The 230,686-nt window shown below is 70.6% G+C and carries 178 protein-coding genes, 7 tRNA genes, 7 pseudogenes and 2 riboswitches; of the genes and pseudogenes, 110 read left to right on the top strand and 82 right to left on the bottom strand.

Annotated elements, in window-relative coordinates:
* Positions 1 to 477 precede the first annotated feature (477 nt).
* A tRNA-Arg gene (locus CDO52_RS09725) sits at positions 478 to 550 on the bottom strand.
* Positions 551 to 1,187: 637 nt separating this feature from the next.
* Between CDO52_RS09725 and CDO52_RS09730 the strand changes: the two genes are divergently transcribed.
* The 3 genes from CDO52_RS09730 (at position 1,188) to CDO52_RS09740 (ending at position 4,567) form a co-directional block, all read left to right on the top strand.
* Positions 1,188 to 2,210 carry a cobalamin biosynthesis protein gene (locus CDO52_RS09730; RefSeq protein ID WP_198345841.1) on the top strand — a complete coding sequence of 341 codons (1,023 nt, stop codon included), beginning with the start codon at positions 1,188 to 1,190 and terminating at the stop codon, positions 2,208 to 2,210.
* A 1-nt stretch (position 2,211) separates the two neighbouring features.
* Positions 2,212 to 3,786: a cobyric acid synthase gene (locus CDO52_RS09735; protein WP_017617624.1), complete on the top strand. Its 1,575-nt coding sequence runs from the start codon at positions 2,212 to 2,214 to the stop codon at positions 3,784 to 3,786.
* A 274-nt stretch (positions 3,787 to 4,060) separates the two neighbouring features.
* On the top strand, positions 4,061 to 4,567 hold the full coding sequence (locus CDO52_RS09740; RefSeq protein WP_157745512.1) for a hypothetical protein: 507 nt from the start codon (positions 4,061 to 4,063) through the stop codon (positions 4,565 to 4,567).
* Between the two features lie 107 nt (positions 4,568 to 4,674).
* Here CDO52_RS09740 and CDO52_RS09745 read toward each other — a convergent pair whose 3' ends face one another.
* From CDO52_RS09745 to CDO52_RS09765, 5 genes are all read right to left on the bottom strand, one after another.
* Positions 4,675 to 5,655: a glycine betaine ABC transporter substrate-binding protein gene (locus tag CDO52_RS09745; protein WP_017617626.1), complete on the bottom strand. Its 981-nt coding sequence runs from the start codon at positions 5,653 to 5,655 to the stop codon at positions 4,675 to 4,677.
* On the bottom strand, positions 5,656 to 6,471 hold the full coding sequence (locus tag CDO52_RS09750) for an ABC transporter permease (RefSeq protein ID WP_094932334.1): 816 nt from the start codon (positions 6,469 to 6,471) through the stop codon (positions 5,656 to 5,658).
* Entirely contained in the window at positions 6,468 to 7,787 is a 1,320-nt protein-coding gene (locus CDO52_RS09755; RefSeq protein ID WP_094932335.1) for an ABC transporter ATP-binding protein, read from the bottom strand. The genes CDO52_RS09750 and CDO52_RS09755 overlap by 4 nt, the downstream gene beginning before the upstream one ends.
* Positions 7,780 to 8,436, bottom strand: a complete 657-nt coding sequence (locus tag CDO52_RS09760) for an ABC transporter permease (protein ID WP_017617629.1) — start codon at positions 8,434 to 8,436, stop codon at positions 7,780 to 7,782. Before CDO52_RS09760 ends, CDO52_RS09755 begins: the two co-directional genes overlap by 8 nt.
* Before the next feature lie 341 nt (positions 8,437 to 8,777).
* Positions 8,778 to 9,329: a hypothetical protein gene (locus CDO52_RS09765; RefSeq protein ID WP_017617630.1), complete on the bottom strand. Its 552-nt coding sequence runs from the start codon at positions 9,327 to 9,329 to the stop codon at positions 8,778 to 8,780.
* 136 nt (positions 9,330 to 9,465) lie between these two features.
* A riboswitch (cobalamin riboswitch) is annotated at positions 9,466 to 9,609 on the top strand.
* A 62-nt stretch (positions 9,610 to 9,671) separates the two neighbouring features.
* Between CDO52_RS09765 and cobN the strand changes: the two are divergent.
* The 4 genes and pseudogenes from cobN to CDO52_RS09785 all read left to right on the top strand — a co-directional run bounded on the left by cobN (position 9,672) and on the right by CDO52_RS09785 (position 18,453).
* Positions 9,672 to 13,426 (top strand): annotated as a pseudogene (cobN, locus tag CDO52_RS09770) (cobaltochelatase subunit CobN).
* A 281-nt stretch (positions 13,427 to 13,707) separates the two neighbouring features.
* Positions 13,708 to 16,641 carry a penicillin acylase family protein gene (locus CDO52_RS09775; RefSeq protein WP_033299529.1) on the top strand — a complete coding sequence of 978 codons (2,934 nt, stop codon included), beginning with the start codon at positions 13,708 to 13,710 and terminating at the stop codon, positions 16,639 to 16,641.
* Positions 16,642 to 16,833: 192 nt separating this feature from the next.
* Positions 16,834 to 17,274, top strand: coding sequence for an NfeD family protein (locus tag CDO52_RS09780; RefSeq protein ID WP_017617633.1), 441 nt, complete (start codon positions 16,834 to 16,836; stop codon positions 17,272 to 17,274).
* A 72-nt stretch (positions 17,275 to 17,346) separates the two neighbouring features.
* Complete coding sequence (locus CDO52_RS09785) at positions 17,347 to 18,453, top strand: SPFH domain-containing protein (RefSeq protein WP_017617634.1); 1,107 nt, start codon at positions 17,347 to 17,349, stop codon at positions 18,451 to 18,453.
* A 4-nt stretch (positions 18,454 to 18,457) separates the two neighbouring features.
* Here CDO52_RS09785 and CDO52_RS09790 read toward each other — a convergent pair whose 3' ends face one another.
* The 3 genes and pseudogenes from CDO52_RS09790 to tnpA all read right to left on the bottom strand — a co-directional run.
* Positions 18,458 to 19,426, bottom strand: coding sequence for a quinone oxidoreductase family protein (locus CDO52_RS09790; protein ID WP_017617635.1), 969 nt, complete (start codon positions 19,424 to 19,426; stop codon positions 18,458 to 18,460).
* A gap of 92 nt (positions 19,427 to 19,518) precedes the next feature.
* On the bottom strand, positions 19,519 to 21,753 hold the full coding sequence (locus CDO52_RS09795) for a serine/threonine-protein kinase (RefSeq protein WP_017617636.1): 2,235 nt from the start codon (positions 21,751 to 21,753) through the stop codon (positions 19,519 to 19,521).
* A gap of 219 nt (positions 21,754 to 21,972) precedes the next feature.
* Positions 21,973 to 22,386: pseudogene (gene tnpA / locus CDO52_RS09800) on the bottom strand (IS200/IS605 family transposase); the annotation flags it as partial.
* 22 nt (positions 22,387 to 22,408) lie between these two features.
* Here tnpA and CDO52_RS09805 point away from each other — a divergent pair.
* Positions 22,409 to 23,593: an RNA-guided endonuclease InsQ/TnpB family protein gene (locus tag CDO52_RS09805; protein ID WP_017617637.1), complete on the top strand. Its 1,185-nt coding sequence runs from the start codon at positions 22,409 to 22,411 to the stop codon at positions 23,591 to 23,593.
* 228 nt (positions 23,594 to 23,821) lie between these two features.
* Positions 23,822 to 24,091 (top strand): DUF6504 family protein, encoded by a 270-nt coding sequence (locus CDO52_RS09810; protein WP_017617638.1) that lies wholly within the window; start codon positions 23,822 to 23,824, stop codon positions 24,089 to 24,091.
* A gap of 350 nt (positions 24,092 to 24,441) precedes the next feature.
* Here CDO52_RS09810 and CDO52_RS09815 read toward each other — a convergent pair whose 3' ends face one another.
* Positions 24,442 to 25,461: an LLM class F420-dependent oxidoreductase gene (locus CDO52_RS09815; RefSeq protein WP_017617639.1), complete on the bottom strand. Its 1,020-nt coding sequence runs from the start codon at positions 25,459 to 25,461 to the stop codon at positions 24,442 to 24,444.
* Positions 25,462 to 25,641: 180 nt separating this feature from the next.
* Positions 25,642 to 25,771: riboswitch (cobalamin riboswitch) on the top strand.
* Positions 25,772 to 25,827: 56 nt separating this feature from the next.
* On the opposite strand from CDO52_RS09815, the gene CDO52_RS09820 reads away from it, so the two are divergent.
* A complete protein-coding gene (locus CDO52_RS09820) occupies positions 25,828 to 27,891 on the top strand; it encodes a putative cobaltochelatase (protein WP_017617640.1) in 2,064 nt (687 codons plus the stop codon).
* 52 nt (positions 27,892 to 27,943) lie between these two features.
* Positions 27,944 to 28,549, top strand: a pseudogene (gene cobO / locus CDO52_RS09825) (cob(I)yrinic acid a,c-diamide adenosyltransferase); the annotation flags it as partial.
* Positions 28,550 to 28,642: 93 nt separating this feature from the next.
* Here the strand turns inward: cobO and CDO52_RS09830 are convergent.
* The 3 genes from CDO52_RS09830 to CDO52_RS09840 form a co-directional block, all read right to left on the bottom strand.
* On the bottom strand, positions 28,643 to 29,230 hold the full coding sequence (locus CDO52_RS09830; RefSeq protein ID WP_394340781.1) for a GNAT family N-acetyltransferase: 588 nt from the start codon (positions 29,228 to 29,230) through the stop codon (positions 28,643 to 28,645).
* A complete protein-coding gene (locus CDO52_RS09835; protein WP_017617643.1) occupies positions 29,212 to 30,657 on the bottom strand; it encodes a cobyrinate a,c-diamide synthase in 1,446 nt (481 codons plus the stop codon). Before CDO52_RS09835 ends, CDO52_RS09830 begins: the two co-directional genes overlap by 19 nt.
* 256 nt (positions 30,658 to 30,913) lie before the next feature.
* Entirely contained in the window at positions 30,914 to 31,666 is a 753-nt protein-coding gene (locus tag CDO52_RS09840; protein ID WP_017617644.1) for a hypothetical protein, read from the bottom strand.
* Positions 31,667 to 31,920: 254 nt separating this feature from the next.
* Between CDO52_RS09840 and CDO52_RS09845 the strand changes: the two genes are divergently transcribed.
* From CDO52_RS09845 to CDO52_RS09860, 4 genes are all read left to right on the top strand, one after another.
* Positions 31,921 to 32,136, top strand: coding sequence for a hypothetical protein (locus CDO52_RS09845; protein ID WP_017617645.1), 216 nt, complete (start codon positions 31,921 to 31,923; stop codon positions 32,134 to 32,136).
* Positions 32,137 to 32,428: 292 nt separating this feature from the next.
* Positions 32,429 to 33,169, top strand: a complete 741-nt coding sequence (gene cobI, locus CDO52_RS09850) for a precorrin-2 C(20)-methyltransferase (RefSeq protein WP_017617646.1) — start codon at positions 32,429 to 32,431, stop codon at positions 33,167 to 33,169.
* Positions 33,166 to 34,059, top strand: coding sequence for a precorrin-4 C(11)-methyltransferase (cobM, locus tag CDO52_RS09855; RefSeq protein WP_017617647.1), 894 nt, complete (start codon positions 33,166 to 33,168; stop codon positions 34,057 to 34,059). The genes cobI and cobM overlap by 4 nt, the downstream gene beginning before the upstream one ends.
* A gap of 4 nt (positions 34,060 to 34,063) precedes the next feature.
* Positions 34,064 to 35,236 carry a cobalt-precorrin-5B (C(1))-methyltransferase gene (locus CDO52_RS09860; protein WP_017617648.1) on the top strand — a complete coding sequence of 391 codons (1,173 nt, stop codon included), beginning with the start codon at positions 34,064 to 34,066 and terminating at the stop codon, positions 35,234 to 35,236.
* Between the two features lie 120 nt (positions 35,237 to 35,356).
* On the opposite strand, the gene CDO52_RS09865 is transcribed toward CDO52_RS09860, so the two are convergent.
* From CDO52_RS09865 to CDO52_RS09880, 4 genes are all read right to left on the bottom strand, one after another.
* Positions 35,357 to 36,643, bottom strand: a complete 1,287-nt coding sequence (locus CDO52_RS09865) for a cytochrome P450 family protein (RefSeq protein WP_017617649.1) — start codon at positions 36,641 to 36,643, stop codon at positions 35,357 to 35,359.
* Positions 36,644 to 36,735: 92 nt separating this feature from the next.
* Entirely contained in the window at positions 36,736 to 38,046 is a 1,311-nt protein-coding gene (locus CDO52_RS09870; protein ID WP_017617650.1) for a cytochrome P450 family protein, read from the bottom strand.
* Between the two features lie 136 nt (positions 38,047 to 38,182).
* Positions 38,183 to 39,454, bottom strand: coding sequence for a cytochrome P450 family protein (locus CDO52_RS09875; RefSeq protein ID WP_017617651.1), 1,272 nt, complete (start codon positions 39,452 to 39,454; stop codon positions 38,183 to 38,185).
* 22 nt (positions 39,455 to 39,476) lie between these two features.
* Positions 39,477 to 40,217, bottom strand: a complete 741-nt coding sequence (locus CDO52_RS09880; RefSeq protein WP_026125593.1) for a TetR/AcrR family transcriptional regulator — start codon at positions 40,215 to 40,217, stop codon at positions 39,477 to 39,479.
* Positions 40,218 to 40,376: 159 nt separating this feature from the next.
* Here CDO52_RS09880 and CDO52_RS09885 point away from each other — a divergent pair, with 159 nt between their 5' ends.
* A complete protein-coding gene (locus tag CDO52_RS09885) occupies positions 40,377 to 41,057 on the top strand; it encodes a class III extradiol ring-cleavage dioxygenase family protein (RefSeq protein WP_017617653.1) in 681 nt (226 codons plus the stop codon).
* Positions 41,058 to 41,079: 22 nt separating this feature from the next.
* Here the strand turns inward: CDO52_RS09885 and miaA are convergent, their stop codons facing one another.
* A complete protein-coding gene (miaA, locus tag CDO52_RS09890) occupies positions 41,080 to 42,072 on the bottom strand; it encodes a tRNA (adenosine(37)-N6)-dimethylallyltransferase MiaA (protein WP_394340782.1) in 993 nt (330 codons plus the stop codon).
* Between the two features lie 49 nt (positions 42,073 to 42,121).
* Between miaA and dapF the strand changes: the two genes are divergently transcribed.
* From dapF to CDO52_RS09905, 3 genes are all read left to right on the top strand, one after another.
* The gene (gene dapF / locus CDO52_RS09895) at positions 42,122 to 42,946 is read left to right on the top strand and encodes a diaminopimelate epimerase (protein ID WP_094932336.1); all 825 of its coding nucleotides are present in this window, start codon (positions 42,122 to 42,124) and stop codon (positions 42,944 to 42,946) included.
* The gene (locus CDO52_RS09900; RefSeq protein ID WP_026125594.1) at positions 42,943 to 43,935 is read left to right on the top strand and encodes an ABC transporter permease; all 993 of its coding nucleotides are present in this window, start codon (positions 42,943 to 42,945) and stop codon (positions 43,933 to 43,935) included. Before dapF ends, CDO52_RS09900 begins: the two co-directional genes overlap by 4 nt.
* A 329-nt stretch (positions 43,936 to 44,264) precedes the next feature.
* The gene (locus CDO52_RS09905) at positions 44,265 to 45,989 is read left to right on the top strand and encodes an ABC transporter family substrate-binding protein (protein WP_193373651.1); all 1,725 of its coding nucleotides are present in this window, start codon (positions 44,265 to 44,267) and stop codon (positions 45,987 to 45,989) included.
* Between the two features lie 46 nt (positions 45,990 to 46,035).
* Here the strand turns inward: CDO52_RS09905 and CDO52_RS09910 are convergent, their stop codons facing one another.
* The 4 genes from CDO52_RS09910 to aceB all read right to left on the bottom strand — a co-directional run bounded on the left by CDO52_RS09910 (position 46,036) and on the right by aceB (position 52,074).
* Positions 46,036 to 47,406, bottom strand: a complete 1,371-nt coding sequence (locus CDO52_RS09910) for a (Fe-S)-binding protein (protein ID WP_017617657.1) — start codon at positions 47,404 to 47,406, stop codon at positions 46,036 to 46,038.
* A 126-nt stretch (positions 47,407 to 47,532) separates the two neighbouring features.
* Entirely contained in the window at positions 47,533 to 48,798 is a 1,266-nt protein-coding gene (locus CDO52_RS09915; protein WP_017617659.1) for an FAD-binding oxidoreductase, read from the bottom strand.
* A 110-nt stretch (positions 48,799 to 48,908) separates the two neighbouring features.
* Positions 48,909 to 50,372, bottom strand: coding sequence for an FAD-linked oxidase C-terminal domain-containing protein (locus CDO52_RS09920; protein WP_017617660.1), 1,464 nt, complete (start codon positions 50,370 to 50,372; stop codon positions 48,909 to 48,911).
* A 97-nt stretch (positions 50,373 to 50,469) separates the two neighbouring features.
* Positions 50,470 to 52,074 carry a malate synthase A gene (gene aceB / locus CDO52_RS09925; protein WP_017617661.1) on the bottom strand — a complete coding sequence of 535 codons (1,605 nt, stop codon included), beginning with the start codon at positions 52,072 to 52,074 and terminating at the stop codon, positions 50,470 to 50,472.
* Between the two features lie 302 nt (positions 52,075 to 52,376).
* Between aceB and hflX the strand changes: the two genes are divergently transcribed.
* The 4 genes from hflX to CDO52_RS27350 all read left to right on the top strand — a co-directional run bounded on the left by hflX (position 52,377) and on the right by CDO52_RS27350 (position 56,528).
* Complete coding sequence (gene hflX / locus CDO52_RS09930; RefSeq protein WP_017617662.1) at positions 52,377 to 53,897, top strand: GTPase HflX; 1,521 nt, start codon at positions 52,377 to 52,379, stop codon at positions 53,895 to 53,897.
* 282 nt (positions 53,898 to 54,179) lie between these two features.
* A complete protein-coding gene (locus CDO52_RS09935; RefSeq protein WP_026125597.1) occupies positions 54,180 to 55,388 on the top strand; it encodes an amidohydrolase family protein in 1,209 nt (402 codons plus the stop codon).
* Positions 55,389 to 55,429: 41 nt separating this feature from the next.
* A complete protein-coding gene (locus tag CDO52_RS09940) occupies positions 55,430 to 55,948 on the top strand; it encodes an alpha/beta hydrolase (protein ID WP_017617664.1) in 519 nt (172 codons plus the stop codon).
* A 178-nt stretch (positions 55,949 to 56,126) separates the two neighbouring features.
* Complete coding sequence (locus tag CDO52_RS27350) at positions 56,127 to 56,528, top strand: hypothetical protein (RefSeq protein WP_152471535.1); 402 nt, start codon at positions 56,127 to 56,129, stop codon at positions 56,526 to 56,528.
* A gap of 120 nt (positions 56,529 to 56,648) precedes the next feature.
* On the opposite strand, the gene holA is transcribed toward CDO52_RS27350, so the two are convergent.
* From holA to CDO52_RS09965, 5 genes are all read right to left on the bottom strand, one after another.
* Positions 56,649 to 57,620: a DNA polymerase III subunit delta gene (holA, locus tag CDO52_RS09945; protein ID WP_017617665.1), complete on the bottom strand. Its 972-nt coding sequence runs from the start codon at positions 57,618 to 57,620 to the stop codon at positions 56,649 to 56,651.
* 55 nt (positions 57,621 to 57,675) lie between these two features.
* The gene (locus tag CDO52_RS09950; protein WP_017617666.1) at positions 57,676 to 60,075 is read right to left on the bottom strand and encodes a ComEC/Rec2 family competence protein; all 2,400 of its coding nucleotides are present in this window, start codon (positions 60,073 to 60,075) and stop codon (positions 57,676 to 57,678) included.
* A complete protein-coding gene (locus CDO52_RS09955) occupies positions 60,072 to 60,761 on the bottom strand; it encodes a ComEA family DNA-binding protein (RefSeq protein ID WP_017617667.1) in 690 nt (229 codons plus the stop codon). The genes CDO52_RS09950 and CDO52_RS09955 overlap by 4 nt, the downstream gene beginning before the upstream one ends.
* A gap of 1,744 nt (positions 60,762 to 62,505) precedes the next feature.
* Positions 62,506 to 62,778 carry a 30S ribosomal protein S20 gene (gene rpsT / locus CDO52_RS09960; RefSeq protein WP_017617668.1) on the bottom strand — a complete coding sequence of 91 codons (273 nt, stop codon included), beginning with the start codon at positions 62,776 to 62,778 and terminating at the stop codon, positions 62,506 to 62,508.
* Positions 62,779 to 62,996: 218 nt separating this feature from the next.
* A complete protein-coding gene (locus CDO52_RS09965) occupies positions 62,997 to 64,022 on the bottom strand; it encodes a hypothetical protein (RefSeq protein ID WP_017617669.1) in 1,026 nt (341 codons plus the stop codon).
* Positions 64,023 to 64,207: 185 nt separating this feature from the next.
* Between CDO52_RS09965 and lepA the strand changes: the two genes are divergently transcribed.
* Positions 64,208 to 66,049, top strand: coding sequence for a translation elongation factor 4 (gene lepA, locus CDO52_RS09970; protein WP_026125598.1), 1,842 nt, complete (start codon positions 64,208 to 64,210; stop codon positions 66,047 to 66,049).
* A gap of 153 nt (positions 66,050 to 66,202) precedes the next feature.
* Here the strand turns inward: lepA and CDO52_RS09975 are convergent, their stop codons facing one another.
* Positions 66,203 to 67,837, bottom strand: a complete 1,635-nt coding sequence (locus CDO52_RS09975; protein WP_017617671.1) for a glycoside hydrolase family 13 protein — start codon at positions 67,835 to 67,837, stop codon at positions 66,203 to 66,205.
* Positions 67,838 to 67,972: 135 nt separating this feature from the next.
* Here CDO52_RS09975 and CDO52_RS09980 point away from each other — a divergent pair, with 135 nt between their 5' ends.
* The 15 genes and pseudogenes from CDO52_RS09980 (at position 67,973) to CDO52_RS10050 (ending at position 85,356) form a co-directional block, all read left to right on the top strand.
* A complete protein-coding gene (locus CDO52_RS09980; protein ID WP_017617672.1) occupies positions 67,973 to 69,019 on the top strand; it encodes a LacI family DNA-binding transcriptional regulator in 1,047 nt (348 codons plus the stop codon).
* 26 nt (positions 69,020 to 69,045) lie between these two features.
* Complete coding sequence (locus CDO52_RS09985) at positions 69,046 to 69,705, top strand: MOSC domain-containing protein (protein WP_017617673.1); 660 nt, start codon at positions 69,046 to 69,048, stop codon at positions 69,703 to 69,705.
* A gap of 147 nt (positions 69,706 to 69,852) precedes the next feature.
* Positions 69,853 to 71,085, top strand: coding sequence for a radical SAM family heme chaperone HemW (gene hemW, locus CDO52_RS09990; RefSeq protein ID WP_017617674.1), 1,233 nt, complete (start codon positions 69,853 to 69,855; stop codon positions 71,083 to 71,085).
* A 125-nt stretch (positions 71,086 to 71,210) separates the two neighbouring features.
* Positions 71,211 to 73,145 carry a TIGR03960 family B12-binding radical SAM protein gene (locus tag CDO52_RS09995; RefSeq protein ID WP_094932337.1) on the top strand — a complete coding sequence of 645 codons (1,935 nt, stop codon included), beginning with the start codon at positions 71,211 to 71,213 and terminating at the stop codon, positions 73,143 to 73,145.
* Positions 73,146 to 73,752: 607 nt separating this feature from the next.
* Complete coding sequence (locus tag CDO52_RS10000) at positions 73,753 to 74,544, top strand: TIGR03936 family radical SAM-associated protein (protein WP_017617676.1); 792 nt, start codon at positions 73,753 to 73,755, stop codon at positions 74,542 to 74,544.
* 811 nt (positions 74,545 to 75,355) lie between these two features.
* Positions 75,356 to 77,785: an Rne/Rng family ribonuclease gene (locus CDO52_RS10005; RefSeq protein ID WP_083919758.1), complete on the top strand. Its 2,430-nt coding sequence runs from the start codon at positions 75,356 to 75,358 to the stop codon at positions 77,783 to 77,785.
* A gap of 272 nt (positions 77,786 to 78,057) precedes the next feature.
* On the top strand, positions 78,058 to 78,369 hold the full coding sequence (gene rplU, locus CDO52_RS10010) for a 50S ribosomal protein L21 (protein ID WP_017617678.1): 312 nt from the start codon (positions 78,058 to 78,060) through the stop codon (positions 78,367 to 78,369).
* 14 nt (positions 78,370 to 78,383) lie between these two features.
* A complete protein-coding gene (gene rpmA / locus CDO52_RS10015) occupies positions 78,384 to 78,650 on the top strand; it encodes a 50S ribosomal protein L27 (protein ID WP_017617679.1) in 267 nt (88 codons plus the stop codon).
* Positions 78,651 to 78,780: 130 nt separating this feature from the next.
* Positions 78,781 to 80,144: pseudogene (gene obgE, locus CDO52_RS10020) on the top strand (GTPase ObgE).
* Positions 80,145 to 80,209: 65 nt separating this feature from the next.
* Positions 80,210 to 81,376: a glutamate 5-kinase gene (gene proB, locus CDO52_RS10025; protein WP_094932338.1), complete on the top strand. Its 1,167-nt coding sequence runs from the start codon at positions 80,210 to 80,212 to the stop codon at positions 81,374 to 81,376.
* Between the two features lie 74 nt (positions 81,377 to 81,450).
* Positions 81,451 to 81,684 (top strand): hypothetical protein, encoded by a 234-nt coding sequence (locus CDO52_RS10030; protein WP_017617683.1) that lies wholly within the window; start codon positions 81,451 to 81,453, stop codon positions 81,682 to 81,684.
* 533 nt (positions 81,685 to 82,217) lie between these two features.
* Complete coding sequence (locus tag CDO52_RS10035) at positions 82,218 to 83,186, top strand: hypothetical protein (RefSeq protein ID WP_017617685.1); 969 nt, start codon at positions 82,218 to 82,220, stop codon at positions 83,184 to 83,186.
* Between the two features lie 227 nt (positions 83,187 to 83,413).
* Positions 83,414 to 84,670, top strand: coding sequence for a glutamate-5-semialdehyde dehydrogenase (locus tag CDO52_RS10040; protein WP_017617686.1), 1,257 nt, complete (start codon positions 83,414 to 83,416; stop codon positions 84,668 to 84,670).
* Between the two features lie 155 nt (positions 84,671 to 84,825).
* Positions 84,826 to 85,101 carry a DUF6247 family protein gene (locus CDO52_RS10045; RefSeq protein ID WP_017617687.1) on the top strand — a complete coding sequence of 92 codons (276 nt, stop codon included), beginning with the start codon at positions 84,826 to 84,828 and terminating at the stop codon, positions 85,099 to 85,101.
* On the top strand, positions 85,102 to 85,356 hold the full coding sequence (locus CDO52_RS10050; protein ID WP_017617688.1) for a hypothetical protein: 255 nt from the start codon (positions 85,102 to 85,104) through the stop codon (positions 85,354 to 85,356).
* Between the two features lie 52 nt (positions 85,357 to 85,408).
* On the opposite strand, the gene CDO52_RS10055 is transcribed toward CDO52_RS10050, so the two are convergent.
* A complete protein-coding gene (locus tag CDO52_RS10055) occupies positions 85,409 to 86,467 on the bottom strand; it encodes a M48 family metallopeptidase (protein ID WP_017617689.1) in 1,059 nt (352 codons plus the stop codon).
* Positions 86,468 to 86,625: 158 nt separating this feature from the next.
* Between CDO52_RS10055 and nadD the strand changes: the two genes are divergently transcribed.
* The 4 genes from nadD (at position 86,626) to CDO52_RS10075 (ending at position 88,635) form a co-directional block, all read left to right on the top strand.
* Positions 86,626 to 87,279, top strand: coding sequence for a nicotinate-nucleotide adenylyltransferase (gene nadD, locus CDO52_RS10060; protein WP_083919760.1), 654 nt, complete (start codon positions 86,626 to 86,628; stop codon positions 87,277 to 87,279).
* A gap of 27 nt (positions 87,280 to 87,306) precedes the next feature.
* Entirely contained in the window at positions 87,307 to 87,699 is a 393-nt protein-coding gene (gene rsfS / locus CDO52_RS10065) for a ribosome silencing factor (RefSeq protein WP_017617691.1), read from the top strand.
* Between the two features lie 106 nt (positions 87,700 to 87,805).
* A complete protein-coding gene (locus CDO52_RS10070; protein WP_017617692.1) occupies positions 87,806 to 88,432 on the top strand; it encodes a histidine phosphatase family protein in 627 nt (208 codons plus the stop codon).
* A gap of 130 nt (positions 88,433 to 88,562) precedes the next feature.
* A tRNA-Ala gene (locus CDO52_RS10075) sits at positions 88,563 to 88,635 on the top strand.
* Positions 88,636 to 88,791: 156 nt separating this feature from the next.
* Here CDO52_RS10075 and CDO52_RS10080 read toward each other — a convergent pair.
* A complete protein-coding gene (locus CDO52_RS10080) occupies positions 88,792 to 89,085 on the bottom strand; it encodes a GroES family chaperonin (protein WP_026126454.1) in 294 nt (97 codons plus the stop codon).
* 159 nt (positions 89,086 to 89,244) lie between these two features.
* On the opposite strand from CDO52_RS10080, the gene CDO52_RS10085 reads away from it, so the two are divergent.
* The 5 genes from CDO52_RS10085 to CDO52_RS10105 all read left to right on the top strand — a co-directional run bounded on the left by CDO52_RS10085 (position 89,245) and on the right by CDO52_RS10105 (position 94,407).
* Positions 89,245 to 89,317, top strand: a tRNA-Ala gene (locus CDO52_RS10085).
* Positions 89,318 to 89,511: 194 nt separating this feature from the next.
* A tRNA-Ala gene (locus CDO52_RS10090) sits at positions 89,512 to 89,584 on the top strand.
* 321 nt (positions 89,585 to 89,905) lie between these two features.
* Positions 89,906 to 91,240 carry a hypothetical protein gene (locus CDO52_RS10095; RefSeq protein WP_152471845.1) on the top strand — a complete coding sequence of 445 codons (1,335 nt, stop codon included), beginning with the start codon at positions 89,906 to 89,908 and terminating at the stop codon, positions 91,238 to 91,240.
* A 117-nt stretch (positions 91,241 to 91,357) separates the two neighbouring features.
* Positions 91,358 to 92,149, top strand: coding sequence for a DUF427 domain-containing protein (locus tag CDO52_RS10100; protein WP_094932339.1), 792 nt, complete (start codon positions 91,358 to 91,360; stop codon positions 92,147 to 92,149).
* A 125-nt stretch (positions 92,150 to 92,274) separates the two neighbouring features.
* Positions 92,275 to 94,407, top strand: a complete 2,133-nt coding sequence (locus tag CDO52_RS10105; RefSeq protein ID WP_017621042.1) for an ATP-dependent DNA helicase — start codon at positions 92,275 to 92,277, stop codon at positions 94,405 to 94,407.
* Between the two features lie 15 nt (positions 94,408 to 94,422).
* Here CDO52_RS10105 and CDO52_RS10110 read toward each other — a convergent pair whose 3' ends face one another.
* The 4 genes from CDO52_RS10110 to CDO52_RS10125 all read right to left on the bottom strand — a co-directional run bounded on the left by CDO52_RS10110 (position 94,423) and on the right by CDO52_RS10125 (position 97,627).
* Positions 94,423 to 94,947: a DUF6315 family protein gene (locus CDO52_RS10110; protein ID WP_026126253.1), complete on the bottom strand. Its 525-nt coding sequence runs from the start codon at positions 94,945 to 94,947 to the stop codon at positions 94,423 to 94,425.
* A 173-nt stretch (positions 94,948 to 95,120) separates the two neighbouring features.
* Complete coding sequence (locus tag CDO52_RS10115; protein WP_033301840.1) at positions 95,121 to 96,293, bottom strand: AI-2E family transporter; 1,173 nt, start codon at positions 96,291 to 96,293, stop codon at positions 95,121 to 95,123.
* Between the two features lie 70 nt (positions 96,294 to 96,363).
* Positions 96,364 to 96,711 (bottom strand): hypothetical protein, encoded by a 348-nt coding sequence (locus CDO52_RS10120; RefSeq protein WP_017621045.1) that lies wholly within the window; start codon positions 96,709 to 96,711, stop codon positions 96,364 to 96,366.
* 136 nt (positions 96,712 to 96,847) lie between these two features.
* The gene (locus CDO52_RS10125) at positions 96,848 to 97,627 is read right to left on the bottom strand and encodes a glutamate racemase (protein ID WP_017621046.1); all 780 of its coding nucleotides are present in this window, start codon (positions 97,625 to 97,627) and stop codon (positions 96,848 to 96,850) included.
* 300 nt (positions 97,628 to 97,927) lie between these two features.
* On the opposite strand from CDO52_RS10125, the gene CDO52_RS10130 reads away from it, so the two are divergent.
* The 9 genes from CDO52_RS10130 (at position 97,928) to CDO52_RS10170 (ending at position 107,487) form a co-directional block, all read left to right on the top strand.
* Complete coding sequence (locus tag CDO52_RS10130; protein ID WP_017621047.1) at positions 97,928 to 99,352, top strand: FAD-binding oxidoreductase; 1,425 nt, start codon at positions 97,928 to 97,930, stop codon at positions 99,350 to 99,352.
* A 57-nt stretch (positions 99,353 to 99,409) separates the two neighbouring features.
* Positions 99,410 to 100,669 (top strand): SAM-dependent methyltransferase, encoded by a 1,260-nt coding sequence (locus CDO52_RS10135; RefSeq protein WP_017621048.1) that lies wholly within the window; start codon positions 99,410 to 99,412, stop codon positions 100,667 to 100,669.
* A gap of 169 nt (positions 100,670 to 100,838) precedes the next feature.
* Complete coding sequence (locus CDO52_RS10140; protein ID WP_017621049.1) at positions 100,839 to 101,297, top strand: hypothetical protein; 459 nt, start codon at positions 100,839 to 100,841, stop codon at positions 101,295 to 101,297.
* A 157-nt stretch (positions 101,298 to 101,454) separates the two neighbouring features.
* Positions 101,455 to 102,714 carry a cytochrome P450 gene (locus CDO52_RS10145; protein ID WP_017621050.1) on the top strand — a complete coding sequence of 420 codons (1,260 nt, stop codon included), beginning with the start codon at positions 101,455 to 101,457 and terminating at the stop codon, positions 102,712 to 102,714.
* Between the two features lie 160 nt (positions 102,715 to 102,874).
* Positions 102,875 to 104,155, top strand: coding sequence for a sugar ABC transporter substrate-binding protein (locus CDO52_RS10150; protein ID WP_017621051.1), 1,281 nt, complete (start codon positions 102,875 to 102,877; stop codon positions 104,153 to 104,155).
* Between the two features lie 3 nt (positions 104,156 to 104,158).
* Entirely contained in the window at positions 104,159 to 105,136 is a 978-nt protein-coding gene (locus CDO52_RS10155) for a carbohydrate ABC transporter permease (RefSeq protein ID WP_017621052.1), read from the top strand.
* Positions 105,133 to 106,059, top strand: coding sequence for a carbohydrate ABC transporter permease (locus CDO52_RS10160; protein WP_017621053.1), 927 nt, complete (start codon positions 105,133 to 105,135; stop codon positions 106,057 to 106,059). Before CDO52_RS10155 ends, CDO52_RS10160 begins: the two co-directional genes overlap by 4 nt.
* On the top strand, positions 106,056 to 107,117 hold the full coding sequence (locus tag CDO52_RS10165) for a glycoside hydrolase family 3 protein (RefSeq protein ID WP_017621054.1): 1,062 nt from the start codon (positions 106,056 to 106,058) through the stop codon (positions 107,115 to 107,117). Before CDO52_RS10160 ends, CDO52_RS10165 begins: the two co-directional genes overlap by 4 nt.
* A gap of 142 nt (positions 107,118 to 107,259) precedes the next feature.
* Entirely contained in the window at positions 107,260 to 107,487 is a 228-nt protein-coding gene (locus tag CDO52_RS10170; RefSeq protein ID WP_017621055.1) for a hypothetical protein, read from the top strand.
* 51 nt (positions 107,488 to 107,538) lie between these two features.
* Here the strand turns inward: CDO52_RS10170 and CDO52_RS10175 are convergent, their stop codons facing one another.
* Both CDO52_RS10175 and CDO52_RS10180 read right to left on the bottom strand, forming a co-directional pair.
* Entirely contained in the window at positions 107,539 to 109,086 is a 1,548-nt protein-coding gene (locus CDO52_RS10175) for a long-chain-fatty-acid--CoA ligase (protein WP_017621056.1), read from the bottom strand.
* Between the two features lie 124 nt (positions 109,087 to 109,210).
* Positions 109,211 to 109,645 carry a DUF6406 domain-containing protein gene (locus CDO52_RS10180; protein ID WP_017621057.1) on the bottom strand — a complete coding sequence of 145 codons (435 nt, stop codon included), beginning with the start codon at positions 109,643 to 109,645 and terminating at the stop codon, positions 109,211 to 109,213.
* Between the two features lie 478 nt (positions 109,646 to 110,123).
* On the opposite strand from CDO52_RS10180, the gene leuS reads away from it, so the two are divergent.
* The 3 genes from leuS (at position 110,124) to CDO52_RS10195 (ending at position 114,535) form a co-directional block, all read left to right on the top strand.
* On the top strand, positions 110,124 to 112,622 hold the full coding sequence (leuS, locus tag CDO52_RS10185) for a leucine--tRNA ligase (RefSeq protein WP_026126256.1): 2,499 nt from the start codon (positions 110,124 to 110,126) through the stop codon (positions 112,620 to 112,622).
* 6 nt (positions 112,623 to 112,628) lie between these two features.
* A complete protein-coding gene (locus CDO52_RS10190; protein ID WP_094932340.1) occupies positions 112,629 to 113,315 on the top strand; it encodes a hypothetical protein in 687 nt (228 codons plus the stop codon).
* Positions 113,316 to 113,860: 545 nt separating this feature from the next.
* Positions 113,861 to 114,535 carry a hypothetical protein gene (locus CDO52_RS10195; protein WP_017621061.1) on the top strand — a complete coding sequence of 225 codons (675 nt, stop codon included), beginning with the start codon at positions 113,861 to 113,863 and terminating at the stop codon, positions 114,533 to 114,535.
* 32 nt (positions 114,536 to 114,567) lie between these two features.
* Here the strand turns inward: CDO52_RS10195 and CDO52_RS10200 are convergent, their stop codons facing one another.
* Together CDO52_RS10200 and lexA are read right to left on the bottom strand one after the other, a co-directional pair.
* The gene (locus CDO52_RS10200) at positions 114,568 to 115,644 is read right to left on the bottom strand and encodes an alpha/beta hydrolase family protein (RefSeq protein ID WP_017621062.1); all 1,077 of its coding nucleotides are present in this window, start codon (positions 115,642 to 115,644) and stop codon (positions 114,568 to 114,570) included.
* A 265-nt stretch (positions 115,645 to 115,909) separates the two neighbouring features.
* Complete coding sequence (lexA, locus tag CDO52_RS10205; RefSeq protein WP_026126259.1) at positions 115,910 to 116,683, bottom strand: transcriptional repressor LexA; 774 nt, start codon at positions 116,681 to 116,683, stop codon at positions 115,910 to 115,912.
* Positions 116,684 to 117,118: 435 nt separating this feature from the next.
* On the opposite strand from lexA, the gene CDO52_RS10210 reads away from it, so the two are divergent.
* From CDO52_RS10210 to CDO52_RS10225, 4 genes are all read left to right on the top strand, one after another.
* A complete protein-coding gene (locus CDO52_RS10210; RefSeq protein ID WP_232524429.1) occupies positions 117,119 to 117,529 on the top strand; it encodes a LysM peptidoglycan-binding domain-containing protein in 411 nt (136 codons plus the stop codon).
* A 348-nt stretch (positions 117,530 to 117,877) separates the two neighbouring features.
* Positions 117,878 to 118,360: a transcriptional regulator NrdR gene (nrdR, locus tag CDO52_RS10215; RefSeq protein WP_017621065.1), complete on the top strand. Its 483-nt coding sequence runs from the start codon at positions 117,878 to 117,880 to the stop codon at positions 118,358 to 118,360.
* A 178-nt stretch (positions 118,361 to 118,538) separates the two neighbouring features.
* The gene (locus CDO52_RS10220) at positions 118,539 to 121,418 is read left to right on the top strand and encodes a vitamin B12-dependent ribonucleotide reductase (RefSeq protein ID WP_017621066.1); all 2,880 of its coding nucleotides are present in this window, start codon (positions 118,539 to 118,541) and stop codon (positions 121,416 to 121,418) included.
* Between the two features lie 206 nt (positions 121,419 to 121,624).
* Positions 121,625 to 122,053, top strand: coding sequence for a CBS domain-containing protein (locus CDO52_RS10225; RefSeq protein ID WP_017621067.1), 429 nt, complete (start codon positions 121,625 to 121,627; stop codon positions 122,051 to 122,053).
* Positions 122,054 to 122,088: 35 nt separating this feature from the next.
* Here the strand turns inward: CDO52_RS10225 and CDO52_RS10230 are convergent, their stop codons facing one another.
* A complete protein-coding gene (locus CDO52_RS10230) occupies positions 122,089 to 122,376 on the bottom strand; it encodes a helix-turn-helix domain-containing protein (protein ID WP_017621068.1) in 288 nt (95 codons plus the stop codon).
* On the bottom strand, positions 122,373 to 122,747 hold the full coding sequence (locus CDO52_RS10235; protein WP_026126261.1) for a type II toxin-antitoxin system RelE/ParE family toxin: 375 nt from the start codon (positions 122,745 to 122,747) through the stop codon (positions 122,373 to 122,375). The genes CDO52_RS10230 and CDO52_RS10235 overlap by 4 nt, the downstream gene beginning before the upstream one ends.
* A gap of 123 nt (positions 122,748 to 122,870) precedes the next feature.
* Between CDO52_RS10235 and CDO52_RS10240 the strand changes: the two genes are divergently transcribed.
* From CDO52_RS10240 to CDO52_RS10250, 3 genes are all read left to right on the top strand, one after another.
* On the top strand, positions 122,871 to 123,824 hold the full coding sequence (locus tag CDO52_RS10240) for an ornithine cyclodeaminase family protein (RefSeq protein ID WP_017621070.1): 954 nt from the start codon (positions 122,871 to 122,873) through the stop codon (positions 123,822 to 123,824).
* Between the two features lie 203 nt (positions 123,825 to 124,027).
* Positions 124,028 to 125,842 (top strand): SPFH domain-containing protein, encoded by a 1,815-nt coding sequence (locus CDO52_RS10245; RefSeq protein WP_017621071.1) that lies wholly within the window; start codon positions 124,028 to 124,030, stop codon positions 125,840 to 125,842.
* Complete coding sequence (locus CDO52_RS10250; RefSeq protein WP_017621072.1) at positions 125,843 to 127,318, top strand: SPFH domain-containing protein; 1,476 nt, start codon at positions 125,843 to 125,845, stop codon at positions 127,316 to 127,318. It abuts the gene before it with no gap.
* Between the two features lie 45 nt (positions 127,319 to 127,363).
* Here the strand turns inward: CDO52_RS10250 and CDO52_RS10255 are convergent, their stop codons facing one another.
* The 3 genes from CDO52_RS10255 to CDO52_RS10265 all read right to left on the bottom strand — a co-directional run bounded on the left by CDO52_RS10255 (position 127,364) and on the right by CDO52_RS10265 (position 129,121).
* Positions 127,364 to 127,555 carry a hypothetical protein gene (locus tag CDO52_RS10255; RefSeq protein ID WP_017621073.1) on the bottom strand — a complete coding sequence of 64 codons (192 nt, stop codon included), beginning with the start codon at positions 127,553 to 127,555 and terminating at the stop codon, positions 127,364 to 127,366.
* A gap of 245 nt (positions 127,556 to 127,800) precedes the next feature.
* A complete protein-coding gene (locus CDO52_RS10260) occupies positions 127,801 to 128,490 on the bottom strand; it encodes a hypothetical protein (protein WP_017621074.1) in 690 nt (229 codons plus the stop codon).
* A gap of 76 nt (positions 128,491 to 128,566) precedes the next feature.
* Positions 128,567 to 129,121, bottom strand: coding sequence for a DoxX family protein (locus tag CDO52_RS10265; protein WP_017621075.1), 555 nt, complete (start codon positions 129,119 to 129,121; stop codon positions 128,567 to 128,569).
* Positions 129,122 to 129,266: 145 nt separating this feature from the next.
* Between CDO52_RS10265 and CDO52_RS10270 the strand changes: the two genes are divergently transcribed.
* The 6 genes from CDO52_RS10270 (at position 129,267) to CDO52_RS10290 (ending at position 134,757) form a co-directional block, all read left to right on the top strand.
* Entirely contained in the window at positions 129,267 to 129,683 is a 417-nt protein-coding gene (locus CDO52_RS10270; RefSeq protein WP_152471847.1) for a hypothetical protein, read from the top strand.
* A gap of 56 nt (positions 129,684 to 129,739) precedes the next feature.
* The gene (locus CDO52_RS10275; protein WP_017621077.1) at positions 129,740 to 130,447 is read left to right on the top strand and encodes a ribonuclease HII; all 708 of its coding nucleotides are present in this window, start codon (positions 129,740 to 129,742) and stop codon (positions 130,445 to 130,447) included.
* Positions 130,448 to 130,655: 208 nt separating this feature from the next.
* Positions 130,656 to 131,420, top strand: a complete 765-nt coding sequence (locus CDO52_RS28665; RefSeq protein ID WP_232524430.1) for a hypothetical protein — start codon at positions 130,656 to 130,658, stop codon at positions 131,418 to 131,420.
* Entirely contained in the window at positions 131,417 to 133,102 is a 1,686-nt protein-coding gene (locus CDO52_RS10280; protein ID WP_232524431.1) for an AAA family ATPase, read from the top strand. Before CDO52_RS28665 ends, CDO52_RS10280 begins: the two co-directional genes overlap by 4 nt.
* Before the next feature lie 83 nt (positions 133,103 to 133,185).
* Positions 133,186 to 133,914, top strand: a complete 729-nt coding sequence (locus CDO52_RS10285; RefSeq protein ID WP_026126262.1) for a nucleotidyltransferase family protein — start codon at positions 133,186 to 133,188, stop codon at positions 133,912 to 133,914.
* A 54-nt stretch (positions 133,915 to 133,968) separates the two neighbouring features.
* The gene (locus CDO52_RS10290; protein WP_017621079.1) at positions 133,969 to 134,757 is read left to right on the top strand and encodes a tyrosine-protein phosphatase; all 789 of its coding nucleotides are present in this window, start codon (positions 133,969 to 133,971) and stop codon (positions 134,755 to 134,757) included.
* A gap of 39 nt (positions 134,758 to 134,796) precedes the next feature.
* Here CDO52_RS10290 and CDO52_RS10295 read toward each other — a convergent pair whose 3' ends face one another.
* Both CDO52_RS10295 and CDO52_RS10300 read right to left on the bottom strand, forming a co-directional pair.
* Positions 134,797 to 136,416: a hypothetical protein gene (locus CDO52_RS10295; RefSeq protein WP_017621080.1), complete on the bottom strand. Its 1,620-nt coding sequence runs from the start codon at positions 136,414 to 136,416 to the stop codon at positions 134,797 to 134,799.
* A 199-nt stretch (positions 136,417 to 136,615) separates the two neighbouring features.
* The gene (locus CDO52_RS10300; protein ID WP_017621081.1) at positions 136,616 to 136,873 is read right to left on the bottom strand and encodes a hypothetical protein; all 258 of its coding nucleotides are present in this window, start codon (positions 136,871 to 136,873) and stop codon (positions 136,616 to 136,618) included.
* A 516-nt stretch (positions 136,874 to 137,389) separates the two neighbouring features.
* Here CDO52_RS10300 and CDO52_RS10305 point away from each other — a divergent pair.
* The 3 genes from CDO52_RS10305 (at position 137,390) to CDO52_RS10315 (ending at position 142,753) form a co-directional block, all read left to right on the top strand.
* On the top strand, positions 137,390 to 139,459 hold the full coding sequence (locus CDO52_RS10305) for a SpoIIE family protein phosphatase (protein ID WP_017621082.1): 2,070 nt from the start codon (positions 137,390 to 137,392) through the stop codon (positions 139,457 to 139,459).
* 359 nt (positions 139,460 to 139,818) lie between these two features.
* Positions 139,819 to 141,435 carry an RNA polymerase sigma factor gene (locus CDO52_RS10310; RefSeq protein ID WP_232524492.1) on the top strand — a complete coding sequence of 539 codons (1,617 nt, stop codon included), beginning with the start codon at positions 139,819 to 139,821 and terminating at the stop codon, positions 141,433 to 141,435.
* 295 nt (positions 141,436 to 141,730) lie between these two features.
* Positions 141,731 to 142,753, top strand: a complete 1,023-nt coding sequence (locus CDO52_RS10315; protein ID WP_017621084.1) for a hypothetical protein — start codon at positions 141,731 to 141,733, stop codon at positions 142,751 to 142,753.
* An 11-nt stretch (positions 142,754 to 142,764) separates the two neighbouring features.
* On the opposite strand, the gene yaaA is transcribed toward CDO52_RS10315, so the two are convergent.
* From yaaA to CDO52_RS10335, 4 genes are all read right to left on the bottom strand, one after another.
* A complete protein-coding gene (yaaA, locus tag CDO52_RS10320; RefSeq protein WP_017621085.1) occupies positions 142,765 to 143,562 on the bottom strand; it encodes a peroxide stress protein YaaA in 798 nt (265 codons plus the stop codon).
* 9 nt (positions 143,563 to 143,571) lie between these two features.
* The gene (locus CDO52_RS10325) at positions 143,572 to 143,994 is read right to left on the bottom strand and encodes a PIN domain nuclease (protein ID WP_017621086.1); all 423 of its coding nucleotides are present in this window, start codon (positions 143,992 to 143,994) and stop codon (positions 143,572 to 143,574) included.
* Positions 143,991 to 144,206 carry a type II toxin-antitoxin system VapB family antitoxin gene (locus tag CDO52_RS10330; RefSeq protein WP_017621087.1) on the bottom strand — a complete coding sequence of 72 codons (216 nt, stop codon included), beginning with the start codon at positions 144,204 to 144,206 and terminating at the stop codon, positions 143,991 to 143,993. The genes CDO52_RS10325 and CDO52_RS10330 overlap by 4 nt, the downstream gene beginning before the upstream one ends.
* A 219-nt stretch (positions 144,207 to 144,425) precedes the next feature.
* Positions 144,426 to 144,656: a DUF7455 domain-containing protein gene (locus CDO52_RS10335; RefSeq protein ID WP_026126264.1), complete on the bottom strand. Its 231-nt coding sequence runs from the start codon at positions 144,654 to 144,656 to the stop codon at positions 144,426 to 144,428.
* A gap of 474 nt (positions 144,657 to 145,130) precedes the next feature.
* Here CDO52_RS10335 and CDO52_RS10340 point away from each other — a divergent pair, with 474 nt between their 5' ends.
* Positions 145,131 to 147,242: a DNA gyrase/topoisomerase IV subunit B gene (locus CDO52_RS10340; RefSeq protein WP_026126265.1), complete on the top strand. Its 2,112-nt coding sequence runs from the start codon at positions 145,131 to 145,133 to the stop codon at positions 147,240 to 147,242.
* Positions 147,243 to 147,297: 55 nt separating this feature from the next.
* On the opposite strand, the gene CDO52_RS10345 is transcribed toward CDO52_RS10340, so the two are convergent.
* From CDO52_RS10345 to CDO52_RS10380, 8 genes are all read right to left on the bottom strand, one after another.
* Positions 147,298 to 147,861 carry an antibiotic biosynthesis monooxygenase gene (locus CDO52_RS10345; protein WP_017621090.1) on the bottom strand — a complete coding sequence of 188 codons (564 nt, stop codon included), beginning with the start codon at positions 147,859 to 147,861 and terminating at the stop codon, positions 147,298 to 147,300.
* Positions 147,862 to 147,976: 115 nt separating this feature from the next.
* On the bottom strand, positions 147,977 to 150,223 hold the full coding sequence (locus CDO52_RS10350; RefSeq protein ID WP_026126266.1) for a xanthine dehydrogenase family protein molybdopterin-binding subunit: 2,247 nt from the start codon (positions 150,221 to 150,223) through the stop codon (positions 147,977 to 147,979).
* A gap of 100 nt (positions 150,224 to 150,323) precedes the next feature.
* Positions 150,324 to 151,340 (bottom strand): FAD binding domain-containing protein, encoded by a 1,017-nt coding sequence (locus CDO52_RS10355; protein ID WP_017621093.1) that lies wholly within the window; start codon positions 151,338 to 151,340, stop codon positions 150,324 to 150,326.
* Positions 151,340 to 151,900 carry a (2Fe-2S)-binding protein gene (locus CDO52_RS10360; RefSeq protein WP_083920089.1) on the bottom strand — a complete coding sequence of 187 codons (561 nt, stop codon included), beginning with the start codon at positions 151,898 to 151,900 and terminating at the stop codon, positions 151,340 to 151,342. The genes CDO52_RS10355 and CDO52_RS10360 overlap by 1 nt, the downstream gene beginning before the upstream one ends.
* Positions 151,901 to 152,197: 297 nt before the next feature.
* Positions 152,198 to 153,352 (bottom strand): L-cysteine desulfhydrase Cds1, encoded by a 1,155-nt coding sequence (locus CDO52_RS10365; protein WP_017621095.1) that lies wholly within the window; start codon positions 153,350 to 153,352, stop codon positions 152,198 to 152,200.
* A gap of 118 nt (positions 153,353 to 153,470) precedes the next feature.
* A complete protein-coding gene (locus tag CDO52_RS10370) occupies positions 153,471 to 153,797 on the bottom strand; it encodes a tetratricopeptide repeat protein (protein ID WP_026126267.1) in 327 nt (108 codons plus the stop codon).
* Positions 153,798 to 153,867: 70 nt separating this feature from the next.
* Positions 153,868 to 154,371: a beta-class carbonic anhydrase gene (locus tag CDO52_RS10375; protein WP_017621097.1), complete on the bottom strand. Its 504-nt coding sequence runs from the start codon at positions 154,369 to 154,371 to the stop codon at positions 153,868 to 153,870.
* Positions 154,372 to 154,534: 163 nt separating this feature from the next.
* On the bottom strand, positions 154,535 to 157,012 hold the full coding sequence (locus CDO52_RS10380) for a DNA gyrase/topoisomerase IV subunit A (protein ID WP_017621098.1): 2,478 nt from the start codon (positions 157,010 to 157,012) through the stop codon (positions 154,535 to 154,537).
* A 531-nt stretch (positions 157,013 to 157,543) separates the two neighbouring features.
* Between CDO52_RS10380 and CDO52_RS10385 the strand changes: the two genes are divergently transcribed.
* From CDO52_RS10385 to mnhG, 9 genes are all read left to right on the top strand, one after another.
* The gene (locus tag CDO52_RS10385; protein ID WP_232524432.1) at positions 157,544 to 159,760 is read left to right on the top strand and encodes a proton-conducting transporter transmembrane domain-containing protein; all 2,217 of its coding nucleotides are present in this window, start codon (positions 157,544 to 157,546) and stop codon (positions 159,758 to 159,760) included.
* Positions 159,667 to 160,167: a hydrogen gas-evolving membrane-bound hydrogenase subunit E gene (mbhE, locus tag CDO52_RS28670; protein ID WP_232524433.1), complete on the top strand. Its 501-nt coding sequence runs from the start codon at positions 159,667 to 159,669 to the stop codon at positions 160,165 to 160,167. The genes CDO52_RS10385 and mbhE overlap by 94 nt, the downstream gene beginning before the upstream one ends.
* A gap of 8 nt (positions 160,168 to 160,175) precedes the next feature.
* Positions 160,176 to 160,433 carry an MnhB domain-containing protein gene (locus CDO52_RS28675; protein WP_232524434.1) on the top strand — a complete coding sequence of 86 codons (258 nt, stop codon included), beginning with the start codon at positions 160,176 to 160,178 and terminating at the stop codon, positions 160,431 to 160,433.
* Positions 160,430 to 160,648 carry a hypothetical protein gene (locus CDO52_RS28680; RefSeq protein ID WP_232524435.1) on the top strand — a complete coding sequence of 73 codons (219 nt, stop codon included), beginning with the start codon at positions 160,430 to 160,432 and terminating at the stop codon, positions 160,646 to 160,648. Before CDO52_RS28675 ends, CDO52_RS28680 begins: the two co-directional genes overlap by 4 nt.
* A complete protein-coding gene (locus tag CDO52_RS10395; protein ID WP_017621101.1) occupies positions 160,645 to 161,019 on the top strand; it encodes an NADH-quinone oxidoreductase subunit K in 375 nt (124 codons plus the stop codon). Before CDO52_RS28680 ends, CDO52_RS10395 begins: the two co-directional genes overlap by 4 nt.
* Positions 161,016 to 162,542 (top strand): Na+/H+ antiporter subunit D, encoded by a 1,527-nt coding sequence (locus CDO52_RS10400; protein ID WP_017621102.1) that lies wholly within the window; start codon positions 161,016 to 161,018, stop codon positions 162,540 to 162,542. Before CDO52_RS10395 ends, CDO52_RS10400 begins: the two co-directional genes overlap by 4 nt.
* Positions 162,539 to 163,132 (top strand): Na+/H+ antiporter subunit E, encoded by a 594-nt coding sequence (locus tag CDO52_RS10405; RefSeq protein WP_017621103.1) that lies wholly within the window; start codon positions 162,539 to 162,541, stop codon positions 163,130 to 163,132. Before CDO52_RS10400 ends, CDO52_RS10405 begins: the two co-directional genes overlap by 4 nt.
* 64 nt (positions 163,133 to 163,196) lie before the next feature.
* On the top strand, positions 163,197 to 163,469 hold the full coding sequence (locus CDO52_RS10410; protein ID WP_017621104.1) for a monovalent cation/H+ antiporter complex subunit F: 273 nt from the start codon (positions 163,197 to 163,199) through the stop codon (positions 163,467 to 163,469).
* On the top strand, positions 163,456 to 163,845 hold the full coding sequence (mnhG, locus tag CDO52_RS10415) for a monovalent cation/H(+) antiporter subunit G (protein ID WP_017621105.1): 390 nt from the start codon (positions 163,456 to 163,458) through the stop codon (positions 163,843 to 163,845). The genes CDO52_RS10410 and mnhG overlap by 14 nt, the downstream gene beginning before the upstream one ends.
* Before the next feature lie 10 nt (positions 163,846 to 163,855).
* On the opposite strand, the gene CDO52_RS10420 is transcribed toward mnhG, so the two are convergent.
* Positions 163,856 to 164,170 (bottom strand): hypothetical protein, encoded by a 315-nt coding sequence (locus tag CDO52_RS10420; RefSeq protein ID WP_017621106.1) that lies wholly within the window; start codon positions 164,168 to 164,170, stop codon positions 163,856 to 163,858.
* Between the two features lie 451 nt (positions 164,171 to 164,621).
* On the opposite strand from CDO52_RS10420, the gene CDO52_RS10425 reads away from it, so the two are divergent.
* From CDO52_RS10425 to CDO52_RS10440, 4 genes are all read left to right on the top strand, one after another.
* Positions 164,622 to 166,007: a hypothetical protein gene (locus CDO52_RS10425; RefSeq protein ID WP_017621107.1), complete on the top strand. Its 1,386-nt coding sequence runs from the start codon at positions 164,622 to 164,624 to the stop codon at positions 166,005 to 166,007.
* Between the two features lie 15 nt (positions 166,008 to 166,022).
* A complete protein-coding gene (locus CDO52_RS10430; RefSeq protein ID WP_094932341.1) occupies positions 166,023 to 167,456 on the top strand; it encodes a PTS ascorbate transporter subunit IIC in 1,434 nt (477 codons plus the stop codon).
* Positions 167,457 to 167,504: 48 nt separating this feature from the next.
* Positions 167,505 to 167,801 carry a PTS sugar transporter subunit IIB gene (locus CDO52_RS10435; protein ID WP_017621110.1) on the top strand — a complete coding sequence of 99 codons (297 nt, stop codon included), beginning with the start codon at positions 167,505 to 167,507 and terminating at the stop codon, positions 167,799 to 167,801.
* 83 nt (positions 167,802 to 167,884) lie between these two features.
* Complete coding sequence (locus CDO52_RS10440) at positions 167,885 to 170,041, top strand: RecQ family ATP-dependent DNA helicase (RefSeq protein WP_094932342.1); 2,157 nt, start codon at positions 167,885 to 167,887, stop codon at positions 170,039 to 170,041.
* Positions 170,042 to 170,803: 762 nt separating this feature from the next.
* Here the strand turns inward: CDO52_RS10440 and CDO52_RS10445 are convergent.
* A complete protein-coding gene (locus CDO52_RS10445; RefSeq protein ID WP_051060915.1) occupies positions 170,804 to 171,697 on the bottom strand; it encodes a carbohydrate kinase family protein in 894 nt (297 codons plus the stop codon).
* A 190-nt stretch (positions 171,698 to 171,887) separates the two neighbouring features.
* Between CDO52_RS10445 and CDO52_RS10450 the strand changes: the two genes are divergently transcribed.
* The 6 genes from CDO52_RS10450 to CDO52_RS10480 all read left to right on the top strand — a co-directional run bounded on the left by CDO52_RS10450 (position 171,888) and on the right by CDO52_RS10480 (position 178,985).
* Complete coding sequence (locus tag CDO52_RS10450) at positions 171,888 to 174,614, top strand: bifunctional acetate--CoA ligase family protein/GNAT family N-acetyltransferase (RefSeq protein WP_094932818.1); 2,727 nt, start codon at positions 171,888 to 171,890, stop codon at positions 174,612 to 174,614.
* Positions 174,615 to 175,038: 424 nt separating this feature from the next.
* The gene (locus CDO52_RS10460) at positions 175,039 to 175,617 is read left to right on the top strand and encodes a DUF5998 family protein (protein WP_017621114.1); all 579 of its coding nucleotides are present in this window, start codon (positions 175,039 to 175,041) and stop codon (positions 175,615 to 175,617) included.
* A 170-nt stretch (positions 175,618 to 175,787) separates the two neighbouring features.
* Positions 175,788 to 176,921 carry an alkaline phosphatase family protein gene (locus tag CDO52_RS10465; RefSeq protein ID WP_017621115.1) on the top strand — a complete coding sequence of 378 codons (1,134 nt, stop codon included), beginning with the start codon at positions 175,788 to 175,790 and terminating at the stop codon, positions 176,919 to 176,921.
* 9 nt (positions 176,922 to 176,930) lie between these two features.
* Positions 176,931 to 177,395, top strand: coding sequence for a peroxiredoxin (locus tag CDO52_RS10470; protein WP_017621116.1), 465 nt, complete (start codon positions 176,931 to 176,933; stop codon positions 177,393 to 177,395).
* 143 nt (positions 177,396 to 177,538) lie between these two features.
* Positions 177,539 to 178,324 (top strand): enoyl-CoA hydratase-related protein, encoded by a 786-nt coding sequence (locus CDO52_RS10475; RefSeq protein WP_017621117.1) that lies wholly within the window; start codon positions 177,539 to 177,541, stop codon positions 178,322 to 178,324.
* Positions 178,325 to 178,331: 7 nt separating this feature from the next.
* Positions 178,332 to 178,985: an MBL fold metallo-hydrolase gene (locus CDO52_RS10480; protein ID WP_094932343.1), complete on the top strand. Its 654-nt coding sequence runs from the start codon at positions 178,332 to 178,334 to the stop codon at positions 178,983 to 178,985.
* 87 nt (positions 178,986 to 179,072) lie between these two features.
* On the opposite strand, the gene CDO52_RS10485 is transcribed toward CDO52_RS10480, so the two are convergent.
* The 4 genes from CDO52_RS10485 to CDO52_RS10500 form a co-directional block, all read right to left on the bottom strand.
* The gene (locus CDO52_RS10485) at positions 179,073 to 179,492 is read right to left on the bottom strand and encodes a DUF2203 domain-containing protein (protein WP_017621119.1); all 420 of its coding nucleotides are present in this window, start codon (positions 179,490 to 179,492) and stop codon (positions 179,073 to 179,075) included.
* A 38-nt stretch (positions 179,493 to 179,530) separates the two neighbouring features.
* Positions 179,531 to 182,086, bottom strand: coding sequence for a CHAT domain-containing protein (locus CDO52_RS10490; protein ID WP_157745515.1), 2,556 nt, complete (start codon positions 182,084 to 182,086; stop codon positions 179,531 to 179,533).
* Positions 182,087 to 182,860: 774 nt separating this feature from the next.
* Positions 182,861 to 183,412: a hypothetical protein gene (locus tag CDO52_RS10495; RefSeq protein ID WP_094932345.1), complete on the bottom strand. Its 552-nt coding sequence runs from the start codon at positions 183,410 to 183,412 to the stop codon at positions 182,861 to 182,863.
* A 1-nt stretch (position 183,413) separates the two neighbouring features.
* Positions 183,414 to 184,001, bottom strand: a complete 588-nt coding sequence (locus CDO52_RS10500; RefSeq protein ID WP_094932346.1) for an RNA polymerase sigma factor — start codon at positions 183,999 to 184,001, stop codon at positions 183,414 to 183,416.
* 227 nt (positions 184,002 to 184,228) lie between these two features.
* Between CDO52_RS10500 and CDO52_RS10505 the strand changes: the two genes are divergently transcribed.
* Positions 184,229 to 184,723 (top strand): DUF3145 domain-containing protein, encoded by a 495-nt coding sequence (locus CDO52_RS10505; RefSeq protein ID WP_026126271.1) that lies wholly within the window; start codon positions 184,229 to 184,231, stop codon positions 184,721 to 184,723.
* A 23-nt stretch (positions 184,724 to 184,746) separates the two neighbouring features.
* On the opposite strand, the gene CDO52_RS10510 is transcribed toward CDO52_RS10505, so the two are convergent.
* From CDO52_RS10510 to CDO52_RS10545, 8 genes and pseudogenes are all read right to left on the bottom strand, one after another.
* Positions 184,747 to 185,166, bottom strand: a complete 420-nt coding sequence (locus CDO52_RS10510) for a DUF1707 SHOCT-like domain-containing protein (RefSeq protein ID WP_017621124.1) — start codon at positions 185,164 to 185,166, stop codon at positions 184,747 to 184,749.
* A 178-nt stretch (positions 185,167 to 185,344) separates the two neighbouring features.
* A complete protein-coding gene (locus CDO52_RS10515) occupies positions 185,345 to 185,890 on the bottom strand; it encodes a DUF1707 SHOCT-like domain-containing protein (RefSeq protein ID WP_017621125.1) in 546 nt (181 codons plus the stop codon).
* 260 nt (positions 185,891 to 186,150) lie between these two features.
* Positions 186,151 to 186,871: pseudogene (locus tag CDO52_RS10520) on the bottom strand (inositol monophosphatase family protein); the annotation flags it as partial.
* Positions 186,872 to 186,945: 74 nt separating this feature from the next.
* Positions 186,946 to 187,956, bottom strand: a complete 1,011-nt coding sequence (locus tag CDO52_RS10525; RefSeq protein WP_033301898.1) for an ATP-grasp domain-containing protein — start codon at positions 187,954 to 187,956, stop codon at positions 186,946 to 186,948.
* Positions 187,957 to 188,419: 463 nt separating this feature from the next.
* Positions 188,420 to 189,058, bottom strand: coding sequence for an HAD family hydrolase (locus tag CDO52_RS10530; protein ID WP_017621127.1), 639 nt, complete (start codon positions 189,056 to 189,058; stop codon positions 188,420 to 188,422).
* A gap of 167 nt (positions 189,059 to 189,225) precedes the next feature.
* Positions 189,226 to 189,762 carry a YbhB/YbcL family Raf kinase inhibitor-like protein gene (locus tag CDO52_RS10535; RefSeq protein WP_017621128.1) on the bottom strand — a complete coding sequence of 179 codons (537 nt, stop codon included), beginning with the start codon at positions 189,760 to 189,762 and terminating at the stop codon, positions 189,226 to 189,228.
* A 105-nt stretch (positions 189,763 to 189,867) separates the two neighbouring features.
* Positions 189,868 to 190,587 carry a PIG-L deacetylase family protein gene (locus CDO52_RS10540; RefSeq protein WP_017621129.1) on the bottom strand — a complete coding sequence of 240 codons (720 nt, stop codon included), beginning with the start codon at positions 190,585 to 190,587 and terminating at the stop codon, positions 189,868 to 189,870.
* 238 nt (positions 190,588 to 190,825) lie between these two features.
* Positions 190,826 to 193,198, bottom strand: coding sequence for a penicillin acylase family protein (locus tag CDO52_RS10545; RefSeq protein WP_017621130.1), 2,373 nt, complete (start codon positions 193,196 to 193,198; stop codon positions 190,826 to 190,828).
* Positions 193,199 to 193,650: 452 nt separating this feature from the next.
* On the opposite strand from CDO52_RS10545, the gene CDO52_RS10550 reads away from it, so the two are divergent.
* The 7 genes and pseudogenes from CDO52_RS10550 (at position 193,651) to CDO52_RS10580 (ending at position 216,929) form a co-directional block, all read left to right on the top strand.
* The gene (locus CDO52_RS10550) at positions 193,651 to 195,195 is read left to right on the top strand and encodes an endonuclease/exonuclease/phosphatase family protein (RefSeq protein WP_094932347.1); all 1,545 of its coding nucleotides are present in this window, start codon (positions 193,651 to 193,653) and stop codon (positions 195,193 to 195,195) included.
* 869 nt (positions 195,196 to 196,064) lie between these two features.
* Positions 196,065 to 197,320: pseudogene (locus tag CDO52_RS10555) on the top strand (styrene monooxygenase/indole monooxygenase family protein).
* Between the two features lie 685 nt (positions 197,321 to 198,005).
* Positions 198,006 to 207,308: a type I polyketide synthase gene (locus CDO52_RS10560; protein WP_449406729.1), complete on the top strand. Its 9,303-nt coding sequence runs from the start codon at positions 198,006 to 198,008 to the stop codon at positions 207,306 to 207,308.
* Position 207,309: 1 nt separating this feature from the next.
* Positions 207,310 to 209,199, top strand: coding sequence for a type I polyketide synthase (locus CDO52_RS28105; protein ID WP_094932349.1), 1,890 nt, complete (start codon positions 207,310 to 207,312; stop codon positions 209,197 to 209,199).
* Between the two features lie 97 nt (positions 209,200 to 209,296).
* Positions 209,297 to 209,629 carry an acyltransferase domain-containing protein gene (locus CDO52_RS29430; protein ID WP_394340783.1) on the top strand — a complete coding sequence of 111 codons (333 nt, stop codon included), beginning with the start codon at positions 209,297 to 209,299 and terminating at the stop codon, positions 209,627 to 209,629.
* Positions 209,630 to 209,770: 141 nt separating this feature from the next.
* Positions 209,771 to 210,622, top strand: a complete 852-nt coding sequence (locus CDO52_RS28115) for an acyl carrier protein (RefSeq protein WP_198345844.1) — start codon at positions 209,771 to 209,773, stop codon at positions 210,620 to 210,622.
* Between the two features lie 58 nt (positions 210,623 to 210,680).
* Positions 210,681 to 216,929, top strand: a complete 6,249-nt coding sequence (locus CDO52_RS10580) for a type I polyketide synthase (RefSeq protein ID WP_094932352.1) — start codon at positions 210,681 to 210,683, stop codon at positions 216,927 to 216,929.
* A 106-nt stretch (positions 216,930 to 217,035) separates the two neighbouring features.
* Here CDO52_RS10580 and CDO52_RS10585 read toward each other — a convergent pair whose 3' ends face one another.
* Together CDO52_RS10585 and CDO52_RS10590 are read right to left on the bottom strand one after the other, a co-directional pair.
* Positions 217,036 to 217,407 (bottom strand): hypothetical protein, encoded by a 372-nt coding sequence (locus CDO52_RS10585; RefSeq protein ID WP_017621907.1) that lies wholly within the window; start codon positions 217,405 to 217,407, stop codon positions 217,036 to 217,038.
* Between the two features lie 384 nt (positions 217,408 to 217,791).
* Positions 217,792 to 218,721 (bottom strand): LysR family transcriptional regulator, encoded by a 930-nt coding sequence (locus CDO52_RS10590; protein WP_017621908.1) that lies wholly within the window; start codon positions 218,719 to 218,721, stop codon positions 217,792 to 217,794.
* A 107-nt stretch (positions 218,722 to 218,828) separates the two neighbouring features.
* On the opposite strand from CDO52_RS10590, the gene CDO52_RS10595 reads away from it, so the two are divergent.
* Both CDO52_RS10595 and CDO52_RS10600 read left to right on the top strand, forming a co-directional pair.
* Positions 218,829 to 219,371 (top strand): dihydrofolate reductase family protein, encoded by a 543-nt coding sequence (locus CDO52_RS10595; RefSeq protein WP_017621909.1) that lies wholly within the window; start codon positions 218,829 to 218,831, stop codon positions 219,369 to 219,371.
* Between the two features lie 156 nt (positions 219,372 to 219,527).
* A pseudogene (locus tag CDO52_RS10600) lies at positions 219,528 to 219,908 on the top strand (helix-turn-helix domain-containing protein); the annotation flags it as partial.
* 187 nt (positions 219,909 to 220,095) lie between these two features.
* Here the strand turns inward: CDO52_RS10600 and CDO52_RS10605 are convergent.
* Complete coding sequence (locus CDO52_RS10605) at positions 220,096 to 220,356, bottom strand: hypothetical protein (RefSeq protein WP_232524436.1); 261 nt, start codon at positions 220,354 to 220,356, stop codon at positions 220,096 to 220,098.
* 368 nt (positions 220,357 to 220,724) lie between these two features.
* Between CDO52_RS10605 and CDO52_RS27360 the strand changes: the two genes are divergently transcribed.
* Positions 220,725 to 221,339 (top strand): hypothetical protein, encoded by a 615-nt coding sequence (locus tag CDO52_RS27360; protein ID WP_152471504.1) that lies wholly within the window; start codon positions 220,725 to 220,727, stop codon positions 221,337 to 221,339.
* 81 nt (positions 221,340 to 221,420) lie between these two features.
* Here the strand turns inward: CDO52_RS27360 and CDO52_RS10615 are convergent.
* The 3 genes from CDO52_RS10615 to CDO52_RS10625 all read right to left on the bottom strand — a co-directional run bounded on the left by CDO52_RS10615 (position 221,421) and on the right by CDO52_RS10625 (position 221,695).
* Positions 221,421 to 221,497 (bottom strand) — tRNA-Val (locus CDO52_RS10615).
* 11 nt (positions 221,498 to 221,508) lie between these two features.
* A tRNA-Cys gene (locus CDO52_RS10620) sits at positions 221,509 to 221,582 on the bottom strand.
* 40 nt (positions 221,583 to 221,622) lie between these two features.
* A tRNA-Gly gene (locus tag CDO52_RS10625) sits at positions 221,623 to 221,695 on the bottom strand.
* Between the two features lie 217 nt (positions 221,696 to 221,912).
* On the opposite strand from CDO52_RS10625, the gene CDO52_RS10630 reads away from it, so the two are divergent.
* Entirely contained in the window at positions 221,913 to 223,184 is a 1,272-nt protein-coding gene (locus tag CDO52_RS10630) for a molybdopterin molybdotransferase MoeA (RefSeq protein WP_017617269.1), read from the top strand.
* A 336-nt stretch (positions 223,185 to 223,520) separates the two neighbouring features.
* On the opposite strand, the gene CDO52_RS10635 is transcribed toward CDO52_RS10630, so the two are convergent.
* Entirely contained in the window at positions 223,521 to 225,119 is a 1,599-nt protein-coding gene (locus tag CDO52_RS10635; RefSeq protein ID WP_017617268.1) for an MFS transporter, read from the bottom strand.
* 179 nt (positions 225,120 to 225,298) lie between these two features.
* Between CDO52_RS10635 and CDO52_RS10640 the strand changes: the two genes are divergently transcribed.
* Positions 225,299 to 225,850, top strand: a complete 552-nt coding sequence (locus tag CDO52_RS10640) for a TetR/AcrR family transcriptional regulator (protein ID WP_017617267.1) — start codon at positions 225,299 to 225,301, stop codon at positions 225,848 to 225,850.
* 27 nt (positions 225,851 to 225,877) lie between these two features.
* On the opposite strand, the gene CDO52_RS10645 is transcribed toward CDO52_RS10640, so the two are convergent.
* Positions 225,878 to 226,609 carry a response regulator gene (locus CDO52_RS10645; protein WP_017617266.1) on the bottom strand — a complete coding sequence of 244 codons (732 nt, stop codon included), beginning with the start codon at positions 226,607 to 226,609 and terminating at the stop codon, positions 225,878 to 225,880.
* On the bottom strand, positions 226,606 to 227,907 hold the full coding sequence (locus tag CDO52_RS10650) for a sensor histidine kinase (protein ID WP_083919719.1): 1,302 nt from the start codon (positions 227,905 to 227,907) through the stop codon (positions 226,606 to 226,608). Before CDO52_RS10650 ends, CDO52_RS10645 begins: the two co-directional genes overlap by 4 nt.
* A 190-nt stretch (positions 227,908 to 228,097) precedes the next feature.
* On the opposite strand from CDO52_RS10650, the gene CDO52_RS10655 reads away from it, so the two are divergent.
* Positions 228,098 to 229,189, top strand: coding sequence for a CPBP family intramembrane glutamic endopeptidase (locus CDO52_RS10655; RefSeq protein ID WP_017617264.1), 1,092 nt, complete (start codon positions 228,098 to 228,100; stop codon positions 229,187 to 229,189).
* On the opposite strand, the gene CDO52_RS10660 is transcribed toward CDO52_RS10655, so the two are convergent.
* On the bottom strand, positions 229,102 to 230,040 hold the full coding sequence (locus CDO52_RS10660; protein WP_017617263.1) for a methylenetetrahydrofolate reductase: 939 nt from the start codon (positions 230,038 to 230,040) through the stop codon (positions 229,102 to 229,104). The genes CDO52_RS10655 and CDO52_RS10660 overlap by 88 nt on opposite strands.
* Positions 230,041 to 230,133: 93 nt before the next feature.
* On the bottom strand, positions 230,134 to 230,508 hold the full coding sequence (locus CDO52_RS10665) for a methylenetetrahydrofolate reductase C-terminal domain-containing protein (protein ID WP_017617262.1): 375 nt from the start codon (positions 230,506 to 230,508) through the stop codon (positions 230,134 to 230,136).
* Positions 230,509 to 230,686 lie beyond the last annotated feature (178 nt).

The raw sequence follows: 230,686 nt of genomic DNA on the forward strand, positions 1-230,686 counted from the left end.
CACGGTCGCGCTCGCTCCCCGGTCGGTGGCCACGCTTTGGCGGGGCGCGGAGCGCGCGCGAGTTCGGCACGGTGCGGATTGGATTCGAGGCGGAGCGTAATGATCGGAGATTGGCGTGCCGGGGCCGACGAGATTTCTCCGCGTCCGCCCAATTGAGCTGATCTCGGCCGTTCCCTAGAGGACGTGGCCACGCCCGTGCAGGTGGCTTGGGTTAACAGGCCATCGACGCGCGTGTCGCTCCCGTGGCCGACATCTCCGGCTGTCGGTCGGGGCGCACCGTGGCACCGGCCGCCGCGGAACCCGCCGCATACGTCGTGCGCGCCGTCGGCGTCTCGGGCACACCCCAGGGGCGACGGTGATACGTGGGCGGCGCACGTGGCCACAGTCGGCCAGAGCGGCCGCGCGACGTCGCGCGCATGCGAAGGACCCTCGGCGGCAAACCGCTGGTCGAGGGCCCTTTGGGCTGGTCAGGGGGAGCGCACCCGGCAGGATTCGAACCTGCGGCCGTCGGATTAGAAGTCCGGTGCTCTATCCACTGAGCTACGGGTGCTCGATTCAGTTGTGTCCCCGCATGTGCGCACTGGCACCACTGTGACCTGCGGTTTCGCAGAGGGTTCAGCGCCGGGGCGGGCGGGGTGAAGCGCCGGTGGCTGCGACCTGCGGTCGGTGCGGTCCTCCACCGTGATGTGGGGGACCCCCGAAGCTTCGGGGAGACATTCTAGGGCATTCGGGTGATGTCGCCTATCGCTGGGCAAAATAATAACAACTACAGAGATTCGTAGTTGCGTCTCGTTACCACGCGGGTTCCACCAAACCGGTTGCTATCGGCGTCCCAAGCCACGTTACCCGCGATTAACCCCCGGAGAGGTGAGCGACCGTCGCGTTTCGCGAACTCAGTTCGGTTCGATCGTGGGGCCGTCCTGCCAGGACGGCCCCACGGCTGCGAGCGGGCGTGTCCTAGAACACCCACCAGCCACCCGCGTCCATCAGGAACGTCGCGATCATCGCGATGGTGTACACGGCTGGTCCCTCCTTATTCGCCGGGCACCCGAGTCGGTCCGGGCGCCTCGATTGAGGAGGGGGTGCGCCCATGGTAGACGATTAATTACGGATGGTCACAAAGCGGGATTATCGTTTCATTGGGCAACCGTAAAAGCCTGGTGCCCGGCGGCACTACGGTGGACCTCGTGACAACCGCGCACCGACATGCCCGCCCCCGAGGGCTCGGTCTCCTCCTCGGCGCCGCTCTGGACCGCGTCGTGCCCGACCCGCGGCGGGGGCACCCCGTCGCCCTCTTCGGAGAGGCCGCCTCCCGGCTCGAACGGCGCGTGTACCGGCCGTCCCGGGCGCGGGGCGCTGCCTTCACCGCGCTCGCTGTCGGTCCCGTGGTCGCGCTGGGCGTGCTGGGCGAACGGGTGCGGAACCCCGCCCTGCGCGCCGCTCTCACCGCCGGCGTCACCTGGGCGGTCGTCGGCGGGGACATGCTCGGGCGTGAGGCCGAGCGGATCGCCGACGCGCTGGAGGCGGGCGACGTCGACGCCGCCCGCCGGCGCTTGCCTCACCTGTGCGGACGCGACCCGGAGTCCCTCGACGAGAAGGGGATCGCCCGGGCGACCGTGGAGTCGGTCGCGGAGAACACCTCCGACGCCGTCGTCGCCCCCCTGCTGTGGGGCGGACTGCTCGGTCTCCCCGGACTCCTCGGCTACCGGGCGGTCAACACCCTCGACGCCATGGTCGGGCACCGCTCGGAGCGCTATGAGCGGTTCGGCTGGGCCTCCGCCCGCCTCGACGACGTCGCCAACTGGGCGCCCGCCCGGCTGACCGCCCTCCTGGCGGCCGCCGCCGCTCCGCTCGTCTCCGGGGATGCCCGGCGCACACTGCGGATCCGCGCGCGCTACGGGCGGTGCCACCCCAGCCCCAACGCCGGGCACTGCGAGGCGGCCTTCGCCGGAGCACTGGACCTGCGCCTGGGCGGGACCAACAGCTACCGGGGCAGGGTCGAACACCGCCCCGAGCTCGGAACGGGCCGCCACCCGGAGGTCCACGACATCCGCCGCGCTGTGCGGCTCGCCCGCGCTGTCAACGGCGCCTCCGCTCTCACCGCCGCCCTGCTGGCGGCGCTCCCCTCACCCCCGCCTCCCTTCCGACCGACTGATGGACACAAGCACGGCCCCGGGCCCACGGCGCGGGCCCCTCAGCGAAAGGCCTGATGTGACCCGGACCCCCTCCGGCGCCGCCGCGGCGCTGCTCGTTGCCGGAACCACCTCCGACGCCGGAAAAAGCGTCATCGCGGCGGGACTGTGCCGCTGGCTCGCCCGCCAGGGTGTGAAGGTCGCCCCGTTCAAGGCGCAGAACATGTCGCTCAACTCGGTGGTGACACCCGACGGCGCCGAGATCGGCCGCGCCCAGGCCATGCAGGCCGCCGCCTGCGGCATCGAACCCAGCGCGCTGATGAACCCGGTGCTGCTCAAGCCGGGCGGCGACCGGACCAGCCAGGTCGTCGTGCAGGGCCGCCCCATCGGTGAGGCCGACGCGATGAACTACCGGAGCTACAAGGACCGCCTGCGCGACGTCGCGGCGCGCAGCCTGGAGGAGCTCCGCTCCCGCTACGAGGTGGTGATCTGCGAGGGTGCGGGGAGCCCCGCGGAGATCAACCTGCGCTCCGGCGACATCGCCAACATGGGGCTGGCCCGCGCGGCCCGCCTCCCGGTGCTCGTCGTCGGCGACATCGACCGGGGCGGCGTGTTCGCCGCGCTGCACGGAACGCTCGCCCTGCTGGAACCCGCCGACCAGGCGCTGATCGCCGGGTTCGTGATCAACAAGTTCCGTGGCGCGCCCGAGCTCCTGGACCCCGGCCTGCGGATGATCAGCGACCTGACCGGGCGCCCCGTGCACGGGGTCCTGCCGTGGCTCGACGGACTGTGGCTGGACGTGGAGGACTCCCTCGCCCTGAGCGTCGACCGCGGGCCGATGCGCGCCCCGGTGGGGCGGCGGACGCTGCGCGCGGCCGTCGTCCGCACCCCGCGGATCAGCAACTTCACCGACATCGACGCGCTGACCGTGGAACCCGGCGTCGATGTGCGCTTCGTGACCTCGCCCCACGAACTCGGCGACGCCGACCTGGTGATCCTGCCGGGCAGCCGCGCCACCGTCGGCGACCTGGCGTGGCTGCGGGAGCGGGGGCTGCACGAGGCCGTGGCCGACCACGCCGAACGCGGCGGGCCGGTCCTCGGCATCTGCGGCGGGTACCAGATGCTGGCCGAGGAGATCCACGACGACGTGGAATCCGGTGCGGGGCGGGTGCCCGGGCTCGGCCTGCTCCCGACGACCGTCCACTTCGCGCAGGAGAAGACCCTGGGCCGCCCCGAGGGCACGGCCTACGGGCAGCGGGTCGAGGCCTACGAGATCCACCACGGCCGGACCACGGTGGACTGGGACCGCGCCGATGGCACCCCCGTGCCCTTCCTCGACGGCTGCCGCAGGGGGCCGGTGTTCGGCACGACCTGGCACGGTGCCCTGGAGAACGACGCCTTCCGCCGCGCCTTCCTGGCCGACGTCGCCGCGGTGGCCGGGCGCGACTTCGTCCCCGCCCCCGACACGGACTTCGCCGCCGAGCGCACCGCGCGCCTGGACGCCCTCGGCGACCTCGTCGAACAGCACATGGACACCGACGCCGTCTGGCGCCTGCTCGAGTCGGGCGCCCCGGAGGGGTTGCCGGTGATCCCCCCCGGCGGGCGTCCCTCTCCGTTGATCTCGGGGATATCGACCGAATACTCGCTGGTATAAGGGCGATATCCCCGAGATCAACGGAGAGGCCGGCGCCGCAGGGCTTGTGGATAACCGAGGCGGCCGGGCACGCGTTCGGGTTAGCGTGGCTTCTGAGAAGATCGCGGTCACGTGGAATTCAGGGGGCGCGGCCCGCCGGTCGGCGGCGCGGCGCGTGCGATGCCCGGAGGACGTCCGGAGGACGACGGTCCCCCACCGTGTCGACGACCGCTCACCGGCCCCCGGCCGCGCCGCCGGGGGCGCCGATTCACACCTCGGAGGTATGCAGGTGAGCATGTCCACCCCTGACCCCGTCGCCCCCACCATGGCCGGGGCGGCCCGCCGCGTCGTCCTTGTCCTGGACCCGGTGACCCACGCCGAGCTGCAGCGGGCGGCCGGGCATCGGGATGTCGAGTCCTACCTCTACGTTCTGGCCGGGCGCTATGCCCGCTGGAGCGAGCTGCGCGCGTGGCTCTCCCAGCTGGAGGCGTCCTACGGCCCGGTCCCGCCCGAGGCGCTGGAGGGGCTGCACCGGCGGATGCTGGGGCTGTCCCGGCGCTCGCCCGACGGCATGCGCCGCCTCACCGTCGCGTTCAGCACCGAGGAGTTCGCCGCCCTCGGCGCGGCGGCGGGTGAACGCCCGATCGCGTCGTACGTGCGCGAGCTGCTCACCGACCGCCTCACCGCGCCGGAGGCAGATGCCGGGCGCGGCGAGAGCGCCCACGCACCGTCGGAGCCGGGCACGTCGGCGTCGGAGAGCGTGGCCGAGCGGCGGGACGAACCGGTCGGGGCGGTCGGCTGACACAGCGGGGTGCCCGCGCGTCGTCGGTAACCCTCAGCGTCATCCGACTCGCGCGGGCACCCCGTGCGGCCCGTGGTCGCGGGCCGTGCCGTCCGCGTTGGCGTCCGCTACTCCTTGAGGAAGCCCTCCTTGGTCAGCCACTCCCGGGCCACGGTGGCGGGGTCGTCACCCTCCTGGTCGGCCTGGGCGTTGAGCTCCGTCACCGTCTCGGTGTCGAGCTTCTCCGCGATGGGGCCGAAGATCTCCTCCAGCATCGGGTACTTCTCGTTGAAGTCCTTCTTGACGGTGATCGCCGGGTTGTAGATCGGGAAGACGTTCTTGTCGTCCTCCAGCATCTTCAGGCCCAGCGCCTTGATCCGGCCGTCGGTGGAGTAGGCGGACCCGACCGCGCACTTGCCCTCGGACACGGAGGTGTACACCACGCCCGAGTCCATGGTCTGCACGTCGTCGTTGGGGAGGTCCTTGGTGGAGATCCCGTAGTCCTCGCGCGTCTGGGCGAGGCCGTCGGAGCGGTCGTGGTACTCGGTGTCGACGCACAGCGAGCGCTCGTCCTCGGGGATCTCGAGGAAGTCGGAGATCCCCTCGAGGTCGTACTTCTCGGCGGTCTCCGGGGTGACCACGAGCGCGTAGGTGTTGTTCATCGGGGCCGGCGGGTCGAGCCACACCATGTCGTTCTCTTCGAGGTCGCGGTCGCGGATCGCCTCGTACTGCTTGCGCGGGTCCTTGATGACCTCTTCCTGGCCCTCATAGATCAGCCACGCCGTGCCGGTGTACTCCCACATCAGGTCGATGTCGCCGTTGAGCATGGCGCGGCGCGCGTTCTCGCTGCCGGCGATGTTGGTCTCGTCCTGGACGTCGGCCCCGGCGGCGGACAGCGCCTGGACGGCGATCTGGCCGAGAATGAGCTGCTCGGTGAGCTCCTTGGAGCCGACCTTGATGGTCTGCCCCTCCAGCTCCTCGAACGTCGGGATGGAACCGGCCTCCACGTCGAGACTGCTGCCTCCGCCGCCGGATTCCAGTCCGCATCCGGTGGCCAGCAGTGCCAGCCCGAGGGTTGCGGCGGCGAGGCCGGTCGTGCGGTTGCGCATCTAGAGTCCCTTCGGTTGAACGAGTCGGTTGACCATTCCGGCGATCCAGTCGACGAGGAGGGCCAGCAGTGCGATCAGCAGCGATCCGATGAACAGGGTGGCGTCGCGGCTGGTGCTGTTACCGGCGACGACGAGCTGCCCCAGGCCGCCGGCGTTCATGAAGATCGCCAGGCCCACCATGCCGACGAGGAGCACCAGCGTGGTGCGGATCCCGGCGAGGATGAGCGGAAGCGCGAGGGGGAGCTCCACTTTGAACAGCACCCGCCACGCCGGCATGCCGATGCCGCGGGCGGCGTCGATCAGCGCGGGGTCCACCTGCTGCAGGCCGACCATGGTGTTGCGCAGCGCGGGCAGGACGGCGTAGATGACCAGCCCGATGACGGCCGGCCAGAAGCCGATGCCGACGCCGATGGCGAGCAGCACGAGTACGCCGATGGGCGGTGCCGACTGCCCGATGTTGGCGATGCCCAGCACGATCGGGGTCGACCAGCGCATCTTGTCCCGGCTGACGACGATTCCCATGGGGACCGCGATGAGCAGGACGATCACCGTGGAGACCGCGGCGAGCTGCAGGTGCTCGGAGGTGCGGCGGGCGATGTTGTCCAGGTTGAGCGAGCGCAGCTCGGTGTTGTCGAAGTACCCCCCGACGTCGCCGAGCCAGGTGTAGAACAGCGCCGCGGCGGCGAGCAGCAGGATCACGGCGGGTGCGAGGAAGAGCCGCCACCCGCTGCCCAGCGGTGAGGCCGCCGTCTCCACGCGCTCCGTGGCGCGGTCGGCGTCGTCGGGGGCGGTGGAGGCGTTGGGAGGCGCGGTCATGCGACCTCACCCGCCCCGACGGCCTCCTCGGGAGCCGCCTGCTCCTCCTCGTCCTCCGGTTCGGCGGCCAGCGACACCGGCGACTTGCCCGCGGCCAGGCGCTGGCGGCGCAGCTCCTTCTGCCGCTCGTAGAGGTCGGAGACGTGGTGCTGCACGGCCGCCAGGGTGACGGCGCCGGTGTAGGCACGGCTCCCGTCGACGATCGGAACGATGTCCTCGGGACAGTTGAGCAGGGCCTCCATCGCCTCGCGCAGCGTGGCGTCAGCGGGCACGACGGTACTGAGCCGGTCGTCGTCCGCGCTGATCAGGTCGGCGATGGTGCCCGAAGCGGTCGCCAGTTCGGCGGGGCCGGTCCAGCGCAGCGGGCGGTCCAGCTCGTCGAGCACGATCGCCCGGTCGGCCGCGCTCTCGGTGAGCCGGTGCCGGACGTCGGAGATGCTGTCCTCCAGCCGCGCCCGCACGACGTTCTCCGGCGTGATGCTCGCGACCGGAGTGAGCTTCAGCAGCCGCATGGAGCTCTCCCCGCCGACGAACTGCTCCACATACGCGTTGGCCGGGTTGGTCAGGATCTCCTCGGCCGGCGCGTACTGGACGATCGTGGATCCGGTGTCCAGGATGGCGATGCGGTCGCCGAGCTTGAGCGCCTCGTCGACGTCGTGGGTGACGAAGACGATGGTCTTGGACAGCTCCCGCTGCAACCGGAGCAGCTCGTCCTGCAGGTTCTCCCGGGTGATCGGGTCGAGCGCACCGAACGGCTCGTCCATCAGCAGCACCTGCGGGTCGGCGGCCAGGGCCCGCGCCACACCGACACGCTGCTGCTGCCCGCCCGACAGCTGGCGCGGGTAGCGCGTGCGGTACTCGGCCGGGTCCAGCCCCACGAGGTTGAGCAGCTCGTCCACGCGCTCGGTGATGCGCTGCTTGGCCCAGCCGAGCATCATCGGCACCTGCGCGATGTTCTGCGCCACGGTCATGTGCGGGAACAACCCGGCCTGCTGGATGACGTAGCCGATGTGGCGGCGCAGCTCGTCGGGGCGCTGCGCCTTGGCGTCGCTGTCACCGATCATGATGCGGCCCGTCGTCGGCTCGATCAGCCGGTTGATCATCCGCATCGTGGTGGTCTTGCCGCACCCGGAGGGGCCGAGCAGGACGACGATCTCTCCGGCCGGGATCGTCATGGTCAGATTGTCGACGGCGGTCTCCGCGGAGGCGCCGAACCGCTTCGTCACCTCGATGAGGCGGATGGGGACGCCCCCGGCACGGTCACCGCTCGCGGCGGGGTCGGCCGGCGTTCGCGGGGCGGTGGTGCTCTCAGGCATGGATTCGAATTCCTCGTGAGGTGGTCAACTTGCCGATCAGGACGAAGATGAGGTCGAACAGCAGCGCCAGCACGACGATGCCCAGCGTGCCCGCCAGCGCCATGTTCGGCGCGTTGACCGTGCCGAGGCGGCCCTGGGCGCTGAAGATCAGCTGGCCCAGACCGGGCCCGTTGACGAAGGCGGCGATGGCGCCGATGCCCATCGCGAGCTGGGTGGACACGCGCAGCCCGGCCAGGATCGCGGGCCAGGCCAGCGGGAGCTGGACCCGGAACAGGGCGCGGGTGCGGCTCATGCCGATGCCGTGCGCGGCGTCCACCAGTGCCGGGTCGACGCCGTTCAGTCCGGAGATCGTGTTGCGCAGGATGGGCAGCAGCGAGTAGAGCACGATCGCCGTCACCGTCGGCGCCACGCCCAGTCCGAGGGGCGTGATCAGCAGGCCGAGCATGGCCAGCGAGGGGATGGTGAAGATGATGCTGGTGGTGCCGGTGGTCAGCGCGGCGGCCGTCTCGTTCCGGAATGCCAGCACGCCGATCCCCACCCCCAGGACGGCCGCGATCAGAATGCACTGCGCGATCAGGCTGGCGTGCTGGGTCGCCTGCATCACGATCGTGTCGGAATGCCGGTCGACGTACGCCAAGAAGTCGGTCACGATGCGAGCGCCTCCCGAGCAGGGGAGCACACGCCTTGAGCGGAATCGGTCATGAGGGGCAACGTAGCCGCGTGAATCCGGAGTACGCGTCGAGACGAATAAGGTGATCGTTCTGTTGTCGGATCAGAATTGAACCGCAACGCCGCGACGCTTGACGTCGGATTGCGGCGCGGCGTTCCGTTTGTCCGAGAAATCCGCTCTGACCTGCGTTCTTCTGTCCATTTTCGGTGGTCGGCGGGGCGCTTTTCACGTCTCGGTCACACGTTGTGTCAGGGCAGGCTCACAGGGCGACCCACTCTCGCGTTCCTATCCACGGCCGTTGTCCGCGTTCTCATACGTCCTCACGGCATGGCCGCCAGCGAACGGGCGTAATTGACGTGCTGCACCACCTGCATCATCGTCGACGGATCGCGGGCAGGGATGAGCGTCGAATGCACGATCCCGTGTCCCTGCACGGTCACCTGAATGCTCCCAGTAATCCTGCGCTCTTTCATGAGGAGAAACAAGAGCCCGAGGAGACAGAAGACGAAGAACAGGATGGCCAGCACGATCGCCACCGGCGGAATGGTCTCGTGCTGCTGTGTCATGTCGTTGACGTTCCACATGCTGCCCTTGATCGGAAAACGTCCCGAGGGGGTGATCACCTCGGTGCGGGTGACGGTGATGTCCCCGATCGTGGTGAGCGGCACATTATCGGCACCGGAGACCTCCGACGGGCCCTGCCACCCTCCGGTCTGCGGCGTTCCGCCATAGGGGGACACCTCGCCCGGATGTGGCTGCGCGCCCGACGGATACGGTGCGCCGCCCGGATGGGGCTGTTCGAACGGGGTATCGGGCCGCTGCTGTCCGAACGGGTCGCTCGGGCCGGGCGAGGGGTAGGGATCGTGGGTCATGCCCGCGATTCTTTCTTACGGAGTGACGGCCCTGAAACCCCGGAGTGGCAGGCGTTCCGGCGATCAGCGGACGGGGGCGCGGTGGTCCCCTGCGGGCACACCGCGCTCTTCTGCGAGGATGGGCGACGGCGGTGCGCAGGAACCCGGTGCGAATCCGGGGCGGTCCCGCCACTGTGACCAGGGAGTGAACCCGCCCACACACGCCACTGCCGCGGCGGCTCGCGGGTGCGAACGCGGTGGGAAGGCAGCGGGGAGCGGCGATCTGGGAGCCAGGAGACTGCGCGCCGACACGCATCTGTTCGGTCACGGGGCGCGGACCCCGGCGAAGACGAAGGACCACGAGTGGCAACGATCCTGCTGCTGTCCACGGCCGATACCGAGTTGCTGGCGGCGCGCGCCGCCGACGCGGGCTACCGGACCGCCAACCCGGCCCGCACCGACCCCGACGACCTCCCCGCCCTGCTGGACGGCGTCGACGTCGCGGTCGTGCGGCTGCTCGGCGGGCGCGAGGCGTGGCCGCAGGGCCTGGACACCCTCCGGGCGAGCGGGGTTCCGCTCGTCGCGCTCGGCGGCGAGGCGGCCCCCGACGCCGAGCTCATCGCGTTCTCCACGGTGCCCTCCGGCGTCGCCACCGAGACCCACGCCTACCTGCGCGAGGGCGGCATCGGCAACCTCCGCCAACTGGCCCGCTTCCTCTCCGACACCGTGCTGCTCACCGGCGAGGGCTTCGAGCCGCCGGAGCGCATGCCCGACTACGGCGTGCACGGCTCCTACGGCTCCGACCCCCAGCGCCCGACCGTGGCCGTGGTGTTCTACCGGGCGCACGAGCTGTCGGGGAACACCGCCTTCATCGACGTGCTGTGCGAGGCGATCGAGGCCGCAGGAGGCAACGCCCTGCCGGTGTTCTCCGGCTCGCTGCGCGGCCTGACCGCCGAGACCCACCCGGGCCTGTTCGAGCTGCTCGGCCGCGCCGACGCCGTCATCACCACGGTGCTGGCGGCCGGTGGGGCGGTGGCCGCCGACGCTAGTGGGGGCGGCGACGAGGACGCCTGGGACGCCGGGGCGCTGGCCGCGCTGGACGTGCCCATCCTCCAGGGACTGGTGCTCACCTCCAGCCGCGAGCGCTGGCAGGCCTCCGACGCCGCCCTGACCCCGATGGACGCCGGGATGCAGGTCGCGATCCCGGAGTTCGACGGGCGGCTGATCACCGTCCCCTTCTCGTTCAAGGAGACGGGGGAGGACGGCCAGATCCCGGTCTACGCCGCCGACCCCGAGCGCGCCGCGCGCATCGCCGGGATCGCCGTGCGCCACGCCCGCCTGCACGCCGTTCCCCCGGAGCGGCGCCGCCTGGCCGTGGTGCTGTCCTCCTACCCGACCAAGCACTCCCGGGTGGGCAACGCCGTCGGCCTGGACACCCCCGCCTCGGCGGTGCGGCTGTTCCGGCTCCTGGCCGAGCGCGGCTACGACCTCGGCTCCGACGACACGCTGTGGCGCGTGCCCGGTCCGGAGGAGGACCGCCGCGAGGACGACGGCGACCCGCTGATCCACGCTCTGATCAGCGCCGGGGGCCACGACGTCGAATGGCTCAGCGAGGAGCAGCTCGCCCGCGCCGACGCCCGCGTCCCGCTGGACGACTACCGCCGCTGGTTCGACGCCCTGCCCGCCGAACTGACCGCGGGCATCCGGGAGCACTGGGGCGAGCCGCCGGGCGAGCTCTACGTCGACGACTCCTCGGGCCGCCCCGAGATCGTGCTGGCCAGCCTGCGGTTCGGCAACGTCGTGCTGATGATCCAGCCGCCGCGGGGCTTCGGCGAGAACCCGATCGCGATCTACCACGACCCGGACCTGCCGCCCTCGCACCACTACCTGGCGGCCTACCGCTGGCTGGAGACCGCGCGAAAGGACGGCGGATTCGGCGCCGACGCCGTCGTCCACCTGGGCAAGCACGGCACCCTGGAGTGGCTGCCCGGCAAGGGGCTGGGACTGGCGGCCGAGGACGCCCCCGACGCGGTTCTCGGCGACCTCCCCTTCGTCTACCCGTTCATCGTCAACGACCCCGGCGAGGGCACGCAGGCCAAGCGCCGCTCGCACGCCACCGTGGTCGACCACCTCGTCCCGCCGATGGCGCGCGCCGACACCTACGGCGACATCGCCAAGCTCGAACAGCTGTTGGACGAGTACGCCCTCGTCAGCGACCTCGACCCGGACAAGGCCCCGGCGCTGCGCGCGCAGATCTGGACGCTGATCAAGGCCGCCGAGCTCCACCACGACCTGCACCAGGACGAGATGCCCGGCGAGGACGACTTCGACGACTTCGTCATGCACGTCGACGGGTACCTCTGCGAGATCAAGGACGTGCAGATCCGCGACGGCCTGCACATCCTCGGCGCCGCGCCGGAGGGCGAGGCGCGGGTCAACCTCGTGCTGGCCGTGCTGCGCGCCTCGCAGGTGTGGGCCGGGCAGGTGGGCGCCCTGCCCGGGCTGCGGGCGGCCCTGGCGGAGGCCTTCGGGCTGGAGGAGAAAACGCTGCTGGCCGAGCCGGGGGCGCGGGCCGAGGTCCCGCCGCCCTGACCGACCTGGTGGAGGGGCCGTCGCGCAGCGCCTCCGACGCGCTCGACCTGATCGACACGCTGGCCCGGCGCGTGGTCGAGGCCATGGACGAGCGCGGGTGGCACGCGGACGAGGCCGGGCGCGTGATGACGGACGTGCTGGGCCGCCCCCTGCCCTCAGCCGAGCGCGTCCTCGTCTTCGCCGCCGAGGAGGTGGTGCCGCGCCTGGCCGCCACCGGCAACGAGATCGACGCGGTCCTGCACGCGCTCGACGGCGGCCACATCCCCGCCGGGCCCTCCGGGTCCCCGACCCGGGGGCTGGTCAACGTGCTGCCCACCGGCCGCAACTTCTACTCGGTCGACCCCAAGGCGATCCCCGCGCGCAACTCCTGGGACGTCGGGCAGGCGCTGGCCGACTCGCTGATCAAGCGGCACCTCGACGACACCGGGGCCTACCCGACGTCCGTCGGCCTCACCGTCTGGGGAACCGCCGCGATGCGCACGCAGGGCGACGACATCGCCGAGGTGCTCGCCCTGCTCGGGGCCCGCCCGACCTGGGACGACGCCTCGCGTCGCGTCACCGGGTTCGAGATCGTGCCGCTGGCGGAGCTGGGGCGTCCCCGCATCGACGTCACACTGCGCGTCTCCGGGTTCTTCCGGGACGCCTTCCCGCACGTCATCGGTCTGGTCGACGACGCGATCCGGGCGGTCACCGAGCTGGAGGAGTCCCCGGAGGACAACTACCCGCGCGCCCACGCCCTGGCCGACCACGCCGATCACGGGGACTGGCGGCGCGCCACGACCCGGATCTTCGGCTCCAAGCCGGGCGCCTACGGCGCCGGGCTGCTGCCGCTGATCGACGCGCGCAACTGGCGCGACGACGCCGACTTGGCCGAGGTGTACGCGGTGTGGGGCGGCTACGCCTACGGGCGCGGGCTGGACGGCCGCGAGGCGCGCGCCGACATGGAGGCGTCGTTCCGGCGGATCTCGGTGGCCGCGAAGAACCAGGACACCCGTGAGCACGACATCGTCGACTCCGACGACTACTTCCAGTACCACGGCGGCATGGTGGCGATGGTGCGCCGCCTCACCGGCAGCAACCCGGCCGCCTACGTCGGCGACTCCGCCGTTCCCGACCAGGTGAAGACCAGGACCCTGGGAGAGGAGACGCGACGGGTGTTCCGCGCCCGCGTGGTGAACCCGCGGTGGATCGCCGCCATGCGCCGCCACGGCTATAAGGGCGCGTTCGAGCTGGCCGCGACCGTCGACTACCTCTTCGGGTACGACGCTACCGCCGGGGTCGTGGACGACTGGATGTACACCAAGCTGGCCGAGACCTATGTCTTCGACCCGGAGAACCGGGAGTTCCTGGAGCAGTCCAACCCCTGGGCGCTGCGCGGTATGACCGAGCGTCTGCTGGAGGCAGCCGACCGCGAGCTGTGGGAGCGGCCCGATCCCGAGACGCTGGACCGGCTGCGGGAGACCTACCTCAAGTTGGAGGGCGACCTGGAGGACGACCCGGACGCGGGGTCCGACGGCGGACGCTGACGCGATGCGCCCCGGCTGAGGGCACGACCACGCGCGGAACCGCGGGGGAGAGGGTGGCCACTTCCGGCCACCCTCTCCCCTTGCGTTTCCCGGGACCACCATGCCCGAGCAAGCGGTCGCTTGTTCTCTCCGCAGGTCGTGCCGGTGCGGGGGAGCCGGGCCGGTGGAGCAGGCGCGAGACCGCCGCGCGGAGGCGGCTTTCGGACGAACGTGAATCTCTTTCGCGAATGAGGTTCCGATGCGTACTCTTCCGCCAGCCCCGCGTGAACGAGGTGTACGACATGATCATCCCCCGCCCCCCATACCTCGGCACCGCAGCCGCTGGGACCGCGCTCGCGTGCCTCCTCACCGGCATGGCGTCCGCCCCCGCCGCGGCCTCCGCAACAGTGGAGGCCGCCAAGCTCCGGGCGGCCGTCGACGACTACTGCTCCGACGGCGGGTGCCACGACATCGTCCCGCCCGGCCAGAACGGCAACGCCACCCTCGTCGAGATCATCGGCCACCAGATGTTCGGCACCCGCCCCAAGTACGCGTCCTCCCAGCTGGACATGTACGACAACCTGGTGCACGACTACGACGGCCTCACCGACGCCACGCTCGATGACTACTTCGCCGACGCCTCCTTCGGCGTCGGCGACGCCGGCGTCGACCGCGAGTACCAGCCGCGCGGAGACGTCACGATCACCCGCGACGCCGCACACGGAATCCCCCGCATCCACGGGACCACCCGCGAAGGCACCATGTACGGCGCCGGATACGCCGCCGCCGAAGACCGGCTCTTCCTGATGGACGTACTGCGCAACCTCGGCCGCGGCCAGCTCACCCCCTTCGCCGGAGGCGCGCCGAGCAACCGGGGCCTGGAACAGAGCCTCTGGCGCGGCGCCCCCTACACCGAGGCCGACAAGCAGGTCCAGATCGACCGCCTGGCCGCCAGCGGCGAGCGCGGACGCCAGGGCCTGGCCGACGTGCGCGCCTACATCGACGGCATCAACGCCTACATCGACCGCTCCCAGCGGCGGAACGACTACCCCGGCGAGTACGTGCTCACCGGGCACAAGGACGCCGTCACCCAGGAGGGCGAGATCGAGGACTTCACCGAGACCGACATCGTCGGCATCGCCTCCATGGTCGGCCTCCTCTTCGGCGGCGGAGGCGGCGGCGAGGTCTCCTCCGCCCTGCTCAAGGCGGCCTTCGAGAAGGAGCACGGGGCCGAGAAGGGCGCGGAGCTGTGGCGCACCTGGCGCATGGAGAACGATCCGGAGGCCGTGACCACGGTCGACGGCGACTTCCCCTACACGCCGACACCCGACGACCCCGTCGGCGTCGCGGCGCCCGACCCGGGATCGGTGGTCCCCTACGACATCGTGCACGACGCCGACGTGAGCACGGCCGAGGCACCGCCGCCGTCACCGCCGGCAGCGGCGACCGACGCCCCGGCCGACGCCGACACCCCCACCATCGGCGACCTGTCCGAGAGCGACCGGGCACGGATCGACCGGCTGATCCGGCAGGGCGACCTCAGCGCAGCCGAAGGCGTCCTCAACAGGGGCGTCCTGCCCGAGGACTTCCTGGAGGGCGAGCCGGGCATGTCCAACGCCCTGCTCGTCGCCGGTGAGCACACCGAGAACGGCCACCCCGTCGCCGTCATGGGGCCGCAGACCGGCTACTTCTCCCCGCAGCTGCTCATGGTGCAGGAGCTGCAGGGACCCGGCATCAGCGCCCGCGGCGCGTCCTTCCCCGGCGTGAGCTTCTACGTGCAGATGGGCCGCGGCACCGACTACGCCTGGAGCGCCACCTCGGCCGGACAGGACATCACCGACACCTTCGCCCTCGAACTGTGCGAACCCGACGGCTCCGAGCCGAGCGTCGACTCCCGCGCCTACGTCGACGACGGCGCCTGCGTGGAGTTCGAGAAGCTCAGCGTGCACAACGAGTGGTCGCCGACCGTGGCCGACCAGACGCCCGCCGGCTCCTACACCCTCACCGCGCTGCGCTCCCCCTACGGCCTGGTCGACAGCTTCGGCACGGTCGACGGCACCCCGGTGGCGTTCGCGACCCGCCGCTCCACCTACATGCGCGAGGTCGACTCCCTCATCGGATTCCAGAAGTTCAACGAGCCCGCCACCATCACCTCGGCGAAGGACTTCCAGAAGGCCGCCATGGACATCGGCTACGCCTTCAACTGGCACTACGCCGACGCCGACGACATCGCCTTCCTCAACTCCGGCGCCAACCCGGTGCGCACCCCGGGCACCGACCCCAACATGCCCATCGCCGCCGACTCCGCCGCCGGGTGGTCGGGATGGGACCCTCAGGACAACAGCGCCGACTACACCCCGCTGGAGCAGCACCCCAACGCCGTCAACCCCGACTACCTCGTCAACTGGAACAACAAGGTGGCCGCCGGATACACCTCCGGCTACGGCACCGGCCCGGTCCACCGGGGCGACCTGCTCGACGGCCGGGTCGCCGGGCTGATCGACGACGGGCACAAGTTCACCGTCGCCTCGCTCACCCAGGCGATGGCCGATGCGGGCAGCACCGACCTGCGCGGCGAGCAGGTCCTGCCCGAGCTGCTGCGCGTCGTGGAGAGCGCGCCGGTCGAGGATCCGGAGCTCGCCGCCGCGGTCAAGGGCCTGCGTGCCTGGATGGGGGACGGCGCGCCGCGCCGCGAGCCCGAGCGGGACGCCGGGCGCTACGCGCACGCCGACGCCATCCGGGTGATGGACGCCTGGTGGCCGCTGCTCGTCGAGGCCCAGTTCGAGCCCGGTCTGGGCGGGGGCCTCTACCGCGACCTCACCGGGGTCCTGCAGGTCGACGAGTCGCCCTCGGGCAGCCTCGGCGGCCCGCCCGGCAACGTGAAGCAGGGCCAGACCCACAAGGGCTCCAGCTTCCAGTACGGCTGGTGGTCGTACGTCGACAAGGACCTGCGGTCCGTCCTCGGTGACGACGTCCAGGCGCCGCTCGGCCAGACCTACTGCGGCGGCGGCGACCTCGACACCTGCCGCACCGTGCTGCTGGACTCCCTGGCCACGGCCGCCGCGGCGCCCGCCTCGGACGTCTACCCCGGAGACTCCTACTGCTCGGCCGGGGACCAGGTGTGTGCCGACACCAACATCCACTCGCCGCTGGGCGGGATCGAAATGTGGCCGATCGCCTGGCAGAACCGCCCCACCTACCAGATGGCCCTGCAGTTCACCCAACGCCGACCCTGATCCGTCGTGGCCCGCAGCGGGGACCGGTCGTCGCGACCGGTCCCCGCGCCCGTTCGGCCCGCCAGCCGCCGCCGTCGGCGCTCGGCGCCCGGCCCGCCACGGCAAAGCACCCCGGGACATCTGGTGCTTGTTTGCGGTCGGCGGGGTATTTTCGTAGTGACACCCGCCACTGTGGACGGGAGGCAGGTAAATATGCCGCTGTGGATCATGTGGTTGATCGCCGCGGTCGCCCTGGGCGTCGCGGAGATCTTCACGCTGACCCTGTCCCTGGGTCTGCTCGCCATCGCCGCCCTTGTCGCCGGGATCGCCGGTGCGCTGGGGATGGGCGTCGTGGTCCAGGTGGTGGCGTTCGTGGTCACCTCCGCCGCGGGACTCATCATCGTGCGCCCGATCGCGCAGCGCCACCTGCAACAGCCACCCGTACTCCGCTCCGGGACGGACGCACTCGTCGGACGGTCCGCGGTGGTCGTCGAGGAGGTCACCGGGGAGAGCGGCCGCATCAAGCTCGTCGGTGAGGAGTGGTCGGCCCGCGCCCTCGACGAGGACCAGACCATCCCCCCGGGGATCCACGTCGACGTCATGGAGATCGAGGGCGCGACGGCCGTCGTCTATCCGCGCGAAGCACTGCCCTGACACCCGCCGACGCGGGTGCCACCACCGCCTCGTCCTCCCACATCCGAATCATTCGGCAGGCAGGAGATCACAATGGGGCTCGACATCCTGTTCATCGTTCTCGCGGCCATCGCCGTCCTCCTGGTCGTCTCCACGGTGCGGATCGTGCCGCAGGCACGCGCCTACAACATCGAGCGATTCGGCCGCTATCTGCGGACGCTCAAACCCGGCCTGAACTTCATCATCCCGGGCGTCGACCGCGTCAACACCAAGTACGACCTGCGGGAGCAGGTGTTCTCGTCGCGGCCGCAGCCCGTGATCACCGAGGACAACCTGGTCGTCAACATCGACACCGTGCTCTACTACCAGATCACCGACCCCCGCGCCGCCGCCTATGAGGTGGCGAACTACCTTCAGGCCATCGACCAGCTCACAGTCACCACGCTGCGCAACGTGATCGGCGGCATGGACCTCGAACAGACCCTGACCTCGCGCGAGACCATCAACTCGCGGCTGCGTGGCGTGCTCGACGACGCCACCGGCAAGTGGGGCATCCGCGCCAACCGCGTCGAGATCAAGGCCATCGACCCGCCGCCGACGATCAAGGAGGCGATGGAGAAGCAGATGCGGGCCGAGCGCGACAAGCGCGCGGTGATCCTGCACGCCGAGGGTGAGCGGCAGTCCCGCATCCTGACCGCTGAGGGCGCCCGGCAGCAGGCCATTCTGGAGGCCCAGGGTGACCAGCAGGCCCGGATCCTGCGCTCCGACGGTGAGGCCCAGGCGGTGGAGCGCGTCTTCCAGGCCGTGCACGCCAACGACGCCGACTCCAAGCTGCTCGCCTACAAGTACCTGGAGACGCTGCCGCACCTGGCCAGCGGCGAGGGCAACACGTTCTGGGTCATCCCCGGTGAGCTGACCCAGGCGGTGCAGAACGTCACCAAGGCCTTCGCCGGAGACGCCGGAGAGGCCGCACGCCCCACCGAAGAGCGCGAGGCCCCGTCCGAAACCGCCGAGGTGGAGGAAGGCGAGGCCCGGCGGCTGACCGAGGGCGAGCCCCGCCCCCGCCCGGCGGCGGCCCAGGCCGCGGTCGAGGCGGCGGAGAGCGCCGCCCAGGCGGTCGCCAACGCGCGCAAGGAGGCGGCGGCCGCCGGCGCGCCGGGACAGAAGCTGCCCGGGCAGCGCTCCGACGAAGGAGAGTGAGCGGTCAGACCAGCAGCAGCTTGCCGGTGGTCCGGCGGGCTGCCAGGTCCTCGTGGGCCCGGGCGGCGTCGGCCAGCGGGTAGCGGCCGCCGATCTCCACCCGCAGCTTCCCGGCGTCCACGAGCCCGAGGATGTCGTTCGCCCGCTCCAGCAGTTCGGCGCGGTCCACGATGTGGTCGGCGAGGTTCGGTCGGGCCAGGAAGACCGACCCGGCGGTGTTCAGGCGCTGCGGGTCGAACGTCGGCACGACCCCACTGGACTGGCCGAACAGCGCCAGCACACCGCGGCGCCGCAGGGAGGCGAGGCTGGCGTCGAAGGTGTCGGCACCCACGCCGTCGAAGACGGCGGCCACGCCCGCGCCGCCGGTCAGCTCGCGCACGGCGGCGGCCACGTCGTCGACCTCGGTGTAGCGGATGATCTCGTCGGCCCCGGCCGCGCGGGCCTGTTGCTCCTTGGCCTCGGTGGACACCGTTCCGATGACGCGGGCGCCCCGCGCCTTGGCCAGCTGCACCAGCAGCAGTCCGGTGCCGCCGGCCGCGGCGTGCACCAGCACGGAGTCGCCCGAACGCACGGGGTAGGTGGCGTGGGTCAGGTAGTGCGCGGTCAGGCCCTGGAGCATCACAGCGGCGGCCTGCTCGGTGGTCACGCCGTCCGGGACCGGCACGACCCGCTCCACGGGAACGGCCGCGCGCTCGGCGTAGCCCCCGGGCGCCGACACCCACGCGACGCGCTGCCCCTCGGCCAGGTCGGTCACGCCCGCGCCGACCGCGGACACCGTTCCCGCTCCCTCCAGGCCCGGGGTGTAGGGCGTGGGCACCGGGTAGACGCCGGTGCGCTGGTAGATGTCGATGAAGTTGACCCCGGCGGCCCCGACGTCGACCACCACCTGGCCCGGGCCGGGACGGGGGTCGGTGACCTCACGCGGCCGCAGGACCTCGGGTCCACCCGGCTGTTCGATGACGATGGCACGCATACGCAACGCTCCTCAGTGGTGTTCGGGTCCCGGCCGCCGGTGCCGTCGCAGCGGACGGAGTTCCTCGGGCACGCGACCGCGCCCGGCTCCGCCTACTCCGTGGCCTCCGCCTCCGGCTCCAGCTTGTTCATGCGGTAGTTGTCGAAGTACACGATGGCGTCGCCGCCGCTGCCCCCGCCCTCGCGAGCGACGCCGAGGCCGGTGACGCCGTTCTGGATCGGCTGTGTGTCGACGGCGTCCATCACGTGGGTGCCGTTGACCCATAGCCGGACGGCGATGCTCTTCTCGGTCGTGCCGCCGCTCTCCTCCTCCTGCCGCTCGCAGGTTACCTGCAGGGTGTTGACCGGCTTGTCGGCGTCCTCCTGGCCGTCCTCGGCCACCTCATACCCGGGGACGCCCTCCGTGACCTGCTCGAGGGTGGAGATTCCCGCCTCGCCGCCGATGCGGCGGATCCGCGCCTCGCTCCCGTCGAAGCGGACGGTGACGGAGTACCGGGTGTCATCGTCGTCGTTGTAGAAGCAGTAGACCTCGGTCTCGCCGTAGGCGGGGCCGTTCTGCACGCTGGTGTCGACGCTGATGGCGAGCTGTTCGGGGTAGTCACCGGGGAAACCCGAGATCGCCCGGGTGAGCGTGTCGTCCGTGGTGGCGCGCAGCGCGTACTGGTCGTCGTCGGTGTAGCCGCGGAGGTGCTCGGTCGCGTCGAAGGGGACGTCGTAGTCGTCGGCCTTCCAGCCGGAGTCGCTGTTGCCGAACTCGTCGGTGAAGATGTTCGTCCCGGTCGGGAACTCCGGGCCGATCAGCAGCTGGGAGCCGACGATGCCGCTGGTCATCAGTAGCACCACGGCGCCGACAGCCGCGTAGATCATCATTTTCTTCTTCCGGCCCCCGCCGGACGCGGGAGCGGGCGAGGCCGAGGGGTTCGCGCCGGTCGGAGGCTGCCCCGGCCCGCCAGGGGCGCCGGGGCCTCCCGGTCCCATCGGGGCATACGACTGCTGCCCGTAGGGCGGCGACTGCATGCCGGGGGAGGGGTAGCCCGGGGGCTGGGCCCCCATTGGCTGACCGCCCTGCTGCGGTGGGGCGCCGTAGGGGGGCTGCTGCGGTCCCGAGGGCTGGCCGTAGGGAGGCTGTGCCCCGAACCCCGGGCCGGGCGGCGGGCCGGGGACGGGCGATTCGGATGGAGGCGGGCCGTAGGGCGGCTGTTGCGGACCGGACGCGACCTGCCCCTGGGCGGCGTACGGGTCAGCGGGGTGGGGCTGCTGCTGGCCGAGCGCGGCGGTGGGCGGCAGCTGCTGCCCGGTCTCCGGCGGCATGGCGCGGGTGGTCTGCCCGTTGTTGGGATTCATCGCCGCTGTGGGGCCTGCCGCGGTCTCGGGCAGCGCCTCGGCCGCGGCAGCTCCGGCGATCCCTGCCGCTCCCGCCGCCGCACCGTCCGGGCGCGGGGTGGACGGCGGCGTCCACGAGCGCACCACGGTCCGGTCGACGACGGACTCGGTCGGGTTCTCCTGACCGACCAGGCGGTTGAGCAGCTGCTGGGCGGTGGGCCGGTGCGCCGGGTCTTTCTCCAGCGCCTGGAGGACGACGTCCTCCAGGCTCGGGTCCAGTCCCTCCAGGTTCGGCGGTGCCGCGCTGATGAGCTGGAGCACGGCCGGCACGCTCTGCGCGTCGAAGGGGGCCCTGCCGGTTCCGGCGAAGGCGATCAGGCAGCCCCAGGAGAAGATGTCGGAGACCGGGGTGATCTCCCCGCCCGTGACGAGTTCGGGCGCGAGGTAGGCAGGGGTCCCCATGAGCTGGCTGGACCGGGTCACCGAGCCGTCGTCGTCCATGGCGCGGGCGATGCCGAAGTCGATCACCTTCGGCCCCACCGTCGACAGCAGGACGTTGGCGGGCTTGAGGTCGCGGTGGATCACCCCGGCGCCGTGGATCGCCGTCAGCGCGGCCGCCACCCCCATGGCCAGGCTCTCCAGGGTCCCGCCGCGCATGGGGCCCTCGGTGTTGATCGCCTCGGAGAGGTTGGGGCCCGGAACGTACTCCGAGACGATGTACAGCGGGTCGCTCTCCAGCTCCGCGTCGATGACGCCGGCGGTCGAGAAGCGCGCGACCCGGCGCGCCGACTGCACCTCGCGGGCGAAGCGGCGGCGGAAGTCCTCGTCGTCGGTGAGGTCGGGGTGGATGAGCTTGACCGCGACGAATCGCTCAGAGGCGTCCTCGGCGAGGTAGACGGTGCCCATGCCGCCGCGGCCGAGCCGTCCCACGATGCGGTAGTCACCGAGCTCGTGGGGGTCGCCGGTGCGGAGGGGTTTGGCGCGCTCGTGCTCGTTCGACGTCACAGTTGTGGTTTTCCTTTATGGCTCACGGGGGTTCGCGTCTCACAGCGTACCGACGCGATGCGGGCGTCGCGCGAGTGTGGTCGATGGGGCGACGTCGGCTGTGACTGGGGGTCGCAGATTCTAGCGATCTCTTGCGAGAAACCCCGCTCGTTCACGGGCGGGATGAAGCGCATCCTTAACGGGGCGGAGCGGAGCGCAGCCCCATCGCTGCGTCTCCCAGCTCGGGCGCTTCAGGTTCTCGATGTACTCCTTGGTGATCAAAAGCGGGTCGCCACCGCAGAGGGCGGCGAAATAGGACGGAAACCAGAACTGCCCGTGCATGATGGCCCGGTTGATGCAGCCGGCGAACTCCTGGCGGAGCGGTCGGGCGGACACGCCTTTGAGTGGGCCGATGAGCCGGGAGAGCGAAACCTTCGGCGGGTAGTGCGCTAACAGGAGCACGTGGTCGGTCTCGCCGTCGAACTCGCGCAGCTCGGCACCAAAGTCCTCGCACATCTTCCGCGTGATCTCTTCGCGGCGAGTGGGCAGGGCGTCATCAAAGACGCGACGGCGGTACTTCGGCGTGAAGACCAGGTGCGCGTGCAGGGTGCAGACGACCGTTCGTCGCCTGTGTATATCGGGGCTGGCTCCCATCGAGGTGACATAGACCATTGCTATGGTCACACCCGTGAAGATCGTTGTGTCCGTGAAGCTCCAGCCGACGCCCGAGGTGGCGTCGGCTCTGCGTGATGAGCTCACCGCGTGCAACGAGGGGGCGAACTACGTCTCCGAAGTCGCCTACGAGCACTACGGGCTCAAGGTCCACGAGTACGCACTTCGCAAGCTGGTGTACGCCGAGTTGCGCGAACGCGGTATCAAGTCGGCTGCTGCGCAGCAGCTCATCAAGAAGGTCGTGGACGCCTACGCGACGCTGCGGGCGAACATCAAGGCCGGGAACCTAGGGCCAGAGAAGTCGAAGCGCCGCCGCAAGGCCGAGTCCAAGCCGATCGTGTTTCGCGCCGAGGCGGCACAGGCGTACGACCACCGCAACATGGGTTGGGATATCGACGCCCGGACGGTAGCCATCACCACCCGGCAGGGCCGGATGAAGGGCGTACGGTTCGTCTGCGCCCCCGAGGCGTTGAAGACTCTCGCCGCCTACCGCAAGGGCGAAGCCGACCTCATATGCCGCGACGGGTCCTGGTTCCTCATCGCCACGTGCGACGTGCCCGAGGCCCAGACCTACGAACCCGATGGCTTCATCGGCGTCGATCTCGGTATCCAGAACATCGCCACCACGTCCACCGGTTGCCAGACCGCCGGTCGGAAGCTCAACCGCTACCGCAAGCGGCAGCTCTTCATCCGAAAGAAGCTGCAGAAGAAGGGCACCAAGTCTGCCAAGCGGTTGCTCAAGAAGCGCTCCCGCAAGGAAGCCCGCTGCTCGAAGGACATCAACCACTGCGTCTCCAAGGCGATCGTGACCGAGGCTGAACGCACCGGATGCGGTATCTCCCTCGAAGAACTCAAGGGAATCCGTAACCGGGTACGGCTCCCCAAGCCCCAACGGGTCGCACTCCACTCCTGGGCCTTCGCCCAGCTCGGAGACTTCATCGTCTACAAGGCCAAGCGAGCGGGCGTGCCGCTCGTCTTCGTCGATCCTGCGTACACGTCGCAGATGTGCTGCGAGTGCCAGCACATCGACAATAGGAACCGCGTGCACCAGGGTCTTTTCATTTGCCGGGGCTGCGGCGTCGTTGCGCACGCAGACCGGAATGCTTCCCGCAACATCGCCCAACGTGGCGAGACCGTGTGGAATGCGGGGCGTGAGTCACGCGTCCCGGCCGCCCAGCCCACAGGCTGAGTCGCCAAGACACGGGAGGCAACCTCACATCCAGTGGGGCCCTACCTGCAAGCTCGGGACTTCAGTCCCGAGAAGCTGACACACGCTCGCGACCTCCGCGGTTCCGGTCTGTAGTCGACCTCGTTATAATTAGAACACCAGTTCGAATTAGTGCCTACTCTTCCCCGCGGGCCGACGGCTTTCGCGCACCGCCGGTGCGGGCGCGTACGCGACGAGGGGAGTGGCCCGGTGGCACGTGTCTACGGTGTGCCCATCACGGTGGCCGAGCGGGAGGGGCGGCCGCGGCGCTTCACCTGGGACGGACGGATCTACACGGTGCGGCGGATCATCGACCACTGGGTCACGCTGCGCACCGACTGGGCGGTCGGGGCGCGCGACCGGCTGCCTCGGCGCACATTCTGGCGCGTGGAGGCGGGCTCCGGGCGCGGCCCGGGCGTCTATGAGCTGCGGCATGACTCCGAGAGCGGTCAGTGGCTGCTGGCGCGGGTCTGGGACTGACCCGCGCTACTTCACCTTTCGGTCGAGCCAGGCCAGGAACTCCTGATCAGAGAGGAAGACCCGGCTTCGGCTTCCCGCTCTTTCGCCTGCCACTCCTCGCTCCAGAACCATTCCTGATCCCGGGCCACGGGGATCCGGCGGGTGGCGTCTCCCGGTCGCTGTGGCTCTACCCCCATGACCACCCCGCCCTCGGGCGCTCCATCGACCTGACGCTGACGCTGCTCACCATTCGCCTGATCGCCATGTTGATCATGATCTCCTGCTGCCACGCGCCTTGTGGGGGTTTTCGGGGATTCCTGGGGAAAAGTTGCGGTGACGGGGGAGGCGTTCTCCCCACGGGCCACCCTCGGTCACCCGAGCACCATTTCGCGCAGGGCGCGCAGGCCGGGTTCGTCGCGGACTCCGGCGACGAGGAGGGTGGTGACCGGGCTGTCGCGCCACGCCTGGAGGCGTTCGGCGATGCGGGGGAGCGGGCCGACCAGGGAGAGGCCGTCGGCCAGCTCGTCGGGGACGGCGTCCACCGCCTCCTCGCGGCGTCCGGCCAGGAACAGCTCCTGCACCTTGTACGCGGCTTCGGCGAACCCCATCCGAACGAACACGTTGAGGTGGAAGTTCTCGTCGCGGGCGCCCATGCCGCCGATGTAGAAGGCGAGCGGAATCTTGGCGGTGCGCAGCGCCTCGGCGGTGTCCTCGTGCGGGAGCACGGTGACCGTGCAGGCGATGTCGAAGCCGTCGGGGGCCGCGGCGAGCGCGTCGGCGTACACGCCGGGGCTGATCTCCGGGTGGTAGAAGAGGGGCGTCCAGCCATCGGCGATCTCGGCGGCCAGGGCGACGTTCTTCGGCCCCTCGGCGCCCAGGTAGACGGGGATGTCCGGGCGCAGCGGGCGGGTGATGGACTTCAGCGGCTTGCCCAGCCTGGTTCCGCCCGGATAGGGGAGCGGGTAGTGCGGTCCCTCGGAGGTGGCCGGTGCCTCGCGGCGCCAGACCTGGCGCATGATGTCCAGGTATTCCCGGGTCCGTGCCAGCGGGCGCGGGAACGGCTGCCCGTACCAGCCCTCGACGACCTGCGGGCCGGACACCCCGATCCCGAGCCGGAGGCGCCCGCCGGAGAGGTGGTCGAGGGTCAGCGCGTGCATGGCGGTGGCGACCGGGGTGCGCGCGGAGAGCTGCACGATCCCGGTGCCCAGCCCGATTCGTTCGGTCCGTGCGCCGTACCAGGTCAGAGGGGTGAACGCGTCGGACCCGTAGGCTTCGGCGGTCCACACCGACTCATATCCGAGGGCCTCGGCGGCCCGCACCGTCTCGGTGGCGTCATCGGCGCTGGCGCCCCAGTAGCCCACCGCGATTCCCAGTTTCAGGTCCGTGGTCACGTGCGCTCCTTCGCTCGCTGAAGGACGTCGGCGTCTGGGGCGCATAGTAGAACTGGTTTCAGTTTCTGGATAGGGGCGCCCGAAAGCCCGGCTCCGGGATGGCACCCAACACGCGTGTGCCATTCTGGTGGGCGGTGCCGACGTCGGCGGTGCGACCTCGCGCGGGTCTGCCGCCGCACGCAGGAACCCGGTGTGAATCCGGGGCGGTCCCGCCACTGTGACCAGGGAGCGGACCCGCGACCAACGCCACTGCCGGACGCGACCGGTGGGAAGGCGGCGGGGACGCGGCGATCTGGGAGCCAGGAGACTGCTCGGCACCACGACAAACCCCTATGGGCGTGGACTCCCGAGGAAGGACTGACCCGCGTGAGCGCTTCCGCTCGCTACCCCTTCAGCGCGGTCGTCGGCATGGACGACCTGAAACTGGCGCTGCTGATCAACGCCGTGTCCCCGGCGGTCGGCGGTGTCCTGGTCCGAGGCGAGAAGGGCACCGCGAAATCGACCGTCGTGCGCGCCCTCGCGGCGCTCCTGCCCGACCTCGACGTCGTCGACGGCTGCCGCTTCGCCTGCGATCCCGCTGACCCCGACCCAGGCTGCCCCGACGGGCCGCACGCGCGGGACGTCGTGCCCGCTGAGCGCGACGCGCGCCTCGTGGAGCTTCCGGTCGGTGCGAGCGAGGACCGCCTCGTGGGCTCGCTCGACATCGAACGGGCGCTCACGGAAGGCGTGAAAGCGTTCGAGCCGGGCCTGCTCGCCGCGGCCCACCGCGGCGTGCTCTACGTCGACGAGGTCAACCTGCTCCACGACCACCTCGTGGACCTGCTGTTGGACGCGGCGGCGATGGGCAGGTCGCACGTCGAGCGCGAGGGCGTCTCGGTCGCGCACGCCGCCCGGTTCCTGCTGGTCGGCACGATGAACCCGGAGGAGGGCGAGCTGCGCCCGCAGCTCCTGGACCGGTTCGGCCTCACGGTCGAGGTCGCGGCCACCCGCGAGCCGTCCGAGCGCGCCGACGTGGTCCGCCGCCGCCTCGCCTTCGAGACCGACCCTGACGCCTTCGCCGCCGGGTACGCGCGCGAGGACGACGAACTCGCGGAGCACATCCGCGCGGCCCGCAAACGGCTGCCCGGGGTCGTCCTCACCGACGCGGCCCTTCGCCAGGTCACGGCCGTGTGCGCGGCCTTCGAGGTCGATGGTCTGCGCGCCGACATCGTCACGGCCCGCGCGGCCATGGCGCTGGCCGCCTGGCGGGACCACATCGAGGTGACGTCCGACGACGTGCGCGACGCGGCCCGGCTCGCCCTGCCGCACCGGCGCCGCCGCGATCCCTTCGACGCCCCCGACCTCGACGAGGACCGGCTGCAGGAGGCGCTCGACCAGGCGGGTGATGCCGACCCAAAAGGCCGTGAGGACACCCCGGAGGAGCCGGGGAGTCCCGACGACGGCGATGGGTCGGACGACAGTCCGCAGGAGAGCCAGGACAGCCAGGAGAGCCACGACGGCTCGGACACCGAGGACGCCCCCGCGCCGTCGCCGTCCTCGCCTGACTCCGGCGACCAGCAGGGGGAAGAGCAGGAAAGCTCCCCCTCGGGGCCGGGACAGCAGACGGGCGACACCACGAGCGAGGCGGGGGAGCCCTACCGCCCGCGGCTGTTCAGCGTCTCCGGGATCGGCCACGGGACCCCCGGCCGCCGTTCCCGCGCCGAGACGCCGTACGGCAGGACATCGGGGTCCCGTCCGCCGCGAGAACGCGTCGGGACGCTGCACCTGATCGAGACGCTGCGGGCGGCGGCACCCCACCAGCGGGCCCGGGGCCGCAACGGCCCCGGGCTCCGACTGGAAGGGTCGGACCTGCGGGAGGCCGTCCGCGAGGGGCGCGAGGGCAACCTCGTGCTGTTCTGCGTGGACGCCAGCGGATCGATGGCGGCGCGGCAGCGCATGCGCGCCGTCAAGGGCGCGGTGCTCAGCCTCCTGCTCGACGCCTACCAGCGGCGCGACAAGGTCGGGCTGGTCACCTTCCGTGGGCGGGGCGCCGAACTCGACCTGCCGCCCACCTCGTCGGTCGAGGCGGGCGCGCGCCGCCTGCGCGAGCTGCGTACCGGTGGGCGCACGCCGCTGGCAGCGGGGCTGCTGCGCTCGGCCGACGTACTGCGCGTCGAGCGCCTGCGCGACCCGATGCGCCGCCCGCTGTTGGTCGTCGTCACCGACGGTCGGGCCACGCAGGGCGGACTCGACGACGCCCTGCGCGCCGGGGCGTGGATCGGTGCTCAGGGTGTGGAGAGCGTCATCGTCGACTGCGAGTCGGGCGTGGTGCGCCTAGGGTTGGCCGCGCGGCTGGCCGCCACCATGGGCGGGACCACGGTCCGACTGGATGAACTGGGAGCCGACGCGCTGAGCGGACTGGTCCGGCACACACGCCACCGCGCCGCGTGACCCTACACGCGCCGTAGAAGACAAACCACCAGCGACAGACAAGGACCCACGACAGATGCCGCAGGGCAAACCGTCCTACGTCCCCGACGACGGACTCACGACGCGGCAACGGCGCAACCGGCCGCTGCTGATCGTGCACACCGGCACAGGGAAGGGCAAGTCGACTGCCGCGTTCGGCCTGGCCACACGCGGGTGGGCGCAGGGCTGGGACATCGGGGTGTTCCAGTTCGTGAAGTCCGCGAAGTGGCGGATCGGCGAGGAGAAGGCGCTGCGCGTCCTGGGCAACACCTCCGAGGGCGGCAAGGTCACCTGGAACAAGATGGGGGAGGGCTGGTCCTGGATCCAGCGCCCCGGCACCGAGCAGGACCACGCCGCCGACGCGGCCGAGGGCTGGAACCAGATCAAACGCGACCTGACCGCGGAGACGTATCGGCTCTACGTGCTCGACGAGTTCACCTACCCGATGAAGTGGGGGTGGGTGGACGCCGACGACGTCGTCGAGACCCTGCGGAACAGGCCCGGGAACCAGCACGTCATCATCACCGGACGCGACGCCGACCAGCGGCTGCTGGACGCGGCCGATCTCGTCACCGACATGACGAAGGTCAAGCACCCGATGGACGCGGGGCAGAAGGGCCAGCGCGGCATCGAATGGTGACGCGCCGCTAGCTGTCAGGTCGCCCCGGGTCCCCCCGTTGATCTCGGGAAAGTGCGCCAAGAAACCGCTGGAATTTGGCGCTTTTCCCCGAGATCAACGGGGGAGGTCGGTGGGGATGAGGCTGTAGAGCGCCATATCGCAGCGGCCTTCGTGCAGCCGCATCGCGTTGCGCTCGATGCCCTCGAAGACGAAACCGGCCTTCTCGGCGACGCGGCGCGAGCCGGTGTTGGCGGTCGCGGCCCTCAGCACGATCCGCTCGAAGCCCTGGTCAATGGCCCAGCGGCAGGCGGCGATCGTCGCCTCGGCGGCCAGACCTCGGCCGCGTGCCCACGGTGCCATCCAGTAGCCGATCTCGGTCGTCTGGGTCACCCACATAGTGCGCGTGAAGCCGATGGATCCGCAGAAACGGCCCGTGTCGCGTTCGATGATGGCCCACTTCTGCCCATCGCCGGTGACCCGGGACTCCGGCGCCACCGTCCGGCACCACGCCTCGGCTTCGTCGTGGGTGTACGGCACTCCGGGTTCGGGGAGCGGAAGCCACCTCTGAATCTCGGGGTCGTTGACCGCGGCGAAGACATCGTCGATGTCGGCTTCGGTGAAGGCACGCAGCGTCAACCGTTCCGTCTGCAGGATGACGATCGGCATCATCTGCTTGGCAGAGGTCATCGGTTCGGGCTGCATTCCGGTCCTTCCAACTCGTCGAACGTGTGCACGGCGCGGAGGAATCGAGCGGCCATGGCCGGGGCTCCCGCCCAGTGCACATGGAGGTAAGAGGCGTTCAGGGTGGCACTCGCGTATCCGTCGCCGCCACTGGATTTCCACTGCCAGGCGGGGTCGGTGCCGTGGGCGGGGGTGAGTGCGGTGCGGTGGAACTCGTGGCCGTGGACCCGGGTCCCGGCGGCGGCCAGGACGGAGTCGCGTACGGCGACGGCGGCGCGGTAGCCGAGGGTGAGGCGGCCCGTCATCCGTGCTTCGGCGGGGATGACCCCGCACATCGGTGCCCCGTCCAGCTCGCGCGCGAGGTAGAGCAGCCCGGCGCACTCGGCGGCCACAGGCGCACCGCGACCTGCCAGGTCGGCGACGGCGGATCTCAGCGAGGCGTTTCCGGAGAGCTCGGCGGCGTGCATCTCGGGGAACCCACCGCCGATGACGAGCCCGCGGGCGTTTTCCGGAAGCTTCTCGTCGTGCAGTGGATCAAATGCGACCACCTCGGCTCCACCGGCCCGCAGCAGCTCGGTCTGCTCGGTGTAGGAGAAGGTGAACGCGGGTCCACCCGCGACTGCTATCCGCGGGGAGGGCCCGGCCGAGCCCGACGCGCTGTCCGTTGGGGCGCCCTCGGGCGTCAGCAGCGCGGCCATCTCGGCGTCGGGGTCCCACGGCGAGCCGGGGAGCGGGGCGGCAGCGCGCGCCAGCGCGACGATCGCGTCCAGGTCGCAGGAGTCGGCGACCAGCGAGCCGAGCGCGTCCACGGCCTCGCGCGCGGCATGGGCTCGTTCGGCGGCCGGGATGAGGCCAAGGTGACGGGACGGAGTCTCGATGGCGGCGTGCCGCCGAATGGCGCCGAGAACCGGAACGCCCACGTCCTCCAGCGCGTCCCGTAGCAGCTTCTCATGGCGGTCGGAGCCGACCCGGTTGAGGATCACGCCGCCGACCCGCACACGCGTCTCGAAGGTGCAGAAGCCGTGCACGAGAGCGGCGATGGACCGGCTGGTCCGGGCGGCGTCCACGACCAGCACAACCGGCGCTCCGAGCTGCCCGGCGACATGCGCGGTCGAGGCGAAGTCCCCGGGGCCGTGGAAGTGCCGCGGCTCGGAGGCGCCGTCGAACAGGCCCATCACGCCCTCGATGACGGCGATGTCCGCCCCGGCGGCGCCATGCTCGAACAGCGGCACGATCCGGTCCTCGCCGCAGAGCACCGGATCCAGGTTCCGCGGCGGCCGCCCGGTGGCGAGGGCGTGATACCCGGGATCGATGTAGTCAGGCCCCACCTTGTGCCCGGACACGCGCGTTCCCCGAGCCGCCAGAGCGGCCATGAGCCCGGTGGCGACCGTGGTCTTCCCACTCCCCGACGCCGGGGCGGCGATCACCACGCGCGGAACCTGCGGCATGCGAGTATCCCTCTTCCTGCCCGACTGATCGACGACCGTCCAGGCTATGCGCACAAGAGAATCCCCGGGCACCAACGAGCGATGCCCCCGCGTGGCGGGGGCATCGCATGTTTCCGGTGCTACAGGCGGCCGGACTTCACCTCAGCGAGGAAGACGGACCACTCCGGCCGGGATGTGGCGTGCCAGCCGGGCCGGTGTCCCGGGACACCGGCCCGACCACCGTCGAGCGGTGGGCCCCACGGCTGAAGTTGCGGCGTCAGTGGTGGGCACGCGTTCCGCGTCGGCCGAAGCCGAGGAACGTGCCCTTCTGCTCCTCGGCGGTACGGGGATGTGGGGCCGCGGGCTGTGCGCCCTCCTCAGCCTCCGCCGCCGCCTCGGGCCGCGTCCCGGCGCGCACGGTCGTCCAGGCCACCGGCCAGAACACCACGATCGCGGCGACCGCCATCACGTAGAAGGCCCAGAACGGCGGAGCCACCATCGCCAGGGCCGTCACGACCAGCGCGATCGCCACCAGCCCCGTCAGGTCCCGGCTCATGATCGCGCCGCGGACGACACCCATCGCGAACGCCAGCGCCCCGAGCGCGAAGGCCACGGAACCGCTGATCAGCAGCGTCATGAACCACGGGTTCACGGCCTCGATCAGCGCCACGGTGTCGACACCCGTATCGATAGCGCCCGCGATGGTCATCTCGATCGCGGGCAGTCCCGCGAGGAGCACGAAGCCCGCGATGACCAGGGGGAACGCCCAGGAACTCCAGCGCTCCTCGCCTGCGTCCCTCAGGCGCCCGCGCAGGGCCAGGAAGGCGAGGGCGGACAGCGCGAAGGCCACCAGCGTCAGCATGTGCGCGGCGGCCCAGCGGGTGGTGTCGGCCTCGGCGGCCTCCGCGACGACCTCCGGGGTCGGCGCGCCGCCGGACACGAACGGGTGGTACAGGAAAGCGGCCAGCAGGACCACGGGGGCGATGGCCATGGCGGCCGCTCGGAACCAGTTACGGGTGGGTGTGGACATGGTGCCCACCTCCAGGACGAGATCCGACCCGGTCCGGGCGCCCGTTCAGCCCGGGCACGAAGTACTTATCGTCACAGTACGCCGGTGCCTCCGTCCTGGTATAGGCCCAAGGTCCCTGTCGTGCGGGATATTCGCAGGTCGGAGTCGCGTGTGGGCGTCGCGGCCGTCTATCCGCGCTGGCCCGCGCCACCGATGCAGGCGCCAGGGCGGGCACTAGTAGCGGTACCGGCCCGGCGGACGCCGCAGGGGAGCAGGTGATCGCCCGGCAGCTCCCTCCCGGTCACCTCGGCAAGGTCTTCACTGAGGTCCGTGAACGCGCTGAACGCCTCGGTCACTGGCTCACCTGGTACCGCACCGACGAGGGGTGGAGGTTCACCCTCACCGATTGCGCCACCGGGAACAAGCGCACCTACCCCTACCTCGCCCAGGTCCAGGCCCACCTGAACCGGGCTGAGCGCGAGCGTCGCTGACCGGCCCCCACAACCGCCGCCCGGCCCCACGGAAACGCCTCTGACTAATGCGTTTCTCGATGAATTGAAACGGATCGGTCGAATTCAGGTTGGCAATCCGCAAGGCTGACACTATCCAGATCCCTTGTCGTGCTGTGCTCGTCGGACGGGGCGCCAGCCATGTGTGGTGAGCTCCGCCCCCACCTCGGCGTTGGCTGAAGGGGGCCCTGAGCCGCGAGCCTGACCCAGATACGCTGATCCGCGGCATCTGCTGCGAAAGCGGCGGGAGTTGGACGACGGAAAGCGCGGTGGCATGGGCGCGAGCAGGCGGCTCGTCGGGGTCGGAGTGGGGCCGGGTGACCCGGAGTTGGTGACGGTGAAGGCCGTGCGGAGGATGCGCGAGGCCGACGTCGTGCTGGTTCCGGTCATGGCCCTGGATGAGCCGGGACGGGCGGAGGCCACGGTCCGCGAGCATGTGGACGATCAGTCCGTCGAGCGCGTCGTCTTCGCGCTCAACGATCGCGGAGGCCGCAGCGAGCGTCGGGTGCGGGCCTGGGACGAGGCGGCGCGGGCGGTGGTGCGGCACTTCGAGAGCGGGGCACAGACGGTCGCGTTCGCCACCATCGGCGACCCCAACGTCTACTCCACCTTCAGCTACCTCGCGCAGACCGTACGCGGCCTGGACCCCGACGTCGAGATCGAGACCGTCGCGGGCATCACCGCCATGCAGGACCTGGCCGCACGCTCGGGCAGCGTGCTGGCCGAGGGAACCGAGCCGCTGACGCTGCTTCCGGTGACCAGCGGGGTGGACCGGCTGCGGGAAGCACTGTCGGGGGATGCAACGGTGGTCGCCTACAAGTTCGGCCGGTTCGCCCCGGAGGCGGTGGCGGCGCTGCGCGAGTCCGGTCGCCTGGAGGACGCCGTGTACGGTTCTCGCCTGGGGCTCGACGATGAACGGATCGCCCCGGCTGCGAAGCTGGAGGGCGAAGAGCTCCCGTACCTGTCGACACTGATCGCCCCGGCACGCCGGGGCGAGCGCGGAGGGAAACTGTGAACGAGGCCCACCACGCGGCGGCGACCGATCACAGGAAGCAGGAAGCGGCGGTCGCCTCCGGGAACCAAAGCACGCCCGACCGACGGACCGGGAAGGTCACCTTCGTCGGGGCGGGCCCGGGCGCGGCCGACCTGTTGACGATCCGGGCGGCACGCGCGATCGAGGACGCGGACGTGGTCATCTGGGCCGCCAGCCTCGTGCACGAGGACGTTCTGCGGCACGCACGCGGAGACGCCGAAATCGTCGATTCCGCGAAGCTGCCGATGGAGGGCGTGCTGCCGTTCTACGAGCGGGCGGTGCGCGAGGGTATCCGCGTCGCGCGGATCCACTCCGGCGACCCGTCCCTGTGGGGCGCGGTGCAGGAGCAGCTGGACGAGTGCGTCGAACTGGGCCTGGAGGTCGAGATCATCCCGGGCGTGTCCAGCGTCAGCGCGGTGGCGGCCCTGGCCCAGCGAGAACTCACCATCCCCGAGGTGGCCCAGTCGGTGATCCTCACTCGGCTCGGCGGCGGCAAGACGCCGATGCCGGAGGGCGAGGAGGTCCGCGAGTTCGCCCGGCACGGCACCACCATGGCGCTGTTCCTCTCGGCGGCCCGCTCCGGGCAGCTGCAGCAGGAGCTGCTGGAGGGGGGCTACGCGGCCGACACCCCCTGTCTGATCGCCTACCAGGCCACCTGGCCCGACGAACTGGTGCTGCGCTGCACGCTCGGCGAGCTGGAGGCCACCCTCAAGGAGCACAAGCTGTGGAAACACACGCTCGTGCTCGTCGGGCCTGCGCTGTCCGCCGGGGGCACCCGCTCGCACCTGTACCACCCGGGGCACTTCCACGGTTACCGGCGCGCCGACCGTGCGGCGCGACGCGCGCTGCGCGAAGCGAGGCAGGGGTCCTAGGGCGATGACCGAGACGCCCGACACCGGCCCGGATCCCGGGCCGGACCTGCGCGAACCCGACCTCCCCCGCACGATGAAGGTGCGGCAGAAGGCGCTGCGCACCGGCTGGACGACGGGCACGTGCGCCTCGGCCGCGGCGAAGGCGGCCACCGAGGCGCTGGTCAGCGGGCGCCCGGTGGAGGTGGTGGAGGTGGCGCTGCCCTCGGGCCGCCGGATCACCTTCGCGACCGAGCGCTGCGAGGTCCTCTCGGCCGACCGCGCGGAGGCCGTGGTGGTGAAGGACGCCGGGGACGACCCCGACGCCACCCACGGCGCGCACATCACCGCCACGGTCACCCGCAGGCCGCAGAGCAGCGGTTTGGAACTCGACGGCGGCATCGGCGTCGGCGTCGTCACCAAGCCGGGGCTCGGTCTGGAACCCGGCGGCCCTGCGATCAACCCCGTCCCCCGCGAGATGATCACCCAGGCGGTGCGGGAGGCCGCCGACGTCGACCGTGCGGGTCTGAGCGTCGTCATCAGCGTCCCGGAGGGCGAGAAGATGGCGCGCAAGACCACCAACGCCAAACTCGGCATCCTCGGCGGGATCTCCATCCTCGGCACGACCGGGATCGTGCGCCCGTTCTCCACGGCCTCCTGGCGCGCCAGTGTCGAGCAGGCCGTGTCGGTGATGGCGGCCCAGGGCGAGGACACCCTGGTGCTGTGCACGGGAGGCCGCACCGAGAAGGGCGCGATGCTGCGCTACCCGCACCTGCCCGACGTCTGCTTCGTCGAGGTCGGCGACTTCACCGGCGCCGCACTGCGCCGCGCGCTGGACCACGGCCTGACCCGCGTCGTCTTCGTCGGCATGGCGGGCAAGCTCACCAAAATCGCCTCCGGTGTGCTGATGACCCACTACACCCGCTCCAAGGTCTCCACCGAACTCCTCGGCGACGTCACCCGCCAGGTGGGCGGCGGCGAAGAACTGGCCGCCCAGGTCGACACCGCCAACACCGGCCGCCACGCCTACGAACTCTGGGAGAAGGCGGACCTGCTCAAGCCCGGAGGCGACGAACTCTGCCACCGCGTCGCCGACGTCCTGACCCGCTTCACCGAGGGCGTGATGGCGGCGGAGGTCGCCATGGTCGACTTCACCGGCAAGAACGTGGTGGCGGCCTACCCGAGGGAGTCCACCGCGTGACCGGGGCGTCTCCGGTCGACGCGACGGAAGCGAGCTGAGCGGGTTCCAGCGGTGCCGTGAAGAACACGGAGAACAGGGGGAGCCGCCGTCCTCAGCTCCCCCTGCCTCGTGGTGTGGTGGCTACTCCAGCCGGACCGGCAGCTGGGGCAGGCCACGGAAGTTGGGGCTGGGGCGGTGGTGGAGGGATTCTGGTGGGACCGCGAGGGAGAGCTTCGGATAGCGGCGGAACAGGGAGTCGAAGGCGGTTTCGGCTTCCTGGCGGGCCAGGGCGGCGCCGAGGCAGTAGTGGGCGCCGTGGCCGAAGCCGAGGTGGGTTTCGCGGCGCGGCGGTTCGCGCGTGATGTCCAGCCGGTCGGGGTCGGGGAATTCGCGGGGGTCGCGGTTGGCGGAGGCGAAGAGGGCGAGTACCCCCTCGCCCCGATGGATGAGTGTGTCCGCGATTTCGACGTCGTCGGTCGCGTAGCGGACGCGCACCGCGCCGAGTACCGGGCCGCACCAGCGCATCAGTTCGTGGACGGCGCGTGGCGTCAGGTCGGGGTCGGCCCGCAGGCGGGCGAGCTGGTCCTGGTGGGTGAGCAGGGCGAGGACGCCATTGCCGATCAGATGGGCGGTCGTCACGTGCCCGGCGATGACGAGCGTGAAGACCAGCCGGACCAGTTCCTCCTCGGTGAGCCGGTCGCCGTCCTCCTCTTCCACTCTGAGCAGTGCCGACAGCAGGTCCTGGGTCGGACGCGCGCGACGGTGGCCGATGAGGTCCCTGATGTAGGCGGCTCCCTCAAGGAGCGCCGGACCGAAGGCCGTGCGGTCGATGCTGATCAGCGCGTCGCTCCACCTGTGCCACTGCTGCCGGTCCTCGTCCGGGATGCCGACGAGTTCGCAGATGACGGTGATGGGGAGGGGGTAGGCGAAGTGGTCGATGAGGTCGACGGCGCCGTCCGCGGCCTTGCTGGGGAGTTCGTCCAGGAGCCGGTCGGTGATCTCCTGCATGCGCGGGCGCAGTTCGTTGACGCGGCGCGCAGTGAAGGCCCGGGAGACGAGTTTGCGCAGCCGCGTGTGGTCGGCGCCTTCGAGGTCCAGGATCGAGCGCGCCACGTACTGGGCTTCCTCGCCGGAGAGTCCGCGTGTGCTCGTGATCTGCCGGTGGAGGTCGTCGGCCAGGCCGTCGGGCACGTCGTCGGGGTCGTTGCTGAAACGGGCGTCGCTCATCACCGTTCTGACATCGGCATAGCGCGTGGCGAGCCAGACGGGTGTGTCGATGCCGCGGGGCAGGGCCCGCGCTAACGGCGTCTGCTCGCGTAACCGCCGGTAGACGCCGAACGGGTTGCTGAGCAGCTCCGGGTCCAGCATGTCCAGGACGTCGCCCGCGGTCCGTGTATGCGGTGTCGTGCGCTCGGCCGATTCGGTCATGGTGCCCTCCATGCGGGGGAGAGAAGGCGGCGGGGGCGGTGCGGCTCGGACCCGGCGATCACCGGATCCGAGCCGCACCGCGCGTGCTTTCCTCAGAGTCGCACGGGAAGCCGGATCAGACTGCGGAAGGTGGGCTGTGGCTGGTACTCCAGTTCCTCAGGGTCGACCGCCAGCCGCAGGTCGGGGAAGCGGCTGAACAGTTTGGTGAAGGCGACGTCGCCTTCCTGGCGGGCCAGGGCGGCGCCGAGGCAGTAGTGGGGGCCGTGGCCGAAGCCGACGTGGGACTCGCGGCGGCCGGCGGGTTCGCGGGTGATGTCGAGGCGGTCGGGGGCGTCGAATTCACGGAGGTCGCGGTTGGCGGTGGCGAGGAGGCCCATGGCGGATTCCCCCTGCCGGATGGTGGTGCCCCCGATCTCGACGTCCTCCAGGGCGTAGCGGACGCGTGCAGCGGTCATGAGGGGGCCGCACCAGCGCATGAGTTCGTGGACCGCGCGCGGTGCCAGCTCGGGATCGGACTTCAGGCGGTCCAGTTCGTCGGGGTGGGTGAGCAGGGCGACGGTGCCGTTGCCGATGAGGTTGGCGGTCGTCAGGTGTCCGGCGATGACGAGGACGAAGATGAGGCTGATCATCTCGTCCTCGGTGAGCCGGTCGCCGTCCTCGTCCTGGATGCGGACCAGGCCCGACAGCAGGTCGGAGGTGGGTTGGGCGCGGCGGAGCTCGATGAGGCGCCGGATCTGGGCGGCGGCCTCGCGCACAACACCTGCGACGAGGGACCGGTCCGTGCTGAGCAGTTTGTCGCTCCACACGTGCCACTGCGTCCGGTCCTCTTCGGGGATCCCCACCAGTTCGCAGATCACCGCGATCGGGAGCGGGTAGGCGAAGTGTTCGATGAGGTCGACGACGCCGTTCTCGGCCGTGGCGGGGAGTTCGTCCAGCAGCCGGTCGGTGATCTCCTCCACACGCGGCCGCAGCTCGTTGACCCTGCGCACGGTGAACGTCCGGGAGACGAGCTTGCGCAGCCGGGTGTGGTCGGCACCCTCGATATCCAGGAGCGTGCGCGTGAGGTAGCTCTCCTCCTCGCGCATGCCGATCTCCTCCCGCGCCTTGCGTCGGAAATCGACCGCCTGCCCGCCCGGGACGTCGTGGGGGTCGTTGCTGAAGCGGGAGTCGGCCAGCAGCTCTTTGACCTCCGCGTACCGGGTGACGAGCCAGAAACCGAGGTCGGTCTCGCCGACACGGGTCTTCGCCCAGACGACCGGGGCCTGCTCCCGCAGCCGCCCGTAGATGGCGTGCGGGGTGCGCAGCAGTTCGGGATCTTGGAGGTCGAACACGGTGGCCTCGTCGGTGACGGCTTCCACCGGAATCGCGGTGGGGGTGGTGTCGGGCTGGACTCTTTCGGTCATTGGTTCCTCCGTTAAAAGAGAGGAGGGTTAGGGGGTAGCGGGGGATGACCGGGGCCGCCGCCCGTCCTCCTACGGCAGCCCAGGTGTCCGGCCCCGTCGGGCCGGGACCGGTGCGGTGATGCGGTGGGCTAGCGGCTCACAACCGCACGGGCAGGCGAGCGAGTCGGCGCATGCCCGGACTCTGCTCCCACTCCAGTTCGTCCTCCGGTACGGCGAGGGACAGCTCGGGGTAGCGGCGGAACAGCTTTCCGAACGCGACCTCACCCTCCTGCCGTGCCAGGGCGGCGCCGAGGCAGTAGTGGGCGCCGTGGCTGAAGCCGACGTGCTGCTCTCCGCGTGTGACCGGGCGCCGCGTGATGTCGAGGCGCTCCGGGGAGTCGAAGTACCGAGGGTCGTGGTTGGCCGCGACGAGCATCGCCTGGACGCGCTCGCCCTGGCGAATGAGCGTCTCCCCGACCATGACGTCTTCGGTCGCGAAGCGCGGACGCGTGGCCAGCACCGGGCCGCACCACCGCATGAGTTCGTGCACGGCGGCCGGAAGCCGGCTCTCGTCCTCTCGCAGCAGCTCCAGCTGGTCAGGGTGGGTCAGCAGGGCCACCGTGCCATTGCCGAGCAGGTGGGCCGTGGTCTCGTGGCCGGCGATGACGAGCGTCAGGATCATGGTGGCCAGTTCGACATCGCTGAGCTTGGTGCCGTCCTCGTCCTGGACCTGGATCATGGCGTCGATCAGGTCGTCGGACGGCGCGGACCGTCGCTGTTCGATCATCTGGTTGATGTGGTCGACCATGTCCCGCATGGCGTTGCCCATCGCCTCGGGTTCCATCGAGATCAGCCCGTGGCTCCACTTCCGCCACAGCGGCCGGTCCTCCTCCGGCACCCCGACCATCTCGCTGATAACGGTGATCGGGAGCGGGTAGGTGAAGTGTTCGATGAGGTCGACGACGCCGTTCTCGGCCGTGTCGGGGAGTTCGTCCAGCAGCCGGTCGGTGATTTCCTCCACGCGTGGCCGCAGCTCGTTGACCCTGCGCACAGTGAAGGCGCGGGAGACGAGTTTGCGCAGCCGCGTGTGGTCGGCCCCGTCGGAGTCCAGGATGGAATCCGCGATGTAGGGGATGTACTCCTCGGGAATCCCGAAGTGGCGCATGATCGCCACGCGCTCGTTCTCCTCGACGCCCGGGACCGACGTCGAGTTGTTGGCGAAGCGCGGGTCGTTCAGCACGGAGCGGACTTCCTCGTGCCGGGTGATGAACCAGATGGTGGATCCGTCCACGAACCTGCCCTTGACCACGGGACCCTGTTCGCGCACGCGTGCCCAAGCACCGTACGGGTCGCGCACGAACTCCGGATCCGTGAAGAATTCGACGACGTCAGGCTCGTGGGTGGCGGTGTGGTCGGCCGGAGTGGTCATGGTGTCCTCTCCTTTGTGGCTGTCAGGTGAGCTTCTGCCGGTCGATCTCTTCTCGGACCCGATCCACCAAGCGCTGGAAGAGGTCGATGACCCGCGGCGCCGCGGCCCGCAGGACCTCGGGCCGGGTGTCGGCTTCGAACGCCGCGTTCACGGTTCGGACCATGGCGTCGACCTTTGTGTCGAAGTCGGGGAACCCGGCCGCCCCTGCTCGAAGGCTGTCGAAGGTCAGGAAGCCGGTGACGACAGCGAAATAGGCGTGGCGCTGGGCCTCCGCCGAGAGGTCGGTGCGCACGATGCCGTGCTGGCGGAGCACCTGGAAGTACTCCGTGACGGTGCGCTCCCGGAACTCGACCAGGTCGCCGACGAGCTTGGGCGCGCTGCGGGACAGCGTGCCCAGGGTGTCGGAGTCCGCGACCATGACAGCCCGGAAGATCGGGTCGTCCATCACCGACCGCAGGGACCTCTCGGCCATTCGACTGGGGAGCAGGGCGGCGGGCTCCTCGCGCATCGCCTGTACGTAGGAGGCGGCCAGGACCGCCTGCGAGCGCATCAACACCGTCAGGAACAGCGCTTCCTTGGTGTTGAAGTGCAGATAGACGGTGCCCTTGCCGACACCCGCCCGGCGGGCGACATCGTCGATGGTGACGCGCTTGTAGCCCCATGCCACAAGGAGTTCACCGGCGGCGTCGAGGATGCGCTCCGCCCGCAGGTCGCGCTCCGCCTGCGTGGAGTCCCGAGACCCCGTCGACGCACGATCGTTCATGTCGTTCCCCGCCACGTTTCCCGCCACTCCAGCCGTGAGCTTGACTCGATGACCAGATGCGAAATCTGGTCATAAAATAAACGTACGTACAGCCAAGCCGCGTGGCAAGCATCACAGGCGTCAAGGAATCATTAAGGGGCGACCCGGTACCCTCGGCCTGTGTTGATCGCTGCCGCTGTGTGCCCGCACCCTCCGCTGCTCGTCCCCGACGTCGCCCAGGGCGCCGCCGCCGAGCTCGACCCGCTGCGCTCCGCCTGCGACCGGGCTGTCGCCGAGCTGGTCGCCGCCGGAGCCGACGAAGTCGTCGTCATCGGGACCGGCGAGCAGAACCGTGTCCACGACGCCGACGCCGGAGGCAGCCTGGCGGGGTACGGGGTGCCGATGCGGATCGGTCCGGCCCCGGCGGTTTTACCGCTCCCGCTCACCATCGGACGCTGGCTGGCCGAACGCGGGGGCGCGGCGCCCTCCTCCTACGTGGAGGTGGCGCACGACGCCCGCCCCGAGGAGTGCCTGGTGCGCGGCGCCGAACTCGCCGCGTCCGTGCCCCGGCTCGCGGTCGTCGTCATGGGCGACGGCAGCGCACGGCGCACCACCACGTCGCCGGGGCGTGTCGATGACCGCGCGATCGGCTTCGACGCGTCTGTCGCTGCTGCACTCGCCGCCGCCGACGTGGAGGCACTGTCATCCCTCGACCCGCGACTGGCCGAAGAACTCATGGTCGCGGGCCGCGCCGCCTGGCAGATGCTCGCCGGAGCCGCGGACGGCGCCGGCCTGAGCGGTCGGCTCCTCGCACACGTTGCCCCCTACGGCGTGGGGTACTTCGTCGCGTCCTGGAGGTGAGCCCACCCCCAGGTGTGACGGCTCAGCCTGACAGCTGCCCCTGCACGTCGCCGACCTCGTTCAGCGCCAGCTCCATCGCCCGATCAGCCAGGTCGGGCGCGTCGTAGGGCAGCCAGTGGATCCGTGGGTCGCGCCGGAACCAGGCATCCTGGCGGCGGGCGAAACGGCGCGTGGCGCGGACGGTGTCTGCGCGCGCGGTCGCCTCGTCATAGTCCTCGACGACGCCGTCGTCGTTGGGTCGTCCTTGCTCTGCAGCAAGGAACCGGAGCGCCTGCGCGTAGCCGAGGGCCCGCGACGCGGTGCGGCCCTCGCGCAGGCCGTGCTGGTCCAGCTCGCGGACCTCGTCCACCAACCCCGCCTCCCACATGCGGTCGACGCGCAGCTCGATGCGCTCGTCCAGTTCGGTCCGGGGGACCGACAGGCCGATCTGCGCGCACGGGTAGCGCGACACGTGCTGGGGCAGCGTCGCGGTGAACGGGCGGCCGGTGACCTCGATGACCTCCAGCGCGCGCACGATGCGGCGCCCGTTGCTCGGCAGGATCGCCTCGGCCGCCGCCGGGTCGCGTTCGGCGAGGCGGGCGTGGAGCGGGGCCGGGCCCACGTCCGCCAGCTCGGCCTCCAGGCGCGCCCGGACCTGCGGGTCGGTTCCGGGGAAGTCCAGATTGTCCAGGGCTCCGCGCACGTACAGCCCCGACCCGCCGACCAGGATCGGCACGCCGCCCCGTGCCTGGATGTCGTCGATCAGACCGCGCGCCAGGCGCTGGTAGCGGGCCACGTCGGCGGTCTCGGTGACCTCCCAGATGTCGAGCAGGTGGTGCGGCACGCCGCGCCGTTCGGCCGCGGTGAGTTTGGCGGTACCGATGTCCATGCCGCGGTACAGCTGCATGGAGTCGGCGTTGATGACCTCACCGGGCGTCCCGCGCTCCGCCAGCCGCAGGGCGAGTTCCACGGCCAGGTCGGACTTGCCGGCCGCGGTCGCGCCGACGACCGCGAGCACTCTGTTCACACTGCTCATCCGTCCAGTCTGACAGCGCTTGGGCGTGTTTGCTCCTAGGATGATCGTCATGCGATTCGCCAAAGGTCACGGCACCGAGAACGACTTCGTGATCCTCCCCGACCCCGATGGTTCGCTGGATCTCACGCGCGAGACGGTCGCCGCACTGTGCGACCGCCGTGCCGGAATCGGCGGCGACGGCGTGCTGCGGGTGGTGCGTACCCGGGCGCTGGGCGAGGTGCTGCCGGAATCGGCGGCCTCCTCCGCCTCCTGCGAGTGGTTCATGGACTACCGCAACGCCGACGGAGGCATCGCCGAGATGTGCGGCAACGGGGTCCGGGTCTTCGCCCGCTACCTGATCGAATCGGGGCTGGCCGAGGGCACCTCGTTCGGTGTGGGCACCCGCGCCGGGGCGCGGCACATCACGGTCGAGGCCAACGGCGACATCACCGTCGACATGGGCCGGCCCGAGGTGATGGGCAAGGGCTCCGCGGGGCTGGCCGACGGCACGGTGCACGGCACCCGCGTCTCGGTGGGCAACCCCCACCTCGCCTGCCCGGTGGACCGGCCGCTGAGCGAGATCGACCTCAGCGAGCAGCCCCGGCTGGACGCGGCCGAGTTCCCCGAGGGCGCCAACGTCGAGGTGTTCACCGAGACCGCCCCCGGTGCCCTGGAGATGCGGGTCTACGAGCGCGGTGCGGCCGAGACCCGGTCGTGCGGCACCGGCATCGTGGCTGTCGCGGCAGCCGCGACGCCGCCGGGTGAGGGCGCCACCTGGAGGGTGCGCGTGCTGGGCGGCGAGTGCATCGTGTACCTGGACGCCGACGGCGCCCGCCTGCGCGGACCGGCCGTGATCCTCGCCGAAGGCGACGTCGACGGGGCGCGCCTGGGGTGAGCGCGGCGGCGCGCTTCCTGCTGCGCAGGATGGTCGGCCACGTGGTGCTGCTGGCTGTCGTGTGCAGCTGTGCGTACCTGCTCGCGGCCGTCTCCCTCAACCCGCGGGAGAACTACGAGGGCCAGCGTCCGCCTCCGCCCGCACAGGTCGTCGAGGCCATGCTGGTCGCGCGCAACCTGAGCGACGACGTCCCCCTCGGCGAGCGCTATCTCACCTGGGCGTCGGGCGTCGTGACCGGCGATCTCGGCAGCACCTGGGATGGTCGGCCGGTCGGCGAGGAGATGGCCCGCCGCGTCGGCGCGAGCCTGCGCCTCCTGGCGCTCGGCGCCGTCGTCGGCGGCGTGACCGGCGTGCTGCTGGGCGCCTGGACCGGGAGTCGCAGGTACGGCACGGCGGATCGGATCGGTACGGCGGTGTCCGTCCTGCTGATCTCGATTCCGGTGGTGGTCATCGCGGTGCTGCTGCAGTCCGCCGCGCTGTGGGCCAACCAGGTGACCGGGGTGGAGCTGTTGCGCACAACGGGCGAGTCCACCCCCGGGTTGTCCGTCGGCTTCTGGGGGGATATGGCCGACCGGGCGCGCCACCTCGTGCTGCCCACGCTCGCCTTGGCCCTGCCGCAGATCGCCGTCTTCAGCCGCTACCAGCGGGGCGTCATGGCGGAAGCGGCCCGGGCCGACTACGTTCGTACTGCCCGCGCCAAGGGGCTGACCCGCGGCCGGGCACTGACCGTGCACGCGCTGCGCTCCTCGCTCATTCCCGCCGCCACCTATTTCGGATACTCGTTCGCGGCACTGTTCACCGGGGCCGTGATCGTCGAGAAGGTGTTCGGCGTCCACGGGGTGGGGGAGCTGCTCATCGACTCGGTCGGCCGCGGCGACGTGAACGCCGTGGCCGCCGTCCTGTGCTTCGGCGCGGTGTGCGTGCTGCTGACGGGGGCGCTGCTGGACGTCGTCCGTGTGGTGCTCGATCCTCGGGTGCGGACCGAATAACGGGCCCCGCTCGGGAGCAAGCAATGGTGACGGCGGTCGGGGACGGCACGGTCGGCACGCATGGTGGGGGAACGGGGTGCCGCGAGGGCGATCACGCGCGGGCATGACCTGACCGACATCCTGTTGTGCGGGCGGCGGTTGCGCCCGTCGGCGGAGTAGAATTTCCGAATTGTTCCGATAGTGCTGATGGCCCCACCTTCCGCGCACGTGTGCCGGCGCGGTCGACCGTCAGCCATACCGGACCACACCGATGACCACGCGCGGCCGTCCCCGCCCGGCCGCACGGCCGCGAGGAACGGCCGCGGAACAGCATGCTGGGGGATAGACGAGTGCGACCGGGGACGAGCAGGGCCGTCGCTGCCGCGGCGTCCGTGCTGCTGATCGCGGTCACGGTGACGTCCTGTCACAGCTCCCGAGGGGACGCGGAGAGCGAGGCCGCCACGGATGCGGCCTCGGCGCTGAATCCGACCGACCGCGACGACCTTGCCCAGGGCGGCACCCTGCGCTGGGGACTCAACGAGTTCCCGGCCCAGTGGAACCCGCACCACGCCGACGGCAACCTCTCCACGGTCGACACCGTGATGGCGGCGCTGATGCCCGCGCCCTTCCACACCGACGAGGACGGCATCGCGGTCCCCGACCCCGACTACGTCGACGACGTCGATGTGCGGACGCCCGACGACGACGGCGGCGGAAAGCAGGTCGTCACGCTCCACCTGAACCCGGACGCCCACTGGTCCGACGGCACCCCGATCACCTGGCGCGACTACGACAGCATGGCGCGGGCGCTCGCCGGAAAGCAGCCCGGCTTCCGCATCCTCGGCGCCGTCGGCTACGACCGGATCGCCTCGGTGCGGGCGGGGGCGGACGACTTCGAGGCCGTCATCACCTTCGACCGGCCCTACGCGGAGTACGCGTCGCTCTTCAGTCCGCTGCTCCCCGCCGAGTACACCGCGTCGGCGGAGAAGTTCGACGCGGGGTACCGCGAGGACATCCCGGTCACCGCCGGGCCCTTCGCGTTCGACGGGATCGACCCGTCCGCCCAGACGCTGACCCTGCGTCGCTCCGATGACTGGTGGGGCGCGCCGGCGCTGCTGGACCGCATCATCTTCCGCGCCATGGCGCCCGAGGCGCTGGACAGCGCCTTCCTCGACGGTGGGATCGACACCTACGCGCTGCCGCTCGACTCCGCCTCCTACGAGCGGGCCTCCTCGGCCGCCGACGGCGAGGTCCGTACCGCACTCGCGCCGGACTACCGGCACATCACCCTCAACGGGCAGAGCGACGTGCTCTCCGATGTCGACGTCCGGCACGCCATCTTCCAGGGGGTCGACCGCCGGGTCCTGGCCGAGGCCGCGTTCGGGGCCATCGACCGGCCGCACGAGCCGCTCGGCAACCACCTGCTGCTGCCCGGGCACCGCGGCTACGCGGACAACAGCGGCGAGTGGGGCGACTACGACCCCGAACACGCCAAGAAGCTGCTCGACGCGGCCGGCTGGAGGGCCCCGGCCGACGGCGCCACCCGCACCAGGGACGGCGCCCCGCTCTCCGTCGACTTCCTGGTGCCGCGCGGCCACCGCCCGGCCCAGGACGAGGCCGAGCTGGTGCAGGGGATGCTCGCCGAGATCGGTATCGACGTCCGCATCGAGGCGGTCTCCGGTGACGAGCTGTTCAGCAACTACGTGCTGCCCGGCCGCTATGACATGGTCGCCTTCGTCAACACCGGCGGCGGATTCCCGCTCTCCGAGACCCTGCAGCAGTGGAGCGGCCCGGTCACCAGAGCCGACGGGACCCCGAAGTGGCGGGCCAATGTGGGCCGCATCTCCACCCCGGAGATCGACGCCGCCCTGGACAAGGGCCTGGAGACCCTCGACCCCGGCGAGGCCGACGAGCGGATCAACGAGGCCGACCGCCTCCTTTGGGAGGCCGGGCACACCCTCCCGCTCTACCAGCGTCCCGAGCTGGTGGCCGTGCGCACCGACATCGCCAACCTCGGCGCGGTGGGTGCCGGCAGCCTCGACTACGCCGACATCGGCTTCACGGACCAGCGATAGTGCCCGTTGCCCCATCGCTCCGTTGATCTCGGGGATCAGGGGCCGGTCAGCGGTGTCGGCGGCCTCTGGCGTCGCCGAGCAGTGCCGAGACCGGGAGGCCGCGGATCGAGGCGTCGAGGACCTGGGCCGTGTGGGCCACGGCGATCGACGCGCCGGCGCGCTCCACCGCCGAGGCGATCTGCAGCGAGCACCCGGGGTTCCCCGCGATCAGCAGGTCGGCGCCGGTGGAGCGCACATCATCGCTCTTGTGGTCGCCCAGTTCGGCCGCGGCCTCGGGGCGCAGCAGGTTGTACACGCCCGCCGAACCGCAGCAGATATCCGGGTTGGGCAGGTCGCACAGGTCCAGCTCGGGGATCGAGCCCAGCAGGGACCGCGGCTCGGCGGTGATGCTCTGGCCATGGGAGAGGTGGCACGCGTCGTGGTAGGCCGCCCGCACGCGCAGCGGGTGCCGCCGCGCGCGCGGTCCCAGGTCGGCCAGGAACTCGGTGAGGTCGACGACCCGCGATGCCAGCTCCTCGGCCCGGCGCACCCGTGTTTCGGGCGCTCCGACCTCGCGCAGGACGCGCCCGTAGTGCTTCATGGTGCTGCCGCACCCGGCGGAGTTGACCACGACCGCCTCGACGCCCGCGCGCTCGAACGTCGCGACCGTGGCCTCGGCGAACCGCGCGGACTCCTCCGCCCGCCCGGCGTGCGCCGAGAGCGCCCCGCAGCAGCCCTGCGCGCGGGGGATCACCACATCGCAGCCCTCGCTCGCCAGTACCCGCGCTGTCGCGGTGTTGACCTGGGGAAAGAACGCGCCCTGGACGCACCCGGTGAGCATGCCGACCACCGCCCGGCGGCGCCCCCGCGCCGCGACCTTCTCCGGCAGGCGGGGGACGCCTCCCCGCAGCGGCGGAGCGACGCGCTCCATCGTGGCGAGCACCGGCGGCACCCGGTCGAGCAGCCCCGAGCGCCGCAGCGGCCCGGACACGCCGGAGGCCTGGTAGGCACGCAGCGGGCCGCGCAGCAGGGCCAGCCGCCGCCGGTAGGGGAACAGAGCGAAGATCGCCGCGCGCAGCAGCCGTTCGCCCCAGCTGCGCGGATACTCCTCCTCGACCCGGGCACGCGTCGACTCCAGCAGCGCGTCATAGGCCACCCCCGATGGGCAGGCCGACACGCACGCCAGGCAGCCCAGGCAGTTGTCGAAGTGCTGGACGGCCGCGTCCGTCAGCACGTCGTCGTGTTCGACCTGGCCCATCAGGTGGATGCGCCCGCGCGGCGAGTCCATCTCCTGGCCCCAGAGCACGTGGGTGGGACACGTGGGCAGGCAGAACCCGCAGTGCACGCAGTCGCCCAGCAGCTCGGAGAACGAGCGCTCGGCGGTGCCCCCGGTTCCCTGGGGCGGCTGGGTCCCTTGGGCGGTGTGACCGTTGTTCACTGTTCCTCCACCTTCCTCGTGATCCCGGTGGTGAGCGAGCCGCGGGGGTTCGCCTCGATCGAGGTGAGGGACCTCCGGACCGGGAATGGGCGGGTCACTCGAATGTGACTGCGGCTCGGTCGGCGGTCAGACACCTCCCGCGATACGGCCGGGTGCCAACAGGTGGTCGGGGTCGAAGCGGTCCTTCACGGCGCGCATCAGGGGCAGGCCGGGGATCTCTCCCCACGCCTCCGGTAGCCGCGTGCGCGGCGCCCGGGTGGCGTCGGGGAAGGTCACCCAGCCGTCGTCGTGCGCGGCGCGCAGCCGGGTGACGGCGTCGATGGCGGCGCCCTCCGCGGCGGCGGGCAGCGCCGCGTACACGACCCCCGATCCGAGCGATCCGCGGAGGGCCACCGCTGTTCCGGCGCTCGCGGCGGCGGCGCGCAGAACAGCGAGCGCGTCCGGCAGGTCGCTGACGGGGAAGGCCAGTTGGAGGAGGAGGTCATCGGCTGATCCGGGGAGTGAGCCCCAGCCCGTGGGTGGTTCCGCACTGACCTCGGTCCGCTCCCCGAGCAGCGCCGCGACCTCGGCGGAGCGCTGCTCGACTCCGCTCTCCGCGCCCTCCAGCAGCACTCGCAGCGCGGGCGGGCCGTCCACCGGCCACTCCAGCTCGACAGCGGACGGGACGACCTGGGTCGCCCGCAGCGCCCGCGCCCCGGCGTGGACGTCGGCGGGGTCGTCGCCTTCGGCGGCGAGGCACACGAACCGGCGGGCCGGAGGGACCGGGTGCAGACGGAAGGTCACCGACGTGACGAGGCCGAGCGTCCCCAGCGCTCCAGTGTGCAGTTTGCCCAGGTCATAGCCTGCGACGTTCTTCACCACCCGGCCGCCGGACGACGCGGTGACGCCATCGGCGCGCACGGTCGTCATCCCGATGATCAGGTCGCGCACCGGCCCGTACAGCATCCGCAGCGGCCCCGACAGCCCGGTCGCCACGACACCGCCCACCGTCGACCCCGGCACGACGGTGTCCACCGACAGCCGCTGACCGGCCTTGGCCAGGGCCGCCTCCAGCTCCGCCATGGGCGTCCCGGCCCCGACGCGGACCACCAGGTCGCCGGTGGCGTGGTCGATGCCGTTCAACTCGCGTGTGTCGATGACGAGGTCACAGCGCTCGGGCGGACCGCCCCAGCCCATCTTGGTGGCGTGGCCGCGCGGCACCATCGCCAGGCCGTGCCGGGCGGCGGCCGCCATCAGCTCCGACGCCGAGGCGGGGTCGGGTGGCGTGGCGACGAAGCGGGGGAAGCGGGGGACGCGTCCGCCCACGGCGTCGTCCGGGCCGCCCGCGCGCAGTGCCGCCCCGCTCGCCGCGAGGTCGTCGGCCACCGCGGGCGCGTCCTGTCTGGATTCCACCGGCTCGCTACCTCCTCATCGGCGTCGTCACTCCCTTCCGTTGATCTCGGCGACGTGCGCCGAATTCCCGCGGTTTTCTGGTGCACGTCGCCGAGATCAACGGGAAGGGGTCAGAACAGCTCGGCCGTCCCCTCCGCCACCAGCGGGTGTTCGCCCCTCCGGACCGCCGGGCGCTCGCCGCACAGCCGCGGCGTGGGCAGCAGCTTCTCCGGATTGGCGATGCCCTGCGGATCGAAGGCCCGCCGGAAGCGGTCGAAGGTGTCCAGGTCGGCCGGGCCGAACATGGTCGGCATCTGGCAGGCCTTGTCGACCCCCACCCCGTGCTCGCCGGTGATCGAGCCGCCGTGCTCGATGCACAGGTCGAGGATGGTGCCCGAGACCTCGGCGGCGCGCTCGGCCGCGCCCGGTTCGGCGTCGTCGAAGAGCACGAGCGGGTGCAGGTTGCCGTCGCCAGCGTGGAAGACATTGGCCACGCGGATCCCGGAACGCGCGGACAGCTCGGCGATGCGGCGCAGCACCTCGGGCAGGGCGGTGCGGGGAACGACGCCGTCCTGCACGATGTAGGCGGGGCTGATGCGGCCGACGGCGGCAAACGCCGACTTGCGGCCCTTCCAGATGCGCGCCCGCTGCGCGGGGTCGTCGGCGGAGCGGATCTCGAACGCCCCGGCCTCGCGGCACAGCCGCTCGACCACGGCGGCGTAGGCCTCCACATCGGCGGCCGGACCGTCGAGCTCGACGATCAGCACCGCCCCGGCGCCCGGGGGGTAGCCGCAGGCCACCGCCTGCTCAGCGGCCTCGATGGACAGCGCGTCCATCATCTCCACGGCGGCGGGCAGCACACCGGCGGCGATGATCGCCGACACGGCGGCGCCTCCGGCGTCCGTGGTCTCGAACGCGGCGAGCACGGTGCTCACCCGCTGCGGGGCCCGCGTCAGCCGCACGGTGATCTCGGTGGCGATGCCCAGCGTGCCCTCGGAGCCGACGAACGCGCCGATGAGGTCGTAGCCGGGGGCGTCGGCGGCCTTGCCGCCCAGCCGCACGACGTCCCCCCGCGGGGTCACGATCTGCAGGCCGAGTACGTGGTTGACGGTGAAGCCGTACTTCAGGCAGTGCGCCCCGCCCGAGTTCTCCGCGATGTTGCCGCCCACCGAGCACACCTGCTGGCTGGAGGGGTCGGGCGCGTAGTAGTAGCCGTGCGGCGCCACGGCCTTGGTGATGTCGAGGTTGGCCACGCCCGGCTCGACGACGGCGCACTCGTTCTCGAGGTCGATCTCGATGATGCGGCGCATCCGGGAGGTGGTGATCAGGACGCCGTCGTCGCGCGGCAGCGCCCCGGCCGACAGCCCGGTTCCGGCGCCTCGGGGGACGAAGGGCACACCGGACTCGGCGCACAGCCGTACGACGTCGGCGATCTGCTCGGTGCTGGTGGGCAGGACGACCACCCCGGGCACCTCGGCGTGGTAGGTGAGCGCGTCGCTCTCGTAGGTGCGGCGCTGCGCGGTGTCGGTGAGGACACCGTCGTCGCCGCAGATCGCGCGTAGGCGCGGGACCAGCGCGTGAACCGGTTCCGGCATGGGGGTCGCCCCTCCCCGTCCGATGACACCGGGTGCCGGTGGGCCGGCCGGTCACCCACAGGTGCGGCCGACCCACCGACGGTGGATGTTGTCGACGTTACGGCATCCGCTCGTAGGCCGGAAGGGTCAGGAAGTCGGCGTAGTCGTCGGCCAGGGAGACCTCCTTGAACAGTTCCCTGGCGCGCTCGAACAGCTTGGCGTCGAACGCCGCGCCGCTGGCCTCGCGGAGCTTGGCCAGCTCCTCGTCGATGATGCGGTCGACGAGCTCACGGGTGACCTTGGGCCCGTCGTCGAGGGTGACGTCGTTGTGCAGCCACTGCCAGATCTGGGAGCGGGAGATCTCGGCGGTGGCGGCGTCCTCCATGAGGTTGTGGATGGCGACGGCGCCGTTCCCGCCGATCCACGCGGCCAGGTACTGCAGCGCCACGTCGATGTTGGAGCGCAGCCCGGCTTCGGTGATGCCGCCCTCGGTGGCGTCGACCGCCAGCAGGTCGTCGGCCTTGACGGTGACGTCGTCGCGGGTCCGGTCGAGCTGGTTGGGACGCTCGCCCAGGACGCCGTCGAAGATCTCCATGGCGACCGGGACCAGGTCGGGGTGGGCCACCCAGGAGCCGTCGAAGCCGTCGCCGGACTCGCGGGTCTTGTCGTCGCGCACCTTGGCCAGGGCGCGCTCGTTGACCTCGGGGTCGCGGCGGCTGGGGATGAAGGCGGCCATGCCGCCGATGGCGAAGGCGCCGCGCTTGTGGCAGGTGCTGACGAGCAGCTCGGTGTAGGCGCGCATGAACGGGGCGGTCATGGTGACCGCGTTGCGCTCGGGGAGCAGGAAGCGGCGGCCGCGGGTGCGGTGCACCTTGATCATGCTGAAGAGGTAGTCCCAGCGCCCGGCGTTGAGCCCGGCGGAGTGCTCGCGCAGCTCGTAGAGGATCTCCTCCATCTCGAAGGCGGCGGGGATCGTCTCGATGAGCACGGTGGCGCGGATGGTGCCGCGCGGGATGCCGAGGCGCTCCTGGGCGACGACGAAGATCTCGTTCCACAGCCGCGCTTCGAGGTGGCTCTCCATCTTGGGCAGGTAGAAGTAGGGACCCTTGCCCTTGTCGAGCTGGCGGCGCGCGCAGTGGAAGAAGTAGAGCGCGAAGTCGACGATGCCGCCGGAGGTGCGCTGGCCGTCGACCAGGATGTGCTTCTCGTCCAGGTGCCATCCGCGGGGGCGGACGACGATGGTGGCGAGTTCGCCGTCGTCCTTCAGCGCGTAGCTCTTGCCTTCGGGGGTCGAGAAGTCGATGGTGCGGTCCAGCGCGTCGCGCAGGTTGAGCTGGCCGCCGATCATGTTCTCCCACAGCGGGGTGTTGGCGTCCTCGAAGTCGGCCAGCCACACCTTCGCGCCGGAGTTGAGCGCGTTGATCGTCATCTTGCGGTCGGTGGGGCCGGTGATCTCCACGCGGCGGTCGGTGATCCCGGGAGCGGGCGGTGCGACCTTCCAGCTCGGGTCCTCCCGGATCTCCCGGGTCTCCGGCAGGAAGTCGAGGTCGGCACCGGCCGAGATCTCGGCCTGGCGACGCTTGCGCGCGGCCAGCAGCTCTTGACGGCGGCCCTCGAACCTCCGGTGCAGATCGGCGATGAGCGCGAGTGCGTCATCGGTGAGGATCTCGTTGTACCGCTCGTGCAGGGGGCCGGTGACCTCGACCCCGTTCGTGGCGCCCATGGGATAACCTTCCACAAAGCGAAATTTGCTTCTGTTATGTGGAATATGACGCTACTCTTCGGCTTGGGCGTGGTCAACGTTGTGAGCGTCTCACACATCGCCATACTTTCCGCTCTACGGAAAAAATTGACTCTTTCCCAGCGAAAATCAGCGTCTTTTTGGCTTCTTCCCGGACTGTCCGGGAAGGGGTGTGGTATGGGCCACTCTCCCTCGGGCGAAAACCAGATGCCAATACCCGGGCGACGTGTCACTATCCGAGGGAACAACCGCCGTCCATGGGACGTTGCCCCTGCTGGAGGGATATGAATACTGCTTACGACCACGGCTCCGCACCCACCGCGCGTATCCACGCGCAGGGCATGGACGGCGGCCGTGACGCGATCGCCGTCGGAGACCTGGATACCGATGCGCTGCTCGCTTCCGGGACCGGATCCGACGACGCCGCGACCCCCGACCAGGGGGAAATGGAGCTTGCCGACCGTCACGCGCTGCGCCGGGTCGCGGGGCTCTCCACCGAACTCACCGACGTCACCGAAGTCGAGTACCGTGCCCTGCGCCTGGAGCGGGTCGTCCTCATCGGTGTGTGGACCTCCGGTACCCAGGCCGACGCCGACAACTCGCTCATGGAGCTCAAGCAGCTCGCCGAGACAGCGGGCGCGATGGTGCTCGAAGGCGCCACCCAGCGCCGCCCCAAGCCCGACCCGGCCACCTACGTCGGCCGCGGCAAGGCGAGCGAACTGCGCGACATCGTCGAGAGTACCGGCGCCGACACCCTGATCTGCGACGGAGAACTCACCCCCGGCCAGCTGCGCCAGCTGGAGGACGTCGTCAAGGTGAAGGTCATCGACCGCACCGCACTCATCCTCGACATCTTCGCCCAGCACGCGCGCAGCCGCGAGGGTAAGGCCCAGGTCGAACTCGCCCAGCTCAACTACCTGCTGCCGCGCCTGCGCGGCTGGGGTGACTCCCTGTCCCGGCAGGCGGGCGGACGCGCCGGCGGCAACGGCGGCGTCGGCCTGCGCGGCCCCGGTGAGACCAAGATCGAAACCGACCGGCGCCGCATCAACGCCCGGATGGCCAAGCTGCGCCGCCAGCTCTCCCAGATGGGCACGGCCCGCGAGGTCAAGCGCGACCAGCGCCGGGTGCGGCAGGTGCCGGCGGTGGCCATCGCCGGATACACCAACGCGGGCAAGTCGAGTCTGCTCAACCGGCTGACCGGCGCGGGCGTGCTGGTCGAGAACGCGCTGTTCGCCACCCTGGACCCGACCGTCCGCCAGGCCCGTACGCCCGACGGCCGCGGGTTCACGCTGAGCGACACCGTCGGATTCGTCCGGCATCTGCCGCACCAGCTGGTCGAGGCGTTCCGCTCGACGCTGGAGGAGGTCGCCGACGCCGACCTGATCCTGCACGTGGTCGACGCCTCGCACGCCGATCCCGAGCAGCAGGTCGCCTCCGTACGCGAGGTGTTCGGTGAGATCGGCGCCCAGGACGTTCCCGAACTGATCGTCTTCAACAAGACCGACGCCGCCGACCCGATCGTGCTCAAGCAGCTGCGCACGCGGGAGCCGCGCTCCGTCGAGGTGTCCGCGCGCACGGGCAACGGCGTGTCGGAGCTGATCGAGGCGGTCTCGGAGGCGCTGCCGGAGCTCGACCGGGAAGTCCGGGTTGTGCTCCCCTACGAGCGGGGCGACCTGGTTTCCCGTGTTCACGAGGAGGGCCGGATCGTCGCCGAGGAGCACACCGGCGACGGAACGTCCCTGCACGCCTACGTGCCCGCGTTCCTGGCCGGGAAGCTGGAGGAGTTCGCCGTCCCGGTCGGCTGACACGAATCGACTGAGAACAACCTGAGCGCCAACGGCGGAACCCCAGGTGGGGTTCCGCCGTTGCCATGTATAAGCGGGGAAGAGGTGTACACGCGGTCCGCCGATGAACTACGGTTCTGAGTCACCGGTTTGAGGAACGTGAGCCGACGGCCCCGCTGCCTCCTCTTCCCTCCCCCTCCGGACCAGTCGAGATCGAGGTCGCTTATGTCTTCCCGCATGCTCCGACCTGCCCTTGTGCCCGTATCGGCGCGGTGCTGACCCCCAAGGCAGGCCGGTGAGACGATGACAGTGCGACTGCTCACGAACATCGGACGGTTGTGGACCGGGACCGACCTCCTCAGCAACGCCGCCATGCTGATCCAGCACGACCGGGTCGCGTGGGTGGGACCCGCCGCGGAGCTCCCGCAGAGCCTCCCCGGCATCATCGAAGACATCGTCGACGTCGACGAGGTGGACAACCTCGGTGGCGGACTGGTCACCCCCGGACTGATCGACGCGCACTGCCACCCCGTCTACGCGGGCAACCGCTACGCCGAGATCACGATGCGCGCCAGCGGCGCCTCCAAGACCGAGATCACCGGAGCCGGTGGCGGCGTCGCCTCGACCGTGACCGTCACACGCGGGACCGACCCGTGGACCCTGTGCAACGCGGTGCGGGAGCGGCTGCGGCACTGGGTGCTGTCGGGCTGCACCACCGTGGAGGCCAAGACGGGATACCACCTGACGCGTGATGGCGAACTCTCCGACATCCGGCTGCTGCGCTCCCTGGAGGAGGAACCGGGCATGCCCCGGCTGCACGCCACCTTCTTCGCCGCGCACGCTGTGCCGCCAGAGTACTTCGGGCGTCCGCACGACTATGTCGACGCGGTCTGCTCCTGGCTCAGCGACGCAGCCCAGGCCGGGGCCGACGGCGTGGACGTGTACTGCGACAACCAGCAGTTCACCGCCGATGACGCCCACCGGCTGCTGTCGGCGGGCCAGGGCTCAGGCCTCAAGACCCACATGCACGCCTGCGCCAAGCCCCGCCACGGCGCCGTCCGGCTGGCCACCGACCTGCAGTGCACGTCCGTCGACCTCGTGCACGAGACCGACGAGGAGGACATCCTCGCGCTGGCCAAGACGACCACCCCGGTCGTGGTGTGCCCGACGACGTCGCTGCACGAGCACAGCAATCCCCCGGTCCGGGCACTGCTCGACCACGGTGTCCCGGTCGGCCTGGGCACCGACCACAACCCCGGACAGTCGGGCCTGACCTCACTGCCCACGGCGATCGCCCTGGCCATAGCGATGTTCAACATGAGCGTCCTGGAGGCACTGCGGGCCGCCACTGTTGGCGGTGCCTTCGCCCTCGGCCTCACCGACCGGGGCGTTCTCACCCCGGGCTGCTACGCCGACATCGTCCAGTGGGACGCCGACCACGAGGGCGCCTTCGCCTGGTCCTACGGCCTGAAGACCCTGCGCGTGTGGCGCGGCGGCGAGACCATCAGGTGATGGTCCCCGAACCGCGGCCCTAGGCGGGGCCGGGCCGAACGATGGCCATCGTCGCCCTCGACCTATTGGCCGGCCATCCCGACCGACTGCGCCGCGTGGTCGTCCACGAGCCACCACTTGTCGAACTACTCGACGATCCTGCTCCCCACCGCGCCCTCTTCGCCGAGGTCCGCGATACCTTCCGCACCCAGGGGGCCGGTCCGGCCATGGCCCGCTTCAGTGAAGGCCTGGGGGAACGGCCCGCCGAGAAGGCGACCGAAATCCCGCCCGAGATTCAGGAGATGGCCCCGCGCATGCACGCCAACATGCCTGTCTTCCTGGAACATATGCTGTGCCCGTTCACGGGAACCGTGCCGGACGTCGCCGCACTTCAAGGTGTCCCGCACAAACTTGTCCCGGCGGTGGGTCGCGACTCGCGCGGCCAAGTGCCGCTCTACGGACCGGCCACCCGGCTGGGGGAGCTGCTCGGCATCGAGGTCGTGGAATTCCCCGGTGGGCACGTCGGGTGCACCGAGCACCCGAAGGAGTTCGCCAAGCAGCTGCTGGCGTCGCTCGTTTAGAGCCGCCGCACCCCGTCCCACCTTCAATGCATCAGGTTGAGAAGGTACGCGTGTGTCCCTTCCCTGGAAGGTTTTCAACTGAGATTGAAATGTATTGCCCTTCGGATCTCGGCTGATTGATCATCAAACTGTCAGGCGCACAGCCACAGTGAAAATCGATCAGAATAGAGGAGGGGTCGTGAACTGCAGTAGCTCTGGTTTTTCTTCGAGGAAAATGCTGGCCCTCATGGTTGCGTCATTCGTCGTTGCCTTGGCCGTGGTCGCGTTGTCGCCCCAGCCGGCTATGGCGTACCAGAAGTTCCCCTTGCACCGGTGTGGTGACACCGGGAAGGAAGAATGCGGATACGGCAGTGTCAGCACCAATGGGAAGAAGTCCTGGGCATGCGATACTCGGAAAGACGGGCGGGCACTGAAGGTGAGAATCTGGCGCGACGGAAAATACTCAGGAGAAATCACAGACCCCAACGGGGCGAAGCAGGGGTGCGGCATGCACGAGTCCACTGACAAAGTCAGTCACCTCAAGGTGTGTTCCACCAAGGGAACATCAAGCAGGTGTAAGCGCTTCTACGTCGTGGATTGACGCGGGACGCACCACAATGCGCAGGACACGGAATCCGGTATCCGGCGTCGGACGTGCGGTCCGGTGCCGGATACTCGGAGATGGTCGAGAAGGGATGCCCGGGGCGCGCTTCGTGGCAGATCAGGAACGGAGGGACCGGGCGCTGGCGATCTCGATTACCGCACGCTCCAGGGCATAGGCCGGGTCGCGGCCGGCGCCCTTGATGAGGGCGTCGGTTTCTGCGATGACTTCCATGGCGCGGGCCACGCCCTGAGGGGACCAGCCGCGGGCCTGTTGGCGGAGGGTCTTGAGTTTCCACGGTGGAACCTTGGCGCGTTTGGCGAGGTCGGCCTCGGACATGCCCCGGGGCGGCTGGGCGGCCACCGCCAGGCCGCGGACCGCTCCGGCGAGGGCGCTGTTGATGAGCACGGGGGCGGTGCCCACCGCCAGTGACCAGCGCAGCTGCTCCAGGGCCTCGGGCAGGCGGCCTTCTACCGCGCGGTCGGCGACGGTGAACCCCGAGGCTTCGGCCTTTCCGGTGTGGTAGCGGGCGACGGCGGCGGCGTCGACGCGGCCCTCGGTGTCGGCGACCAGCTGGGTGCAGGCGGCGGCCAGTTCGCGCAGGTCATTGCCGATCGCGTCGAGCAGTGACTGGGCCGCGTCCGCTGTGATCTGCCGTCCGGCTCGGGAGAACTCGCCCTTGATGAACTGCAGGCGCTCGTTCGCCTTGGTCGGCTTCGGGCAGTTGATCCGCTTGCCACCGGCCTTCACCGCCGCTTCGAGAAGCGCCTTCCCCTTTGCGCCCCCGGCGTGGACCAGCACCATGATGACGTCGTCGGCCGGGGCCTTGAGATACCCGGTCACCTCGGTCGCGAGGTCCTTGGTGAGGTCCTGGGCGGAGCGCAGCACCACGATGCGGCGTTCACCGAACAGCGAGGGTGAGGTGCACTCCACCAGTTTTCCGGCTGTCACCTGACTCGGGACCAGATCGTGGACGTCCACGTCGGGGTCGTCGGCGCGCACGGAGGCGACCAGTTCGGCCACGGCCCGGTCGACGAGGAGTTCCTCGTCGCCGACGACGACGGTGATCGGGGAGACGGAGGTGGATCCCATGCATGCAGCATGCCACGTCGCGAGGACATCCCGGTGCCGAAATGCCCCGGCGGTATCAGCGTGGATCTCCATGCGGACGCTCTGACTCAGGTGTCGGGCCGGTGGTGTCGCAGCCGCGCTCGCACGCCACCGCGAGGCCGTCCGGACCAGTGGTGACGGCGATGTCGCCGTGCAGGTCGGTGCGGTAGTTGGCGGCGGTCAGGACCTCCAGCTGGCCCATGGTTTCGGGGGCCGGGTGGCCGTAGGTGTTGTCCGCGCCGACGGAGGTGAGGGTGATCACGGGCCGGGTTGCCCGCAAGAATGCCGGATCCTGGGTCGCCGATCCGTGGTGCGGGGTCTTGAGTACGTCCACGTCCAGTGCCGGGCCCGCGGAGAGCAGTGACAACTGCGCGGACTCTTCGATGTCTCCGGGGAGCAGCACCGACAATGGCGCCTCTCCGGAGCCGGGAGGCGGATCGCGTTCCGCCCGTACGACCACGCTGCGGTCGTTGAGGTTGCCGATAGCACCGTCACGTGGTCCGAGGATGTCGAGCCGCCATGGCCCAGAGCGCAGTGTGCGGCCCGCTACTCCGGCCTGGAGCGGCACGCCGTAGGCCCGGAGCATCCGCCCGACGGTTCTGTCGGCGAAGCCCGGGGGAGCGAGGGCGGCGTGCACGGTTCGGTCGCGCGCCACGGCCGGTGCGGCATCGACGTGGTCGGCGTGATCATGAGTGAGGACCATCAGGGGCACCTCTCTGATGCCGAGCCGGTCCAGACAGTCGTCCACCGCGTCGGCGTCCTCGCCGGTGTCCACCAGTACCGCGGTGCCGTCTCCCGCGTTGAGTACGACGGCATCGCCCTGTCCCACGTCGCACGCCGTGACGGCCCACCCGGGCGGCGGCCACTGCGGGGCGACGCACTGGACCAGGGCGACGGTGCCGCCGATCGCGACGGCCACTATGGCCGCGATCCGACGTGCCCGGCCGCGAAGGAGGAGAGCGAGCGCGATCAGCGCGGCGAGGACCAGGGCTCCGGTGAGATCGGGACGCCACGGAACGGTGCCGTGCGGGACACGTGCCCCCGCCTCCGCCACGGCGGCGATCCACGCGACGGCCAGCCCCGGGACCCCGATCGCGACCGCCGCCACGGGAGGGGAGACCAGGGCTACCGCGGCCACGCACAGGCCGAGAACGGTGGCCGCACCGACCATGGGGGCGGCGGCGACGTTCGCGGGGATGGCGACCCAGCTCACCTCCTCGGAGAGCAGCACCAGCACCGGCGCGCACGCCACATGCGCGGCGAGTGCCACCGCCACCGCTTCGGCGAGGGGCCGGGGCATCCGCTGTGACCAGGACCGGATCCATCGCGGTGCGAGCAGCAGGATTCCGCCCGTGGCCAGCGCCGACAGCGCGAAGCCATAGGACCCGGCGAGCGCGGGGTCGAACAGCAGGAGTCCGATGACGGCCGCGCTCAGCGCGGCAAGGCCGGTATGCCGTCGTCCCAGAGCCAGTGCCAGCAGCGCGATGGCGCCCATGAACGCGGCCCGGACGACGCTCGGTTCCGGGCGTGCCAGGAGCACGAAGACCACGATCATCGCGGCTCCGCCGAGGACGGTGCACCAGGTGGGCGCGTGCAGGCGTCGGGAAAGGCCGATAACGACACCGGTCATGATGGCGAGGTTGGATCCGGAGACGGTGAGCAGGTGCGTCATCCCGGTGGCGCGGAAGTCCTCGGCGGTCTCGGGGCGCAGCTCGGAGGTGTCGCCCACCAGGAGGGCGGGCAGCAGGCCGCGTTCGGGCTGGGGCAGGGATTCCGACGCGCCGCGCAGCCGTTCTCGGGCCAGGCCAGCGATGGCGTGTGCGGTGGATGGCGGGGCCGCCTCTTCGGGTGGTCCGCGCACGGGAACGAGCGCCGCCGTCAGCGCGTCGTCGGTGCTCAGGAACACACCTGAGGCCCGCACCTGCTGGCTGGGGACCAGTCGCCGCCACTCCGCACCCGAGACCAGAAGGACGACGGGGACCTGGGTCGGCTCGCGATCGCGACCGACTCGGACCCATGTGGTCCGCGCTTCGATGACGTACTCGGCACGCCCCGGCCGGGGGAGACCGGAGCGGGGACGCGGGTCACGGGTGATGACAGCAGCGAAGGCGGCCCGCCCCTCGCCCTCGGTAAGTGCGGCGACCGGGCTCGTCCGCACCATCGTGACCCTGGCCCCGACCACCAGGGCCGCCGCGCACGCGCACGCAAGTACCGCGACCACAGGGGCGGTCACCGTCTCGGCGGCGGTCCCGTGGCGGACGACCGGTAGCAGGAGCAGTGCGGCGCATCCGGTGATGAGCGCGACGATGACCGAGGTGGACGGAGGGGCGTTCAGTAGGGGGAGAGCCGTGACCCAGGTGGCCACGGCCGGAGCGACCAACCGCAGGTCGCGGGGGGTTCCCATTCCGGCGGCGTCGGTTCCGAGCCGGGTGGTCACCGGGCACCCACCCGGACGCGCTCACGTAGATCGGCGAAGCGCCGCTCGCCGATACCGCTGACCTCCCGTAACTGCTCCACGCTGCCGAAGCCGCCGTTGGTGTCGCGGAAGCGCACAATGCGGTCGGCCAGCACCGGACCTATTCCCGGAAGCGTCTGCAGCTGCTCGGAGCTCGCGGTGTTCAGGTCGAGGGGGACCTGAGTATTCGGTGCGCCGGGGCCGCCGGGCATCCCGCGTACACCTGCGTCGGGAGCGGCGCCGTTGGGTCCGGGCGCTGCGGGGGAGGGCGTGATACCCACCAGGACCCGCTCGCCGTCGACGAGGGGCCGGGCGAGGTTGAGGGTGTCGGTGTCCACATCGGCGTCGGCGCTGACGCCACCTGCCGCCTCGATCGCGTCGGCCACCCGGGAGCCTGCGGGCAGGGTGTACACACCGGGCTTCTCGACCTTTCCGCCGACGTGGATGGTGACCTCGCCGGTGGGCGAAGCGGCCGGGGCTGACGAGGGGGCGGGTGGCGCCGTGCCACTGGGGGAGGGCGCGAGCCCACGATCGGAGATCAGCTCGGGCGCCGGAGTGGTGCCGGGGCGTGATTGGAGCAGGAACCAGGCGGTTGCGAGGATGGCACAGGCGCAGACGACGAGGAGGGCCTGAAGGCTGCCGCGGTTCAGCAGTGGCTGCTCGGCCAATCCCGACGGGAGCAGCCGGGCGAGGGTCGAGAGCCGCGAACGCGGCGGAGGGGAGCCGTCGACTTCGACGTATCCACGGGGAGGACGGTCGTCCGAATCGGCGTCCGGTGGTCCGTCCCCGGGGTCGGCCTCCCCGGGTGGTCGGTCCGATCCGGGTCTAGCGCCGTCCGCCGAGCGCCGGTGGCGACCAGCGGACCCACTCGGCTCCGACGTGGGGTCCGTCCCGGGTCCTGGTCGGCTGCTGAGCCGAGGACATCGGAGGAAGCGGAGCCATCCGGTGCCTCGACGGCATAGGGAGGCACGGGGATGTCGTCGACCAGCGGGACGCCGTTCGGCGGACCGTCCGCCTCAGGCGGAACGCTGTCGGGAGGGGAAGGGGCGCAGCGGTGTCCACCTCCTCGGAGGTGAGAGCCCGCAGCCGTCGTAGAGCGATGTCGGTGGACGAACGTCGTGATTGAGAAGAAGACGCCATGTGACTGACGCTAGAAATCCGCTTTCCGGCATGTCAGGACGGATTCCCGCGATTGTGGATAACCATCGCGACCGGGTACCAGCCGGTGGTGCGCCGGTCCCCTGGCAGGCGGGGCCGGGCTGGGTCGATCGCGGTGTGGGGCAGAGCGTCTGCTGGGCGGCCTTGTCGGCGATCTTCCTTTCCGGCGTTCGGTGGTGAAAAGCGGCACCGACGGCGGCGGGGGCTGGGGGCGCCGGTCGTCCGGAGGGTGGGCGCACGGTGCCCCGGAGCGGGAAAGCGCTCTCTGCGCCTTGCAGGCGTGGGAGCGCGGATCCGGCCGAGCCGGTTGCCGCCCCCAGGGCCAGCCCGAATACCGCTGCTCCGCTTCGCGTGAGGACACTTCCGCTATGCGGGAGCCGAGGCGCCCTCTCGCCGATGATCATGGGAATTCTTCCGATTTCTCGCCGTTTTTCGAAAGAATCGCCATGATCATCGCGCAAAAGGATTCCGGACAGCACCCTTCCCGGGTTAGGGCCACCCCGCTCCGACCGCCGGGGGTCGGAGCCCCCAGCCCTCTCCTCGTCGCTGCCGCCCCCGCGTCAACGCGAAGCTTCCAGCGGTGGATGCCCCCGACGATGGCCCCGCCCCGCCGCACCCGGGCGGGGACCGGCACGCCCGGCCCCTCCGCCCTCGGCGCCGCTTTTCACCACAGAACACCGGAGGAGCCGACCGCAGACAAGGCCGACCAGCAGACGCCGGGCTCTGCCCGCGATGATCACGGGGATTCTTTCGAAAAACGGCGAGAAATCGGAAGAAGCCCCATGATCATCGCGGGGAACGTGGGGCAAACCGGACATACCCGGCGCCCGGCGGTCCGCAATCCGACTTCCGGGCCGCCCGCATCGCCCGCCTGCGAGCCGACCGGGGCCACCCACCGCCCACCCGCCGTCGCTGCCGCCCCGCCGCTCCACCGGGAAGGCACCTGGCCGTGCGGGCCGCTGCCGCTCGCCCGGCCCGCCTCTCTCTCAGGGGACAGGCGCCCCCAACCCCCACCGCCGTCGGCGCCGCTTTTCACCCAAGCACACCGGATTGGCCGACCGCCGACAAGGCCGCCCAGCAGACCCCCGATGCCCTGACCCCGCTGATCACGGCATCCCACACACTCGCTCCGCCTTCTCCGCGGGGTTCGTGTGATCACCCGCGGAGGAGGTCGACGGTGCGTAAGCCTCGGACATGACAACACGTCGGCCCCCGCCCATGGGCGGGGGCCGACGTGGGAAGATCCGGTGCCGACTAGGCGGTCTTCTCCAGCTTGTCCACCCGCTTGGCGATCGCGCTCTTGCGGTTCGCCGCCTGGTTGCTGTGGATGACGCCCTTGCTCACGGCCTTGTCGAGCTTGCGGGCAGCGTGGCGCTGCAGCTCGACGGCCTGATCGACGTTCCCACCCTCGGCAGCTTCGCGGAACTTGCGGATGGCGGTCTTCAGCTCAGACCGCACCGCCTTGTTGCGCATGTAGCGCTTCTCGTTCTGACGGTTGCGCTTCTTCTGCGACTTGATGTTCGCCATGCGAAAACGTGCTCCAGTAAATTCTGATCATTGCGCCGCCGGGCCCGACCCTACGCCGCGGGCAGCCGATCCGCGGGAGTGGCCTGACACGCCGTAACGCCAGGTATGTGAACCGAAGGGCTCAAAACCGAACGTGGAACGTCCGAGACACGGATACTCCATTATGCATCCACGAAACGAGTGGTCACGACACCTCGGCGGGTTCGCGGCCGGCCCCGTCAGCCCTCGACGTCGACCCAGCCCGTGAGGAAGGCGTCCCAGTCCTGAGCATCGGCGTCGTCGAGCAGGTAGACGGCCATCCCGACGTTATCCCGCTCACCGCTGTCGGTCAGCCCGATCCGCACCGCCTCGACGGCGGTCTCCACGCTCTCCGCGCCGGACGGCTCGCCCCAGGTCGTGTCGTCGAACGCGGGTACCCCGAACCGGACCGCGACCGGTTCTTCGCTCTCGTCCGTGGCGTCGGGGCCGTCGAGTGCGCTGAGTGTCTCGGCGACCTCGCGCACCATGAAGCCGCCGTACAGTGACGACAGCGGCATCCCGCTGCCGTGGCCCGGGACCACCACGATGTCGGCCTGCTCGGTGACCCGCGCCAGGTACCCCTTGGACCAGTACTTCTCCTGGCCCGACAGGACGAACGACGGCACCCGGGCGCCCGGGACGAGCTCCACGGGCTGCACCTGCACCGACAGCACACTGTCGGCGCCGATCGCCGTACGCACCTGCGCCACCAGCTTCGGCAGCGACGGGTCGTTCGTGGTGACCGGCGCGACCGCGAGGTGCACGCCGTCGAACCCCGCCTTCCGTACCGCACCGGCCGCCGCAGCGACGGCGTCACGCTGCTCCTCATCGAATCGGTCCTGGACGAGTGAGGACCCCTCGGTCGTGTAGTTCATCCACCCGAGCACGCGGACATCGGGCAGTTCCTTCTCAGCCCACGCCAGGAACTCCGACGCCGCGGCATAGCCCTCCGGCGCGAGCGTCCCGTCGTCGTCGATCTCGCCGACGTAGACGTACAACTCCGAGATGCCGCCCCGCTCGACCCGGGACGCCAGGGACGCGTATGCCTCACGGCCCGCCTTCCCCTGCACCCAGGACTCACCCAGCCATGCCGCGTTGTGTCCCGTGGAGACCGCCCACGCGGCGGGTGACCCCGTGTACTGCGCCGCCAGCAGTGCGCCCGCTCCCACCACGACCACGAGGAGGGCGGCCAGCCCCGCGAGGATCCTGGTCAGCAGCCACTTCACCGATGTCCACCACTTCCCGGTCGTCGCTTAGCCTGAGTGTGCCGGGTGTCCCTGCCGCCGCCGTGGCGAGGGGGCCACGGGGGTCATGGGATCATAGACGGCGATACCCGCGCGCTACGCCCGCGGACGTCATGTCCCACCACGGCATGTTCAAGACGACGTACGAGACTTGTGAACGGAGCACGGTGCCACAGCCGAATCGGACCGATCCCGCGCTGATCCGGAACTTCTGCATCATCGCGCACATCGACCATGGCAAGTCGACGCTGGCCGACCGCATGCTCCAGTTGACCGGCGTCGTCGAAGACCGGAAGATGCGCGAGCAGTACCTCGACCGGATGGACATCGAGCGCGAACGCGGCATCACCATCAAGTCGCAGGCCGTGCGCCTGCCCTTCACCGCGCTCGACGACACCACCTACGTCCTCAACCTCATCGACACCCCCGGCCACGTCGACTTCAGCTACGAGGTCTCGCGGTCGCTGGCGGCCTGCGAGGGCGCGATCCTGCTCGTCGACGCCGCCCAGGGCATCGAGGCGCAGACCCTGGCCAACCTCTACATGGCGCTGGAGAACGATCTCGCGATCATCCCGGTGCTGAACAAGATCGACCTCCCGGCCGCCCAGCCCGACAAGTACGCCGCCGAGCTGGCCGGGATCATCGGCTGCGAACCCTCCGACGTCCTCAAGGTCAGCGCCAAGACCGGTCACGGTGTCGAGGAGCTGCTGAACGAGATCGTGCAGCGCATCCCGGCCCCTGTGGGCGACGCCGACGCCCCCGCCCGAGCGATGATCTTCGACTCGGTCTACGACACCTACCGCGGCGTGGTCACCTACGTCCGGATCGTCGACGGCCGCCTCAGCACCCGCGAGCGCATCCAGATGATGTCCACGGGCGCCACCCACGAGATGCTCGAAGTGGGCGTCATCGCCCCGGAACCCACCAAGATCGAGGGGCTGGGCGTCGGCGAGGTCGGCTACATCATCACCGGTGTGAAGGACGTCCGGCAGTCGCGGGTCGGTGACACCATCACCTCCGCCGCCAAGGGCGCCACCGACATGCTCGAGGGCTACCGGGACCCCAAGCCCATGGTGTTCTCCGGGCTGTACCCGATGGACGGCACCGACTACCCGGTCCTCCGCGACGCCCTGGAGAAGCTCCAGCTCAACGACGCCGCCCTGGTCTTCGAACCGGAGACGTCGGCGGCGCTGGGCTTCGGCTTCCGCTGCGGCTTCCTCGGCCTGCTGCACCTGGAGATCACCCGCGCCCGCCTGGAGCGCGAGTTCAATCTCGACCTGATCTCCACCGCGCCCAACGTCATCTACCGGGTGATCATGGAGGACGGCACCGAACACGAGGTGACCAACCCCAGCGAGTTCCCCGAGGGCAAGATCGCCGAGGTCTACGAGCCGATCGTCAAGGGCACTCTGCTCGCCCCCGCGGAGTTCGTCGGCCCGATCATGGAGCTGTGCCAGAACCGCCGCGGCGCCCTCCAGGGCATGGACTACCTGTCCGAGGACCGGGTGGAGATGCGCTACACCCTCCCGCTCGCCGAGATCGTGTTCGACTTCTTCGACCAGCTCAAGTCGCGCACCAAGGGCTATGCCTCGCTCGACTACGAGCCGTCCGGCGAGCAGATGTCCGACCTGGTCAAGGTGGACATCCTGCTGCAGGGCGAGGCCGTCGACGCGTTCTCCGCGATCGTCCACAAGGAGAAGGCCTACGCGTACGGCACAGAGATGACCAAGAAGCTGCGCGAGCTCATCCCGCGGCAGCAGTACGAGGTGCCGGTGCAGGCGGCCATCGGCTCCCGGGTCATCGCCCGCGAGAACATCCGCGCGATCCGCAAGGACGTGCTCTCGAAGTGCTACGGCGGTGACATCAGCCGTAAGCGCAAGCTGCTGGAGAAGCAGAAGGAGGGCAAGAAGCGGATGAAGATGGTCGGCCGCGTCGAGGTGCCGCAGGAGGCCTTCATCACCGCGCTGTCCACCGACGACAGCGGCGAGAAGGACGCGAAGAAGAAGTAGTCGCCGCCGCGAAACGACACGACGTGAATGACGGTGCCGGGAGGGCCCTCGGGCCCTCCCGGCACCGTTGTGTCGATGCGACGGTGCAATCCGGGCACGTCGGTCCGGGGCAGCACCGCGTTCGCCGCACCGGTGGGAAAGGCCGGTCCGCTGTCAGATGCGCAGCCACACCGCTGTGTCTGGGGGCAGCAGCAGTGAGCCGTCGTGGGTCTCCGTCGGTCCGCTGGACAGCAGGACGTCGCCGGGCACGGGCGACGCCACCGGTTCACCGGTCAGGTTGACGACGCACGCGAAGCCGGGGGCGCGGCGGAACGCCAGGACGCCCTCGGGCGAGGCCACCCACTCCAGTGCCCCATCGCCCAGCGCCGGATGTGCGCGGCGTTCGCGCAGTGCGGTGGTGTACAGCGCCAGCGTCGAGTCGGCGTTGTGCCGCTGGGCCTCGCGTGTCAATGCCGCCCACGCTGCGGGCATCGGGAGCCACGGCTCCGTGCCCTCGGGAGCGAATCCGAACGGGGGCTCGGTGCCCTCCCAGGGAAGCGGGACTCGGCAGCCGTCGCGTCCGCGCTCAGTGCGCCCCGAGCGCTCCCAGGTGGGGTCCTGCAGCGCGTCCTCCGGCAGGTCGGCGACCTCGGGCAGGCCCAGCTCCTCGCCCTGGTACAGGTAGACCGACCCGGGTAGCGCGAAGGTGAGCAGCGCAGCGGCGCGGGCGCGCCGCAGGCCCTGGGCGCCGTCGCCGAACCGCGTGACGTGCCGGGTGACGTCGTGGTTGGACAGCACCCACGTGGTCGTCGCGCCGACCGCGCCGTTAGCCGCCAGCGATGTGTCGACGACCGAGCGCAGCGCCGCCGCGTCCCAGTCCGCTGTCAGGTACTCGAAGTTGAACGCCTGGTGCAGCTCGTCGGGGCGCAGGTACCGTGCCACCCGCCGGGCGTCGTCCACCCACGCCTCGGCCACCAGTGCGCGCTCGCCCGGGTAGGCGTCGACGATGCTCCGCCACCGCCGGTAGATCTCGTGCACACCCTCCTGGTCGAAGTAGGGCAGCCGCGTCTCCCCGTCGAGCAGCGCGGCCTTCTGCCCGGGGGCGATGTCGGGCAGCGCGGGGTCCTTGACCATGCCGTGCGCGACGTCGATGCGGAACCCGTCGACGCCGCGGTCCAGCCAGAACCGCAGCACGTCCTCGAACTCCTGCCGCACCTCGGGTGAGGTCCAGTCGAGATCGGGCTGCTCGGCGTCGAAGAGGTGCAGGTACCACTCCTCGGGGGTGCCGTCCGGCCGCTTCAGCCGGGTCCAGGCCGGCCCACCGAAGATCGACTGCCAGTTGTTCGGCGGCTCCTCGCCGTTGGTCCCCTTCCCGGGCCGGAAGATGTAGCGGGACCGCTCGGGACTTCCGGGTTCGGCCGCCACCGCCGCGCGGAACCAGCGGTGGGCCGCGGAGGTGTGGTTGGGCACGATGTCGATGATCACCCGCAGGCCGAGCTCGTGCGCCGTCGCGGTGAGGGCGTCGACGTCGGCCAGGGTGCCGAAGCGCGGGTCCACCTCGCGGTAGTCGGCCACGTCGTAGCCGCCGTCGGCGAGGGGGGAGAGGTAGAAGGGGGTGAGCCAGACGGCGTCGACGCCGAGCGCGGCGAGTTCCGGCAGGCGTCGCCGGATGCCCGGCAGGTCGCCCTCGCCGTCCCCGTTGGAGTCGGCGAAGCTGCGCACATAGATCTGGTAGATGGCGGCGTCGCGCCACCAGTCCGGCCGTGTGCTGGGAGGAGCGGGGATCCCGGGTGGGGGAGTCGGTGGCATGGGGGTTCCCTCTCTATCGCCGGAACGGTGGAGAAGGCGGTTCCCGGTCCGGCGCCGAAACGGTTTGCAAGGGCTTGCGCAAGATTACCGGGTTCTTGCAAAGGATGAGCAGACGACTTCCATTAGAGTGCTGCCATGGGTCCACGATTGGCCGACATCGCACGGCATGCGGGCGTCAGTGAGGCGACCGTCTCCCGGGTTCTCAACGACAAGCCCGGCGTCGGGGCGGACACGCGCAAGGCCGTGCTGACAGCGCTCGACGTGCTCGGCTACGAACGGCCCGCCCGGCTCCGGCAGCGCTCCGCCGGGCTGGTCGGCATGGTCGTCCCGGAGCTGGAGAACCCCGTCTTCCCGATGTTCGCCCAGGCGGCCGAGGGCGCGCTCGCCCAGCACGGCTACACGCCCGTTCTGTGTACGCGGACGCCCGGTGGGATCGCCGAGGACGAATACGTCGAGCTGCTGCTGGAGCGCAACGTCTCCGGCATCCTCTTCGTCTCCGGCCTGCACGCCGACACCACCGCCGACCACGACCGCTACCGTCGCCTCGCCGCCCGCAGGATGCCGATCGTGCTGGTGAACGGCTACGCGGAGAACGTGCCCGCCGCGTTCGTCTCCTGCGACGACCGGGAGGCCGGCCGCCTCGCTGTCGACCACCTCGCCGCGCTCGGCCACACCCGCATCGGCTTCACCAGCGGACCCAAGCGCTTCGTCCCCGTGCAGCGCAAACTCGAAGGCTACCGGGAGGCCATGGCCCGCAACGGCCTGCCCACCGACGACCTCGTGGAGCTGTCGCTCTTCAGCCTCGAAGGCGGCCACGCCGCCGCCGTCCGGTTGCTGGAGCGCGGTGTCACCGCCATGGTCTGCGGTTCCGACCTCATGGCGCTCGGCGCCATCCGCGCCGCCCGACAGCGCGGGCTGTCGGTGCCCCACGACGTCTCCATCGTGGGCTACGACGACTCCCAGCTCATCGCCTTCACCGACCCGCCGTTGACGACCGTCCGCCAACCCGTGCCGTCGATGGCTCTGGCGGCGGTGCGCACCCTGTGCGACGAGATCGCCGGACACGCCTCCACGGTGTCGCATTCGGAGTACCTCTTCGACCCCGAGCTCGTGGTGCGCGGCTCCACCGGCGCGGCCCCCGCCGACGCCCCGGGAAGGACGGGCACCCTGCACGTGCGGTGACGGGACGCGTGTCCTAACGTTCTCCTATGCTTTTCGACGCCAGCCCCGCCCTCGTCCGTTCCGTCAACTCCGGTCGCGCCGTCGAGCGCGAATGGGCGGGCAAGGCGGCGCGCACCGCCATCGACAAGCGCCCCGTCGACGGGACGGTCACCGTGCGGACCCTGGGGATCACCGGGGACGAGCAGGCCGACACCGCCCGCCACGGCGGCCGCGACCAGGCGGTCTACGCCTACGCGCGGGAGGACCTGGACCACTGGGCGGCCCTCCTCGACCTCCCCCTGCGCGACGGCCGGTTCGGCGAGAACCTCACCACCACCGGCATCGACCCCTCCCAGGTCCTCATCGGCGAGCGCTGGCGGATCGGCACCGTGCTGCTGGAGGCGACCCTGCCCCGCATCCCCTGCCGCACCTTCCAGGCCTGGATGGACGAGCCCCAGTGGGTCAAGCGGTTCGCCGCCGAGGGGCGCGCCGGGATCTACCTGCGCGTCGTGGAGGAAGGCGAGCTCACCGCGGGCGACACCATCACCGTGGAGCGCCCCGACCACGACATCACCGTCTACCGGGCCGCCCAGGCCCGCGAGGACCGCGACCTCGACCTGCTCAACCGTGTCCTCGAACTGCCCGACTGCGCCGACAAGTGGCACCAGGAGGCGGCCAAGCTCGCCAAGCGGCTCAACCGCGCCTGACTCCTGAGCTGCTACGCCCGATGCCGGTCTCCGCCGCGCCCTTCCGTTGATCTCGGGGATATCGACCGAATATCGGCGAGAATTCGGTCGATATCCCCGAGATCAACGGGGGACCGTCGACTCCCCGCCATCACCGACACTGGAAACATGCCTTCCGTTCCGCTCGACGGCGACCCCGTCCCCGCAGACGGCGCCCTGCCCGCCCAGGCCACCGCCGCCGTCGGGCAGCGTATGTTCGGGTTCTACGTCCACGTGCCGTTCTGCGTCACCCGCTGCGGCTACTGCGACTTCAACACCTACACCGCCGACGAGCTGCGCTCCCGCGACGGCGGCGCCACCGCCTCCCGCGAAACCTACGCCGAGCAGGCGATCGCCGAGATCCGCTTCGCCCGCCGCGTCCTGGGCGCCGCCGACATCCCCGTGAGCACGGTGTTCGTCGGCGGCGGCACCCCGACCCTGCTGCCGCCCAAGGACCTGGGGCGCATCCTGGCCGCCATCGACGCCCACTTCGGCCTGGAGCCCGACTCCGAGGTCACCACCGAGGCCAACCCCGAAACCGTCGACCCCGACTACCTCGCCCGGCTGCGCGCGGCCGGCTTCACCCGGGTCTCCTTCGGCATGCAGAGCTCCCGCCCGCACGTGCTGCGGGTGCTCGAACGCGGCCACACCCCCGGCCGCCCCGAGCAGTGCGTGGCCTGGGCGCGCGCCGCCGGATTCGAGCACGTCAACCTGGACCTCATCTACGGCACGCCCGGCGAGACCGACGCCGACTGGAAGGACTCCCTCCAGGCCGCCATCGGGGCCGGACCCGACCACGTCTCCGCCTACTCCCTGATCGTCGAGGAGGGCACGCGGCTCGCCGCCCGCGTCCGGCGCGGTGAGCTGAGCCCGCCTGACGAGGACACCATGGCCGACCGCTACGTGATGGCCGACGACGCCCTCACCGCCGCCGGACTGCACGCCTATGAGGTGTCGAACTGGGCGCGCGGCACGGCCGCCCGCAGCCGCCACAACCGCCTGTACTGGACCGGCGGCGACTGGTGGGGTGTGGGCCCCGGCGCGCACAGTCACATCGGCGGTACCCGGTGGTGGAACGTCAAGCACCCCGCCGCCTACGCCGCCCGCCTGGCCGAGGGCGTGAGCCCCGGACAGGCCCGGGAGGTGCTCGACGCGGAGGACCGCCGCTTCGAACGCATCCTGCTGGAACTGCGCATCGCCGAGGGGTGTCCGCTGGACCTGCTGGACGACGCGGGACGCGCCGCCGCGGCCCGCGCGGTCGCCGACGGTCTGCTGGAGGCGGCGGCCCACGCCGACGGCCGCGCCGTGCTGACCCGCCGCGGGCGGCTGCTCGCCGACGCCGTGGTCCGCGACCTCACCTGACCCCGCCGACCCCGCCGCCGGCATCGGCCCGCGCCGAACGTGCCTCGGCCTCCGGGGCGGTGGCTAAGCTGAGAAGACTCTTCGAGCACACCATTTCACCGCAGGATCTGACGAGGGATGCGACCATGCCCATCGAAAGCGTCTTCCCGCGACTGGAGACCCTGCTGCCGCAGGTGCAGAAGCCGATCCAGTACGTCGGCGGGGAACTCAACTCCGTCGTCGCCGACTGGGACGCCGCCGACGTCCGCTGGGCGCTGATGTACCCCGACGCCTACGAGGTAGGCGTCCCCAACCAGGGCATCCAGATCCTGTACGAGGTCCTCAACGAACGCGAGGGCGTGCTCGCCGAGCGCACCTACGCCGTCTGGCCCGACATGGAAGCGCTCATGCGCGAGCACGGGCTTCCCCAGTTCACCGTCGACGCGCACCGCCCCGTCGGCGCGTTCGACATCCTCGGCGTCAGCTTCGCCAGTGAGATGGGCTACACCAACCTGCTCACCGCGCTGGACCTCGCGGGCATCCCGCTGTACTCCGCCGACCGCACCGACGACCACCCCGTCGTGCTGGCCGGAGGGCACTCCGCGTTCAACCCCGAGCCCATCGCCGACTTCCTCGACGCCGTCGTCCTCGGCGACGGCGAAGAGATCGCGCTGGCCATCACCGAGATCATCCGGGAGTGGAAGCACGAGGGGCGCCCCGGCGGACGCGACGGCCTGCTGCTGCGCCTGGCCAGCACGGGCGGCGTGTACGTGCCGCGCTTCTACGACGTCACCTACCACGACGACGGCCGGATCGAGCGCTACGCGCCCAACCGCCCCGGCGTGCCCTGGACCGTGCAGAAGCACACCGTGATGAACCTCGACGACTGGCCCTACCCGAAGAACCCGGTCGTGCCCATCGCCGAGTCCGTGCACGAGCGCTACAGCGTCGAGATCTTCCGCGGCTGCACCCGCGGCTGCCGCTTCTGCCAGGCCGGAATGATCACCCGCCCGGTTCGCGAGCGCGGCAAGGAGACCGTCAAGACGATGGTCGAGCAGGGCGTGAAGTCCTCCGGCTTCCAGGAGGTGGGCCTGCTCTCGCTGTCCAGCGCCGACCACAGCGAGATCGACGGTATCGCCAAGGAGCTGGCCGACCGCTACGAGGGCACCCACACCGGTCTGTCGCTGCCCTCGACCCGCGTCGACGCCTTCAACATCGACCTGGCCAACGAGCTCACCCGGAACGGGCGCCGCTCGGGCCTGACGTTCGCCCCCGAGGGCGGCAGCGAGCGGATGCGCCGGGTGATCAACAAGATGGTCACCGAGGCCGACCTCATCCGCACGGTGACCGCCGCCTACGCGGCCGGGTGGCGCCAGGTCAAGCTGTACTTCATGTGCGGGCTGCCCACGGAGGAGGACGAGGACGTCCTGGCCATCGCCAGGCTGGCCGCCGAGGTCATCAAGACCGGGCGCGAGGTCACCGGCCGCAAGGACATCCGCTGCACCATCTCCATCGGCGGATTCGTGCCCAAGCCGCAGACCCCGTTCCAGTGGGCCGGGCAGACCCCCGCCGAGGTCGTCGACGCGCGCCTGTACAAGCTCAAGGACACGCTGCGCGCCGACCGCCGGTACGGAAAGGCGATCGGACTGCGCTACCACGAGGGCAGCCCGTCGACCATCGAGGGCCTGCTCTCCCGCGGCGACCGGCGCGTCGGCCGCATCATCGAGGAGGTGTGGCGCGCCGGCGGGCGCTTCGACGGCTGGAGCGAGCACTTCTCCTACGAGCGCTGGTGCGAAGCGGCTGCCAAGGCCCTCGCCGCCGAGGACATCGACCTGGACTGGTACACCACGCGCGAGCGGGGCGAGGACGAGGTGCTGCCCTGGGACCACCTCGACGCGGGCCTCGACCGCGACTGGCTGTGGCAGGACTGGCAGGACGCGCTGCACGGCGAGGAGTCGCTGGAAGTGGACGACTGCCGGTGGAACCCCTGCTACGACTGCGGGGTCTGCCCGAGCATGGGCACCGAGATCCAGATCGGTCCCGGGGAGAAGAGAAAGCTGCTGCCGCTGTCCGTGGTCTGACGCGGTGGGGCCTGTGACGGTCCGCCGCTGTGCAGGAGCCACGACGGTGGAACGACCGGAACCGGCCACGCGGTGGCCTGGCGCCCGGGGCGTGAGCGAGGTATGGCCCGGCGCCCCGCTCGCGCCGGGCCATACGCACAGTTGGACGGACGGGAGGCGCGTGAGGTTGGCATGGAATCCAAAAAATCTTCGAAGAAATCTGATTTCGGATCGCATGCCCAGGTCAGCCAAGGTGCGGGCGATCGGCGTGCCGATGTGCGACTGTGTCGGAAGCAACGGAAGGTCCGCTTTTCAAGTATCGCGTCGAGGGGAAGAGCTCTAGGGAGGAGCGATCCGCGACTGAGACCCGGAAAGCCCCGCGATACGTCGACAGCGAGCGCCCGATCGGCACTCGCACCGAGCCGCTGGCGCGCTGTACCCGGCACGCACCGTAGGCTGAATAGGACGTGAATCTCCCAGGTGGGTGTGTCAGGGAGGAATTGGCACCCCGTCCCGGGAGGCATCGAGGAAAGGAGTAGCGCTGCCCCCCGCACCTGAGGGCACCACCTCGCCCTCCACAGGACAGGCCGGTCGGCGGCTGCGCGTTCGCTACGCCAAGCGCGGACGGATGCGATTCGCGAGCCATCGCGACATCGCCCGCGCGCTGGAGCGGGCCCTTCGCCGGGCCGGGGTCCCCGTCGCGTTCTCAGCGGGGTTCACGCCGCACCCGAAGATCTCCTACACCGGCGCCGCCCCCACAGGGGTGGGCAGTGAGGCGGAGTACTTCGAGCTCACCCTGGCCGAGCCCTGCGACCCCGGACAGGTGCGTGTCCGGCTCGATGACGCCATGCCCGACGGGCTGGATGTGACCGAGGTCGTGGAAGCGGCGGCGGGTGGTCTGGCGGACCGCCTGGAAGCATCGGAGTGGAAGGTGGAGCTGCCCGGCGTCGGCCCCGACGACGCCGCGGCGGCAGCGGCCGCGTTCCTCGCGGCCGAGACGGTCGAAGTGGAACGGCTCACCAAGAAGGGCCGTCGCCGCTTCGACACCCGTTCGGCGGTCGTCCGGTTGGAAGCGGACGAGCGCACCATGACGGGACAAGAAGCGACATATGCAATACTTCGTATGGTTGTTCGGCATACCACACCCGCCGTTCGACCAGACGATGTAGTGACCGGCCTTCGTCAGGTGGCCGGCCTCGCGCCGCTGTCATCACCGGTGATGACCCGGCTGGCGCAGGGACCTCTTGACGAGGCGTCCGACGCGATCGCCGACCCGTTCGCCGCCGAGAACGCGGCCGCCCGCGACACCGGGCAGGAACGGGCCGTACCGGGGAGCGGTACGGCACAGGCCGATGCGAACGGACGCGCGGACACGGAGCCGCGGCCGTCGGCGCCCACGCGGAGCGCACCCGATGTGTGACCTCCACCGGGGAACGTGGGCGACCTCATTCAAGGACTTTGCCCCGGTAGCGGCGAAAGCGCTACCGGCGCCGACATAGCGACGACAGTTCTCGCGCGCAGCGGCGGCGGCTCATAGGCCGACGCCGCACCCGAGGACTCTGACGGGAGACCACCCGGATGCTCGAAAACGAGCCCAACAGCGGTGCCGACGGCACCGCGGGTACAACTGAAACATCGGAAAACGAGGCCGGCACCACCGCTGCCACCTCCAACGGCGCGACCACGCAAACCACGTTCGCGCCGCCGCAGGAAGCGGAGATCAAGGTCAGCGGGCCGCGCAAGCGCAGTGGCGCCGCGCGCCAGGCCGGACCGCCGCCGGAGCCCGAACCCGTGTACACGCCGGGCGCCGCGCCGCTGACGCGACTGGCCGGTCCGGGCGACGTCGAGGCCGCGCCGGTCGTGGCCAAGACCGCGGTCGCCCGGCAGGTCGTGACGCCGGTCGAGAACGCCGAGGACACCACCGACACCGCTGACGCGGGCGCCGAAGCGAGCGCCGCCGAGCCCACCGGCTCGGAGGACGCCGCGGAGGCCGCCGAGTCGGCCCCGAGCGAGGAGCGCGCCCCGCGCAAGCGCGGCCGTACCCGCTCGGCGAAGAGCACGACCACCACCGGGACGGCGACGCGTGCCTCCGGAAGACCCGCGCCCGCGGCGCGGACGAGCCCGCTGGCGAGGCCGACGCCGAGCCCACGGCGACCGCCGAGCCCTCCGCGCGTGACGAGGCGGCGGCCGCGACCGACGAGGCCGCGTCCAGCGCCTCCTTCCAGCCGCCCATGGTGCTGTTCCAGCCGCCGGTCGCACCGGCCCCCGGCACCGCCGCCGAGACGGCCGCGACCGACGAGGGCGCCGAGGACACCGAGGCGGAGCAGGCCGCGTCCGACGAGCCGACCGAGGACGCCCGCAGCGCCGAGACGGGCGAGGAGCGGACGTCCCGCCGCCGTCGGCGTCGCGGCGGCCGGGGGCGCGGGAAGTCGCGCACCGGCGAGGAGGAGAGCGAGGCGGAGCGCGCCCCGTCCGCCGCCACGGCCAAGGCGTCGGGCGACGAGGCCGCCGAGAAGGCCAGGGAAAACGGCGAGGCCGAGCAGCAGCCGGAGGATGAGGGCGGCGAGTCGGCCGCCGGGGGCAGTCGTCGCCGCCGCCGTCGGCGTCGGCGTTCCAGCGGTGAGGGCGCCGAGGAGGCGCCGGGCCGCGACGATCCGCCCAACACCGTCGTGCGTGTGCGTGAGCCCCGCGCCGAGAAGCCCATCGAGGACGAGGTCCAGGCCGTCCGCGGCTCCACGCGTCTGGAGGCCAAGAAGCAGCGCCGCCGCGAGGGCCGCGAGCAGGGCCGCCGCCGGACCCCGGTGATCACCGAGTCGGAGTTCCTGGCGCGCCGCGAGTCGGTCAAGCGGGACCTGGTGATCCGCCGTACCGGTGAGCGCACCCAGATCGGCGTACTGGAGGACGACGTCCTCGTCGAGCACTACGTCGACCGCGCCACCCACCGGTCGTATGTGGGCAACGTCTACCTGGGACGGGTGCAGAACGTCCTGCCGTCCATGGAGGCCGCGTTCGTCGACATCGGCAAGGGCCGCAACGCCGTCCTGTACGCCGGCGAAGTCAACTGGGACGCCTCCGGCCTGGAGGGCCAGCCCAAGCGCATCGAGTCGGTGCTCAAGTCCGGCCAGTCGGTGCTGGTGCAGGTCACCAAGGACCCGATGGGCCACAAGGGCGCCCGGCTCACCAGCCAGATCAGCCTGCCCGGCCGCTACCTGGTCTACGTGCCCGACGGCTCCATGACCGGCATCAGCCGCAAGCTGCCCGACAAGGAGCGCGCGCGGCTCAAGCAGATCCTCAAGAAGGTCATGCCGGAGAACGCCGGTGTCATCGTGCGCACCGCCGCCGAGGGCGCCAGCGAGGAGGAGCTGGAGCGCGACATCTCGCGTCTGGCCGCGCAGTGGGACTCGATCAAGCGCAAGTCGAAGTCGGCGACCGCGCCCTCGCTGCTGAACAGCGAGCCCGACCTCACCGTGCGGGTGGTGCGCGACGTCTTCAACGAGGACTTCGCCAGCCTGGTCGTCTCCGGCGACGAAGCCTGGGACACCGTCCACGAGTACGTCGAGTACGTCGCCCCGCACCTGTCGGAGCGCGTCTCGAAGTGGGGCGGCGACCGCGACATCTTCGAGGCCTATCGGGTGGACGAGCAGATCGGCAAGGCGCTGGAGCGCAAGGTGTGGCTGCCCAGCGGCGGCTCGCTGATCATCGACCGCACCGAGGCGATGACGGTCGTCGACGTCAACACCGGCAAGTTCACCGGTCAGGGCGGCAACCTCGAAGAGACGGTCACCAAGAACAACCTCGAGGCGGCCGAGGAGATCGTGCGCCAGCTGCGCCTGCGCGACATCGGCGGCATCATCGTTATCGACTTCATCGACATGGTGCTGGAGAGCAACCGCGACCTGGTGCTCCGCCGCATGCTGGAGTGCCTGTCCCGCGACCGCACCAAGCACCAGGTAGCCGAGGTCACCTCGCTGGGCTTGGTGCAGATGACGCGTAAGCGCGTCGGGCAGGGCCTACTGGAGGCGTTCTCCACCAGCTGCGAGCACTGCAACGGGCGCGGCCTGCTGGTCTCCTCGGAGCCGATCGAGGCCAAGTCCGGTGGCGGTGCCACCGGCAACGGCAAGAAGAAGAAGGCGAAGGGCGGCGCCGCGGCCGAGAAGGCCGAATCGGGGGAGAAGGCCGCCGAGGAGCCGAAGCCGGAGACGGCCCCCGAAGCCGCTGCGGCCCCGGCCGCGGAGGAGGCGCCCGCAGCCCCTACCACCGCGAAGAAGGCCAAGGCCAAGGCCAAGACTAAGGCCGCGGACACGTCCGCGGCCGAGGAGACCGCCGCTGCGTCCGCCCCGGCCGAGGAGGCCGAGCAGGCGGAGGCACCGGCCGAGGAGCCGAAGAAGGCGGCCAGGACCACCAAGGCCAAGACCGCCAAGGCGGCTCCGAAGAAGAAGGCGGCCACCACCGCCAAGAAAACGTCCCGCAAGGCGAAGAAGGAGGAGGAGACGGCCGCGGACGCGGAGACCGCCGCGCCTGCGCCGGTGGAGGCGGCCCCGCTCACGGCGGCTGCCGACGGTGCCGGGGAGAGCGGCGAGACCGAGCGCCCGCGCCGGCGCCGTACCCGGCGGACCAAGGCCACCACCAGCACCGAGTCCCCGGTCGCTGAGGCGGGATAAACGGGATAACGGTCCGGCCGAACCGCGCCCGCTTTGTCGAGTCGGGTGCGGTTCGGCCTGATCACACCCACGAACGTGTCGGCCGCCGATCGGCGGGTGGTAATCTAAGGGTCGGTGCGTCGGCGCGCCCCAATCGTTCGCGCGCCCGAGACCAGACCTCGATTCCCACGCCCCCACCGCGGGTGCCCGATGGGTACGAGCTGCGGTCAACAGCAGCGCATTTGCTCCTCGCCTAGGCGAGGATTGTCCACGAGCAGGAAGAGAGTTTCCCGGTGTACGCGATCGTGCGAGCGGGCGGCCGACAGGAGAAGGTGTCTGTCGATGACGTCTTGAACATCGACAAGGTCTCCGGTGAGGCCGGCTCGACGGTGACGTGGGAGCCGCTGCTTGTCGTCGAGGACGGCAAGGTCATCAGCAACACCGCTGAGCTGAGCTCCTACAAGGTCACCGCCGAGGTTGTCGGCGAGGCCAAGGGCCCCAAGATCAACATCATGAAGTACAAGAACAAGACCGGTTACAAGAAGCGCCTGGGTCACCGCCAGACCTACACCCAGGTTCGCGTCACCGGCATCGCTGCGAAGTAGGGGGAGGGCTCGACATGGCACACAAGAAGGGCGCATCGTCCAGCCGTAACGGGCGCGACTCCAATGCTAAGCGGCTTGGTGTCAAGCGCTTCGGCGGCCAGTCCGTCAACGCCGGCGAGATCCTTATCCGCCAGCGCGGCACCAAGTTCCACCCGGGCGACAACGTCGGCCGCGGTGGCGACGACACCCTGTTCGCGCTGGTCGCGGGCAAGGTGGAGTTCGGCAACCGGCGCGGTCGCAAGGCCGTGAACATCGTCCCGACGCCGGTCGCCGCGGAGTAGCTCGCTCCGAACGCGCCGCGTCGCGCGACGCTGGGACGCCGACGGATGTCCCGAAGGGCGGGCCAGGAAATCTGGCCCGCCCTTCGCGCGTTCCACTACTGAACACGTCCAATCCACGGGGAGAATTCACATGCCGGACTTCGTCGACGAAGCGGTCTTGCATCTCAAGGCCGGTGACGGCGGGCATGGCTGTGCCTCCGTGCATCGGGAGAAGTTCAAGCCCCTGGGCGGACCCGACGGCGGCAACGGGGGCCGGGGCGGCGACGTCATCCTCGAAGTCGACCCGCAGGTCGCCACGCTGCTCGAATACCAGCGCCGCCCGCACCGCAAGGCCCGCAACGGCACGCCCGGCCAGGGCGGGCACCGGAACGGAGCCAAGGGAGACGACCTGGTGCTCGGTGTGCCCGACGGCACGGTGGTCACCGGCCCCGACGGTGAGGTCGTCGCCGACCTCGTCGGCGCCGGCACCCGGCTCATCATCGCCCAGGGCGGCCCCGGCGGACTCGGCAACGCCGCGTTGGCCTCGCCGCGGCGCAAGGCCCCCGGTTTCGCGCTCAAGGGCGAGGAGGGCGAGGCGACCGACGTCAAGCTGGAGATCAAGACCATCGCCGACGTCGGCCTGGTCGGGTTCCCCAGTGCGGGCAAGTCCTCGCTGATCGCCGCGCTGTCCGCGGCGCGTCCGAAGATCGCCGACTACCCCTTCACCACGCTCATCCCCAACCTCGGCGTGGTCGAGGCGGGCGCCACCCAGTACGTCGTCGCCGACGTCCCCGGGCTGATCCCGGGCGCGAGCGAGGGCAAGGGCCTGGGCCTGGCCTTCCTGCGCCACGTCGAACGGTGCTCCACGCTCGTGCACGTACTCGACTGCGCCACCTACGAGCCGGGCCGCGACCCCGTCAGTGACCTGGAGGCCATCGAGTCCGAGCTCACGGCCTACAGCGAGCGCACCGAGATCGACCTGACCGACCGGCCGCGCATCGTCGTGCTCAACAAGGTGGACGTGCCCGACGGCCGCGAGCTCGCCGAGTTCGTCACGCCCATGCTCGAAGAGCGCGGGCTCAAGGTCGTCACCGTCTCCGCCGCCAGCCGTGAGGGGCTGCGCGAGCTCTCCTTCGCCATGGCCGAGCAGGTCGCCGCGGCGCGGGCCGCCGCGCCCACCCCCGAGCCCACCCGCGTCGTGCTGCGTCCCCGCGAGATCGGCGAGACCCCCTTCGAGGTGGTTCCGCTCGGCGACAACACCTTCCGGGTGCGGGGCGACAAGACCGCGCGCTGGGTGCGCCAGACCGACTTCTCCAACGACGAGGCCGTGGGCTACCTCGCCGACCGCCTCAACCGCCTCGGTATCGAGGAGGCCCTCGCCAAGGCCGGGCCGTCGAGGGCGCCGAGGTCTACATCGGGACCGAGGAGGATTCCGTGGTCTTCGACTGGGACCCGTCCGTGGACGCCGAAGCCACCCCGATCGGCCCGCGCGGCACCGACTCCCGGCTGGGCTGACGCCGCGTGGGGACCCCTGCTTCCAGCCATCTCGACGCACGGACACGGATGGGAAGTAGAACGACGTGCAGCACGCAACGTCCAACGGGGAGAACGGCACCGCCGAGCGCGCTCAGCTGAAGAACGCGCGGCGGATCATCGTCAAGATCGGGTCGTCCTCGCTGACGACGCCGAAGGGGCTCATCGACCGCGAGCGCATCCGCGAGCTGGCCGATGTGTTCGCTGAACGCCGGGAGGCCGGGACCGAGGTCATCCTGGTCTCCTCCGGCGCGGTCGCCGCGGGCATGTCCCCGCTGGGGCTCGCCAAGCGGCCCCACGACCTCGCCACGCAGCAGGCGGCGGCCAGTGTCGGCCAGGGCCTGCTGGTGGCGCACTACACGCGTGCCTTCGCCGCGCACGGCCTCACCGCGGCCCAGGTGCTCCTCACGGTCGAGGACATGATGCGCCGGGTCCAGCACCGCAACGCCCAGCGCACCCTGCGCCGCCTCCTGGATCTCGGCGTGGTGCCCATCGTCAACGAGAACGACACGGTGGCCACGCACGAGATCCGCTTCGGCGACAACGACCGGCTGGCCGCCCTGGTCGCCCACCTGCTGCGGGCCGACGCGCTGCTGCTGCTCTCCGACGTCGACGCCCTGTACGACGGTAATCCGTCCGAGCCCGGCGCGCGGCGGATCGTGGAGATCGCCGACCCGCACGACCTGGACGGCATCGACATCGGCAGCGCCGGGCGGCGTGGCGTCGGCACCGGCGGCATGGTGACCAAGGTGGACTCCGCGCGCATCGCCACGGAGGCGGGCGTGCCGACCGTGCTGACGTCGGCGGCCAACGCCCGCGCCGCACTGGCGGGGGAGACGGTGGGGACGCTGTTCACCGCCTCCAGCCGGCGCCGCCCCTCGACCCGGCAGCTCTGGCTCGCGCACGCCACCGCCGGACGCGGCAGCGTCGTGCTCGACCCCGGCGCGGTGCGGGCGGTGGCCGAGGAGAACGCGTCGCTGCTTCCGGCCGGCGTGGTGAAGGTGGACGGCGAGTTCGTCGCGGGCGACCCGGTCGACCTGCGCGACGAGGACGGCCGCCTGGTGGCGCGCGGCCTGGTCAACTACGACGCGGTGGAGATCCCCGACCTGATGGGGCGCTCGACCCGGTGGCTCGCCCGTGAACTGGGGCCGGAGTACGAGCGGGAGATCGTGCACCGGGACGACCTGGTGGTGATCCCCGGCCCGGAGGCCTAGCTGTCGGCGACACTCCGCGGATCGGTGGTCCGCGCCTGATGCGCGCGGGGCGGGGGGGCGATTAGGGTAGCGCCATGCGGCCCACCACTCATGAGTACGACACCGAGCTGCTCTACAACGGGGAAGTCGTGACGCTGGGCGGGATGGTGTACCGGGGACGGACCGTCCTGTCGCCCGGCCCGGACATGTTCCTCCCGTTGGAGCGCTGGGCGCAGTCCGTTGCCGACCAGCTCAGCGGCCCGGTCTCCTGGCGGGCGATCTCCGAGGGCGAGGTCGTGCGCGAGGGGACCATGCACCCGGCGCCCTAGGCGTCCCGTCACCGCGCCCGCTCGGCGGGGGTTGGGTGGTCTACAGGCGTCGGGCGCTCTGCGCCCCGCACTTGGAGCAGTGGAACTTGCGGTCGGTGCCCAGCACCCAGTCGTGTTCCCCGCCCTGCGGACATGCGGACATCGTTCATCCGCCCTTCAATCTCTCCTCATACTGGCGCCGATACCCTACCCCCCGAGTTCCGGCCTGTCCTGGATATCGAAAAGGTTCTGGGGCCTGTGCCCGAAATTCCGGCGGACGGGTGAACGCGATAGGGACGGGACGTGTCGGATCGCCTGAGAAAAAGAAGATTCTCTGCTCCAGATGTTCCTTCTGCGAGGCTCTGTCGGTAACTTCACTCCGTAACGGCTCGAGTCGGTTCAATGGCGCACCGGACCCGTGGAGGAGAAGATGAGGACGGCTTGCCCCCCTCCGCCACGGTGTTACGGGCGTTGTGTCCGATTTCCCGCACCCCGGCGCGACGGCGTTCCGGGGAGCCGTCCCCCACAGTCTCCATGCGGAAAGGGACACATTAATGAAGTCCTGGAGTGCACTCGCCTCGACCACGGTGCTCGCCCTCGGCGGCCTCACCTTCTTCGCGGCTCCCGCACACGCCGACCTGGTCACCTCGTGCGTCGGGGTCGGCGGAGCCGTCACCGTACCGGGTGAGCTGGTCGTCCCCGCGGGCAAGTCCTGCACGCTGGAGGGAACCACGGTCGAGGGCAAGGTGACGGTGCGCAAGGGCGCCGACCTGGTCGTCATCGACGGGACCCTGAAGTCCAACGTCACCGTCCAGCACAACGCGTTCCTCGACACCAAGGACACCGACATCAAGGGCACGGTGACCACCCGCGGCGCCTACGGCGCCTACCTGGATGAAAGCAAGGCCGGCAAGAACGTCCGGACCTTCGAGGGCCGGGGCACCGAGAACGAGAGCTTCCTCTACACCATCGACAGCAGCGTCGGCGGCAACATCAACGCGACCCACGGCGACGTCTACCTGGTCGGCGCCTCGGTCGGCGGCAACATCGCCAGTAAGGGCACCGAGTACACCGACCTTTACGACACGGAGGTCAACGGCAACCTCCACGTCGACGGCAGCCGGCTGGGCAGCGTGTTCTGCCACGGCGAGGTGTACGGCAACGCCTCCTACACCGGCAACCCGGGCGCGCTGCAGATCGGTGCCTCCGGCGAGGACGGCACCTGCCACGGCGTCAGCTACTGGGGCGGCGACGTCGAGGTCAAGGGCAACACCGGCGGTGTGCTGATCAACGACAACATCATCCGCGGCGACCTCGTCGGCGAGAACAACGACCCGGTCGCCCAGAAGGGTGCCAACAACCGCATCCGCGGTGAGGTCACCGGCGAGTTCGCCGACATGCCGAAGTTCACCACCAGAAGCGCGCCCGCCACCGACGAGCGCGCCGACGAGATCGAGGGCAAGGCCTCGGAGCGCCGGACCGAGGCCAAGGCCGACGCCGAGAACGCCGGGAAGGCCTTCTAGCCGACGGCGTTCCCTGGTTCCCTTTTCGGCGACGGGTCCCACCGCGGCGCGCGGACGCGATCGTCGACCGGCCACACCTCGACCCCCGCTCCGCCCGGAGCGGGGGTCCCGACGTCGTGGTGGGCACCGTGCCGGAGCACATCGGGGGAGAGGGGCGGCGCGCTCGGGTCCCACCCCATAAGCTGGCCCATACGACCCCCGACGATCCTGGAAAGCGGAACACCACCATGAGTGACACCGAGCGCGAGGTCCACGCCGTCGCCGAGCGGGCCAAGGACGCCGCCGCCGACCTTGCGCCGCTGAGCCGGGCGGTGAAGGACGAAGCGCTGCTCGCCATGGCCGACGCCCTGGTCGACCACGCCGAGTCCATCGTCGCGGCCAACGCCGAGGACACCGCGCGTGCCCGCGAGAACGGTCTGAGCGAGGCGATGATCGACCGCCTCTCCCTGTCCGTCGAGCGCATCGAGGCGATCGCCGACGCCGTTCGGGAGATCGTCGAGCTGCCCGACCCGGTCGGCGAGGTCGTGCGCGGCAAGATCCTCCCCAACGGTCTGGAACTGCACCAGATCCGGGTCCCGCTGGGCGTTATCGGCATCATCTACGAGGGCCGCCCCAACGTCACCGCGGACGCCGCCGCCCTGTGCCTGAAGAGCGGCAACGCCGCCCTGTTGCGCGGCTCGTCCTCGGCCTACTCGTCCAACACGCGCATCGTGGAGGTGCTGCGCGAGGCGCTGGCCAAGACCGGGGTTCCGGTCGACGCGGTGCAGCTCGTCCCCGGCGCCGGCCGCGACTCCGCACGGGCGCTGATGCGGGCGCGCGGACTGGTCGACGTGCTGATCCCCCGCGGCGGCGGTGCCCTGATCCAGGCCGTGGTGCGCGAGTCCACGGTCCCGGTCATCGAGACCGGCGAGGGCAACTGCCACGTCTACGTCGACGCCGCCGCCGACCTGGACAAGGCGCTGGACATCGCGGTGAACGCCAAGACGCAGCGCTACTCCACCTGCAACACCGCCGAGACGCTGCTGGTGCACAAGCACGCCGCCGACGCCTTCCTGCCGGACGTCCTGCGGCGCCTGCGCGAGCTGGGCGTCACCGTGCACGGTGACGACAGGGTCCGCTTCTACGACCCAGAGGCCGTCGAGGCCACCGAGGAGGACTGGTCCACCGAGTACCTCTCCCCGGACCTCGCGGTGAAGGTCGTCGACTCCCTGGACGACGCCGTCGCCCACATCCGCCGCTACTCCACCGCGCACACCGAGGCCATCGTCACCGACTCGCAGGCGGCGGCGCGGCGCTTCGTGTCCCGGGTCGACTCGGCGGCGGTCATGGTGAACGCCTCCACCCGCTTCACCGACGGCGGCGAGTTCGGCTTCGGCGCCGAGATCGGCATCTCCACCCAGAAGCTGCACGCGCGCGGCCCCATGGGCTTGCCCGAGATGACCTCCACCAAGTACGTCGTCACGGGCGACGGCCATCTTCGGTAACGGGAAAGTCCGACTCTCCTCGCGGTTCCGCCGCACGAGTGAGGGAAGACGGCCTAAGCTGGGCGGCGGAAGTGAGGTGACTGATGGCTGCGCGACCGCAAGGATCGGACGAGGTCGGGTCGGCTTCCCGTTCTCGGCCAGACCGATCAGTGCGTGTGGAGAAGACACCGCGGGCGATCCGTGAGGTCCTGCTGCCTGAGGAAGCGGGAGACTTCGACCGCGAGTACCGTCAGGTTTTGGAGGACGCTAAGGAGCAGCTCGACCTGACCCCGGTATTTGCGTGCCTTGACCGCTGGTGGGTGGTCGCGATGTCTACCGCCCAGGATCCCGAAGGGCACCGGCAGATGTTGAAGACTGCCGACCGCATTAACCGTGGTGAACGGGTTCCTGGCACCCCATGGTCCGTGGTTAAGGCGGAGCTGGGGCTGTAGGTGTACAAGGTCGACTTTGATGACGTAGCCAAAGAACAGCTCAGGGAACTCCCGGAACATCTGCGGCCACCTCTTGCCGCGCTCATGGATCTGCTCGAACTGCAGCCGTGGAGCGGGGCTCCCTACAACCGAGCGCGGCCGGACGCGAATATTCGCGTGCACTCGCTCGGTGAGGAATCACAGTGCTCGGTGATTTACCTGATCGTGGATCATCTCGAGCTGGTTGAGATTCTTCGGATCATATGGGTCGACTAGAGCCAGACGATGGGGGTGGGCGCTGCCCCTGCGGCGCCCACCCGCAGGTATGTCAGGAGCCGGTGGACGATGAGTCGCCGTCCCGGCGGCCGGCGCTCTTCCAGCGGTCGGCGACGGTGTCGAAGATCTTGCCGCCCGCGCTGGCCGCGGTGCCCGCGACATCGCGCAGCGTGCCCATCAGCGGGTCGCTGGACCGCTCCCAGGCCTCCTTGTAGGAGTTGGCGGCGTTGCGGGCCTCCTCGCCGATGGAGGCGTCCTTGTCGCTGTCGCGGCGCGGGTAGTCCCCGGCGATGACGCGGCGGTAGGAGCCGTCCTTGATCCAGCGGTCCAGCTCGGCCATCCGGATCACCGCGAACGGGTGGGTCTGGCCCATCAGGCTGACCAGCTTGATCAGGCTGTCGCGGGCGTCGCCACCCTGCTCGTACTCCTTGGCCTGCTCCAGGAAGGCGTCGGGGTTCATCTCCGCGAGGCGCGACCCGCCGGCCATCTTCATAAGCGCGCGCTTGGCGGCTTCGGGGTCCTGCCCGGCGAGGAGGCCGGCGCGGTCACAGGACAGCTCGGACTTGCGGTACCACTCCTCCAGGGCCGCGACGATCGCGCGCAGGCCGATGTAGCCCAGCGGAATCCAGGCGACCCGCGCGGCGAGCTGTATCAGCGCGAGGAGCATGGTGCGGTAGACGGCGTGCCCGGAGAGGACGTGGCCGACCTCGTGGCCCACGACGAACCGCTGCTCTTCGGCGTCGAGCAGGTCGAACAGCCCGGTGGTCATGACGATGAACGGCTTCTGGCTGCCGATCGCCATGGCGTTGGGCTTCGGGTTCATCTGGATGTAGAGCTCGGGTACCTCGTCCAGGTCGAGGATGTAGGCGGCGTCGCGGACGTAGTTGTGCACGTCCGGGAACTGCTGTTCGCTCACCCGCACCGAGCTGGAGAGGAACATCAGCCGAAGGGCGCGCTCGTTGAAGAGGCCGGACAGCCGTTTGAAGACCTCGTCGAACCCCCGCAGCGACCGCAGCGCGACCAGCGCGCCTCGGTCGGCGGGGTGCTCGTAGGCCCGGGAACTGATGTTTTCGAGGCGGACGCGGGCGCGTTCTGGAGAGTTCGTGGACATGTCGGCACTCTATGCCGCGGGCTGTCCGATGTCGAGATATGACGCGAATTTCACGCGCCGCTCCCGGGTAGGGCCGGGAACAGAAAGCCGGGCGAGTCGGTTACTCTCGGCGTTGGTTGACGAAAACCGGCATCGGTGATGAAACGGGAGCGGTCAAGGTGCCGAACGCAGCAACGAACGCACTGGGCGGGGCACGGCGGCTATCCGCGCGTCCCAGCCGCGTGGGCATCATGGGCGGCACGTTCGACCCGATCCACCACGGGCACCTCGTCGCGGCCAGTGAGGTCGCTCACCTCTTCCATCTGGACGAGGTGGTGTTCGTGCCCACGGGGCAGCCGTACCAGAAGGACCTGTCGAAGGTGGCCGCGGCCGAGCACCGCTACCTGATGACGGTCATCGCCACCGCGGAGAACCCGCAGTTCCGGGTGAGCCGCATCGAGATCGACCGCGATGGTCCCACCTACACCCTCGACACCCTGCGCGAGATGCGCGGGATGTACGGCCCCGATGTCGAGCTGTTCTTCATCACCGGGGCGGACGCGCTGGGCGCTATCCTGAGCTGGCACAACGTCGATGAACTCTTCGAACTCGCGCATTTCGTAGGCTGTAACCGTCCCGGGCACCGGCTCACCGATACCGGACTGCCCGACGGAAAGGTCAGCCTGGTGGAGATTCCAGCCCTGGCCATCTCCTCGACGGAGTGTCGGGAGCGTGTCCGCAAGGGCGAACCGATCTGGTACCTGGTGCCCGACGGCATCGTCCGCTACATCAACAAGACCGGGCTCTACCTCGACGACCACATGTCGGGGTAACGGCCCAGGGGAGGCAGCTGCTACATCGTGACCGCCACGGACAGGGCCGTCGAGCTCGTGAACATCGCCGCGGAGGCCGCGGCGGACAAACTCGCCCAGGAGATCATCGCCTACGACGTCAGTGACCAGCTGGTCATCACCGACGCGTTCCTCCTGTGCTCCGCCCCCAACGACCGCCAGGTGCGCGCCGTCATCGACGAGGTCGAGGAGCGGCTGCGCCAGGCCGGAGCCAAACCGGTCCGCCGAGAGGGGGAGCGCGACGGCCGCTGGGTCCTCCTGGACTACACCGAGATCGTGGTGCACGTTCAGCACGAGGAGGAGCGCGGGCACTACGGCCTCGAACGGCTGTGGAAGGACTGCCCGGAGATCAAGCTCCCGGAGACCGCCAAGGGGCAGAGCCGCACCAGCGACGACACCTAGGCCGGGTCCCTCCCGGCCCGACCGCCCGGGTACCGCGGCCCGGAGCGGCCCCATCCCCGACGACACTCCCTTAGCCCGCTCGCGCTCGATTGTTGAGAGGCAGCCCGTGCCCGAGACCCGCCGTGTCATCTGCTGGCGCCATGGCCAGACCGCCTGGAACACCGAGAAGCGCTTCCAGGGGCAGACCGACATCCCGTTGAACGACACCGGGATGGCGCAGGCGCGCAGCGCGGCAGCGCTGCTGGCCCGGCTGCGGCCGGACGCGATCATCGCCTCCGACCTCCGCCGCGCTGCCGACACCGCGGACTGCCTGGCGGCGCGGACCGGGCTGACGGTCGAGCACGACAAGGGCCTGCGGGAGCGGTACGGGGGCTCATGGGAGGGCCTGACCACAGCGGAGATTCACGAGCGGTGGCCTGAGGAGAACGCCCGGATGGCCATCCCCGACGGGGAGGACCTGCAGGCCGTGGGGGAGCGCGTGCAGGAGGCCATTGTGCGCGGCCTGGCCAGTGTCCCGGAGAACGGCCTGCTGGTCGTGGCCAGCCACGGCGCGGCCCTGCGCGCCGGGATCAACCGGATGCTGGGGCTGCCGCCGGAGCTGCGGCAGGCGCTGGGGCCGCTCGGCAACTGCTCGTGGTCGCTCCTCGGGCCGCTGCGCATCGGGGGTTGGCGGCTGCTGGAACACAATGCGGCGAGTCTGCCCGAGGAGCGCATCCTCAGCGACGACCGCTGACCCCGTGACCTGGATGTCCGGGCGCGGGTGACACGCTCCACCCCCGGTCGGCCGGAATTCGTTTCGACGAAAACCCCGGATTCCGCTATTGTTCAGGGAGTCGACGGGGCTGCTCCCGCGGCTCCCACCAGGGGCTATGGCGCAGTTGGTAGCGCGCTTCCATGGCATGGAAGAGGTCTGGGGTTCGAATCCCCATAGCTCCACACGAAGCCGAAACGGCCCGATGAACGAGTGAGACTCGTTTACCGGGCCGTCTCGTCGTTTCTGGGGCGAGGTGGCCGACCTCCGAGCCGTCGCGGCATCCGGTGACGGAGGATGCCGACGACGTCGGGGTGGCGATCAGCGGTCGGCAGTGGCCGTCACAAGTAGAGGCCGGTGCCCTGCGTGGGGTGCTCGCTGGCGATCGCGTGGACGTCGCGCTCCCGGAGCACCAGGTAGCGCTCTGCCTGGAGTTCGACCTCGTGCTGGTCCTCCGGGTTGAACAGCACCCGGTCGCCCGTCTTGATGTGCCTGGCTCCGGTCCCCGCCCCGCAGACCTCGCCCCAGACCAGGCGGGTCGCCATCTTCACGGTCTCCGGAATGACCAGACCAGCGCTGCTGCGCCGCTCTCCCTTTTCCGGCGTCTCGCGCACGAGCAGGCGGTCGTGCAGCATCTGTATCTCAAGCTTCGATTCGGACACCCCTCAAGCCTATTCCGTGTCGACATGTGGCGTGCGGGCCGCGCCGGGCCCCGCACTGGCGCGAACACCCGCGCGGATCCGGTAGAGTCGTGGTGTCGCCGGGGCGAGAGCCCGCCGGGCGGCGCCGATTCAGGGGCTATGGCGCAGTTGGTAGCGCGCTTCCATGGCATGGAAGAGGTCTGGGGTTCGAATCCCCATAGCTCCACGCCGCGGACCGTTTCCGGATGACCGGGAGCGGTTCTCTCGTTCTGCCGGACACCGTCCGGCCGTCCACTGAGGCTCAGCGCTCCGTCGGCGCGCCGGGAACTGGTGGTCGGTCGCCGGGAGTCGGGAGGGCGGGGATCGTACCAACCGGTCCGCGCGCCGCCGCGGGTCCGATATACTCGCAAACGTCTCCACGGGGCTATGGCGCAGTTGGTAGCGCGCTTCCATGGCATGGAAGAGGTCTGGGGTTCGAATCCCCATAGCTCCACATTTCGGAAGGTCCCGCAGCCGATGGCTGCGGGACCTTTTCTCGTCGCGGAGGGCGGCTGGCCGGTTCCGGCCGCAGGCTGAACCTTCACCGAGCGCCTCCGCGTGCCCTGTGAGCATCCCTACGGCCACCTGCGACGCCGTATTGACCGCATCCGGCCGAGACCCCAAGGTGGGGGTCGAGGACTGTCCGCTCGCGCCGGATGTTCCTCGTATCGGGTTGGTGACACGACTGCCGTTATCGAACGCCCCATGGGAATGTAGGTTCGATGACGGTTCTCCGGGGCACCCGGGACTGTTCAGCGCCCTCCTAAGGACCATCGTGACTGCGAGTTCCCCCACACCGCACCGTCGGCTGATCGCAGCAGGAAGCGCGATCGCGGCCGCGGGCGCGTTGACGCTCGCCGGAGCGCTTCCGGCGCTGGCCGCATCGGCCCTCTCCGACCCTCTCGCCGACCGCGCGGGACAGCACTACGCCGCGGCGCGCATCGCCGCTCTCGAATGGTGCGGCCAAGGCGTCATCGGCGACGTCACCACGGACCGTGCCGGCGGGGACGCCACCGCGGACTGGACGAGCGACGCCGACGGGGTCGGCACCGAGCCGCACTTCCGCGAACCACCGGACCAGGCCTACAGCGCGGTGACCCGCCGGAACGATGAGCTGACCGCCGCGGCGGGAGTCGCGAACCTGCGCTTCACCCCCGACTGCGCGCCCTTCGCCGAACCGCTGGACGCGGATGACGGTGACGAGCGGGACGTCCCCGACCTCCTGCGGGACGAGGACCTGGTGGCGCTGGATTCCGCCCGGACGCTCGCCGACTGGACGGCCCAGGACGGGGCGCGGGCGACCATGGAGATCGAGGGTCTGGAGATCCTGGGCGAGCCGGTGGATCTCGTCGACGGCCCCTACCGCACGGACTTCACCGAGGAGCGCGACGACGGCGACAGCATCCAGGTGGAGGTCACCGCCGAGAAGCACGTGGCCGAACTCGTCGACGAGCTGCCCACCGCCACCACCGCCAACGCCTGGCTCGCGATCCGGTTGACCGTCGCCTGGCTGGACGAGGACGGCGAGGAGACCGCTTCGAGCGAGTACCGGCTGGAGCTCGCGCAGGCCGGTGTGCACAGCGAGGGCCCCACCGGCGACGCGACCGGTGACAGGGAGCCGAGCGACGGGGACGGCGACGCGGACCCCAGCGCAGGCACTCCTGACGCGAGTCCCACCGGCGACGCGAGCGGCGGCACGCCCAAGAGCGGCGATGCCTCGGAACCGCCCGTCCTGAAGGGGGACCCCACACCCGAGCCCAACCCCCAGCCGGCACCCCCACCGGAGCACGGCGCCAGCGGCCCCACCCCGCCCGCCTCCCCCTCGGCGACCGACCCCTCACCGCGTACTCCGCCGTCCTCGCCGTCGGCGACACGGCCGAGCCCGACACCGTCGTCGCCCCGCCCCACCTCGACGGTCGCCCAGCCGGTCCTCCCGGCCCCGACTCCGCCGCGTCAGCCGGGCCGCAGCAACCACCCCGGCTACCTGCCCATCACCGGCAGCGCGCTCGTCAGCCTGATCGGCAGCGGCCTGGTCGCGATCGGCGGCGGCAGTGCGGCGATCTACCTGGGTCGGAGTCGCAAGGCCGGGATCGACGGCGACGATATATAAGCCGCGCCCCACCACGGCCGTCGCGGCGAGCCCGCCTCGGTCCGGCGCCGGATGAGAGGGCCCCGCCGCGGGCATGACCACCCTGGGAATCTCTAGTCCGATGAGAGGATGACAGGGATGTCACTCACCATCGGCGGCGGGCCGCTCGCCGCAGACGCGCCCAAGACCGTGAACTACACCGTCGACTCACCGCGGCACTCGCTGTTCATGGAGCCGTTCCCGCGGCGGGTCCGGGCCGAGATCGGCGGGCGGACGGTGCTCGACTCCGACCGGGGCTACCTGGTGCACGAGACCAACCTGCTGCCCGTGCTCTACGTCCCGGAGGAGGACATCCGGCAGGGGGTGCTGCATCCCAGCGATCACACCACGCACTGCCCGTACAAGGGGGATGCCACATACCGCCACGTCAAGGTCGGCGAACGCGTCGTGGACAATGCGGTGTGGTCCTATCCGCAGCCCAAGGACGAGGCCTACTGGCTGCGCGGCCTCGTCGCGCTGTACTGGGACGCCGCCGACGCCTGGTACGACGAGGGCGAACGGGTCTACGGCCACCTGCTCGACCCCTACCACCGCGTCGACACCCGCCGCTCGTCCACGATCGTCCGGGTCTCGGTCGGCGACCAGGTCGTCGCGCTGTCCGCCAACCCCGTGGTGCTCTCGGAGACCGGGCTGCCCAACCGCTACTACCTGCCGCCGGACGACGTGCGCCGCGAGCTGCTGACGCCCAGTACGACCCGGACCTACTGCCCCTACAAGGGCGGGGCCTCCTACTGGAACATCCGCATCGGCGACCGGGAGATCGCCGACGCCGCCTGGACCATCCCGCACCCGTTGAAGGAGGGCCAGGACGTGCGGGACCACTTCTGCTTCCTGCACGACGAGGTGGCCATCGACCTCGAAAGGGCGTGACCGGGGCCGGCGGGACCCCGCCCGACCGCGGCCGGTGAGGCGGGCCCCGAGCGGCCCAGGAGCGCCGCCCCGGGATGTGTGGACGACCGACGCATCCGTCTCCACAGGGCACTAGATTTGCTTATGTGACTGAACTTCCCGATGTCGAAACCCTGCTGGACGCCGCGGTCAGCGCGCTCGGCGGCGCGCGCCGCGACGGCCAGGTGGCCATGGCCGCCGCCGTCGACGACGCCATCGCGGCCGAGGAGCACCTGGTGGTGCAGGCCGGGACCGGCACCGGGAAGTCCCTGGCCTATCTGGTCCCCGCCATCCACCACGCGCTGCGCACCGATTCCACCGTGGTCGTCTCCACGGCCACCATCGCCCTCCAGCGCCAGCTCATCGACCGGGACCTTCCGCGCCTGGCCGAGGCCCTGTCCCCGCTGCTCGGGCGTGAGCCCACGTTCGCCATCCTCAAGGGGCGGCGCAACTACCTGTGCCGGCAGCGCCTGCAGACCGCCGATGACGAGCCCGAGGACGCCGCCCTGTTCGACCCGCACCAGCTCTCGTCGCTGGGGCGCCAGGTCAAACGCCTGCACGAGTGGGCCGACGTGACCATCACCGGCGACCGCGACGAACTGGTGCCCGGGGTCAGCGACCTCGCCTGGCGGCAGGTCTCGGTGTCCGCCAACGAGTGCGTGGGCGCGTCGGCGTGCCCGTTCGGCCAGGAGTGCTTCGCCGAGCAGGCGCGGGCCGACGCCGGAGGCGTCGACATCGTCGTCACCAACCACGCCATGCTCGCCATCGGTGCGATGCAGGGCTACCAGCTGCTGCCCGACCACCGCGTGCTGGTAGTCGACGAGGCCCACGAGCTCACCGACCGGGTGACGTCCGTGGCCACCCTCGCCCTGAGCGAGCGGTCGGTGACCACCGCCGCCAAGCGTGCCGCGCGGCTCTGCGAGGCGGGGCTCACCGATCGGCTGACCGAGACCGGCGAGGGCCTGGGGCTGATGTTCGCCGACGAGGAGCCCGGCCGCATCGACCACATCCCCGAGGGCCTGGCCGGTGCGGTGGCCAGTGTCCGCGACGCCGCGCACGCCTGCATCACCGCCATCGGCCCGGCCAGCGGCGAGCAGGACCCGGAGACCACCACGGCGCGCAAGCTCGCGCTGGCCGCGCTGGAGGAGGTCCACGACTCCGCCGTGGGCGTCCTGGAGTCCTTCGAACCGCCGCTGCGCGACCGCCGCGACGTCGTTTGGCTGGCGAAGGGCGGCAAACAGGCGCCGAGCCTGCACGTCGCCCCGCTGGCCGTCGGCGGCCTGCTGCGCGAGAAGCTGTGGGGCGACCGCACGGCGGTGCTGACCTCGGCCACGCTCGCGCTCGGCGGAACCTTCGACACGCTGGCCATGCAGTGGGGCCTGGGGCGGCAGACCGTCCTGGAAGCGCAGGAGGCACGTCCCGCGGCGGCCCGTGGTCGCGCCGCCGGGCCCGTCCACGACCCCCGGCCCGGCACCGACGCGTCGGACGCCGAGGCCACTCAGGCCACGGAGTCCGATGAGGCGGAGCCGGACCCCACGTCGGCGGGCGAACCGCGCTGGCGGGGCCTGGACGTCGGATCTCCCTTCAACCACGCCCGCAGCGGCATCCTGTACGTCGCCAAGCACCTGCCGACACCGGGCCGCGACGGCCTGGCGCCCAGCTACATCGACGAGATCGCCGAGCTGATCGAGGCCTCGGGCGGGCGTACGCTCGGCCTCTTCTCCTCGATGCGGGCCGCCACCCAGGCCACGGAGGAACTGCGGGAGCGTCTCGACTTCGAGATCCTGTGCCAGGGCGACGACTCCACCGGCCAGTTGGTCGGCCGCTTCGCCGAGGACGAGGAGTCCTGCCTGTTCGGCACGTTGTCGCTATGGCAGGGGGTCGACGTCCCGGGGCCGTCGCTGCAGCTCGTCATCGTCGACCGGATCCCGTTCCCGCGCCCGGACGACCCGCTGGCCTCGGCGCGCCAGCGCTCCGTGGGCGCGCACGGAGGCAACGGGTTCATGGCCGTGGCCGCCACCCACGCGGCGCTCCTGCTGGCCCAGGGCACCGGGCGCCTCCTGCGCTCGATGAACGACCGGGGTGTGGTCGCGGTGCTCGACCCGCGCCTGGCGAAGGCCCGCTACAGCGGCTTCCTGCGCTCCTCGCTGCCCCCGTACTGGGGCACCACCGACCCCGAGGTCGCCCGCGCCGCCCTGCGCCGCCTGGCGGCGGCTCCGGTGACCGCGAGCCCGGAATGATTCGGAGGACGCGGCCTAGCGGCGCACCCGGTAGCCGAACAGGCGGACGGCGTAGCCGGGGGAGTCGTCCTCGGCGGGCTGGATGTACCAGCGGTCCTCGTTGTCGCCGATGGACAGCTCGTTCCAGATCATGTCGATGAGCTTGAGCCGGGCGACGACCGAGGACTCCGGGTCGAGCACGATGGCGTACGACCGGTCGGACAGGCGCTGGGTGACCATGCCCACCGGCTGTCCGTCCCAAATGGCGGGGACCGGGGCGTGCCCGATGTCGATCCCGCATAGCCGCAGCTGCTCGACCTCCTCGTCCAGTGCCTCGGCCGCGAGGGCGTCGTCGAGCTTGAGCGCGTCCTCCAGTTCGTCGCGGTCGGCATCGTCGCGTAGGTAGGCGTGGTCGGTCCGGTATCCGCAGGACCGGCACACCCGGCGGACCACGCAGCGCGCGTGCCCGTACGCGGATTGTGCTTCGCCTATGCCGTTATGTGCGCTGACCTGTCGGATCGCGCCACAATCGCAGCACAGGGCGGTGAGATCCCGCTTCATCCTTTCACTCCCCCTCCTCAGGGAGTATGCGACGTGTACCCCTCATAAGGGAACCGGTTGGCCGAAGGAGTTCTGCAAACTGTCGTCATCAACGGCCAAAAAGCGGGGTAGCGGAAATATTTTCCCGCATACCTCTGGAAACGCGGTGTCAATGTGCGATAGATTGCGCTTTTTCACTCGACGGGGTCGTTTCCGCCGCTCCCGGTGGCGACCGCTGGACGTTGTGCGGTCTTCTCCTCCGCCGGTTCCTCGGTCTCCTCGACACCCTCGACGGCGTCGAGCAGGGGGTGCTCGGCCACCTCGTAGCGCTTGATGTAGACGCCGAGGAACGCCTGCAGGCTCGCCCCGACCGGCAGCGCCAGCAGCGCGCCCGGGGCGCCCAGGATCGCGGCGCCCGCGATGACCGACCCGAACGCGACCGCCGGGTGCATGTCCAGGGTGCGGGCGGTGATCCGCGGCTGCAGCAGGTAGTTCTCGAACTGCTGGTACAGCGTGATGAAGATCAGCAGCCACATGGCGTCGAACGGCCCCTGCAGCAGGGCGACCAGAACGGGCAGCGCGCCGCCGATGAAGGTGCCGACGGTCGGGATGAACTGGGAGATCACGCCGATCCACAGCGCCAGCGCGAACGCGTAGGGGACGTCCAGCACCAGCAGCGCGACATAGTGCGCCCCGGTCGAGATCAGCGCCAGCAGCGCGCGGGAGTAGATGTACCCGCCCGTCTTACTGATGGCGATCTCCCAGGCGCGCAGCACCTCGCTCTGCGTCCGGGGCGGCAGGACCGAGCAGAGGGTCCGGCGGAACTTCGGCCCGTCGGCGGTCAGGTAGAAGGTGAACAGCGCGATCGCCAGACCGTTGAACACCAGCGTCAGCACCGTGGTGCCGGCGGCCAGTGCGTTCTCGGCGGCGCTGCTGGCGTAGCGCTCCAGTGTGCCGCTGAGGTCGGAGATCTCGTCCAGGAGCAGCACCGGGTCGAACGACGTGTTGAACGTGGCGTTGACCCAGCGCAGGAGCGCCCTGCTCATCGCGGGGAGCTGGTTGACGAAGTCCAGCACCTGCCCGATGAGCATCGAGCCCAGGACGCTGACGAACAGCAGGAAGACGCCGAAGGCGCCCAGCAGGACCACGGCGGTGGCCAGCCCCCGCGGCCAGCCGCGCTGGTTGAGCCAGTTGACCGCGGGTTCCAGGGCCAGTGCGAGGAACAACGAGATCAACAGCAGGATCAGCAGGCCGCGGAGCTGGAGCAGCATCCATCCGGCCACGCCGAAGACGATCACGATCCAGATGGCGAGGATCATGGCCCGGGGCAGCCACCTGGGCATGCCGTTAGTGCCTGGGGCGCTCATGGGGCGCGACGACTTCCTTCTCGGGGTCTGTTCTCGTGCCCGGCGGCAGGGGCCACGGGGACTTCAGGGGTCAGTCGTCCAGGGACAGTCCGCGCTTGTTGCGTGCGGTCCACTCGCGCATGCGCTTGGGGTAGCCCACGACCTGGACATCGTAGACAGGGGCGGCGAGGTTGCGGGCGACCCTGCGGATGACGTCGGGGGAACCGACCCGTCGGCGGGTCCACTCGCCGTTGCTGGCCACCGCGACCGCTGTGGTGCTGGTGGCAAAGGTCTCGGGCTCGACGTAGAACTCCACGCCCACCCGGCTCTTGGCGAAGTCGATGAGCGCCTTCACATCCGAATCCTCGGCGGCGCGGTCGAATCGGGCATTGCTCTGCCGCTTGGCCTTGCGGAGTCCGAAACGGTCCAGCCATCCCATGTGCGCCGTGCTCTCCTCCCGAGTCGCCGTGCCCGACGCCTCCCGGCCTCGGTTGGCCCGAGTCTATCCGCTCCCTCTGTCAGTCAATCGGGCGCGATCGTCCTCGGTGTCCGCGGGGCAACGGGTTCGGGGTGCCTCAGACGCCGGTGCGCACCGCGGGCACGGCCAGAGCCGCGCCCGCGGGGTAGCTCAGTGCCGCGGCGGGCAGCGCGCTCGGCCGCCCGCTGGCCAGCACGCTCACGGTGCCGGTGCGGGGGGCCTCCGGAGTGGGATCGAGGCCCAGGCGGCGCAGGGTCTGCGCGGCCACGGCGTCGGCCGCGCTGAACAGCTCGGCGCGGTGCCCCAGGGCCGCCGAGATCTCGTCGCCGACCAGGTCGTAATGGGTGCAGCCGAGGACGACGGCGGTGACGTCGGCGGGGGTGCGCTCGGCGGCGTAGCCCACGGCGTCGGCGACGGCGGCCGCGTCCGCGCTCTCCACGGCCTCGGCGAGCCCGACACAGGCCACCGGCGTGACGGTGTGTCCGGCGGCGAATTGCTCGACGAGGTCGGCCTGGTAGCGGCTGCGCGTGGTGGCCACGGTGGACCAGACCGCGATGGGGCCGCCGTGCGCGGCGGCCGGTTTGATCGCCGGGACGGTGCCGATGACGGGGACGTCCGGTTCGAACTCCGCGCGCAGCGCGTCCAGGCCGTGCACGGAGGCGGTGTTGCAGGGCACCACGATCGCGGCGGGACCGGCGTCGGCCGTGGCCCGCGCCCCGGCCAGCGCCCGCCCGATCACGTCGTCGGGCCGGTGCGGCCCCCACGGCATGTGGTCGGGGTCCATGGACAGGATCAGGTCGGCGTCGGGGCGGGCCGCGCGCAGCGCGGCGGCGGTGGACAGCATGCCGATGCCGGAGTCGACGAGGGAGATGCGCACGTTAGCCGATCATAGGCGGTCTCCGGCGTGGGGCGGATAAATGTCATGGATGTCGTGTGGTGTCCGGGACAGAATGGGGGGAGGAAACACACCGATGCGTGTCTCCGCTCACGTATAGGCAACGAAACCGCGATTTCGCCTGTGAGAAGGGAGACACAAGGCGATGGGGGCGGAACAATACCGGGCGTGCTGGCGCTACCGATGGGTAGGCGTAGGCTGACGGACGGCTTACGCCCTTTCGGTGTGCGAGCCGTGCAGAACAGGGGCGCGAACAGCGTCTGAAGCGGGTGAATAGAGCGGGTGAACGTGATTCGTCAGCCTTCGCAACGAGATTTCGCCGAGCACGTCGAAGCCGTCCAGCGGCTGCGGCGCGACTACGCGGCGCTGCCCCCCGGGGCCCCGGTGAGGTTGGCCAAGCCGACCTCCAACCTCTTCCGCTTCCGCGACCCCTCGGCTACCCGGCCGCTCGACGTGAGCGCCTTCTCCTCGGTGCTCTCCGTCGACCCGGTCGAGCGCGTCGCCGAGGTCGGCGGGATGACGACCTATGAGGACCTGGTCGCCGCCACCCTGCCGCACGGGCTGATGCCGCTGGTGGTGCCGCAGCTGCGCACCATCACCCTGGGCGGCGCGGTCACCGGGATGGGTATAGAGGCCTCGTCCTTCCGCAACGGGCTCCCGCACGAGTCGGTGCAGGAGATCGAGATCCTCACCGGCGCGGGCGACACCGTGGTGGCCCGGCGCGACAACGAGTACCGGGACCTGTTCCACGGGTTCCCCAACTCCTACGGCACGCTGGGGTACTCGCTGCGGCTGCGCATCGAGCTGGAGCCGGTCAAGCCCTATGTCCACCTGCGCCACCTGCGCTTCGGCGACGCCAAGGAGGCCATGGACGCCTTCGCGCGGATCTGCGCCGACGCCGAGTACGAGGGCGAGCCGGTGGACTTCATCGACGGTGTCGCGTTCGGCCCCGGCGAGCTCTACCTGACCCTGGCCGCGTTCGTCGACAGCGCCCCCTGGGCCAGTGACTACACCGGCAACGACGTCTACTACACGTCGATCCCGCGCTACGCGGGGCCGGGCCCCGGGGACTACCTCACCATCCACGACTACCTGTGGCGGTGGGACACCGACTGGTTCTGGTGCTCCCGCGCGTTCGGCGTGCAGAACCCGACCGTGCGCCGTTTCTGGCCGCGCTCCCTGAAGCGCTCCGACGTCTACCGCAAGCTGGTGGCGCTGGACCGGCGTACCGACTTCAGCCGCCTGCTCGCCCACTACACGGGCAAGCGGCAGTCGGAACCGCTGATCCAGGACATCGAGGTCGGCGTGGAGCGCGGCGCCGAGTTCCTCGACTTCTTCCACGCCGAGATCGGCATGACGCCGGTCTGGATGTGCCCGCTGCGGCTGCGCGAGCGGTCCGCGCCGGTCGAGGGCGAGCCGCACGTGTGGCCGCTGTACCCGCTGGAGCAGGACCGCCTCTACATCAACTTCGGTTTCTGGGGCATGGTCGAGATGAAACCGGGGCAGCGCCGCGCCCACCACAACCGGATGGTGGAAGAGGAGGTCGCACGGCTCGATGGGCACAAGTCCCTGTACTCCGACGCCTTCTACTCCGAGGAGGAGTTCTGGCGCCTGTACAACGGCGAGGCATACCAGCGCCTGAAGCAGGCCTACGACCCCGATGGGCGGCTTCTGGGGCTTTATGAGAAGTGTGTCGGTAACAAGTGAATCGCCGACCGGTTGCGGGGGACTGGTCCGGCACTGAGGTGACGAAAGGGAACGAGCATGCGGCTAGCGGAGGTCTTCGAACGTGTGGTTGGCGCCAATGCGCCCGTTCGGTTCCGCGCCTATGACGGCAGCACAGCGGGGGACCCGGACAGCGATGTCACCATCGTCGTCCGCACCCCGGTGGCACTGAACTACCTGGCCCAGTCGCCGGGGGCGATGGGCCTGACCCGGGCTTATGTGGGCGGCCACCTCGACCTCGAGGGCGACATGTACACCGCCCTGAAGCGGATGTGGGACCTGGCCATCGGCGACGGCCTGCACATCTCCCCGCTGGAGATGGTGAAGATCGCCAAGGACATCGGGTGGGTGAAGTTCGTCAACCGCGTTCCCCCGCCGCCGCAGGAGATGACCCGCAAGCGCCTGTTCGGCCGGGGCGTGCGGCACTCCAAGGACCGCGACGCCGAGGTGATCCACCACCACTACGACGTCTCCAACGCGTTCTACGAGCTGGTGCTCGGCCCGTCGATGACCTACACCTGCGCCGTCTTCGCCACTCCGGAGACCTCCCTGGAGCAGGCCCAGTTCGACAAGTACGACCTGGTGGCCAAGAAGCTGGACCTCCAGCCCGGCATGCGGCTGCTGGACGTGGGCTGCGGCTGGGGCGGCATGGTCCGGCACGCCGCCCGCGAGTACGGCGTCAAGGCGCTGGGCGTCACCCTGTCCAAGGAGCAGGCGGAGTGGGCGAGCAAGAAGATCGCCCAGGAGGGCCTGTCCGACCTGGCCGAGGTCCGGCACATGGACTACCGGGACGTGCCCGACGGCATCTATGACCGGATCAGCTCCATCGGCCTGACCGAGCACATCGGCCACAAGAACATCGACTCCTACTTCGCCGGCCTGTACAGCAAGCTCAAGCCGGGCGGCCGCCTGCTCAACCACTGCATCACCCGGCCGCGCAACGACCTGCCCCCGATGTTCCCCGGCGGCGTGATCAACCGCTACGTCTTCCCCGACGGCGAGCTGGAGGGGCCGGGCGTCCTGCAGACGTCGATGAACGACGCGGGCTTCGAGATTCGGCACCAGGAGAACCTCCGCGAGCACTACGCGCTGACGCTGCGCGGCTGGTGCGACAACCTGGAGGCCAACTGGGACGCCGCCGTCGCCCAGGTCGGCGAGGGCACCGCGCGGGTGTGGCGGCTCTACATGGCCGGGTGCATCCTCGGGTTCGAGCGCGACGTGGTGCAGCTGCACCAGATCCTCGGGGTCAAGCTCGACGGCACCGACGCGCACATGCCGCTGCGGCCCGACTTCACCTGATCGCGTGCGGGGCGTGCCCGGCTACTGACGTTTGACCACCGAAGTCACCGTCCCTCCGTTGATCTCGGAGATATTGGGGTCAAAATCGCTCGTGGGACCCCAATATCTCCGAGATCAACGGAGGGACGACCGCGGCGATCATTGCCGTCAGCACGGGCATGATGGAGATATGCCTGAAACAGACGACGCAGACAACGCCGACCGCGTCAAGCAGCTCGCCGTCACCCTCGTCGACGCCTATGTGCGCAAGGACCGTGACGGACTGGAGGGCGCGGTGGCCGGCATCGGTGACGACGCCGCCGAGGTCACCTCCGACCTGAAGGTCTTCGCCACCTTCCTGACGCGGCGGGTCCAGGAGACCGGGGTGGTGTGGAAGCCGGCCGACGCGCGCGAGGCCGTGGCCGCGGCGGTGGCCGACATGCTCGCCCCGGAGATCGAGTTCGCGGTGGTCACGGTGTGGGAGGCCTACTCCTTGGGCGAGGAGGAGGCGGCCGAGCGGTTCACCAACGGTGATCCGGTGATCTACGTGCACATGCTCGCCGCCTTCTGCGCGGCCATCGGCCAGGCCGTGTACAAGCCGGCCGAGCTCATTTCGACGCTACGCATCGCGTGCGGCTTGGCGGAGTGACCGGGGCGCGCTGAGAATACGGAGAAAGCGGGCAAATGCGACGCCTCGCTTGACATGAATAACTGAAATGTAAAGAGTGTGGGGGTGAGCCAGCGCACTCCGTTCTCCGCCACCCCGACCCCTCGGGGCGGCGGGAACGAGGGAAAGGACACCCCCCATGACTCCGGTGACCCGACCTGCCCCCCTCGACGACATCGACCTCTCCGACATCGAGTTCTGGAGCCGCCCCAGCGCTGAGCGCCACGCCGCCTTCGCCCGGCTGCGCGCCCAGCCGGCCCCCGTGTTCTTCACCGAGCCCGACCTCGGCCCGATTCCCAGCGGGCCCGGCTACTACGCTCTCGTCCGCCACGCCGACGTGGTCGAAGCCAGCAGGAACCCGCAGGTCTTCGCCTCCGAACCGAGCGCGGTCTCCATTCCCGACATGCCCGAGGGCTTCGGCGAGTTCTTCGGCTCGATGATCAACGTCGACGACCCCCGGCACGCGCGGCTGCGCCGCATCGTCTCCCGCGGCTTCACCCCCCGCATGCTCGCCCGGCTGGAGGACGACGTCCAGCGCCAGGCCGAGCGCATCGTCGCCGAGCTGGAGCAGACCGGCCCCTGCGACTTCGTCGCCCACGCCGCCGCCCGCCTCCCGCTCGTCGTCATCTGCGAGATGATGGGCATCCCCGAGCGCCACCACCGGATGGTGTTCGAGAACTCCAACATCGTGCTCGCGGGACACGACCGCGACTACCTCGGCGACGACATCGACACCGCCCTGGGGCGGCTCCTCACCGCCGGATCCGAACTGGCCGGGCTGCTCAGCGAACTCGCCGCCGAGCGCCGCGCCCACCCCACCAACGACCTCACCTCGGCGCTGGTGAACGCCAACATCGACGGCGAGTCACTGACCGACGCCGAGCTCGGCTCCTTCTTCGTCCTGCTGGCCGTCGCCGGCAACGAGACCACCCGCAACGCCATCAGCCACGGCCTCAAGCTGCTCACGCTCCACCCCGAGCAACGCGACCTGTGGTGGTCGGACTTCGAGGCGCACGCCGCCACCGCCGTCGAGGAGATCATCCGACACGCCTCGCCCGTGGTGTGGATGCGCCGCACCGTCACCCGCGACCACGAAATGAACGGCCACCACTACCGCGCCGGGGACAAGGCGGTGCTCTACTACGCCTCGGCCAACCGCGACGAGGCCGTCTTCGACGACCCCCACCGCTTCGACATCACCCGCACCCCCAACCCGCACCTCGGGTTCGGCGGCCCCGGCCCCCACTTCTGCCTCGGCGCGCACCTCGCCCGCCGGGAGATCACCGTCATGTTCCGCGAGCTGCACCGGCGCCTCCCCACCATCCACTCCACCGGCAAGCCAGAACGGCTGGTCTCGAACTTCGTCAACGGCATCAAGGCCATGCCGTGTTCGTTCTGAGCCCGCCCCGCACGCGCCCGATACGGTGTTCACCTGCCGTCTGCGACGACAGATCGTGCGGGGACGGTGATCGGCCGGTGGACCGTCTTCACAGTCGATTGGTTTTTGCGTAGGTTTCTTACCAACCCGCGGGGGACCCTGAGTGGACGGGAGATCTCCGATGGCACGAACGCACGCCCGGTCCGTCGCCGTGCTCGGTACCGCGCTGGCCCTGCTCGCCACCGCCTGCGGAGGCGGCGGGGGAGACGGGTCCGCGGACGGCGGGACCCTCGACGTCTGGATCATGGAGGGCACCAACCCCGACGCCACCGAGTACTTCGCCGATGTGGCCAAACAGTTCCGACAGCAGACCGGCGCCGACGTCAACGTCGAGTTCGTGCAGTGGGCCGACGCCCACGACAAGTTCGTCACCGCCATCGCCGGACGCAGTCTGCCCGATATCGCCGAGGTCGGGACCACCTGGACCCCGGAGTTCGCCCAATCCGGCGCGCTCATCGACATCACCGACCGGGTCGGCGACACCGCCGCCTACTCCGAGGGCCTGGTCGAGGCCGGAACCGTCGACGGGAAGCTTTATGGCCTGCCCTGGTACGCGGGCGTCCGCTCGATCATGTACCGCACCGACATCTTCGACGAACTCGGCCTGGAGGAGCCCACCACCTGGGACCAGCTGCGGGAGACCGCGCTGAAGATCTCCGAGGAGAAGGACGACATCACCGCCTTCCCGGTCGCGGGCGACGCCTACTACCACGCGCTGCCGTTCATCTGGGGCGCCGGCGGCGAACTCGCCGTGCGCGGGACCGACGGCACGTGGACCTCGCCCCTCGACGAGAAAGAGGCCCGCGAGGGCTTGTCCTTCTACACCGACCTCGCCCTGAAGGACAAGGTCTCCAGCACCGGCGCCAGCACCTGGCGCGAGACCGACGTCCTGGACAACTTCACCGACGGCAACGTCGCCATGGCCGTCTCCGGCAGCTGGACCCCCGCCGCCGTCATCGAAACCAACCCCGAGCTCAAGGGCAAGCTCGGCGTCTTCCCCATCCCCGGCCCCGATGGCGGCTACAGCCCCTCCTTCGTCGGCGGCTCGCACCTGGCGATGATGTCCGGCACGGAGGACGAGGACCTCGCCTGGTCCTATATGGAGCTGCTGACCAACGACGAGAACGCGGCGCTGTGGTCGGAGCAGAGCACCTACTTCCCCGGCAAGACCGAGCAGCTCGCCCCCTTCGCCGAATCCCAGGACCCGCTCGTCGCCCCGTTCGCCGTCCAGATGCGCGACGCCGGCAAGGGCCTGCCGGCCTCACCGAAGTTCGGCAAGGTCGAGGGCGACAGTGTCATCCCCCGGATGATCCAGTCCATCCTCAATGACAAGGCCTCCCTTGACGACGCCACAGCCAAGGCCGCCAAGGAGATCGAGACGACCCTCAACGAAGGCTCCTGACACGTGAGTGCCGCCGTCGGTACCCGGCCCACCGCCGCGCGGGACGACCCTCCGCCGCCCCGCCGCCGCGGCCGGACGTCGGCGCGGTCGGTCCGCCGGTGGCTGCCCTGGGGGCTGCTGGCCCCCGGGCTGCTCGTCATCGGCGGGCTGCTGCTGTTCCCCCTCGGCCGCGTGGTGTGGCTGTCCTTCCAGCACTACGACCTGAGGAACATCTACACCGGCGAGACCGACTACAACTGGGGCGCCAACTACCTCGAGCTGCTCACCGAGCCCTACCTGTGGAAGGTCGTGCTGCCCAACACGGTCGTGTTCGCCGTGTTCGCGGTCGGCGGCACGGTGGTCGTGGGCACGCTCGTCGCGCTGCTGCTGCGAACGCTCGGGCCGGTCGCCCGGACCATCGTCATCAGCTGTGTCATGGTCGCCTGGGCGATGCCGGCCGTCACCGGCACCTACGTCTGGATCTGGATCTTCGACGTCGACCGCGGCGTGGTCCGCAACGCCCTGACCACCCTCGGGCTCCTCGGCCCCGACGGCTTCAACTGGTTCGCCGACCGGCTGTGGTTCTACGCGATCGTCGTCCTCAACGTCATCCACCACGGCTTCCCGTTCGTGGCCGTCACCGTGCTCGCCGGGCTGCTCACCATCCCGCGCGAGCTGTACGAGGCGGCGCTGATCGACGGCGCCGGGGCCTGGCAGCGGTTCTGGTACGTGACCGTGCCGACTATCCGCCCGGTGTTCGCGGTCGTCACGATCCTCTCCACGATCTGGGACTTCAAGGTGTTCGCGCAGGTCTACCTGATGCCGGGCGGTTCCGGGGGCAACCAGGAGGTGTTCAACCTGGGCGTGTGGTCCTACATCCGGTCCTTCAGCCATCAGAGCTACGGCATGGGATCGGCGATCGCGGTCATGCTGACCCTGCTGCTGCTCGCGATCACCATCGCCTACGTGCGCGCCCTGTTCCGAGAGGACGAACTGCGATGAGCCGCCTGGTCGAGCGAGCTGCCGAGGAGCCGAGCGGAACGCGTGCCGGCTCGGGCGCGGCTGGAGAGCCCGCCGCCCGGACGCGGCCCCGTCCCCGTCGCGCGGGCGGCCTCGCGCGGGCCGCCGGACGGGCGGCGGCGATCACCGCCGTCCTCGTCTTCACCCTCTTCCCCGCCTACTTCATGCTGGTCAGCGGGGTATCGGAACGCGCCGTCTCCGGTACCGACGCGCTCGTGCCCCAGGCCGTCTCCCTGGAGAACTTCACCTATGTCCTGACCGAGGCCGGGTTCCTCACCTACCTGCGCAACTCGCTGCTCGTCGCGCTCATCACGGTCGTGGGCAGCAGCCTGCTGGCGCTGTTCGCGGCCACCGCCGTGGCGCGCTTCCGCTTCCGGCTCCGCACCAGTGTGCTGGTCATGGTGCTCATCGTGCAGATGGTCCCGCTGGAGGCACTGGTCATCCCGCTCTTCCTCCAGGCCAGCGACCTGCGGATGCTCAACTCGCTGATCGGCCTGAGCATCGTCTACATCGCGATGTCCCTGCCGTTCGCCATCTGGATGCTGCGCGGGTTCGTCGCCGCCGTCCCCGTCGAGGTCGAAGAGGCCGCCTACATCGACGGCGCCTCCTGGCCCCGCATGTTCTGGTCGGTGCTGTTCCCCCTGGTCGCCCCGGGGCTGGTGGCCACCGGCGTCTTCTCCTTCATCGTCGCCTGGAACGAGTTCATCCTGGCGCTGACGTTCCTGCAGGACGGGGAGAAGTTCACCGTCGCGGTCGGCCTGCGCCAGTTCTTCCAGGAGCACACCACCGACTGGGGCGCGCTGATGGCCGCATCCACGATCATCACCGTCCCGGTCATGGTGTTCTTCCTGATCGTGCAGCGCGGACTGGTCTCCGGACTCGTCCAGGGAGCGGTGAAGGGATGACGGCGGTGGCGGGACCCGACGGCGAGAGACACGGGGAGCGGCGGCTGGTCCGGATGGTCCACACGGTCCTGATGCCGGGGTTCACCGGCACCACGGTGCCGCCGTGGCTGGCCCGCGCGATCGAGGACGGCCTCGCCTCTGTCCTGTACTTCACCCCCAACCTCGCCGACGCCCCCGCGCGCCTGTCGGCCGAACTGGGCGAGCTGTGCCCGGACCTGCTGCGCGCCTGCGACGAGGAGGGCGGGACCGTCACCCGGCTGCACGCCGCGACCGGCTCGCCCTACCCGGGCCACGGCGAACTCGGCGCCGACGACGACACCGCGCACACCCGCGAGGTCGCCGAGGCCATGGGGCGCGAACTGCGCTCGGTCGGCATCGACGCCGCGCTCGCGCCCGTCATGGATGTCAACGTCGATCCCGCCAACCCGGTGATCGGGATGCGCGCCTTCGGTGCCGACCCCGACACGGTCGCCCGGCACGGGGCGGCGTTCATCGCGGGACTGCACGCGGCCGGGGTGGCGGCCACGGCCAAGCACTTCCCCGGCCACGGCGACACGCGCGTCGACTCCCACGTCGACCTCCCGGTCATCGACATCGACCTCGAAACGCTGCGGCGTCGGGAGCTGGCGCCCTTCGGCGCCGCGATCGCGGCGGGCGTCGACATGGTGATGGTCGGCCACATCGGCATCCCGGCCCTGGACGGCACGGTCCCGGCCAGCGTGTCGCCGCGCGTCTACGGGCTGCTCCGCGCGGAACTGGGGTTCACCGGTGTGGCCGTGACCGACGCGCTGGACATGCGCGGGCTCACCGCCTTCACCGGGGCCACGGACATGCCTGAGCACCTGGCCCGGGGCGCCGTGGCCGCGCTGGCGGCCGGTGCCGATCTGCTCTGTCTGGGCAATCCGTCCACGGCCGGGGCGGGCGACGAGGAGATGTTCGCGGCCGCGCGCGACGGGCTGCTGGCGGCGGTGCGGAGCGGCGCCGTCTCCCAAGCGCGGCTCGCGGAGGCGGCCGATCGCGTGGAACGGCTGGTCGCGCGGGTACGCGGCACGGGATGAAGTGTGTGCACGCCCTTCCGTTGATCTCGGGGATATCGACCGAATACCGGCGAGTATTCGGTCGATATCCCCGAGATCAACGGAGGAAAGGCAAGGAACCGGGGTGGAAGGTCAGTAGGCGGATGAGGACCGTGAGCGCGCCATGAGCACACAGCACGAGGAGCACACCATCGAACCGGACCATCCATGGCCCAAGAGCCCGACGAGCGTGCGCATCCGGTGCAACGTGTGCATGGAGCTGCGGTTCTTCGCCGACCGGCACGCCGACGACCTCGCGGGCTACGGCCCCGGGCCGCACTGCAGGTCGTGCGGCAGGCGCATCGAGTTCCGCTGCACGGTGTGCGACTCGCTGTGGCGTCCACTGTCCTGAGCGCACCCGTGGCGCCGCCCCCGGCCCCTCGCCAGGGGCGGCGGCGCCGTATCAGCGCAGGTCGCGCTTGAGGATCTTGCCGGTGGCGGTCATCGGCAGTTCGTCGCGGAACTCCACCTGGCGGGGGTACTTGTAGGCGGCGAGCCGCTCCTTGGCCCACGCGACGAGATCGTCCTCGCTGAGCGTGGCCCCCTCCTCGCGGATCACATAGGCCTTGATCTCCTCGCCGTGCGTCTCGTGCGGCACGCCGACGACCGCGCACAGGCTGACCTCGGGGTGCGTCATCAGCACCTCTTCGAGCTCGCGCGGGTACACGTTGTACCCACCGCGGATGATCATGTCCTTGGAACGGTCCACGATGAAGTAGAAGCCCTCGTCGTCGCGGCGGGCGATGTCGCCGGTACGGAACCAGCCGTCCTTCATGACCTGCTCGTTGGCGTCGGGGCGGTTGTGGTACCCCTTCATCACGCAGTGGCCGCGGACGGCGATCTCGCCCGGGCCCTCGCCCTCGATGTCGTTGAAGGTGCTGTCGACGAGCTTCATCTCCACGCCCCAGATCGGCCGGCCGATCGACCCCGTCTTGGCCTTGACCTTGGGGTTGTTGAAGGAGACGACGGGCGAGGTCTCGGACAGGCCGTAGCCCTCCAGGATGTCGACGCCGTACTTGGCCTTGACGTTGCGGGCCAGCTCACCGGGGAGCGCCGACCCGCCGGAGACCGCCGTGTGCAGTTTGCCGGCGATGGCGGCGGTGTCGTGCTCGCCCTTGGCGCCGAGCAGGCCCCAGTACATCGTCGGCACACCGGCGAACATCGTGACGTTCTCCTTCTCCATGAGGGAGAGCGCCTCGTCGCCGTCGAAGCGCGGCATCAGGACGATGGTGGCGTGCCGGTACAGGGCGACGTTCATCATCGTGGTCTGGCCGAAGATGTGGAACAGCGGCAGGACGGTCAGGCAGACGTCGTGGCCCTGGGAGGCATGGCTGAACAGGGCGTCGGAGGCCACCGCGTTGTAGAGCAGGTTGTTGTGGCTGAGCTGGGCACCTTTGGGGGTGCCGGTGGTGCCGCTGGTGTAGATGATCACCGCGGTGTCGTCGGCCTCGGTCCGCACGGAGCTGAAGGTGCCGGGCTGGCCGTCCAGGGCCGCCCAGAACGTCTCGGCGCCCTCGATCGTGGACTCCTTGGCCCCAGGCGTGGCCGGCAGGTCGATGTAGGTGGTGCAGGTGTCGACATCGCCGAACGCGGAGAACGCGCGCTCTCCCAGCGGCAGCTCAGGCGCACCGGTGAAGGCGAACAGCGCCTTGGCCCCGGAGTCCTCCAGGTGGTAGGCGATCTCGCGCGGGGTGAGCAGCACGTTCAGCGGAACCACCACGGCGCCGGCCTTGAGCGCGCCGAAGTAGACGAACGGGAAGTAGGGGACGTTGGGGCTGGCCAGCGCGACCTTGTCACCGGGCTTGATCCCGCGCTCCACCAGGAGGTTGGCCACCTGGTTGGCGATCATGTCGGTCAGCGCGTAGTTGAGCCGCAGGTCGCCGAAGACCAGGCAGTCTCGGTCGGGCGTGTTCCGGGCGCCGTCCTCGAGAAGTACGGACAGGTTGAGCATCGCGCCTCCTACGGAGTACATCGGTCCTGTGCCCGTGGCGCATGTGGGCGTCCCCGGTCACGTGAGTGTTCCCGATCACTGTTTTACCGCACAGTAACTACGGAGGCGGCGCCCGGGGGTGCGGCTACTCCTGCTTGCCGCCCTCGTCCCGCGTCAGCGTGGCGCTTCCCGGCCGCGAGTCGTCGTTGTTCATGCCGATCTCGGAGACGCGCCAGGTGCTGTCGCCGATCGCCATCTCGTCGCCGAGGTGAAGCGTGTGCTCCTCGGAGCCCGCGGCGCCGTCGACCGCGATCACCACCGCCGGGTCATCGCCCTCCTTGTAACCGGCCAGCGTCAGCGACGTCGTCTCGTCCGAGCCGGTGCTCAGCTCGAAGGGCACGCCCTCGGTCAGCTGGACGCGGTCGGTGTCCTCTCCCGTGACCGCGGCGGGGTCGGAACCGGACGCGGAATCGATCTCTGGGTCACCACCACAGGCCGCGGCTCCGAATGCCAGACCGAGCCCCAGCGCGGCGATGGACATGAACCGGACGGCTCGGCGGGCCCCTGCGAAGACGGTCATGGTCAGCTGCTCTCCGAATGCTGATGGATGACTTATGGACGCTGCGGATCTGTGAGAGGCGCGTGGCCGGATCCGTGGCGTGACAGGTCACGGGTACGGCGGGCGCACGGCGGTGTGCGACACTGCGCAACGGAGTCGCCGCAGTGGGCGACCGCTTGCGCGGCTTTATTGTCCCACCGGCGTGGCCGTGGAGGGACCGGATCCCCCGCGTGTTCAGGGAATCCCAAGGTAGGCGGCGTAAACGGCGGCGCGGGGCGTGTCGCGCCGCGGAGCGGACCCCGCGGGGCCGGATCGCGGCGTGGCGCTCGGGAAATGGCGTCGAGGTCCTCCCGGCAGTCGCGCTAACCTGTGAAGCACAGTCACTCGGCTGGAGGAGACACCACCGCGGGCCCGGCCCAGGGGCGCGCGGTCGGATCATGACGCACTCCCCAGACACGATGTGCCCCTCAGTTGCGACCCGGTAGAGGACATTCGAGCGATGACAGCGGTAGATGGAGACCAGGTGACGAGCGACGTCTATGACGCTCGCGCCCTCCAGGAGAAGTGGCAGGCGCGGTGGGAGAAGGACAACCCCTTCCTCGCCGAGGACAGCCCGGCCGACGACCGTCCGCGCCGCTACGTCGTCGACATGTTCGCCTACCCCTCCGGTGACCTCCACATGGGGCACGCCGAGGTGTACGCCATCGGCGACGTCATCGCGCGCTACCACTTCCAGCGCGGCGCGAACGTCCTGCACCCCATCGGCTGGGACTCCTTCGGCCTGCCCGCCGAGAACGCGGCCATCCGCAACGACAGCCACCCGGCCGCCTGGACCTACGCCAACATCGAGACCCAGGCCGAGTCGTTCCGTCGCTACGGCATCTCGGTGGACTGGACCCGGCGCCTGCACACCAGCGACCCGGAGTACTACCGCTGGAACCAGTGGATGTTCCTGCGCTTCTTCGAGCGCGACCTGGCCTACCGCAAGGACGGCCTGGTCAACTGGTGCCCGCAGGACCAGACCGTGCTGGCCAACGAGCAGGTCGTGCAGGGCAAGTGCGAGCGGTGCGGTTCCGATGTGGTGCGCCGCAGCCTGAACCAGTGGTACTTCCGCATCACCGACTACGCCGATCGCCTGCTGGACGACATGGACCAGCTGGAGGGCGGCAACTGGCCCGACGAGATCCTGACCATGCAGCGGAACTGGATCGGCCGCTCCCACGGCGCCGATGTCCGCTTCGAGATCGAGGGCCGCGCGGAGCCCGTCCCCGTCTTCACGACCCGCCCCGACACGCTGTTCGGAGCCACGTTCTTCGTCGTCGCCGCCGACGCGCCGCTGGCCGACGAGCTGTGCGCCCCGGAGCAGCGCGCCGAGTTCGACGCCTACCGCGCGCAGGTCGCCAAGCTGAGCGACATCGAGCGGCAGTCCACCGAGCGCCCCAAGACCGGCGTCTTCCTGGGCCGCTACACCATCAACCCGGTCACCGGCGAGCGCATGCCCGTCTGGGCGGCCGACTACGTCCTGGCCGACTACGGCCACGGCGCGATCATGGCGGTGCCCGCCCACGACCAGCGCGACCTGGACTTCGCCCTCAGGTTCGACCTGCCGGTGCGGGTCGTCGTCGACACCGGCGAGCCGAACCCCGCCGAGACCGGCATCGCCACGGCGGGCGACGGCACCCTGGTCAACTCCGGCCCGCTGGACGGCCTGGGCAAGGACGAGGCCATCGAGCGCATCATCGGCATCCTGGAGGAGCGCGGCACCGGCCAGGGCACGGTCAACTTCCGGCTGCGCGACTGGCTGCTGTCCCGCCAGCGCTTCTGGGGCACGCCGATCCCGATCGTCCACTGCCCCGAGTGCGGCGAGGTCCCGGTCCCCGACGACCAGCTGCCGGTGCGCCTGCCCGACAACCTGAAGGGCGCCGACCTGGCCCCGAAGGGCATCTCACCGCTGGCCGCGGCCAGCGACTGGGTCAACGTCGACTGCCCCAAGTGCGACGGTCCGGCCACGCGCGACACCGACACCATGGACACGTTCGTCGACTCGTCCTGGTACTTCCTCCGCTACTGCTCGCCGCAGCTGGACACCGCCCCCTTCGACCGCGAGCTGGTCGACCGCTGGGGGCCGGTGGACAACTACATCGGCGGCAAGGAGCACGCCACGCTCCACCTGCTGTACGCGCGCTTCTTCACCAAGGCGCTCCACGACATGGGGCTGGTCGGCTTCACCGAGCCGTTCAAGCAGCTGCTCAACCAGGGTCAGGTCATCAACCAGGGCAAGGCGATGTCCAAGTCCCTGGGCAACGGCGTCGACCTGGGCGCGGAGATCGACACCTACGGTGTCGACGCCGTCCGGCTGACCATGCTGTTCGCCGGGCCGCCCGAGGACGACGTCGACTGGGCCGACGTGTCCCCGGCCGCGTCGCTGAAGTTCCTGAACCGCGCGTTCCGCGTGATGGCGCTGGCCGGTGCCGCCTCCGCGCCGGGGACCGACCCGTCCACCGGCGACCGGGAGCTGCGCAAGGCCACCCACCAGACCATCGACAAGATCACGGCGGCGATCGAGGCCCAGCGCTTCAACGTCGCCATCGCCCGGGTCATGGAGCTGGTGACGGCGGCGCGCAAGGCCATCGACTCCGGCCCCGGCGCCGCCGACCCGGCGGTCCGCGAGGCCGCCGAGGTCATCGCGGTCACCCTGTCGCTGTTCACCCCCTATGTCGCGGAGGAGGGCTGGGAGCGCCTGGGCCACAGCGGCTCGGTCGCCATCGGAAACTGGCGCGCCGCCGACCCCGACCTGCTGGTGCAGGAGGCCGTGACCTGCGTCGTGCAGGTGGCGAGCAAGGTTCGCGACAAGCTGCAGGTGCCCCCGGACATCTCCGAGGAGGAACTGGAGCGCCTGGCGCTGGCCTCGGAGAAGGCCCAGGCGTTCATCGAGGGCAAGCAGATCCGCAAGGTCGTGGTGCGGGCCCCCAAGCTCGTCAACATCGTGGTGGGCTGACGCCCGGTGGAGCAGCCGCAGGCCGATCAGGAGCAGCCGCGGAGCGGCGGGGCGTGGCTCGCTGCGGGCCGCGCCGGGCCGCCGCCTGGGGCGCGGATCAAGCAGGCGCTTCTCGTGGCCGCCGCCGTGGTCGTGGTCCCCGCGATCGCGGTCACGGCGGGGCTGTGGTGGGGCGAGGACGGTCCGGCGTTCGGGGCCGGACCCGATGACGCGTTCTCCACCGCGCCGGAGTGCGCGGTGGTCGCCGCCGAGACCGTGGAGGGTGTTGTGCCCTCGGGGCGGCTGGAGACCAACGAACACGGTCCGCTGAGCGACGCCGACGGAGCCATGTGCGCCTGGACGTCGGTGGGCGCGGACGGCGCCGCGCCGCGCTTCCTCCGCGTCGACTTCGAGGCGCGCTTCACCGACAAGGCCGGGGACGTCACGGGTGCCTCCGCCGCCGCGCGGGAGATGGAGCGGTCCACGACCATCTCCGACGTGGAGGGGGCCGCCCCGCTGCCCTCGCTCGGTGAGGACGCGCTGGTGTGGCCGGGCGCGGACGAGGGAACGGCCGAGCTGGTCTTCCGCAGGGACAACCTGGTGGTTCGGGTCTCCTACGGAGGCGCGGCGGATACCGGCGGAAAGCCGCTGTCCTTCGGGGCGGCGCGGGACGGAGCGGTCGACGTCGCCGAACAGGTCGCCGATTCCCTGTAGCTCCCTCCGCTGGTCGGTGGCGCCGAGCAGGCACATCCCCAGGCCAGCGGCGGTCGCGTCCGCTTCGGGGTCGATTCCTCGGACTGCATCCGGTGGCGGACGGAATGCCTAGTACCGTAGGCCCCTGGAATATCGACGAGGCGCGTCGGCGCGATGACACGGAGGCGTCCATGACCCAGCCACCTTCCGGTGGCCCTGACAGAGGACCGACCGGACCGAATGGCGGGTCACCGTCCGATTCGCACGCCCCGGAGGCTCGGCCCGATCCCGAGAAGGGGCAGCACCCGCAGGTGCCGCCCGCGGCCGCTGAAGGAGCGGCGCCCGCGCCTCCTCCGTCGGTCCCGCAGCACCCCTCCGGCCCCGCGACCCCGCTCGGAGCGTCGGCTCCGGCCGGACACCCGGGGCCCGCTCCGCACGGACCGCAGGGGCAGTTCGGCGTACCGGGGCGCCAGGCTCCGGGACAGCCCGGTCAACCGGGCCAATATGGCCAGCCGGGCCAGCAGAGCCAGCAGAGCCAGCACGGCCACCCTGGTCAACCCGCTCCCATGGGGCAGCCGGGTGACCCCGCGTCGGGGCAGACCGACGCTCCTCCGGTGGAGTCGGCCCCGAAGCAGAACCGGGGCTGCGCCATCGCCATGATCGCGGGGCTGGCCATCGTGGTCCTCGCCCTGCTCGTCGGCGGGGTGTGGACGGTCGTCGTCCTCAGCAGCGCCGGGGGCGACTACGAGCACGCGCCGAAGTGCGCGGTCGGGCGGGGAGACGCGCTCAAGACGCTCGTGCCCGACCGGACGGCCGAGGTCGACCAGCAGGTCAAGAACCTGGAGGGCACCGGACGCGAGGCCAATGAGTGCCGGTGGGCGACCGCCGAGGACGGCGGCCATGCCCCGGCGGCGGCGCGTCTTGTCCTCGTGAGCAACACGGGCGACGCCGAGCGCAACGCCGAGGAGCAGGCCACCGCCGCCCTCAAGGAGGCGACCAAGGACCACGACGCGAGCAAGCTCGCGGACCTCGGCGACGAGGCTTACTCCTGGAGCGACTCCACCAGCGGCTACGACTGGGGCTGTGTGGGCGTTCGAGTCTCCAACGTGTACGCGGAGACCTGCTACACCGCCGCGACGGACTTCAACGCCGAGGAGTCGATCCCCGGGGACGACGCCCTGGCCGGGGCCGAGGAGCTCGCCCGGGACGTCGTCCAAGGGATCAAGGACAGCAAGGAATAGGCGGGCCGGGCCGGGGGGTATCCCCGGCACGCTCACACCACCCCGTCGAGGAACTCCCGCACGGCCGGAGCGACCTCGGGTGAGAACTCGCGGTCAGCGTCGAGGACCGAGACGCCGGGGGAGTCGTCGTAGAGGCGGAGGACGTGGTCGGCGTCGGGGAGGTCCACCCGGCGTGCGTTGTCCAGGCCGCCCATCAGCCGGTCCACGTCCTCTTCCGCGATCTGGGTGTCGGCCGTGCCCCACAGCACCAGCGTGCGCGTCTCCGGCGGCAGGTCGCGGGCCAGCTCCACCGGGTCCATGGCGTCGATCGTCCGCAGGAACGGGGCGTTGGCGGTGGTGAGAATGTGCGACAGCGGCGCCGGGACCTCCTGGGGCAGGGGCTTGTCCGCGCGGATACGCGCGATTCCCGTGCGGAGCTTGGAGAGCACGTCGGTGGCGTCCGTGGCGCCGATCTGCTGGGCGGTTTCGGCCGTGCGCACCTGCTCGGTGATCTGGCGGTCGAGCGTGTCGAGGTAGCGGTCGCCGACCGGGGCGGCGAGGACGAGGCCCACCGGCGGGTGCTCCGCGACCACCTCGGGCGAGCGCAGGGCGAACAGCGCGCCCTCGCTGTGCCCGACGACGAGCACCCGGCCGGGGTCGACCTCGGGCTGCGCGATGAGCTCGGCATAGGCGTCGGCCATCTCGTCTTCGAAGACCTCGTAGGGGACGGGTTCCTCCGCGTCGTGGGAGCCCAGGCCCGTCGTACCGCTGCCGAGTTTGTCGTAGCGCAGCGAGGCGACGCCGGCCTCCGCTAGGACCCGGGCGAGGTTCAGGTTGGTATCGGCCCCTGGCCGCAGCTCGCTGTTGCCGTCGCGGTCGGTGGGGCCGCTCCCGGAGATGATGAGCGCGGCGGGGATCGGCGCGTCGCCGACCACGCGGGGGAGGGCGAACGTGCCGTGCAGCGTGTCGGGGCCGCTGTCGAAGCGCACGTCGCGTTCCGCGGGCTCGACCCCGGGCGGGTCGGGTTCGGCCGGGCGGTCGGGGGAGACGCCGCAGCCGGTGGCGAGCAGGAGCGCCGCCAGCGCCCCGGCGGCGGCCCGGGTGAGGGCGACGGGAGACGGAGAAGGCATGGTCCTAACTTAGGGGGCGCGCTGGGCGGCGGAGCGTGTGAACGGGTGTGGGGAGAAGGCGCGGTATTTCGCTATTGCGTGTCGCGTCCGTATCGGTATCAAGTTGTATCCGGGGATCCCGTCATAACAGAGCGCTATTCGGTTTGCGCGGCCGCTGGGCCCTTTCGCCTTTGCCGAATTTCCGCGGAAAAAAGCCGGGCCCGCGGTCTCGGGGAGAGATCACGGGCCCGATGGCCAAGCGAGGCGACATCGTTATCCGGGGGGATCACACCCGCCGCATAACGGCGACGACCTTCCCGAGAATGGTGGCGTTGTCGCCGTCGATGGGCGCGTAGGCGTCGTTGCGCGGAAGCAGCCGCACGTGCTCGCCCTCGCGCTTGAAGACCTTCACCGTGGCCTCGTCGTCGAGCAGCGCGGCGACGATGTCGCCATTGTTGGCGTCCGGCTGCTGGCGGACGACGACCAGGTCGCCGTCGGTGATGGCGGCGTCGACCATGGAGTCGCCGACGACGTTGAGCATGAACAGGCGGCCCTCGCCGACGAGCTGCTTGGGCAGGGTGAGGACGTCCTCGATGGACTCCTCGGCCAGGATCGGACCACCGGCGGCGATGCGCCCGACGACCGGGACATCGGTCGCGCGGGAGTAGTCGGCGCGGGGGTCATTCTCCAGCTCGTCCCAGGAGCGAATCGGGGGTTGTCCTGGAATGCGAATTTCCACCGCCCTTGGGCGATTTTGGTCCCGATAAAGATAGCCTTTGCGTTGCAACACCTTCAGTTGGTGCGCGACACTGGACGGGCTCGACAGGCCCACCGCATCACCGATTTCCCGGATGGACGGCGGGTACCCTCGCTGCCGTACATAGCGGTGGATGCAGTTCAGAACACTCTGCTGGCGGGCCGTGAGCTTCGGTGCGGCATCCGTTTGGCCCATGGAGTCGTCGGCCTCCGCGATCGTCGCGGGGGAAGCGGTGGACCGGAGTGCGGTGACGCTTCTCCCGCCCGCCTGAGGTTCGTGCGTTCCGTGGTTTTCCTCCGGCACGGCCGGCCTCCTCGGCGGTCGGTGTTCTGCGTGGGCTGTCGGTGACGGTGCCGATCGTCCGGCCGCGTCACATGCGGTGTCCGACCACGCGCCGATTGGCGGGCGCGGAGGCGCGGATACCTCGGCGGTTGCGTCGATCGAGCACGTCTAACGTTACTGCCTGTGTAGTGCCATATCAAACAAACGTTCGAGATGGTGATGAAAAAATCGCCCGGATGCGGTATTAGTCGAACGGCTGTTCTAACGAACTGGCGTTCGAAGGGGATGATCGTGTTCCCGCCCCAACCAGTCCCAACTCCCCCGACCCACCCCCCTGAACCCGCCCTTTTCGACTGGGCGGTGGAGATCCCCGAGTGGGCCCCGTCCCGCGCCCCTCGCCCGGAAGGCTCCTCCGCTTCCACCGCTCCTGCCCCGGGTGCCTCCCCGGCCGCCCGCGTGGCTCCGTCCGTTCCCTCTCGGCGGACCGCCCCGTCGGACCCGGCGGGCCCTGCGGCCCGTGCGCTCGGCCCCGAGCCCACACCCGCGCCCGCGGTGCGCCTCACCCGGCGCGGCCGTGTGGTGCTCGTCTCCGCTGCGTCGGCTGCGGTGGTCGCCGGACTGTCGATGCTCTTCGTCACCTCCGCCGCTGTCGGGGCTTCCGCCTCCGGAACCTCCCCTGAGGCGTCCGTCTCCGATGGCGCGCGCTCGACGGTGGTCGTGCGCGATGGCGATACGCTGTGGGGGATCGCCCAGCGGGTTCGGCCCGGCTACGATCCCCGCCCAGCGGTGCACGAGATCGTCGAGCTGAACGACCTGCCCAACCCCGATCTCACCCCCGGGCAGGAGCTCCTGCTGCCCGATTACTGACACTCCCGTGTCCGTGGCGTGCCCGTGTTCGCCCTCGCGGCGGACGGGTGCGCCCTTCGGCATGCCCGCATCCCGTCGGCGGGGCCGTGGCCGGATGGCGCGGCGCACCCGTTCGGGGACTTGCGCGCGAGGGGGGACCGCCGTAGGTTGACCACAACATCTAGTGCTCACCGGGAACAAGCAGCCCAGAACTTGTGCTTTAGTAGGTATCCGGTCTTTCTGGATCATCCGGTTCGGAGAGGTTGGTGACGACGATGCACACAAGGCTGCTCGGCACGGTCGCGAGCACGTCCGCGGCAGCTGTACGCGGGGTTCGACCGATGCGGATCTGGGGGGAGGCACACCGGCATGCACTGTCCGTTCTGCCGCCACCCTGACAGCAGGGTCATCGACAGCCGGTCGACCGACGACGGCGCGGCCATACGCCGCAGACGCGCGTGTCCCGAGTGCGAACGGCGTTTCACCACGCAGGAGACGGTGCTGCTGATGGTGGCCAAGCGCTCCGGCGTGACGGAGCCGTTCTCCCGGACCAAGATCATCGCGGGCGTGCGCCGCGCCTGCCAGGGTCGGCCCGTCACCGAGGACTTGCTCGCGAAGCTCGGGCAACAGGTCGAAGAGGAGATCCGGTGCCGAGGTGTCGCCGAGGTGCCCTCGCACGAGATCGGGCTGGCCATTCTCGGCCCGCTGCGTGATCTCGACGAGGTGGCCTACCTGCACTTCGCGTCGGTCTACCGGGGCTTCGAGTCGCTGATGGACTTTGAGAACGAGATCGCGATACTGCGGGCCGACCGGGCCAAGGTGAATGGGACGAGCGGGCAGAGCGAGTCGTGAGTAGCCGGACAACGGCGGACTGATCCGCGGGGCCCGACCGCGCGTGGGCGACGCGCACGGGCAGGGCCGTGACGACGTGATGAAAACCGTCATCTGGCCGCGTCACGCCAACGGATGTGACGTGGGAGCACTGGCGGGGGATCGGAACGGATATGTGGCGAGAACTGGGGGAGCTGACATGACGGAGACCACCGGCGCGACGGGGCGCAAGGGGAAGGGCAAGCGCAGCGGTCTGAAGATCGAGCGCATCTTCACCACGCCCGGCGTGCACCCCTACGACGAGGTCGAGTGGGAGCGTCGCGATGTGGTCATGACGAACTGGCGGGACGGTTCGGTCAACTTCGAGCAGCGGGGCGTGGAGTTCCCCGCGTCGTGGTCGATCAACGCCACCCAGATCGTCGCCAGCAAGTACTTCCGCGGTGCCGTGGGCACCCCGGAGCGCGAGTGGAGCCTCAAGCAGCTCGTCGACCGCGTCGCCGGGATGTACACCGAGACGGGTAAGGCGAACGGCTACTTCGCCTCCGACGACGACGCCGAGATCTTCGACCACGAGCTGAAGTACGCCCTCGTGCAGCAGCTCTTCAGCTTCAACTCCCCGGTCTGGTTCAACGTCGGTACCGCGTCCAAGCAGCAGGTCTCGGCCTGCTTCATCCTGTCCGTGGACGACACCATGGAGTCGATCCTCGACTGGTACAAGGAAGAGGGGATCATCTTCAAGGGCGGCTCCGGCGCGGGCGTGAACCTCTCGCGCATCCGCTCCAGCCAGGAGCTGCTGTCCTCCGGCGGTACCGCCTCCGGCCCGGTGTCGTTCATGCGCGGCGCCGACGCCTCCGCGGGGACCATCAAGTCCGGCGGCGCCACCCGCCGCGCGGCCAAGATGGTCGTCCTCGACGTCGACCACCCCGACATCGGGGAGTTCGTCGCCACCAAGGCCCGCGAGGAGCACAAGATCCGCGCGCTGCGCGACGCCGGGTTCGACGTCGACCTGGGCGGCAGCGACATCGTCAGCGTGCAGTACCAGAACGCCAACAACTCGGTGCGCGTCTCCGACACGTTCATGCGCGCCGTCGAGGCCGGCGCGGAGTTCGGCCTGACCTCCCGCACGAGCGGCGAGGTGATCGCCACGGTCGACGCCAAGGAGCTCTTCCACCAGATGGCGAAGGCCGCCTGGGAGTGCGCCGACCCGGGGCTGCAGTACGACGACACGATCAACGACTGGCACACCACGCCCGAGAGCGGGCGGATCAGCGCCAGCAACCCCTGCTCGGAGTACGTCCACCTGGACAACTCCTCGTGCAACCTGGCCTCGATCAACCTGCTGAAGTTCCTCACCCCCGAGGACGCCTTCGACGTCGACAAGTTCGTCAAGCTCACCGAGCTGGTCATCACGGCGATGGACATCTCCATCACGTTCGCGGACTTCCCGACCGAGAAGATCGGCGAGACCACGCGTGCGTTCCGCCAGCTCGGCATCGGCTACGCCAACCTCGGCGCGCTGCTCATGGCCACCGGCCACGCCTATGACTCCGACGGCGGCCGCGCCGTCGCCGCCGCCATCACGTCGCTGATGACCGGGACCGCCTACCGGCGCAGCGCCGAGGTCGCCGGTGTGGTCGGCCCTTACGACGGCTACGCCAAGAACGTCGACTCCCACAAGCGCGTCATGCGCAAGCACGCCGCCGCCAACGACGACCTGCGCACCATCGGCGCGATGGACGCCGACATCCACGCGGCCGCCACCAAGGAGTGGCAGAGCTGCCTGCGGATCGGCGAGAAGAACGGCTGGCGCAACGCCCAGGCCAGCCTGCTCGCGCCCACCGGCACCATCGGCTTCATGATGGACTGCGACACCACCGGCATCGAGCCGGACTTCTCGCTGGTCAAGTTCAAGAAGCTGGTCGGCGGCGGGTCCATGCAGATCGTCAACCAGGCGATCCCGCGCGCGCTGAAGAACCTCGGCTACCAGCAGGAGCAGATCGAGGCCATCGTCGAGTTCATCTCGGAGAACGGCCACGTGGTCGACGCCCCGGGGCTGCGCCCCGAGCACTACGAGGTCTTCGACTGCGCCATGGGCAAGCGCTACATCAAGCCCATGGGCCACGTGGAGATGATGGCGGCGGTGCAGCCGTTCCTCTCCGGTGCGATCTCCAAGACGGTCAACGTGCCCGAAGAGGCCACCGTCGAGGACTTCGAGCACATCTACTACGAGGGCTGGCGGCTCGGCCTCAAGGCGCTCGCCGTCTACCGCGACAACTGCAAGGTCGGCCAGCCGCTGTCCACAGGCAAGACCGAGGACAGTGAGAAGACGGCGGGCGCGGACACTGCCGAGAAGCGCCCGGAGCCGGAGGTCATCGAGGTCAACCGGCCGGTCCGCCGCCGCCTCCCGAAGAAGCGGCCGAGCCAGACCGTCTCCTTCACCGTCGGCGGCGCCGAGGGCTACATCACCGCCGGGTCCTACCCCGACGACGGCCTCGGCGAGGTCTTCATGAAGCTCGGCAAGCAGGGCTCGACCCTGGCCGGTGTCATGGACGCCTTCTCCATCGCGATCTCCATCGCGCTGCAGTACGGGGTCCCGCTGGAGACCTACGTCGAGAAGTTCACCAACATGCGCTTCGAGCCGGCCGGCATGACCGACGACCCGGACATCCGCATGGCCCAGTCGGTGGTCGACTACATCTTCCGCCGCCTGGCCCTGGACTACCTCTCCTACGAGGAGCGCTCCGCCCTCGGCGTCCTCTCCGCCGAGGAGCGCCGTGCCCAGGCCGCGGGCGAGGACCCGTCCCAGGTCGCCGCCCAGGTCGAGTCCTACGCCCAGTCGGCCGCCCCGGCGAATGCGGAAGCGGACCAGGTCACCGATGGCCCCGCGAACCCCGCGGAGCGCGCGTCGTCGACCGCCACCCGCGCCGTCGAGGAGGCCCGCACCAGCACGGAGATCCTCGAAGCCAAGCAGGGCTTCATGGCCGACGCTCCGCTGTGCGTCACCTGCGGCACCAAGATGCGCCCGTCCGGCAGCTGCTACGCCTGCGAAGGCTGCGGCTCCACCAGCGGCTGCAGCTGATCCCGCGGGCCTGACCCGACCCACCCGAGCCGGGGCCGACCGACCGTCGGCCCCGGCTTCTCCTTGTACGCACCAGGTTCCCCGGCCGACGGTGGCTCCTCCGCCGGGGACTCCGCCGCTCTGGACCTGCGCCTCCGCAGGTGATCGGGTGATTGGCGAAGGTCCAGCATGGGTAACCCTCGCTTACCGATCGAAAGGTGGTTGCCATGCTGATCGCTGAGATCTTGCGGGCGAAAGGCTCAAAGGTGGTGACTGTCCAGCCGGACACAACGGTGGCCGAGTTGGTGACGCGCTTGGCCGCACACAACATCGGTGCGGTGGTGGTGACCGACCACGACGAGATCGCCGGGATCGCGTCGGAGCGCGACGTCGTCCGCCAGCTGGAGGCACGAGGAGCCGAACTCCTCGCCGCACCGGTTTCCGACATCATGACCAGCGTCGTCGTCACCTGTACGACGACCGACACCGACGACAGCCTGACCGTGCTGATGACCGAGAACCGCGTACGCCACGTCCCCGTGGTGTCGGCCGGAACCCTCATCGGAATCGTCAGCATCGGCGATGTCGTCAAGGCCCGGATCAGCCAGCTCGAACAGGATCGGCGCCAGCTCGAGGCCTACATCACCCAGGGCTGACCCATCCCCGGGCGCCGCAACGGCGCGGGGCCCGGTCAGGCAGCGCTGTGCGGGGTGAAACCAATGGACAGATCGGCGTTGAGCGCCTCCGCCAGACGTTCGAGCAGAGCGATGCTCGGGGTCGTTCCCCCACCCTCCAACCGCGAGACCTGCGGCTGCGTCATGCCGGCGCGATCGGCCAGTTCTCGCTGGCTGAGCCCCAGCTCGGTACGGCGGTCGTACACCATCTTGCCGAGCAAGAATCCGCGACGCGCCTCATCGTAGGCCTCGGAGTGCTGACCACTGCGGCGCCAGACAGCGTGCTCGCCGTGTGTACTGTTCATCGCTCCTCCTTGTCGCGATCGTAGATGCCCCGGGCGTGCTGATGCCGAGCTTCACATTGCGCCTGGGCGCGACGGGCGCGCTCGATCTCCGAGCTTTCTCGTTGTCTTGTTTTGCGGAAGACGGTCAGCAGGATGACACGGCGCTGTGGGGCGATCCAGTAGGTGATCCGTACTTGGCGGCTCGGGAGGTGGAAGCGAAGTTCTCTGAGTTTGCCGCCCAGGTGGCGGCTGTAGGGCTCACCTAAGGATTCAGCCTGTTCAGCGAGCAAGTCCGCGTAGAACTCCACGCGATCGTATTGATCACGGGGAAGATTTGTGAGCCAGAGTCGCACCTCGGGTTCGATCTCGATCGTGTATATCCGCTCCGTCATGCATCAAACGATATATACCACGATTGGTATGGGAGGGGGATTTGGCAAAGTCACCCATGGCCGATCCAGCGCGGAGCAGTGGAGGGTCCTTCCGGTCGACGGGGCCGGTGGGAGAATAGGGGTGTGACGCTCATCCTGGGTCGGTCGGACCTGCTCAGCGTGTTGGACACCCACACCTGCGTGGACCGGTTGTGGAGTGGCTTCACCGCCGAGCCCGCGTCGATCGAGGGGCAGCGGGTGCGGACCGATCTTCCGGGGCCGGGGACGGCGACCGCGTTGCTGCCGGGGCTGCTGCCGGATGTGCCCGCCTACTCGGTCAAGGTCAACGCCAAGTTTCCCGACGCGCGGCCCGCGGTGCGCGGGGTGGTGTGCCTGCATGATCTGGTCAGCGGGGAGTTGCTGGCGCTGCTCGATTCGGCGACGTTGACCGCGTGGCGGACCGGGCTGGCGGCGGCGCTGGGGACGCATTCGCTGGCGCGCTACGACGCCGACGTGCTGGGCATCGTCGGCTGCGGTGCGCAGGCCGGGCTGTTCGCTCGGGGCCTCATCGGGCTGCGGCCGATCTCCGAGATGGTGGTCACCGACATCGATCGGGAACGGGCCGACGCCTTCGCCGGGCGGTGCTCGACCGAGTTCGGGGTGGCGGTCCGCATCGTGGACGACGCGGCCGCCGTCGCCGCGCAGGCCGACATCGTCCTCACCGCGACCTTGGATCGCGACGACGCCCGGCCCGGGGCCCACTACACCTCGCTCGGGGCCGACGAGCCCGGCAAGGTGGAGCTGTCGGCTGACCTTCTGCGGGCCTCGCGGCTGATCGTCGACGACCTCAAGCTCGCGGTGGCCGGTGGGCCCGTCGGCAATGCCGGGCTCGATGGTTCCGCCGTTCATGGGACGCTGCGCGACGTCCTGACCGGTGCCATCGCGGCGCGCGACTCCGATGACACGATCACGGTGTACGCCCCCATCGGCCTGCCCTGGCAGGATCTCGCGCTGGCCTGGCTCGCCTACCGGGCGGCGGAGGAGACCGAGGGGCGAGGCGAGGGCGGCACCGGTACCCGGTTCGAATTCCTGGAGTGATGGGATACTCCTGGGCGCGGGACATTCGTCCGCCGCTCCGCGCGTGACACGTCGGAGGCGGCGGTCGGCACGACCGTTCCTCGCGCAAAGAGCGGATACGTCCACCCGACCACCGCTGACCAGCGGCAGGGGAACCGATGGGCGGGCGCCGACGTCGTATCCGCAGTTCCTTCTACTCCTCCATTCGCAGGGAGTGATCAAGTATGTCCTTCGCGCAGACAGTGCGCGGGGCCGCCACGTCGATCGCCCAGGGCGGCGATCCACGCCAGGCGGTCACCGACGCGCTCGGTGACGCGGCGGAGGGGGTCGGGCTCGACCCGGGTGACTTCCTCGCCGCCCGTGACCAGGGCGCCTCGGTCGGGACCCGCATCGAGCAGCAGACCACCTCGCTGAACAACGCCGGCGAGGCGCTCAACCGCAGCTCGTATGAGCGGGGCAAGGGCGGAACCGTCCACGTCATCTGTCCCATGGTCATCCCCCGGGGCCGGACCTTCACGACCATGCTGCCCGCCATCGCGCTGATCGTGATCGGCGTCGTGGCGCTGGTCGTCACCGTGCCGACGGCGTTGGCCACCGGGGCCAACCCCCTCTTCAACCCCTTCTTCGGGTTCCACTACTGGCTCATCACCCTGGGCGTCGCGGCGTTCATGTGGTGGCGCCAGGGCATGGTCATGGTGCCCGACGGCTGCCACGCGATGATCACCAAGTTCGGCAAGCTGGAGCAGGTCGTCGGCCCGGGACGGGTCACCCTGTTCAACCCGTGGAAGCGGGTCTCCTACATCGTCAACACCACGCGCGAGTACCCCTTCAACGCGCCGATCCGCGAGGCCCCCACGCGCAGCGGTGTGCAGGCCTCCATCGACCTGTTCGTGCAGTTCCAGATCAAGGACCCGGTCGAGTTCATCTACACCCTCGGCGCCGTGCAGGGCTTCCAGGAGAAGCTGAACAACGCCATCAGCGAGACCACGCGCAGCCTCATCTACGAGCAGGAGGCCGCGGGGATCTACGACATGGTCGGGGAGAACACCGCCCGCCTGCTGGAGCAGCTCAACACCCAGTTCATGCCGGCCGTGGAGCTCACGAACGCCAACATCACCCATGCCGAGCCCTCCAGCCAGGAGTACCGGATGGACCTGGCCGCGCCCGAGATGGTGCGCGTGGCCAAGGAGGCCTACACCTATGAGTACGAGCTCCAGCTCCGCAAGGAGCAGAACGAGGGTGACCTCAACAAGGAGCTCGCCTCGCTGAACGAGACGCTGTCGGCCATCCAGGCGGACATCGCCCAGTACCAGGCGCAGATGGACACCGCCCTGGAGCGCGAGACCAACCGCGCCCGCTCGGTGGCGCGCCGCCGCTTCGTCGAGGCCGAGAGCGAGGCCAACGCCAACGCCGCCCTGCTGGAGGCCCAGGCCCTGGACATCCGTGCGGTCAGCGCGTCCGAGGCCCCGGAGATCCTCAACTACCGCTACCAGCAGGACCTGCTCGACAAGCTGGAGGCCGTGGCCGACAGCCTGCCCCAGGTGCTGCACATCGGCGACGGCGACGAGTCCAGCGTCAACTTCCTGCGCGTCGCCCAGGGCATCATCGGCGAGAGCGACGCCGCGCTCTTCTCCGACGACGACATGGCGGCCATCCGCAGCCGGCTGCGGCAGATCTCGGACCGCATCGCCTCCCGCGAGGCCGAGATCACCGAGCTGCTGGAGGCCGAGCAGCAGTCGACCGTCGAGGCGGCCCACCCGGAGAGCGGTGAAGTCCCGGGCGAGGACCGGCTCGAGGAGATCCGCCAGTCGGTGTCCGACGAGGCCATCGACGAGCGCCTGAGCGGTGCCCCCGAGGACCAGGCCCCCGCCGAGGAGCCCCCGGCCGACGCGGCGCCGCCCGCCTCTCCCTACCGCCAGCCGCCGCAGGTGTCCTCGCCCGACCCGTCCACCCCGCCCCCACCGCCCAGTGGGCCGCCCGCGCCCTGGCCGCAGTCAGGCACGGACACCCAGGACGGCCCGTACCCGGGAGGTCACTAGATGAGCCAGTCGACACACGTCGACCGCGGCGGCTCCACCATCAAGGAGTCGCTCGCGGCATGGAACGACATCGCCCGCCTGCTGCGCGGCGGCGACGAGGGGGCGCTCGTCCCCGTCGTCATCCCGCGTGACAGCCGCGGCCTGCTGTGGACCATCCCCATCTGGTTCGGGCTGTTCGCGCTGTTCTCGGCGCTGGTCATGGCGGTCCGCCGGGACGCGGCCATCGCCGGGGACAGCGTCTACCTGGTCCTGTCCATCCCCACCCTGATCGTCGGGCTGCTGAGCATCGTCCTCGCCATGATGTGGTGGTGGCGCTCCTCGATCGTGGAGATCGAGCAGGGCACCACCGGCGTCCTCACCAAGTACGGCGCCGTCGTCGGCACCCTCGACCCGGGCCGCCACTACCTGTGGCACCCGTGGGCGCGCGTCGACTTCGTCGTGGACACCTCGACCGAGATCCCCTACTCGGCCCCGGTCGTGGCCTGCCCCACGCACGAGAACGTGCCGCTGAAGTCGATCGAGTTCTTCCTCAAGTTCCGGATCACCGACGCGGTCCGGTTCGTGCGGACCATCGGCGCCAGCAACTTCGACCTGGTGCTGTCGAACGCCGTGCAGGACGCCATACGGCAGCGCAGCCGCCAGGTGCGCACCGAGCGCGCCTACGACCTGCGCGGATCCGACGTCGCCGACATGCAGGACCTGCTCACCCGGCAGCTGAGCCGCTACGGCGTGCGCATCATGGGCTGCAACATCCCCGATGTGCAGCTGCCCAGCCAGTACCAGCAGCACCTGGCCACCCGCGAGCGCGTCGCCAAGGAGCTGGTCGCCTACGAGCAGGAGTGGGAGCTGACCCGCAAGCGCCGTATCGACACCCTGCTGATGGACATCGAGCGGTCGAAGAAGACGCGCGACGCCAAGATCGTCGAGGTCAACGCGGCGCTGAACAAGGCCCGCAAGGACGTCGCGCAGATGCTGGAGGAGCAGGAGACCGAGGCACAGCGCGTCCGCTACGAGATCGAGACCCGTGGCCGCTCCGACCTGGTGGCCGCGCAGAACGAGGCGAAGGCGCAGCGCCACCTGGCCACCTCCTACCGGGACAACCGGGCGGTGCTCCAGTACGAGCTGGCGCGCCGGCGGCTGGACGTCGGGGCGAAGCTGGCCGAACACGCGCCGCAGCCGGTCGTCGTGCGGACCGACGGCGGTGGGGATTCCTCGGCGCTGTCGACGCTGCTGCTGGCCCAGCTGCTGCCGACGCTGGGCGGGAACCGGGCCGAGCGCCGCCCGGCGCTCAACGGCGGTGGCGACGGGCCGGGCGCCGACTCCGCGGCCGAGATGCTGCAGCAGGTGCACGGCTCAGTGGCCGCCGCGGCCGACCGCCAGCAGCAGCTGTCCGAGACCTACCAGCAGGAGCAGCAGGAGGCCATGCGCCGCCAGTTCGAGCAGGGGGAGGGGTACGGGCGCGGCACCCACCGCTGAGGGCGTGCCGCACAGAAGGAAGGGGGAGGCCGGTGGCCTCCCCCTTCACGCTGCGTGCGCCAGCCCGCTGTAGGCACTTCCTATATCCACCCCGTGGCGGGCGGCGATCTCCACCAGGTCCTCGATCTCTCCGGCCTGGGCGGCGCACAGGTCCACGTCGCCGCTCTCGTGGGCGCGGCGCAGTGCGCGGACCGCGTCGTAGATTCGCAGGTGCAGCGTCGTCATGAATTCACTCATGGTGTCCTCTCCCTCGGGTCGTCATCGACTCGCGAGTTCTGCGACCAGATTTACCGAATCGGTATAAGGACACGGTGAGAGAACGGCCGAAAAGCGCGGAAACCGCCCGTGACAAAAGCCATGGACGGTTCGGGAACTCCGGCGGACACGGTGGTCGAGCGTCCGTTCCGGGTGCTGCGGAGTGCTGGAAACTCTTACCCGCCTCGGCCGGGCCCGGTACGGAACCGTTCGCGTTTCCGTCCCCTTTAGTACTCGCTCCAGGCGTACCAGTTGCCGGTGATGTGCTCGTAGACCACGCTGCCGTGCCCGGGGACGAAGACGTCGGTCGGCAGTTCCTCGGCGCTGTAGGCCAGACCGGAGTCGCGCAGGAGCCCGGCGCCCTGCACGGTGTAGCGGGTGACCCCGTCCGACACCGACACCGCCGCCAGGGGGTAGAGCCCCGCCCAGGTCCCGTTCAGCGGGATGGCGGTGGACCGGTTGGCCGTGGCACCGACGTGCAGCAGCTGGTCGTGGGAGGCGTCCACCCGCGCCTGAAGCGGCACGTCCAGCACCGACAGCACGATGGCCAGCGCGGCGATGACCGGCGCGGTGATCCAGCGCAGCCAGTAGCGCCGGATCATCGGGCGGGCGACCGACAGGGCGATGCCCAGCCGCAGCGCACCCATGGCCGCGAGGAACGCGCCCCCGCCCATCCCGATCACGAAGCTCGGCAGGTGCCCGCCGGGCATGCTGTCCTCGTACAGGAGCACCAGCCCGACGAAGGTGCAGGCCGGAAGATAGAGGCGACCGGGGGGTCGCGAGGACCAGGAGATGAGGCGCTGGCCCAGGGTCGGGCGCTGCGCGATCTCGATCAGTTTCGCGACCGACTCCTGGTCACCAGGTGAGCCGTCGCCGCCCTCCGGGGTGGACCCGGGTGTCGGGGCTACGGGGGTCATTGTGCCGACCTCTCCCCACTGACGTTCGGTGTTGAACAAGCGCGGCCGACACCAGGGAGGGGGCCTCCGGGCCGCGTCAAGTATGAGACGGCCGCCGAAGCGCGGCCCGCCCCTCAGGATAGGGGAGGGGTGGGGCGTCTTCGGGCCGCCGGGCGGGGGTTTTCAGCGTGGGCTTCGTCCGATTTCCCGACATTTCGTGCCGTGTTGCGGAACGCGTCGCCAGCACTCCGTCCACCGACCACCGGCCGGGGTAGAGCGCCGGTGGAAGACAGGCCAGCATCGCCGTGGCCAGCAGCGCGGGCGAGGCCGCGGGCAGGGTGGGCGCGTGCGGCGCGGCCGTCATCGACAGCCACAGCGCACCCGACGCGATGGTCGCCAGCATCGCCCCGGCCACCGGTGTGACCAGGCCGACCGCGAACGCGAGGGCGCAGAGCAGCTCGACGTAGGGCAGGACCGCCACCACGATGTCCCCGGCGGGAAGCCCGAGCTCGGTGAGCCGTGCCGTGATGAGGGGAGCGCCGTCGCGCGTCCGCCAGGCATGTTCGGCGAACACCCACCCCACCGCGAGCCGCACCGCCAGCACCGTGAGGTCGTACAGGGGTCCGCGCGCCGTATCCGTGCTCCGGCTCACTCTTCGACCGTCCTCTTCGACGTCTTGAGGTCAACCGAAAACTACCGAACGTAATCATCCTTGCCTGTGCGTCACACGCGGTGACATCGGGAAATAGTGAAGGTCGTGGAGAACCGCCCACGCCCCCGGCCGCGTTAGTGGGTGCATGAGTGAGCCCACGCGAAACATGGACGACCGTGTCGACGCGGAGATCCGCTCGGCGGTCGCGGTCCGCAACGACCTCGGCGCGACCTACGACGGCGCGGTGGCGGAGGGACTCGTCGAGCGCATCGGGGAGGAGATCGACCGCCGCATCGACGCCCGTATCGGGGCCTCGGGCGCGCAACCGCCGTCGGCGGCCACGCCCGCCCGGGACCGGGACGCCGTTCCCGAGTGGGTCGGACGGGCCTGGAGCACACTCGCCGTGGCCGGGGTCTCCACGGCCGGAGGGATCGTCGTCTCGTTCATGCTCTTCGTCGCCTTCGGCTACAACGCCGCACTGCCCCTCATGCTGATCTGGTTCCTCGTCGTCTGTGCCAACGTCGGCCACTCGCTGGGGCGCGATCTGCGGGGGCGCCGCTGATCGAGGAGATGACCGAGCCGTCCGCCGACGCCGCCCCGCTCCTCTAAGCTGGCCGGGTGGCCGCCTCCTCTTCCTCCTCGACCGCCTCCCGTGCCGTGCGCACGCCCACCTACGCCCTGGAACAGGAGCTCGCCGGACAGGGCGCGACCCGCGTCGCCGGAATCGACGAGGTGGGGCGGGGCGCCTGGGCCGGACCCGTCGTGGTCTGCGCCGCCGTCACCGACGGTTCGCCGCCCCCCGAGGGCCTGACCGATTCCAAGAAGCTCACCCCCAAGCGCCGCACGGCCATGGCGGAGCTGCTCCGGCCGTGGGTGGTCGACCACGCCTTCGGCGCGGCCGAACCCGCCGAGATCGACGAGGTCGGCATGACCGAGGCGCTGCGCCGATGCGCCGTCCGAGCGCTGGAGGGCCTGCGCGACCGGTCCGACGTCGTCATCCTCGACGGGAAACACGACTACCTGGGCGCCCCCTGGCCGGTGCGGACCCAGGTCCAGGCCGACCTCGACTGCGTGACGGTCGCCGCCGCCTCCGTCCTCGCCAAGGTGCACCGCGACACCTACATGGCCGGCCTCGACGCGGACTACCCCGGCTACGGGTTCGCCACGGCCGCCGGGTACCCATCGCCCGCCCACCGCTCCACGCTTGCCGAGCACGGCCCCACCCCGCATCACCGGATGAGCTGGTCCTACCTGGACAAGCTGCCCAAGTGGCGCCACCTGCGCCGGCCGTGGCCCAACCGCGACGCGCAGATACCACTGCTGTAGAAAAGGCCCGGCCGGAACACCCGCGCGTGCGACACGCCGACGCTCCGCCGCCATGGTGGCTGAGGAATCCGCGGCACAGCCGCCAAGATGGGTGCCGTCGCGGGGCTTGTCGAGCCACGGTCCCGGGGCTGTAGAAAAGGTGAGCGGCCGCCGGTGCCGTGCGGACGCGGCGAGGCCCACGTCGGGACGCGAGGGGGAGGAGCAGGTGATGGCGCGCGAGGACCGAACCCGCATCACCCACAGACCCGAGCAGAAGACGCCGCTCTCCCGGCTGCGCACCGCCTACCACGGCTACCCGCTGCGCACCCGGCTGGTCGGAGGCCTGGCGGTGGTCACGGCCGCCGCCGTACTCGCCTACCTCGCCGCGTTCCCCGTGCTCATCGCGATCACTATCGCCGTCGCGGCACTCTCCCTCTTCGCCGCGCTGATGCGGTCCTCCGACGCCGTCGCCACGGCGCTGGTCTCCCTCGTCTGGCTGGTCCTCGCCTACGTCCTGTTCCAGATCCCGATCCCGGTCGCCGACTCCCCGGTCCTGCTGCTCCTCCCGCTCATCACGCTGCTGGTGTCGCTCCTGGCCACCCGCATCACCGCCTTCCCCGCCTGGCACACCACCCTGTTGGCTCTGCTGGTCGGGCTGATCGCGGGCCTCGCCGTCGCACTCGCCGGGCTGCTCACCGATACCGTCGCGCCCGCCGCGGGCGTCGTCGTGTGCGCCGCGGCAGCGGGCGCGGCGCTCGGCTGGCGGGCCATCGCCGGATACCGGCTGCGCAGCGGCATGCGGCCCGCGACGCGGCCGCGAACGCGGACCCGGGCACCCGGCCCGGACCCCGTCCGGGCAACGGGCCGGGCGGCCCCGAGACCACCCGCCGCCGCGCCACCGCGGGCACATCCGGCGGCGGGAGCGCCACCCAGAACGGCGATGTCCCGGACCCCATCCCGGTCGACGAGGCCCTGGCCCGGCTGGAGAGCATGATCGGCCTCGACCCGGTCAAGCAGCAGGTGCGCGCCATCGCGGCCTCCATCGAGGCGGCCCGGCTGCGCGCCGATGCCGGTTACTCGATCGACAAGCCCCTGCGCCACCTGGTGTTCTCCGGGCCGCCGGGGACCGGCAAGACCAGCGTGGCCCGCACCCTGGCGACGATCTTCCACTCCTTCGGCCTCCTTCCCACACCGCACGTGATCGAGGCACAGCGGGCCGACCTGGTCGGTGAGTACCTCGGCGCGACCGCGATCAAGACCAACGAGCTGGTGGACCGCGCCCTGGGCGGCGTGCTGTTCATCGACGAGGCGTACGCACTGGTCAACGACGGCGACGGGCAACCCGACCGGTTCGGCAACGAGGCCGTGCAGACGCTGCTCAAGCGGGCCGAGGACGACCGGGACCGGCTCGTCGTCATCCTCGCCGGATACGAGGCCGAGATGGACCGCTTCCTCGCCTCCAACCCCGGCCTGGCCTCGCGCTTCGCCACCCGCGTCACCTTCCCCAGCTACACCGCCGAAGAGCTGCGGCGGATCTCCGAGCACCTGTTCGAGCAGCGCGGCGACTGGATCGAGGAGGAAGCCCGCCCGGCCCTGCACCGCCGGTTCGACCAGGTCGTGCAGCGGGGGGCCATCGACGACCTGGGCAACGGCCGCTTCGTCCGCTCGCTGGTGGAGAAGGCGGCCGAGGCCCGGGACGTGCGCGTGGTGACATCCGGTGCGAGTGAGCGCCGACCGGTGCCCGACGACCTGGTCACCGTGCGCGCCGACGACATCGCCACCGCCTTCGAGGAACTCACGGCGCGGCTGCCGGGCTTCGGCGACACACCGGACATCGCCGAGGCACTGGCCGAACTCGACGGCATGATCGGCCTGGAACCCGTCAAGGGGCAGGTGCGCTCGATCGTCGCCCAGCTGCAGGTGGCCAAGCTCCGCGAGGAGCAGGGCCTGCGCACCCAGGCGCCGATGCGGCACTTCGTGTTCTCCGGCCCGCCCGGTACCGGCAAGACCTCGGTGGCGCGCATCCTCGGCCGCGTGTTCGCGGCGCTCGGGCTGCTCGGGCGGGCCGAAGTCGTCGAGGCGCAACGCTCCGACCTGGTGGGGGAGCACCTCGGCGCGACCGCGATCAAGACCAACCGGCTCATCGACCGGGCGCTGGGCGGCGTGCTGTTCGTCGACGAGGCCTACGCCCTGGCCAACCCCGGCTACAGCGGCGGAGACGCGTTCGGCGCCGAGGCGATCCAGACGCTGCTCAAGCGGGCCGAGGACGACCGGGACCGGTTGGTCGTCGTCCTGGCCGGATACCCCGCCGAGATGGACCACTTCCTGGCCAGCAACGCCGGGCTGTCCTCCCGCTTCAGTGTGCGGGTGGCCTTCCCCAGCTACACCGCCGACGAGCTGAGCGAGATCGCCGATGTCGTGGCGGCCCGCACCGGCGACGCGTTCGACCCCGAGGCGCGTGAGGACCTGCGGCGCATCTTCGGCTACGTGTGCGACGGCGACTGGATCGACGAGCTGGGCAACGGGCGCTTCGCCCGGTCCCTGTTCGAGAAGTCGTGCTCCCACCGCGACCTGCGGGTGGCCGAGGAGCTGGGCGACGCCGCGACCGCCGCCGAACTGACCCGCATCACCAGCGCGGACCTGCGCCAGGCCTACTCCGAGCTCACCCAGGGCTGATCCGCCGCCGCGGCGTGTCCGGGGCCGGAGTGCGGCCGGAGCGGGACCGCCGCCCTGCACAGGCGACTGCTACGCTCCGCTCCATGACTGGACTTACCTCCCCTGTCACCCAGGCCATTATCCTGGCCGGAGGCCAGGCCACCCGACTGCGGCCCTACACCGATACCCGCCCCAAGGCCATGGTCGAGGTCGCCGGACGGCCGATCATCGACCACCAGCTCGACTGGCTGGCCGGGCACGGCGTCGAGCACGCCGTCGTGTCCTGCGGATACAAGGCGGAGGTGCTGCGCGACCACCTGGACGGGCGTACCGGCGGGCCCGAGACCACCCTGGTGGTCGAGGACGAGCCGCTGGGCCGCGGCGGCGGTCTGCGCTACGCGGCGAGCGGCCTGCGCGGTTCCGACGACCCGTTCTTCGCCCTGAACGGCGACATCCTCACCTGGTTCCCGCTGGATGAGTTCACCGCCTACCACCGGGAGAAGGGCGGGCTGGTCACCCTGGGGCTGGCGCGGTTCCAGACCACCTGGGGCATCGTCGACGTCGCCGACGACGGCGTGATCGAGGGCTTCACGCAGAGCCCCCAGCTGCCGTTCTGGATCAACGCGGGCGTCTACCTCTTCGAGCGGTCCGTTGTCCCGCTGCTGCCGGTCAAGGGCGACCACGAGTCCAGCACCTTCCCGGAGCTGGCCAAGGAGGGGCGGCTGTTCGGGTACCGCATCGACGGCTTCTGGCGCGGCGTCGACACGGTCAAGGACGTCAAGGAGGCGGGCGACCAGATCGCGGCGCTGCGCGGTGAGACATCCACCTCCTGACCTGCCCCGCTCCCGGGTACGGGGCTGTGCGCGCCGGTCGGTATCGTCGCTTTCGTGACGAACGACGCCCATTTCCCGGCCACCGCCCCCAACTTCCGTGACCTCGGCGGACACACGACGCGCGACGGGTCGGTGGTCCGCCGCGGCGTGGTCTACCGATCCGACGCCCTGTCCAACCTCACCGACGACGAACTCCACGGCCTCGGCAACCACCTGGGCCTGCGGCTCCAGGTCGACCTGCGCAGCTCCTTCGAGCGCGAGGCCGCGGCTGACCGCGTCCCCGAGGGCGTGGAGTACGTGGCCCTCGACGTCCAAGGGGACCACAGCACCGGCGCCGACCTCGCCGCGATGCTGACCGACCCCGAGCGCTCCACCGAGCTGCTGTCCGACGGCGGCGGCGAGCGGTTCGTGCACGAGGTCAACAGGATGCTCGTGAGCTGGGATGACGCTCTGGCGGGCTACCGCGAGCTGATCCGCTTGGCGGCCACCGGCCCCGCCCCGCTGGTGTTCCACTGCAGCGCGGGCAAGGACCGCACCGGCTGGGGCGCCGCCCTGCTGCTGGCCCTGCTGGACGTGCCCCGCGAGGCGATCGTCGCCGACTACCTCGCCAGCAACCCCCGCCTGGCCCAGGCACGCGAGTGGATGTACGGGGCGGCCGAGCGCCACGGCGTCAACCGGGACCTGCTGCAGCCGCTGGTGGAGGTCCGCGAGGAGTACCTCCGGTCCGCGTTCGACGAGGCCGACCGCGTCTACGGCTCGTTCGAGGGCTATGTCGCCGACGGCCTCAAGATCGGCCCCGAGACCATCGACGCCCTGCGCGCCCGCTTCCTCGGACCGCGCTGAGCCCCGGCCCCGGCACACGCCCGATGCGCCCGCCAGCGACTACAGCTCGTCGAGCGCGGCGGTCAGGGCGTCGTCGTCCTCCGCGTGCTCGAGGGTGTCGAGCAGGGTCCGCAGCACGGCCGGGCGGCCGAAGCCGCGGTCGAGGAGGCGCTGGGCCGCCGCCCACAGGGCGGGCGGCTCGCCGTTCCACAGGCGTTCGGCCAGGTGCTCGTGGGCGGCGATCTCCTCTTCGGAGGCGGCGCGCGCCTTCGGGGTGTCCGGCGTGGCGTGGTCGTCGCCGCGCGTCCCGTGCTTGCCGCGGTGCCCCGCCGGGGCGTCATATTCCCCGAAGTGGTCCAGCCGCAGCAGCGCCCGGCGTCCGGCCGAGGTCGAGGGGTCGAAGTCGCCCGCCGACCCGTCCAGCAGGTCGCTGGCCAGGAGCGGGAAGGCGAACATGCGGCGGGGGAGTGCCGACAGGTCGCGGTCGGGCAGCAGCCGTGCGATCGCCGCCCGGTTGAGCCCGAACGACGCGGTCGGATCGCGGTAGGCGGTGGTGAAGGGGGCGGTCGACTCCCACAGCGCGTCGAGGGTGGCGCCGACCGCGATCTCGGGCAGCCCCGACCGGGGTCCGGCCCAGCGGATCCACGCCGCCAGCACGTGGGGCATCGCCTCCTGCTCGGCGGGCAGGAGCACGACCCGGCGGGGCAGCCACGTCAGCAGGAACGCCTCGACCTTGCGCGGGCTGACGCGCAGCGGACGTCCGGCGTCGCGGTCGCAGCCGTAGTCGATGATGTGGTCCACGCATCTGCTCGCCGCATAGGAGTCGGAGAGCTCGGCGGCCTCTGCGGAGGCCAGGAACCGCGCGGCGAGCATCGCGCGGCGGTCGTGCCGCCACACCGGTTCGGTCAGGGCGTCGCCGTCCGCCTGGGGAAGGACCCGCAGTCGCGCGCGGAGGAGGGCGTGGTGCGCCGCCAGGGACCCGCCGGTGAGCCCGGCGGCCTCGGCGGCCGTGCCGGGGTCGGCATGCGTGGCCGTGCTGTCGGCGAGCCGCTGGTCGGTCCTGGCCAGCGCGTTCTCCAGCAGCAGGCGGGCGTGGCCGAGGTCGAGCGGGTCGAAGGTCGCCATGGGGTTGTCCGTCTGCTCGGCGCGGCAGTGCTCCAGGAGCCGCTCGACCTTGGTCGTCACCCAGGCGTCGCGCAGCACGCCGCCACTGTTGTGATCGACGACCGCGATCAGGGCGTGTCCGGCCTCGTCCGCCGCGCCCGAGGAGGCGTCTGGATCCGCGTCGCAGTCATGGCGGAAGGTGAGGATGAGATCGTCGGTGTCGCCGAACCGGCTGCCCGAGACGTAGGCGGCCACGGGGCGCGCCTCGCCGAGGGCGCTGGCCCACGGCGGCCGCGCGATGCCCTGGCGTCCCAGCTCGACGATCCCCTTCTTGGCGAGGACGCGCTGACGGCGCGAGGTCCCCAGCACCGCGACTCCGCTCAGCAGGGCGAGCCCCGCTGCGGTTCCCGAGGAGGCGGCGTGCGCGACGAGCCCTTCGCCGAGCCGACGGTCGACGTCAGGGCCCGGCGTGCCGGGAATGGTTGCTCCCCACCAGGAGCCCAGCATCTCGCTGACGCCGATCTCGGCGTCGAGCGGGTGCCGCATCGCGAGGAGGGCGCGCGCCGCTCGCAGCATTTCGGAGAAAACGGCCTCCGGTACTGGCTCCGGGTCCGGCTGTGGGGAGAGACGAGGTTCGGACACCCGATAAAGCCTATGGCACACGCCGTCCCGACCAGAGCAACCCGCCCGCACCCAGCTGCGCACACAGAGGGGCGCCCCGGTGGGGCGCCCAGAAGATCGAACGGTCACCGCACGTCAGTGCCGGCTGCTCGCTCTACACCAGGCCTTCATGTGGCTGGGCCGGTAGGGCGACGGCCAGTCGGGACGGCGGCTCGGAGTTGATCACGGCTTGCAGGTGCTCCCTGGCGAGTCCCTCCACCAGGCTCGGTGTGACCTGGTAGCCGAGGTGCTCCGCGCATTTCCAGCTGTCGCTGACACAGCGTTCGACGCATCTATGGGACAGGGCGCTGAACTCGTCGTGCAGTCGGGCCGCGACCTGCTGCAGGTCACGGACGGGATAGGTCTGGAGCATCCTTGCTCACGCCCCTCGCTGGCGGTGGTCTGGACGGCGACCTCCATCCATTTCACTTGTTCGGGGAAGGGTGTCAACCCCTCTCAGGGCGTCCTTTAATTGGTGTATACCTTTTTCGGACCTAGAGGGAAATCCAGACCGCTGAGTAAATATCCATGTTCCTCCAGCTCAAGCTCGCGTTTCGCCGAGAATGGGCTGACCGAAACCCCGCCTGGGGCAGCGAACGTGAGTGTGACGACGTATCATTTACCTTCTGTGAAGGACGTTGACTTTCCGCCGCAGCATCGGCCGAGGGAAGGGTAGTGGCCTATGCTGGGGCGGAGTTGGTGTTGCGTCAGCACGCGTCGTCGCGAGGTCGCCGGAGCCGGGGTGGTGCCGGCCGTCCTCCCGTCTTCGCCCTCCCCCGAATTCGTTAAGCTCTTGGCGCTCGCATGAGCGAGCCCCACGCCCGTGGGGGTGACCCGGACCCCGGAGGTGTCATTGTTGAGCACCGAGACATCCCTCCCTCTCCCACGCATGTCCGGACTCGGCTCCTCCGATTCGGCACTGCTCGACACGCTGCTCAAGGAAGCCCCCATCGGATTCGCGTTTCTCGACACGTCGGCCCGCTTCCGCCGGGTGAATCGGACCCTGGCCGCGATTTACGGACACGGCGAGGCCGAACTTCACGGACGCACCCCGGCGGAGGTCTGTGCGTCCCCTGACGACGTCGCGGCCCACGAGTCCGCGATCACGGCGGCACTGGCCGGAGAGACCGTGGTCTACAGCGACCACCACCTGGACGGCGGTGCCGTGGATGCCTACGGCAACCAGCCGCACTGGGCGATGTCCTGGTTCCCGGCCTACGGCGAGGATGGAGGGATCGACGGGGTGGCGCTGATCGCGGTCGACCTGAGCGACAGGCACAAGGCGGAGGTGGCGTTGCGACGCAGTGAGGAGCGCTACCGGTCCCTGCTCGCCGCCACCAACCAGGTGGTCTGGGCAGCGACCCCCGATGGGGACATCAGCGAGGACTGCCCGGAGTGGCGCGCCATCACGGGCCAGCCGGTCGAGCGCTACCTGGGCCGCGGGTGGCTCGACGCCGTCCACCCCGACGACCGGGAGCGCGTCGAACGCGCCTGGGACGACGCCATCGCCGACCGGATGGTCTTCGACGCCACCTTCCGGATCCGCATCCAGTCCGGTGAGACCCGCCACTACCGCTCGCGGGCGGTGCCGATCACCCGTGGCGGCGAGGTCGTCGAGTGGGTCGGCGCCAACACCGACGTCACCGTCCAGCGCGAGGCCGACGACATGCGCCAGCGCCTCACCCAGCAGCTGGGCGAGGCCGCGCTGCGCACGGTGCGGTTGCAGAAAGCCACATCCGACCTGGCCGAGGCGCTGACCGTCGACCAGGTCGTCGAGGTCATGACCGAGATCGGCCGCTCGGCCGTGGGCGCCGACCGCACCACCCTGGCCGAGCTCGACCGCGACCACCTCCGGTTGCGGCTGCTGGGCTCCACCGCCCACGACCTGCCCGACATCCCCGGCGGCCAGCCGCGCGACGCCGCTCTGGACTACCCCTGCACGATGGCGGCGGCCGTGCGCGAGCGCGGTCCCCTCATCGTCGGCAGCCCGCTGGAACTGCGCGCGCTGCTCGACGACGCGCCTGAGATCGTCGACTTCCTGGAACACACCGATGAGCAGGCCTGGATCGCCCTGCCCCTCCTCAGCGCCGGGCTGCCGATGGGCGCCCTGCGCTTCGCCTTCACCAGTCGCCGCGACGTCTCCGACGAGGAGAAGGTCTTCCTCGAAGCGCTCGCCGGCCAGTGCGCCCTGGCGCTGGAACGCGCGCAGCTGTTCGAGCGCGAGCACCGCACCGCCGAGGCGCTGCAGCAGAGCCTGCTGCCCGAGGACCTCCCCGAGGTCAAGGGCATCCGGATGCGGGCGTCCTACAGCTCCGGCACCCAGCACGTGCAGGTGGGCGGCGACTGGTACGACGCCTTTCCCCTGCCCGACGGCCGGGTCGCCGGCGTCCTCGGCGATGTCATGGGCAAGGGGCTCAAGGCGGCCACCGGGATGAGCCGCGTGCGCAACGCCCTGCGTGCGCTCGCGTTCAGCATGCCCGAGCCCGCCGACGTGCTCACCGGACTCGACCGAATGTTCGACGCCACTGAGGGAATGGACCAGGTCACCACCCTGGTCTACTTCGTCCTCGACCCGGAGACCGGGCAGATCGACCTGAGCAACGCGGGTCATCCGCCGCCCCTGGTGGTCTCCACCGACGGGGCGCCGCGGCTGCTCGAAGGAGAGCCCGACACACCGCTCGGGTTGATCTCGGAGCGTGGGCACCACAAATTTTTCGTGGAACCCGGTAACACCGTGGTGCTCTACTCCGATGGACTTGTTGAGAACCGGCGGCGGGCCGTCGCCACCGGGATCGAAGATCTAGTCGCCGTAGCGTCGCAGGCGCCGCCGGAGGTGGTGGGGGATCCACAGCACATGCTCGAGTACCTTGTTGAAGGCATGCTCGCAGGGTATGAGCAGGACGACGACGTCACACTGCTCGCCGTCCATCTTCCGGTGAACGAGGCCACGCCGGAGTAAGCAGACCGTACGAAGAAGTCCGACACTTTGCCTAAGGTGGAGGAACCATTAGCCCCGCTCGCGCGGGGGGTGGGTTCGAGGACCCGACGGTGGGGTTCGATCCGCACGGATCGCGGAGAAAAATCCTACTGGGCGGATGTGCCCATACGCTAGACAGGGCGCATACGCTGAAGAAAATAAGTCTTCCCCGTCCAGGCGGGGATGTTCCCGGGCAACAGCGAGGTCAGAGCGCCGCTCTCCCTCGTGGCTCATCGGGCCGCCGGGTCCAGCAATCTCGCCACACGTCCGTTCGAGAGGTGTTTGTGTCACCTGCCAGTTCGACCCGCTCTAAGCAGCCGGAGTCGCTGCAAGAGCCTGTCATCCAGCAGCTGATCGAGCGTGGGCGGTCCCAGGGGTACCTTGAGCCCGAGGACGTGCGCCGTGCCTTCGAGGAGGCCGACATCCCGATGTCGCAGGCTCAAGCCGTGCTCCGCAGCCTGACCAAGGAGGGCGTCACCCTCGTCGTCGGTGCTGAGGAGTCGGCACCCGCGCGGCGGAAGTCCGCGCGGCGCAAGGCGCCCGCGGCCAAGCCTGCCGACAAGAAGGCCACCACCGCGACGACCCGGGCCAAGCGCGCCGCGGCGGCGCAGGAGCAGCCCGACACCGTGACCGCGGTCGTCGACTCCGGCGCCGCGTCCGCGACACCCGCTCCGAAGAAGCGCGCGGACGCTGGGCAGGCCGAGGAGGCCCCCGCAAAGAAGGCGGCGAAGAAGACCACCGCCAAGTCCGCGGCCAAGAAGACCAAGGCGAGCGAGGCGAAGAAGAAGCCCGAGGACGAGATCGGTCTCGCCGCGACCGACGACCAGGACCTCGACCTCGAGATCGCGGATGACCTCGAGGACACCGGCGTCGAGCTGGAGCTCGTCGAGGACCGGCCCGAGAAGCCCGAGCCCGTCGGGCGCGCCGCCCGCCCCGAGGGGGCCGGCGCCCCGGAGAAGGTGGTGTCCCCCACGAGCGAGGACGAAGCCTTCGTCCTCTACGACGATGACGACGACGCCCCCGCGGCCCAGGTCGTCGCCGCGGGTGCCACCGCCGACCCGGTCAAGGACTACCTGAAGCAGATAGGAAACGTCGCGCTGCTCAACGCCGAGCAGGAGGTCGAGCTCGCCAAGCGCATCGAGGCCGGCCTGTTCGCCGAGGAGAAGCTGGCGGAGGAGCGGCACACGCTCACCCCCGAGCTGCTCGACGAGCTGGAGTGGATCGCCGAGGACGGCGGGCGCGCCAAGAAGCACCTGCTCGAGGCGAACCTCCGTCTCGTGGTCTCGCTGGCCAAGCGCTACACCGGGCGCGGCATGCTCTTCCTGGACCTGATCCAGGAGGGCAACCTCGGCCTGATCCGTGCCGTCGAGAAGTTCGACTACACCAAGGGCTTCAAGTTCTCCACCTACGCGACCTGGTGGATCCGGCAGGCGATCACCCGCGCGATGGCCGACCAGGCCCGCACCATCCGCATCCCGGTGCACATGGTCGAGGTCATCAACAAGCTCGCCCGTGTCCAGCGGCAGATGCTGCAGGACCTCGGCCGGGAGCCCACCCCGGAGGAGCTGGCCAAGGAACTCGACATGACCCCGGAGAAGGTCGTCGAGGTCCAGAAGTACGGCCGCGAGCCCATCTCCCTGCACACGCCGCTGGGCGAGGACGGCGACAGCGAGTTCGGTGACCTCATCGAGGACTCCGAGGCCATCCAGCCGGGTGAGGCCGTCAGCTTCACCCTGCTGCAGGAGCAGCTGCACTCCGTGCTCGACACCCTGTCCGAGCGCGAGGCTGGTGTGGTCTCCATGCGCTTCGGCCTGACCGACGGCCAGCCCAAGACGCTGGACGAGATCGGCAAGGTCTACGGCGTGACGCGTGAGCGGATCCGCCAGATAGAGAGCAAGACGATGTCGAAACTTCGACACCCGTCGCGCTCCCAGGTGCTCCGCGACTACCTGGACTGACCCGGTCGAATCCGTCCGACACACACGCGCGGTGTTTCCCGGGCCGACCTTCCCGCGACCTTGGAAGGTCGGCCCGGCCCGTGTGCGGCCTGGTCCGGCGGCCCGCCGGCTCGGGTGTGGCGATGCCCGAGAGGGGCGCTGTGCCGGGGTGCCGCTCCGTACATCCTTCATCCGACGGACACGATGATGTCGGATGCCGTGTAGGACTGAGATAAAAGACCGAGACCGCTTCGTTACCCGTGGTCCGGGTGCGGAGGCGCTGCGTTGTCCGGTGTGCCGCTAATGTCGCAGAACCATGGGACTGTTCGGCAACCGTAAGAAAGACGCGAAGATCGAGGCGCTCGCGGAGGGCTTCGTCACCACCGGTCTGTGGCAGGACCCGGCGCTGACCGCAGGCGAGCAAGCGGTGGGCGACGGCTATCTGCAGGCCGGACTGGCACTGCTGCGGGAGTGCCGCTACGACTACGAACAGCGCGTGCGCCGGGTGAGTGCCCTCGGCGACGCCGCGATCGGGCGCAGCGGCGAGGTCTACGACCTCCTGGCCGACGGGATGCCGGGCGAGGACGCCGCCGACATCCTGCTCTGGCTCGGCTCCACGCTGATCAGCGAGGCCTGGGAGATCCGCGGCGGCGGATACGCCGCCACCGTCGGCGAGGACCGCTTCAAGCTCTTCTTCGCCAGCCTCGGGGCCGCCGAGGAACCGCTGCTGGAGGCGGCGAAGCTGCGGCCCGACGACCCCGTGCCCTGGCACGAGATGCTCGCCTTCGGCATGGGCATGCAGCTCGACCGCGAGCGGCAGGACCAGATCTGGGCCAACGTCGCCCAACGCGCCCGCTTCCTGGTCGACGCGAACTGGCGCCGCCTGCAGGTGCTGTGCGCGAAGTGGCACGGGTCGCACGAGGAGATGTACGCCTTCGCCCGCGAGACCGTCGCCCTCGCGCCCAACGGGCACCCGGTCACCTACCTGCTGCCGCTCGCGCACTTCGAGTACGTCCGCGGGGTCTATGACGACCTCGTCGAGGACCAGGACCAGCTGTGGGAGTACTCGAAGTTCCAGGTCGACCACTGGTCCGAGCCGGTGGTGGCGGAACTGCGGACCGCGGCCGCCAAGTGGTGCACCGCCGCGCCCGGCCCGCACCCGGACGACCTGGCCGCCCACCACCACTTCGGCTGGTGCTTCTTCGAGGCCGAGGCCAAGGACGCGGCCCGCTGGCACCTCGGGCAGGTGGGCAACCACGTCGCCACCAGCCCGTGGGGATACCGGCGGTCGGCGCGTCGCGAGTTCGCCGAGGCCCTGGTCGACCTCAAGTTGGCCTGAGGCGGGTCAGCTCACGCGCGAACGACGATGTCGAGCGTGGCCGGGCGCTTCCCGCGCGCGGGCGCGGCGAGCTCGGCGACGTGCCCGAGGTCGTTGAGGGCATCGGCCAGCTCCCGGGGCGTGTGTGCGTCCACGCCCTCGGCGAGCAGCGTGTGCGCGATGGCGCCGCGCGTGGCCTTGGCCATGTGGCTGACGACGGAGCGCTTGGTCACGCCCCCGCTCGTGGTCTCCCGCAGCACCCGCACGGAAACCGCGCTCTCGGTGGCCTCACCCGTGGGAACGAACGCGGTGGCGTAGGCCGCCGAACGGCAGTCCACGATCAGCCGGCCCTCGGCACGGGCGGCGAGCACTCCGCTCAGCTGCGACTTCCAGAACGTCCCGAGCGCGCCCAGCGGCGGCAGCTTGATCCCCATCGACAACCGGTAGGGCGGCAGCGGGTCGGTCACCCCGACCGCACCCCACAGCCCGGAGAAGATCAGCACCGATGCCTGTGTGCGTGCTGCGGCGCCGCTGGCCAGCAGGTCGGGCAGGCGCAGGTGGTCGTAGAGGACCCCGGTGTAGAGGTCGGCCGCGCGCAGTGTCGGCGCGATCCGCACCTCCAGGTCCCGCTGGACGGTGTCGACCTGCCGCTCCGAGAGCCCCAACACCTCCCGCGCCGCGTCCACCGGACCCGAACACACCCGCTCCAGCGCATCCAGCACCGTCTCACGCGCCTCGGTCACCTCGGCCAGACTCAACGCGGACAGGTCCAACTTCGGACCATCCCCCGCCGTCGCCTTGCCTTCGGACGGGGGCAGCAGGATCAGCATGCGCTTCTCTCACAGGGAACCGGGTTCGGCGACCCATCGGGTGGGTTGGCCGGTACGGCGGGCGATCGTTTCGAAGTCCTGATCGTAGTGCAGCAGCGTCAACCCTGCGACCTCGGCACATGCGGCCACGAGTAGATCGACAGCCCCTGCGCTGCGGTGCTCGCCGTGCTGGGTCAGGAGGGCCTGAACCTGCCATGCGCGCGCATTATGGCGCTCGTCGAAGGGTGCGGGTACGAGCATCTCGTTGAGATCTCGCACCATACGTTCTCGGTCGGCTTTCGACCGCGCGCTATACAAGAACTCCAGCTCTGTCACTGGGCTCACCGCGATGACTCCGGCCTGCATCGCGCGATCCCACTCGATCAGGCTGTCGGGCTTGGCAAAGAGCCGGGCCAGAGCGCTGGTGTCGATGAGGTACTGCGCCTGGTTCACCGGCGGTAGTTTCGCTTTTCCATGAGCAGGTCGAGGTCGAATCCTCCCTCGGCAGCGAGTTCACGCATGTCAGCGAGGGCCCGTGCGCGCCTCATCTGCTGTACGACCTCACGCAGAGCCGTGTTGACCGTGTCCTTCTTGGTCTTGGTGCCCAGGAGTTCAGTGGCCTCGGTCAGGGCATCGTCGTCGATATCGATCAGAACCTTCGTCATCCCGCCTCCTTGGTGTCGAGACAGAGCCGCGTATATACGAGCTGAGAGTCAGGATATACGTGTGTCTCGCGGTGTGGGGAAGACGGCGAAGGAACGCGGGCGCCATGCCCAGAGCGTCAGGCGGAGCGGGATGGGAGGAGAGCCCGCCATGTCGGTGACAAGACATCAGCGGCGGCCTCCGTGGTGGAGGCCGCCGCTGGACGACTGTCGTCAGATGACTTAACGCTCGTCCTCGGCCGGAGTGGCCGGTGCCTCGTGGAGGCGACTCGTCTCGTCCTGGATTTCCGAGGCGATCTTTCTGATCGAATCATCGTGCTTGCGCATGTGGTGCGCGCAGAACAGTAGTTCGCCACCGGAGTTGAGAACCACTCGGACGTACGCCTGCGCTCCGCAGCGGTCGCAGCGGTCTGCAGCGGTCAGGGGCTGCGTGGGGGCAAGAGTTCCAGTCACTTCGCCTTCCTCAATGCTCGGCGTTAGTCACTCTGGACAACATCTAACCGGACGAAGAGCTTCCCAACCAGCTCCTGTGTACGCCGACAGCGGAATCGGCCGGTTGTGTGGCGTGCTTCACCCGGTTTGGGGGGTTCTCTCCTTCGAGTTGTACCCGACGACACGCCCAGCTATCGGGCGGAAGGGGAGCAGCCGGGCCGTGCGGGCCGGAGATGGTAATGTCGCGCGTGGTGTGACCGTGAGAGAACCGGCGCGCCTCACTGCCGTCGGGCGGGTAGTGAGCCGCACGCGCAGTCACTCTCGGTGGTTTCGCCCCGGGATCGCGGGAGTGGCCAGGGGGTGCCCGGTCCTGTCGCACCCATGAACCAAGCTGGGCCTACGACCGCCCGCCCTCGTCCGCCCGTGTATGCGCACACTCCCGAGGCCGCGAGCCTGTGCGCGTGCCCCTGTCCTTCGACCGCAGGAGATGTCCACGTGACCGCCCTCACCGCAGCCGTTCATGAACCTGAGGATTACTCCGCACGGCATCTTTCGGTCTTGGAGGGGCTGGAGGCGGTCCGCAAACGCCCCGGCATGTACATCGGCTCGACCGACAGCCGTGGTCTGACCCACTGCATGTGGGAGATCATCGACAACTCCGTCGACGAGGCCCTCGCCGGGTCCTGCACCCGCATCGACGTCGTCCTGCACCGCGACGGATCGGTCGAAGTGCGCGATGACGGCCGCGGTATTCCGGTCGATATCGAGCCCAAATCGGGACTGTCCGGCGTCGAACTGGTGATGACGAAGCTGCACGCGGGCGGCAAGTTCGGCAGCGGCTCCTACACCGCGTCCGGCGGCCTGCACGGCGTGGGCGCCTCGGTGGTCAACGCGCTCTCGGCCCGCCTGGACGTGGAGATCGACCGCAAGGGCCACACCCACGCCATCAGCTTCGGGCGCGGCGTCGCCGGCCGCTTCAACGCCCCCGGCCCCGACGCGGACTTCACCCCGGCCCCCGGACTGGAGCTGGAGAAGGTGCGCCGGGTGGCCAAGAAGGTCACCGGCGCCCGCATCCGCTTCTGGCCCGACCGGCAGATCTTCCTCAAGGAAGCCGACATCACGCGCGAGTCCCTCCTCGACCGCGCCCGGCAGACCGCCTTCCTCATCCCCGGCCTCACCATCGCGGTGCGCGACGAGCGCTCCGAGGAGGAGTCGGCCTACGAGGAGGAGTTCCGCTTCGACGGCGGCATCGGCGAGTTCTGCACCTACCTCGCGCCCGACGAGGGCCTCAACGACGTCCTGCGCTTCGAGGGCTCCGGCCACTTCACCGAAACCGTGCCGGTGCTCGACGACCTGGGCCACATGGTCCCCACCGACGTCGAGCGGCAGCTGGAGGTCGACATCGCGCTGCGCTGGGGACGCGGCTACGACACCACCACGCGCTCGTTCGTGAACGTCATCGCCACCCCCAAGGGCGGCACCCACATGGCCGGCTTCGAGCGGGCGCTGGTGCGGGTCATCAACGACCAGCTGCGCACCACCAAGCTGCTCAAGGCCAACGACGAGGCGGTCACCAAGGAGGACGTGCTCGAAGGCCTGACCGCCGTGGTCACGGTGCGGCTGCCCGAGCCGCAGTTCGAGGGCCAGACCAAGGAGATCCTGGGCACCTCCGCGGCCTCCCGGATCGTCTCCTCGGTGGTCGGCAAGGAGCTGCGGCACTTCCTCACCTCCACCAAGCGCGGTGAGAAGCAGCAGGCCCGCGCCGTGCTGGAGAAGGTGGTCAACTCCGCCAAGGCCCGCCTGGCCGCCCGCCAGCAGCGGGAGACCCAGCGCCGCAAGAACGCCCTGGAGAGCTCGGCGCTCCCGGCCAAGCTGGTCGACTGCCGCAGCGAGGGGCTGGACCGCAGCGAGCTGTTCATCGTCGAGGGCGACTCCGCCCTGGGCACGGCGAAGCTCGCCCGCGACTCGGAGTTCCAGGCGCTGCTGCCCATCCGCGGCAAGATCCTCAACGTGCAGAAGTCGTCGGTGGCCGACATGCTCAAGAACGCCGAGTGTGCGGCGATCTTGCAGGTCATCGGTGCCGGTTCGGGGCGGACCTTCGACATCGACGCGGCCCGCTACGGGCGCGTCATCCTCATGGCCGACGCCGACGTCGACGGCGCGCACATCCGCTGCCTGCTGCTGACCCTCTTCTACCGGTACATGCGGCCGATGCTGGAGGCCGGACGGGTGTTCGCCGCGGTGCCCCCGCTGCACCGGATCGAGCTGACCAACGTGCGCAAGAAGCGCGGGGCCAAGCCCGAGGACCGCTACATCTACACCTACTCCGACGCCGAACTGCAGCGGAAGCTGCTGGAGCTGGAGAAGAAGGGCCTGAGCTGGAAGGAGCCGGTCCAGCGGTACAAGGGTCTGGGCGAGATGGACGCCGACCAGCTGGCCGAGACCACCATGGACCCGCGGTTCCGCACGCTGCGCCGCATCCGGGTGGAGGACGCCGAGGACGCCGCCAAGGTCTTCGGCCTGCTCATGGGCAACGAGGTCGCCCCGCGCCGCGAGTTCATCAGCAAGGGCGCCCAGGAGCTCGACCTCAACCGCATCGACACCTGACCGACCCGGTGCGGGGGTGGCCCTGGCGACCTCGGGCGCCGGGGCCACCCCCGCGTCATCCCAGGTTCGGGTAGAGCCACCGGCGTAGCAGCTGGCTGAGCAGCGGCATGATCGCGTAGGTGAGCAGCGGGGCCATGACCATCGGCAGCACCAGCGCCCGCAGCGCGACCGGCCAGGGCGCCAGCTCGGCGGCGAACAGCACATTGAACAGCAGCACGCACGGGTAGACCGCGCAGAACGACACCAGCGACATCTTCCACCGGGGCGGCGGGCGTACCGCCGTGTGCGGCAGGCTGAACCAGGTCTCCAGGCCGGTGGTGTGCGCCCGGTCGGCGGCCTCCGCGGCGATCCCCTCCACGCGGCGGGTCCACGCGGCGCGCTCGTCGGAGCGCAGCCAGTCGGTGAGCTGGTCGGCGCTGCTGAAGCGCAGCACCGCGTGGTAGTGCCGTCCCTCGCCCGAGGGGCGCAGCCACGTGACGCCCTGGTGGCCGGGAAAGCGGGCGGCGGCCGCGTTGATCCCGCGCAGCCAGTCCTCGAACTCGTGCTCGCGGCCCGGCACGACCTTCCAGGTGAACAGGGTGGTGACGGGCTCGTCGGCGGGAGCGTCCGGCCGCTCCATGCCGCCGCCTCCCTTCCCGCGCGACACGCGTGCCGGGTGGGTCCCGGTCGCGCAGCCAAGGCGCCCGCCATGTGCCCCGAGCCGGGCTGGGCACACAGCGGGCGCCGTCCAGTGGTCAGATCACGCTCTCGATGGTGATCGGCAGGTCGTGGAAGCGCTGGCCGGTGGCGTGGAAGACCGCGTTGGCGATGGCCGCCGACACGCCAACCAGGCCGATCTCGCCGGCCCCCTTGACGCCGAGCGGGTTGACCACCCGGTCCTCGACCTCGATCATCTCGACATCGACGTCCGGCGCGTCGGCGTTGACCGGGAGCAGGTAGTCGCCCATGCTCGCGTTGCCCCACCGGCCGTACTGCGGCTCCATGTGCGTGGCTTCGAGCAGCGCCTGCCCCACGCCCCAGAGCATGCCGCCCATCAGCTGGCTGCGCGCGGTCTTGCGGTTGAGCACCCGCCCCGGCGCGAACACGCCCGTCAGGTGGCGGACCCGGATCAGGCCCAGGTCCGGGTCGACCGCCACCTTGGCGAACTGGGCGCCGAAGGTGGCCATGCCGTGTCCGGTGTCCGGGCCGGGCGGGTTCCACGACCCCAGCGCCTCCGCGTCGAACATCATGTTGCGCTGCAGCAGCTCGGCGTAGGTCTCGCCGGTGTCCGGCCGGTCGCGCAGCACCATCCGCCCGTCGCGCACCACGACGGCGGCCGGGTCGGCGCCGTGCAGTGGTGAGTGCGCGTCCGCCACGGCCTGCGCGATGAGCTGGTCGCGCAGGGCGGTGGCGGCCGTGTGCACCGCCGCGCTGACCGCGCCGGAGCCCGCGGACCCGACCGCGGCGACGGTGTTGGGCAGCTCGGTGTCGCCGTAGTGGACCGCGACCACGTCGGTGGAGACGCCGAGGCCGTCGGCGGCCACCTGCCCCATGATGGTCCCGACCCCGGTGCCGAAGTCCGCGGCACCGCTCTCGATCACGGCGTGGCCGTCGGCGTAGACCCGGGCCCGCGCCCGCTGCGGGTTCATGGCCAGATAGACCGGGTAGATGGCGCTGGCCATCCCGGTACCGATCAGCCAGTTGCCCTCACGTCGCATGCCCGGCCGCGGATCCCGGTCGGCCCAGCCGAAGAGTTCCGCGCCGCGGGCGTAGCACTCCTTGAGCCCCTTGCTGGACCACGGGTTGCCGGACTCCGGGTCGACGTCGGCGTGGTTGCGCAGCCGCAGCTCCATCGGGTCGATGTCGAGCTCGTAGGCGAGCTCGTCCATCGCGGTCTCCAACGCGAAGACCCCCGACGCCTCGCCCGGCCCCCGCATGAACGTCGGCGTCATGGTGTTGGCCTTGAACAGCCGGTAGACACCCTCGTAGTTGGGGCAGGCGTACACCTGGGACGCCGCGTTCAGGGACGGCTCCGCCCAGTCGTCGAAGTGCGAGGTCGGCGAGAGCTTGTGGTGGCGCATGGCCGTGAGCGTGCCGTCGCGCCGCGCCCCCAGGACGACGCGGTGCTCCTGCTCCTCGCGGTGCCCGCACGAGTGGAACATCTGCTCCCGCGTCAGCGCGAGCTTCACCGGCGCCCGCACGTGCTGGGCGGCGAACGCGGCCAGCGCGGGGTGGTGCCAGATCATCGCCTTGGAGCCGAAGCTTCCGCCGACGTAGTCGCTGATGACGCGGACGTTGGACGGCGGGACGCCGAGCAGATCGGCCACCGTCAGCCGGGTGGCCGTGGGGCCCTGCGTGGCGTCGTACAGGGTCAGCCGCGCGTCGTCCCAGACGGCCGTCGTCGCCGACGGCTCGATCGGGTTGTGGTGGTTGGCGGCCAGGTGGAACGTGCGGTCGATGCGCACCTCGGCTTGGCTCAGCCCGGACTCGACGTCGCCGCGCTCGGCTCGGCCGGGGATGAACCCGCCGAAGATCCGCTCGGCCTCATAGGCCTGGGCGCGCCCCTGCTCGATGGTGGTGATCGCCGGTTCCTCCCGGTAGCCGATCCGGACCAGGGTGGCGGCGAACTGGGCGCGTTCGAGCGTGTTGGCGATGACCATCGCCACGGGCTGCCCCGCGTAGTGCACCGTGGCGTCCTGCATCGGGAAGAAGCTCTGCGCGTGCGCGGTGGTGCCCGCGATCGACGGGATCAGGTGCGGCTCCCCGGCGATCTTGGGCATGTTCAGGTGGCTGAGGACGGCGAAGACGCCCTCGGCCGCCAGCGCGTCGCTCGCTTCGATGGACGTGACGCTCCCGCTGGGGATCTCCGCGCCGATGAGGACGGCGTGCGCCGTCCCCGACGGCGTGAACTCCGCCGAGTACCGGGCGCCGCCGGTGACCTTGGCGCGCGCGTCGACGCGGTCGAGTGGGCGCCCGATCTCCGATCTCGTCGGCGCACTCATGGTGTACCTCCTTCGCGCTCAGGCTCCTCGCACGCTCCGCCGCCCGAGCCATCGGGCCTGCGGCCGGTCAGCACCGACGCCTCCGCCTGCTCGATCGCCTTCACGTCGTACCTCCTTGGCGCTCAGGCTCCTCACTCGCGGCGACAGTCTCCAGCGCGCGGACCATGGTGCGCTGGGCCAGCTCGATCTTGAACCCGTTCATGGTCTGCGGGACGGCCGGGGCCATCTCCTCGCGCGCCGCCCGCTCGAAGGCGTCGCGGTCGTCGGCGCGCGCCCCGGTCAGGATCTCCTCGGCGCGCCGGGCGCGCCAGGGCTTGGTGGCCACGCCGCCGAGGCCGATACGCACCTCGCCGATGACGCCGCCGTCCATCCGCATCGCCACCGCCGCGGCGGCCAGGGCGAACTCGTAGGACTCGCGGTCGCGCACCTTCAGGAAGGTCGACCTGCGGGCCATCGGTGTGGCCGGAATATCGATCGCGGTGATCAGCTCGCCGTGGCTGATCGGGTGTTCCCGCTCGGGTGTGTCTCCGGGCAGCAGGAAGAAGTCGTCGAAGTCGACGGTGCGCGTCCCCTGCGGTCCCTGGATGTGCACGACGGCGTCGAGCGCGACCAGCGGGACGGCCACGTCCGACGGGTGGGTGGCGATGCAGTGGTCGCTGGTGCCGAGCACCGCGTGGGTGCGGTTGATCCCGCTGATGGCGGCGCAGCCCGAGCCGGGCTCCCGCTTGTTGCACGGGGCGGTCCCGTCACGGAAGTAGCCGCAGCGTACGCGCTGCATGAGGTTGCCGCCCATCGACGCCATATTGCGCAGCTGCGCCGACGCGCCGAGCTCCAGCGCCTGGGCGACCATCGGGAAGCGCTCCCGCGCGCCGGGCGCGCGGGCGACGTCGCTCATGCGGGCCATGGCGCCGAGCCGCACGCCGCCGTCCGGCAGGTCCTCGATGCGGGAGATCGGCAGGTCGTTGATGTCCACGACGCGGCGCGGCCGGGCGACGCCGATCCTGAGCATGTCGACCTCGGTGGTGCCGCCGGCCAGGAACTCGCTGTCGGGGTCGGTGGCGGCCTCGGCTATGGCGGTGGGGACGTCGGAGACGCGGGTGTAGGCGACGGGTCGCATCACCGACCCCCTTCCGCCGTGTCGCGCACCTCGCGGATGGCGTCGCGGATGTTGGGGTAGGCGGCGCACCGGCAGATGTTGCCGCTCATCCACTCCCGGATCTCGGCGTCGTCACCGGCGTGGCCCTCGTCGAGCAGCGCGATGGCCGACATCAGCTGGCCGGGCGTGCAGTAGCCGCACTGGAACGCGTCGTGCTCGATGAACGCCTGCTGCATCGGGTGCAGCTGCTCGCCGTCGGCGAGGCCCTCGACGGTGGAGATCTCGTGGCCCTCGCAGGAGATGGCCAGGGTGAGGCAGGAGACGATCCGGCGGCCGTCCATCCAGACCGTGCAGGCGCCGCAGGCCCCCTGGTTGCAGCCCCGCTTGGGGCCGGTGATGTCGAGGTGCTCGCGCAGGGCGTCGAGCAGGCTGACCCGCGGCTCGATGTCCAGGCTGTGGTCGGTTCCGTTGATGGTCAGTTTGACCTCGACGGTGCCTGGGCCGCGTTCCGCGGGAGCGGCCACCGCTTCCGTCGGGCGGGTCGGCCCGGGTACGTGTGCCGCGCGCGTCTGGTGGGTCATCGTCCGGCCCCCCGCTTCGCGCCGTCGGCCGAACACGAGTCGCTGCACATGTGCATCCCCCTATGCCCATGGATGTCAGGATCGCCGTCGGCCCAGGTCGGGGGTGTGTCCTCCGATGGCGGCCAACGTCACCTACCCTTCCCACGGTGGGTGACCTAGGACACACAAGAGCGGTAAAGATCGCGCCATGGATCGTTGACGGAGTCCCGGGTGTCGGTCTCTGGCCGCGCCTGCGGTCGACTCCGAAGAGTTGTCGGTCGACTACTGAATGGAGTCGTCGCGTCCGTGGCGGTGCGCTCAGCGGTCGGGGACCCCGTCGGTCCCGCCGCTCTCCGGCGGTGCCCACGTCCCCGTGGCGAGGAAGCGCTCGATGGTGGCGGTGTAGGGCGCGAGCCCCAGCCCCGTGGCCGCCACCCAGTCATCGTCGTAGTAGCTGTGCCGGTAGCGCTCACCGCCGTCGCACAGGAGGGTGACGACGCTGCCGCGCCGCCCCTCGCGCAGCATGCGCGCGATGATCTGCCAGACGCCCCACAGGTTGGTGCCGGTGGACCCTCCGGCGCACAGTCCGGTGGCGTCGTTGAGGTGGCGCATCGCCGCGATGCTCGCGGCGTCGGGCACGGACACCATCAGGTCGATGACCGAGGCGACGAAGCTCGGCTCCATCCGGGGGCGCCCGATGCCCTCGATCCGGGAGGGCATGCCCGTGCTGTAGTCCGACGCGCCGGTGACCCAGCCGGGGAAGAACGCGGAGTTCTCCGGGTCGACCACGGCCAGCCGGGTGTGGTGGCGCTGGTAGCGCAGGTAGCGGCCGATGGTCGCGGAGGTGCCGCCGGTGCCCGCCCCCACCACGATCCAGTCGGGGACGGGGTGGCGTTCCATGGCGAGCTGTTCGAAGACCGACTGGGCGATGTTGTTGTTGCCGCGCCAGTCCGTGGCCCGCTCGGCGTAGGTGAACTGGTCCATGTAGTGGCCGCCGCACTCGGCGGCCAGCCGCTCGGCCTCGGTGTACATCTCGGCCGGGATGTCCACGAAGTGGCAGCGCCCGCCGTAGCGCTCGATCAGCTCGATCTTCTCCGGACTGGTCGACCGCGGCATCACGGTGATGAAGTCGACGCCGATGAGCCGGGCGAAGTACGCCTCGGAGACGGCGGTGGAGCCCGAGCTGGCCTCGACGACGGTGGTGTTCTCGGTGATCCAGCCGTTGGCCAGGCCATAGAGGAACAGCGACCGGGCCAGGCGGTGCTTGAGGCTGCCGGTGGGGTGGACGGACTCGTCCTTCAGGTAGAGGTCGATGCCCCACTCCAGGGGGAGAGGGAACACGTGCAGGTGGGTGTCGGCCGAGCGGTTGGCGTCGGCGACGACCCTGCGCATCGCCTCGTCCACCCAGGACCGGGTGCGCGCGCAGCTGCGGTCGACCCAGGCCGGGCCGTGTTCGTCTCCCGGGGCTGTCATACGCCGCATGCTACCCCGGTTCCCGGGCGTCAGCGCAGGTCGGGCCGGGCCCCGGGAGTGGGGCCCGGCCCGATGGGCGTCGATCGCGAGGCGGGAGCGGGAACGGCGCACCCGAGGCTCAGTCGAGCGAGCCGCCGGACATCACGGAGTGCATCCGCCGGTGCGGTGCCGCCTCGTCCTCGCGGCTCTGCCGCTCCAGTGAACGTGCCAGCGCGATGTGCGCCCAGCTGTCGCACGGGTCGAGCTCGACGAGCTTGCGGAACGTTCGCTCGGCCTTCTTCAGCTGGGCGGAGTGGAAGTAGGCCCGGCCCAGGAGTTCCAGGATCGAGCGGCTGTGCGGTTCTGATTCAGCGAGTGGGGCCAGTATCCGGGCAGCTCTGATCGGGTCGCCGAGGTCGAAGTACTTGCGGCCGCGGGCGAAGGTCTCGTAGGTCGTCTCCTCCACGTGCACCCCCAAACGTCTCCGCAGCACAACAGCCGACGGCGTTGTGCTATTCCCGCCTCGGGCCAGGGGGTCAGGCGTCGACCGGAGTGACCTTCCCGCTGTCCACGTCGTAGATCGCTCCGGCCACCGACAGCCCCTTGGGCAGCAGCGGGTGGTGCCGGATCCGCTCCAGGTCATGCCGGAGTGCGCCGAGCTGGTCGTTGTCGGTCTTGAACTCCAGGCTGCGGGTGTCCACGCCGTGGGTGGCCAGGATGGTGTCGTGCACCTCCTCGTCACTGGCGACCGAGGCCATCTTGCAGCGGGTGTGGGGGAGGACCAGGACCCGCTCGACCCCCAGCAGGTACACGGCGAGGACCAGGGTGCGCAGCGTGTCATCGGTGACGCGCGCTCCGGCGTTGCGCAGGATCTTGGCGTCGCCCGGCTGCAGGCCGAGCATGTCCAGCGGCTCGATACGCGAGTCCATGCACGTCACCAGGGCCAGCCCGCGCGCGGCCACGGGCTGCAGACCCTTCAGACGGAATTCGGCGACATAGGCCGCATTGGCCTCGAGTACGTCGTCGAAGGCGCCGCTCATCTGTTTCTCCTCCACTCTCCCCGCACCTCACCACGGGTGCGGTCGCCACATCGGCGGTGTGCTGTTCCCTCCCACTCTCTCAACCGAGGGGAGGGAACCGCACGTCAGGGTCGTCGGTGCCGTCGGTGCCGTCGGTGCCGTCAGCGGCGGCGCCGTGGCGCGATCAGGCCGGGGGCGTTGCCCCGGAGTCGGTCCGCCCACTGCCCACGATGGCGACGGGGCTGGTCAGCGGCTCGCCGGAGCCGTCGCGGCGCTGATCGAGGTCGGGCAGGCGCACCGGGCCGCCGTCGGCGCGGTTGGCGCGGGCCGGGGCGCGGCCGATCCAGGCGAACAGCAGGGTGTCCTCCCCCTTGAGGAAGCGCTGGCAGCGAACGCCGCCGGTGGCGCGGCCCTTGGCCGGGTACACCTCGAACGGCGTCACCTTCGCCGCCCCGGCCTGGGTGCCGGGCAGCGCCGTCGAGGAACCCGTGACCGTGACGACCACCGAGTCCTCGGGCAGGGCGACCACTCCGAACCACACGGCCCGGGCGTCGTCGGACAGCTTCACCCCGGCAACGCCGCCGGCCGCGCGCCCCTGCGGTCGGACGGCCGAGGCGGGGAACCGCAGCAGTTGGGCCTGCGAGGTGACGAAGACGAGGTCCTCCTCACCCGTGGACAGCTGGGCGGCGCCGATGATCCGGTCGCCCTCCTTGAGGTTGATGACCTCGAAGTCGTCCTTGTTCGTCGGGTACTCCGGCGCGACGCGCTTGACGATCCCGTGCTCGGTCCCCAGGACGATCCCCGGGCCATCGGCGTTCATCGCGACGATGGAGGCCAGCCGTTCGTCGGTGTCCAGTTCCACGAACTCGCTCGCCGGGACCCCCGCGGCCAGGGCCGGGGTGTCGCCGTCGCCGTCCGGCAGTTCGGGGAGCTCCACCACGGGCACGCGGATCATCCGGCCGAGATCGGTGATGAACCCGAGGTCGCCGCGCGTCCGCGCCGGGATCGACAGGGCGACGGCGTCGTGCTCGGTACGGAGGCCGTCGTGCATCCGCGGCAGCGTGGCACCCTTGCTGCGGCCCAGCTGGCCGGTGGTGCTCATCAGCACGTGGCAGGGCTCGTCGCCCATCTCCAGTGGAATCACCGCGCTGCGCGTGGCGCCGGAGCTCTCCCGCAGGACGGTGCGGCGGGGCACGCCGAACTCCTTGGCCACCTTGGCCAGCTCGCCGGAGACCACCTTGCGCAGCTTCTTGTCCGACTCCAGGATCGCGGTGAGCTCGGCGATCTCCGAGTTGAGCTGGTCGCGCTCGTTCTCCAGCTCCAGCCGGTCGTACTTGGTGAGTCGGCGCAGCGGAGTGTCGAGGATGTAGCGGGCCTGGGTGTCGGAGAGCTCGAAGGTCGACATCAGCCGCTGCCGCGCCTGCGCGGTGTCCTCGGACTGCCGGATCAGCGCGATGACCTCGTCGATGTTGAGCAGCGCGACGAGGAGGCCGGCGACCAGGTGCAGGCGCTCCTGGCGCTTGCTGCGGCGGTGCTCGCAGCGGCGGCGCACCACGTCGAGCCGGTGGTCGACGAAGACCTGCAGCAGTTCGCGCAGGCCCAGCGTCTGCGGCTGCCCGTCGACGAGCGCCACGTTGTTGATGCCGAAGGACTCCTCCATCGGCGTGAGCCGGTACAGCTCCTCCAGGACCGCCTCGGGGTTGAACCCGTTCTTCAGCTCGATGACCAGGCGCAGGCCCTGGTTGCGGTCGGTGAGGTCCTTGAGGTCCGAGATGCCCTGCAGCTTCTTGGACTGGACCAGCTCCTTGATCCGGCCGACGACCTTCTCCGGGCCGACGTTGTAGGGGAGCTCGGTGATGACCAGGCCGGTGCGGCGCGGCGAGACCTTCTCGATGGAGACGGTGGCGCGGGTCTTGAAGGTGCCGCGGCCCTTGGCGTAGGCGTCGCGGATGCCGTCGAGCCCGTTGATGGTGCCGCCGGTGGGCAGGTCCGGGCCGGGCACGAACTCCATGAGCTCGTCCAGCGTGGCGTCGGGCTTGGCGATGAGGTGCCGCGCGGCCGCGATGACCTCGCCCAGGTTGTGCGGGGCCATGTTGGTGGCCATGCCCACCGCGATCCCCGAGGCGCCGTTGACCAGGAGGTTGGGGAAGGCCGCCGGGAGCACCTCCGGCTCCATCTCCTGGCCGTCGTAGTTGGGCTGGAAATCCACGACGTTCTCGTCGATGGACGTGACCAGGAGCTGGGCGGCGCGGGCCATCCGGGACTCGGTGTAGCGCATGGCGGCGGGGGCGTCGTCGCCGCCCAGCGAGCCGAAGTTGCCGTGCCCGTCGACGAGCGGGACGCGCATGGCGAAGTCCTGGCTCATCCGCACCATGGCGTCGTAGATCGCGCTGTCGCCGTGGGGGTGGAGCTTACCCATCACCTCGCCGACCACGCGGGCGCACTTCACGTGGGCGCGGTCGGGGCGCAGCCCCATCTCGTTCATCTGGTAGAGGATGCGGCGCTGTACCGGCTTCATCCCGTCGCGGGCGTCCGGCAGCGCGCGCGAGTAGATCACCGAGTAGGCGTACTCCAGGAAGCTGCCGCGCATCTCCTCGGAGACATCGATGTCGATGATCTTCTCGGCGGGTTCCTCAGGGGGAGCGGATGTAGTACGGGCCATGCCGGTAATTCTGACCCGCCGAAGAGACCATCGCGAACCGATTGGCGCGATCGGGCGCGGCGCGGGGCCGGAATCGGCGGCGCAGAGGGGCGTCAAGATCCCGTTAAAACCGCGTGAAGAGGCCGTTCCCAGGGCGGTGAACGGGTGGCAGAAGGACGGTGATGACTACTTTGTGTGATGCTTTCCCCCGACGTCTGCGGTTCCGTCCGACGGGAGCGAATCGGCCCTCCGACCGCCGTTTCGGGCATTCGGTGAGATCAAACACGGTGTATCTGGGAACTCGCCCCGGCCCGCGATGGGCTCCGCCGGCGTTGTTCCTGGTCGGGCCGGTGCAGCACGGAGAGTAATTATACGCGGAGGGTGAAAAAGCGCGGCGAATGCTACACCGGATCGCGTCGGAGTCAAGGTGTGCTGTGTGACTCAGGCTAATCTTGCGGTGTCCGGTCCGCCCAACCCCGTCCCACCCCGTCCGTTCACCGCCCGGAGGTGAGCACCGCGCACTCCGGAGCGCTCCCAACGGTTGGCCTCCACATGCTGTTGCCCTTCATCCTCCTGCTGCACGCCGCGGTCGCCGCGCTGCTGCCGCGGCTGGTGCGCGCCCTGGGCCCGCGCGCGTTCCTGGTGGCGGCCCTCCCGCCCGCGACGGCCGCGATCTGGGCCCTGGTCCAGGCCCCCGACGTGGTGGCCGGACATCCCGTCACCACGTCCGTGCCCTGGGTGCCCGGCCTGGGGATCGGCTTCGACCTGCTGCTGGACCCCCTCGCCCTGGCGATGGTGGTGCTGGTCAGCGGCGTCGGCGCGGTGATCTTCGGCTACTGCGCCTGGTACTTCCACGCCGAGGAGCGCGCCCTGGGGCGCCTGGCCGCCCTGCTGGTGCTGTTCTCCGGCGCGATGCTCGGCGTCGTCACGACCGACAACCTCTTCGCGCTCTTCGTCTTCTGGGAGCTGACGTCGGTCACCTCCTTCCTGCTGATCGGCCACGACGACCGCAAGGAGCACGCCCGCCGCGCGGCCACCCAGTCGCTGGTCGTCACCGCCGGGTTCGGCCTGCTGATGCTCATCGGGTTCGTCCTGCTCGGCCACATCGGCGGCAGCTACCGGATCTCCGTCCTGCTCGCCGACCCGCCGCTGGCCAGCCCCCTGCTGCCGGTGGCGCTCGTGCTCATCCTGGCGGGGGCGTTCGCCAAGTCTGCCCAGGCGCCCCTGCACTTCTGGCTGCCCGGCGCCATGGTGGCGCCGACCCCGGTCAGCGCCTACCTGCACGCCGCGGCGATGGTCAAGGGCGGGGTCTACCTCATCGCCCGGCTCGCCCCGGGCTTCGCCGACGTCGACCCCTGGCGCGCGATCGTGCTCACCTTCGGCCTGGTCACCATGGTCATCGGCGGCTGGCGCGCACTCCGCCAGGACGACCTCAAACTGCTGCTCGCCTACGGCACCGTCAGCCAGCTGGGCTTCCTCACCCTCCTCGCCGGGGCGGGGACGAAGACCGCGGCGGCCGCCACCATCGGCGTGCTGCTCGCGCACGGGTTCTTCAAGTCGACGCTGTTCCTCACCGTCGGCATCATCGACCACCAGACCGGCACCCGCAGCATCTCCCTGCTGACCGGGATCGGCCGCCGCATGCCGCTCCTGGCCGGTGCCGCAGTGCTGGCCGCCGCGTCGATGGCCGGGGTGCCCCCACTGCTCGGGTTCATCGGCAAGGAGGCGGCACTCGAGGCCTTCCTGCCCGATCGCGCCCCGGGGACGTGGCCGCTGACCGCGCCCCTCATGCTCACCGGCCTGGTCATCGCCTCCATCCTGACGTTCGGCTACAGCGCGCGCTTCGCGTGGGGCGCGTTCGCCGACAAGGAGACCGTCTCCGAACGGCGCTTCGCCGCGCCCGCCGCCGCGTTCGTCGCGGCACCCCTGCTGACCTCGGCGCTGGGCCTGCTGCTCGGCCTCTACCCCGTGCCCGTCGACGCCGTCGCGCGGGGCCACGCGGCGCTGTTCGCCGTCGGGGAGCCCTACCACCTCGCGCTGTGGCACGGACTGACCCCCACCCTGGGACTCACCGCGCTGGTGATCGCGGCCGGTGTGCTGCTGTTCCTCGGGCGGGCCCTGGTAACCCGGGTGCAGAACGCGATGCCGCGCTGGCTCGACGCCGAGGTCGGCTACCACTTCTTCCTGCACGCGGTCTACGCCGCCGCGCTGGGCGTCACCCGGCGGACGCAGAGCGGCTCGCTGCCGGTCTACCTCGGGATCATCCTGGCCACACTGCTCGCGCTGCCCGGCTCCTACCTGGTCGCGGGTCTGGCCGACGGGGGCATCTCCCTGCCCGGCGGCTCCGACGGGCCACTGCTGTGGAACACGCCGTTGGAGGGCCTGGTCGCGGTGGTCATCTCGGTCACCGCGATCGCCACCATCCGCGAACATCGGCGGTTCGGCGCGCTGATCCTGATCAGCGCGACGGGTTTCGGTATCGCCGGGCTGTTCGTGCTGTACGGCGCCCCCGACCTGGCGCTGACCCTCGTCCTGGTGGAGACGCTCACCACGATCATCCTGGTGTTCGTCCTGCGGCGGCTGCCCCCCACGTTCGGCACCCGCCCCAACGGCTGGGGCAAGCGGTTGACCGTCCTGCTCTGCGCGGCGGCCGGAACGTTCATCGCCGTCGCCCTGTGGGCGATGACGGCGGCGCGCACCGACGCGCCCATCTCGCGGGATACGCCCGGCACGCCGCCGAGGCCGGCGGGGACAACCTCGTCAACCTGATCCTCGCCGACTTCCGGGCGCTGGACACCTTCGGCGAGATCGTCGTGCTCGCGACCGCGGCGATCGCGGTGGCCTCCCTGGTCCTGCTCAACCGGCGGGCGCGCGTGGTCGTGGAGGAACCGGAGGAGGAGAACGGCGAGGACGCCCCGGCGGCGGGGAGAACTCAGTGGCCGCGACGGCCCCGAACCCGGCGGATCGGGGTCAGGCGGGTCGGCGAGCGGCGGATCGGCAGATGGGGCAACGAACGGAGGGACGCCATGACCGAGGACACCCGCCGGGTCCGCGGCGCGCCTCCGAGGGCTGGGAAGCGCCCGCGAGCGCTGGCTCAGCACAGTCACCCGCCCGGTGTTCGGCCCCGGTCGGTGCTGCTGGAGGTCGTCGCCCGGCTGCTCATCCCTCGATCCTGACCTTCGCGGTGTTCCTCCTGGTCTCCGGGCACGACCGGCCCGGCGGAGGATTCGCGGCCGGTCTGGTCGCCGGGATGGCCTACGTCCTGCGCTACATCGCGGGCGGCCGCCGCGAGCTCGCCGCCGGGCTGCCGATGCGGCCCCAGGGCCTGCTCGCCATCGGTCTGCTGGTCGCCGCCGGCACCGCCACCCTCCCGCTGCTGTGGGGAGCGCCGATCCTGCAGACGTTCGCCGGCACCGCCGACCTCCCCGTCTTCGGAAGGTGAAGTTCTCCAGCTACCTCCTCTTCGAGCTGGGGGTCGTGCTCATCGTCGTCGGCCTCGTGCTGGCGGTGGTGGCCGCCCTGGGCGCGCGCATGGAGGCCGAGGAAGAGGAGGCCCGGGCCGTCAGCGCGATCCGGCGGCGCCGGATGCGACCCGCGAACACCACCCCCACGACCGCGTCCCGACCCACCACCGGAGGGAGTGAGGAAACGCCGTGAACGTCCCCGGACTCGTCCTCGTCATCGCCCTGGCGATCCTCTACTCCAGCGGCTTCTACCTGTTGCTGCAGCGCTCCCTCATGCGCGTGGTCTTCGGCATCGTCATGCTCGGCCACGCCGCGAACCTGTCGCTGATGCTGACCGACGCGGCCATCACCCTGCCGCCCCTGCTCGGCGGGCGCAGCGGGCAGATCTCCGACCCGCTGCCGCAGGCCCTGGCCCTGACCGCCATCGTCATCACCTTCGGCGTGACGACCTACCTGCTCGCGCTCGCCTACCGCGTCTGGCTGGGCGACGCCAACGACGAGGTCCCCGACGACCTGGAGGACCGGCGCATCGGGCGGCTGAGTGAGCCGGAGGACTCCCAGTGAACCTGCTGCTCGCCGGACCGTTCGTGATCCCGCTGCTGGGGGCGGGCATCACTCTGCTGCTCCGCCGCACCCCGCGCTCCCAGCAGGTGGCGGGCGTCGTCACACTGGCCGCGGTGGTCGCCGACGCGGCGTGGCTGCTGTCGCTGACCGCCGACGGCACGGTGCTCACCAGCCACGCCGGAAACTGGCCCGCCCCGCTGGGCATCACCCTGGTGGCCGACCCGCTGGCCGCGCTGCTGCTCACGGTCTCGGCTGTCGTACTGATCCTGGTGCTCCTGTACGCCATCGGCCAGGACATCGGCGGCCTCAGCCGCGCCACCCCGCAGACCTTCCATCCCCTGTACCTGGTGCTCACCGCCGGGGTCTGCCTCAGCTTCCTGGCCGGGGACCTGTTCAACCTGTTCGTCGCCTTCGAGGTCATGCTGACCGCGAGCTACGCGCTGATCACCCAGGCCCCCACCCGGGCGCGGGTGCGCGCCAGCATGATCTACACCGTCGTCGGGCTCACCTCCTCGATCCTGTTCCTCACCGGGATCGCGCTGGTCTACGCGCTCGTCGGCACGGTGAACATGGCCGACATCGCCGTCAAGCTCGACGGCGCCCCCGACGACCTGCGCATGGTGCTGGCGCTGCTGTTCCTGGTGGTGTTCGGGATCAAGGCCGCCATCGTCCCCATGCACTTCTGGCTGCCCGACAGCTACCCGGTGGCGATCACCCGCATCTCCGCGATCTTCGCGGCGCTGCTGACCAAGGTCGCGGTCTACGCCATCATCCGCACCCAGACCCTGCTCTTCGGCGGCGATGACGTCTCCGCGGTACTGCTGTGGATCGCGATCGCCACCATGGTCGTCGGCATCATGGGCGCCCTCGTCCAGGACGACATCAACCGGATCATGTCGTTCGCCCTGGTCAGCCACATCGGGTTCATGATCTTCGGGCTGGCGCTGAACACGGTGGCCGGAATCGCCGGGGTCATGGTCTACCTGGTCCACCACATCGTCGTGCAGGCCACGATGTTCCTGGTCAACGGCTTGGTCCGACAGTTCGTCGGGCACACGTCGCTGCGCTCCATCCGCGGTCTGACAGCGGTGTCGCCCGCCCTGGCGATCTACTTCTTCCTGCCTGCGGTCAGCCTCGCCGGGATCCCGCCGATGTCGGGGTTCATCGCCAAGGTCGCGCTGTTCCAGGCCGGTGTCGAGGTCGGCGGGTGGCTGACCTGGGTCGCCATCGGCGCGGGCCTACTGACCAGCCTGCTCACCCTCATCGCGATCTTCCGGGTGTGGACCCGCGCGTTCTGGGGGACCCCGCTGCCGGACATGCTCACGGCCCGGGCCGAGCTCAAGCGCGGCCCCGACGCCGCCGGTCTGCGGATGATGACGGCGACGACCGGCGTGATGGTCGCCGTCGGCGTGCTCGTCGCGCTGCTGGGCGGCCCGCTGGTCGACCTCTCCTTCACCGCGGCGCACGACCTGCTCGACGGCGGCGCCTACATCGAGGCCGTCCTTCCCGGAGGCGCGTCATGACCCCGCCGCTCGCGCACGACCACCCGGCCGCCGCGCGCCCCCGCTGGCGCCGGATCCTGGGGCGACTGCCCACGGTCGCCTGGCTGACCGTGATGTGGACGCTGCTGTGGGGCGACGCGAGCCCGGGAACCGTCCTCGCCGGGGCCGGGGTCGCCACGGTCTGCTACTCCGTGGCCAAGCTGCCGCACATCCCGGTCCGGCTGGGCTTCCGCCCGCTGCGCGTGCTGCGGCTCATCGGACACTTCGTGTCCGACCTGATCCTCTCCAGCGCCCACGTCGCCTTCCGGGTGCTGTGGCGGCCGCGCGAGGCCAACGGCGCGATCGTCGCCGTGCCGATGCGCACCGACTCCGACCTGCTGCTGGCCATGGTCAGCGGGGGGCTCTCGCTCATCACCGGGAGCCTGGTCATCGAGCTCAACCGGGACCAGGGCGTCATCTACGTGCACGGCATGCCGATCGGGACGCCGGAGGAGGCGGAACGGCTGCGCCGCCGCGTGCGGCGCACCGAGGAGCTGTTCGTCCGGGCGTTCGGCACCGCCGACGACATCGCCGGGTTCGAGGCGGCGGAGGAGGAGTTCTCCCGTGAATGAGACGGCGGCGCGATCACCGCGCCACAGCGGCGAACCGGCCACCGCGCGGAAGGGTGGGTGAGACATGCTCGACATCGTCTACACGGCGACCGCCGCCATGCTGGCGCTGGCGGTGCTGTTCGTCCTGTTCCGGCTGGTGCGCGGACCCTCCGTGCTGGACCGGGTCATGTGCCTGAGCACGCTGTCGGTGCTGTTCGTCAGCTTCGTGGCGGTGGAGATGGCGGTGCGCGGGGACAACGCCTACATCGGCGTGATGGTCAGCATCGCGCTCCTGGGCTTCGTCTCCACGCTGACGGCGGCGCGGTTCGCGGAGAGGCGGGCGCATGACCGCGACTGACGTGATGACCGCCGTGCTGATGCCGCTCGGCGCCCTGTTCACCCTCTTCGGCACGCTGGGCCTGCTGCGGTTCCCGACGCTGCTGGGCCGCATGCACGCCGCCACCAAGCCCGACACCGTCGGCCTGGTGCTCATTCTCGCGGGCGCGGCGTTCCAGCTCCCCGACGTGGCGGCCGCCGCCCCGCTGGTGCTGGTCGCCCTCTTCCAGTTCATCACCATCCCGGTGCTCGCCCAGACCATGGGCCGGGTGGCCTACAGCCGCGGCGAGACCGAGGAGGAGCACCTGGTCGTCGACGAGCTGGCCGACGCCGTGCATGCGAGCGGAACGGGGAACGGAGCCGACGCCCCGGAGGAGCCGGGGCCGCGGCGCCGGTGAGCCCCCGGCCTCAGGTCGGCGGATGGCGCCGCATGTCGTCCAGCACACGCCGCAGTCCCGGCTCGCGGTAGGTGGCGGCGAAGCGCAGCACCAGGTCGGAGTCGCAGCGGGTGTCGGGCAGGATCTTGGTGATGGCCGCGCACTGCAGCGTCACCCAGTCCAGGCGGCGCAGTACGTCGGGCGGCAGCACGTCATAGAGGTGCAGGGGGCGGTCGCCCGGTTCGGGCGGGGGATGGCCGGAGGCGGCGGCGTGCCCCTCGGCCCACGCCCTCCAGGCGGCGTCGAAGGACCCACCGCGGCTCAGGTCGGTGAGGTCGACGCTCATGACGAGGGGGCCGGGGCGAGCTGGGTCTCCCCGTTCCCCCTGCAGAAATAGCACTTGCCGGATCCGTCGGGGCTGTTACCGGAGCCGCCGCAGCGGGGACACGGACGGGCCATGGGTGGTTCTCTCCTTGAGACGATCGCGCGTGACGACGCGGTCTCCGCGAGGTCGGCTGTGACCGCGGTTTCCTAGGAGCTTAGGGCGACGTCGCGCCGCTTGTGGGGACTTTCGGCGATTTCGGTCGGTGCGGGCACGGGCTCGGCAGACGACCAAGATCGTCCCCGGATCCGCCCGGATGACACGGCCCGGGCGCCGTATTCCGCGCCTTCGAACGGAAATACCGCCCTGCGACGTGGTGTTTCCTGCGCTGGATATCCGATGGTCGTTCACGGCGGCGGAGATTCGAATTACTCTGGCGTTTCCAGTGCGCTCCGATCGGGTCGGAGGATCCCACATGCGGTATCGAAGAACGGCCGCGGAGGTGCTGAGCGGGATCATCGTGGCGCCATTGGCGGCGGTCGCGGTGGCGGACGTCGCGGACCGCGACCATTCGACCGAATGGCGCCTGGTCGCGGAGGAGGATTTCGGTGATCCCCTGCACATCGACGCCGCCCCCTGGACGCGTGACCCGCAGGACCGGGGCAGTCCCTGGTATATCGACGCGTTCGGGGACGACGGCGAGGCGTGGCACGCGATCAGTGACCCCGATTTCTCCGAGCAGCTCGCCACCCTGGACGTGTATCGCAAACGTGTGGCCTTCGGCCAGGACGGCTGGTTGACCGCGGAGATCGCGGCCGTGGACAAGGACACGTCCGGCGCACCCGACTCATCTCCGGGCCTGTCCACCGTCGAGCTGCCGGACGGGCAGCGTGCCGCCCGGATCGACGAACCCAGCTGGGACGCCGGTGTGCTGATCCGCTCCACCGACCCGCTCCCGGAGCGGTACCGCGTGGAGATGACGCTCCGCGACATCGACTTCGGCGGAATGCGGGACGGTTCGTTCGAATACGACGGAAAGTACAACGGGTACCGGACCGAAAACACGTGCAAGACGAGTTTCCCGTGGACCTTCAACGGCGCGCTGCCCGGAGTCGGCCGCTGCGACTACCACAACGTGACCAAGGAGAACGGCTTCTACTATCTCGGGATACTCGACCACGCCACGCCGTCTCCGCAAGGCAACCCCGGGATCCACTTTCGCCGCAAAGTGGTCATGGACGGCTATTACAGCCACCAGACGTGGTCGCTCAAGAACGGCGTCTGCGACCCGGAAACCGGAAAGATCCACGGCGTCGACGACGGGACGTTCAACGGCGTCAACGCGATCTTCATCCGCGGCGACAAAATGCGCTCCGGAATCAACAACATCGGCAACGAGTACTACTTCAAGACCGCCTGCGGAGAATACTCCGGCGATGAGCCCTTCGACGACGAGGGGCGGTATTCGGGCATCCTCACCAGCACCGAGCTGCGTCCCGAACTCCTGCCGGAGGCCGCCTACCGCTTCGCCGTCGAACGCGACGCCGCCGGCTACACGCTGGAGATGAGCGGTCCGTTCCGGCACAGCGGGGCGCCCGGGCCGATCACGCTGCGCTTCCGGCACGACTTCGTCGAGGACGGCCGCCCGATCTGGCACTACAACCAGACGCCCGAGGAGTACGACGGCGCCTTCGACCGCAGCCTCACGCACACCGGCCACTCCGGCACCTACACGACCGAGCACGCCTGGCCCGCCGGGTCCGCCTACCCCGACTCCCTCATCATCGGCGACCCCCACCTGAACTTCTACGAGGGCTCCGCCGTGGTCGACGACATCCGCCTCTATGTTCCCGAGAAGTGAGAGCGCGTCCCCCGCATGGACCTCGTCACGGACAGCGTCACGAACGCACTGGTGTTCCTCGCCGACAACCTGTTCGGCCAGGTGCCGCTGCTCATCGGCCTGATCACCCTGGCCGGGCTGCTGCTGCAGCGCAAGCCCGTCGAGGACGTGGTCGGCGGTGCTCTGCGGGCCGCCGTGGGCGTGGTCATCCTCTTTATCGGCGTCGAGGTGTTCACCGGCGGACTGGAGGGCTTCCAGGCCGTCCTCGCCGACGCCGTGGGGGCCGCGCCGCCCGCCGCCGACCGCTCGCTGGGCGACTTCCTCGGCTCGCACGGCGGCACCATCGCGCTGGTCCTCACCCTGGCCTTCCTCGCCCACGTGGTGCTGGTCCGGCTCTTCACCGCCGCGCGCTACCTCTACCTCACCGGCCACCTGATGTTCTGGATCAGCACGATCGTCGTGGCCGCCCTGGTGACCGCCGCGCCCGGCGCCGGCCGCCCCACCCTCGTGCTGTGCGGTGCGGGTGTCGTGGCCGCCTACTGGACCCTGCAACCGGTGTGGATGCGCCCGTTGATGCTGCGCGTCATGCCCGAGGACCGCTTCGGCTTCGCCCACACCAGCTCGCTGATCTGCCTCCTCACCGGCTGGGCCGGGCGGGCGTTCGGCCGCTTGGAGGCGCGGAGCACCGAGCAGCTCGTGCTGCCCCGCCGACTCTCCTTCTTCAAGGACGTCAACGTCAGCACCGCCCTGGTCGTCTCCGTCCTGCTCCTCGGCGCGGTCGCGGCAGCCGGCCCCGACACGGCGGCCGATCGGGCGGCGGAGATGGACCCCGGGCTCTCCCCGTGGGTGTGGGCGCTGCTCGTCGGTCTGCGCTTCGCGGGCGGCATCGCGATCCTGCTCTTCGGCGTGCGCATGTTCCTGGCCGAGATCGTGCCCGCGTTCAAAGGCCTCAGCGACCGGGTCATCCCGGGCACCCGCCCCGCGCTCGACGCGCCCACGGTCTTCCCCGCCGCGCCGGCAGCGGTGATGCTCGGCTTCGTCGCCGCCACCGCCGTCTTCCTGCTCCTGCTCGGCCTGTTCGCCGCGGCGGGGTGGTTCACCCTCATCCCCCCGATGATCATGCTCTTCTTCGTCGGAGGTTCGGCCGCCGTGTTCGGCAACGCCGTCGCGGGCTGGCCGGGCGCGGTGCTGGGCGGTGCGCTCACCGGGGTCGTGCTCGCCGTCGGCCAGGCCCTCACCTGGGGGCTGCTGGCGGGAACCGCCCCCGAGCTCGCGACCCTGGCCGACCCCGACTGGTACGCCATCGCCTGGCTGATCGCCGGGATGCGGCCGCTGATCGGCGGCGCCGCGATCTGGGCGATCCCCGTCGTCGCGCTCGTGACCACCGTCGCCGTGCTGCTGGCACTGGGCCGCAGGGAGCGGCGCACAGCGGGGGAGCGCACCCCCGCGACCGAGAGCGAACAGGGCTGAAGGGGCCTTCGCGCCGACCGATCGACCACAGGAAAGGGAGAACGCGACATGGACCGGACACTGGAGGTGCTCACCGTCTGCGGTGTCGGCATGGGATCGAGCCTGATGCTCAAGGTCACCGCCGAGGACGCGCTGCGCGCGCTCGACCTGCCCGCGCGGGTCGAGGCCACCGACGTGTCGTCGGCACGCGGCATGCGCGCGGACGTCGTCATCGGGCAGGAGCTGCACACCGCCGAACTGGGCGACCTCGCCCCGATCGTCGTCACGATCACCGACTTCCTGGACGTCGACGGGTTGGCCTCCGCCCTGCACGAGCGGCTGGCGGCCCACGGGCTGCTGCCCTGACGGGCGGTCGCCCCGCACCGTTCGGCGCCACGGCTGTGGACGAAGAGCGGCGTCCGCGGGGGGCTTCTGATAGCAAGGAGCACATGGTTACCTCCGTGCCCCCTGAGAGCGTGCTCGCGACCTCCGCCACCGACCCCGCCATGCGCGAGGCGGCCGAGCGCCACCTGCGCGCGCTCGCCGGGCCGTCCGCCCGCCTGCGCGAGGACCAGTGGCGGGCCATCCACGCGCTGGCCGCCGAGCGGCGGCGCGCCCTGGTCGTCCAGCGCACCGGGTGGGGCAAGTCGGCGGTGTACTTCGTGGCCACCGCGCTGCGCCGGGCCGCGGGCGCCGGGCCCACGGTCATCATCTCGCCGCTGCTCGCCCTCATGCGCAACCAGATCGCCGCGGCCGAGCGCGCCGGAATCCGCGCGCACACCATCAACAGCTCCAACATGACCGCGTGGGAGCAGACGTACGCGGAGGTCGCCGCCGGCGCGGTCGACGTCCTCCTGGTCAGTCCCGAGCGCCTGAACAACCCCGAGTTCCGCGACCGCGTCCTCCCCGAGCTCGCCGCGGGTGCCGGGCTCGTGGTCATCGACGAGGCCCACTGCGTCTCCGACTGGGGGCACGACTTCCGCCCCGACTACCGGCGCATCCGCACCCTGCTGCGCGATCTCCCCGCGGGAATCCCGGTGCTGGCCACCACCGCCACCGCCAACGAGCGGGTCACCCGCGACGTCGCCGAGCAGCTGGAGGTCGGCGACGGGGCCGGGACGCTTGTCCTGCGCGGGTCCCTGGACCGCGCCAGCCTGCGCCTGGCCGTCGTCGATCTGCCCGACTCCACCGCGCGCTGGAGCTGGCTCGCCCACCACCTGCCCGAGCTGCCCGGGTCGGGGATCATCTACACGCTCACCGTCGCCGCCGCCACCGAGACGGCGGCGTTCCTCACCGAGTGCGGGCGCGACGTCCGCGCCTACACCGGGCAGACCGACCCCGAGGATCGCCAGCGGGCCGAGGACGACCTGTTGAACAACCGCATCGAGGCGCTGGTCGCCACCAGCGCGCTGGGGATGGGCTTCGACAAACCCGACCTGGGGTTCGTCATCCACCTCGGCGCCCCGCAGTCGCCCATCTCCTACTACCAGCAGGTGGGCCGCGCCGGGCGCGGCGTCGACCGGGCCGAGGCCATCCTGCTGCCCGGCCGCGAGGACCAGGAGATCTGGCGCTACTTCTCGAGCCTGGCGTTCCCACCGGAGCAGACCGTCCGCCGGACGCTCGACGCGCTCGCCGCCGCCGACGGCCCGGTGTCCACCCCGCGTCTGGAGACCGAGGTCGACCTGGGGCGGAGCCGCCTGGAGCAGATGCTCAAGGTGCTCGACGTCGACGGCGCGGTCCGACGGGTGCGCGGCGGCTGGGTGACCACCGGCCAGCCGTGGAGCTATGACGCCGAACGCTACGCCGCGGTGACCGCGGCGCGTGAGCGTGAACAGCAGGCCATGCTCGACTACATCGCCACCGACGGCTGCCGCATGGAGTTCCTCCGCCGCCAGCTCGACGACCCGGAGGCCGCGCCGTGCGGGCGCTGCGACTCCTGCACCGGACGCCGCTGGTCCGCCGAGATCGACCCCGAGCGGCGCGCCGCCGCGGCCGCGCACCTGGCCCGCCCCGGCACCGCCGTCGCGCCGCGCAAGCAGTGGCCCACCGGGATGGCGGCGCTGGGCGTCTCCGCCTCCGGCAACATCCCCGCCGGACAGCGCGCTCAGGAGGGCCGCGCCCTGGCCCGCCTCACCGACATCGGCTGGGGCACCGAGATGCGGCGTCTCCTCGCCGCCGACGCTCCAGACGACCCCGTGAGCGACCGCGTCTTCCAGGGGATCATCGACGTCCTCGCGGCCTGGCCATGGGAACAGCGCCCGGCCGGGGTCGTCGCGATGCCCTCACGCACCCGCCCCCGGATGATCACCGACCTGGCCGCGCGCCTGGCCCGGGTCGGCCGCCTCGCACCGGTGGGCACGCTCGACTACACGCACCCCGACGGCCCCGGGCCGCGCCGCCACAACAGCGCCCAGCGGCTCGCCCAGGTGTGGAACGCGCTGACGGTCGGCGAACCGGTCGCCGCGGCCCTGGCCACCCTGGATGGCCCGGTCCTGCTGATCGACGACTACACCGACACCGGCTGGACCCTCACCTTGGCTTCTCGCCTGCTGCGCGAGGCGGGAGCCGACGCCGTCCTTCCGCTCACCCTGGCCACGCGAGGGTGACGGGGGCGCTGGGCGCTGGGCGCTGGACGCCTGTCGCATGCCGCTCCGCGCTGCGGGGCGCACGTGTCCCCCCGAGGTCTGCTGGGCGGCCTTGTCCGCGGTCGCCCGCGCGATGTTCGGTGGTGAAAAGCAGCACCGACGGCGGAGGGGGCTTGGGGCGCCGATCGCCTGGCGGGCGGGTGAGGGGTCGGGCAAGCGTCGGGAGCATTGGCCGCTAGCAGGCTCCAGATCCGTAATGCGGGGCGGCACCGACGAGAAGGGGGTTGGGGCCCGCTCGGCTCCTGGGGCGGGACGCGGGACCCGGCGGCGGGCGTGGGAAAGCGCTCTCCGTCCCCTCCCTCCGTTGATCTCGGGATATCGACGGAATTCTCGCCAAAATTCCGTCGATATCCCCGAGATCAACGGAGAGACGGGTGACTGCGGTGGTGAAACGTCAGTAGCGGTCGGGCCGGAATGCCGGTGTTCCGCTGGACGTGAGCGTGCTTCCGCCATGCGGGAGCCGGGAGTCCCTTCCGCCGATGATCACGGGGATTTTCCCGACAAAACGGGCAAAATCAGTGGCTTATCCCATGATCATCGCGCAGTAGGGATTCCGGACAGCGTCTTACCCGTCTTCCGGCTGCCCGGCCCCGCCTGCGAGCCGACAGGGTGCCTCCACCCCCTCCGCCGTCGGTGCCGCTTTTCACCACCGAACACCGGAGAGGCCGACCGCGGACAAGGCCGCACAGCAGACCCCCGGCCCCCAGCCAGAGGGACGACGGCCTAGGCGTCCCCGAGGTCGGGGCGGGCGCCGGGCTGGTGGAGGGCACGGGCCGCCAGGGTCTGGGCGTGGCCCAGGGCGTCCTTGGGGTGGCGGCCGGCGAGCCAGGCCGGGAGGAAACCGGCGATGAAGGCGTCGCCCGCGCCGATCGAGCCCGGTGAGGGCTCCACCGGCTCGGCCGGGACGGTGACGATGTCGTCGCGGGTCTTGGACGCCCACAGCGCTCCCTCGTCGCCCATCTTGATGACGACGTTGGGGAACCAGGCGGTGAGAACCTTGGCGGCGGCCTCGGGCTCGTCGCGGCCGGTCAACACGCGGGCCTGGTCGTTGTTGGCGAACAGCAGCCGGGCGCCGTTGGTCCAGTCGAGGAAGTTCTCCGCGCCAGCACGCTCCAGCGGGGCGTGGGAACCGGAGTCGACGGAGATCGACATCCCGGTCTCGCGCGCCATGCGCAGCGCCATCCGGGCCGCGCGCCGGGAGTCGTCGTTGATCAGGGTGTAGCCGGAGACGTGCAGGTGGCCGTCGGGGGCGAAGACGTCGCGCGGCAGGTCCTCGGGCTGGAGCCGGGCGTTGGCGCCGGGGTCGCTGAGCATCGTGCGGTCGCCGCGATGGGTGATCATCACCACGCAGGTGCCCGTGGGCCGCTCCGGGTCCATGACGAGGCGGGAGTCGATGCCGTAGCCCATCAGCTCCATCTCCCGGGTGCGCCCCGTGATATCGGAGCCGCGACGGCCGACGAATGTGGTCTCGGTGCCCTCGATGGCCAGCCACGCCGCGACGTTCGCGCCGGCGCCACCGCCGTAGGTGATGACCGACGCGGGGGTGTCGCTGCCGCGTGCCAGCGGGTGGAACGCCCGCGCGACAGCGTCGGTCATGAGATCGCCGATCACTACCACTCGTGCCATTGCTTCAGCCACCACCTTGCCGCCGCGTCCCGCGGGTACCGCGCGCATTCGTGCCCGTTAAGACCGTCTGCCATGCGACGTTAACAGGTCTGAGGGGGGCGGCGGGTAACGAAGTGGCAGACCATGTAAAGCAGGCGTGGGGTTCGTCACGCCCGGTCGGATCTCGTTTAGGCTCAAAACCGTGCAGTCATACCCGAACCACTGGGAAGCCGACGTAGTCCTCACCGATGGCGGGACCGCCCACATCCGCCCCATCGTGCCCGAGGACGCCGATCTGCTCCGGGACTTCCATTCACGCCTGTCGCCGGAGACCATCTACTACCGCTTCTTCGCTCCCTACCCGAAACTCTCCGACCGCGACGTGAAGCGCTTCACCCACGTCGACTACGAGGACCGGGTCGCCCTCGTCGCGACCATCTCCGACGTCATGCTGGCCGTGGTCCGCTACGACAAGGTGAGCGAGGGCGAGGCCGAGGTGGCCTTCGTCGTGGAGGACGCGCACCAGGGGCGCGGCCTGGCCTCGGTGCTGCTGGAGCACATCGGTGCGGCCGCCCGTGAGCGCGGTATCCACCGGTTCATCGCCGACGTGCTCCCGGAGAACCGGCGGATGGTCAACGTCTTCCGCGAGGCCGGGTACACCGCGCAGCAGACCTTCGACGAGGGCGTCATCCGGCTCACCCTCGACCTGGAGCCCACCGCCTCCTCGCAGGAGGTCATGCGCGCCCGTGAGCAGCGCGCCGAGTCGCGCTCCATCTCCCGGCTGCTGTTCCCCGAGTCGGTCGCCGTCATCGGCGCCAGCCGCACCGCGCACACCATCGGCCAGACCGCCCTGCGCAACGTCCTGGCCGGGGACTTCCAGGGACCCGTGTTCCCCGTGCACCCCGAGGCCAAGGCCGTGGCGGGCGTGCGCGCCTACCGGAGCGTGCTCGACATCCCCGACCCCGTCGACCTCGCCATCGTCGCCGTGCGCGCCGACATGGTCCACGACGTCGTGGACGAATGCGCCCGCAAGGGCGTGCACGGCCTGGTGGTCGTCAGCTCCGGCTTCGGCGAGGCCGGCCCCGAGGGGCGCGCCCGCCAGGACGAGCTGGTGCGCACCGCCCGCGCCGCCGGAATGCGCGTGGTGGGACCCAACTGCCTGGGCATCGCCAACACGGACCGCTCGGTGTCGCTCAACGCCACCCTGTCCCCGGACCTGCCGCCGCGCGGCCCCATCGGGTTCTTCTCCCAGTCCGGCGCGCTCGGCCGGGCCATCCTGCAGCGGGTGGCCGACCGCGGCATGGGACTGACCACCTTCGTCTCGGCCGGGAACCGCGCCGACGTGTCCGGCAACGACCTGGTGCAGTACTGGCAGGAGGACCCCGCCACCGAGGTCGTCCTGCAGTACCTGGAATCGCTGGGCAACCCGCGCAAGTTCACCCGGCTGGCGCGGCGCTTGGCCCAGCACAAGCCGGTCGTGGCGGTGCGCAGCGGCGGCTCCTCCCAGGGTGTCCCCACCGGGCACGCCGCCGGTGCGCTGGCCCTTCCCGACTACGGGGTCGCCTCGCTGTTCCGGCAGGCCGGTGTCGTGCGGGTCGACGACATCACGCAGATGTTCGACGTCGCGCAGCTCTTCGCCTACCAGCCGCTGCCCACAGGGCCGCGCGTCGGCATCCTCGGCAACTCCGACTCGCTGGGACTGCTGGTCAAGGACGCCTGCCTGCGCTCCGGCCTGAAGCCGCACGAGCCCGTCGACCTGGGGCCCACGGCCACCGCCGAGGACTTCGACCGCGCGCTGACCGACGCCCTCGCCGACGACGCGGTGCACTCCGTGGTCGTCGTCTTCATCCCCGCGCTGAACCCGATCTCCGACGACGTCGCCGAGGTCATGCGGGCCAAGGCCGCGACCAGCGCCAAGCCCATCGTCACGACCTACCTCGGCTACCAGGGGCTGCCCGAGGAGCTGCGCCGAACCGGGGAGAACGGGGAGACGGTCCGCGGGTCGGTCCCCTCCTACCCCGCGCCGGAGGACGCCGTGCGCGCCCTCTCCCACGCCACGCGGTACGCCATGTGGCGCCGGCGCGACGCCGGGCGGCACCCCGAACTCCCCGACATCGACGGGGCGCGGGCGCGCGAGATCATCGACCGGACCCTCGCCAAGGCCGAGGAGGCCGGGGACATCCCGCAGCCGGTGTGGTTCACCAGCGAGCCGGTGCACAACGAGGAGAACGCCGTCGCGCCGGAGGACGCCCGCGACGTGCTCGGCTGCTACGGCATCGACGTGTGGGAGGACATCCCGGTGGCCTCCGCCGAGGAGGCCGTCGCCGCGGCCGAGCGGCTCGGCTACCCGGTCGTGGTCAAGGCCAACGCCCCCGACCTGCGGCTGCGCGCGGGGGGCAGCGGCATCCGTGCCGACCTGCGCACGCCGACCGACGTCCGGGGGGCGTTCACCGCCCTGTTCGACCGGCTCGGCGAGGACGCCATGCTGGCGGTCCAGCGGATGGTGGTCCCGGGAGTGCCAACGGTGATCCGCGCCGGGGAGAACCCGTCGTTCGGCTCGGTCGTCGGGTTCGGCCTGGCCGACGTCACCGCCGAACTGCTCGACGACCGGGCGTTTCGGCTGGCTCCGCTGACCGACGCCGACGCCGCCGACCTGGTGCGCGCGGTGCGCTCCTCGCCCCTGCTGTTCGGCCTGCCGGCCGGAGCCACCTCGCTGGCCGAGACGCCCGACGTCGACGCGCTGGAGGAGCTGCTGATCCGGGTCTCCCGGCTGGTCGACGCGTTCGGTGAGGTCGCCCACGTCGACCTGGACCCGGTCGTCGTGAACGCCGACGGCGCGCATGTCCTGGGCGCCCGCGTGTGGCTGCGCGAACCGCCCGACCTGCGTCCCGACGTGGGACCGCGGCGGCTGCGCGGGGTCACGTTCTGATCCGCCGGTGATCAGTGGGTCTGGGCCGCGGAAGGGGACCGCGCACGTGCCCGCCGCGGCCGCGGCGCCGCTGTCAGGCCGGACGGGGCTCCGGCTCCGGTTCCGGCGGCAGCGGCCCCGGCCCTGGACCCGGTCCAGGTTCGGGCATCGGCGGCTCGGGCGGCGTGGGCGTCGGGTCGGGCGGCACAGGACCGGGACCCGGCGGCTGCGGTCCGGGCGGTTCCGGTACGGGTACCGGTGGCACGGTCGCATACATGTCATCGGCCCTACCCCAGATCAATTCCGGTTATCCGTATCAGCCGCGTCCGTTGATCCGCGCGCCGATCCGCCCGCCGGTGGGCCGGTCCGCGGCGCACCCTGGGGGCGCGGGATGCGATCTGCTGCCGGAAGAGGGCAGGATGGAGGCATGAGGAAAACGCGTGCCGTGCCCACCGACTGGCGCTTGGAGATCGAGCGCAGCGGGTATTACCCCGGTCTCGTGATCGATGCCGTAGCCACAGCTCTCGGCAGCGAGACCGCCGAGGCCTTCGTGGTCCACCACGAGGCCATTTTCGATCCCGCGATGGAAATGCGGCGGCACACCACGGTCCTGCTGCTCACCCCCACGCGGCTGATCGTCTGCCACACCGACGAACATCCGCCGACGGAGGGGAACGGGCGTCCGCACGCTTCGACCACCACCGACGCCATCCGGCTCGACAACATCCAGTCCGTCGCGCTGACGCGGGTGGTCGCCGACCCGGCCAACTACACCCCCGCCAGCCTGCCCAGTGAGGTCGTGCTGAGTATCAGCCTCAACGTCAACTGGGGAGCCATCGCCCACATCGACCTCGAACCCGCGTCCTGCGCGGACGAGTCCTGCGAGCTCGACCACGGCTACACCGGAGCCATCACCGCCGAACCGCTGACCCTGCGGGTCAGCCAGGCCGCAGATGGCACCGACTCCGTGTCCACCATGGTCAACTTCGCCAACGTGCTGTCCGAGGCCACGTCCCGCGGCTGACGGGTGAGGCGGGCGGCACCGGCGGGTAGGTGTAGCGACGCCGAACAGCGGAAATCGATCGGTCGCGGATCCGACATCTCCGGCTCTCAACGCCATCCCCGCACGGGGCGGCCCGGGCCGGGGCGGACATCGGTCCCGACCCGGCCCGAGAGGCAGGTGGATCATCCCCGATGAACGCGACCCCGTTCGAATCCCCGCGCTACGGCGGCGCCTCGCTCGCCGACCTGACCCCGTCGGTTCTCGCGTCGCTCGGCGTACCGGGGGAGAGCGCCCCTCTGGGCCTGCCCCCGGTGCGCCGCGCCTGCGTACTGCTGGTCGACGGCATGGGCTGGGAGCCGCTCCTCGCGAACCGCTCCTGCGCTCCGTTCCTGTCCTCCCTCGTCGACGCCGCCGCGCCGATCACCGCCGCTTTCCCGACGACCACCGCCACCAGCCTCACCACCCTGGGCACCGGCCTGTCGCCCGGGCACCACGGCGTCATCGGCCTCCAGGTCGCCATCCCGGGCAGTGACCGCATCCTGCACCAGCTCCGCTGGGACCCCGACGTCGAGCCCGAGACCTGGCAGCCCCGCGCCACCGTCTACGAGCGCGCCGAGCGGGCCGGGGTGACGACCTCCTACATCGCGGCCGGCGAGTTCGAGGGCGGCGGGCTGAGCCGGGCATCGGCGCGCGGCAGCACCTACGTGCCCGCCAACGACATCACCGAGCTCGCGGTCCAGACCGCCGCAACGCTCACCTCCGCCGATCGCGCCCTGGCGTTCGTCTACCACCCCGACCTCGACCTGTACGGCCACATGTTCGGTGTGGACTCCGCCTACTGGCGGCTGCACCTGGGGCACGTCGACCGCCTCGCCGAACAGATCGCCGACGCCCTGCCGCCCGACGCCGCGCTCTACATCACCGCCGACCACGGCATGGTCGACACCGGCCCCGACACCCGCATCGACGTCGAGTCCGACCCCGACCTCAGCGCGGGCGTCCGGGTCCTGGCGGGCGAGGCGCGGGTCCGGCAGGTCTACGTCCGCGACGGCGCGGCCGACGATGTCCTGGCCGCTTGGCGGGAGCGCCTCGACGGGCGCGCGGAGGTGATCACCCGCGACGACGCCATCGCCCGGGACCTGTTCGGCGCGGTCGACGACGGCGTCCGCGAACGCATCGGCGACGTCCTGGCGCTGGCCCACGGGGACATCGCGCTGGTCGCCCCGAAGGCCGAGCCGGTGGAGAGCTCTCTGGTCGGTCAGCACGGGTCGCTCACACCCGTGGAACTGAGGGTGCCCCTGTTGCGGGTGACCACGGTGGCCTAAGGTTGCGCCGTGGACATCGCAGAGCTGGCCCCCGAATTCGAGCTGCCCGACCAGGACGGCGTCCCGCGTCGGCTCACCGACCTGCTCGCCACCGGCCCCGTCGTGCTGTTCTTCTATCCCGCCGCGATGACGCCCGGCTGTACCGCGGAGACCTGCCACTTCCGCGACCTGGGCGCGGAGTTCGCCGAAGTCGGCGCGCGGCGGGTCGGAATCAGCGCCGACCCGGTCGGCCGCCAGTCGGAGTTCTCCGGGGCGCACGAGGTCGACTTCCCCCTCCTCTCCGATACCGACGGCACCGTGGCCGACCTCTACGGCGTGCGACGGGGCGGCGTGCTCTCCGCGGTGGCGCCGACCAAGCGCAAGACGTTCGTCATCGGCACCGACCGCCGCGTGCTGCACATCGTCAGCAGCGAGATCCGCATGCAGGCCCACGCCGACGGCGCACTGCGCGCTCTCCGGGACCACGCGCGCTGATCGCTCGGCCCCAGCGCCCCACCTCCCATTCCGTTGATCTCGGGGATATCGACGTAATACCGACGAGTATTCGGTCGATATCCCCGAGATCAACGGAGGTGACGACCAGGACAACGCAGAACCACGAAAGGGCTCAACGAACCATGGTGGACGCCACCGCGCCGCTGGTGCGCCGGAGCACCGAGAGAGGTATCGCGACCCTCACCCTCGACTCGCCGCACAACCGCAACGCGCTCTCGGCGCGGCTGCGCACCGAACTCGCGGACGGTCTGGCCGTGGCCCTGGCCGACGACGGCGTGCGCGCGATCGTCCTCACCGCCGTCGGCCCGGCCTTCTGCGCCGGAGCCGACCTGAAGGAGGTGGCCGCGGAACGCGCCGGCCAGGCCCCCGACCCCGACGCGCCCGGCATGCCGGAGCTGTTCTCCACGATCATGGATGCGGAGAAGCCCGTCGTCGCCCGCCTCAACGGTCCGGCCCGGGCCGGAGGCATCGGTCTGGTCGCCGCCGCCGACATCGCCGTCGCACCGGAGGAGGCCACCTTCGCCTTCACCGAAGTCCGCATCGGCGTCGTCCCGGCCATCATCTCCGTCCCCGTCACCGCGCGCATGCACGACCGCCAGCTCAGCCGCTACTTCCTGACCGGTGAGGCCTTCGACGCCCGTGCCGCCGCCGAGGCCGGACTGCTGACCGCCGCCGTCCCGTCCGACCGCGTCGACGCGGTGACCGAGGAGATCCTCGACGGGCTGCGCAAGAGCGCGCCGCGCGCCTTGGCGCGCACCAAGGCGCTGCTGGGCGGGCCGGAGGCCGACGCGCGGGCGTCGGCTTTCACGGAAATGGGCGAGGTGTCCCGCGAATTCTTCGCCAGTGACGACGCGGCGGAGGGACGCGAGGCCTTCTTCCAGAAGCGCCCGCCGCGTTGGGTGCTGTAATGGGGGCGTGAGTTATTCCGGAGATACGCGGGTCGGTGGGCCCGCCGACGTACGCGAACTGCCCGAGCTCGTCATCGCCAAGCTCGCCGTGGGGCCGATGGACAACAACGCCTACCTGCTGCGTTGCCGGCGCACGGGCGAGGCGGTGTTGATCGACGCCGCGAACGAGGTCGACCGCCTCCTCGAGCTCATCGGCGACCAGGGGCTCGCCCGGGTGATCACCACCCACCGCCACCACGACCACTGGCAGGCACTGGCCGAGATCGTGGGCATGACCGGTGCCCGGACCGTCGCCCATCCCGAGGACGCGGAGGAGCTTCCGGTGTCGGTGGACGAGCCGGTCGAGCACGGCGGGCGCATCCCCGTGGGGGAGTGCGGCCTGGAGGTCATCCACCTGCGGGGCCACACCCCCGGCTCGATCGCCCTGCGCTACGACGACCCGCAGGGCCACACCCACCTCTTCACCGGGGACAGCCTCTTCCCCGGTGGCGTGGGCAAGACCTGGGCGCCGGAGGACTTCCGGTCGCTGCTGGACGACGTGGAGAAGCGGGTCTTCGGCATGCTGCCGGACGACACCTGGGTCTACCCGGGCCACGGCAAGGACACCACCCTGGGCGCCGAACGCCCGCACGTGGGCGGCTGGCGCGAGCGTGGCTGGTAGGAGGAAGGGCGTCGGCGAACGCCCCTGAGACGAACGACGCCACAACCGGGAGACCCCTTGCCGCCTCGCGGGCGAGGGGTCTCCCCGTCAACTCGGCGGCAGGCGACGGCGACCGATGAAGCCGAGTTCGCTGCGGTGGTACCAGGCGAGTTCGGGTTCTCCCTCCAGCCAGCACAGGCGCACCGCGGCCCCGTCGAGCAGCGCGGGAAAGTCGATGAGCACCGGCGCCAGGTTCTTCACCTCGATGCCGTGGTCGGGAAACCAGCCGTGCAGCTCGCTGAACCGCGCCTCCATCGCCTTGAGTTCCGGCATCCCGCCCAGGGGCGAACGCCCGGCGACCCGCAGATCAGCGGCGAGTTCCGCCAGGTCGGCGCGGAGCCGGACGAACTCGTCGACATGCTCGTGCACCTCGGGCATCAGAGCGCGTGCCTCGTCGAGGGTGAACACGTGCGGCTCGGCCGGTTCCCCCTCCTGTCCCGTCCCCGCCGGGGGAATGTCGTCGTCCATGGACTCACGGTACCGATCGTCCTGCGAGGAGAGGCGGATCAACCAGCGCCGAAGCAGACGAAGCCGGTACCGGCGAGGTGGTCGGCCACCGCGCGTGCGGGTGTCGCGCCGGAGGCGACCGCGTGGTGGAACCGGGTCATGGCGTCCGGCGTGCCGTGGTCGCGCACCGGGAGCACACCCGCGACGACGGTCGCTCCGCCCAGCGCCAGCAGCGCGGCTCCGAAGCCGATCGGAACCCCGGCCGGTGAGGTGACCGCCGCCCCCACCCGGCACGACGACAGCACGGTCAGGGCAGGCACCGAGGAGAGGAGTTCCAGGTCATAGGCGAACAGGGGACCGTCGGCGAGAGCGACTCCCGAGAGCATCGGCGCACCGGCGGGCATCAGCCCGTGGGCGGCGATGTGCGCCAGGTCGGCGTGGACCAGCCGGTCCATGACGGCCTCGACGCGGGCATCGGGTCCGGTCAGCGTGTCGGCCTCGGGAAAGCACCGGTGCAGGGCGCGGATCTCCGAGGCCGCCGCATCGAGTTCCCCGCCGGCCGCGAGTAGGACCCGCGGCGCGCGGCGGTCGACGGTCCGCGCCCGCTTGCGGCAGGCCAGCCACGCCTGGCCCGAGGGGACCACGCTCACCTCCCGCCCACGTAGTGCGGGCAGCATCCCCCAGGGCAGCGCCTGGGAGAACGGCGCCGGGGCGATCACCAGCGGGCGATCGTCGGGGAGACCGGAGATCGGCGCGAACAGCAGTCGCTCGACCTCCGCGGCGAGAGCGGTCAAACCCGCGTCCATGCCGCGGTCGTCGGCGCGGGCGTTCATCCGGGCGAGGCCGTTGAGCCGCTGGACGGCGTCGTCGATGGCGTGGAGCGGCGGAAGCGGATGGGCCGCCACCTGCCCGTCCACGACCGTGATCGCCGCCGGCACACCGTGCGGCTGCGTGAAGCAGACAAAGGCGTGGCGTCCGAGCCGTTCGGCGAGCTCGGTGGTGTCGAAAGCCAACGGGGCCGTGGGAGCGCGCGGCCCCGCGGCCACACACCCGCTGTGCCACTGTGCCGGGCCGAGCAGTGAGGCGAGCCGCCGCGCAGTGGTCGGCGCGTCATCGTCCCCGGCCCGGAGACGCGCGAACGCCGCCCGGCAGCGGTCCAGCATGCCCTGCCACGCCGGGTCGCGGCATCGCCCCGGGGCGCTGAACAGCGTCCGTCCGTACTCGATCCACTCCAGTGCGGCCGCGGCATCGCCGTCGCCCAGTGCCCCGCGGGCTCCGGCGGCGGCCACCTCGCGTTCGTGGGAACGCTGGTGGGCCAGCAGCTCCAGGTGGCGCACGGCGGGGGCCGTCGGGCGGCCATCGTCGGTTGCGCGCAGCAGTTCGCGTCGCGCCCCGGCGTGATGACCGTTGGCGATCGCGCGCAGGGCACTGGTGTGGCGCGGAGCCAGTACCTCCGGCGACAACGGACCCAGCGGTGCGCTGGACACGCACCGAGCGATGGTCAGAGCCGTGCCCGCCGACGGGGGAGCGGTACCCGGGTCGGTGGACGCTGACGTATCAGTGAGCGTCCTACTCGCGGGCAGTGCGGGACGAGGGCGGGGAATCCCCGCGGGCCGGGGGCGCGGACCGGCGGGCCTTCCCGGTTCCGGTCGGGGAGCGGGGATGTGCAGGGCGGACCACACCACCTGATCGGCCAACCGCGCCCACAGCGAGTCGGGAGCGCACCGCGCCCGAACGCGCAACGCCTGGTCCCGGGCGGCGTCGCGCTCGTCGCGGCTCAGGTGGACCTTGGCGCGCAGCAACCGTGCGGTGATCTCCTCCGCGGAAACGCTCTCCGGCCGGATCCCGAGCAGGAACCGCCGGGCCTCCCCGAACATTCCGGCGGCCAGGAGAGCGTCGACATGGTCGAGGCGCAGTCCCACCCTGCGCTGCTCGGGCACCAGACAGGCGGCTGCCTTGAAGCAGGAGACGGCGGTGGCGATGTCGCCCCGCCGCGTCGCCAGACACCCCAGGTTCTGCAGGGCGACCCCGCGCAGGCAGTCCAGCGCGTCGCGCTCGGCCAGCTCCAGCGCCTGCCCCAGGTCCTCGGCCGACGCCGCGAATCGCCCGGAGTACATCAGGGCCAGTCCGCGGTTGGCCAGGAGTCCTGGCAGCATGCGGTCATCGGCGTCACCACGGAGCTCCGCCAGCGCCGCGTCGAAACAGGCGATCGCCGCCCCGAAGCGCCCGCGCTGGGCGGCCGCGACCCCCTGATGCAGCAGAGCCGGTACCCGCGCCGTCGGGGTACCCGCCGCCATCCGATCCAGCGTGGCCCCGGCGATCCCACCACCCCCACGCAGCGCCAACAGCCCCAACCGCGACGCCCGCGCGTGTGCCGCCGGCTCGTCCAACCCCGCCCGCACGGCCACCGCCGCGGCCTGCCGCAACGTCCGATGCGCCCGCGCGGTCTCACCGAACTCCCGCTGCGCCATACCCACGATCCGCAGCGCGACGGATCTCGTCCCGGGCTCAGGCGAACCGGCGAGCATCTCCTCGGCCCGCTGCCGCGCCTTCTCCGGATCGCGGGCGATGAGCGTAATCGGCAGGTGGACATCGACATGCTGCGGATCCGCCATGCGTGAGCCTTTCGCACGTGACGATCGTGCAGGGAAACGGCTGAACAGCAACAGCATTGCTGCCTGTTGGCTATGCGTCACTGTAAGTGATATCACTCCCCGATCCTCTTACGGGAGGGGCAATCTGGTTTTCCACAGCCCGAACCGCCCCGATTCCTCGCCCGACGTCGGAAAACAGCGTCGATCGGCGTCCCGAGTGACCATCCGTAACTACGGTTACGGATGGTCACCGGCGGACCGGTGAGTGCGAAGCCCCCGAGCCGACCGATCTAGGGTGCACGACGCGTTATGGGGCCGATGATGTGACCGGACGCGCTCGATCGTCTGCACCGACGGGACATCGATGGTGAGCTGAGGGCCGCTCTTGAGAGGAGCCGCTTGCAGCGGCTGGACGAGGGAAGCGCCTGGTGGAAACGGGGGAGCACGGAAGGCAGCACCCGGTCGCGGAGGTGGACGCGCATCCCGTCGATCGCCACGCTGAGCGGCGCGGGCCAGCTGCGGCGCTGCCTGACACCCGGCAGTGGTGGAAGCCGTCGGCCCGCCAGGCCACGCGCGCCCAGTTCTGGCCGTGCCGAGGGTTCTGTGGCGAGCGCCGATGCCGCGGCACGCGCTGACCTGACCGATGCGCTTGGAGACATCGCGTTCGGCGATCTCGATGGGGCGGTGATCTATGGGGGCGATGGTGCGGGTGGTGCGTGATCGCGGCCGTTGGGCCGACCCCTCGTGCTGCTCGTGCTTGGTTCCGCCCGGGCTCGTGGACGCCGCGGAGCTTTTCTAGTAGGCCATCCACGGGGTGCTGACCGGTGGCCCGTCTTTCCGGTGGAGGAGGATGCTGACCGGTCCCCGGGGGAGTGAGCGGGCGGCGAAGGTGCCGGATTCGTCGAGGTGGTGCCAGGTGGAGCCGCATGGCCAGCGGACGTGGATGTCGGTGGCGTCGGTGGGGCTGACGCGGCCCACGATGTCGCGGTGGTCGTCGCGGACCGTGATCTCCACCCGCACGGTCAGGCCCGCGGCGTGGAAGCGTATGTAGCGGGGGGAGGCCGCGAGGTCCGACACGGCGCGCAGGTCGGTGGCCGGGTCGTCGAGGGAGTCGTTGACCACCTCGGCGATGATGGCGTCGTCCGTGCACGTCGCGAAGGCGGCGCGGGCTGTGGCGCGGATGTCGGCGGGTGTGGGGTCACCGGGGGGAGGACTGCCGCGCGGCGGTTCCGCCATCCGTTCGTCGAGGACGGCCTCCCACGGCTCCGGGGCGGGGGCGGCCTGCCGCTGCCGCGCGCGGTGGCGGCTCGGTCGGTGGTTGTCGATGCCCTGGTCCTCGGCGGTCATCTCACGGACACTCCCCGGTGTTGTCGTCCATTAGCAGGCGGCGCAGCCGCCGTCTGGCGCGGCGCCGGGCGTTGGGGATCCGCTCGCGGGGCAGGCCGGTGAAGTCCGCGACGTAGGACGCCGATGACCGAGGGGCGTCCATGTCCAGGATGGCGATCGTCCGGTCGGGCTCGGCCAGTTCGGTGATGGCGCGGTAGACCCGGCGGCGGCGTTCGGTGGCCAGGAGGTGTTCCTCGGGGGTCGGCTGGTCCCTGGCGGCTGGGGCGTCGAACGTGTCCAGCTGGACGGGGTCCTCCAGGGTGAGGCGCCGCGCGAGTTTCAGCTGTTTGCGGCACGCGTTGTGGGTGGCCGCGGCGAGCCACGCGCCGACGTGCTCCGGGGTGCGGATCAGCGGCAGGTGCTGCCAGAAGCTGAACCAGACCGTCTGCTCCGCGTCCTGCGCGTCGTGGACGGACATGCCGTAGAAGCGGACCACCGCCCGGACGCGGCGGGCGAATCTGGCGATCAGGTGCTCCAGCGCCTCGGCGTCGTCGAGTGCGCGCTTCACCAGTTCGCCGGTCGCCATCTCGGTCCAGGGCTGGTCACTCACCCGTACCCCCGATAGACTCGCTGCTCCCGCAGTCACGCGGAAGAACGGAGATCACAGTAACCGATCGGTCACCGCCGTAGCCGGACAAGTTTCGGATCTTCGGGACCACGATGACCTGGTGCCTATGGGGCCCATGGGGCACAATAGGCCGAGGAGAATTACACGGACGGCTCCTCTGCGGATACGAGGGCGTCGGGGAAGCGCACTCGTTCGTATCAGGAGGTTCGGTGTCCGCACGTGGCGTCTTGTACGTCCACTCCGCGCCCGCGGCGCTGTGCCCACACGTCGAGTGGGCGGTCGCGGGCGTAGTTGGCGTGCCTGTGAAACTCGACTGGGGCGACCAGCCCGCGGCTCCCGGTACCCACCGCGCAGAGCTGAACTGGCAGGGTGCCCCCGGTCTGTCGGGCGCGATCGCGTCGGCCTTGAACGGCTGGCAGCGGTTGCGCTTCGAGGTGACCGAAGAGGCGACTCCGGGGTGTGACGGCGCACGCTACAGTTACACACCGGCCCTCGGGATCTTCACCGCTGTGATCAGCGCGTCAGGTGAGGTCATGGTGCCGGAGGCACGGTTACGCAACGCCATGGAGCGCGCCGCCGCCCACGACGTCGATCTCGCCGAGGAACTCGACCGCCTCACCGGCCGGGTCTGGGATGAGGAGCTGGAGCCCTTCCGCTACGCCGGGGACGGCGCCCCGGTGCGCTGGCTGCATGCCGCCGGCTGAGGTGGACCGGCCCCGCGTCCTGACTATCGGCGACTGCCGGTGTTCTCGTCCGGCCAGATGGCGGCGGCGACCAGGATGGCGGCCCAGATTCCCAGCGGAACCAGGGGCCAGAACGGGAGCATGGCGCCGCCCATGACGCTGGTGACGCCCCAGATCCCGGTCATGATGACGGCTCCGCCCAGCCACCAGCGCCACTCGTCCACCCAGTCGCGCCAGGGAGACAGCGCGGCGCGGCCCGCGGCGACCAGTTCACCCTCGTCTTCCTCCGCGGGCTCGGGAGGCAATGGAAGGTCGGCCGTCAGGGCGCGCAGTTCGCCGAGGACGACCGCGTGCATTGCCTTGTCGAGCCGGAGTTCGTATTCGGCCAGATCGAGACGGCCCTCGGTCAGGGCCGTCGCGAGCCGTTCGGCAACGGCGTCGCGGTCGGCGTCCGAGGCGCGCATCTGGCTCTCCGGGACGCGATCGTCGTCCAACGCCCACCCCCTGCCGCACGATGCTGGGGACATTTACGATACGCCGCACGCTGAGACGAGAAAAGGCACCCGATCGGCAGAGTCGTGTCGCGGTGTTTCTTCCTCCCGGAGCTGCGGACGGACCGGAGGAGGGGGACCGCCGCGGCGCTCAGCGGTGGCGCCTGTGGTCCCTGCGTCTCATTTTTCTCCTGCGCCTTTCCGCGTGCCTGTCCTTTTCCCTGTCCTCCACGTCCACGTCGAGATCCAGGTCGTCGTCATCGCACCGGGAGGGGAAGACGAGGTGGGCGAGGAGGACGGCGGCCCAGATCCCCAGCGGAATGGCCGGCCAGAAGTGGGTGAATTCCCCGTCGCGGAGGCTGCTGACGCCCCAGATTCCCGTCATGATGATCGCGCCGCCGAGCCACCAGCGCCATTCGTCGAACCATTCGCGCCAGGGCGAGGGGGCGTAGTTCTCCGCGCCGACCGCGGCCAGGTCGACGGGTTCCCGGTCCGGCTGCTGGGATGTCGGTAGATCCGCGGTGAGGGGCTCCAGCTCACCGAAGACGGTGGCGGACATGGCTGTGTCCAGGCGCCGTTCGTATTCGGCCAGGTCCAGCCGCCCCTCCGACAGCGCCGATGCCAGACGCTGGGCCACAGCGTCCCGATCGGCGTCGGCTGCGCGCATCCCGCTGTGCGGCGTGATGTCGGAACCCATCGCCGTCCCCTCCGTCGAATCCCCTGCTGTGCCCGTCCGCCGAGGCTCGTCGGCTCGGCGATCGCCTGCGGGCACCTCCGTGGGATCCGGCGGTGCCCGGTTGCCAGCGTAGTTGGCGTGGTATGCGAAGTTCATCCTCCCGGCGACCAGATCGACCGTACAGCTTTCGTATGACGCGGCCCCAGTGGACCGGCCGCCGTGGTCGGTTCAGCGGCACGTGGCCGTGCGTGTGGAATACCAATCGGTGATGCCGTCCCGACCGCCGGATCGGCCGCGCCGATCAGCCCGGTGTGCTCGAAGCCCCCGCTGTAGCCGAACCGCGTGCCGTCCAGCCTGCTCAGGTAAGCACCGGTCTCCCGAGCAGCAGCTCGGGGCGGCGACGTCCCAGTCGCGGACCGGGACGTCCTTGACGAACAGGTGCGCCGCCCCCTCGGCGATCCGGCACAGCTTCAGCGAGATGCTGCCGCACTCCAGGTACGCGGTGTAGCCGAAGTGCTCATAGACCTCGCGGGCGATTCCGTGCGGGGCGGGGGTGTTGTCGGTGAGCACGCCCGCCCCCGGGCCGATCCGGGCCGTGCGCGGCAGCGGGCGGCCGTTGGCGGCGGCGCCTCCCCCGCGCGCCGCCGTGTACAGTGCGTCGTCCTCGGGCGCGTAGACCGCGGCGAGCACGGGCCGACCGTCGCTCACCAGCGCCGCCTGGGTGACATAGCCGGGGTAGCCGTGCGCGTAGCTGGCGGTACCGTCGATCGGGTCGATCAGCCAGTAGCTCGCGGGCCGGTCACCGCGCAGCGAGTCCGGGTCCTCCTCGCTGAGCACCGGGATGTCGGCGGCGATCCCCCGCAGCCGCCCACTCAGGGCCTCGTGCGCCCTCGCGTCCGCCTCGGCCTTGAACTGGCTCCCCTCCCAGACCCCCCGCGTCGCCCGCGCGTCGCAGCGCCAGGTGCGGAGCAGCGCACCCACGTCCAGGACGGCCCGGGCCATGCCGGCCAGCAGAGTGTCCGAGCGCGGACGGTACCCGTGGTCGTCGGCGGCGTCCGCCTGCCGGTCGTGCTCGCTCACCGGGCGACCTGGGCGATCTGCGGGGCGGGGGCGGCGACGGCGTCCGTCGCGGCCGGGGAGATGCCGTGGCCGGTGAACTCCGCCTCCTGGAGGAACTCGTCGCTCCAGCGCCGCACCATCACCAGCCCTTCCTCCCAGTCGTCAGCGAGGCGCGGGCCACCGAACGTGGCCTGGCGCAGCAGGCCGGTGACCTCGTCGACGCCGGAGGCGATGGTCAGCGGCGCGGTGGAGGAGAAGCGCGGGTTGATCTCGAAGATCCGCGGCTCGCCATCGCCGTCCAGGGCGAGCTGGACGTTGAACGGGCCGTCGGCGCGGAGCTCGTGCTGCACCGCGCGGCACACGGCGGCCACGCGTTCGTTGCGGCGGGTCACGGCGTACTTGGTGACCCCGCGCTTGAGGATCACCTCCTTGGACACCACGGCCTGTACCTCGCCGTCGCGCCACACGACCACCGACACGGTGTACTCGGGCCCGCCGATCCGCTCCTGGACGATGAGGTCGTTGGGCGCGTAGGGGCCGTCGGCGAGCAGTCCGAGGAGCTCGTCGCGCGACGCGCACACGGTCACCCCGCGGCTGCCGCGGCCGGCGCGCGGTTTGACCACGAGCGGCGGCTCCAGCGCCCCGTCCCACTCGGAGGCCAGACGGGTCGCGGGAACACCGATCCCCGCCGCCGCGAGTCGCCGCATCAGCACATACTTGTCCAGGCACGTGGTGACGAAGTCGGGTCTGGGCAGGAGCACCGCGATGTCGTCGAAGGCGAGTTCGGCGACGGGGACCAGCTCCTCGTCGACCAGCGGGACGATCGCGATGGCCCCTTCGTCCTGGCAGATGCGCCGGATCTGCGGGAGGTAGGCGTCGTTGTTTCCAGAGGGGACGAGGTAGCCCCGATCAGCGAGGTAGAGCCCCGGAGCGGCGGGGTCGATGTCGGTGGCGACGACGCGGAAGCCCTGGCGGCGGAGGTGCAGGATCGTTCCGGAGGTCTGGGCTGATCCGGCGGTGGTCACCACGACGGTCGGCTGATCGGGGAGCTGTTCAGCGGGCACCGATGAACCTTTCCACTCGAAGATGGAGTTGCACTGCGATCGGCTCGGGTCAGCGAGGCGTGTCGGCGGGCCCGGACGGGACAGTCGATCGATCCTTAGTACATTTCGAGCGTATGCCTCTGACCAGCGCTTGGCCTGAGGGTGGCCGGATTCGGTTCTCGGGGCAACCGCGAGGGACCGTCGCGCGTGGCGAATCGGCTCGGGGCCGCGGGGGGACGGGAGGCGGGACAAAGGCTCTGGCGCACCCTGCTCAGACGGGAGCCGTGTACCGGGAATCTGTTCCCTGTCGCAATTCCGCGTCCGATCGGCGCCCGGCTACGCTGCGTGCAGGAGAATGCGGGTATCCAGCCGCGGCGTTGCGCAACCCCTCTTCCCCTGACCGTTATCGGCCAGGGGAGATCGTTTTATGGTCAACCAATCCGCGATTTCAGAACTTTCCGAATCGCTCGGTGAGGAACGATTCCAGATCGTCCGCGTCCCCGTGGTGGTACGCGTCGATCCCCAGTCGCTTCGCGGCGAGGACATTCTCCTCGCGGTCGTCGATGAAGACGGTCTCCTCCGGCGTGACGCCGAGCTCCGTCAGCACGTGCGTGTAGATGTCCGGGGCCGGTTTGCGTATCCCCAGGTCACAGCTGAAGAACAGGGCATCGAACCGGGCCAGGACCGGCGAGTGGCGCAGGGCTCCGGCGATGTCGGCCGGGGCGTTGGACAGCAGCGCGAGCCGTACTCCCCGGTCGGCGAGCCGGTCCACCAGTCCCGCGCTCCGCTCGGTGACGTGCAGCCAGGAGGACACGTCGGTCGCCCACAGGTCCTGCCGCTGGGCCCCGTCCCACTCGGCTCCCAGGCGCAGGGAGATGCGGTCCCAATACTCCGTCGAGGTGAGCCCGCCGTCGTAGTCGGAGCGCTCGTCCCAGTAGGCGGTCCAGAAGTCCCGGGGGTCGACCCCGGCGATCCGCTCCATCCGGTCCCGTGCTTCGGACAGCTGCGGCCGGGAGATCACCTCGCCGTAGTCGAAGACCGCCGTCGTAGGGGAGGACAGGGGAGTGGGACCCCGGTTGATCGCCACGTGAATTCACACCCCGTTCATGTTCGAATTCGGCTGCTTCGAACAGAGACTATGTGCGAATGCTGGGGGCGTCGAGTCCGGGGCGGCGTCGGAGCCGCCGACCGGCGACTCCGACGCACCTGCCCGACGACCGCACAGGCGTCCCGCCGGGACGCCCGCGCGGCGGGTCATTTCTGCTCGTACAGCCCCGTGATGACGCCGCGGCCGAGCGAGTGCGCGAACAGGTTGAAGCCGAGGAAGGCCGGGCTCGCGGAGTCGTCGATCCCGAGCGTCGGCACGTCCACGGCGTGCACCGCGAACATGTAGCGGTGCGGCCCGTGTCCGGGCGGCGGTGCGGCGCCGATGTAGCGCTTGCCGCCGGCGTCGTTGCGGATCGTGACGGCCCCGGGCGGCAGGCCGGCACCCTCGGCGCCGCCCGCTCCCGCGGGCAGGTCGGTCACCGACGCCGGGATGTCGCAGACCGCCCAGTGCCAGAACCCGCTGGCCGTGGGCGCGTCGGGGTCGAAGCAGGTGACGGCGAAGCTCTGCGTCCCCTCGGGGAAGCCGCTCCACGACAGCTGCGGGGAGATGTCCTCCCCGCCCGCCCCCATGAGCCCGCTGACCTGAGCCATCGGCAGTGTCTGGCCCTCGCTGACGTCCTGGCTGGTGACGGTGAACGACGCGACGTCCGGAAGGAAGTCGTAGGGAGATGGCGGCTGTGCCACGTTTCGCCTCCTGAAGTCATCAGAGTCCCGGGAGCGGGTCCGCCCCCGTACGTCCACGATTATCGTGCCGCGGCCCGGCTCGCGCGGCGGACCACGCGCGGCGCGCTATGCGGTGTCGACCACCCGGAACATCTCGGCCAGCCGCCCCTCGGGCAGGCCGCCCTTGGCCGCGTTCTCGGCGAGCCAGTCGCGCATGGCGGTGTCGAGCTCGGTGAAGTCGCGGATCTGGCTGGTGTGCGAGGCGAGCGCGGCCATGCGCCGGTCGACGACGCCGGTGATGTCGGAGTAGTGATCGGGGGAGGGTCCGTGGGCCAGCCACACCTCGGCCACCTTCCATGTGCCCAGGCCCTCATCGGCGAGCAGCTCGGGGTGGGCGTGCGGGTTGCGGGCGTCGGGGTAGACGGCGTTGATCGCCGCCTCCCCCACCGCCAGGTGGTCGGGGTGGCTCGGCGCTATGGCCGACCAGTCGCGGTCCGGGCTCGGGATCAGCATGCGCTGCGGCCGGACCTGTCGGATGACGCGGGTGATGTCGCGGCGAAGCTCGAAGGAGGGGGTGATACGTCCGTCGGGGTAGCCGAGGAACCGGACGTCGCGCACGTTCAGGATCTCCGCTGCCTTGCGCTGTTCGTTGCGGCGCAGCTCGGCCATGTGCGCACCGTCCAGGGAGCGTTCGTCACCTCCCGCGTCGCCGTCGGAGACGATCAGGTAGGTGACCCGGACCCCGGCGTCGGTCCAGAGCGCGATCGTTCCCGCGCATCCGAAGTCCACATCGTCGGGGTGGGCCATGACGACCAGGGCCCGTTCGACGTCGTTGTCGTGCAGCATCGGCGATTCCTCTCTGCGAGATCCTCGTCCGGAGCCGCGGAGCGGGGGAACCCCCGTGTTTCGGGGGGCATCGACGGCTGACACCATTTTCCCACCGTGACCCGGGTCACCAGCGGGCACAGTGTTTGGGCTGACCACGGGGCCGAGCCGCGCCGTGTGGGGGAGCCGACGCGAACCGGCCTCCGCCCGCTTCGGGCGGAGGCCGGTGCAAGCCGCTGCCGTTCCCGGCGCCGCTTTCCTAGGGCCGCAGGTGGGTCGTGGAGGCGGTGTTCCGCTCCACGGCATCCCTGCTGTACAGCAGCGGGAAGTACTCCCCCTTCCGCCACGCCGGCAGCAGGTCCGCATAGTGCGGGCTGCTGGGGTCGCCGGACTGGCCGGGGGCGTTGATGGCGCGCGAGGCGTCCCAGTTCCCGACGTCGAGCACCATCTTGAACGACGCGCCCGAGGTCTGCTCGAAGGTTTCCCAGTTGTAGTTCGACGCGTTCACCGTGTGCGGCGAGCCGCCGCGCGGGAAGGGGCCGAGATGCTCGCCGGTCGGATTGGTGAACGTGGTCTGCTGGATGTCCCCCCACTTCCACGTGCTCGTGTCCGAGCCGAGCCGGTCCGACACGTCGGCGTAGGCGCTCTTCAACGATGACAGCAGGATGCGGTCCCGAACGGCCTCGCCGTCGGCGCCGAACCACGGCTCGGGGTCCTGCAGCAGGTCGATCATGGTCGCGCCGGAGTCGGCGAACACGATGATCTCCGCCATCTGCTCCGACACCGCCTCGGCGACGACGGCCGGGCCCAGGTGCCGCATGAACCACGGCTCGAACAGCGCGGCCTGCGGCGAGTCCTCGCCGACGGTGCCGTCCCAGGAGCGCAGGAGCTTCAGCGCGGCGGCGGTCTGCGGGTCGTCGCTCTCCAGCCCCCGCAGCAGCGCGGCGATCCGCCGGGCCGGGATCGACACCTGGTCGTTCTGGAGCGCCATCGAGTCCTCGAGCGAGCTGCAGCGGTTGGCCGACAGCACCTCGCTGATGCGCTCGTGCCGGTAGGGCGGCTGCCACTCGTAGCCGTAGACCGCCGCCTGCTCGTCGGAGATGTTGAACTCGTTGGCGGTGGCGAAGAAGCCGCTCTTCGGGTTGTAGACGCTCGGCAGGTTGCCCGGGTCCACGAAACCGTCCCACTCGTAGCGTCCGTCGCCCGGCACCGGCATCAGGCCGTCGTAGCCAACGCGCTTGGGCGTCAGTCCACCGGGCTGCCAGCCGATGTTGCCGTCGGTGTCGGCATAGGTGAAGTTGAGCGGCGGGGTGCCCCAGCCCCGCATCCCCTCCTGGAACTCGGCGAAGTTCTGCGCCCGCATCAGCCGCATGCTCCGGTAGTAGGGCGACGTGCCCGGCTCCAGCCACACGCTGCGCACGGCGTAGGCCAGATTGCGGTCGGTGTCGGTAAAGATGACCGGCCCGTGCCGGGTGAACCGAAGTTCGGCCTCGTGCGACTCTGCCCCCTTGACCTCGACCTTCTCCTCTTCCGTGCGCATCTTCTCCCAGCCGTCGCCGTAGCGGTACCGGGTGGGGTCGTCGGGATCGAGCTCGTAGACGTAGAGGTCTTCCTGGTCGATGGTGAAGATCGTCAGACCGAAGGCGATCTTGCCGTTGTGGCCCATGGAGACGCCCGGGAGCGCCGGCTCGCCCGCCCCGATGACGTCCAGCCCCGGCGCGGACAGGTGGGTGATGTAGCGCAGGGACGGCGCCGACATCGCCCGGTGCGGGTCCCCGGCCAGGATCGGGCGGCCGGTGGAGGTGCGCTCCGGCGCGATGGCCCAGCTGTTGCTGCCCTCCGAGGAGCCGGGCTTCATGCCGAGGAGGCCCACCTCACCGTCCTCGTTGATGGTCACCGGCTGGGTGCCCAGCACGTAGGTCTCGAGGAAGTCCAGCGGGTCGTCCTGGTGCGGTAGCGCGCAGGGTTCGAAGCCCTCGGGGACCTTCGCGCTCTTTCCCGCTTCCAGCTTCTGCTGGAACTTGTGCGCGTCGGGGTCGGCCCAGCAGGACATGTAGGACCGGCTGACCTCGTGGTAGAAGTTGTTGGCCAGCGCGTGGCTGCGGATGCGGACGACGTCCTCCGGCTTCCACTTGGCGGGCGTGTAGCCGAGGTCGCGGAACTCCTTCGGCAGGGCGTCGGGGTCGTCCTTGATCACGTCGATGTAGGCGTTGATGCCCTCGGTGAACCGCGTGGCCGCCATCTTGGTCTCGGGGCCGTAGCTGGCCCACTCCTCGTCCATGTCCCCGCGGTAGAGGAAGAGCCGGGCGGCGCGGTCCTGCTTGACGTACTTCTCCCCGAGGACCTCCGAGAGTCGGCCCAGGCCGCGCCGCCGCCACAGGTCGATCTGGAAGAGGCGGTCCTGCGCGACGGCATAGCCCTGCGCGAGGAACAGGTCCTCGGTGTTCTTCGCGTAGATGTGCGGCACACCCCACGTGTCCCGCAGGATCCGCACCGGCTCACGCAGGCCGGAGATCTTCGGCGAGCGGTGGTGGGGCGCCGGGGCCGCCCCCGCCGTCATGGTGGTCAGCGTCGTCGCGATCAGGGCGACACCGGTGAGCAGCGTCGCCGCGAGCAGTCCCTTTGGTCGCATGCGTCTCCTAGTCGAGGGGGTGGTGGGGAATGGGGGAGTGGGGGAATGGGCGTGCAGGTGGCTGTGTGGGAGGAAGAGGGCGCGGCGGGGCGCTCGCCTGCCGCCGTGCGCGGTCGGCCCCTGGCTCGCGCTCGGCCCGTTCCCACGAGGTGCCGTCCGCCAGCGCACAGCATGCGTCCGTCGATGGTGCTGAATTGGAGCGACCCTTTTCGGACAGTGCCAGGTGGCGACACACCGGCACCACCCGTACCTGCCCCTGAGTCGGCGCGATGCTTCAGCCACCGGACATAAGGGGTGGCCTGCCCGATCACCGTGGTCACGGCCGGGACGAGCACTGTTCACCCCTTGGTGGGGGATAGGCCGGACAGAGTTGGGCATATCGGGTGGCTGGGGCTTGCAGAGTCATGAGTCACAGCCCCGATGTCCCCCAACCGAGAGGCAGACCAAGAGAAATGCGCGACTGGCAGCGCCGCGTCCTGGCGGCCGTATCCGTCGGCATGCTGGCCCTGTCTGCGGCACCCGCCGCAGCGGGCACCGAAGATTCCCCCGAGTCCTCCGGCTCGCTGGCCGCGTCCGCGGAGGCGGTCGTGGCGGGCGAGTCGATCTCCTTCGACTACGCCACCGCCGAGCCGCACGACACCAACTGGATCGGGCTCTACGACGCCAACGGCGGCGGCCCGGTCGACGAGGAGTACGTCTCCCCGTCCCTCGACTGGCAGTACACGCCCGGCACCGAGGGAACCGCGGAGTTCGCCACCTCCTCCCTGGAGCCGGGCGCCTACACCGCGTTCTACCTGGCGCGGGACGGCTACACCTGGCTGGCCGACCCCGTGGACTTCCAGGTCCACTCCGATGGTGAGATCTCCTTCCCCGTCGACGAGGCCACCCTGCGCAACGCCCGCGTGGGCGACCCCTACGAGGCGCGGCTGGGCGGTCTGGCCACTGATGGCGGCCCCGGCACGGTGTTCCGCCGCGTCGACGGCGACGACTGGATCGACGTCGCCGAGGACGGCACCATCAGCGGGACGCCGGACGGGACCGGCGGCGACGCCCGGGTGACCGTCGAGGCGACCGGCGCCAACGGCTCCACGGCCCGCCTGACCGCCGTCGTCCCGGTGCGGGAGCGCGGCCAGCCACTCGTCGACGAGGTGAGCGTGCTCAGCTACAACACCTGGCACGGTGGCACGCAGGTGAACGGCTACCACGACAAGCAGGTCCGCTTCCTGCTGGAGAGCGGCGCCGACATCGTGGGCCTCCAGGAGACGGAGGGACGGCACGCCGCCCGGCTGGCCGACGCCCTGGGCTGGTACCACTGGCAGAGCTCCGGCAGCCTGGGCGTCGTCAGCCGCTACCCCATCGTGGAGGAATACGGGCAGGTGAACGCCTCGGCCGGCGTGCGGGTCGCGCTCGACGGCCCGGACTCCCAGGTCAATGTGTGGAACGCGCACCTGGGCTACACGCCCTACGGCCCCTACGACGCCTGTTTCAGCGGGATGAGCGTGGACGAGATCCTCGCGCGTGAGGCGAAGTCGGGACGTACCCAGCAGATCACCGACACCCTGGAGGCGATGTCCGGCCAGGTCGAGGCGGCCGACGAGACACCGGTCCTGCTCATGGGCGACTTCAACGCGCCCTCCCACCTGGACTGGACCGAGGAGCTGCGGGAGAAGAACTGCGGCTACGCCGACGTGCCGTGGCCGACCGCTGTGCGGCCCACCGAAGCCGGGCTGACCGACACCTACCGTGCGGCCAACCCCGACCCGGTCGCCACGCCGGGCACGACCTGGTCGCCCCTGTACCCGTTCCACGACGGCTCGACCGGTCGCGATGAGCCGCAGGACCGGATCGACTTCATCTACCAGGCGGGTAACGGTCTGACCGTGCGGGACTCGCGCGAGATGGTCGTGGGCGAACCGCGGCCGGTGCCGGACCATGCGGACAACGAATGGACCAGCGACCACGCCGCCGTGTTGACCCGGTTCTCGGTGTCGGGCTGAGCGCCCTTTCGCGTCTCCATTCCGGTTCCTGCCAAAGAATGGCGGGAATTGGAAATGAGGCGTTTTCGACCCGCCTAATGACAAACGAAAAATATCCCTGCTCGGGAGCTGCGCGTAGCTGCGTTTCTCCGTTCTTCGCAGGTGCTGGGCGGTGAACAGCACGGGGCCGGAGATAATCTCCGGCCCCGTGCCGTGTCGTGGGCGGATATACAGACACAGGGGACGCGCCTGTGGCCAGTGTGGAAACGCGTGCCATTTCCCGTTGGGTCGGATCCGATGTCCGGTGGAGGCGCGTCAATCGGCTCCTGTTCTCCTTGGGGAAGGCGGGGAGAGCGGGCGGCCGGGGCGTGGGGTGCCGGGTTACGGGCGGTGCGCCAACGTCGGGTGGGGACTTCCGGAAAACACCCGCGCGTGTGGTGTGGACGCCGGGATGACGGCTGTGCCGCCCGGTTCGCGCGCCCGTCCCAGGCGCCTCGGCCGCTTCGTGGGTGAGGAATCGGAGCACCTCGCGTGATCCACGCTTCCGGGTCGATTTCCGTCAAACCGCCGCGAGTTTCTACGCCTCCGACCACTCCGTGACGAACGGGTGGAATCCCCTACATTGCGGCATTGAACAGCATCGACGGATATCCGGAGTACTACCGTCGAACAGATCCGCGAAGCGGTGGAGACCGGCGGGGACGCCTCGATCGTGCAATTCCAGGCCCGTGACCGTTCCTCGGGCGCTATGGTGCCTAAGGTACAAACATTCGGCCAGCGTCGTCGCACCGGTCGCTTGACCGAGGGACGCAGATCAGGGTCGGCCGCCTCCCCATGGCTCGACCCAGCCCACAGTGCCCAATCCATCGCCCGGGAAAGTAATTTCTTCGATGCGCAAGATCCTTATCGTCGGTGCCGGCCAGTCGGGCCTCCACCTCGCCCACGGTCTGCTCAGCCACGGGTACGACGTCACGGTGATTACGGGCCAGACCTCGACGGAGATCCGTACGGGCCGGCCGGCGGTCACCCAGCTCACCTATCCCACCGTGTTGGAGTACGAACGCGAGCTCAACATCGACTTCTGGAGTTCGCAGGCCCCGCACATCGAGATGTCCAAGCTGCACGCCTACCCGACCCCGGGTCCCGCCGCTCTGACGGTCGTGGGCTCCTTCGCCGACAACAGCTACGCGGTGTCGGTCGACCGGCGGGTGAAGATGGCCGACTGGTTGGAGTACTTCGAGGACAGCGGGGGCAAAGTCGTCATCCACGGCGTCACCCTCAGCGACCTGGACTACTTCTCGCGGATGTTCGACCTCGTCGTGGTCGCCGTCGGCCACGGCGAGCTGGGGCGCTGTTCGAGCCCGATCCGAACCGCTTCACCGGCGCCCGGCCGCGCATGCTCGTCCAGGCCAACATCTACGACGTCGCCAACGATCCCGGCTTCCCCGAGGCCGTCGGCTGGTGCGGTTCGGCAGCCAAGGCGGGCAACATCTGGTTCTTCCCCATCCTCACCGCCGAAGGCCCCTGCCACTCCCTGTTCATCGGCGACAAGCTCGCCGGCCCCATCGGGGCCTGGATCGACAAGCCCACGCCCGCTGAGCTGTGGCGGCGAATGGTGGAGCTGATGCGCCGCAATACCCCCGAGTACTACGACCGTGTACGCGACGCCGAACTGGTCGACGACAAGAGCACGCTCATCAAGACCCTCACGCCGCAGGTGCGCAAGCCGGTGGCCGAACTGCCCTCCGGTGGCCATGTCCTGGGCATCGCCGACGTCGTGATCACCTCCGACCCCTTTGCCGCGCAGGGGTGGAACAACTCCACCCGCTGCGCGAAGAGCTACCTGGAGAGCATCCTGGAGCGCGGCGACCGTCCCTTCGACGCCGAGTTCCTCGACAGCATGTTCGAGCGGTTCTGGAAGTACGGTTACGACGCCGAGCTGTGGGCGGAGACGGTCTCGGAGTACTGGGAGAGCGAGCCCCCGGAGTTCTTCAACGACGTCCTCGGCGCCGCGGCGACGTACCGGGAGGCCGGTGATCGCTGGATCCAGGGCTGGAACAACCCGTCCAGCTATCGCGAATGGCTTTATGACCCCGAAGGTGCACGCGCTTACCTGGCCGAACTTTCGGCCCGACATGAATCCTGAAATGCGCTGTCGGTTATATGTATTCGCAGGTCACGGCCTGGGTGCTTCGTGGGAAGTGTCCAGGCCGTTTCGTATCTCGCGCAACATGCGTCACACTGTGACCGTAATCCCAGGTCCCCGCGGTGGTCTCCCGTGGCCTAAATGAATTTGCGTATTGCCGTGCTTATGCACGGGAGTTACGATCATTGGGATGTCGTCGCCTAAGAGATTTATGTTGCGTCCTGTGTCACCCGTCGTTTACCGTGATGCTCTTCTTTCCCCTGTGTGCGTCTCGTCCCGTGGGCTCCACGGCCCAGGGGGCCGCGTCCCTCGGCGGATGCGAGGGTGGGCTGCCCAGATGTGGAGAGTCCATCCGTTCTCCGTGCCGATTCGCGCGGCACGCAGGCTCCGCGCCGCAGGATCGGTTCCCGGCCCACGAATGACACGCAGTCCGCGCGCGAGAACATGGACGTTCCCTAGAGGGACGCTGCTGTTTCCCTTTTCGTAGGAAAGCAGACGCAACGGAGCGCCATTGTTCACAGCTAGCGGCTTGTGTCGAAAACGGGCGTAATGCGCATGGTCCCGTGTCGCATACGGCCGGGCCGGTGGTTGTCAACTGCAAAGGGGGGAGAGGATCGACGTGGGTCTGGACGTTTCTCGACCTAGGAGTCCGAATTTCGGTGGCCGAACCGTTCGTGAGGTGGCGGTGATCGGCCTCGCCTGCAGATTCCCGGGCGCGGCCGCCCCGGAAGAGTTCTGGAGGCTGCTCGACGAAGGTCGGCACGCCATTCGCGAGATCCCCGCTGACCGCGCCGCCGACGGCAGACCGCCGGTCCCCTGGGGCGGCTACCTCGATCGGGTCGACGGCTTCGACGCCGGATTCTTCCACGTCGCCCCGCACGAGGCCGCCGCCATGGACCCCCAGCAGCGCCTCATGCTGGAACTGGGCTGGGAGGCCCTGGAGGACGCCGGCATCGTCCCCGCGTCCCTGCACGACAGCGATACCGCCGTATTCACCGGTGCCTTCGCCGACGACTACGCCACCCTTCTGCACCGTGCGGGCGCCGAGGCCATCACCCGCCACACCGCGACCGGCCTGCACCGCGGCATCATCGCCAACCGGATCTCCTACACCCTCGGCCTGCGCGGGCCGAGCATGACCGTCGACGCCGGGCAGGCCTCCGGTCTGGCCGCCGTCGACATGGCGGTCGAGAGCCTGCGCCGGGGCACCTCCGACCTGGCCATCGCGGGCGCGGTCAGCCTGATCCTCGCCCCTGAGAGCGGCGTCAGTACCTGGAAGTTCGGGGCGCTGTCCCCCGATGGTTGCTGCTACACCTTCGACTCCCGGGCCAACGGCTACGTCCGCGGCGAAGGCGGGGGCGCCATCGTCCTCAAGCCGCTCGACCGTGCCCTCGCCGACGGCGACCCCGTCTACTGCGTGATCCGCGGCAGTGCCGTCAACAACGACGGTGCCACCGACGCCCTGACCGTGCCCAGCACCGCCGCCCAGGCCGAGGCCGTACGCCGTGCCTGCGACCAGGCGGGCACCGACCCCGCCGACGTCCAGTACGTGGAGCTCCACGGCACCGGTACGCCCGTGGGCGACCCCGTCGAGGCCGCCGCCCTGGGGGCCGCCTATGGCACCGCCCGCCCCTCGGGCACTCCGCTGCCGGTCGGCTCGGTCAAGACCAACATCGGCCACCTGGAGGGCGCGGCGGGGATCGCCGGGCTGATCAAGACCGTACTGAGCATCCACCACCGTCGGCTGCCCGCCAGCCGCAACTTCAGCACCCCCAACCCCCGCATCCCGCTGGACGACCTGAACCTGCGTGTGCAGACCGCCACGGGGCCGTGGCCGCATCCCGGCCGCCCCCTGGTGGCGGGGGTGAGTTCGTTCGGCATGGGCGGTACCAACTGCCACGTGCTGCTCGCCGAGCCGCCGCCCACCCCCACGCCCGCCGCCGAGGTCCCGACCCGCCCGCCGGTCGGCGCGACGCTGCCCTGGGTGGTGTCCGGCTTCACCGCCGACGCCCTGCGCGACCAGGCCGCGCGGCTGCGCGACCACATCGAGCGCCACCCGGATGCCGAGGTGGGCGTGGTGGCCCGCGCGCTGGCCACCACGCGCACGGCGTTCCGCCACCGGGCGGCCGTCATCGCCACGGACCGCGACGGATTCGTGCGCGGGCTGGAAGCGCTGGCCGACGACGAACCGGCGCCCGGCGTGGTGCGTGGCACCGCCTGCCCCGACCCCAAGGTGGCGGTCGTGTTCACCGGGTCCACCACCCGCAGCCCGCGGGTGCGCCCGGAGCTGAGCGCCGCGTTCCCCGTCTTCGCGCGGGCACTCGACGGCGCCTGCCGGGCGCTCGGTCCCCGCCTCGGCCCATCGGTGCGCGACGTGCTCGACGGCCGTGCCGCTCCCGACGGCGAGACCATCCAGCCCGCCCTGTTCGCCGCGGACGTGGCGCTGTTCCGGCAGTTCGAGGAGTGGGGTGTGGCCCCCGACTTCGTCGCCGGTGCGGGCCTGGGCGAGATCACGGCCGCACACGTCGCCGGGGTGCTGGACCTGGCCGACGCCGCCCTCCTGGTGGCCGCCCGCGCCCGCCTCGCCCGCGCGCCGGAAGGCGCGACCTCCTCCGTGGCTCGGGACATAGAAGAGTTCGCGCGGCGCGCTTGCCGGTGTGCGTCGTGGCCACCGCGCATTTCGCTGGTGTCCGCTCAGGTCAACGGCCTGGTCACCGACAGGGTGCGCTCCACCGACTACTGGCTGCACCACGCCCGGGCCTCCCGCCGCGACGGCGCCGGAATGTCCCATGCCACCCGTCCCCTGCACGACCTAGGCGCCACGGTGATCCTGGCCCCCGGCGGCGTCGGCACACCCGGGCCGGTCCGCGACGTCGCACCGGGCGCACCGCCCGTCCCCATCGTCGACGTCAGGGCGGGTGGCATCGACAGCAGCGCGCCCTCCGACGTGGTGGCCGCCCTCGCCGAGCTGTACGCCAACGGCGTCGAGGTCGGCTGGGACCGAATCCTGCCGGTCGGCGGGCCATCGAGGCGCACGCGCACCCGACTCAACCTTCCCACCTACGCCTTCCAGCGCAGCCGCCACTGGCTGCCTCGGCACCCGGGGGAGCAGGCCGGCCCGACACCGCCCCCGCCCGCCGCCACGCCCGAACCGGACGCTTCCGAGGCCGGTCCAGAAGCGCCCACGGCCGCCAAGGAAGCGCACTATCGCGGTGCCCTCGACCTGGTCCGATCCGCGGCCGCCGATCTGCTGGGGCACTCCGGTCCCGAGTCGGTCGATCCCGACCTCGCCTTCACCGACCTCGGCTTCGACTCCTTCGACTCCGTTGAGCTCGGGGAGCGCCTCCACGACGCCACCGGGCTGTCCCTTCCCGACACCCTGACCTTCGACCACCCCACACCGGCCCACCTCGCCCGCCACCTCGCACGCCACGCGCCCGCGCTCGGCGGATCGGACACACCCCCCGCACCGGTGTCGGCACCCAAGATCGAGCCGGTCCGCTCCACCGCCCCGTCCGCCCTGGACCGACCCGACCCCGAAGCCGCCCCCCACGACGACAGCGAGCCGATCGCGATCGTGGGCATGGCCTGCCGCTACCCCGGAGGGGTCAGCAGCCCGGAGGACCTGTGGCGGTTGGTCTCCGAGGGGGTGGACGCCATCTGCCCCTTCCCGGAGGATCGCGGATGGGACCTCTCGCGGCTCTTCGGCGGTGAGTCGGGTACCTCCGGCCACAGCTCCGTCCGCGAGGGCGGGTTCCTCTACGGGGCGACCGAGTTCGACGCCGGGTTCTTCGGTATCAGCCCCCGCGAGGCGCTGGCCATGGACCCCCAGCAGCGCATGCTGCTGGAAACCTCCTGGGAGGCCCTCGAACGCGCCGGGATCGACCCCGGTGCCCTGCGGGGCAGCCGGACCGGCGTGTTCGTCGGCGCGATGTCGCCCGACTACGGCCCGCGGCTGCACGAGGCGCCCCGCGATGTCGAAGGACTCATGCTCACCGGCGGAACGGCCAGCGTGCTCTCCGGCCGCATCGCCTACAACCTCGGCCTGGAAGGGCCCGCCGTCACCGTCGACACCGCCTGCTCGTCGTCGCTGGTCGCCCTGCACCTCGCCGTCCGCGACCTGCGGAGCGGCTCCTGCGACCTCGCCCTGGCGGGCGGCGCCACGGTCATGTCCGGCCCCGGCATGTTCACCGAGTTCAGCCGCCAGCAGGGCCTGGCACCGGATGCGCGCTGCAAGGCCTTCGCCGCCGCGGCCGACGGCACCGCCTGGGCCGAAGGGGTCGGTGTTCTGCTCCTCGAACCCCTTGCCCAGGCCCGGCGCCGGGGCCACCGCGTCCTCGCGCTCATCCGCGGCAGCGCCATCAACCAGGACGGCGCCTCCAACGGGTTGACCGCGCCCAGTGGCGCGGCCCAGGAGCGCGTCATCCGCGAGGCGCTCGCCGATGCCCGGCTGGAGCCCGGCGATGTCGACGCGGTCGAGGCGCACGGCACGGGGACCCGGCTGGGTGACCCCATCGAAGCCACGGCCCTGCAGGCGACCTATGGCCGAGAGCACACCGCCGAGGCTCCCCTGTGGCTCGGCTCCCTCAAATCCAACATCGGTCACGCCCAAGCCGCGGCCGGCGTCGGCGGCGTGATCAAGATGGTCATGGCGATGCGCGACGGCACACTGGCGCCCACGCTGCACGTCGACGCACCGACCCCGCACGTCGACTGGTCGGCGGGCGCCCTGGCTCTGCTCACCTCGCGCGTCTCCTGGGACGCCCCCGGTCGCCCGCGTCGCGCGGCCGTCTCGTCGTTCGGCATCAGCGGCACCAACGCCCACATGGTCCTGGAACACCCGGACAGCGACGAGGAGTCGGCCACCCAGAGCACCGTGCCCGCGCCCATCACAACGGGCGTCCCGCTGCCGTGGGTCGTCTCCGCGAAGAGCGACGCCGCTCTGCGCGCTCAGGCCCAGCGGCTGCGCGACACCCTCGACACCGACCCTCGGCTGGCGACCGCCGACGGCGCCCGTTCCCTGGCCACCACGCGCGCCACCTTCGACCACCGTGCCGTAGTGCTGGCTGCTGACCGCGGCGGGCTCGCCAGCGGACTGGAGGCGATCGCCCACGACACCCCCGCTCCGACCGTGGCGCGGCGCCGCAGCCCCAACCGTCCCACCGACGGCCCCGTGTTCGTGTTCCCCGGACAGGGGGCACAGTGGCCCGGCATGGCCGTGGAGATGCTGGCGGCCTCGCCGGTGTTCCGCGAGCGCATGGAGGAGTGCGCGGCGGCACTGGAGCCGTTCACCGACTGGTCCCTGTTCGACGCGCTGTGCGAGACCCCGGCCGCGCCGCCACCCGACCGGGTGGACGTCGTGCAGCCGATGCTGTGGGCCGTGATGGTCGCACTCGCTCGTACCTGGGAGGCGCTGGGTGTTCGGCCCGCGGGCGTCATCGGCCACTCCCAGGGAGAGATCGCCGCGGCCTGCGTCGCCGGGGCGCTGCGTCTGGAGGACGCCGCGAAAGTCGTCGCGCTGCGCAGCCGCGCAGTCAGCGCCCTGTCCGGGACCGGGGGCATGGTCTCGCTGGCGCTGCCCGAGGACGCCGCCGGCCGCCTCCTCGAAGCATGGCCGGGCCGCCTCCACATCGCCACGGTCAACGGCCCTGCCTCCACTGTCGCTGCGGGCGACGCCGCCGCCGTCTACGAACTGCTGGAACGCTGCGCGGGCGAGGGTATCCGAGCGCACCGCATCGGCGTCGACTACGCCTCCCACACCCCCCACGTGGAGGCCGTGCGCGACGAGGTCGCCGAAGCCCTCGCAGGGCTGAGCCCCAGTGAACCCGCTGTCCCCTTCTTCTCCACGCTCACCGGTGGGCCGCTGGGCGACACCGCGCTCGACGCCGACTACTGGTACCGCGCGCTGCGCAACCCGGTCCGCTTCGGGACGGCCGTGCGTTCCGTGATCGACGCGGGATACGGGCTGTTCATCGAAGCCAGCCCGCACCCGGTGCTGAGCGGCGCGATCGAGGACACCCTTGGCGCGGTCGACGCGCCCGGCGCGGCTGTGGGTACGCTGCATCGGCACTCCGGCGGCTGGGACCGCTTTCTCGCCTCGGCCGCCGACGCTTACGTCCACGGCGCCCCCGTCGACTGGGCCGCGACTATTGTTGGCGGCGACGCCCGTCGTGTGGATCTGCCCACCTACCCCTTCCAACGTGAGCGGTACTGGCTGGCGTCCGCGACCGGTACCCGTGACGCCGCCTCTCTCGGTGTCGACTCCGTGGACCACCCCCTCCTGGGCGCCGCCGTGGATCTCGCCGACGACGGGACGGTGCTCACCGCCGGGCTTTCGCCGCACACCGCCCCTTGGCTCGTCGACCACGCGGTGCACGACACCCCGCTGTTCCCCGCGACCGGGGTCGCCGAGCTCGTCACGCGGGCGGGCGACCGGGTCGGGAGCCGCCGGGTGCGCGAGCTGGTGATGGTGGCCCCGCTGCCGCTCTCCGGCGACGGTCCCGTCCGCCTCCGCATCGCCGTGGAGCGGCCCGGCGACGACGGGCAGCGTCCGTTCACCATCCATTCCCGACCCTCCGGCGAGGGTCCCTGGACCCGGCACGCCACCGGCGTCCTGGGCGCCGGTGAGCCGCGCCCCGAGCCCCTGACCGGTGCCTGGCCACCCCCGGTCGCCACGCCCCTTGACCTCGATGGCGCCTATGAGCGCCTGGCCGAGCGCGGTTACCGCTACGGCCCCGCGTTCCGCGGACTGCGGGCGGCCTGGCGCAGCGGCGCCGACCTCTACGCCGAGGTCGCCCTGCCCGCCGAGGCGGGGGGAGACCCGGGCGACTACGGCCTGCACCCGGCGCTGCTGGACGCCGCGCTGCACGCCCTCCTCCTCGACGCACCCGTCGGCCGGGGCCTGCTGGTCCCGTTCCGCTGGAGCGACCTGCACCTGCACGCTGTCGGCGCGCGGGAGTTGCGCGTCCGGCTGCGCCGCACCGGCCCGGACACCGTGGCCCTGCACGCCGCCGACCCCGCCGGAGCGCCGGTCCTCACCGCCGACCTGGAGCTGCGGGACGCCCCGCCCCACTGGCTCACCTCCCTGGGGCGCCCGGCCGACTCCCTTTACCACCTCGACTGGGAGCCCTTGGCCGTCCCTGAGGAGGCGCACGTCGAGGGGATGGCGGTCCTCGGTGGCACCGCACCGCTCCCGGGAGCGCACGCCGGAGAGTACCCCGACGCCGCCGCCCTGGCGGAGGCCATCGGCGACGGCACGCCCGCGCCGACGCTCGCCCTGATCGTGTGCCCCGACCCCCCGAACGTCGCCGCCGACGACTCCGAGGATCCCGCCCGCGCGGCGCACGCGGCCGCCCACTGGGCGCGGAGCATCGTCCAGGAGTGGCTGGCCGACCCGCGGCTCGCCGACACCGCCCTGGTTGTCATCACGCGCGGCGGAGCCGCAGTAGCGCCCGGCGACGTCCCTGACCCTGGGCAGGCCGCGGTGTGGGGGCTCGTCTCCTCGGCCCAGTCGGAACACCCCGACCGCTTCGTACTAGCCGATCTCGACGGCGACCCCCGCTCCCCGGCCGCCCTGTCCGCGCTCCTGCGGGGCGGGGAGCCGCGGATGGCGGTCCGCCGCGGCATCGGCCGGGTACCGAGGCTCGCACGGCTCTCGGCCACCGCGCCCGCGGTTCCGGCCACTCACGGATGGCGGTTGGAGGCCACCGGCACCGGCACCATCGACAGCCTGATGCCCGTCACCGTTCCCGAGGCACCTCTCGGTCCCACCGAGGTGCGCGTGGCCGTGCGTGCGGCCGGGCTCGACTTCCGCGACGTGCTCATCGCCCTGGGCATGTACCCCGGCGGCGGCACCATCGGGTGCGAGGGTGCCGGGGTGGTCACCGAGACCGGTGCCGACGTCGCCGGACTGCGCCCGGGCGACCGCGTCATGGGGCTCTTCGACGGCGCGTTCGGCCCCACCGCCGTGACCGATGGCCGACGCCTGACCAAGGTCCCCGACGCGTGGCCCGACACCCTGGCCGCGGCCGTGCCCGTCGCCTACCTCACCGCCTACCACGGGCTGCTCGAGGTCGGCGCGCTCACCAAGGGCGAGTCGGTGCTGATCCACGCGGCCACCGGCGGCGTCGGTACCGCCGCCGTCCAACTCGCCCGCTACGTGGGTGCCGAGGTGTTCGCCACCGCCCACCCCGCCAAGTGGCCGACCCTGCGTGCCATGGGCCTGGACGACGACCACATCGCGTCGTCCCGCACCTCGGAGTTCGAGGAGCGGTTCCGCACCGTCACGGCGGGCCGGGGCGTCGACGTCGTGCTCAACGCGCTCGCCGGAGATCTCACCGACGCGTCGCTGAGCCTGCTCGCGCCCGGCGGCCGGTTCGTCGAGATGGGCCGCACCGACGTGCGTGACCCCGCCGAGGTGGCGGCCGCCCATACGGGAGCCACCTACCATCCGATCGATCTGCTCCAGCTGCCGCCCGACCACATCCAGACGCTCCTGGACGCCCTATCGGACCTGTTCTGTGAGGCGCGGCTGGGCGGTCCGCCGCTCGCCGTCTGGGATCTGCGCCGTGCCCCCGAGGCGTTCGACCACCTTCGACGGGCCGAACACATCGGCAAGATCGTGCTCACAGTGCCCCGACCCGCCGACCCGCAGGGCACCACCCTCATCACCGGCGGCACCGGCGGCCTCGGTTCCCTGGTCGCCCGACACCTGGTCACTGCCCACGGGGCACGACACCTGCTGCTCGTCGGGCGACGAGGCCCCGACGCCCCGGGGGCCGAAGAGCTGCGCGCCGAGCTGACCGCCCTCGGCGCTACCGTCACCCTGGCCGCCTGCGACGTCGCTGACCGCTCCGCCCTGGCCGCAGTGCTCGACCGTATCCCCGATGAGCACCCCCTGACGACGGTGGTGCACGCGGCCGGCGTGCTGGACGACGCCCCCGCCGAGTCCATGACCGCCGAGGCGCTCGACCGGACGCTGCGAGCCAAGGCCGACGGTGCGTGGAACCTGCACGAACTCACCAGGGACCACGACCTCGCGGCCTTCGTGCTGTTCTCCTCCGCGCTCGGCGTGCTGGGCAGCCCGGGCCAGGGCGCGTACGCGGCAGCCAACACCGCGCTGGACGCGCTCGCCCACCATCGGCACGCCCTCGGCCTGCCCGCCGCCTCCCTCTCCTGGGGGCTGTGGGAGCAGGTCAGCGGCATGACCGGCCACCTCGCAGACATCGAGCGCGCCCGGCTCGCCCGGCTGGGTCTGGCGGCCATGCCCACCGAGCGCGGTCTGGCCCTGCTCGACGCCGCCCTGTCGCTCGGCCACCCGCACCTGGTCCCCGCCGATTTCGACACCACGTCGCCGCTCTCGGCGGCGGAACCGCCGTCCCCGCCGCTGCGCGGCCTGCTCCGGCTCCCGGACCGTCCGGCCGCCCACACCGCACCCACGTTCCAGGCTCCGTGGGCGGGGGCGGTGTCCCCCGCCGAGCGGGCGCGTGCCCTGCTCGACCTGGTGCGCACCGAGGCCGCGGCCGTCTTGGGGCACACCGGCACCGACGGCATACCGCCGCACCGGCCGTTCTCCGAGGTGGGATTCGACTCCCTCACCTCCGTGGAACTGCGCAACCGCCTCGCCGCCGCTACCGGTGTCCGCGCGCCCGCAAGCCTGCTGTTCGACCACCCCACACCCAGCGCGCTGAGTACGTGGCTCAACTCCCAACTGCACCCCGAGGAGGACGATGCCCCCGAGCCGCCGACCGCGTCCGACACGGCCACGGACGAGGCCCGCAAGGCCCTGGAGGACATCCCGCCCGCCATTCTGCGCGCGAGCGGACTGCTGGACGCCCTGCTGGACCTCGCCCGCGCCCCCGACGATCCCGCCGACAACACCGTCCCGCGCCCGCGCGACAGCGACGACCCGATCGACGGCATGGCGGCCGAGGATCTCGTGAACCTCGCCTTGGAGGACCACCGCGACCCCACCGGCCACGGAGGCTGACATGGAGATGGACAACACGAAGCTGGTCGAAGCGCTGCGATCCGCCCTCAAGGAGAACGAACGACTGCGCGACCAGAACCGCCGCTTGGTGCACCGGGCCGGGGAGCCGGTGGCGGTGGTGGGTGTGGGGTGTCGTTTCCCGGGTGGTGTGACCTCGGCGGAGAGCCTGTGGGGTGTGGTGTCGGGGGGTGTGGACGCGGTCGGGGATTTTCCGGCCGATCGTGGCTGGGACCTGGAAGGACTCTTCAGCCAGGACCCGGATTCGGCTGGAACGTCGTACGTACGGGAGGGCGGCTTCGTTGAGAACGCCGGAGGCTTCGACGCGGGGTTCTTTGGAATCAGTCCGCGTGAGGCGGTGGCGATGGATCCGCAGCAGCGGTTGCTGTTGGAGACGTCGTGGGAGGCGGTCGAGTCCGGCGGGATCGATCCGCAGTCGTTGCGGAGGTCGGGGACGGGGGTGTTCGTCGGTGTGGTCGCCCAGGACTACGGCCCCCGTGTGGCGGATGCCCCACCCGGCCTGGACGACCTGACCCTCACCGGTGGTATGTCCGGGGTCGCTTCCGGCAGGATCGCCTACAACCTCGGCCTGGAAGGGCCCGCCATGACCGTGGACACGGCGTGCTCGTCGTCGCTGGTGGCATTGCATCTGGCGGTGCGGTCGCTGCGTGCGGGGGAGTGCTCGCTGGCGCTGGCCGGGGGCGCCACCGTCATGGCGACACCGGGGATGTACATCCAGTTCAGCCGTCAGCGGGGGTTGGCGAGCGACGGCCGGTGCAAGGCGTTCGCGGCCGCTGCGGATGGCACGGGGTGGGCGGAGGGTGCGGGCGTTCTGCTGCTGGAGCGGCTGTCCGATGCTCGGGCCAACGGACATCGGATCCTGGGCGTCGTGCGCGGCAGCGCCATCAACCAGGACGGTGCGTCGAACGGACTGACCGCCCCCAGCGGCCCGGCGCAGGAGCGCGTCATTCGCGAGGCGCTCGCCGACGCCCGGCTGGCCGCCGCCGAGATCGATGCGGTTGAGGCGCATGGCACTGGCACGCGGTTGGGTGATCCGATCGAGGCCAATGCGTTGCTGTCCACCTACGGCCGGGAGCACTCTGCCGATGGCCCGCTCTGGTTGGGGTCGTTGAAGTCGAATATCGGTCATGCGGTGGCAGCAGCGGGTGTCGGTGGTGTCATCAAGACGCTCATGGCATTGCGTCAGGGGGTGTTGCCGCCGACGCTGCACGTGGATGCGCCGACCCCGGAGGTGGACTGGTCGTCCGGAGCGGTCCGGTTGCTGACCGAGGCCCGCGAGTGGCATCGAGAAGGACGCCCGCGCCGCGCCGGGGTCTCCTCCTTCGGCATCAGCGGCACCAACGCCCACGCCATCATCGAGGAACCGCCCGCCGACGACACTCGGACAACGTTCACCGTCTCGTCACCACCCACGTCCACCCCCCGCACCCTCGCCTGGCCGGTCTCCGGCCACAGCGAGACCGCCCTGCGCGCCCAAGCTCAGCGGTTGCGCGACTTCGTCCCCCAGAACGCGGACATGGCGGATGTCGGGTGGTCGCTGGCAACGGGTCGTGCGCACCTGGAGCACCGAGGGGTCGTAGTCGGCTCGGGGCGCGAGGACCTGCTGCGCGGTCTTGACGAACTCGCCGTCGGCACCCCCGGCATCGCGTCCGTGCAGGGCCGGGCCGTTCGTGGCACCACCATGACCGCCTACCTGTTCGCCGGTCAGGGGGCACAGCGCGTGGGCATGGGACGTGGGCTGTATGGGGCGTGGCCGGTGTTCGCGGAGGCGTTCGATGAGGTGTGTGCGGGGTTCGGGGGCTGTTGGAGCGGCCACTGCATGAGGTGGTGTTCGCGGATGCGGGGTCGGCGGATGCGGAGCTGCTGGACCTGACCGAGTACACGCAGCCGGCGCTGTTCGCGGTGGAGACGGCTCTGTTCCGGTTGTTGGAGTCGTTCGGGTACGGCCCGACCTCCTGCTCGGGCATTCGGTGGGGGAGTTGGCGGCGGTCCATGCGGCGGGTGGGGTGCCGCTGTCGGATGCGTGCGCGCTGGTGGCGGCGCGGGGCCGGTTGATGGGCCGTGTCGGGCACGGGGCGATGGTGGCGGTCGGCGCCCCAGAGGAGCAGGTGGCGGGGTCGTTGCCGGATGGGGTCGTGGTGGCGGCGGTGAACGGCCCGTCGTCAGTGGTGGTGTCCGGGACGAGCGCGGCGTGGCCCAGGTCGAGGGGGAGTGGCGCGGTCGGGGAAACGGGTGCGCCGGCTGCGCGTGGGGTGCGGCTTCCATTCGCCGTGCGTGGACGGGGTGCTTGCAGAACTGGCTGAAGCCGCGGGGCTGTGTCGTGGGGCGACCTTGAGGTGGGTGTGGTGTCGGGGGTGTCGGGGCGGTTGTTGGGTGCGGGGGAGGTGGGTGATGCGGGGTATTGGGTGCGTCAGGCGCGGGATGCGGTGCGGTTCGGTGACGGTGTGAGGTGGCTGCTGGGTGAAGGGGTCACCACCTTCATCGAGCTCGGACCGGGCAGTGAACTGTCCGGGCTCGCTGCGGAGACCCTCGCGTTGCACAACGGGCCGAACACCCCCGCGATGATCCCGCTCATGAGTGCGGACCGCCCCGAAACCGAACAGTGGGTGCGGGCGCTGGCCGAGGTGCACGCCTCGGGTGTGGATGTCGACTGGGCCCTGCTGTTCCCGGGGGCGCGGTGGACGGAGCTGCCGACCTACGCCTTCCAGCACCGCCACTACTGGCTCGACGCCACCGGAACCACGGCGAACCGGGCCACCGACGGCGCACCGGCACCGGTGCCCAAGACCCCCGACTTCGCCGCTCTCGACCCCGCCGAACGCGAACGGCAGCTGCTCGATACCGTTCGCGCGGCCACAGCTGCGGTCCTCGGCCACACCGATCCCGCCGAGATCGATGACGACCGGGGGTTTCTCGACGCGGGCGGCGACTCCCTCAGCGCGGTCCGACTCCGCGACCGCCTGCGGGCGGTCACCGGGCTGGACCTGCCCACGACGGTCGCCTTCGACCACCCGACCCCGGCCGGCCTCGCTCGCCACCTCGCTGACCGGTTCTTCGACAACGCAGCCGGATCCGTCCTGGGCGAGGTCGAGCGCATCGAAGCCGCGATGGTCACCGATGCCCTGCCCGACACTGTCCGCACCACCGCCATCACCCGCCTGCGGGCGCTGCTGGACCGGCTCGGCGACGGCGATCTCGCCGATCACCGTGCGGCCGCCTCTGCGGATGACGATCTGCGTGACGCCTCCGATGAGGAACTCCTCGCCTACATCGACAAGGAGTTCGGGATTTCCTGACCGTCAGCCGTAGGAACGCCGGAGCACCGTGACGCCTGAGGGGAGAAGTGGGTCAGCGATGACGAACGAGGACAAGCTCCGCGACGTGCTGAAGCAGGTCACCACCGATCTGCGGCGGGTCCGCGAGCAGAACCGTCGTCTGCTGTACAAGGCGGGGGAGCCGGTGGCGGTGGTGGGTGTGGGGTGTCGTTTCCCGGGTGGTGTGACCTCGGCGGAGGGCCTGTGGGGTGTGGTGTCGGGGGGTGTGGACGCGGTCGGGGACTTTCCGGCCGATCGTGGCTGGGACCTGGAAGGACTCTTTAGCCAGGACCCGGATTCGGCTGGGACCTCATACGTACGTGAGGGCGGCTTCGTTGAGAACGCCGGAGGCTTCGACGCGGGGTTCTTTGGAATCAGTCCGCGTGAGGCGGTGGCGATGGATCCGCAGCAGCGGTTGCTGTTGGAGACGTCGTGGGAGGCGGTGGAGAGCGGCGGGATCGACCCGCTGTCGTTGCGGGGGGCGGGGACGGGGGTGTTCGTGGGCGTCGTCGCCCAGGACTATGGCCCCCGGCTGCACGAAGCCGCTGACGGTGTGGACGCCCACCTGCTGACGGGCAACGCGGCGAGCGTCGCTGCCGGACGCGTCTCCTACATCTTCGGCTTTGAAGGCCCCGCCATGACTGTGGACACGGCGTGCTCGTCGTCGCTGGTGGCGCTGCATTTGGCGGTGCGGTCGCTGCGTGCGGGGGAGTGCTCGCTGGCGCTGGCCGGGGGCGCCACCGTCATGGCTGGTCCCGGTGCGTTCACCGCCTTCAGCCGTCAGCGGGGGTTGGCGCGTGATGGGCGGTGCAAGGCGTTCGCGGCCGCTGCGGATGGCACGGGGTGGGCGGAGGGTGCGGGCGTTCTGCTGCTGGAGCGGCTGTCCGATGCTCGGGCCAATGGGCGTCGGATCCTGGGCGTCGTGCGCGGTACCGCCATCAACCACGACGGCATCAGCAGCGGCCTGACCGTTCCCAACGGCACCTCCCAGCAGCGTGTGATCGGGCGTGCGCTGGCCGATGCGGGGTTGTCGGCCGGGGACGTCGATGCGGTTGAGGCGCATGGCACTGGCACGCGGTTGGGTGATCCGATCGAGGCCAATGCGTTGCTGGCGACTTACGGCCGGGAGCACTCTGCCGACGGCCCGCTCTGGTTGGGGTCGTTGAAGTCGAATATCGGTCATGCGGTGGCAGCAGCGGGTGTCGGTGGTGTCATCAAGACGCTCATGGCATTGCGTCAGGGGGTGTTGCCGCCGACGCTGCACGTGGATGCGCCGACCCCGGAGGTGGACTGGTCGTCCGGAGCGGTCCGGTTGCTGACCGAGGCCCGCGAGTGGCATCGAGAAGGACGCCCGCGCCGCGCCGGGGTCTCCTCCTTCGGCATGAGCGGCACCAACGCCCACGTGATCCTGGAGGAGGCACCTGAGGAACCCGCCATCACACGGATCCCCACCTCCCGCCAGGCGGAATGGCCGAGCCACCCGGTCCTGCCCTGGGTGCTGTCCGCCCGCACTCCCGAAGCCCTCGGCAAGCAGGCCGAGCGGTTGCGCGACTTCGTTCCCCAGAACGCGGACATGGCGGATGTCGGGTGGTCGCTGGCAACAGGTCGGGCGCGCATGGAACACCGCGGCGTCGTGGTGGGTGCGGAACGTCAGGACTTCCTCCGCGGCCTCGACGCGTTGGCCCGCGGCGCAGACGACACCACGGTGATCCGCGGAGACGGCAACCACCGGCCCGGCCGACTCGCTGTGCTCTTCTCCGGTCAGGGGGCCCAGCGTGTGGGGATGGGGCGGGGGTTGTATCGGGCGTGGCCGGTGTTCGCGGAGGCGTTCGATGAGGTGTGTGCGGGGTTCGGGGGGCTGTTGGAGCGGCCACTGCATGAGGTGGTGTTCGCGGATGCGGGGTCGGCGGATGCGGAGCTGCTGGACCTGACCGAGTACACGCAGCCGGCGCTGTTCGCGGTGGAGACGGCTCTGTTCCGGTTGTTGGAGTCGTTCGGGGTACGGCCCGACCTCCTGCTCGGGCATTCGGTGGGGGAGTTGGCGGCGGTCCATGCGGCGGGTGGGGTGCCGCTGTCGGATGCGTGCGCGCTGGTGGCGGCGCGGGGCCGGTTGATGGGCCGTGTCGGGCACGGGGCGATGGTGGCGGTCGGCGCCCCAGAGGAGCAGGTGGCGGGGTCGTTGCCGGATGGGGTCGTGGTGGCGGCGGTGAACGGCCCGTCGTCAGTGGTGGTGTCCGGGGACGAGCGCGGCGTGGCCCAGGTCGAGGGGGAGTGGCGCGGTCGGGGGAAACGGGTGCGCCGGCTGCGCGTGGGGTGCGGCTTCCATTCGCCGTGCGTGGACGGGGTGCTTGCAGAACTGGCTGAAGCCGCGGGGGCTGTGTCGTGGGGCGACCTTGAGGTGGGTGTGGTGTCGGGGGTGTCGGGGCGGTTGTTGGGTGCGGGGGAGGTGGGTGATGCGGGGTATTGGGTGCGTCAGGCGCGGGATGCGGTGCGGTTCGGTGACGGTGTGGGGTGGCTGCTGGAGCAGGGCGTGTCCACTTTCATCGAACTCGGACCCGACGGATCACTCACGGCCATGGCGGCCGAATGCTCCGAGGCGCACCGCGAAAGAGACGGCGGAGAGAACGGCCGGGTCAGCCTGATTCCCTCGATGCGGCCCGGGCAAGCGGAGCCCGAGCGGTGGGTGCGGGCGTTGGCCGAGGTACATGCGTCGGGTGTGGATGTCGACTGGGCCCCGCTGTTCCCGGGGGCGCGGCGGACGGAGCTGCCGACCTACGCCTTCCAGCACCGCCACTACTGGCTCGACAGCGAAGAGACGCGTGTGGGGCACACGGTCAACGGAGCCACACCCGCCGATCACCCCTTCTTGAAAGCAGTGATTCCGCTCCCCGGGACCGACGGGACCCTCTTCACCGGCCGCATCTCCCTTCGCAGTCACCCCTGGCTCGCCGACCACGCCGTGGGCGGTACCGCCCTGCTGCCGGGCACCGCGATCGTCGGCCTCGCGCTCCACGCGGGCGACCACACCGGCGCACCGCACCTCGACGAACTCACCCTGCACGCCCCTCTGTCCATTCCCGCGGACGGGGCCACCGCTGTTCAGGTCACCGTCGGTCCCGCTGACGATGACGATCGCCGACCCGTCACGGTCCACTCCCGCCCCGCGCGGGCATCCGGCGACACCGGCACCTCCTCGTGGACCCTGCACGCGGAAGGGACGCTGACCCGGCACACCACACCCGGGGCATCCGCCCCCAGCGCCTGGCCGCCGCCGAACGCCGAGTCCATCGACATTGATGGAACCTACGAGCGGCTCGCGGGTCTCGGCTACGAGTACGGCCCGGCATTCCAGGGTCTGCAGGCGGTCTGGCGCGTCGGCGACGAAATCCTGGCCGAGGTGTGCCTCCCCACCGACCGCCACTCCGAGGCGATCCCCTTCGGCCTGCACCCCGCCCTCCTGGACGCCGCACAGCACGGCATCGCCATCGGCGACGGCGCCATCCCAGATGAGGAGATCGCGCTCCCGTTCTCCTGGTCCGGTGTCACCCTGCACGCCGACGGCGCCACCGACCTGAGGGTGCGGCTGTCGCGCACCGGCCCGAGCACCTTCTCCCTCACCGCGACTGACCCTGCGGGCGCACCCGTCGTGACGATCGGCGCGCTGACGCTACGGCCGATGAACCCCAGCCGTGCCGCCACCACCGACGACCTCTTCATCCTCGACTGGGCGCCATTGCCGGACTCCCCAGCCACGCGCGAAACCGACAGGTGGGCCCTCCTCGACTCCAACGGGACCCTCGGATCAGTAGACCTCACCGTCACCACCCACCCGGACCTCGCATCCCTGCGTGCGTCGATCAGCGCGGGAGCCCCCGTCCCCCAGGCAGTGGTCTTACCCTGCCTCCCTGACCCGGACGGCCCGCATCACGTCGCCGACGAAGCGCGCACCGCCCTGCACGCGATGCTCGACCTGCTCCACGACTGGCTGGACGACGATCGCCTGGAAAGTACGCAGCTGGTAGTCGTCACCAGCGGCGCGGTGGCGGCCCACGCCGACGACGACATCACCGACCTCGCCCACGCACCGCTGTGGGGGATGCTCCGCACCGCCCAGACCGAGCATCCTGGTCGGCTGGTCGCCATCGATGTCGACGACGTCGACGCCGCGCTGCCCCTTCTTCCGGACGCCGTCGCCAGCGGAGAACCGGGGATCGCCATTCGCGACGGTCACATGCTGGCCCCCCGCCTGGCCCGCCCCCCGGAGCCCAGGGGCACCTCGCTGCCCGCGCTACCCGCCGATGGGACCGTTCTGATCACGGGCGCCACGGGAACGCTCGGTGGGGAGGTTGCCCGGCACCTGGTCACCTCCTACGGCGTTCGGCACCTGCTCCTGCTCGGCCGCAGTGGGGGCAGGAGCGCGGCAGCCGCCGAACTCGCCGCAGACCTGACAGAACTGGGCGCCGAGGTCTCGTTCGCGGCCTGCGATGCCGCCGACCTCCCGTCGGTCGAACGCGCGCTGGATGGCATCCCTGCAGAGCACCCGCTGTCCGCGGTCGTGCACATCGCCGGCGTCCTCGACGACGGCGTGCTCACCTCGCTCACACCTGAGCGCATCGACCGGGTGATCCGCCCCAAGATCGACGCCGCATGGAACCTGCACAAACTCACCGGGGGCCACGACCTCTCGGCCTTCGTGATGTTCTCATCCGCTGCCGGACTCCTGGGTGCGCCCGGCCAGGCCAACTACGCTGCGGCCAACACCTTCCTGGACGCCCTCGCCCACCACCGTCGTGCGGCCGGCCTACCCGCGACCTCGCTGTCGTGGGGGCTGTGGGGTCAGCGCACCGGCATGACCGGACACCTCGACGCGACCGACCTGAACCGGATGACCCGCATGGGCATGGCCGCGCCCCTGGACACCGAGCAGGGCCTGGCGCACGTGGACACCGCTCTGCGCTCCGGCGTGCCGCACATGGTGCCGCTGCCCCTGGACCTCCCCGGTGTGCGCGGACGTGCGTCTCGTGCGGGTGAGGTGCCTCCGCTGTTCCGCGGCCTTGTCCGCCCACCACGCCGTCGGGCTGCGGGGGCGGCGGGAACCGGCGAGGGAGCGTTGCGCGAGCAGGTCGCCGACCTGTCCGCGGACGCCGCCGAACAGATCCTTACCAATCTGGTACGGGCGCGGGCCGCCGACGTCCTCGGCCACGCCGACGCCGACAAGATCGACCCCGAGCGCGAATTCCTGGAGGCGGGGTTCGACTCCCTCACCGCCGTCGAACTCCGCAACCAGCTCAATGACGCCTCCGGTCTCCGCCTGCCCCCAGCACTGATCTTCACCTACCCGACGCCCCAGGACCTGGGCCGCCACCTGGCCGGAGAACTGACCCGCAACGGCCCCAGCGCAGAGGACGCTTCGATGGCGTCGCAACAGGACGAACCTGCGGACGCCGTCCTCCCTGACAGCCTCGTGACCCTGTTCCGCCAGACCTGCCAACTGGGCCGCATCGACGACGGCATCCGGATGGTCGAGGCCGCCGCCCAGGTCCGGCCCACCTTCGGCCACGACGGCGACCCGGACGGCGTGCCCGCCCCGGTACGCCTGGCACAGGGTGATGCCCAACCAGCGCTGATGTGCTTCGCCTCGCTGGTGATGATCTCCGGCAGCCAGGAGTACGCGCGCTTCGCCGCCCCTCTGCGTGGGGCGCGCGACGTCACCGTCCTCCCCGAGCCCGGATTCCGGCCTGGCGAACGCCTGCCGGAGGACGCCGACGTCGCGATCGAGTCCCAAGTGCGCGCCGTCCTGAGCTGCATCGGTGAATCCGGGCAGCCGCCGTTCTGCTTGGTCGGCAGGTCATCGGGCGGCTGGATCGCCCACGCCGTCGCCGCCCGTCTGGAAGCGCGGGGCGTCTTCCCACACTCCGTCGTTCTGATCGACACCCCACTCCCGGATGCTTCGGCGACCCTCCCCGTCATCGAAACCGCGGTACTCCACCGCGAACAACAACTCGGGCTGATGGACACGGCCCGTGTCACCGCCATGGGCGGCTACCTGCGCATGTTCGCCGACTGGAAGCCCGAGCCCATCACGACCCCGACCCTCCTCGTCCGCCCTGAGGGCCCGGTCACCGGCCCCTCGGGCGAACCCTTGGGCGGCCCCAACTGGCGCTTCGCCTGGCACCTCCCGCACACCGTGCTCGACGTCCCCGGCAACCACCTCACCATGATGGAAGAACACGCCGAGGCCACCGCCCGCGCGCTCGACGCCTGGCTTACCGAGTCGCGAGTGCGGTGAACTCACCCGGGTGGACCCATGAGAAGTGGGGCCCGCGAGGGCCCCTCATCAGGGATTCTGAGTGCATCTGTACGCGCGTACGCCGCGTCGACAGGATCGGCGGGGGTTACTGGGTGAACTCGAACTTGGCGCCTTCGTCGGTGTTGGAGACGTATTCGACCGTGTAACGGTGCAACGTGGCGGATTCCCCCAGCTTCACCGAGGTCTCCTCCCTGTCGTCCACCGCCCCGGAGGTTTCCCGCTCCACCATAACTTTGGCGCTTTTGTCCTTGTTTAGGACGATTCGATACTCGTACTCGGTGACGCCGATGTCGGCCAGATCACCAGAACCGCCAGTGCCCTTGATGGTGACGGTGCAGTTCCCGTCCCGGCACGACGTGCTGCTGGTCCCGGAGTAGGAGGTGGACTCGCACGACCCCGACGCGGCGAGTACCACCAGCGCGCTCATGCCGTACAAGGAGAAGCTCCGCACGTCCATGCGTTATTGCCTTTCTGAGTCGGCCACCGACGATCTTGGTATTCGCGGTCCGGCAGCGTAGCAGGCGCGCAAGGAACGTGAACGGGACGGCCCCGCCATATGGAGGACCTTGCCTGACGAATCCAGCGGCTTCCGCTCAATTTTCGTCGTAGGTCGCTACGTTCGGTGCGTATATATGACCAGAGGGTTCTAATAGAAAGCTATGTCTTACACAGCTGTCGTCGCTTTCTATCGAACGCTAGGAACGGGCCTCGACCGGAAAATAGAACGGCTCATGGGCCGAAACGCCTACGAATATCGGTACGTCGACCGGGTCGGCGACGTTGGTTCGTCTACCTCAGCGTCCATTTCTGATCCCGGCGTCGAGACCGTCCCGGACTGCGTTTAGGCCGATGCGCCGCCTTCCGGTGGCGGAGTGGTGGGTTCAGGCTGCGGCAGTTGCCGTCGGGCCATGGTGAGGAAGGCCCGACCAGCGGGGCTTCCGTGCTGCGGGCGGGTGGCGAGGACGATGCGGCGTTCCAGACTCGGCTTGGTCAGCGGGACCTGCGCGGTTCGAGGTGGCCCGGCGAAGGCGGACACGGGAAGTACCGCGACCCCGATCCGCTGCAGTACGAGCTGGCGGATCAGGCTGAGGTCACGGGTTTCGGCCACGACGTTCGGGGTGAACCCGGCGTCCCGGCAGGCGCGTTCGAGGTTGGTGCGTAGCTTGCTACCGCGAGGGGCGGTGACGATGGGCTCGTCGCGAATCCCCGACAGGGAGAGCGACTCCCTGCGCGCGAGCGGGTGGTCGGGATGCAGGGCGACGCCGACGCCTTCGCGGGCGATGACGTGCGGGCGCATCTCGTCGGGCAGGGGCGGATCCGCCGGGCCCTGACCGATGACGGCGATGTCCAGCATGCCCGTGGCCAGCGCGTTCAGCAGGGCGTCGGTCTCGTCTTCGCGCAGGCTGAGCCGGATCTGCGGGTGTCGGCGGTGGAAAGCGCCGAGCAACTCCAGCACCCGCTGGTCGGGCAACGGCTGGACCAGGCCGACCGCGAGACTGCCGGTGAGCAGGCCGGAGAGTGCGCTGATCGATTCCTTGGCGTTGGTGGCCTCCCCGAGTATGGCCCGCGCGTGCGGCAGCAGCGCCTCGCCCGCTGCGGTCAGCGAGACCGAGCGGCGGTCTCTACGGAACAGTGGCTCGCCCAGCTCGGCCTCCAGGCGCCGAATCTGCTGGCTGATCGCGGGCTGGGCCACCAGGACCCGCTCGGCGGCGCGGGTGAAGTGGCGTTCCTCTGCAACCGCGATGAAGTAGTCGAGCTGGCGGAGTTCCATAAGGAAAGCTTCTCATAGTGAGAATAAAGAGATTCTGGACTTATCACCATGGCCCCATATAGCGTCCCTCACATCACCGAAACCAATCCAAGCGAGAGGGGATCGCCATGGGCAAGCTGGTGGTGTCGGAGTTCATGACCCTCAACGGCGTGATCGAGTCGCCGGAAAAGTGGTCGCTGGACTACTTCGGCAGCGACATCGCGGACTTCAAGCTGGCCGAACTACAGGCCAGCGACGCGCTGCTGCTCGGCCGAACGACCTACAACGGCTTCGCGGCCGCATGGCCGGGCCGCACGGACGAGACCGGCTTCGCGGACAGGATCAACACGATGCCGAAGTACGTGGTCTCGTCCAACGGTGACGCACCCTGGGAGAACACCACGGTACTCGGATCGGACTTCACCGAACGGATCGCCAGACTGAAGGAGGAGGTCGACGGCGACATCCTGGTCAACGGCAGCGGCGAGCTGGTGAACGGCCTGCTTTCAGCCGCCCTGGTCGACCAGTTCACCCTGATCACCTATCCGGTGGTGGTGCCGTCCGGACAGCGATTGTTCGCCGACGGTACGACGGTGTCCCTGGACCTGATCGAGACCCGTCCCTTCGCCACCGGCCCCATTCTCACCCAGTACGCGGTGACGAAGTCCTAAGCAGACCAGTCCGGGCCCGGGTCGCGACCACACTCGCGGCCTAGGTGTACTGACCACTGAGGTTGGTGACATACCGGGACAAGTTGGACATAAAAGGAGGGCCTTCGGTATCGGTGTGGATGTCTGACGTCCGCCCCGAGCACCGCAAGGCCCTCAATGCCTCACGCTACCCACACCAACGCCAAACTCGCACCCGCCGGCCGCCTCGCGCTGGCCCGCTGCATCGTCGATGCCCACTGGCCCCTGCGCCGGGCCGCCGAGCGCTTCCAGGTCAGCCCCACCACCGCCCAACGCTGGGCCGCCCGCTACCGCCAACACGGACCGGCCGGGATGGCCGACGCCTCCAGCCGCCCGCACCACTCGCCCCGACGCACCCCCACCCGCCGCGAACGCCGCGTCATCAAACTCCGCGCCACCCGCCGGTGGGGCCCGGCCCGCATCGCCGGACACCTGGGCATGCACGCCTCCACCGTCCACCGCATCCTGACCCGCTACCCAATGCCCCGCCTGGCCCACACCGACCGGGCCACCCGGCGACCACCTCGCCCCTGATGGAAGAGCACGCCGAGGCCACCGCCCGCCCGCTGGATGTCTGGCTCGCCGAGTCTCTCGTCGACTGAACTCACCCGGACGGAAGCACGAAAAAGGGGCCCGCGAGGCCCCCTTTCGACATATGCCGTGTGTTTCTGTTGCGCGCGCATTGCGTCGGTGCGGTCAGCGGCGCTTACTTCGGGCCTTTGAACTCGAACTTGGCGACCTTCTTGGAGTTGGAAACGTATTTAACCCTGTATCCCTGCAACGTGACGGACTTCCCCAGCTTCACCGTGGCCTCGTCCTCGGCGTCTTCTCTCCCGTACCTTTCCCGTCCGACTCTGATATCGGCGCTCTTGTTCTTCTTGTCCTTGTTCAGGACGATTCGGTAGTCGTACTCGACGTTGTCGATGTCCGCCAGGTCACCCTGGCTTCCGGTGCCCTTCAAGGTCACGGTGCAATTACTGTTGGTGCACTTGACCCTTTCCCAGGAGCCGGACGAACCGGAACCGCCGCACGCCACCGCTGCGGTGAGCACCACCAGCGCGCTCGCGCCATACAGGGAGAATCTCCGCAAATCCATACGGTGTTGAGCCTTTCTGTGTCAATCCTCGACAATCCGGGTAACCGCAGTCCGGCAGCGTAGCAGTGCCGGGTTCCAAGCGGCAGGCGGCGTAGGCGCGGCTTCTCCGTATCTGCGGGCGTTTACGCTTCGGCCACACGCAGGCCACGCGCCCCGCGGCCAACGGCCCGTGCCCGAATGTCGTTGTCGGCCGCTACGTTCGGTGCGCATAAGTGATCGCAGAGTCTTGAGGGGAATTTGTGTACAAGCCAGTGGTCGTCGCCCTTAATCGGGAGCTGAGCCTGGACCTCGAACGGCAACTCGAGAGGATCATGCACCCCTTCACCCACGAACCCTGGTATGTAGAACCGGCGGATGACGAGTGTTCGCCTACGCATCGGTGCGACGGCTGGCGTATTGGCGGGCGCTGGAGCGGCCGCTATCTGAGTTCGGTGGTTGATGACCCGGACCTGGTCAACTCGCTGTGTTTTCCCAAGGACAGCCCTTTGGCAGGGTATGTGGCTTGCGACGGTGGCCCCAAGCGGCTGTTGGATCTGGAACGTGTGCGCCGGACCGCCGGGGAGGAGGCCTGGCTACGGTGGCCCCGCTTCGTCGCTGAGCGCAGGGGCGGTCCTGGTTTCTGGACACCGCGGAAAGAGGAGCCCCTCCACGTCATCCGAGCCGAGTTCGACGAGTACGTCGAGGTGGAACGGGCGCGAGCTGTTACCGGAGCCGACCTGGTCACCCACGATGGCGAGTGGATCGATGGAGACGGCGGCCCGGGCAAGGCCGACGAATACTTCCGGCGTGCGGGGGAGTACATCGACAAACTCGATGACGATGCCTGGCTCGTGTGCCTCACGGTTCACTTCTGAGCGGTTTGCTCGCGATCGGGAGCGGAACGGCGTGAAGGCAAATAAGCCCAGGTCAGGACCGAAGACCTGACCTGGGCTCTATGGTGGGCGATACAGGATTCGAACCTGTGACCTCTACCGTGTCAAGGTAGCGCTCTAACCAACTGAGCTAACCGCCCCGCTGCGATGTTGGAGGTGGAGACGGGATTTGAACCCGTGTAGACGGCTTTGCAGGCCGCTGCCTCGCCTCTCGGCCACTCCACCGGACTCCGAGTAGGGAAGCGAGATCCCCCTGGTGTCTCCGAGCGGACGACGGGATTCGAACCCGCGACCCTCACCTTGGCAAGGTGATGCTCTACCAGCTGAGCCACGTCCGCGCGCTTCTCGGGTCCGGGGCCGTCTGTGTTGGCCCCTTCGCCGTGGCGCAGTAAGAACTTTAGCGGAAAGTCGGCATTCGGCAAATCGGCGGTCGCGTGGGCCGGGCACGGCATCGGCGGATCGGGGGTGGTCGTGGTGCCGGTGCCGGTCGGGACGTGTGTCGGGGATATACAGGGACACGTGGGAATCGAGGTCAGCGGGAAGTGGAGAGGCGCCATGGCGGGCGAGGCGATGGTGCCGTGGGAGACGGCGAGACAGACCGCATGGGACCTCGGTGTGCGCTGTCCCGCTGTGGTGCGCCACGTGGCGTTGAGGGACACGCTCGGGGCGACGCTGGCCGCTGACCTGGTCGCGTTGGTCGGTGTCCCCGCATATGACACCGCCGCGATGGACGGCTACGCCGTCGCCGGGCGTGGGCCGTGGGTGGTGCGCGGTCGTGTGTTGGCCGGGGCCACCGAGCGTCTGGGCGACCTGCAGCCAGGGGAGGCCGTGGAGATCGCGACCGGGGCGCCGGTGCCCGGCGGGACCGAGGCCGTCGTGCCGTATGAGGCCGCGCTGACGGAAGAGGTCGTCGGTTCCGCTGATGACGCCCGTGCCGATGAGGGTCGTGTGGGGTCGGCCACGGACGCCGGGTCGGTCACCTGGGTCCGGGGTGAGATCGACCCCGGGCGGCACGTGCGGCGCGTGGGCGAGGACACCCCAGCTGGGGCGGCCGTTGCGGCTGAAGGGACGATCATCACACCCGCCGTGGTCGGGCTGGCCGCGAGTCTCGGCCATGACACCCTCACGGTCCGCCGCCCGAAGGTCGACGTCCTGGTCAGCGGGGACGAGATCACCGACATCGGCATTCCGGCGCCGGGCCAGGTGCGCGACGCGATCGGCCCGGTGCTGCCCGGCCTGGTGGAGTGGGGCGGGGGTGCGACGGGCGGTGTCGTCCGAGTCCGCGACACGTTCGCCGAGATGATGTCCGCTCTGCGCGCCTCCGCCGACTCTGGGGCCGACGTCATCGCCGTGTGCGGGGCCTCGTCGAAGGGCCCCGCCGACCACCTGCGCGACGCCCTAGCGACGCTGGGCGCGACCCCCGTCGTGGATGGTGTCGCCTGTCGGCCCGGCCATCCGCAGTTGCTCGCGCACCTGGGCGATCCGTCAAGCCCCGGGCCGGTGGTCGTGGGGCTGCCTGGTAACCCCAACGCCGCACTGGTGGCGGCCGCGACCCTGCTGGTGCCGCTCCTCGCCGCCATGGCGGACCGCCCGGACCCCTGCTCCGATTCCGCGCTTCCCAGCTGCCTTCCGATCGAGGGAAGAATCCGCCCGCACTACCGGGACACCCGGTTGGCGGCGGTGCGGGTCGAGAGGGGAGCGGTTGCTCACGTTGTCGGACACGACCGGCCCGGAAGCTTGCGTGGCGCGGCCATGGCCGACGCCCTCGCCGTCATCCCGCCTGACTGGCGAGGCCCCTCGGCCCGCCTCTTGTGGCTGCCGCGGTGAGGCGCTGTTCACCTCTTTTCTCTTCGCTCACTTCGCCACCATTCCGGCGGCGCTGCGCATCGCTCCAGTCACCCAGCTCGACCTGGGATTACAGCGCCGGCGCGCCGGTCTGGGACGGCCCCGTCGGGAACGACGACGGCCGCTGGCGGCATGTGGCCACCAGCGGCCGAATTTGCTCTGGATCTCCCAGAAGCTCTGGCGCGGGTCCGGTGTGAGACAGCAGAATGTGTGACTGGCCTCTCATTCAGGCCGCTGTGCCGCCGGGGCCGGACTACCCCTGGGTTCGGCTCCGGCTGGCTCGGTTCGCTGTGATCTTGCGCCGATCTCTCACGTTTTTCAGCAGCGCACGTCGTGGTGCTCTGCGTCCTTCGGTCCACGCTGCGGGGTTTCCCCTGCCGCCGGAGTGGGCCTGCGCAGCAGCCTCCACGCCATCGCCGCGGTCGCGACGACCAGCAGTGCGGCGATCGCGCTGGTCAGATGCATCCCGTCGGTGAACGCCGTCCGTGCCGCGTCCAGCAGGGCCGAAGCCGTGTCCGACGGGAGGTCCGCCGCGACATTCACGGCCCCGCCGAGGGTGTCCTGGGCGGCGTTCATCGAATCGGCGGGGACACCGGCGACGTCGCCGAGCTGAAGTCGGTACACCGCCGTCAGCACGCTGCCGAGGAGCGCCACACCGAGCGCACCGCCCAGCTCATAGGCGGTTTCGGAGATCGCCGACGCCGCGCCCGCGCGCTCGGGCGGGGCCGCGGTGAGGATCGCGTCGTTGGTCAGCGTCTCGGCCAGCCCCGCGCCCACGCAGATCAGCGCGAACGCGACGACCACCAGGAGCACCCCGCTGTGTGTGGGCGCCTGCGTCAGCGCCAGGTACCCCGTGGCGACGAACGCCAGCGCGATCGCGATGACCGCGCGCAGGCTCAGCTGACGCGCCGCCGCCACGGCCACGAAGCTCATGACCACGGACAGCACCAGCCCCGGAAGCAGCAGCAGTCCGGCCTTCATCGGGCTGATGCCCAGCACCAGCTGCAGGTACTGGGTGAGGAAGAACAGCGAGGACACCATGGCGAACACGAGCATGAGGTTCGTGGCCACGCCCACACTGAACTTCCGAACGGCGAACAGGCGCACGTCGATCATCGGGTCTGCCAGCCGCAGCTGGCGCTGGACGAAGGCGACGCCCAGCGCTGCGCCTACCGCGATCGCGGCCACCGAGGTGACCGAGAAACCGTGCTCGGCCAGGCTCTTGACGCCGTAGACGGAGGGCAGCATGGCTCCCATCGACAGCGCGACACTGGCCCAGTCCAGCCGCCCGGGCGTGGGGTTGCGCGACTCGCGCACCAGCAGCGGGACGCCGACGAGGGTCAGCGCCATCACGGGGAGGTTGATCAGGAAGACCGAGCCCCACCAGTAGTGCTCCAGCAGCCAGCCACCGATGACCGGGCCGAGCGCCGCTCCCGCCGAGAACCCGGACGCCCAGATCGCGACCGCGAGCAGACGCTGGCGCGGGTTGAGGAAGATGTTGCGCAGCAGCGACATCGTCGAGGGCATCAGGGTCGCGCCCGCCAGCCCGAGGAGCGCGCGGGCGGCGATCAGAATCTCCGGTGTGGGAGCGAAAGCCGCCAGCAGCGACGCCACGCCGAACCCGGCCGAACCGATCAGCAGCAGCTTGCGGCGGCCGATGCGGTCGCCCAGCGACCCCATCGTGACGAGCAGCCCGGCGAGAACGAAGCCGTAGATGTCGACGATCCACAGCAGCTGGCCGGCGCTGGGGGAGAGGTCTTCGCTGAGGTAAGGAACGGCGAAGCCGAGCACCGTCATGTCGACGGAGATCAGCAGCACCGGGAGTGTCAGTACGGCGAGGGCGGCCCATTCACGGGGTCCTGCCGTGGGGGCGCCTCCGCTTCCGGGCGTGGTGAGCCTGGCTTCGGCGGAACTCATTGTCACTCTCGTTCGGGTCGGTGGGTGGGCCGCCCTCGGTTTTCGACGGGCGGGGATGGGTGGACGGCGATGGCGGATGACGCGGAAGGCGTCCGGTGAACCGATGTTCGGTCGATAGGGGTTCCCTATCCTGAACCGTCCAGACGGTACAGTACCGTCCGGCCGGTATAGTGTCAATCGTGAAGACATCTCCCACCCGTGACCGCATCCTCGACGCGTTGCAGGACATCCTGATCGAGGAGGGCAACTCCGCCGTGACCCTGGAGGCCGTGGCCGCCGCCGCGGGCGTCTCCAAGGGCGGGCTGCTCTACCACTTCCCGTCCAAGGCCGCCCTGATGACCGGCCTGGTCAAGCGCCTGGCCGACCGCGCCCAGGACGAGTTCCACGAAGCCACCGAGAGCGAGGAGGGCGTCGTCCGCACCTTCCTGCGCACATCGATCCCCGAATCGCGCGAGGAGGCCGAGCTCTACTGGTCGATCATCGCGGCCCTGCGCAGCAAGGAGGACATGTCCGAGGAGTCCGAGCGCCTCGTGCGCCAGCTCTTCGACGAGTGGTCCCGGCTCCTGCACGAGGAGGTCGGCGACCCCGTTCTCGCCGAAACGATCCGCCTCGTCGGCGACGGCCTCTACCTCAGCAGCATCGCCGGCCTCTCACTCCCCGACACCGAGGTCCTCACGCAGCTCACCGAGCGGCTCATCACGCAGGCGGAGGCGTCGCGGAGCCGCGACTGAGCCCAGTGCGGGCTCCCACGTGTCAGGTCATGCCGTCCGGCACACCCACAGCGCGAGCTGGGTCCGGTCCCGCAGGCCGAGCTTGCGCAGGATGCTGGTGACATGGTTCTTCGCCGTCCCCTCGGTGATGAACAGCCGACGGGAGATCTCGCGGTTCGAAGCGCCGTCGCCGACCAGCCGGGCGACCTCCACTTCGCGCTCCGAGAGCGTGCTGTCCCCGTGGCCGAGCGATGGCCGGGTGGCGTCGGTGGTAGGCGCCGCGTCGGACACCTCCGCACGACGCGGGTCCGGCCCGGCACGGAGAGCGGCGACAACGCGCTCCGCCGCCGGTCCGCCCAGGACGGTCTCGCCGCGGGCGGCCCGCCGGATCGCCGCGACCAGGTCATCGGGCGGGGTGTCCTTGAGCAGGTACCCCTTGGCTCCCGCGCGCAGGCCGCCGAAGATGTAGTCGTCATCGTCGAACGTGGTGAGAACGACCGCCGCGACGCGCGGGTACTCCGCCTCCAGGCGGCCGATCAGGGTCACCCCGTCCATCCGCGGCATGCGCGCGTCGACCAGCGCGACATCGGGTTTCCGGTCCGAAGGCGCGGCCGCCAGGAACCGGAGTGCCTCGATCCCGTCGGCGGCGTCCCCGACGATCTCGATGCCGTCCTCGATCTCCAGCAGCTTGCGCAGCCCCTGGCGGAGCAGGATCTGGTCGTCGACGATCAGCACCCGCACAGCGGACGCGATCCCGCTGATCTGATCGTTGTCCGTCACGACCTCGCCCCCGCCACTCGCGCGCCCGTGTCACTCCCGACCGGCGTCGACGCGCGCCGCGCGGGAACGCTCGCCCGCACGGCGAAGCCCACGCCCGCGCGTCGGGCCGCGTCCATAGTGCCACCGACCGCCTCGACGCGCTCTCGCAGTTCGCGCAGTCCGAACCCGTGCGTGGCGGCCTGGTCGTCCGCGCCCTGCCCGTTGTCGGACACGACCACGGTGATCCGGTCGGCCGTGCAGGTCACGTCGATCTCGATCCGGTCGGCCGCCGAATGGCGCAGCGCGTTGGTGATTCCTTCCTGCAGCACGCGATAGCAGACCAGCTCGGTCTCCTCGTCGGTGTCCGGCCACGCGCCGTCGATGCCGAACACCACTTGGGGGCCGATGCCCGAGAACGACTCCGCCAGTGCCCGCATGGCCTCCGGTCCGGCCCGCCCCTCCAGACGCAGCGGTTTGAGGGCCCGCACCCAGCGGCGGGTATCGGCCAGTGCCTCCTGGGTGAGCCGCTGGGCGTCGGCGACCTCGTCCCATGCGGCGTCGGGGCGGGCTGTACGGAAGCGCAGGGCGTTGGCCAGCCCCATGTTGATGACGGTCAGGTAATGGCCGACCGAATCGTGCATCTCCCGAGCCATCCGCGCCCGTTCCTCGGCCACCGTCAACTCGCGGGTGCGCTCGGCATAGCGGCGCAGCTCAGCGTGGGCGGCTTCCAGGTCGGCGAGCAGTCCCCGAGTCTCCTCGGCACGCTGTCGAGCCTCCAGCAGGGAGAGGAAGAACTTGATCATGGCCAGGCCCAGGGTGGCGAGCAAGGCACCCTCGAAGAGACCGGTCCACGGGTCTGCCCTGGGTCCGGACGAGAACAGTGCTACGGCGAGGGTGGCGGTGACGGCCGTGTAGGCGATCGCGCTCCGTGACCCGAAGACGAGGATCGTGTTGCCCACCGCCAGGCAGAAGAGCATGAAGACCGCGGCCCCGCCGCCGGTGAGGATGACCAGCATGATGGCCGGGAGGAAGAGGAGGGTCAGGCCTTTGCGGGGTCGCGAGGCCGTGGACGCCCAGGGGAGGAAAGGCCACAGGACACCGGCCAGGACAAGACCGCCCGCCTGAGACAGAGCGATGGCCCACGTAGAGGGGGAGGGGTATCCGGGCGTCAGGGATACGTCGGCGAAGCGGAGCAGAGCGACGCTGTTCGCCGCCACCGCGACCCAGAAGAGCAGCGAGAGCGTCGACGGGGGTCGGTCTCCGGTGAACTCGACCCAGTGTCGCGGGTTACGTCGAGATCCGCTCCTGGCCGTACCCATGCGGAGAAGCTAGCACCGCCGCGCGCCCGGCGAACCGGGCGCGGAGGCACATTCGGGTCATGTGTCGAGGGCATGACCAGAGGCATGGTCACCCGCCTGCGCGGCTCGTCCTGGCCCGATGGGAGAACATGACCGGTCACGTGCCAGAAGCCGGATGTGTGGGGCGCCCTCCCGTCCGTAGCTTCCGAGCATGCTGAACAAGCTGAAGACAGCGATCGGACCCGCCGCCGAGGCCCATCCGTTCATTGCGGCCGGGGCGAGCGGGAGACGGGTGACCCATCCGCTGCTCGTCATCGTGTTGGCGCAGGTCCTCTATGTGATCGGACTTCTGCCGAGTCTGTTCTTGATCGGTCCGCTGCTGGAGTGGATCCCCCAGATCTCGGGGAGCAACCTCGTCGTCGCGGCCCTGGTCGGCATCGCGCGGCCGATCGTGGGCTTCCTCCCCTTCTACGCGGTGCTCTGGCTGTGGCTGCGGTTCTACGAGCGCCGGACCTTCTCCTCCACCGGTTTCGCCTTCGACCGCACTCTGGTGACCGGATTGCTCGCTGGATTCGCGCTGGCGGTCGCGTTCGTCGCCGCGCTGATCGGCGTCGGCTTGGCGGCGGGCACCGTCCGGTGGCACGGCGCCGTGATCTTCGGTCAGGAGGGGGCGGCGGTGGTCCTTCTCTTCGCCCTCGTGTTCACGGTGGCGAAGGTCGTCGAGATCGGTATCGAGGAACAGCTCTACCGAGGATGGATGCTGCAGGCGGTCGGCGCGCGCTGGGGTAAGGCGGCGGGCGTCCTCGTCTCCTCCTTCTTCTTCGCTCTCTTTCACTTCTTCTTCATCGGCTACTTCGTGCTTCCTGGACTGAGGAGCCACGAGGCCCACTGGGTGCTGATGCTCAACATCTTCCTGTGGGCCGTGTTCGCGGCGCTGGTGACCCTGCGCACCCGGTCGCTGTGGACGGCGGTGGGCTTTCACGCGGCGGCACTGACCATTCCCGTCCTCCTGCTGACGCTGGCCACACCGGACACCGTCGACGGGGCGGCGGGCCTGCTGGTGTTCGTCATCGAGAACCCGAGCCACTACACGGGCGGTGTCGGATTCGCGGGGCCGTTCGAAGGGCTGGCGGCCACGGTGGTGCTGCTCGTGCTCGTGGCGGTGGCCGCGGTGCTGGAGTGGAGGTCGTCGCGTCGCACGGACCGTCAGTGCGGTCAGACCGCCAGGGCGTTGCCCTCCGGTGCGCTGCGGACCGTGGGGAGTCCCAGGTCGGAGCAGAGACGGCCGAGGGCGTCGTCGTGACGGAAGTCGATGAAGTGCAGGCCGCGCACGCCCTCCAGGGAGAGGGCGTGGGTGGCCTGTTCCAGGGCCAGCTGGTAGGCGGCCTCGCGCTGGTCGGGGGCGGCGGCCAGCCGGTCGATCAGCTCGTCGGGCACATGGATGCCGGGAACGCGTTTGTTCATGTAGCGCAGGGAGCGCGCGCCCTTAACCAGGACGATGCTCGGCAGCAGGGCGACTTTCGGGGTCAGGCCGGTGGCCGCGCCGATGCGGGTGAACTCGGCGAGGCGGTCGGGGTGGTAGCAGATCTGCAGCTGGAGGAAGCGCGCACCGGCCGCGGCCTTCTTCAGGGCGCGGCGGACGCGGTAGGCGTGCGGGGGCGCCGCAGGGTTCTCGACCGCCCCGATCAGCAGCTTGGGGGCCGGGTCGATCGGGCGGCCGGAGAGGTAGTGGCCCTTGGCCAGCCCGGCGGCGACCCGGATGAGCTGGACCGCGTCGAGGTCGAAGACCCGGCGTGCCTCGGGTTCGTCCCCGGCGGTGACGTCGTCGCCCGTCATGCAGGACACGGCCGTGATGCCGTGCAGCGCCGCGCCCATGATGTCGGCCTCCAGCGCGAGCCGGTTCTTGTCGCGGCACACCAGCTGCAGCACCGGCTCGACGCCGTACTGCTGTATTGCGATCGCGAGGGCGACATTGGACACGTGGGCGTGCGCGGACGCGTTGTCCGTGGCGTTGACCGCGTCCACGTAGGGCGTGAGACATGCCAGTTTGGCGGCGATCTCGGGTAGGCCCCCGCCGTCCATCACGGGGAACTCCGCGGTGATGACGGGGCGGGACGGCTCGGGGCTGGTGAGGAGGTCGGCGAAGTTGGGCACCCTGGGCTCCTTCCGGATCGTCCTGCTGCGTCGTGTTCTCATCCGGTGGGCCGGTGGGGCCCGTCGGTGTGGTGGGAGCTGGTTGGTGCGCCGCTAGTCGGCGGGTGGTTCCTCGGATTCCCACCCCGCCGGAACGACCTTGTCGCGGCCGGTCAGCAGGTTGATCCAGGAGGACGTGCCCTGGAGGCGGTTGTCGACGGGTGGTCGCAGGTCGTCGAACTCTTCACGCCATGGGCGCGGCATCTTCTCCGAGCGGTCCTGCGCCTTGAGCCACACGCAGGTCATGGTCGGGTCGACCTCGCAGGTGCCGTCCTCGCGCACCCCGCCGCACGGCCCGTTGCGCAGGGACTTGGGACAGGTCATGGGGCAGGTGAGGCCCGTGGAGTGCAGAACGCACTGCCCGCACATGCGGCAGTCCCAGATGGGCTTCTTGACGGCGTGTTCGATGGTTGCGAGCAAGCGGGCCATGGGTCCACCCCAACCTCGACTGTTGCAAACTATGCAACTACAATCGTATTGAGAAACGCTACCGCGTGACCACAGGCTAAATCCGGCGGTTTCGTTGCGTCAATGGATATCAGTTGCGCAAGACGAAACTTATGGCCCCTCGATCTCTTGACACCGATGCCGCCAGCGAGGGACGCTC

Origin of the sequence: Nocardiopsis gilva YIM 90087 (assembly GCF_002263495.1) — a bacterium.
Classification (GTDB): Bacteria; Actinomycetota; Actinomycetes; order Streptosporangiales; family Streptosporangiaceae; genus Nocardiopsis_C; species Nocardiopsis_C gilva.

Coding starts and splice junctions, on each gene's coding strand:
- CDO52_RS09740 (WP_157745512.1), top strand. CDS start 4,061: ATGTCCACCCCTGACCCCGTCGCCCCCACCATGGCCGGGGCGGCCCGC.
- CDO52_RS09745 (WP_017617626.1), bottom strand. CDS start 5,655: ATGCGCAACCGCACGACCGGCCTCGCCGCCGCAACCCTCGGGCTGGCA.
- CDO52_RS09750 (WP_094932334.1), bottom strand. CDS start 6,471: ATGACCGCGCCTCCCAACGCCTCCACCGCCCCCGACGACGCCGACCGC.
- CDO52_RS09755 (WP_094932335.1), bottom strand. CDS start 7,787: ATGCCTGAGAGCACCACCGCCCCGCGAACGCCGGCCGACCCCGCCGCG.
- CDO52_RS09765 (WP_017617630.1), bottom strand. CDS start 9,329: ATGACCCACGATCCCTACCCCTCGCCCGGCCCGAGCGACCCGTTCGGA.
- CDO52_RS09775 (WP_033299529.1), top strand. CDS start 13,708: ATGATCATCCCCCGCCCCCCATACCTCGGCACCGCAGCCGCTGGGACC.
- CDO52_RS09780 (WP_017617633.1), top strand. CDS start 16,834: ATGCCGCTGTGGATCATGTGGTTGATCGCCGCGGTCGCCCTGGGCGTC.
- CDO52_RS09785 (WP_017617634.1), top strand. CDS start 17,347: ATGGGGCTCGACATCCTGTTCATCGTTCTCGCGGCCATCGCCGTCCTC.
- CDO52_RS09790 (WP_017617635.1), bottom strand. CDS start 19,426: ATGCGTGCCATCGTCATCGAACAGCCGGGTGGACCCGAGGTCCTGCGG.
- CDO52_RS09805 (WP_017617637.1), top strand. CDS start 22,409: ATGGTCACACCCGTGAAGATCGTTGTGTCCGTGAAGCTCCAGCCGACG.
- CDO52_RS09830 (WP_394340781.1), bottom strand. CDS start 29,230: ATGCAGCCCGAACCGATGACCTCTGCCAAGCAGATGATGCCGATCGTC.
- CDO52_RS09835 (WP_017617643.1), bottom strand. CDS start 30,657: ATGCCGCAGGTTCCGCGCGTGGTGATCGCCGCCCCGGCGTCGGGGAGT.
- CDO52_RS09840 (WP_017617644.1), bottom strand. CDS start 31,666: ATGTCCACACCCACCCGTAACTGGTTCCGAGCGGCCGCCATGGCCATC.
- cobI (WP_017617646.1), top strand. CDS start 32,429: ATGGGCGCGAGCAGGCGGCTCGTCGGGGTCGGAGTGGGGCCGGGTGAC.
- CDO52_RS09860 (WP_017617648.1), top strand. CDS start 34,064: ATGACCGAGACGCCCGACACCGGCCCGGATCCCGGGCCGGACCTGCGC.
- CDO52_RS09865 (WP_017617649.1), bottom strand. CDS start 36,643: ATGACCGAATCGGCCGAGCGCACGACACCGCATACACGGACCGCGGGC.
- CDO52_RS09870 (WP_017617650.1), bottom strand. CDS start 38,046: ATGACCGAAAGAGTCCAGCCCGACACCACCCCCACCGCGATTCCGGTG.
- CDO52_RS09875 (WP_017617651.1), bottom strand. CDS start 39,454: ATGACCACTCCGGCCGACCACACCGCCACCCACGAGCCTGACGTCGTC.
- CDO52_RS09880 (WP_026125593.1), bottom strand. CDS start 40,217: ATGAACGATCGTGCGTCGACGGGGTCTCGGGACTCCACGCAGGCGGAG.
- miaA (WP_394340782.1), bottom strand. CDS start 42,072: ATGAGCAGTGTGAACAGAGTGCTCGCGGTCGTCGGCGCGACCGCGGCC.
- dapF (WP_094932336.1), top strand. CDS start 42,122: ATGCGATTCGCCAAAGGTCACGGCACCGAGAACGACTTCGTGATCCTC.
- CDO52_RS09920 (WP_017617660.1), bottom strand. CDS start 50,372: ATGCCGGAACCGGTTCACGCGCTGGTCCCGCGCCTACGCGCGATCTGC.
- aceB (WP_017617661.1), bottom strand. CDS start 52,074: ATGGGCGCCACGAACGGGGTCGAGGTCACCGGCCCCCTGCACGAGCGG.
- hflX (WP_017617662.1), top strand. CDS start 52,377: ATGAATACTGCTTACGACCACGGCTCCGCACCCACCGCGCGTATCCAC.
- CDO52_RS09935 (WP_026125597.1), top strand. CDS start 54,180: ATGACAGTGCGACTGCTCACGAACATCGGACGGTTGTGGACCGGGACC.
- CDO52_RS09940 (WP_017617664.1), top strand. CDS start 55,430: ATGGCCATCGTCGCCCTCGACCTATTGGCCGGCCATCCCGACCGACTG.
- holA (WP_017617665.1), bottom strand. CDS start 57,620: ATGGGATCCACCTCCGTCTCCCCGATCACCGTCGTCGTCGGCGACGAG.
- rpsT (WP_017617668.1), bottom strand. CDS start 62,778: ATGGCGAACATCAAGTCGCAGAAGAAGCGCAACCGTCAGAACGAGAAG.
- CDO52_RS09975 (WP_017617671.1), bottom strand. CDS start 67,837: ATGCCACCGACTCCCCCACCCGGGATCCCCGCTCCTCCCAGCACACGG.
- CDO52_RS09980 (WP_017617672.1), top strand. CDS start 67,973: ATGGGTCCACGATTGGCCGACATCGCACGGCATGCGGGCGTCAGTGAG.
- CDO52_RS09985 (WP_017617673.1), top strand. CDS start 69,046: ATGCTTTTCGACGCCAGCCCCGCCCTCGTCCGTTCCGTCAACTCCGGT.
- hemW (WP_017617674.1), top strand. CDS start 69,853: ATGCCTTCCGTTCCGCTCGACGGCGACCCCGTCCCCGCAGACGGCGCC.
- CDO52_RS09995 (WP_094932337.1), top strand. CDS start 71,211: ATGCCCATCGAAAGCGTCTTCCCGCGACTGGAGACCCTGCTGCCGCAG.
- CDO52_RS10000 (WP_017617676.1), top strand. CDS start 73,753: ATGCGATTCGCGAGCCATCGCGACATCGCCCGCGCGCTGGAGCGGGCC.
- CDO52_RS10005 (WP_083919758.1), top strand. CDS start 75,356: ATGGTGCTGTTCCAGCCGCCGGTCGCACCGGCCCCCGGCACCGCCGCC.
- rpmA (WP_017617679.1), top strand. CDS start 78,384: ATGGCACACAAGAAGGGCGCATCGTCCAGCCGTAACGGGCGCGACTCC.
- CDO52_RS10030 (WP_017617683.1), top strand. CDS start 81,451: ATGCGGCCCACCACTCATGAGTACGACACCGAGCTGCTCTACAACGGG.
- CDO52_RS10035 (WP_017617685.1), top strand. CDS start 82,218: ATGAAGTCCTGGAGTGCACTCGCCTCGACCACGGTGCTCGCCCTCGGC.
- CDO52_RS10040 (WP_017617686.1), top strand. CDS start 83,414: ATGAGTGACACCGAGCGCGAGGTCCACGCCGTCGCCGAGCGGGCCAAG.
- CDO52_RS10055 (WP_017617689.1), bottom strand. CDS start 86,467: ATGTCCACGAACTCTCCAGAACGCGCCCGCGTCCGCCTCGAAAACATC.
- CDO52_RS10080 (WP_026126454.1), bottom strand. CDS start 89,085: ATGCTGCACGACCGCCTGCTCGTGCGCGAGACGCCGGAAAAGGGAGAG.
- CDO52_RS10100 (WP_094932339.1), top strand. CDS start 91,358: ATGTCACTCACCATCGGCGGCGGGCCGCTCGCCGCAGACGCGCCCAAG.
- CDO52_RS10110 (WP_026126253.1), bottom strand. CDS start 94,947: ATGAAGCGGGATCTCACCGCCCTGTGCTGCGATTGTGGCGCGATCCGA.
- CDO52_RS10115 (WP_033301840.1), bottom strand. CDS start 96,293: ATGAGCGCCCCAGGCACTAACGGCATGCCCAGGTGGCTGCCCCGGGCC.
- CDO52_RS10120 (WP_017621045.1), bottom strand. CDS start 96,711: ATGGGATGGCTGGACCGTTTCGGACTCCGCAAGGCCAAGCGGCAGAGC.
- CDO52_RS10135 (WP_017621048.1), top strand. CDS start 99,410: ATGCGGCTAGCGGAGGTCTTCGAACGTGTGGTTGGCGCCAATGCGCCC.
- CDO52_RS10140 (WP_017621049.1), top strand. CDS start 100,839: ATGCCTGAAACAGACGACGCAGACAACGCCGACCGCGTCAAGCAGCTC.
- CDO52_RS10145 (WP_017621050.1), top strand. CDS start 101,455: ATGACTCCGGTGACCCGACCTGCCCCCCTCGACGACATCGACCTCTCC.
- CDO52_RS10150 (WP_017621051.1), top strand. CDS start 102,875: ATGGCACGAACGCACGCCCGGTCCGTCGCCGTGCTCGGTACCGCGCTG.
- CDO52_RS10160 (WP_017621053.1), top strand. CDS start 105,133: ATGAGCCGCCTGGTCGAGCGAGCTGCCGAGGAGCCGAGCGGAACGCGT.
- CDO52_RS10165 (WP_017621054.1), top strand. CDS start 106,056: ATGACGGCGGTGGCGGGACCCGACGGCGAGAGACACGGGGAGCGGCGG.
- CDO52_RS10170 (WP_017621055.1), top strand. CDS start 107,260: ATGAGCACACAGCACGAGGAGCACACCATCGAACCGGACCATCCATGG.
- CDO52_RS10175 (WP_017621056.1), bottom strand. CDS start 109,086: ATGCTCAACCTGTCCGTACTTCTCGAGGACGGCGCCCGGAACACGCCC.
- CDO52_RS10180 (WP_017621057.1), bottom strand. CDS start 109,645: ATGACCGTCTTCGCAGGGGCCCGCCGAGCCGTCCGGTTCATGTCCATC.
- leuS (WP_026126256.1), top strand. CDS start 110,124: ATGACAGCGGTAGATGGAGACCAGGTGACGAGCGACGTCTATGACGCT.
- CDO52_RS10195 (WP_017621061.1), top strand. CDS start 113,861: ATGGGGCAGCCGGGTGACCCCGCGTCGGGGCAGACCGACGCTCCTCCG.
- CDO52_RS10200 (WP_017621062.1), bottom strand. CDS start 115,644: ATGCCTTCTCCGTCTCCCGTCGCCCTCACCCGGGCCGCCGCCGGGGCG.
- nrdR (WP_017621065.1), top strand. CDS start 117,878: ATGCACTGTCCGTTCTGCCGCCACCCTGACAGCAGGGTCATCGACAGC.
- CDO52_RS10220 (WP_017621066.1), top strand. CDS start 118,539: ATGACGGAGACCACCGGCGCGACGGGGCGCAAGGGGAAGGGCAAGCGC.
- CDO52_RS10225 (WP_017621067.1), top strand. CDS start 121,625: ATGCTGATCGCTGAGATCTTGCGGGCGAAAGGCTCAAAGGTGGTGACT.
- CDO52_RS10230 (WP_017621068.1), bottom strand. CDS start 122,376: ATGAACAGTACACACGGCGAGCACGCTGTCTGGCGCCGCAGTGGTCAG.
- CDO52_RS10235 (WP_026126261.1), bottom strand. CDS start 122,747: ATGACGGAGCGGATATACACGATCGAGATCGAACCCGAGGTGCGACTC.
- CDO52_RS10245 (WP_017621071.1), top strand. CDS start 124,028: ATGTCCTTCGCGCAGACAGTGCGCGGGGCCGCCACGTCGATCGCCCAG.
- CDO52_RS10250 (WP_017621072.1), top strand. CDS start 125,843: ATGAGCCAGTCGACACACGTCGACCGCGGCGGCTCCACCATCAAGGAG.
- CDO52_RS10255 (WP_017621073.1), bottom strand. CDS start 127,555: ATGAGTGAATTCATGACGACGCTGCACCTGCGAATCTACGACGCGGTC.
- CDO52_RS10260 (WP_017621074.1), bottom strand. CDS start 128,490: ATGACCCCCGTAGCCCCGACACCCGGGTCCACCCCGGAGGGCGGCGAC.
- CDO52_RS10270 (WP_152471847.1), top strand. CDS start 129,267: ATGAGTGAGCCCACGCGAAACATGGACGACCGTGTCGACGCGGAGATC.
- CDO52_RS28665 (WP_232524430.1), top strand. CDS start 130,656: ATGGCGCGCGAGGACCGAACCCGCATCACCCACAGACCCGAGCAGAAG.
- CDO52_RS10280 (WP_232524431.1), top strand. CDS start 131,417: ATGATCGGCCTCGACCCGGTCAAGCAGCAGGTGCGCGCCATCGCGGCC.
- CDO52_RS10285 (WP_026126262.1), top strand. CDS start 133,186: ATGACTGGACTTACCTCCCCTGTCACCCAGGCCATTATCCTGGCCGGA.
- CDO52_RS10295 (WP_017621080.1), bottom strand. CDS start 136,416: ATGCTGCGAGCGGCGCGCGCCCTCCTCGCGATGCGGCACCCGCTCGAC.
- CDO52_RS10300 (WP_017621081.1), bottom strand. CDS start 136,873: ATGCTCCAGACCTATCCCGTCCGTGACCTGCAGCAGGTCGCGGCCCGA.
- CDO52_RS10305 (WP_017621082.1), top strand. CDS start 137,390: ATGTCCGGACTCGGCTCCTCCGATTCGGCACTGCTCGACACGCTGCTC.
- CDO52_RS10315 (WP_017621084.1), top strand. CDS start 141,731: ATGGGACTGTTCGGCAACCGTAAGAAAGACGCGAAGATCGAGGCGCTC.
- yaaA (WP_017621085.1), bottom strand. CDS start 143,562: ATGCTGATCCTGCTGCCCCCGTCCGAAGGCAAGGCGACGGCGGGGGAT.
- CDO52_RS10330 (WP_017621087.1), bottom strand. CDS start 144,206: ATGACGAAGGTTCTGATCGATATCGACGACGATGCCCTGACCGAGGCC.
- CDO52_RS10345 (WP_017621090.1), bottom strand. CDS start 147,861: ATGGAGCGGCCGGACGCTCCCGCCGACGAGCCCGTCACCACCCTGTTC.
- CDO52_RS10350 (WP_026126266.1), bottom strand. CDS start 150,223: ATGAGTGCGCCGACGAGATCGGAGATCGGGCGCCCACTCGACCGCGTC.
- CDO52_RS10355 (WP_017621093.1), bottom strand. CDS start 151,340: ATGCGACCCGTCGCCTACACCCGCGTCTCCGACGTCCCCACCGCCATA.
- CDO52_RS10360 (WP_083920089.1), bottom strand. CDS start 151,900: ATGACCCACCAGACGCGCGCGGCACACGTACCCGGGCCGACCCGCCCG.
- CDO52_RS10365 (WP_017621095.1), bottom strand. CDS start 153,352: ATGACAGCCCCGGGAGACGAACACGGCCCGGCCTGGGTCGACCGCAGC.
- CDO52_RS10375 (WP_017621097.1), bottom strand. CDS start 154,371: ATGAGCGGCGCCTTCGACGACGTACTCGAGGCCAATGCGGCCTATGTC.
- CDO52_RS10380 (WP_017621098.1), bottom strand. CDS start 157,012: ATGGCCCGTACTACATCCGCTCCCCCTGAGGAACCCGCCGAGAAGATC.
- CDO52_RS10385 (WP_232524432.1), top strand. CDS start 157,544: ATGCTGTTGCCCTTCATCCTCCTGCTGCACGCCGCGGTCGCCGCGCTG.
- CDO52_RS10405 (WP_017621103.1), top strand. CDS start 162,539: ATGACCCCGCCGCTCGCGCACGACCACCCGGCCGCCGCGCGCCCCCGC.
- CDO52_RS10410 (WP_017621104.1), top strand. CDS start 163,197: ATGCTCGACATCGTCTACACGGCGACCGCCGCCATGCTGGCGCTGGCG.
- mnhG (WP_017621105.1), top strand. CDS start 163,456: ATGACCGCGACTGACGTGATGACCGCCGTGCTGATGCCGCTCGGCGCC.
- CDO52_RS10420 (WP_017621106.1), bottom strand. CDS start 164,170: ATGAGCGTCGACCTCACCGACCTGAGCCGCGGTGGGTCCTTCGACGCC.
- CDO52_RS10425 (WP_017621107.1), top strand. CDS start 164,622: ATGCGGTATCGAAGAACGGCCGCGGAGGTGCTGAGCGGGATCATCGTG.
- CDO52_RS10430 (WP_094932341.1), top strand. CDS start 166,023: ATGGACCTCGTCACGGACAGCGTCACGAACGCACTGGTGTTCCTCGCC.
- CDO52_RS10435 (WP_017621110.1), top strand. CDS start 167,505: ATGGACCGGACACTGGAGGTGCTCACCGTCTGCGGTGTCGGCATGGGA.
- CDO52_RS10440 (WP_094932342.1), top strand. CDS start 167,885: ATGGTTACCTCCGTGCCCCCTGAGAGCGTGCTCGCGACCTCCGCCACC.
- CDO52_RS10465 (WP_017621115.1), top strand. CDS start 175,788: ATGAACGCGACCCCGTTCGAATCCCCGCGCTACGGCGGCGCCTCGCTC.
- CDO52_RS10475 (WP_017621117.1), top strand. CDS start 177,539: ATGGTGGACGCCACCGCGCCGCTGGTGCGCCGGAGCACCGAGAGAGGT.
- CDO52_RS10485 (WP_017621119.1), bottom strand. CDS start 179,492: ATGGACGACGACATTCCCCCGGCGGGGACGGGACAGGAGGGGGAACCG.
- CDO52_RS10490 (WP_157745515.1), bottom strand. CDS start 182,086: ATGGCGGATCCGCAGCATGTCGATGTCCACCTGCCGATTACGCTCATC.
- CDO52_RS10495 (WP_094932345.1), bottom strand. CDS start 183,412: ATGACCGCCGAGGACCAGGGCATCGACAACCACCGACCGAGCCGCCAC.
- CDO52_RS10510 (WP_017621124.1), bottom strand. CDS start 185,166: ATGCGCGCCTCGGACGCCGACCGCGACGCCGTTGCCGAACGGCTCGCG.
- CDO52_RS10515 (WP_017621125.1), bottom strand. CDS start 185,890: ATGGGTTCCGACATCACGCCGCACAGCGGGATGCGCGCAGCCGACGCC.
- CDO52_RS10540 (WP_017621129.1), bottom strand. CDS start 190,587: ATGCTGCACGACAACGACGTCGAACGGGCCCTGGTCGTCATGGCCCAC.
- CDO52_RS10545 (WP_017621130.1), bottom strand. CDS start 193,198: ATGCGACCAAAGGGACTGCTCGCGGCGACGCTGCTCACCGGTGTCGCC.
- CDO52_RS10550 (WP_094932347.1), top strand. CDS start 193,651: ATGCGCGACTGGCAGCGCCGCGTCCTGGCGGCCGTATCCGTCGGCATG.
- CDO52_RS28105 (WP_094932349.1), top strand. CDS start 207,310: ATGGAGATGGACAACACGAAGCTGGTCGAAGCGCTGCGATCCGCCCTC.
- CDO52_RS10580 (WP_094932352.1), top strand. CDS start 210,681: ATGACGAACGAGGACAAGCTCCGCGACGTGCTGAAGCAGGTCACCACC.
- CDO52_RS10585 (WP_017621907.1), bottom strand. CDS start 217,407: ATGGACGTGCGGAGCTTCTCCTTGTACGGCATGAGCGCGCTGGTGGTA.
- CDO52_RS10590 (WP_017621908.1), bottom strand. CDS start 218,721: ATGGAACTCCGCCAGCTCGACTACTTCATCGCGGTTGCAGAGGAACGC.
- CDO52_RS10595 (WP_017621909.1), top strand. CDS start 218,829: ATGGGCAAGCTGGTGGTGTCGGAGTTCATGACCCTCAACGGCGTGATC.
- CDO52_RS10630 (WP_017617269.1), top strand. CDS start 221,913: ATGGCGGGCGAGGCGATGGTGCCGTGGGAGACGGCGAGACAGACCGCA.
- CDO52_RS10635 (WP_017617268.1), bottom strand. CDS start 225,119: ATGAGTTCCGCCGAAGCCAGGCTCACCACGCCCGGAAGCGGAGGCGCC.
- CDO52_RS10650 (WP_083919719.1), bottom strand. CDS start 227,907: ATGGGTACGGCCAGGAGCGGATCTCGACGTAACCCGCGACACTGGGTC.
- CDO52_RS10655 (WP_017617264.1), top strand. CDS start 228,098: ATGCTGAACAAGCTGAAGACAGCGATCGGACCCGCCGCCGAGGCCCAT.
- CDO52_RS10665 (WP_017617262.1), bottom strand. CDS start 230,508: ATGGCCCGCTTGCTCGCAACCATCGAACACGCCGTCAAGAAGCCCATC.